We start from the raw sequence: 230,686 nt of genomic DNA, 5'->3' as shown, positions 1-230,686 counted from the left end.
AAAACGGTGCCGTGAAATACGCACTGGTAATCGGTTCTGATGTGTTATCCCGTAAACTCGATCCGGAAGATCGCGGTACGGTGATCCTCTTTGGGGATGGCGCTGGCGCAGTATTGCTGGGTGCGTCCGAAGAGCAGGGCATTATTTCCACTCACATGCATGCAGATGGTCATTACGGCAATTTACTGACATTGGCTTACCCTAGCCAGTCAGAGCCGGAAAAACCGGCTTATGTCACTATGGCGGGTAATGAAGTCTTCAAAGTTGCAGTGACTGAACTGGCGCATATTGTCGATGAAACCCTGACGGCCAATAATCTCGACCGTTCCGAACTTGACTGGCTAGTGCCGCATCAGGCGAACCTGCGCATTATCAGTGCAACAGCGAAAAAGCTGGGCATGGAGATGGATAAAGTCGTTGTCACGCTCGATCGCCATGGGAACACGTCTGCGGCTTCTGTGCCTGCAGCATTTGACGAAGCGGTTCGTGACGGCAGAATTCAGCGGGGGCAATTAGTGTTGCTCGAAGCATTTGGCGGTGGCTTTACCTGGGGCTCGGCGCTGGTACGTTTTTGATTTAACAGGATGATAAAAATGACAAAAATAGCAATAGTTTTCCCTGGTCAGGGTTCTCAGACACTCGGTATGCTGGCTGATTTAGCCGCTGCGCATCCGGTTGTTGAGGAGACATTTGCCGAGGCTTCTTCGGCGCTGGGGTACGATTTATGGCAGTTGGTGCAGCAGGGGCCAGCTGAAGAACTCAATAAAACCTGGCAGACGCAACCGGCATTATTGGCGGCCTCCGTCGCTATCTGGCGCGTATGGCAACAAGAGAACGGCACTCAGCCGGTTCTGATGGCAGGCCACAGCCTGGGCGAGTATTCCGCTTTGGTTTGTGCCGGCGTGCTGGATTTTAAACAGGCGATTTCCCTGGTTGAACTGCGCGGTAAGCTGATGCAGGAAGCCGTTCCTGCGGGGACAGGCGCGATGTATGCGATCATCGGTCTGGATAATGATGCCATTGCCAAAGCTTGTGAAGAATCGGCACAAGGTCAGGTTGTTTCTCCGGTGAACTTTAACTCGCCTGGTCAGGTGGTGATTGCGGGTAACAAAGAAGCTGTAGAACGCGCCGGCGCGGCATGTAAAGAAGCGGGCGCAAAACGTGCTCTGCCTCTGCCTGTCAGTGTGCCTTCACACTGTGCGCTGATGAAGCCAGCCGCTGAAAAACTGGCGGTTGCACTTGAAAATGTGACTTTCAGCGCACCACAGTATTCTGTCGTGAATAATGTAGATGTGAAAATCGAAACCTCTCCTGAAGCCATCCGCAGTGCGCTGGTCCGTCAGTTATACAGCCCGGTTCGCTGGACTGAGTCTGTCGAATTCATGGCAGCACAAGGCGCAGAAAAGCTATTAGAAGTGGGGCCGGGTAAAGTACTGACCGGGCTGACCAAACGTATTGTTGACACCCTGACGGCTGCCGCTGTGAATGACACGGCAAGTCTGGCAGCGGCGCTTGAGCAGTAATAAGAGGATGAATATGAGCTTCGAAGGCAAAATTGCACTGGTGACCGGTGCCAGCCGTGGTATTGGCCGCGCAATCGCAGAAAAGCTGGTTGCTGGTGGCGCAAAAGTGATCGGTACTGCGACCAGCGAGAAAGGTGCGGAAGCGATTGGCGAATATTTAGGCGAAAATGGCAAGGGTATCATGCTCAATGTGGTTGATTCTGCATCTATTGAGCAAGTATTGGCGACGATTCGAGCTGAATTTGGCGAAATTGATATTTTAGTTAATAATGCCGGCATCACCCGTGATAACCTTCTCATGCGTATGAAGGATGATGAGTGGCAGGATATCCTGGATACGAACCTGACTTCAGTGTTTCGGCTGTCAAAAGCTGTCATGCGAGCTATGATGAAGAAACGGTGTGGACGGATTATTACAATTGGTTCCGTTGTTGGCACCATGGGTAACGCAGGGCAGGCGAACTACGCGGCGGCTAAAGCTGGCTTGATTGGTTTTAGTAAGTCTTTGGCACGTGAGGTCGCTTCACGTGGCATTACTGTCAACGTCGTCGCTCCCGGCTTTATTGAGACGGATATGACAAGGGCGTTGACAGATGATCAACGCGCAGGCATTTTGTCATCAGTTCCAGCCAACCGGTTGGGCGATGCCAAAGAAATTGCCAGCGCCGTTGCTTTTTTAGCCTCTGACGAGGCCAGCTACATCACGGGTGAAACATTACATGTCAATGGCGGCATGTATATGATTTAAAAATTACGAAATTATTTGCGTTTTTTGCGGTAAAAACCGCAAAATAGAGCAAATTCGTGGTTTGACCAGCCTGGATTTAGTTGCATCTTTTTCAACATTTTATACACTACGAAAACCATCGCGAAAGCGAGTTTTGATAGGAAATTTAAGAGTATGAGCACTATCGAAGAACGCGTTAAGAAAATCATCGTTGAACAGCTGGGTGTTAAACAGGAAGAAGTAGTGAATGCTGCATCTTTCGTAGACGACCTTGGCGCTGATTCTCTCGACACCGTTGAGCTGGTTATGGCTCTGGAAGAAGAGTTTGATACCGAGATCCCTGACGAAGAAGCTGAAAAAATCACTACTGTTCAGGCAGCAATTGATTTTATCAACGCTAGCCAACAGTAAGCGTACATGCTTTAAGTTTAGATAGTTAGGCGGTCATTTGACCGCCTAAGTTTTTTATATCCCACGGTATTACTACTTTTTTCCCTCCCTGGAGGACACACGTGTCTAAGCGTCGAGTTGTAGTGACTGGACTGGGCATGCTGTCTCCTGTCGGCAATACTGTAGAGTCCACTTGGAACGCTCTCCTTGCCGGTCAGAGTGGCATCAGCCTGATCGACCATTTTGATACTAGTGCCTACGCAACGCGTTTTGCTGGCTTAGTAAAAGATTTTAACTGTGAAGACTTCATCCCGCGAAAAGATGCCCGCAAGATGGATGCCTTTATTCAGTATGGTATTACTGCCGGTATTCAGGCGATGCAAGACTCCGGGCTTGAAGTGACTGCTGAGAACGCGACACGCATTGGTGCGGCGATCGGTTCCGGTATCGGCGGACTTGGTCTGATTGAAGAAAACCATTCCTCATTGGTTAACGGCGGACCGCGCAAAATTAGTCCTTTCTTCGTGCCATCAACTATCGTCAACATGATTGCAGGTCATTTGAGTATCATGTTCGGGTTGCGTGGACCGAGTATTTCTATCGCAACAGCCTGTACTTCTGGTGTGCATAATATTGGTCATGCAGCACGTATCATCGCCTATAACGATGCCGACGTGATGCTGGCAGGCGGTGCTGAAAAAGCCAGTACACCGTTAGGTGTTGGGGGATTCGGTGCAGCACGTGCGCTTTCTACGCGCAATGACAACCCCCAGGCGGCAAGCCGTCCGTGGGATAAAGATCGTGATGGTTTCGTACTGGGTGACGGCGCAGGTATTATGGTGCTGGAGGAGTACGAGCATGCCCGCAAACGCGGCGCAAAAATGTATGCGGAAATTGTCGGTTTTGGCATGAGCAGTGATGCTTATCATATGACATCACCGCCTGAAGATGGCGCGGGTGCGGCACTGGCGATGGAAAACGCACTGCGTGATGCGGGTGTTTCTGCAGCGCAGATTGGTTATATCAATGCGCATGGTACGTCGACGGCGGCGGGTGATAAAGCTGAAGCACAGGCAGTTAAAGCCGTCTTTGGTGCCGATGCGCAAAAAGTTATGGTCAGCTCCACCAAGTCGATGACTGGTCATCTGTTAGGTGCGGCCGGTGCAGTGGAGTCCATTTTCACTTTACTGGCATTACGCGACCAGATGGTTCCACCGACCATCAATCTGGATAATCCGGATGACGGTTGTGATCTGGATTTTGTTCCTCACGAAGCGCGCCAGGTGAAAGATATGCAGTATTCGCTGTGTAACTCATTTGGTTTCGGCGGTACCAATGGTTCGCTGGTGTTCCGTAAGATCTGAACCGGCACACGCTGTGTTTGTGAAGGCCCGTTAATCGGGCCTTTTTGCTGTCTGAATAAAAGCGACGCCTGAATACAACAATGCGTAAACGGGATGCCTGTTCCTGCTGGCAGCGCGTTTCAATACGATAAAGTAAGAATGCTCTCCTTGATGCGACAGACCGGCTCACGCAGGCTCTGCAGTCAAGCATGACCATGAGATCCGGAGGAAGTAATCATGTGGATTAACGGTGTGGCGGCCGCGACGTTGCCGGCCAGTGACCGTTCAGTGCAGTTTGGTGATGGTTGCTTTACCACAGCCCGGGTGTCAGACGGTGTAATTGAATTTCTGTCCAGGCACATTGACCGTCTGCAGCGTGCAGCGTCGGTACTGCGTATCGAGGGTGTGGACTGGGCGGCGCTGGAACAGGAAATGGTTCTGGCTGCCGGACAGCAGCAAGAGGCAGTGGTTAAAGCCGTTGTGACGCGCGGGCAGGGCGGCCGTGGTTACAGCGTCGCCGGTTGTTCTGCGCCGACGCGCATTGTCTCTGTTTCTGCTTACCCGGTGCATTATCACGCATGGCGGAAACAGGGCGTGAAACTGGCCCTAAGCCCGGTAACACTGAGCAAGGCTCCCTTGCTGGCCGGCATAAAACATCTTAACCGGCTGGAACAGGTGATGATCCGCATGCATCTTGACCAGACAGAGGCTAATGAAGCGCTGGTGGTTGACACTTCGGGCTGCCTGGTGGAATGCTGTGCCGCTAATTTATTCTGGCGTAAGGGAAATCAGGTTTTTACACCGGATTTATCGCAGTCAGGCGTTGACGGTATTATGCGTCAGCATCTCATCCGCGTACTTGAAGCGACATCCCCCCGGGGGGTGCACATAGTCAGTGAGCCGCCGGGCACGCTATCAGATGCCGATGAGATCCTGATTTGTAACGCCCTGATGCCGGTACTGCCGGTGAATCAGATCGATAATCAATATTACGCTTCACGGCGTTTGTACGATTTCCTGCTCCAGAACTGTTAAAAAAGTGATTAAACAATGACAAACAAAAAGACCAAAATCTTCGCCCTGATTGTCCTGATTCTGTTAGGGCTGGCGACGTTTGCCTATCAGAAAGTAAAACAGTTTGCGGATCGCCCGATCAATGTCAGCAGTGAAATGATCTTTACCCTGCCAGCGGGTACGGGCCGCGTGGTGCTGGAAACACTGCTGATCGATAAAAAACTGATGAAACCTAACCCGTGGTTTCCGTGGTTATTGCGTTTAGAGCCGGCGCTGAGTGAGTTTAAAGCCGGTACCTACCGTTTTGAAAAAGGCATGACAGTTCGTCAGATGCTTGAACTGTTGAGAAGCGGTAAAGAGGCACAATTCAGCGTGCGTTTTGTCGAGGGTTTTAAGCTCAGCGACTGGATGAAGGTTCTGGATAAATCAGAGTATCTGAAACATGAACTCAGCGGTAAAAGTGGCGAAGACATTGCCGCCGCGCTGGGCGAAACGGAGACTAAAAACGTTGAAGGCTGGCTGTATCCCGATACCTACCATTACACGGCGGGTATGACAGATTTATCGTTACTCAAACGTGCGCATGTACGGATGGAAAAAACGGTGGCGGATATCTGGAAAGGTCGCATGGATTCTCTGCCGTATAAAACGCCTGCTGATATGGTTACCATGGCGTCGATTATCGAAAAAGAAACCGCAGTGAAAGATGAACGCCCTGAGGTCGCGTCAGTATTTATCAACCGTTTACGTATAGGGATGCGACTGCAAACCGATCCGACGGTGATTTACGGAATGGGTGATAAATACACCGGCAACATTACGAAGAAAGATCTGGAAACGCCAACCCCGTACAATACCTATGTGATCACTGGCCTGCCGCCGTCGCCCATTGCGATGCCGAGCGAAGCCTCACTGCAGGCGGCCGCGCATCCGGCCAAAACACCGTATCTTTATTTTGTCGCTGACGGCAAAGGCGGGCATACTTTTAGCACGAATCTTGAGAACCATAACAAGGCGGTTCGTGTGTACATAGAGGCGCTTAAGAATAAGAATGAAAAGTAACTTCATCGTGATTGAAGGCCTTGAAGGGGCAGGGAAAACGACGGCTCACGATGTGGTCGTCGATGCTCTGCGTCAGCACGGCGTGGAGGAAATCGTGTTCACCCGTGAACCGGGGGGAACGCCGCTTGCTGAAAAATTACGCGATTTATTCAAACGTGGCGTTGATGGCGAAAAACCTACCGTGAAAGCAGAAGTACTGATGCTTTATGCGGCCCGTGTTCAGCTGGTTGAAACGGTTATTTTACCTGCTCTGGCACGTGGGGCCTGGGTTGTCGGTGACCGTCATGATCTCTCTTCACAGGCTTATCAGGGGGGCGGTCGTGGGATTGACGCTAATCTGATGAGTTCGTTGCGCGATACTGTCCTGGGCGATTTCCGACCTGATCTGACGCTGTATCTTGATCTGCCTCCGGCTGTCGGCCTGCAACGCGCCCGTGCCCGGGGAGAACTGGATCGCATTGAGCAGGAAGCTTTGCCTTTCTTTGAGCGTACACGCAGGCGTTATCTCGAACTGGCCGCTGAAGACAATCGCATCAAAACTATTGATGCCTCACAATCCATTGAACAGGTCACTGCCGCTATCAGGCTGACGTTGAAAAATTGGTTCGATGAGCAGGCTTTACAAGGCAACGCCTCATGAACTGGTATCCGTGGCTCAGTGACCCGTACAGAAAACTGGTTGCACAATACCAGACGGGGCGGGGGCATCACGCTTTGCTGATGCACGTGGCTACGGGGTTAGGCGATGAGGCGCTGGTGTATGGCCTGAGTCGCTGGCTGCTTTGCCAGCATAAAGACGGCGAAAAAAGCTGCGGGACCTGCCATAGCTGCCAGCTGATGATTGCCGGAAACCATCCTGACTGGCATATTCTTCAGCCTGAAAAGGGCAAAAGCTCACTGGGCATCGACCCTGTGCGTCAGCTTATTGAAACGTTGTACAACTATTCACAGCAGGGCGGTGCAAAAGTTGTGTGGATCCCGCAGACGGAAATGCTGACTGAAGCGGCGGCCAATGCCTTGTTGAAAACGCTCGAAGAGCCGCCGGCAGGTACCTATTTCCTGCTTGGTTGCCGTGAGCCTTCGGCCTTACTGGCGACGATCCGCAGTCGTTGCTTCTACTGGCATCTGCCGGTGCCCGAAGAAACACTGGCGGTGCGTTGGATCAATCGCCAGCTCAGTGCAGATCCGGTCGCGATTAAAACCGCTTTGCGTCTGACCAACGGCGGACCATTATCGGCGATTCAGTTGTTGCAGCCGGAGCGCTGGAAACAACGCGTAGCGCTTTGCCAGCAGCTTTATGTGCAGTGCCAGCAGCAGGATATGCTTTCTCTGTTGCCCCAGCTTAATCATGACGATGCCGCCGAACGCCTGTATTGGTTGGCGACGTTATTGCTCGATGCTATCAAATGGCAGCAACATGCCGGGCAGTACATCATCAATCATGATCAACAACCGCTGATTACCTTGCTGGCGGATGCACAGACTAACGCCTCTCTGCAACAGTCGGTTACAGCATGGATGCACTGCCGTCAGCAATTACTTTCCATCGTGGGGATAAACCGCGAACTGTTGCTGACAGAACAATTGCTGGAATGGGAACAAATGCTTCAGGGGACAGTTTCCCCGTCTATTTTCAGTTCCGCACTATCGCGCTGATATTTTTTTATCTTTAACAGACCGACGAGTTAATAATTATGTTTTTAGTCGATTCCCACTGTCATCTCGACAGCCTGGATTACAACGAATTGCATTCCGGCGTGGACAGCGTGCTGGAAAAAGCCCGCGAACGTGATGTGAAGTTTATGCTGGCTGTCGCAACAACATTGCCAGGCTATCAGTCGATGACGCAGCTGATTGGTGATCGCCCGGAGGTGGCATTTTCCTGCGGTGTTCACCCGTTAAATATTGATGATGGTTATGATTTCAATACATTGCGTGAGCTGGCGGCCAGTCCAAAAGTGGTGGCGATGGGTGAAACCGGTCTGGATTATTTTTATCAGAAAGAGGCTCTTCAGCTGAAGTTACAGCAGGACTCTTTCCGGGAGCATATCCGCATTGGCCGTGAACTGAACAAGCCGGTGATTGTGCATACACGCGATGCCCGACAGGATACGCTGGATATTCTAAAAGAAGAGAAAGCCGGGGAATGTGGTGGCGTGCTGCACTGTTTCACCGAAGATTTACCGACCGCTGAGTTTCTGCTGGATCTGGGTTTTTATATCTCTTTCTCCGGCATTGTGACTTTCCGTAATGCAGAAGCGTTACGGGAGGTGGCACGCTATGTCCCGCTGGATCGTTTGCTGGTGGAAACCGATTCGCCGTATCTGGCACCGGTGCCGCATCGCGGAAAGGAAAACCAGCCAGCTTATGTGCGTGACGTTGCCGAATATATGGCCGTCCTCAAGGGCGTCAGCGTGGAACGGCTTGCCGAAGCGACTACAGCAAACTTTTCACACTTATTTCACATCGACTCCTCCACTTTGATCTCGCGTTAGGCCAGGTCATATTCCCTGTATTTATTTTTCACCTCGTAATTAATCCTGTTAATGAGGTATCTTGGCACCGTTTTTGGCGGTTCCGCAGGCTTTTATTCAGATTTTATGTTGTTAAATGATGGCTTTTAAGACGCTCTTAATGCATTTTTCAGAAAAACGTGACTGCCATCAAACATTAACAAAGGGAATTATTTTACCCTGCGTAAAAATTAAAAGGGGTGCTCAGACACCCGGCAGCAAAAGGTTCACAACACTTTTGCAAAGCGGTGAGTTATCAGGCTAAACCGCAAGAAGTATCAAAAAGCATCATTACTCAGGAGCACAATCAATTATGTTTAAGAACGCGTTTGCAAACCTTCAAAAGGTCGGTAAATCGCTAATGCTGCCAGTATCCGTACTGCCAATCGCAGGTATCCTGCTTGGTGTCGGTTCTGCAAACTTTAGCTGGCTTCCAATGATCGTTTCTCATGTTATGGCCGAAGCCGGTGGTTCAGTCTTCGCTAACATGCCTCTGATCTTTGCTATCGGTGTTGCCTTAGGCTTCACTAACAATGACGGTGTTTCTGCACTGGCATCCGTTGTGGCATACGGCATCATGGTGAAAACCATGGCGGTTGTTGCACCACTGGTTCTGCATCTGCCCGCTGAAGAAATTGCGGCCAAGCATCTGGCTGATACCGGTGTACTGGGCGGTATCATCTCGGGTGCGATTGCGGCATACATGTTCAATCGTTTCTACCGTATCAAATTGCCGGAATACCTGGGCTTCTTTGCCGGTAAACGTTTTGTTCCGATCATCTCTGGTCTGGCTGCAATTATCCTGGGTGTGGTGCTTTCCTTTATCTGGCCGCCAATCGGTACAGGTATCCAGACCTTCTCACAATGGGCTGCTTACCAGAACCCGGTGGTGGCATTCGGTATCTACGGCGTGGTTGAACGTGCGCTGGTACCGTTTGGTCTGCACCATATCTGGAACGTTCCATTCCAGATGCAAATCGGTGAGTACGTGAACTCTGCAGGTCAGGTGTTCCACGGCGATATCCCACGTTACATGGCGGGTGACCCGACTGCGGGTAAACTGTCCGGTGGCTTCCTGTTCAAAATGTACGGTCTGCCTGCTGCTGCGGTAGCAATCTGGCATTCAGCGAAACCTGAAAACCGTGCAAAAGTCGGCGGCATTATGATTTCCGCTGCCCTGACTGCGTTCCTGACCGGTATCACCGAGCCAATCGAATTCTCCTTTATGTTCGTTGCGCCGATCCTGTACGTGATCCACGCGATTCTGGCCGGTCTGGCATTCCCAATCTGTATTCTGTTGGGCATGCGTGACGGTACCAGCTTCTCGCACGGTCTGATCGACTTTATCGTTCTGAGCGGTAACAGCAGCAAAATCTGGCTGTTCCCAATCGTTGGTGCAGTCTATGCGGTGGTTTACTACAGCATCTTCCGTTTCCTGATTGCGAAACTGGATCTGAAAACACCTGGCCGCGAAGATACCACCAGCGAAACCACAGCGCAGGGCGGTTCTGAAATGTCTGCCTCTCTGGTTCAGGCTTTCGGCGGCAAAGAAAACATCACAAACCTTGATGCCTGTATCACCCGTCTGCGTGTCAGTGTCGCGGATGTCTCCAAAGTGGATCAGGCTGGCCTGAAAAAACTGGGTGCGGCAGGTGTGGTTGTTGCAGGTTCTGGTGTTCAGGCGATTTTCGGTACCAAGTCTGACAACCTGAAAACCGACATGGACGAGTACATGCGTAGCCATTAATGGTGAGCAATGACTGGTTCTGAGAAGGGAGGCTGCGGCCTCCTTTTTTTATGTCTGCGATTCAGCGGAGCGCTGGCTGACGCTTTCTGCGTCAATTAAGCATCAAAACGCGTAATCAGGTTGAAAGGAATGGAAATTCTAACCCATACTGCGTACAACGCTTTTTACTTTGTTAAGGACAGTTAAGATGGCCGAAGAGACAATTTTTAGCAAAATCATTCGCCGTGAAATCCCTGCTGATGTGGTTTATCAGGATGAACTTGTCACTGCGTTTCGCGACATTTCTCCTCAGGCACCTAGCCACATTCTGATTATCCCGAATATTCTGATCCCGACAATGAATGACGTTGATGAAACGCATGAAGCGGCACTGGGCAGAATGATGACGGTGGCGGCAAAAATTGCTGAACAGGAAGGTATCGCCGAAAGCGGTTATCGCCTGATCGTCAACTGCAACCGTGACGGCGGTCAGGAGGTTTATCATATCCATATGCATCTGGTCGGTGGCCGTGCACTGGGTCCATTGCTGTCGCGTCAGTAAGGGTAAACATGCGTTTTCTGATGGCGTTATTGCCGGTAATTTTATTGATTGGCTGTAGCAGCACGCCCACTATTGCGCTGAATAATCAGCAAAGAGTGGTCATGGAGTCCCCCGTTCTGACGGCGGGCATCATCCCAAGTTCACCATCCGTGTCTGATTCCGGCGGGCAGAAAAAAGCCACCACCACGTTGAATAACAACCAGCCACACTCTGTCACCCTGCATTACCGTTTCTATTGGTATGATAAACAGGGGCTGGATTTATTCCCGGTCGCCGAGGCCAGAACCATTACTGTTCCTGCGAACAGCAGCGTGGACGTCAGTTCCCTGAACGGTAATCTTGATGCGTACAGTGTGCGTATTTACCTTTATCTTTAATTTTCTGTACGGAGAAGGTTGATGAAAAAGTATTTCCTCATTGTGGCAATGGCCGCATTGATCCTTGGCGGTTGTACGTTGCCAAACCAGCAACAAACCCAGCCACAGCAGCCTGAACAACCGCAACAGCCTCAGCAACCGTTGCCACCGGTGAACCCGCCTGTTCCTGAACAACCACAGATCCAGCCGGTCCCGCAGCCGCCTAAATTTGCCAATATCGACTGGACCGCAACCGTCGAGCCAATGCTCGCGAAGATGCTGAAATCCGGTGGTGTGCAGCCGGGCAGCGTGCTGCTGGTGGACGGGGTGAAAAACAGCACCAACGGTTCCCTGCAAATGGCAAAAGCTACCGATGCATTGCGTAATGCACTGGCCAACAACACCACCTTCCAGGTAGTGCCTGCCGGGCAACTGGCTTCGGCCAAACAGTCACTGGGATTATCGCCGGACGACAGCCTGGCTTCTGTCAGCAAGGCCATCGGCCTGGCAAACATCGTGAAAGCGCAATATGTCCTTTACAGCACGGTGAGCGGCGATGTCAAAGCGCCAACCATGTCGATGCGTCTGCTTACCGCACCGAGCGGTGAAATCGTCTGGTCAGGCCGCGGTGCCGTTCAGAATTAACGCCGGGCTTGTGCAATCCGAACTACAGCAACTGATTGAACAACATTATCCGGCGGTGAAAACCGCCGGTTTTCGTTTATTACCGGTTGCCGGCCTGACCGGCGAAAGCTGGAAAATAAGTTCCCCTGCCGGCGACTTTCTGGCACGGCATCAGTCTGCTCAGCGGCAAGTTTCGGGCGCTGACCGCCAGCGTGAATCTGCGATTTTGCGGCATATCGCGCGGCATAAATTAGGTCCGCGTGTCAGACTTTATTCTCCGCCATGGCTGATAGTCGACTGGGTTGACGGAACACCGCTGGAGGAACAGGCATTCACTGACGCTTCAGTGCGCAACGCCTTATGCGAACGTCTCGTGACGTTACATCAGTTGCCGCCGTCGGGTTACCGGCTGGATTTACAGCAGCAATTTGCCCGTTACTGGCAACATATCGACAGGCGCAGGCTGACGCCACGCTGGTTGCGTTTACACCACCAGATGTTGTCGCAGGTTCCGCCGTCACCGCTGAAACTGGCGCTGGTACATATGGATATTCACGCGGGAAATGTGCTGAATACGCCGCAGGGGCTGCGCCTGATTGACTGGGAGTACGCGGCGAATGCGGATATTGCACTGGAGCTGGCGGCGCTTATTCGCGGCAACGACTGGAACGAGCAGCAAAAAAGGGCGTTCCTGTACGAGTACGTAAAGGCTGGCGGGTATCAGAACCTGTCCCTGTTGCAGCAGCAGGTTAACCGCTGGATCCCCTGGGTCAACTACCTGATGCTGATGTGGTTTGAAGTGCGCTGGCAGCAGACCGGCGAGAATCAATACAGTGAATGGGCGCACCCGTTGCGCCCGTGATGATCATATGAAAAAGAAAAGGAGCGTCCATTTTGTTGGGACCTGTCATGCTGGATGTCGCTGGCTACGCGCTGGATGCTGAAGAACGTGAAATTTTGCAGCACCCGCTGGTGGGTGGGCTGATTTTATTCACCCGGAATTATCATGATGTCGATCAGTTGCATGAACTGATCCGCCAGATCCGTGCCGCGTCGCACGACAGATTGGTGCTGGCCGTCGATCAGGAAGGCGGGCGCGTACAGCGTTTTCGTGAAGGTTTTACCCGTTTGCCTGCCGCGCAATCTTTTGCAGCGCTCAACGAAGCGCACGAAGCGGGACGCCTGGCGCAGGAAAGCGGCTGGCTGATGGCATCAGAAATGATTGTGATGGATATCGACATCAGCTTTGCGCCTGTACTGGATATCGGGCATATCAGCGCAGCTATCGGTGAGCGGTCGTTCCACGCAGAACCCCGTAAAGCGCTGGAAATGGCTGAGCAGTATATTCTCGGCATGCATTCCGCCGGTATGAAAACCACCGGTAAGCATTTCCCGGGCCACGGTGCCGTCAGCGCAGATTCCCATAAAGAAACACCGCGTGACGATCGTCCGCTGGAGGTTATCCGTCAGCACGACATGGCTATCTTCCGCCAGCTTAACGAACGTAAATTGCTGGATGCGGTGATGCCTGCACATGTGATTTATACCCAGGCCGATCCGCGCCCGGCCAGTGGTTCACCATACTGGTTACAGGAAATTCTGCGCAAAGAGCTGAATTTCAACGGCGTGATCTTCTCCGATGATATATCAATGGAAGGCGCGGCCATTATGGGGAGTTATCCCGAACGGGCACAGGCCTCGCTGGATGCGGGCTGTGACATGATCCTTGCCTGTAATAACCGGCAAGGCGCGGTGAGCGTGCTGGATAACCTGTCCCCGGTCAACGCTGAGCGTGTTACGCAGTTGTATCATCGCGGACTGTACAGTGGAAAACAGGCCCGTCAGGATCTGCAAAATTCAAGTCGCTGGAAAGAGGCAAACCGTGATCTGACCACACTCGATGCCCGCTGGCAGGAACACAAACAGGCAGCCCTGTAACGTTTTTTCGACCGCGTGAAGGGGTCAACGCACATTCAGGATGAGGTAAACGATGATTATCTATTTGCATGGCTTCGATTCAACCAGTCCCGGTAACCATGAAAAAGTTTTGCAGTTACAGTTCATTGATCCGGACGTGCGCTTCATCAGCTACAGCACGCTCCACCCGCGTCATGACATGCAACATTTGCTCAAAGAAGTGGATAAAGTCCTGCATGAAACGACGGACACAAACGCGCTGATTTGCGGCGTCGGGCTTGGAGCCTTCTGGGCTGAGCGCATCGGATTCCTGTGTGGGATCCGTCAGGTGATGTTCAACCCGAATTTGTCACCGCAGGATAATATGGCCGGAAAAATCGACCGCCCTGAAGAGTATGAAGACATCGCCACCAAGTGCATCAGTGATTTCCGCGAGAAAAACCGTGACCGCTGCCTGGTGATTTTATCCCGTGAAGACGGTGTACTCGACAGCAGCAAAACGGCTGAGAAATTGCATCACTATTATCCGGTTGAATGGGACGAGCATCAGAGCCATAAATTCAAAGATATATCGACGCATCTGCAACGGATTAAAGCATTCAAAAATATCGCCTGATTTAACCTGTCGTTTCTGAAACCACTGCCTTCGCGCAGTGGTTTTTCATTTATACCCTTCGCCGGCCATGAACCGTTTTCTGCCGGTTCTGTCTCTAACTTGCTGATTTAAAAATGGCAAAACGCGTGCCATTTTCCTAAATTAAATTATCCAATTGAATTTAAATTGACCTATATCAATTTTGGTATGACCAAATCACCACGCGTGATATCCTCCGTCTCAGATACCGATTTAACTTAAGCAACCCTATGTAATATAAGGATAATATTTTTACTCTTATATAACAATTGGTTCACATTTGAGGGGGTCATTTTGACATCACCAGTGGAAAAAATTGTGATTATCGGCGGTGGCGCCGGCGGTCTGGAACTGGCAACCAGTCTGGGCCATAAACTTGGCCGCAACAAAAAAGCGGAGATCATTCTGGTCGATCGCAACCACAGCCATCTATGGAAACCTTTATTACATGAAGTGGCGACCGGCAGTCTGGATGATGGCGTCGATGCGCTGAGCTATCTGGCTCATGCCCGTAACCACGGTTTCACTTTCCAGATCGGTTCACTGACCGACATTGACCGCGAAAACCAGACCATCAAACTGGCTGAAATTTGCGACGAGAACGGCGAATTACTGGTGCCGGTGCGTGATATCGCGTACGACACACTGGTGATGGCGCTGGGCAGCACCTCTAATGACTTTGGTACACCGGGCGTCAAAGATCACTGCATCTTCCTGGATAACCCGCATCAGGCACACCGTTTCCATAACGAAATGCTGAACCTTTTCCTCAAATTCTCTGCCAGTTCCGATAAACAGAAGAAGGTGAATATCACCATTGTGGGGGGCGGGGCAACCGGCGTTGAATTGTCTGCCGAGTTGCACAATGCGGTAAAAGAACTGCACAGCTATGGTTTTGAAGGGCTGGACAGCGAAGCGCTGAATGTCACGCTGGTGGAAGCCGGTGAACGCATTCTGCCTGCCTTACCTCCGCGTATTTCTGCGGCGGCGCACCATGAGCTGACCAAACTGGGTGTGCAGGTTCTGACACAAACGATGGTCACCAGTGCTGATAAAAATGGCCTGAACACCAAGTCCGGCGAGTTCATCGAAGCAGACCTGATGGTCTGGGCCGCCGGGATTAAAGCCCCTGATTTCATGAAAGAGATCGCGGGCCTGGAAACCAACCGGATTAATCAGCTGGTGGTTGAGCCGACGTTGCAAACCACGCGTGATCCGAACATCTACGCGATTGGCGACTGTGCTTCCTGCCCGCAACCTGCGGGGGGTTTTGTGCCACCACGTGCGCAATCTGCACACCAGATGGCGTCCCGTTGCTTCGCCAATATTATGGCGCAGCGCAAGGGGCAGGGCCTGAAACCTTACGTCTATAAAGACCATGGCTCGCTGGTGTCTTTGTCACGCTTTAGCACTGTCGGCAGCCTGATGGGTAATCTGATGCGAGGCTCCATGATGGTCGAAGGCCGACTGGCGAGGCTGGTTTATATCTCGCTGTACCGCATGCACCAGATTGCGTTGCACGGTTACATTAAAACCGGTCTGATGATGCTGGTCGGTGGTATTAACCGGGTAATCCGCCCGCGTCTTAAACTGCATTGATTCCGGTCATCCCTCTTAGGGATAGCAGCGAAATCGTGACACACCTAAAAAGCCTGTTTACCGCAGGCTTTTCTATTTGCTGCGTAATCCTTTCTCCACACGCATACGATCACGACCTCTTTATGTTGTCAGCTAAGAATCCTCCGAAACACTTCACGGGACAGGTCATTTTCCTCACTTACAGAGTTCGTCTTATTGTTTGCTTACGTTTGGGTGGGCAGACTTGACGATAAGTTTACAGACGGCGATTCACGCACGCCGGACCTCAGATATAGGGCTGTTCGCTGAGGAGCGTCCCGGGAGGGTACGAATTGCGTGGTAACATTTTCGGAGGAAGTCCTGTGAACAAGTCAATGTTAGCTGGGGTCGGTATTGGTGTGGCTGCGGCGTTGGGCATTGCTGGCGTCGCGAGCATGAACGTCTTTTCGTCTGGCCCGCAATATGCGCAGGTTGTCAGCGCAACGCCAATCAAAGAGACCACAAAAACCCCACGTCAGGAATGTCGTAATGTGACAGTCACTCACCGCCGTCCTGTACAGGATGAGCACCAGATTGCCGGTTCCGTACTCGGGGCTGTTGCCGGTGGCGTATTGGGTCACCAGTTTGGTGGCGGTCGAGGACGTGATGTTGCTACAGTAGCCGGTGCACTGGGTGGTGGCTATGCGGGTAACCGTGTGCAGAGCAGCATGCAGGATAATGACACCTACACCACGCAACAGCAGCGCTGTAAAACCGTGTATGACAAAGAAGATAAAATGCTCGGCTATGATGTGACCTATAAAATAGGCGATCAGCAAGGGAAAGTGCGTATGGACCACGATCCGGGCACACAAATTCCGCTGGATAAAAGCGGTCAGCTGCAACTTACCCGTTCATAAACACGCGGTAGCGGTGAGAAATGAAAGCCTGAGGCGAACCTCAGGCTTTTTTTATACCGCTTACAGACCATTTTTGTGTTTGACGATATCCGCCATGACCGCCAGTGCAATTTCCGCAGGGGTCTTGCTGCCGATGTGTAATCCTACCGGCGCATGCAGGCGGGAAAAATCTTCCTCACTGAAATCAGCGATGCTTTGCAGACGCTCACGGCGTCGTGCGCTGTTGAGCTGCGACCCCATCGCGCCGATGTAAAACGCGGGTGTATTCACCGCTTCCATCAGTGTCAGGTCATCCATTCGCGGATCGTGGGTCAGCGCCACAATCGCAGTATTCGCATGGCAGTTTTGCTGTTCGAGATATTTTGCCGGGAACTGTCTTTCCAGCCGGATATCTGATTTCAGTCTCGGTAAGAAATTTTCCAGCACGTCGTCCCGGCATTCGCAAACCACGACTTCAAAGCCCAGGGCGCAGGCAAAATCGGCGCAGTAAAGTGCCACACCCGACAGACCGGCGATCAATAACCTTGGGGGTGCTGCCAGATGCAGCGTGATGCAATTGCCGTCGCGCATGATTTGCGTCGCATGATAATACTCAGCGGGTGCCAGATGATCACAGGCGGCAGGCGGCGTGATGGATTTGCTGAGCGCATAATGCCCGGCAAGCGCCATTCCCATACGTTGCAGATAACCGGCATTACCGGCAGTCGCCGGTAAATATTCGACCAGCACGTCCAGCGAACCGCCGCACGGCAACGCAATGTCGGGCGTCAGTCCTCCTTCGCCATAGTGCACGATCTGGCTCGGTTGCCGGTATTCACCCGCGGCAATACGCTGTAAAAAATCCTCTTCGACACAACCGCCGGAAAGCGATCCGCAAAAATGCCCGTCGCGTGTCGCCGCCATCAGAGCGCCCGGCGCGCGCGGAGACGAACCGTACGTGTTGAGCACGGTGCAAAGCCATACTGGCTGATGTGCCAGCCATGTTATGGCCTGGGAAATAACTTCATTATCAAGATGCTGCATGCTGATTTAGGTTTGAAATAAACAGGGGCGGGGAAAGTTGCGCCGGAATATCAATATCTGTGATTACGGCAGGATGGTTGAAATCCAGGCGCAACATACGATGGCTGCGGAGCAGTTCACGTGCGCCGTTGTCACCGCGTAAGAGCCGAAGTTTTTCACGCATTGGCTGGGCAAAACCGACAGGATGCCCCGGTTCATTTTGCCAGTACGGGCGTACGATCATCTCCTGGCGCAGGCGATCCGCCACGGCGGTGAAAACTTCAGCGGTGACAAAAGGCATATCGGCCAGATGGATCAGCCAGCCGTCCCAGCCCGCCGTAGCATGCACACCCGCGGCTATGGATTCTCCGGTGCCGGCGCTGCTGATGAGCGTGAACGGTATTCCCTCACGCAAACAACATGCCTGAACCGGCCGGTTTTCAGGGCGGGTGATCACATGTACCGGCAACCGGCTCGCGCACGCCTGACGCAACGTTGCCTCAAAAACAGTGACAACGTTTCCTGCTGTCTTTTGCAGGCGTGCATTCAGTTTATTTCCTTCACCACCGGCGGCGATAAACCGGCTCCCCGTACCCGCGGCGAGAAGAATAATACCTGCCATTTTGCATGACTTCCTCTTGTTCATTTTCAGATCAGATGTTCTGTAAACTCACCCAGCATGTCACCGACAAACTTCAGCCGTTTCGGACGATCAGTCAGATCTAACATAAATTTCAGTTTTGCCGGGCCGTCCAGACGATAAACTTGCGGTTGTTTCTGTAACAGACCAATCAGAAAGCCCGGATCGACACGGTTCTTATCGCCAAACTCAATGAATCCGCCGCGCTCATTACCTTCAATACGCCGGATGCCCAGCTCTTTGGCTTTCAGGCGCAGTACGGCAATCTGCAACAGATTGCGCGCACCGTCCGGCAAGGTGCCGAAACGGTCAATCAGCTCAACGCGCAGTTCATCCAGCTCTCCCTCTGTTTTCGCACTGGCGATACGTTTATATAACGACAGGCGCGTATTCACATCAGGAATGAAATCTTCCGGCAGCAACGCAGGCATGCGCATTTCAACTTCGGTCTGGCTGGTGGTTAAATCCTCCAGCGACGGCTCGCGGCCTTCTTTCAACGCGTCGACAGCGTTTTCCAGCAACTCCATATACAGCGAGAAACCGATGCTGGTCATCTGGCCACTCTGGCCTTCACCGAGCAGTTCGCCTGCACCGCGGATTTCAAGGTCGTGCGTCGCCAGCGCAAAACCGGCACCCAGATCTTCCAGCGAGGCAATGGCTTCGAGACGCTTATGTGCGTCCGTCGACATCGCTTTCGGCGGCGGCGTCAGCAGATATGCATACGCCTGATGGTGTGAGCGGCCCACACGACCCCGCAGCTGATGCAGCTGTGCCAGACCAAAGTGGTCTGCACGCTCAATAATAATAGTATTGGCGGTCGGGATATCAATACCGGTTTCGATGATAGTGGTACACACCAGGACGTTGAAACGTTGATGGTGGAAATCATTCATCACACGTTCGAGGTCGCGTTCACGCATCTGGCCGTGACCGATAGCAATGCGAGCTTCCGGGACCAGTTCCGCCAGCCGCTGCGAGGCTTTTTCGATATTCTCCACATCGTTGTAAAGATAATAAACCTGCCCGCCGCGCAGAATTTCACGCAGGATTGCCTCGCGCACCACCAGGCTGTCGTATTCGCGCACAAAGGTTTTGACCGCCATACGTCGCGCAGGCGGCGTGGCGATAATCGACAGGTCGCGCATGCCACTCATTGCCATGTTCAGCGTACGCGGGATAGGCGTTGCGGTCAGGGTCAGAATATCCACGTCGGCACGCATCGCCTTGATGCGCTCTTTATGACGCACGCCGAAACGGTGTTCTTCATCAACAATTAACAACCCCAGATCTTTCCAGCGCAGGTCACTTTGCAGCAGTTTGTGCGTACCGATAATAATATCGACTTTGCCTTCTACTGCGTCTTCCAGCACCGCATTTTGCTCTTTCGCACTGCGGAAACGGGACATCATTTCAATACGCACCGGCCAGCTGGCGAAACGATCGCGGAAATTATCAAAGTGCTGTTGTGCCAGCAGCGTGGTGGGTACCAGAACAGCCACCTGCTTATTGTTGGATACCGCAAGGAAAGCCGCGCGCATCGCCACTTCGGTTTTACCGAAACCGACGTCGCCGCAGACCAGCCGGTCCATCGCCAGCGGCTGGGTCATGTCAGTCAGTACAGCATTAATGGCCTGTGCCTGATCAGGTGTGGTTTCAAACGGGAAAGCCTGACAGAACAACTGATACTGTTCTTTGTCGTGTTTAAATGCGAAACCACTTTTGGCTTCGCGCTGGGCATAGATATCCAGCAGTTCAGCGGCGACGTCGCGCACTTTCTCCGCCGCTTTCTGCCGCGCTTTCGACCAGGCTTCACCACCGAGTTTATGCAGCGGCGCGCTCTCATCTGCGCCACCGGCATAGCGGCTGATGAGATGCAGCGATGACACCGGTACATAAAGTTTGTCTTCACCGGCGTAGGTCAGGATCAGGTATTCGGCAGTAATACCGCCAGTTTCCAGCGTCGTCAGCCCGAGATAACGCCCCACGCCATGCTCAACGTGTACCACCGGTTGGCCGGGTCGCAGCTCGGCGAGGTTACGGATCAGTGTATCGGTATTGATTGACCGGCGGCTGTCCTGACGGCGGCGCGCCACGCGTTCACCGAGCAAATCGCTTTCGCAGATCAGTGCCAGCTGTTTACCGGCATCGAGAAAACCGCGTTCAGAGGCACCAATCATGATGTAACGACCGGCGGTTTCGGCTTGTTCAATGCGGGTGATCAGCGTTGGCATCAGTTTGATGCGCGCCAGCAAATCCTGAAGCGTTTCGCGGCGGCCTTCGCTTTCTACGGAGAATACCAGGCTGCCGGCAAAGGATTCATTGAAGCGCCGCAAATTATCCATCGGCGCTTTGTTCTGGGGCTGAACGGATAAATCGGGCAGTTTTTCGTAACTCAGATTGGTGTTGGCAGCTTTTTTCGGCAGTGAATCAGTACGCAACTGAATACGTGGCCAGGCTTTAAGCTCGGTATAAAGCGACTCCACGCGCAGCCACAGGTTTTCCGGTTCAAGCAGCGGACGCATCGGATCAACGCGGCGGCTTTCGTAACGCTGGCAGGCGTCCAGCCAGAAGCGCTCGGCAGAGGCTTCCAGATCGCCGGTATTCAGCACCAGTGTGTTTTCCGGTAAATAGCTAAACAGTGTGGTCAGCGGCTGGCTGAAAAACAACGGTTGCCAGTATTCGATGCCGGCAGGAAAGGTTCCTTTGCTGACCTGCTGATAAACGTGTTCTGCATCGCGGCGCACTTCAAATTTCTCGCGCCACTGGCTGCGGAACAACTCGATGGCATTTTTATCGGTTGGAAATTCGTGGGCAGGCAGCAGATTGATGTGTTCGACTTCAGTCAGCGTGCGCTGACTGTCCACATCAAAAATGCGCAGGCTGTCGATTTCATCGTCAAAAAAATCAATACGATAGGGTTCTTCGCTACCCATCGGATACAAATCAAGCAGGGCGCCACGGGTCGCAAATTCACCGTGCTCCATCACCTGATCCACACTGCGATAACCGGCCTGTTCCAGCTGTGCACGCAGTTTATCCCGCGAGAGCTGCTGACCTTTCTTCATCACCAGTGCGTGGCCGTGCAGGAATTCGTGCGGGCAGACTCGCTGCATCAGCGTATTCACCGGCAAAATAATGATGCCGCGCTTCATAGCTGGAAGCTGATACAAACTGGAAAGACGGGAAGAAATAATTTCCTGATGTGGTGAAAAACTGTCGTAAGGCAGCGTTTCCCAGTCCGCAATACTCAGGACTTTGTTATCAGTAAACTGTTGAATTTCATCGCGCAGGCGCAGGGCATTTTGCATATCAGGGGCAATCAGCAGAACCGGGCCTGTATGGCGTTCACTGATTTGTGCACATTCCAGCGCACAGGCGGAGCCCGTAAGCTGGCCTAACAGGCGGGTGTCGCCCGGACGTTCAGGCAACGAATAACGATAATCTTGAGGCATAGGCTGTTTTGAGTTCTCGTTTTGGCGGCTGTCGGAGGCCAATTAGCAGACCGTATCTTGCTTTGCAGAAGTAATCGCGGTCAACCCGTTGACGGTATAAAAGGGTCAACGGCGTCACAAAGTTAAACCGATTACTTTGGGTTAATGGTTCCATAAAGCGGTGCTAGCCTTTATTATCCTTGATCACTTTAGTCTGCGCCACGCACTTATTTGCGGCCAAGCATTTAAAACGGATGTTATGTATCAACCTGTCGCGTTATTTATCGGTCTGCGCTACATGCGCGGACGTGCTTCGGACCGCTTCGGGCGGTTTGTCTCCTGGTTATCCACTATTGGCATTACCCTCGGGGTGATGGCGTTAGTGACCGTGCTGTCAGTGATGAACGGTTTTGAGAAAGATCTGGAAGGTAACATTCTGGGTCTGATGCCACAGGCGTTAATCACCACGCCGGGAGGGTCTCTCGACCCTCAAAAAATCACGCATGAACAAGTCTCGGCGCTGAAAAGCGTTAATAGCGCTGTGCCACTGACCACCGGTGATGTCGTGCTGCAAAGTCCCGGCAGCGTCGCGGTGGGGGTAATGCTCGGTGTGGATCCTGACCAGAAAGATCCGCTGGCAAAATACTTAATTGGGGTTGCCCAGCAGGAACTTCAACCCGGTAAATACAACGTGATTCTTGGCGATCAACTGGCGCAGCAGTTAAAAGTGCGTCGCGGCGATCAGTTACGTCTGATGGTCACCAGCGTCAGCCAGTTTACACCGGTCGGTCGCGTCCCGAGCCAGCGCTTGTTCAATGTTATCGGCACCTTCTCCGCCAACAGCGAAGTGGATGGTTACCAGATGCTGGTCAATATTCAGGATGCCTCCCGGCTGATGCTGTATCCGAAAGGTAACGTGACCGGCTGGCGTTTGTTCCTCGACAAACCACTGGATGTCGACAGTCTGAGTACGCAAAAACTGCCTGACGGTGCCAGCTGGAAAGACTGGCGGGAACGTCGCGGCGAATTGTTCCAGGCGGTGCGCATGGAGAAAAATATGATGGGGCTGCTGCTGAGCCTGATCGTCGCCGTCGCTGCGTTTAACATTATTACGTCACTGGGACTGCTGGTGATGGAGAAACAAGCCGAAGTGGCCATTTTGCAAACGCAGGGCTTAAGCCGCCGCCAGATTATGGCGCTGTTTATGGTGCAGGGTGCCAGTGCAGGTGTGATTGGCGCATTGCTCGGGGCCGTGCTGGGTGTGGTGCTTGCCACTCAGCTGAATACGATTATGCCCGCTATCGGGCTGATGCTTGATGGCGCATCGCTGCCGGTCGATATCGAACCGGTTCAGGTAGTGGTCATCGCGCTCGTCGCGATGGTCATCGCTTTATTATCAACGCTTTATCCTTCCTGGCGCGCTGCTGCCACCCATCCCGCAGAGGCTTTACGTTATGAGTAATTCTTTATTATTGCAGTGTGAAAACCTCTGTAAGACTTATCAGGAAGGCAAAATGCACACCGATGTGCTGCGTGACGTAAGTTTTGCCATGCAGCCAGGTGAGATGATGGCGATTGTCGGGACGTCCGGTTCCGGCAAAAGTACGTTACTGCATTTGCTGGGCGGGCTGGATTCCCCGACGTCCGGTGAAGTGATTTTCAAAGGTCAGTCGCTGAACGGCATGTCTTCATCGGCGAAATCAGAATTGCGCAACCGTGAACTGGGCTTCATCTATCAGTTCCACCATTTGCTGCCGGATTTCACCGCGCTGGAAAACGTGGCGATGCCACTGCTGATCGGCAAAAAGAAACCCGCAGAAGTTCAGGAGCGGGCGATGGCGATGCTCGAAGCGGTGGGTTTGCAACATCGTAGCAATCACCGTCCTTCCGAGCTTTCCGGCGGTGAACGCCAGCGCGTGGCGATTGCCCGTGCGCTGGTGAATAATCCGTCGCTGGTGTTGGCCGATGAACCCACCGGTAACCTTGATCAGCGTAATGCCGACAGCATTTTCGAACTGCTCGGCGAACTGAATATGCGTCAGGGAACAGCATTTCTGGTGGTGACGCATGATCTGCAACTTGCAAACCGCCTGACGCGTCAGTTGGAAATGCGTGACGGCAAGCTGCAACAGGATTCGATGTTGCTGGGAGCGAAGTAATGTCAGGCATTCCGTTTTCATTATTGATTGGTCTGCGGTTTAGCCGTGGCCGCCGTCGCAGCGGCATGGTGTCGCTGATTTCGGTGATTTCAACCTTAGGCATTGCGCTGGGTGTGGCAGTGCTGATCGTCGGCCTCAGTGCCATGAATGGTTTTGAACGTGAGCTGAAAGAACGTGTTCTGGCGGTCGTGCCGCACGGCGAGATCCGCCCGGTCAATCAGCCGTTCAACAACTGGCAGGATGTGCTGGATCGTGTGGAGAAAGTGCCGGGAATAGTGGCGGCAGCGCCCTATATCCAGTTCAACGGCTTGATTGAGCACGGAGCCAAACTGCGTGCCATTCAGCTGAAAGGCGTTGACCCACAGAGTGAACCGCGCGTCAGTGCTGCGCCGAAATTTGTGCAGAATAATGCCTGGCAGAGTTTTAAAGCCGGTCAGCAGCAGCTGATCCTTGGCAAAGGCGTGGCGGATGCCGTGGGCGTGAAACAGGGCGACTGGGTGACGGTGATGATCCCGAACAGCGACCCGGAGATGAAGCTGTTACAGCCAAAACGTATTCGCCTGCAGGTAGCTGGTATTTTGCAGCTCAGCGGACAACTTGATCACAGCCTTGGCATGGTGCCTCTGGCCGATGCCCAGCAATATCAGGATATGGGCAGCAGCGTGACCGGTATTGATATCAAAGTGAACGATGTCTTTGCCGCCCAGAAACTGGTGCATGATGCCGGGAAAGTGACGCAGGCTTACGTTTATATCAGCAGCTGGATCGGGACGTATGGCTATATGTACCGGGACATCCAGATGGTGCGCGCTATCATGTATATGGCGATGGTGCTGGTGATTGGCGTTGCCTGTTTTAATATCGTCTCGACGCTGGTGATGGCAGTAAAAGATAAAAGCAGTGATATCGCAATTTTACGCACTTTGGGTGCAAAAGACGGCCTTATCCGCGCGGTCTTCATCTGGTACGGTTTACTGGCAGGCCTGGTGGGCAGCGTGGCGGGGGTGGTGATCGGCGTGATCGCAGCTTTCCAGCTGACGAATATCGTCAATGCGTTGCAAAAACTGACCGGTCATCAGTTCCTGTCGGGCGATATTTACTTCATTGACTTCCTGCCTTCTGAAGTTCACTGGCTGGATGTGGCGGGTGTACTGCTCACTGCGCTGGTACTGAGTCTGCTGGCAAGCTGGTATCCGGCACGCCGTGCAAGTCGTATCGATCCTGCCCGCGTACTCAGTGGCGGCCAGTAATCTATTTAAACGAAGTTTTAATCAGACACAGAGAGTAAGGAGCATTTCATGCGCACACGTCATCGTCTGTGTCGGTTTCGCAAAAATAAGCGTATTCGCCATCAGCGATTCCGGTCAAATATCTTCCACCGGGATTCGATGGCGGCTGCATCGCTGAAGAAACCGTTTGTTGTGGTGCTGACCGGCGCAGGGATTTCCGCCGAATCGGGCATTCGTACTTTCCGCGCTGCCGACGGGTTGTGGGAAGAACACCGTGTCGAGGATGTGGCGACGCCGGAAGGTTATCGCCGTGATCCTGAACTTGTGCAGCGTTTTTATAATGAGCGCCGCCGCCAGTTGCAGGCTGAAGATCTCAAACCTAACGCCGCACATTCCGCGCTGGCCACGCTGGAAGAAGCACTCGGCGACAACTTTCTGCTGGTCACACAAAATATCGATAACCTGCACGAACGCGCGGGCAGTTCACGTGTTATTCACATGCACGGTGAATTACTGAAAGTGCGTTGTACACAGTCAGGGCAGGTGCTGGACTGGCCAGGCGATCTGACTGTGGATGACCGCTGCCATTGCTGTCAGTTTCCGGCACCGCTGCGCCCGCACATTGTCTGGTTTGGGGAAATGCCTTTTGGTATGGACGAAATTTACGATGCACTGGCTAAGGCCGATTTCTTTGTCGCTATCGGTACGTCAGGCCACGTTTATCCGGCTGCCGGATTTGTTCATGAGGCGCGCATTGGGGGGGCCTGTGCTGTTGAGCTGAATCTTGAGCCGAGTCAGGTTGAAAGTGAATTTGATATGAAGCACTACGGACTGGCGAGCCAGATCGTCCCGGAATTTGTCCATAAGTTCCTGACTAAGAAAGACCAGGCCTGGTGAACACCAGGCTTTTTTTACTGTTCCCGCCAAAAAATTGCGCCTGCCCCAAAGACATATCTCGTTAAACTTGGTGAAAAATGACCTGACGCAATATTCAGGGTTTTCATGCTGCGCATAATAAAACCCAGCCGCCAGAGGATATCCCAATGAATAAGTTGCTTGATCGTTTTCTTCATTATGTTTCTTTCGATACTCAGTCTAAGCCCAATGTTAAGCACACGCCCAGTACTGAAGGGCAACTCAGGCTGGCCCAGGCCTTGCGTAATGAGCTGACTGAACTGGGTTTTTCGCAGGTTACGCTCAGTGATAAAGGTTGTGTAATGGCCACCTTGCCGGGCAATGTCGCCTGGAATGTGCCGGTAATCGGTTTTATTTCCCATCTGGATACCGCACCTGATTTCACAGCGAAACATGTCAATCCACAGATTGTAGAAAATTACCGTGGCGGAGATATCGCGCTGGGTAATGGCGATGAAATATTATCGCCGGTGATGTTCCCGGTATTACACCAGCTTCTCGGCCATACGATTATTACTACGGATGGCAAAACGTTGCTGGGGTCTGATGATAAATCCGGTATTGCTGAAATTATTACCGCGATGGTCCGCCTGAAAAACAGCAATATTCCCCACGGGCCGGTACGCATTGCCTTTACGCCGGATGAAGAAATCGGCAAAGGTGCGCAGAGTTTTGATATTTCGGCCTTTGGCGCGCAGTGGGCTTACACCGTCGATGGTGGTGGCGTGGGCGAACTGGAGTTTGAAAACTTTAACGCGGCCTCGGCCACTATTAAAATTGTCGGCAACAACGTACACCCGGGCAGCGCCAAAGGGGTGATGGTAAATGCATTATCACTGGCAACCCGTTTTCACAACGAACTGCCGGTGAAAGAAACACCTGAACATACTGAAGGTTACGAGGGTTTTTATCACCTGACGACCATCAAGGGCAATGTTGAACGCGCAGAAATGCATTACATCATCCGTGACTTTGACAAGACGCAGTTCGAAGCCCGTAAGCAAAAAATTATCGATATCGCACATGTGGTCGGCAAAGGCCTGCACCGCGACTGCTATATTGAAGTGACGCTCGACGATCATTATTACAATATGCGCGACAAAGTGGCCGAGCATCCGCACATTATTGCGCTGGCGCAGCAGGCGATGAAAGATTGCGATATTGAGCCAGTCATGAAGCCAATCCGCGGCGGCACTGATGGCGCCCAACTTTCTTTCCGCGGTTTGCCTTGTCCGAATATTTTTACCGGCGGATATAACTTCCACGGTAAACATGAATTTGTTACGCTCGAAGGGATGGAAAAAGCCGTCTCGGTGATTATGCGTATTGCGGAACTGACGGCGAATAAATCTCAATAAGTTCAGGTCAGCCTTTGAGTTATAAATTTTAACAATATAAGGCTGTTTATCTTTTCTTGATTATCCCCTCTGGTTTCCTTGTCATTATGGCGAAATATAAATTATCTAAATATATTTTGAGATTGCATGTCTAATTTGTATTTTTTTCTCATATCCCATGCCTGTAAGATACGCTTTTTATTTTTAAGGATTTAAAGCAATGGACGCAACGGATATAAGAGAATTACGAGATTTTGTGAAAATACGCACCTTCACACCAGAAACAAGCTCACGATATAGTGCCTGGTATTAATCTGGTATCCGCATGCAGGGAGTGCAGGTCATGCGTCAATGTTTATTGGTGATATTTTAGAAACCAGCCTTTATGTCAGTTGGTGGCCAGAGGCAAGAGACGCTAAAAAAGTCTTGTTCGGTAAATTTCCTTCCAGAATAAGCGCTCATGGAAATGCCGATTTAACCACTTACCGATCTGATGCCTATGCTGAAGGCGGGCTCCCCGATGTGATTTACGGATTAATGAATCTGAATGAGCACATGATGAAAATGGCCTGGTATGACATTTGCCATAAACAAGGGGGATCCTCATTTCGTACTGTAGGGAAGAATTGTGCCGATATAGTTGGTCGGGTTATTAATGCAGGGCTGGTCGGTTCATCGTTACGTGCAAAGGCCTTTGACTACATGCAGGGAGGGTTTTTACCCTGTACGCCTAAGCGCATAGGGATAGCTTGTAATTATCTTAGAGATAAAAATATGGCTGTAAAAATAAGTTTGCATGCCAAGTCACTGAACCTTAATCCTTTAAAATTCATTTTTCGGCTTAGATGAACTGACCGGGCATTATTTTAATCGTTCAATTCCGTGTAAAACCATCTGGCTTCCATCTGCCTCGTTACCTTGTGTGGTGATGATACATCTGTCAGGCATCTTCACCGCACGGAACGAAAGTTGGAGGGTAAAAATGCTGCGATTTTTATCCACCATCAAAATATCGTTATTTCTGAGAATGATATTTGTAATATTTGCCTGAGCAATGAGTCTGATCATGCCATTGCTGGAGATATAGAAACGTGTATCGGTTTTATTTCTGTCCAGAGAAACCATGGCGATTTTCCATTTAGTGCTATCACTGGCCTTCCAGTCGTCGACGGCACCAAAAAAATCCGGGAAAATGCCCTGATGTAAGAAAGAGGAAAGTGAACCAATATGCTCCTGAATCCATTCGTTTTGCGGTTCAAGGATCTGAGCTGAGAAGTTTAATTTTGATTTAATCTCATTGCCGGGTACCGATATTTTTTTATTATTAATATAATAATGCATACGGGAAATATCAGCCAGCATACTGGGGTTCATTACTGATTTTCCAAACTTACTTATATCCCTGGCAATGTTTCCGTTGATGGTATTGAAGAGTTTATGCGTGATTTCAGGAGATATGTTAAGCGTCAGGTTGCAATCAGTGTGTTGTAATGGGTGTGTGGTGATTTTATTTCCGGAAAAATGTGATGGGATAGGATGAACTTTATTTTTCTCGAAAAATTTTGTAAAAAACATGGTTTGCCTTTCATCATTATAGGGGAATAGAGGGTCTGTAAAGGCAGTATAAAATTAAAAGTAACCTGTGACTATTACCAACTCCTTATTCATCGGTTAAACTATATTAATATGGAAATGTTAACTTCATTAATACATACAGGATACCGGGTACCCTGTATGTATCTTAATGATAAATGTCCGTTGATATCAATCGTTAAAATACCAGTAACCGCTGTTGACCAGTGCAGACAGCAGGGCGAGGAAGGACGGGTCGTCCAGCGCATTGCCGAGCATTTCTTTCGTTACGGTTTTATGGCGTGCAATGGCATCTACCGCACCGATATGTTCTGTGGTTATTGCTTCACCGTTAACGTAGCAGGTATCCCCCACGCGCAGGACGCGCAGGCCCCCCAAACGCTCCAGGGTTTCACCTGACTCCAGCAGTTCATAAATTTCCCCGGCCTGATAAGGAGGCTCCGGTGGCGCCAGATCCAGTTCATGACGAGACTGGGAAATAAATTCTCCGAACCAGTTATTGAAATGCGCCGGATTACCAATCAAATCCAGCATCATGGAACGCAGTTTATTCAGTTCGGCAGGCTGTACTTCAGCCGGATGCTCACGTTCAACCAGTTCCGGATCGCTGTAACGGTGGCTGCCCAGTTCACGGGAAAGCACATAATCGGCAAAACCGCTGACCATCTCACGGGCGTTTGGTGCGCGAAAACCCACAGAATAATTGAGGGAGTTTTCCAGTGAATAGCCGTCATGAGGGAAGCCCGGCGGAATATAAACGATATCGCCGGGTTCCAGTTCTTCATCGATAATGGCATCGAAGGGTTCAACCTGTAATAAATCAGGATGCGGGCAATGTTGTTTCATCGCGACTTTTTCGCCTACACGCCAGCGACGGCGGCCGGTACCCTGAATGATAAATACGTCGTACTGATCCAAATGGGGGCCTACGCCACCGCCAGGCACCGAGAAGGAAATCATTAAATCATCCATGCGCCAGTCAGGAATGTGGCGGAATGGCGTCATCAGATGAGAAGAGGGCTCATGCCAGTGATCGACAGCCTGCACCAGCACCGACCAGCCTGTTTCCCCCAGATGGTCATAACTCTCAAAGGGCCCGTGGCTGACATTCCACTTACCGTCCTGATTGCTCACCAGACGGCTGTCCACTTCATTTTCCATTGCCAGACCGGCCAGCTCGTCCGGAGAAATCGGATCGACGAAATTTTTAAAGCCGCGCTTTAATACGACCGGACGCTTTTGCCAGTAACGCTGCAGGAAATCATTCCAGTCTAGGTCGAGTTGGTAATCCATAGTATTTCCCTTGCATTAAATGGAGGGTGATAAAGAAGTGCGGAGTCTGTAAATGATTATAACGGAAGGTGTTGCAGCTGAGTGGGGCAATTGCCAGCAAATTTTGCACAATGGATAAGATTGCGCCGAAATTTGCTGACAAAGTAGTCGGGGGAGAACGTTACTCCAGTTCAATGCCTTGTTGCAGACCAAAACAGACGTGCATGCTGGCGCCGCCAAGCGGGCTGTCACCGATGATAATTTTGCCGTCGTACTGTTCAATGATGTCGTTGGCGAGCGATAACCCCAGACCTTGTCCCGGACGCAAGGTATCGGCACGCTGCCCGCGTTGGAAAATCACTTCGCGTTTGCTGTCCGGAATGCCCGGGCCATCGTCCTCAATCAGGATCACCAGCTGATTTTCGGTGTGCACGGCGCTGATTTCGACAAACTCAAGGCAGTACTTACAGGCGTTATCAATGACGTTGCCCATGACTTCCATGAAGTCATTTTTTTCGCCCACAAAGGTAATTTCCGGTGAAATATCCACTGTGATCACCACCCCTTTACGCTGATAAACCTTATTCAGTGCTGAACATAATCCGTCAAGGATCGCCGGGACGGAGTGAACTTCACGGATCAGCAGGTTTTGTTCAGAGCGCAATGTCGCACGATGCAGGTAATAACCAATCTGCTGCGAGATGCGGCTGATTTGCTCAAGCATGACCGGCTCAGCATCTTCGATGGTCATCTGTTTACCATTTCGCAGTGCACGCAGGGTAGACTGCAATACGGCCAGCGGTGTTTTCAGGCTGTGCGTCAGGTCCGCCAGCGTGGTGCGGTAACGATCATAACGGCCGCGTTCGCCATGCAGCAAAATATTCAGATTACGCACCAGACCGCGCAGTTCGCGTGGCGGATTTTCATCAAGCGACTCACGCTCATGAGTTTCCAGTTCGGCGACCTGATGAATCAGCTCTTTGATGGGCCGCAGGCTCCAGTAAGCGGCCAGCCATAACAGCGGCACAACCAGCAACAGGTTCGCCAGTAATACATAACTGAACCATTCCCAGACCAGATCAGAGCGCTGCAGTTCCTGCGGAATGGTATCGACCACCACGATGTTCAGCGCCGGCAGACGAGATGTCGCATTGTAGGTATTGACCGCAATGGAGTGGGTCATCGCGTTGGCGTCGGTATCGTCATAATCCTTCAGCTTATCCTGCGCTTTCGGGTTATTCCCCAGTACTTCACTGCTGATTTGTGTATCGGTATCCAGCTCATAAAAGCCAGGTTTGTTCATCCATGCTTTATCAATATGCGCTTCGAGTTCAGGGATGCGGCGCTCAGCCCACAATAATTTCCCTTCGTCGTCGTAAATAAACACCAGCGTTGGCGTGTTAAGGTCGAGATCAGGCGGAACATTGATAGTCAGTTTGCCGTCGCGCCACTGCGCAAGGCTGAAGAAAAGGTTACTTTCGCCGCGCAGGAGACGGTAGGCGGTTTTGTCGAAACTCACCATATAACCGACCACTGCCACCAGCCCGTAGGCCAGAGACAGGGTAAGCACCACCGCCGCGGTTGCCATCATAAAGCGGACGCGAAGGGAGAAGGGGTTCCGGGTACGACGTCCTTTCATGAAGCGTCCTTTGAATATGTCGATGATTATGACCTGATGTCGAAACGGTAACCCTGACCGCGCACGGTCGTTATCACATCAACCGGATGTTCTGCCTGCAATTTTTTACGCAGACGGCCCATCAGAACATCGACAGTATGACTCTCACGCAACTCGGCATCCGGATAAAGCTGAAGCATCAGCGAATCCTTGCTGACCACTTTTCCTGCATTGCGGATCAACGTTTCAATAATCGTGTATTCGAAAGCGGTCAGTTTAATTGGCTGTTCATTTACGGTCAGTTCGCGACGTGACAGATCAATCTGGAAAGGTTGCAGCGTGATCACCTGAGAAGCGAGGCCGCTGTTACGGCGCATCAGCGCCTGCATACGCGCCAGGACCTCTTCCAGATGGAATGGCTTAGTGACGTAATCATCCGCACCGGCCTCCAGCACTGCCACTTTATCCTGCCAGCTTTCGCGGGCGGTCAGGACCAGAATCGGCAGATTGGTCTGATGACTGCGCCAGCGGCGGATCAGGCTCAGGCCGTCTTCGCCTGGTAAACCAAGGTCAACAATGGCGATATCGGGCGCATGCTCATGCAGGAAATAGTCTGCTTCTTTGGCATCTTCCGCCGCATCGACCTGATGGCCCATTTCCCGCAACTGTACGGAGAGGTGATGACGTAACAGTGCATTATCTTCAATGACTAAAATCCGCATGGTAATTCCTTATCCTGACAGCGCGAAAAATGGTTTAAATATTCTGCATGCGATTGTAAATGATTCAGAAACACTTTAATCAACCTCAGGTCAACACAGGTGTGCCGAACATCAACAAAACCTAAACGAATTATAAGCAGCTTTGTGCAGGAACGGGATTAAAAAAGGCGGCCCGCAGGCCGCCTCTGGTACAACACTTTAAAAACTTACTTCAGTTCGTCAACCATGGTGGTGGCGCGACCAATGTAGTTACCCGGCGTCATGGCTTTCAGACGTACTTTCTCGTCTTCCGGTAATTCAAGTGAATCGATAAATGCCTGCATGCCGGCGGCATCAACACGTTTACCGCGTGTCAGTTCTTTCAGCTTCTCGTAAGGTTTTTCGATGCCATAACGGCGCATCACGGTCTGGATTGGCTCAGCCAGCACTTCCCAGTTGTGATCCAGTTCGTTTGCCAGATTTGCTTCGTTTACTTCCAGCTTGCTGACGCCTTTCATGGTCGCCTGATAAGCGATAAGTGCATAGCCCAGACCGACACCGAGGTTGCGCAGTACCGTGGAATCCGTCAGATCACGCTGCCAGCGTGATACAGGCAATTTGCTGGCCAGATGCTGTAATACAGCATTGGACAGACCGAGGTTGCCTTCGGAGTTTTCGAAGTCGATCGGGTTTACTTTGTGCGGCATCGTGGACGAACCGATTTCACCCGCGATGGTACGTTGTTTGAAGTGGTTCAGGGCAATGTAACCCCAGATATCGCGGTCAAAGTCGATCAGGATAGTGTTGAAACGTGCCACGCAGTCAAACAGCTCGGCGATGTAATCATGCGGCTCGATCTGAGTAGTGTACGGATTCCAGGTAATCCCCAGAGAAGTCACGAACTCTTCGCTAAACTGATGCCAGTTAACTTCCGGGTAAGCCACGATGTGGGCATTGTAGTTGCCGACAGCACCGTTGATTTTGCCGAGGATTTCGACATTTTGCAGTTGTTTAAACTGACGGTTCATACGGTAGGCGACGTTAGCCAGTTCTTTACCAATGGTCGATGGCGTTGCTGGCTGGCCGTGGGTACGGGACAGCAGCGGAATGTCGCGGTATTTATGTGCCAGGTCTTTTACGGCATCAATAATTTGCTTCCAGTAGGGCAGCACCACATCCTGACGGGCGGTTTGCAACATCAGCGCATGGGACAGATTATTGATGTCTTCAGAAGTACAGGCGAAGTGAATGAATTCCGATACCGCGTGCAGGGCCGGGATCGTTGCCACCTTTTCTTTCAGGAAATATTCAACCGCTTTCACATCATGGTTGGTAGTCTTTTCGATATCTTTAATGCGTTGTGCGTCATTAACATCGAAGTCTGCCACAATCTTGTCGAGGAAAGCGTTTGCGTCGGCATCAAAAGCAGGAACTTCCTTGATTTCTGCACAGGCTGCCAGTTTTTGCAGCCAACGTACTTCAACCTGCACACGGAATTTCAGCAGGCCAAATTCGCTGAAAATAGTACGCAGCGCGCTGACTTTATCACCGTAGCGTCCATCAACGGGGGAAACGGCGGTCAGTGAGGATAATTCCATCGGTAGCAACTCCTGGGATCTTATTAACAATGAGCGAGAATATTCTTCGCCTGTTCAAACAAGCGATTACGGGAAAACATCAGTTGCAGACGACCACCGCCCACCTGGTGCCACAGCACCGCGGAGCGAATGCCGGCCAGTAAAATGGCGCGGACCTTTGCCTGCACTTGTGAATTTTGCAAAATGGCCGGTGAACCGGTCACCTGAATGCGGGGACCGGCCGGGCTGACCACATCGACATAAATCGAGGCCAGAGAGCTTATCATCGTTTCAGATTCCAGTTCGAAATGTGCCAGCTGGCGATCGAGCTGATCGATACGTTCACCGAGCTGATTCATGGCGGCTTTGTTGGCGTAGAGCTTGCGCTCAAGCACCATCAGGCTTAATGCGTAACGTGTTAATTCAGCGCCAGGCCCCTGACGGTTGGCGTTCAGCACGCCCAGTAATGTCTCGAGTCCCATCTTCAGATTGGCTTCATTATTACCGTACACCGCCAGCGTAGATGCCGGGTTCATCTCCAGCAGGCTGCGCAGTGAAACTGACATTTCTTCCTGTGAGCAATGACCTTCATGTGCCAGTTGCTGGACCAGGCGTGCTGCCTGACAGATCCCCGCCAAAGCCAGCGTAATGTCATAATAATTTTTAGCCACGTTTACTCCTGTAAGCGTTTTTGAAACGATGAGACGCGGTGACAAAGAAAATAGTCCGAATTCATGGCGACAGATCATGCCATAAAACTGGCCCTAAACACAGTTCGGAATCAGCGCGGAGCGTCACTGTCGGGCAGAAATAAAGCGGGACGCCTGAAAGCGTCCCGTATTCAATCACATAATCGTGAAATATCAGACCTGAAGCGGCAGGCGCTGTTCAATCACGCCCCCGCCGAGACACACGTCACCGAGGTAAAACACTGCGGACTGACCCGGCGTGACAGCGGCAACCGGTGCATTGAAACGCACCTCGATGCGGTCATCACCGAGCGGCGTGACTGTGCACGGGATATCTTCCTGGCGGTAACGGGTTTTCACCGTGCAGGTGAGCGGGGCGGTCAGTGTTTTGCGGTCCACCCAGTGTAGCTGTTGGGCAATCAGACCAACATTCATCAGGCGCGGATGCTCATGGCCTTGTGCGACGTAAAGAATGTTGTTTTCGACATCCTTCTCAACGGTGTACCAGGGCTCTTCGCTGCCGTCTTTCTGCCCGCCGATGCCCAGACCTTTACGCTGACCGAGCGTGTGGTACATCAGACCCTGATGTTGTCCCATTACCTGACCGTCAACGCTTTTGATAACCCCCGGTTGCGCCGGTAAATAGCGCCCGAGGAAATCACGGAATTTACGCTCACCGATGAAGCAGATCCCCGTAGAATCTTTTTTCTTTGCGGTGATTAAATCCAGTTCTTCGGCGATGCGGCGGACTTCCGGTTTTTCCAGCTCACCGACCGGGAACAGACTTTGTGCGACCTGTTCATGACCGAGCGTGTAGAGGAAATAACTCTGATCCTTATTGCTATCAACGCCGCGCAGCAAATGGCTGACACCGTCAATATCCTGGCGGCGAACATAGTGACCGGTCGCGATGTAATCGGCGCCCAGATCCTCAGCCGCAAATTCCAGGAAGGCTTTAAATTTTATTTCCTTATTGCACAGAATATCCGGGTTTGGTGTACGTCCGGCTTTGTATTCTTCAAGGAATAATTCGAACACGTTGTCCCAATATTCCGCCGCGAAATTCACAGTGTGCAATTCAATGCCAAGCTTGTCGCACACGGCCTGCGCATCGGCAAGGTCTGTGGCTGCTGTGCAATACTCTTCGTCGTCATCCTCTTCCCAATTTTTCATGAAGAGGCCCTCGACCTGATAACCTTGCTGTTGGAGAAGGTAGGCAGAGACAGAGGAATCGACACCGCCGGACATCCCGACGATCACTTTTTTCTGGCTGTTGTCAGACATAATAGTCCCGAAACACATGAATTAATTGCCCGGTACTGACGGTGTTTTTCGGATGCTTGTCCCACGAGGATGAAGGCCGCGCGCAACTAAAACATCACAAAAACTCGAACACCACAGAAACCCGAACAGAGAGATACTGCTTTCCAACGGTTTCCCACGAGGGAAATCGTGAAGCGCGAAATTTTATCACGTCGGGCCGGTTGCTGCACCGCTGATTAAGCGCGTGACAACAACCGGACGAGGGGAGTTATTCCGGCAGGTTGAAATTATGGAGGATTTCCAGCGGATAACGTGGCGATTGCTGGTAACAGCGGATGCTTTCCGCCACCAGCGGGGAGCGCAGTTGCGCAGACGCGATAATTTCTTCAGCAGTAACCCAGCGGCACTGATCGATATCATCGTCCTGCGGCGCCGTTTCCCTAATTTCAGGTAAATCAATCACAAAGGAGAAACGCAGGAAAGGCGTGCCGTCCGGTGCCTGCCACTGATGTAATCCCAGGAAAGACTGCGGCTCGGCGTGGATGCCGGTTTCCTCGTACAGTTCGCGTTTTGCAGCGCTGACTAAGGTTTCATTGGCTTCAAGATGGCCGGCAGGCTGATTCCAGGTGACTTTGCCGTGAATGGTTTCCTCGACAACCAGAAACTTTCCCTGTGCCTGAACGATGCAGGCGACAGTAACGTGCGGTTTAAACATGTGGAATTTCCTTCCATTGGCCGGGTTGTAAATCGCCGAGGGTAAACTCGCCCATGCTATAGCGGATCAGACGCAGCGTCGGAAAACCGATATGGGCCGTCATGCGACGCACCTGACGATTTCTTCCCTCGTATAACGTGATTTTCAGCCACGTTGTCGGAATAGATTTGCGCTCGCGGATCGGCGGATTACGTGCCCACAGCCATGCTGGTTGATCGACAATTTCTGCCCCGGCGGGGAGTGTCGGCCCGTCTTTAAGCGTAATGCCTTCGCGTAATGCTTTCACTGCTGTGTCATCCGGTTCGCCCTCGACCTGGACAAAGTAAATCTTACCGGTGCGTTTACCCGGTTGGGTCAGTGCAGCCTGCAGTTTGCCATCGTTGGTCAGCACCAGTAAACCTTCGCTGTCCCGATCCAGACGGCCTGCGGCATAAACTTCTGTTAATGAAATGTAATCTTTAAGTGTTGCCCGACCCGCCTCATCAGTGAATTGTGGCAACACATCGAACGGTTTATTGAAAAGAATCACCTTTCTGGGCCCTTTTGAGGCAGATTGTTCTTTGGCAGGCCTTTTGCTGAAACGTTTAACGTTGTGATTTTTAAAAGATAGCGGGTTCATAGGCATTGAAGTTAGAGAGAATTAGCGCATTATACTTGAAAAATGTTTCGGATTGGCTAGCGAGAAATATTCGAGTAATATCGACCGGCATCTTACAAATTTTTAACAAAAATGCGCTCGAAGGAGAGGTTAATGGAAAGCAAAGTAGTGGTTCCGGCTGAAGGTAAAAAGATTACAGTAGACGCTCAGGGTAAACTGGTCATTCCTAATAATCCTGTTATCCCGTTTATCGAAGGTGATGGTATCGGTGTTGACGTAACGCCAGCCATGATCAAAGTCGTTGATGCGGCTGTAGAGAAAGCTTACAAAGGCGAGCGTAAAATCTCCTGGATGGAAATCTATACCGGCGAGAAATCCGTAGAACTGTACGGTAAAGACGTCTGGCTGCCAGAAGAAACCCTTGATCTGATCCGCGATTATCGTGTTGCTATCAAAGGGCCACTGACCACACCTGTTGGCGGCGGCATTCGCTCCCTGAACGTGGCACTTCGCCAGCAACTCGACCTGTATATCTGTCTGCGTCCGGTACGTTATTACACCGGCACGCCAAGCCCGGTTAAACGTCCTGAAGATACTGACATGGTGATCTTCCGTGAGAACTCCGAAGATATCTATGCAGGTATCGAGTGGAAAGCCGGTTCTGCTGAAGCCGATAAGGTGATCAAGTTCCTGCAAGACGAAATGGGCGTGAAGAAAATCCGTTTCCCACAAGATTGTGGTATCGGTATCAAACCTTGCTCTGAAGAAGGCACCAAACGTCTGGTTCGTGCGGCGATTGAATACACCATCACCAATGACCGTGATTCACTGACGCTGGTTCATAAAGGCAACATCATGAAGTTCACCGAAGGTGCCTTCAAGGACTGGGGCTATCAGCTGGCGCGTGAAGAGTTTGGCGGTGAGCTGATCGACGGCGGTCCTTGGGTGAAAATCAAGAACCCGAACAACGGCAAAGACATCATCATTAAAGACGTGATTGCTGATGCATTCCTGCAACAAATCCTGCTGCGTCCTGCTGAATACGACGTGATCGCCTGTATGAACCTGAACGGTGACTACATTTCTGACGCCCTGGCGGCGCAGGTTGGCGGCATCGGTATCGCACCGGGCGCTAACATCGGTTCTGATTGCGCGCTGTTTGAAGCGACTCACGGTACTGCACCGAAATATGCCGGTCAGGACAAAGTGAACCCGGGTTCAATCATCCTTTCCGCAGAAATGATGCTGCGTCATATGGAATGGTTCGAAGCCGCAGACCTGATCGTCAAAGGCATGGAAGGCGCTATCGCCAACAAAACTGTGACTTACGATTTCGAACGTCTGATGGAAGGCGCTAAGCTGCGCAAATGTAGCGAGTTTGCCGACGACATGATCGCAAATATGTAATTGCGATATTGTTGAAGTAGATATCGGGGGCATCGCGCCCCCTTTGTTTTTCATCCCGCCTAAAGTTCTTCTGCAAAACTCTTCTTAAGTTTTCCATCGCTTTAAAAATATAAATAAGAATACGTGAGATTGTGTAAGTGAGGTTTCTAACATAGCTTTAAAAGTGTCATTCACCTCAAGGAAAAACCATCATGTTTACGCGTCGCACATTCCGGATTGCTCTGGCGGCGGTTATTTCTCTGACAGTGCTTACAGCGCCGGTTTTTGCTAATCCCGGCAATGGCAATGGCAATGGCCACGGTAATAGCAATGGCAATAACCACGGCAATAAAGCTCAGGGAAATGGTAAATCAGCCGAGCACACGGGGAATCGTAAAAATTACGGTAAGCCGGACCATGTCTCGTCAGATATCAGCTTCTCACGTGCCCGTTCACTCGCAATAAATTATGGACTGACCGGATATCAGTCACTACCGCCAGGAATCGCAAAAAACCTGATGCGCGGCAAACCCCTGCCGCCGGGAATCGCCAGGAAAGCGGTTCCTGCCGCAATGCTGAACGAGTTGCCATATTACCCTGGTTATGAATGGCGGGCCGTGGGTGATGATTTAGTTCTGGTTGCCCTGAGTACTGCAATTGTTACTTCGATTATTAATGGCGTATTCGATTAAAATTGTCATAACACGCTTTTAAGCCCCGCATTGGACTGCACCCCAAAAGTTGGACACCCAACTGAGTTAAGGTGCAGTTTTTTATGCGCACCACGATGAAGGTGACTATGAGGGGATATCCCGTAAAGGGTTTACGCATTAAATCCTACTAAGGCTAAATCAATCATTATCTGAAGAATGTTCCGCTTGCCAGTGAACTTTTTTCGCTACAGATTCAGGCAGATAATGGTTTATTTTTCCTGCCTTATTGTGCATGTGGGGCGGTGGTGATAAATATGAGCCACTTTCTACCACAGGTATGACTTTTTGTTGCGCTCACTCCTTTCCAGCTCTCTGTTCCGTATTGATCTGCGACGCCTGATTCTGATTTTAGCTGTGATGAGTGCCTTTGTGACGTTGGCCAACAGCTTTTATGCCAGTTATCGTGTACAGCGCCAGTTACTGATCGACAATACGCTTGAAGAGAACCGTGTTTATGCGACGAAACTGGCTGCCAGCACGGAACAGTTTCTAAAAAACATGCAAAAACAGCTCGCTTACAGCAGTACAATTGCGGCGAGCCATTTTGACGATCGTGAAATCCTGCAGGCGGAAACGGCTCGACTGAAATACCAGACAGACAGTTTTAACTCTGTCGTGCTGACCAATGCGCAAGGCAAAATTCTGGCCACTTCTCCTGACAGCCTGCAGATGGTCGGCCGTATTTTGAATACGCCCGGTGCTCTTGAAGCACTGAAAGAGCGCCGCCCGCTGATCAGTAAACCTTATATTTCTGCCGCTCAGAATCTGGTGATTGTGATATCGGCACCTATTTTCCACCGCGACGGCAGATACCTCGGCTATATTGCCGGCACCATTTATCTGCGGCAGAAAAGCATTCTGAATGAGTTACTCGGCGAGCATTATTACCGCGATGGTTCCTATATTGCCGTACTCGATAACGAGCGCCGCATTCTCTATCATCCGGATGCGTTTCGTATCGGGGAAGTGCTGAAACCGCGTCCGGTGACGGAAGTGGTAAAACAGCATACCAATGGTAGCCTGATGGTCACCAATCTGGCCGGAGAAGCGATGCTGGCCGGTTATGCGGTAGTGCCGTCGTCTGGTTGGGAAATCATTACCCAGAGGCCGACCGATGCGACGCTCAAGCCGCTGGATGGGTTAATGATCAAGGTGCTCAAGCATCTGACACCCCTGGCATTACTGACGCTGATTTGCGTCTGGCTATGCTCGCGTATGATTGCGCATCCGCTCTGGCTGCTGGCACGAAGTGCCAATGAAATGGATAAGCCGGATATTTCGACGAATATCCGTGAAATTCCGTCATGGTATTTTGAATCAACCCAGCTCAAGCGTGCCTTGCTGATGGGTATTAACTTGCTGCAGAAAAAGATTGGCAAGCTCAAGTTTGAAACGCAGACGGATCCGATGACAGGGTTGTTCAACCGGCGCGGGCTGGCGATGACACTGGAATCCGTGATTCAGCAACGCCAGCAGTTTTCGGTTATTGCGCTGGATATTGATCATTTTAAATCCATTAATGACTCGTACGGGCATAACATCGGTGATGAAGTGATTAAATCTCTGGCGGAGCAAATCCGCAATAATGCCCGTGAAAGTGACATTCTCTGCCGCGTTGGCGGAGAAGAGTTCCTGGTTTTACTGCCGGGGGCAGGGCTTGCCGAAGCTGAAATCATTGCAGAACGTTTGCGTCTTAATGTGGAAAAAATGTCCTTGCCGGGTATTCGCCCGATTACCATTTCGTTAGGCGTAGCACATTGCAATCAGCTATCGGGTGAACCTGACGCTTCGCTGAAGAAAGCCGATGAGGCGTTATATAAAGCCAAGCAGGATGGACGTAATCGCATGATTGTTATTCATGAATAAGTAGAAATTCATCTCATCAGGGCACCCGGCGGCCCTGATGCTGTTTATTTAGCCGCTGCAACCTGCTGCTTTTTGGCCTGCGCTGCGAGATGATGCCCGACAGCGCATCCTGCCACCGCGCCGAGTACAGCGTGATGTTTCAGATGACCGACAACGCCTCCCGCCACTGCGCCTTTAAGACATCCTTCCGCCTGAGCAAATGAACTTACTAACATCATGCTGAAAATGGCTATACCCAACATCGTTTTTTTCAACTCAATTCTCCCCAATGAACAAATAATGCTGTCACAGAAAATGTCATAACCCCTGCGGTTTGTCATTTTGCTATCTGTAAGCAGGTACTGCCGCTGTTACTTCTCAGAGAAGATAAACCGTTTGCCGGCGGCTATTGGCGACTTATTGCGGTTACAACTGGCGAAGCGGTTAACGGCATATTGAATAAAGGTTTACTTTATACGTTGAAAGGGAAGGGCTTTATTTTTATTACATCTGCTAGACTTATAGGCAAGTAACCTGCGGAGGTCTGCTCGCTCCGCTGTCTCCGGTTATTTTCCACCCGTGAAGAAGGATGCCGCTATGACGCATCAAGAACAATTGCAGGCCCTGATGGTTCGCATTGACGCGCTGGAACAACGTGAAAGACACCTGACGTATGCTTCAAATGCCTATCAGGCGATTTTGACGACATTACTGGGAATACTGGATAAACCGACTCGTGACCGGGTGATCAGTATGGTCGACCAGGCCCATGACGTAGCTTATGCCAGAGCTAATCTGGAGCAGAAAGGGAATATTCTGGGTGCTGATGATATTACCCAGCGCATTTTCTTATTTGCGCAGGGGCGTGCGGCACAATCCAGGAAGTGAAGGACAGATCATAAATGAATGACTCGTTGCCCGAAAAGGCTGCGAGGTTTTGTAGTGCCGCAGGATCAGCAACGCCGGTCGGCTTTTAGCATATTAATTGCTGCGCCCAGCATGATACGGCGCTGGACACCTGTCGCGCGGGTCAGTTGCTCGTCGAGATAACCAATCAGCGCATCGGCACTCAGAGGCTCACCTCTGTGGCGCATCTGAATGACGCCATCACCGATAATACGCGCCACTTCATCCCAAAGCGGTTGGATCTCACTGTCCGAGAATTTCATAACAGCTCCCGTTTGTGTGATTTACGTACAATCTATCATCTGGGCTGCGCGTGGCAAGTGGGTTAGTGGAAAGACGGGCGGTGCGGAGCATTTGAAAATGCCTCTCCCCGGACAATCCATTGCCGTAAGGAGAGGAAGGCAGATTAATGCTTAATTACATACAAATCTTTGGTGTAAACGTAATTAAGCAGGCTGTCGTTGAATCCCCCTACGTACGGTTTGACCAGACGAGTACTGACGTAATGGTACAAAGGAATGACCGGCGACTGCTCGGTTAATACCTGTTCCGCCTGCTGATAAGCTTTGCCCACGTCCGTTTTGTTCGTGGCTTTTAACGCATCATCGAGTGCCTTATCGTAGGCGGCATTATTGAATTTTGGCGTGTTCTCACTGTTACCCGTGCGCAGGGTATTCAGGAAAGTGGAGGGTTCGTTATAGTCTGCAATCCACGCATAACGCACCACTTCATAGGTACCCTGATGCATGGTATCCAGCATGGTTTTCCATTCCTGATTCTGTAAAACGGCATCGACGCCCAGATTCTTTTTCCACATTGAAGCCGCAGCAATGGCAATGCGCTGATGCGCTTCAGAAGTGTTATATAGCAGGTTGAATTTCAGCGGATGGTTCGGACCAAAACCGGCTTCAGTCAGTAACTTTTTAGCTTCTTCGTTACGCTGTTCCTGTGTCAGGCTGGCTTCTTTAGGTTTGGCAAAAGTAAAACCGCCGGTGTTATCCGGAGAAAGATGCCAGGCTGGGGTTTGCCCCTGACCCATTACTTTACCGGCAATGATCGACTTATCAATCGCCAGATTCAGCGCTTTACGCACGCGAACATCATTAAACGGCGGCTTCTGGGTATTCATTGCATAGTAATAAACGGCCAGATACGGGCTGACATGAACCTGTGAGCCCAGCTCTTTTTTCAGTGAAGCAAACAATGGCGAAGGAACGGTAGACGTGATGTCGATCTCACCGGCCTTATAGCGGTTAACGTCGGCGGTACCGGAAGCAATCGGCAAATACGTGACTTTATTGATGACAGTATGTGCGTTATCCCAGTAGTTCGGGTTACGTACGGCAGTGATACGTTCGTTGACCGTCCACGTATCGAGTTTAAACGGACCACTGCTGATCAGATTGCCTGGCTGAGTCCACTTATCGCCGTATTTTTCCACATCCGCCTGACTGATTGGGGAGAGAGACGGGTGCGCCAGCATGCCGAGAAAATAGGAAAGCGGTTGATCAAGCGTAACTTCCAGCGTCTGCTTATCCAGCGCTCTGATACCCAACTGGTCGGCAGTTTTTTTGCCGGCAATAATGTCGCCGGCATTCAACACGTGCATGCTGCCCAGATAGCTTTCATAAGGTGAAGCGGTTTTCGGGTCGATCAGACGTTGCCAGCTGAAAACGACATCCTGCGCGGTGATGGGCGAACCATCCGACCAGACGATGCCGGGACGTAAATGGAAGACCCAGGTTTTGTTATCTTTGGTATCCCAGCTAGCCGCGAGTGAAGGTTGCGCATTGCCTTTATTATCGATAGTGACCAGTCCGGTAAAAAGATCGCTGAGGATATTAAATTCCACATCGCTCTCGACTTTATGCGGGTCAAGGGATGCAGGTTCACTGCCATTATTACGGACAATTTCCTGTTTGGCTGCCAGCTCGACACCTGCAGGAACATTTGCAGCGTGCGTGGCGAATGAAGCCATGAAAGTACCGGATAGAAGGAGTGCGAGAGGAAGTTTTTTATAGCACCCATAAGTTTTACGTATCGTCATTGCCATTTCCTGCCCTGTCAATATGGTTAAATATCAATGAGTAACAGGGTATTCATACCTTTCTTCGAGCACTTTAGCAATGATTAAGACATTTTTTGTCTCGCCATGTGAATGCTGACACAAAGGTTCAGTAGTCAGCGTTCTCATGGGCAGGGATCCAGTAACCATCGATAAAATCTTCGATGGGATAACAGCCCGCCTGGCGCAGCCCTTGCTGATGCATAGCGACCGTGCATTGTTTCTGAGTATTAAAGGCATCAACCACTAAGTCTTCACATCCTCCGCCCAGATAACAAATAGTCAAAACAAGTGCGAACATAGCGCCTCTCCTTTTTTGTCATCCTGTTAAGCATAGAACCATTATGCGCCTGGCAACATCCGGCGAGGCGCGTTTGCTGCTTATTTATCCGCATTGTTTAACCGCAAAAACGTAACGATGCAGAAAAGAGAATTTCAGGAAAGAGCGTGATATCCTCGCGGCCATAATTTTTATGAATGACCGTTATGAAAGGAGCAGCTCATGTCCGAGTCTTTGAACAGAGAACAGGAAATCGAATCCGATCTGGTTGCATGCCAGCTGGTAATTAAACAAATACTGGATGTGATTGAAATTATTGCGCCAGCGGAAGTGCGCGAGAAAATGTCTCATCAGCTGAAAAGCATTGATTTCAGCAAGCATCCTGCCGGAGCTGATCCTGTGACAAAGCGTGCTATTGAGAAAGCCATTTCCTTGATCGAGCTGAAATTCACGAAGCACGATAGCTGATAAATCGTTGCCATGCCTGCATTTGCGGGCATGACAACGCTGCTGTACAACGTAGAAATATCCGGCCTATTTATTGTCGACCACTTCACCCACCCGCTTGAAAATGGGGCAGTTTGCCACGCCGATGACGCCACTGTCAGAGTGAATATATTGCGAGCTGACAATTCCTCTTGCTGTTAAGTACTGGCATTTCAGACCCAGCCCTGCAGCATTCTCATTGCTGCCAACTGTCACGCCATAACCCGAGAAAAGAAAAATCGCGTAAATGACGGCCAGCACGATGATAGTTTTAATTATGCCCATTCTGTAACTCCCTAAATCCCTTGTCCTGAACGATTCAGGAGGTTGATAAGCATAGTAGAATTTATTTCCAGGAAAATGTCACTGCAGCAGAATCCTAATCAGCAAAACCGTGAAGATGCTAAAAAAAATTGGCCCCTGAAAAGAGGCCAATAAATTACTGAAGAATGCTATTCAGACCGGGAAGATTACCAGCGGTATTTCATACCCAGATTAGCTGCCCACGGCTGGTCAACATCGCTGCCACCAAGGTAATTAGCCCCTGCGTAAACGGTGAAGTTTTTGCTCATGTCGAACTGTCCCCCTAAGCCAACGCGGACAGCGGAACCATCAATGCCATTGTCGATACGGTCGCCATTGATGTTTGCATCGTTGTTAGCATCCTCATACACATACGCCAGAGTGGCGTAAGGGCTGACTGCCTGACCTGCACCCAGATCGAAGGAATAACCCAGATTACCACCCAGTTCATAACGTATGCTGTCATAAGCCTGATCACTGACATGCATATTGTTGCTCATGCTGTAATCATCATCGCCGATAAACACGCCAGTCATACTTGCGTAAGGCGTCAAATAAGCCTGAGGTGCGAATTGCCAGTCATAACCCACTTTCAGACCAAAGCCCCAGGCATCAGTGGAGCTATCACCTGATACTTGCTGACCGTTGCTCATGGTGCTGTCTGTTGAGTTGCTGAAGTGGCTGTAGCTCAGGGAAGTATCAAAGAATGCGCCGGTGTTGAAGTCCAGACTGGCGTAAACACGTGCTGACTGGCTGTCAGTATCCGCATCCGCATTATCCATAGACAGGCTGGATTTCGCGAAGCTTGCGGCCATACCTACCAGCCACTGCCGCTCGCCGCCCCCTTCGGTGACTTTATCCAAACCAACCATGACGCCATTGACGTCCTGATCGTAATCAATCACGCCGTTGTCGCCGTTTTGCTGACCGCCGAAGTAGTTGACCCACACACCTCCTTTATCATTGCCTTGGGTGTGACGTGAACTGTTCATGCGGGCTTCTAACGTGTCTTGTTCCATATGCCAGGTTGCAGCATTGGAAGAAGGCAGGCTCAGGGCAGCATTAGCGGTAGAGGTAATACCTTGCCTGGCCAGTACTACGGTATCGTCGTACTGCTCTGCCTGATAACGATAAGCACCCAGATCAGCGGTGTTAGCATGAGTAAAGGTCGCATTGCCGCCGTAGATACGGATCAGCTCTTTATTTTGATAATCAGCAACCTGGCCTTCACCTGTCGCGTTATCGATACGGACCTGATAATTGCCGTTTGTTACGCCATTCACGGCCAGATGACCATCGGAGTTGATACCGAGGGTGCCCTGATCATAAATATACTCTGCGGCAGTTTTGTCACGTGCATTATTCATGTCGGCGTTAAGGACATACTCACGACTTCCGATATCGAAAGTACCGCTATCAGTCAGAACCATGTTATGAGTATCAATCTGCCCTAAATCCAGGTTCAGCTCAGAACCGCTACCGACTACAATGGTGTTGGCATAAAGAGAGGCGCTTTCTTCAGTCAGCGATGCCTGACTGCCTGAGTTCAGGTTCAGTACATCTGTTTTAACATCGCCGTGTGCAGCAATTTTCAGCGTTGATGCATTGGTCAGAGAGATGTGATCTGCCAGCAGGCCAGATTCAACGACATTGACCTGAGACCGGTTATTAACCGTCAGGTTGTCAATATTTGACGTTTTAGTCGTGTCCCATTCGGAACCGTTGTTTAGCGCGACATTAAACAGACCGCTTTGATAAACATCATCACCCGTCAGATAGCCGGTGGTACTGCTGAAGACAGAGCCCGGCCAGATGCTGTTAGTGCTGTGGTCATACAAGGCTGAATCCATCTGAACTTCAGAAGTGGCTGCACCAACCCATTTGCTGCCATTGTCCAGCGTCAGATTCAGTTCATCTGTATCATCCCAACCATTGGTATCCGGCACGCCATCGGCATTGCTGTCATGACCACCGACATAATAACCTTCGTCGAAGGTGCTGACAAAATCGACATCACCTGCAATGGTTGAATTATTGAATATGGCATTGGTTTTCATTGCATTATCAGCGGTTGCACTGGCAACAACAGATAACGCAATATCATCAGCCGGAATACCCGTCGCGCTGATATTACCATAATCACTTGGCTTATCCGACTGGCCGTAGAAACCGCTGGTTTGTAATTCTGTGTAAGAACCCGAAGTCAGCACGGAATCATTTACCGTCAGGGTATTATCAAAAGTATTACTGTTATTACTGTCTGTATCAGCCCACTCGTAGCCTTGCGTCAGTGCAATGCCCGCGACGTGAGAGTTATTTTCGATAACGATGTTACTTTCCTGATTCAATGTCACTGCAACACCCATATCGTAGGTATTCAGGGATTCATGGTCGCGAATTTTATTATCATCAGTAATGTCATAATCGAAGTGTTCGTAAGTATCATTAATGGTGGAGTTATCAATGATCAATTGCAAAGGAGACTGGTCATAATCATTACGGGTTGTGCCGCAATCACTTGTCATGCACTCAGAGGTGATCATGCCGTTAACCGTGGTATTGGTGATATTCAACGTGTTGCTGTTATTGCTATCAAAACCGAGATAATGAGTGGAAATAACACCATTAACGACAGCATTATTGATAGAAGAGTCGATGTCTCCGCCAGTATAGCGGGTGTCAGCCCCATCATTATCTACATACCCACGATATCCGATATGACCCGCCAGCGTGGAGTCATGATAGAACGCATCGTAAACGGTGCCAGAAATATCGGCTGACATTGCTACGGGGGCCGCGACTGCAACAGCGCAGGCTAGCGCTATTTTAGAAACGAAGAACTTTTTATTCCATGCATGCATTTATTAATCCCTCAACAAAAAATAGTCAGCATGAATCAGCTGAAAAATAATTCAGCCATTATGCTTTCATTTATATAACTGAAGAGACAGAAGAACTGTTCGACGGCGGGATGATATTTTAACGGGTGGTATAATTCAACAAGGAAGTTCCTGGAAATATCCGCAAAAAGTCACTTTATTTAAAGATGAGCGCAATATTATTGGGTTTATTAATCAACTGTAAAACCAATAATTTCTTTATCTGTTTCTAAATAGCAGTGATAAAGCACGCATGCGAGTAGACTTGGGTAAGACTTACCTGTCTCAGATTCTGGGATGTAACACCAGGCACAAGCCCGGCTATCTTGTCAGTGTAAGGTTTAGGGGAAATATTTGTTTTTAAAATTTTTCGGGAATGCGTTAATAATTTCACGTTCTGTTCTTTCTTTATAAAAATGCCTGGGGGTTTTATTAAGATGTCTATTTTATAGAAATTATCAAAGGTGAGTTATCAGAAGTGCAGGCACGTAAACATGACTTTGCTTGACCAAGATCAAACACGGATTGTCGCTCTATTTATAGATAAAACTTATACATTTTATTGTTTGATTTACGTCTGTGATTATTACACATTGTATCGCACGTAAAAGCTATCGCTTCGTTATATTGTTGTTTAGGATATTCGTCGTATTATGTCCTCCTGTTCAGTCAAATGCCGGACGTCGCCTTTGAGCCCTGATAGACGTTTTTTAAACCAAAAGAGACCTGCCATTAAATTGAAAAAGCCTGTTTTCAATGTCCGGAGGATCGTCACGTTCGTTCTTTTCCTGCTCATTTGCATCGGCCTGTATCTGCTGGCCCTAAATAGTTACTGTGATCAGGGGGGCAACTTTGATCTGGGCGTATGTGCAATTACCTCATTCATCCCTTTTTGACGGATGTCAGCACGGCTTACGGTTGGGTAAGAAAACCCTGTTTTTTTGCGAATGGCTTCCCTGACCTGTCGGGGATGGTAAGATGAACGCTCTGAACAGTCAGTGGTAGGGTAGTCAATGTTTGATTTCGCAATGGGCCAAAACAGCCTGGCTTCATTGGTGCTGTGTGCACTTTCAGCACTGTTGTTTGTATTGGTATGGTTTTTTATTAGCCGCGCCAGTGTCAGGGCAAATGAACAGGTTGCTCTGTTACAGGAGATCGCTGAGCAGCAACGCCAGCAGACAGAATTACTTAAGATTCTGGCTGCACAGGTGAAGACTAACGTGTCTCCTGTTGAGGCAGATGATGATTCTGCACTCAGCCTGCGTGGCTTTATTCCCGAAAGATAATTTGGTTTTGTTAACCCGCCTTCCGGCGGGTATTGCCCGTATGCACTTTGGTCCTATTTTCCCTTCTCGTTCTGCATCATCACTTTCATAAAACTGTCTTATTTCTCCGGTAGTCTCCACGCATGTGCCTTGCAGGATGGAACAACTGATGATCAAATGGTCTGAAGAAAATGACAGCGAAGTGAACCACAACATAGCCTTACTGACCGGAGAGGAGCCTGAGAAGTGGTATCCCTATGGCGGAATGAAAGGCAAAGATTATTGCAACAACCCCTCCGATGCGTGGCCGATCATTTGCGCCAACAGAATCAGTATTAATTTTAAAGAGTTACAAAGCGATCCTCTCTGGCTGGCTGAAATAAGCAGTCCTCAGGGGCAGTGGCAGGCGCAAAGCAAACGGCCGCTTCGTGCCGCTATGGTGTGTTTCCTGCTTAGTAAGACTTGCGCATAAACAAAAGCGCAGAGATACTCACAGAGTGACAAAGTTTTGCAAAGAAGTGATTCGAATAAGCGTCGCATAAAGCGATGCGTATCAAGTGATTAATGTTTCCTCATTTTGACAGTTGTGTCTAAGGCGGAGTCCATTATGAAGCGCATCATTAAAGGTGATAAAACTCTCTCCCATCTGGTGGTTGCCCATGCAGCTATCGACAGTCATGAAAAAGCCTACGGCAAACGCCGGCAGGGCTGGCCTTCAACCTATCTCATCAAATATAAAGATGCGCGTGTCGCGGTCGAAGTTGTGACCCGCAGACAGTCCTATGTTGCTACCCTCATGATCGGCGCCAGAAATCTGACCAAACTTTGCGGTATGCCTGCCTGACAGTCAGTCAAATGTTCCCGTTCCCTCAAACCGTGCCGGAGATATCCGCCACGGTTTTTCGTTATACAGGCTTTCTCATCAGACAACGTTGCCGCAAGCTGCCCCGATAGAAAGGCCGTTTCAGAATATGTGACATCAGTGCGATGGCATCGAAGATCAGCAGCAATGTACCCGTGATAACCAAAGCTGACAGCCCCAGCAGGGCCAGCAGGAAGAGTTTGACTGATGCCGGAACGGTCATCCGGCGAAAGCGGGAACGCAGCCATAGCCGTCCATATTGTGTCTGGATCTGCATAATATGGGTCAGCCTTGACGCAAAGTGTTTACGCTCACTCTTAGTGTTCGTGATCATAAGTCATCTCCTTTTTGAACATCTACAGTGAAACATGAAGTTATTAAGATTTTCTTAACCCCCCGGCATGCCTGAATTGCCACATAATTTTTCACTTTCGCTCTGTAGTGTGTTCAGTAAATATGCTAATTGATCCGTATCATGGCTTTACGCTGCCGCCACTAAAAAGTGATCTCATGGAGCCTTATGTCAGCTAAAAACCCCTATTACAATCCGTCAAAAACACATCACACACCAGATGGTTTTACCAATGCTGAGCCCCATAACCGTCAGGAGGGTGATCTCAAACGCTGGCGGAAAGAACGTAAGGCGCTCCGCCTGCCAGCGCCTCCTGAGAAAGGTTACGAACAATTTACCAGCCAGTGGTGGCAGACTGCCGATTTTAGCGGGTCTGATGATCGTTTGTGGTTTTTAGGACATGCCTGTTTACTGCTGCGTGTTGCCGGGCGCTACATTCTGATGGATCCCGCCCTGTCTGATCGCGCTTCGCCAATGAGTTTCTACGGGCCTAAGCGAAAAACACCGGTGGCGGCGACGGTAGAAGCACTCCCACCGATAGATGTTGTTCTGTTATCCCACAATCACTATGACCATCTTGACCGTGCAACGGTTCGTAAGCTATTACGACGATTTCCGCATGTGCAATTTATCGTGCCTTTGGGCATGAAGCGGTGGCTTAAGCGGCGCGGAGCGCATTATGTCGAGGAACTGGACTGGTGGGATGAGCATCAGTTTGGCGAACTGACGATTACGGCTGTCCCGGCACGTCACTGGAGTATGCGGACATTATGGGATCGAAACCGGTCTCTCTGGTGTGGATGGGTGGTCAGCCATCCCGGTTTACAGTTCTTTTTTTCCGGCGACAGCGGTTACAGCAACCAGTTCGACGTGATCGGACAACGTCTGGGACCTTTCGATTTAGCGGCAATTCCTGTCGGTGCCTATGCACCACGATGGTTCATGAGTGCGCAACATATGGACCCTCAGCAGGCTGTTACGGTGTTTACAGAGCTGCGTTGTAAAAAAGCGGTTCCCATTCATTGGGGTGTTTTTGAATTAGCCGATGAATCTCTGGACCAGCCATTGGCTGAATTAGCCGAAGCCATAAGTCAAAGTAAATCGCCTGAAATCGAATTTAAACCTTTAAAAATCGGTGCAAGCATTTCTAAAGATTGAATATCATTTCCTTAGTCATCAGAGACAGGTAAGCAGACATTTTATTTATCGAATGAGAAGTATTATCACTTGGTGAGAGGGTTCAAATAGCACTTACATTCCGTAGGTGTTATGCGAATGTTAATTATCAGGTTGCTGCGGGTTAAATACCCATTTCTAAGGCAATTTTAACGAAATTCAATATCTTGTTATGAGGCTATCAGAAATTTCCCCTCATGAGTAAAGGTGGTATTTATCTTTTAAAAACAATCGCTTGCTTGCTCCTTGTTAAGCCTGCCGGGCTGCGGGTTGTGCTTCATCCCCGCTGCTGCCTTCGGGCAGGTAACGCACTCAGCCGCTTATCAGTAGAAGGCTAATATGGGATTTGGATCACGGTAATTAATATTAGTTTTTCATATTGATATTTAATATCTGAATAAGTCTGCGGTGAGTGTTTGCAAACTGTTATGTTAATTTAACCAAGTCGCAAACTTTAATTCATTATAATGTCAAAATCGACACTATAAAAAATCGCCATTAGAGGGCGTCCGGATTTGGAATTCATTTTCCCTGAAGTCAGCTGGGTTTTACTATTATCAGGACAGGAAGTACAGGTGCACACAAAAGGTGCGTTTAATGATTTTCACCGTTTGTTTTGCACCATTTTATCCATCTATGGCGTAATTGATTATTGCATAACCAGTCATATTGGCAGGCATTGACTTTCGGCATAGGTCTTGTGTGTTGTACACGTCTCCGTCAGCGCCGCATGATGCGCCGCCACCGGCGCTACCCCGTACTGTAAGGCCTGTGTAGCGATACGCTGTGGGGGCTGGCGTGGAGAGTTTGGGGTGACGCAGACAATAAAAATTCAAATAAAGGTGAGGTTTACGCTTACGGTTCTGCATTAAATGATCAATAATCAAAACAGGTCGTTATTGTTTTGTTTGATATGCAGGTAAAACTGCAAAGCAGAAAAAAGCATGTCTATCAACATATTTCAGCTTAACTGAACACGAAGTGCCTTTAACCGGCTCAAATATGTGCGACATGTCCATCACTGATTAAAAATGGCTTGCCATCGAATTCAGAGTATGTGATAACGCATCTGGGTAAAACGAGGTACAGTTCTGTATATGTGTGGCATTTTCAGTATAGAAGTTCTGAGTAAAGACGTTCACGTTGAATACCGCTTCTCTGCCGATTCTAATCTTAGTGCCTCAAGCAGTAACGACTCTAGTTTGTCTATGTAACGCCGCTGGGCGGTTTAAACAATCCAAAGGAAATACTCAAGATGGCAAAGATCAAAGGTCAAGTTAAGTGGTTCAACGAGTCTAAAGGTTTCGGTTTCATTACTCCTGCTGATGGCAGCAAAGACGTGTTTGTACACTTCTCTGCAATCCAGGGTAACGGCTTCAAAACTCTGGCTGAAGGCCAGAACGTAGAGTTCGAAATCCAGGACGGCCAGAAAGGCCCGTCAGCAGTTAACGTAACTGCAATCTAAGCAGCCTTCGCTGTAAAAAAACCCGCCAAGGCGGGTTTTTTTGTGTCTGCCGCTGAAGCTCAGAGGATCATAATTCCTGACTGTTGGTTACGGCCACTGATACCCGGATGTGTCGGGTTTTGTGCCCGCTGATGGCTGTTACGGCGAAAACTGGTATACCTGAATCCGGTTCCTGCCGAATCGGGCGAGCAAATTGTACAACTGCCGGTATGATCAACGTCTGCGAACCCCAACGCCCGCAATTTGGCTTCGGCAATGGCAGCCAGATCAAGATGACGTTGGTATGGTGTGATGAGTTCAGAAGGTAAATCGACACGTTGTATAAAGGCATCAATCAGTTCCTGACTGACCTCATAACAGCACGCCCCCGCCGCCGGGCCGACAGAGGCAACCCACTGTGCTGTATCACCCGACTGATTAATCCGCTGTGCCATCTTTTCCAGAATGCCATCGATCAGCCCGCGCCAACCTGCGTGTACTGCCGCTATTTCTTTGCCATCTTTACGACAGAAAATCACCGGCAAACAGTCCGCAGTGAAAACGGCCAGAAGAATGCCTGGTGTTGCTGTGATGAAACCGTCGGCTTCGCCGCATTGCTGGCCCGGGACTGTAACATCCACAATCCGTGTGCCGTGTACCTGTTTTTTTTCGGGCCGGGTTGCTTCATAGCGGCGCAGATGCTCAGGGAGTAGCGCCTGTTTATCGCCGAAGCCATGCACAATACCGGGAATTTGATGGAGTAAAGCTGAGTGGTCACTCATCTCGTTTCTCGTTAGAAAAATGTTATGGAACCAGTGTAGCCGCCTTTGAACGGGATTTTCCAGCTGTTGCAACACCGGAACACCTTCTTTAGACTTAACACTATTGCGAATCTTCGCTCCCTCAGACTTTTCTTGCAGGTTTTCCGCATGACTTATCAGTGCCCGCTTTGTTTCCAGCCGCTTACGCTGACCGGTCAGCAATGGCGTTGTCCGGCTAATCATCAGTTTGATAATGCGAAAGAGGGGTACGTCAATCTGATGCCCGTGCAGCATAAACGTTCAAAGCAGCCCGGTGACAGCACAGAGATGATGGTATCACGTCGTGCATTCCTGGATGCCGGACACTATCAGCCTCTGCGGGACCGTCTGACTGATATTCTTGATAAAGCCATCCCGCAAACTGCAGACGCATTGCTGGATATTGGCTGCGGGGAAGGGTATTACACGGCAGCATTCGCTGAGAGGCTGATGCCGCAGCGTGCGTTGAAAGTTTTCGGGCTGGATGTGGCGAAAGTTGCCATCCGTTATGCCTCCAGACGATATCGCGATGTGTCATTTTGTGTGGCCTCCAGCCATCGCTTGCCTTTTGCTGATGGTTCGCTGGATGCAGTTATTCGCATTTATGCACCCTGTAAGACGCAGGAATTGTACCGGGCGATAAAACCGGGCGGGTTGGTGATCACGGTGGCGCCAGGGCCGCGTCACTTATACCAACTGAAAGGGCTGATTTATCAGGATGTACAACTGCACACTGATCTTGATGAACGGCTGGAAGGTTTTGACCGGATAAGCACTGAAACACTCGCCTATGGCATGAAGCTTTCCGGAGAAGAGGCATTTAATTTATTGCAGATGACGCCATTCGCATGGCGGGCGACAGAAGCAGTGATGACCAGCTTAAAGGCTCAGACGGCCTTTGAATGCGAGACAGACTTTCTCATCAGAATACATCAGCGTCCCTCAGCGTAAATAACCCAGATGCTCCAGCAGGATGTTTAATCCTATTGCGATCAGCACTGCACCTCCCAGAATTTCGGCCCATTTGCCTAGCAGCGGGCCGATAAAACGTCCGAGCATCATCCCAAGCGTTGACATCACCGTGGTCGCCATACCGATGAGCAGCGCGGTATGTATGATGTTCACATCAAGAAAGGCTAAACCCACACCGATCGCCAACGCATCAAGGCTGGTGCAGACAGCTGTAGCCGCCAGGATCCAGAAACTATGGCGGGTTGCCGTCGTCAGGTTCTCTTCCGGCTTATTTTTCAGCCCTTCGATGATCATGCGTACACCCAGAATCAACAGCAGGGTAAATGCGACCCACTGGCTCCATTGCATGATGTACCGGCTGGCTACCAGTCCCAGAGACCAGCCAATCAGCGGTGTGATGGCTTCTATAACACCAAAAATAAGACCCGTACGAAAGGCTTCCCGAAAGCAGGGACGGTCGAGGGTAGCTCCTTTACCGACTGACACAGCAAAGGCGTCCATAGACATGCCAAAAGCAAGAATAAGCGTAGCGGATATATTCACGAGAGTAGCCCCCAAATGACGGCGAAACCTTACCACACTCTTTTTATCGGGGACAACACCAAATAAAATAGGGTTTTTAAATAACGCTGTAGTTTGGAGGGGAATAGAATTTCAGGGACAGCGTAATTAACGACACTTTAAAGGGTAAGGTTAATTAAATCTCTCGTAAGTATGCATTCTGCTATAGTTAACAATGCGTCTATTTATTGTAACTTATTGATTATTAACCATGATTTTGTATATTTTTTCAAGATCATCCAGTTCGTTTACACGTATTAATAACTTTTTCTGTTCTAATTCAAATACCAGGATGCCGTCTTCCGAAAGATTCATACTGCGGATCCGATCATAGGTGATGAAGGTGTTGGCGAAATAAAACCCCTCCGGTTTGAACAGTATTTTTGGCCAGCGAATAAAAGAGAGATAAAAAGCAATCAGCCCCAGGCCGATCAGCAAATAATTGGTAATAGCGGTGCCATTCGCATGGATATTATTATAGAGAAGAATAGCCAGAAGACCGATGAAGATAATCGAATCGAGTCTGTTGCGGCGGCGCAGGTTGACCCGCAGGCGCGTTTTGCCATTGCGTGTGCCCATGATGAATTCGTCATAGATAGCGTAGGCAAGTAACAGGAGAGTAAAGAGGGCGAGGACGATATCGGTTACAGACATGAAAACTCCGGCTTACAGCCATCAGGCCAAAACAAAATGAAAATCACAAAGACATCAATAGCAGAAATAAAAAAGCCGGGGGAAAATTTCCCCCGGCTTTGAAGGTTATCAGAGACCTAACAGGCCAATCCAGTAACCGAAGATACCGATGGCAAAGAAGCCAACGATGATCCACAACGCATTCACTTTCTTACGCAACAGCCACATGCAACCGAAGGTCAGCAGCAATGGCACCAGACCCGGCATCAGTTGGTCCAGAATACTCTGTACCGTGGTGACGGTGGTATGGCCCGTCTGGTCAGTGATTTTCGACACCACCAGCGGAATGTTAACGTGCGTCCATTTGTTAACCAGCGCCCCCATGACAAAGAGGCCGAGAATAGACGCCCCCTCAGTCAGTTTTTGCAGGAAGCCGCCGCCCATATCGTTAACGATATCGACACCTTTTTTGTAGCCATAAGACACACCGTAGTAGCGGGTCAACAGGCGTACAAGGTTAAACAGAACGAAGAACAGCAACGGACCCAGCAGACTGCCGGTCATGGCGATACCCGCCCCCAATGCAGCAAACACAGGACGCACAGTACCCCAGAAGATCGGGTCACCCACACCGGCCAGAGGCCCCATCAGACCGACTTTCAGGCCGTTGATGGCCGCGTCGTCGATAGGTGCACCATTGGCACGCTGTTCTTCCATCGCCAGCGTCACACCCAGAACCGGGGCAGCAACGTAAGGATGGGTATTGAAGAATTCCAGGTGGCGTTTGATAGCCGCTTTACGGTCATCGTTATTCTCAGGATACAGACGACGAATTGCAGGCACCATACAGAAGCAGAAGCCTAACGCCTGCATACGTTCGAAGTTCCATGACCCCTGGAAAAGGTTGGAGCGCATAAACACACCGCGAATATCGCTGGCCGTGAGTTTTTTAACTTCAGTTTTATCAACCATGTCCTTCACCCTTAATCCAATTCGTTATCGAGATCGTTAACACCCGGTGCCGCCGCCGCTTGCGCGGATTTGTTGTATTTCGGGCTCAACTGGATGTAAAGAACCGCCATCACCACACCAATCACACCCAGTGCAACCAGGTTGAAGTTGGTGAATGCAGCAGTCACGAAACCGAGGTAGAAGAATGGCATCAGATAGCCAGCACGCATCATGTTAATGACCATGGCATAACCTACCACGACGATCATACCACCGGCGATGTTCAGACCGTTGGTGACCACTTCAGGGATAGATGCCAGCAAGTCATGAACAATCGCAGTACCCACGGAAACAGCAACAATCACGGCAGGGATGGCGATACGCATTGCCTGCAGAACCAGTGCTGAAACGTGGATCCAGCTAATCGCGTTCAGATTCCCTTTTTCAGCCGCTTTATCCGCTGCGTGCTGGAAGGCGACGGTGATGGTACGAACGATGATGGTTAATACCTGGCCTGCAGCTGCCAGCGGGATCGCCAGTGCGATACCCGCGCCGACGGATTGTCCGCCTGCGATAACCAGAATGGTAGAAATGATAGAGGCGAGGGCGGCATCTGGCGCGACAGCAGCACCGATGTTCATCCAGCCAAGTGCGATCATTTCCAGAGTACCGCCGATGATGATCCCGGTTTTCACATCACCAAGAACAAAACCGATCAAGGTACAGGCGACTAACGGACGGTGAAACTGAAATTCATCCAGGATCGAACCCATCCCGGCAATACATGCAACAATAAATATCAGCACAATTTGTAGTGTGGTGATCTCCATTGCACTTCTCCTATGACCAAAGGACGCTGAGTATAAACAGGCACACCAGACAGATAACGTTGAGGGAATCTGCCAACAGCAATGCGCTTATTAATTCATTTTATTAATGAGATCCATCATCTTGAGGCGTGAGTCAGTAGAGACTTTGCGCACTTCAAGTTCGATACCTTTTTCATTCAGTTTCCTGAATGCTTCGATATCTTTTTCGTCGACAGACACGGCGTTATTCACCTGAGTTTTGCCCTGACGGAAGGCCATACCCCCGATATTTACGGAGGTAATGTTCACACCTCCTTCAACCAGACGTAAAACATCTGTCGGGTTAGTGAACAGCAACATAACGCGGTCACCCGCGTATTTTGGGTTATCCCAAACACGGATAGCTTTCGCAACATCGACAACGTGTGCGGTAACACCAGGAGGGGCAACCTGAGTGAGCAACGTTTTACGCACGGTATCGGCAGCCACTTCGTCGCTGACAACAATAATGCGGGTCACGTTGGTTTCTTTGGTCCAGCGGGTCGCGACCTGGCCATGGATCAAACGATCATCGATTCGGGCAAGGCCGATCTTCATATGATCGTTCGGGCCGGCAGGTTGCACCGGAGCGGCTGCTTTCGGCGCCGGAGCGGCGGCAGGGGCTTGAGCTGCAGGTTCCGGTGTTTTCAGCGCTTTTACGCCGATACGCCCCGTTTCCACTGCAATGGCGACCAGTTCTGCAAAAGAAGGGTTGTCATCGCGGGCCATGAAAGTCTCTGCCAGCATCGGGATGTTAACACCGGTGACAACTTCGTAATTTTCTTTATCGACAACAATACGGCTGGCGGCATTGAACGGGCTGCCACCCCAGGTGTCGACCAGGAAAAGGACGCCGTTGCTGGTGTCTAAACCGCCCAACTTTGCCGTGTACTTTTCGATCAGGGTTTCGGCGTTCTCGCCGGGAACGAAATCAATAAAGGCGACATTATCCTGTTCACCTAAAATCATTTCCGCTGTTTTCAGCAACTGCTCAGCCGCTGACCCGTGCGTGCCGATGATAATAGCAATACTCACTCGCTACCTCCTCTGTTAACTCTCGGAAAGAGTTATGCACATAAGTAATGGTGCTGATGATATCCGCCCGTTTTTATTCCTGAGGCGGACAGGGCATTCCCTGCTTCCTGACTTTCCTTAATTTCTGATAAGACTGCAAAACTGTAAAATGGCAGAACCTCATCGGGTTGTGCGACGTGATTTATTTTAGTGTGCGAAAAAATAATTTTTGTGACGACTGTCCGTTATTGAAAGACGTATTGTGAATACGGTTTCACATTGCACATTAAAACAGCATAGATGTTTCAAATTGATGCCGGAGGTAAAAAAACACTCTTTCTTCACATAATCATTCCTGATAGAGTGATTTTCCGAATAATTGAACAGGAGTACCGGGCCTCAGCCCACCCTATGGACTGTCACCGACGTCGCTATCCTTCGCTTTTTCACCTAATTTTTACTGGCAAATCTGCCCCGATGGGCCTGATTTCTGCCGCACTGAAACCGCTTTCATCTGCTTTTTATGCAGCCCATACCTCCGGACGGTCATCTGACAGCCTGGTGTATCGCGTTTTCGTGCGTCTTTTTTCTTTAACTCATTGCGGAGTCTGATATGGAATTTTTGATGGACCCTTCAATCTGGGTCGGTTTGCTGACGCTTGTCGTGCTGGAAATTGTTCTGGGCATCGATAACCTGGTTTTCATCGCGATTCTTGCCGATAAACTGCCGCCGAAGCAGCGTGATAAAGCCCGTATTATCGGCCTCTCGCTGGCATTGGTCATGCGTTTAGGTTTGCTGTCACTGATTTCCTGGATGGTGAAACTGACCACACCGCTGTTCAGTATTGCGCAATTTAGTTTCTCAGGCCGCGATCTGATCTTGTTAGTCGGGGGGATATTCCTGCTTTTCAAAGCCACTACCGAGCTGCATGAGCGGCTGGAAGGGCATGACGGGCAGGGCACACCGAACCGCGGCTACGCCAGTTTCTGGGCAGTAGTGGCGCAGATCGTGGTGCTCGACGCGGTATTCTCGCTGGACGCGGTGATCACTGCGGTGGGTATGGTGAATAATCTGGCCGTGATGATGACTGCGGTAGTGATCGCGATGGGCGTGATGCTGCTGGCGTCCAAATCACTGACTCGCTTCGTGAATAACCATCCGACCGTGGTGGTGCTATGTCTCAGCTTCCTGCTGATGATCGGCCTGAGTCTGATTGCTGAAGGCTTCGGATTCCATATTCCGAAAGGTTACCTGTACGCTGCAATTGGTTTCTCCATCCTGATTGAATTGTTCAACCAGATTGCGCGCCGTAACTTCCTGAAAAGCCAGTCCAGTCGCCCGATGCGTGAACGTACAGCGGAAGCCATTCAGCGACTGATGGGCGGAAAACGCCGGCATGAGCATGAAGATGAACCTGATGGCGATGTCGTGCCGGTCAGTGAAACCTTTGCTGAAGAAGAACGGCATATGATCACCGGCGTACTGACGCTGGCGTCACGTTCCCTGCGCAGTATCATGACGCCACGTACCGAAATTTCCTGGGTAGACTGCGAGAAGTCACCGGATGAAATCCGCAGTCAGCTTCTCGATACACCGCACAGTTTGTTTCCGATTTGCCGTTATTCGCTGGATGATGTGATCGGTGTGGTACGCGCGAAAGACCTGCTGGTGGCGCTGGAAAACGGTGAAAGCATTATTGCTTTTGCGGAAAGAACGCCGCCGATTGTGGTGCCGGAAACAATGGATGTCATCAAACTGCTGGCGGTTTTGCGCAAAGCCAGAGGGCTTCTGGTGATGGTCAGTAATGAATTTGGTGTAATTCAGGGGCTGGTGACGCCGCTGGACGTACTGGAGGCTATCGCAGGCGAATTCCCGGACGAAGATGAAACACCGGACGTCATGGCTGATGGTGATGCCTGGATTGCTAAAGGCGGAACGGATTTACACCTGTTGCAACAAATTCTGGACGTCAAAACGTTGGTGAATGCGGACGACGACTTTGCTTCTCTTGCCGGGCTGCTGCTGTCGAAATCAGGCCAGATGCCGGTTGTGGGGGAAGTGATTGAAATGGCATCACTGCACTTTGAAATCCTTGAAGTGTCGGAATACCGTATTGAACGGGTGCGTATCAGGCATCTGACATCCGACGAAAAATGGGATGAAGACCAGTAACGGGGATTTATTTCGGGATGTAAAACGGCGACTCAGGTCGCCGTTTTTTGCGTCGGATAAAACTGATTTTCTTCTTCAGGTCGGATCTGTCTTATCCTGCAATTCCATGTTCTGCCTTGATTTTTTATACCGTTCAAGCCAGATCGGGAACACATCAATAGGCATCGGGCGGGCAAAATAATAGCCCTGTAAGGAGTCAACCCTGCGCTCACGCAGATAATCCACCTGCTCACGGGTTTCCACACCTTCGGCAATCAGCTTCAAATTGAGGCGCTGCGCCAGCGTGATGATGGTATCCGTGACGGTTGCGTTAATCGCATCCGTGCCAATTGAAGCCGTAAAAGCCTGATCGATTTTCAGCACATCGGGATTAAGGGTTTTTAAATAGCTCAGTGAACTGTGGCCTGTCCCGAAATCATCAATGGCCAGCAGAATTCCCATTTCTTTTAATTGTGAAATTTCGGCAGCACGTAATTCCTGTAACCGTGTCCGCTCCGTCAGTTCCAGCATGAGAGAAACTGATGGCTGCGCCGGAAGCCACAGCTTTCGGATGTCATCAACAATTTCCATATTCGTGAAGTGCTGTGCTGCAACATTGATACTGACGTAAAAACCCGGCGTTGCAGGAAAGACTGACAAATTTTCAGCGACTGTCTTAATAAGATAGCGTGTCAGTGCAATGATTAAGCCGTGCTGTTCAGCCAGAGGGATAAATACGTCAGGCGATACCCATTCCTGACGGCGGTTCTTCCAGCGCATCAGCGTTTCCACCCCGATACAGCGGCCGTCCGTGCTGTTGATAATGGGCTGGCAATAGACTTTAAACTCGCGCTTGGAAATGCCGTGGCTGATCGGATAAGCCAGGCTGATGCGGCTGCCTGAGAACAGATAAACGGCTGTTGCTGTCAGCAGGCTTATCAGAACTGACAGCGGCAGATGTGAAAAGAGTTCCTTCCATGCCAGGGTGCTGGCTTGATCTCCATAAATAGAGACCGAAAAATCATATTTTCCCGAGCGGACACTCAGCAGAGGCGGTTGCGGCAAGGCGCTGGAACTGGCGATGGCCTTTTTGCCGTATTCGAGATTTCGCTGCCCGACGTTGAGGACTATGTGGCTGGCATAAGGCGGTTGGGGTTCCAGCAGGAAATTCGACAAGATGCCGATGTTATAGATAAACAGTTCGCCGTTAAGATTATCCGGTGCCGCCGGATGCCATAAAACCAGCGTCGGTGTATCGACACGGCTCCATTTCGACGCACGTAACTCAAGCTGGGTTTTGCCTTGTGCGAACGCAGGCAGGGTGTCGTTAAAATTCAGATCCAGCGAACCTACCAGGCTTGAACAAGTAATAATGCCGTTGCTGACGAGACTGATTGAACGCAATGTTTGCATCCGTGCAACGGTTTGTTGCAACAAGGGCTGCAGCACGTTACAGCTGAGCGTGGTATCGAAAGGCATTACTTTGCCGGCCGGAGATGCGGGCTCAAGCAATTTTTCCAGTTTTTCAACGGTGTGAAACGCTACCCGCTGCTGATCTTTGGCGATAACCTGAGCTTGTTCGTAGATACGAATGCCCAGCGTGAGAAGCAGCGTACATATTCCCATCGCACTGGCGAGCGCAATGCGATAGTAACGATATTTCGCAAGTCCGGTCTGGGAGAACAGCATCGTTCTAATCCTTTTATCCCGTGTTAAATGCAGGCTCAAAATTATTATTTTTAAAGGGTTACCGATGCGTAACAGCCATTTCGTTTTTATAGAGAGTCGCTGTAAATCGTCTGCCGCCCGGCCTGAGTTGCAGCAAACTCCGTATATTTCTCTGTTCAAATCAAAAAAATAGTGCAGGTGACAGTGTCACTTGGGTTTTTCCTGGCCATTTCCGACATTTAGCAGATGTAATAAGAAGAGGTTCGGACTGGGAAAAACAGGCGGAAATCAGCATGCCGTACCTGCAGGGTATAATGCAAGTCTCACTACCCTTTTTTATTGATAATACAACGGGTTGTTGTTAGCGAAGGTTTTATTGCTGCTGGCTACCCGCCAGGGGGTATTTCCTGTGGTAAGCAGGTCGAAAATTATACAACCCGAACATACCGCAGGAAAATCTCATTTTTGACCGAATCAGTCGCACTGAACCTTAATCGCCAGACCCCCGCGTGAGGTTTCCCGGTATTTGGAATTCATATCCTTACCGGTTTCATACATCGTCTCAATGACTTTATCCAGTGAAACTCTCGGCTCACTGGTACGGCGTAACGCCATTCTGGCAGCGTTAATGGCTTTTACTGACGCGATAGCATTGCGTTCTATGCAGGGCACCTGAACCTGACCGGCAACCGGGTCACAGGTTAATCCCAGATTATGTTCCATACCAATTTCGGCCGCGACACACACCTGTTCCGGGCTGCCGCCCAACAATTCCGTCAGGCCTGCCGCCGCCATTGAACAGGCTACCCCGACTTCACCCTGACAGCCGACTTCTGCGCCTGAAATCGATGCGTTCATTTTATACAAGATACCGATAGCGCCGGAAGTCAGGAAATAGCGCAGATAAATGTCCGGACTGACCGACTGAATGAACTGGTCATAATACGCCAGCACCGCAGGCACAATGCCGCATGCGCCATTGGTTGGTGCCGTCACGACACGTCCGCCTGCCGCGTTTTCTTCGTTAACCGCGAGGGCAAACATATTCACCCAGTCGATCACGTTCATCGGATCACTGGAGAGTTTATCGTTAGACACCAGCATCCGGCGCAGGGCAGAAGCCCGACGCGGTACCCGCAGCGGGCCGGGCAGAACGCCTTCGGTGTTCAGGCCGCGATCAATACAGGCCTGCATGGTGTGCCAGATTTTCTCAAAATACTGCTCAATGTCCTGCTTACTGTGCTGCGCCAGCTCATTCTTCATCATCAGACCGGATAATGACAATCCGGTTTCTTTACATTTTGCCAGCATTTCACTGGCCGAATTAAAGCTGTAGGGCACGGTCACTTCATCCAGCACCGGCTGACCGAAATGCTCGTCATCCACGATAAAGCCGCCGCCGACTGAGTAATAGGTCTTGCTGTAAATCATTTTGTCGCCAGCAAAAGCGTGAATCTGCATGGCGTTTTCATGGCGTGGCAAATTCTCCCCGCGGAACACCATACCGGTATCGCGTGGGAAATCGACTTCATGGTGGGTTCCGCCCAGCGGCAGGCGCTCTCGTTGCTCAACGTCGCGGATAAAATGGGGAATGCCGTCGATGTCGACGGTATCTGGCTGGTTACCCGCCAGACCTAAAATAATGGCGATATCAGTGTGGTGGCCTTTACCGGTGAGTGACAAAGAACCAAAAACGTCCACGGCGACACGCGTAACGGCAGGCATCATGCCCTTTTCCAGCAGATCATCAGCGAACTGTTTCCCTGCTTTCATCGGGCCCAAAGTGTGGGAACTGGAAGGGCCAATCCCGACCTTGAACATGTCGAAAACGCTAATCACGTCGAATACTCCTGTAATAGATTGCGGCAGGGAACGGGATCCCTGGCTTCCATAAATGAAAAAACATCAGAGACTGTCTTTATGGACGGGTCTCTTATTCCTATGGATAGACTTATAGTTTAAAAGGGCTGAGAGGCAAAAGTTTCATTTTTCGCATGAAATAAACTTATTTGATGCAAAAGTGTGATCGAAATGTAATCAGCGGGCTCAGGCTTCAACCTGCCGGGCCAACTGACGAATGATTCCCGCTGTCAGTCCCCAGACAAATTGCTGCTGATACCAGGATAGATACACCCGGTGATGAATGCCTCGGCGGTGAATATCCAGAGGGTAATAACGTGTCAGATCAAACGCTTCCCGCAACGGCATTTCAAACAATTCGGCAACTTCATCTTCAGCCGGATGTAGCGGAACATCCACAGGCAGCAGTCCGATAACCGGTGTGACCTGGAAACCGCTGCTGCTGTCCTGCGGTGATAATGTTCCTAATACATAAACCTGTTCAGGCGGGATCGCGACCTCTTCATGTGCTTCACGTAATGCGGTCGCAATAATGGATGCATCGGTCGCATCTGCTGCACCCCCCGGAAACGCTACCTGACCAGGGTGTTTACGCAACTGATCGGCGCGGCGCGTCAGTAAAAGGGTGGGTTCCGGACGGCAGATAATCGGTATCAACACAGCAGCATGGCGGGTTCCGCGCAAGGCTGCAGCGGGCCTGCGCGGCGGCTGCAACTGAAAACGCAGAATGAAATCTTCCACAGCAGGTGAAAACGTCGGTAAGGGCGTGTGTTGTGCCTGCAGCGTCACGGCTGTATGTCTCCTAATTCGGGCAGAATACGGGCGATTTTATCAAAAGTTTCCTGATATTCCGCCTGTTCCTGACTGTCTGCGACGATCCCGCCGCCCGCCCAGCAGTAAATTTTACCCTGCGCGGTGAGCAGCGTGCGGATGGTAATGTTGCTGTCCATCGTGCCGCAGCAGCTCAGATACGCAATGCTGCCGCAATAGCCGTTGCGCCGTTGTGGTTCAAGTTCCTCAATGATTTCCATGGCGCGTACTTTGGGTGCACCGGTAATCGAGCCGCCGGGGAAACAGGCACGCAGCAAGGCGCTGGCGTGACAGGTTTCCGGCAAACGTGCGGTGACAGTGCTGACCAGATGGTGTACGGCGGGGAAGGGCTCGACTACGAACAGTTCCGGGACCCTTACACTGCCGGGTATCGCCACGCGACCAATATCATTACGCAGCAAATCGACAATCATCAGGTTTTCGGCGCGATCCTTTTCCGATGCGGCCAGCCGTTCTGCCTGCCGTGCATCCTCAGTCGGATCTGCGCAGCGGGGCATAGTACCTTTAATTGGCCGGGTCTGGATCTGCCCGTCTTTAAGCCAGATAAAACGCTCAGGTGAAAGGCAAAGAACGGCATTTTCCGCGAGACGCAGAAATGCGGAGAAAGGGGCACGGTTAGCCTGACTGAGGCGCAGGAAAGCCTGCCATTCGTCGCCACTGTATTCTGTTGAAAACCGTTGCGCCAGGTTAATCTGGTAGCAATCACCGCTGTGAATATATTCCTGAATCTTACGGAATTTTTCACCGTATTCCTCACGGCACATATTCGCCCGCCATGGCGCATGTAAACGGAAAAATGCCCGGGGAGCAGCGGGGCGCTGATACTCTGTCAGCCAACCTAAACGTTCAGAAATGTCACCGTGACAAATCAGCGTCAGACGCTGTAAATGGTGATCAGCAATCAGGGCCCAGTTATAAATCCCCACCGCCATATCCGGCAGGTTAATATCCCGCGCAGCCGTTTCCGGCAGTGTTTCTATACGACGTCCCAGATCATAACCAAACAGGCCCAGTGCACCGCCCAGAAAAGGAAAATCTGCGGTACGTTCTGCCTGTAAACCGGCTACCGTCAGTTGCTCTTCCAGTAATGCAAACGGATCTTCTTCCCGCGTTTCGGTCATGCCGTTGTGCTCAATCTGTGTTATCGCGCCACGTGTGGTGAGCGTGATCAGCGGATCGGCGACCAGAATATCGAAACGATTATGCTGATGCTGTGCCGAACCGGAATGCAGCAACATGGCCCATGGCAAAACTGAAAGCGGCGCAAACCCTTCGGTTAATGCGTCGGGCTGATAGGGTAGTGAATGGAAAACAACGGGCTGAGCGGATTGCATGACGGATACGGGTTTCTCTGGCGCAATGACGTATTTTCTCGGATCCTAACACAGATCGGCCTGCCTGAAAGCAGCGCAGGCGATTTGCGTTAATAAGGCGTATACTGTGCAACCCCGCACTGCGCGGGCTTTCATTATCACCCGTACAACAGGACACTCCCATGCTGACAGGTATGCCTTCATTATCACATCATGAACAAGAACAGGCCGCCGATCGTATCCGCCAGTTAATGGAAACCGGTATGAGCAGCGGCGAAGCCATTGCGACCGTAGCAGAAGAAATTCGCGAAACGCATAAAGGCGACCGTGTGACCGTCATTTTTGATGACGAAGACGAATAAGTACTGAGCCGGGGGAGCTTCTTTCCCGCAAAGAAAAACCGGACCCTTTTCAGGCGTCCGGTTTTTTTTCATCTCAGCGTCGGAAATGGCTTAGCCTTTAACGACTACCGCAGCCGCAGCCTGTTTGGCCTGTTCCACGGCGTCCTCAACGTTGTCCGCAATTGCCAGCGCCACACCCAGACGACGCTTGCCGCTGATTTCCGGCTTACCGAACAGACGGATCTGGTTGTAACCGGTCAGTGCATTTTCCAGGCCGGTAAACGTCACGTTGCTGCTGGTCAGTTCCGGCAGAATAACGGCAGAAGCGGAAGGGCCGAACTGGCGGATATGGCCCACCGGCAGGCCGAGGAATGCGCGCACATGCAGGGCGAACTCTGACAAATCCTGAGAAATCAGCGTCACCATACCGGTGTCGTGCGGACGGGGGGATACTTCGCTGAAGATCACATCATCGCCACATACAAACAGTTCAACGCCAAACAGACCTTTACCGCCCAGCGCTTTTACGACTTTCTCGGCGATATCCCTGGCGCGTTGCAATGCCAGATCTGTCATCTGCTGCGGCTGCCAGGATTCGCGGTAATCGCCGTCTTCCTGACGGTGTCCGATAGGGGCACAGAAATGAATGCCGTCCACGGCGCTGATAGTCAGCAGGGTGATTTCAAAATCAAATTTCACCAGACCCTCAACAATGACACGTCCGCCGCCTGCACGGCCGCCTTGCTGGGCGTAATCCCACGCCGGCTGCAACTGATCAGCCCCGCGGATCAGGCTTTGACCTTTGCCTGAAGAACTCATTACCGGCTTGATAATACACGGGTAGCCGATGGCGTCGATCGCCTGACGGAAAGAGGCTTCATCATCAGCAAACTGATAAGTGGAGGTGGGCAGATTCAGCGTTTCGGCTGCCAGACGACGGATGCCTTCGCGGTTCATGGTCAGGCGGGTTGCTTCAGCACAAGGCACGACGTTGTGGCCCCGTTTTTCCAGCTCGACCAGCATGCTGGTGGCAATCGCTTCGATTTCCGGCACGATAAAATCAGGGCGTTCGCTTTCGATAACCTGTTTCAGTGCATCGCCGTCCAGCATGTTAATAACATGGCTGCGATGGGCAACCTGCATCGCAGGTGCATCGGCGTAGCGATCAACCGCAATCACTTCCAGACCAAGACGCTGGCATTCAATTGCCACTTCTTTGCCCAGTTCGCCAGAGCCTAATAACATGACGCGGGTGGCGCCGGTGCGCAGTGCAGTACCAATGGTTAACATAGCTTCGTACCCAGATCTGTGTGAGGGAAAATAAGAATTTCGGTGCAAAGTATATCTGAAATTATTGCCAGCGAAAACGATTGCGCAGTGCCATTGATTGATTCAGGCGTGGAATAAAAGCGGAATTTACAGGATTTTTTTAGCCATTTTCTGTCGGTTAAGGCAGCCGGCGGGCGTCTCTGTTATCATTTAGCCAAACCATGGCGCCAGGTTTCCTGCCGCTGCCCCGATTTTTGCCTCACATAAAGAGTTATCGCCTTGAGCACGCATTCCTTTTCTGCCCTGACATTGCCCGCTGAGCAACTTTCTAACCTGAATGAACTGGGTTACACCGAAATGACCCCGATTCAGGAAGCATCATTGCCCGCCATCCTGCAGGGGCAGGATGTCCGCGCCAAAGCCAAAACCGGCAGTGGTAAAACAGCCGCTTTCGGTATCGGTTTACTGAACAGCATTATTGTTTCGCAGTTTGTTGCTCAGGCGCTGGTGCTGTGTCCGACACGTGAACTGGCCGATCAGGTCAGCAAAGAATTACGCCGTCTGGCGCGTTTTACCCAAAACATCAAAATCCTCACTCTGTGCGGCGGTCAGGCTATCGGGCCACAGCTTGAATCGCTGGTCCATCCGCCACACATTGTGGTGGGTACGCCGGGCCGTATTCAGGAGCACCTGCGTAAAGGCACGCTGAAACTGGACGAACTGAAAGTGCTGGTGCTGGATGAAGCGGACCGTATGCTGGATATGGGTTTTAGCGAAGATATTGAAGATGTGGTCAGTTATACACCGCAGGATCGTCAGACGTTGCTGTTTTCAGCTACCTATCCCGACGGTATTGAGCGTATCAGTTCTAAATTCCAGCGTCAGCCGTTGAAAGTAGAAATCGAAGGCGAAGATGACATTGCGGATATCCAGCAGATTTTCATCGAAGCCGACAAACATCAGCGTTTATTGCTGCTGGCCGCCGTGCTGTATCAGCATCAGCCTGCTTCCTGCGTAGTGTTCTGTAACACTAAACGCGACTGTCAGGAGGTGTGTGACGCCCTGACAGCGAAAGGCATCAGCGCCCTGGCGCTGAACGGCGACCTTGAGCAGCGCGACCGCGACCGCGTACTGGTGCGGTTCTCCAACGGCAGTTGCCGCGTACTGGTGGCAACAGACGTTGCCGCGCGCGGGCTGGATATCAAACAGTTGGGTCTGGTCATTAATTACGAACTGTCTTTCGACCCGGAAGTTCATGTTCACCGCGTGGGCCGTACCGGCCGTGCAGGCACCCGCGGACTGGCAGTCAGCCTGGTCACGCCGCAGGAGATGCCGCGTGTGACAGCGCTGGAAGATTATACGCGTCAGCGCTTTACCTGGCAGCCAGCCGCTCAGGCCCTGGCCGCGGCCCCGGTGGCGCTTGATCCTGAAATGGCAACGTTATGCATTGACGGTGGCCGTAAAGCCAAAATCCGCCCCGGTGATATTTTGGGCGCGCTGACCGGTGATGCCGGGCTGACCGCCGCTGAAGTGGGAAAAATTGATATGTTCCCGGTTCACGCTTATGTTGCGATTCGTCAGAAGAGCGCGAAGAAGGCGTTGCAACGTTTGCAGGAAGGGAAGATCAAAGGCAAAAACTGCAAAGCCATTATCTTGCGTTAACAGCGTTTCTTTTCGCTTTATGTCGGGCGTCTTATTGTTAATGTTGTGTTATTGCCTTGTTGAGGATTATATTAACTAACGCACATTATGACCATGCGTTATGTAGGGATATTGTCCGGCAGGGTCAACTGAATGAACGACAAAGACTGGGAAGACGAACGATGAAAAAGATAATCTTGGGCGTTGTGGTCGCAGCGGCAGGCATGAGCGGGCTGAGCCAGATTGCGCAGGCCGATGAGCCTGAAGTGAGAACGGCAACCGTAACGCCTTGTTCCACGGCAACCAAAGAGGATGTGGCTGCACTGGTTAAACGTGATTTCCTGCAAAACCGTATCCCGCGCTGGGATGCAGATAAAAAAGCGCTTGGGACGTCCACGCCGGTGGCCTGGGTGGTGACTGACAGCATCAGCGGCAGTAATGCAAAATGGAATGTCCCGTTAACCGTGCGCGGTGATCACACAGATAAAACCTACCAGGTAACCCTTAACTGCCAGATAGGCGAAATCAGCTATAGCGCGCCGTTATAGCCGGTATTAAGGCTCTGATTGCGTCCGTGATTTCTTCGCGGACGCATTATTTCCCCTGCATCGACGTCTCTTGGTTTCCCCGTCTAAACCTGTCACTCTTATCACACCACAAAGAGGACAAAGAGATCCCGAGATGATGACACCTCCAAAGGCTGAAAAACGCCCGCAAATTTTGAGCGTCCACGGCGATGACCGTGTCGATAATTATTACTGGCTGCGTGATGATGACCGCGCCGATCCTCAGGTTCTGGCTTATCTGACGGCCGAAAACGAATTTACCGGGCTGGCCATGCAACCGCATCAGGCATTGCGCGAAACCCTGTACGGCGAAATGGTTGCGCGCATCGCGCAACAGGATCATTCCGTTCCCTACGTCAAACATGGTTACCGCTATCAGACCCGTTATGAGCCGGGCAACGAATACGCCATTTATCTGCGCCAGCCTGCAGCAGAATATGAAAATTGGAGCACGCTGATCGATGGTAATGAGCGGGCCAAAGACAGCGAGTTTTACACGCTGGGCGGTCTCGATATCAGCCCTAATAATCAGCTGATGGCGGTGGCGGAAGATTTTCTTTCCCGCCGCCAGTATGACATCCGCATCAAAAAGCTCGATGATGAAACCTGGACGGAGGATCTGCTGAAAAACACCTCCGGCAGCAGTGAGTGGGCGAACGATTCACAAACGCTGTATTACGTCCGCAAACATAAGAAAACCCTGTTGCCGTATCAGGTTTACCGGCACGTGATCGGCACCGATCCGAAAACTGACAAGCTGGTATATGAAGAAAAAGACGATACGTTTTACGTCGGACTGGATAAAACCACGTCAGAAAAATATATTCTGATCCATCTGGACAGCACCACAACCTCAGAGATACTGCTGCTCGATGCCGATGATCCGCAGGCTAAACCACAGGTATTCCTCTCGCGCCGTAAAGATCATGAATATGCTCTCGATCATTACCTCGGGCATTTTTACATCCGCTCTAATAAAGATGGCAAAAACTTCGGCTTATATAAAAGCGAAGACGGTGTCGAAACCCGCTGGCAAACGCTGATTGCGCCGCGTATCGAAGTGATGCTTGAAGGCTTCAGCTTGTTCCGTGACTGGCTGGTGGTGGAAGAACGCCATCAGGGACTGACGCAGTTGCGTCAGATTCACTGGAAAACAGGGGAAGAAAAATCGCTGGCATTTGACGATCCGACCTATACCACCTGGCTGGCGTATAATCCCGATCCGGACACCGCATTGCTGCGCTATGGTTATTCTTCAATGACTATGCCGAGCTCACTGTTTGAACTCGATCTGGATACGCATGACCGTACGTTGCTCAAGCAGCAGGAAGTGAAAGATTTTGATGCGGCAAATTATCGTAGCGAACGTGTCTGGGTTACGGCCCGTGACGGGGTGAAAGTCCCGGTGTCACTGGTGTATCGCCGTGAACTGTTCAAGCCGAATGAAAACCCGTTACTGGTTTACGGTTACGGATCCTATGGCAGCAGTATGGATCCGGCTTTCAGCGGGAGCCGCCTGAGTTTACTCGACAGAGGATTTGTTTTCGCACTGGCGCACATCCGCGGTGGCGCAGAACTGGGCCAGCAATGGTATGACGATGGCAAGCTGTTCAATAAACTTAACACATTCCATGACTTCATTGATGTGACCAAAGAACTGGTCGCGGAAGGCTACGGTGACGCCGGACAGGTTTACGCCATGGGTGGCAGTGCGGGTGGATTGCTGATGGGGGTGATCGTTAATCAGGCGCCAGAGTTGTATCACGGCATTGTAGCGCAGGTGCCGTTCGTTGACGTGGTGACCACCATGCTTGATGAATCCATTCCCCTGACCACCGGTGAATATGACGAGTGGGGCAACCCGAACGACAAAGCATATTATGATTATATGCTGCAATACAGCCCGTATGATCAGGTTCGCGCACAGGCCTATCCGCATATGCTGGTCACCACCGGCTTGCATGATTCGCAGGTACAATACTGGGAGCCAGCAAAATGGGTAGCAAAATTACGCGAGCTCAAAACCGACGATAACCTGTTGTTAATGCATACCGATATGGATTCCGGCCACGGCGGGAAATCCGGACGATTCAAAGCTTACGAAGATATCGCGCTGGAATATGCTTTTGTGCTCGCCCTGGCAGACAACGCCTCTGTGGGCTGAAGTATGAAGGGGAAATAAAAAAACCCGCTCTCGGCGGGTTTATTCTACGAAGTCCATTGTTAAGCAGAAGCTTTCTTGGCTTTTTTCTCAGCCTTTTTTTCGGCCGGGGTCTTCAGTGGCTTTTTCTTCGCATTTTTTTTGCTATCCATTCCTTTACTCATATTCGCCTCTCTTAAAGCTGGTGGATTGGGTTGCTCTGCTATTTACTGCTTAAACCGCTCCGGTTGCAAGCGTATTTGTGAATTTTCTTCGCTCCTGCCTGGCTGCTTTATCGATGTTACGGCCGGGGCGGTAAGTGAAACTGCACGATAAGTATGCGAACGGCATGCAAAATAACGATTTTTGCTCATAACATCTTGTCGTGGGCTAGCCGATGCGCTGTTATGAAGATGAATGCACATCAATCAATACACTGGCCAAATAGAACAGGAAATGTCATGCCAAAATTAAAAGGGTTGTATCCGCCCAGGGAAGCTTATGCCAGTGGCATGCTTGATACGGGGGATGGTCACCAAATTTACTGGGAGCGCAGCGGAAACCCGAAAGGCAAGCCAGCAGTATTTCTCCACGGCGGGCCCGGTGGCGGTTGTTCATCGGTACACCGTCAATTGTTTGATCCCAATGATTACGACGTCATGCTGTTTGACCAGCGTGGATGCGGACGCTCAAAACCGCACGCCAGTCTGGAAAACAATACAACCTGGCATCTGGTCGAAGATATTGAGCGTTTGCGTAAAATGGCCGGCGTTGACCAATGGCTGGTGTTTGGGGGTTCATGGGGTTCAACGCTGGCGCTGGCGTATGCTCAGACGCATCCTGAACATGTCAGTGAGATGGTATTGCGCGGGATTTTCACGTTACGTAAGCAGGAGCTGTCCTGGTATTATCAGGACGGGGCTTCCCGTTTCTTCCCGGAAAAGTGGCAACGTATTTTGTCGATTCTTTCGCAAGAAGAACGTAAAAACGTGATTGCTTCTTACCGGGCCCGTCTGACATCCGGCGATCGCGCTGTTCAGCTTGAGGCCGCTAAAATCTGGAGCCTGTGGGAAGGGGAAACCGTGACGCTGCTGCCTGCGGAAGGTGCGGCATCCTTTGGTGAGGACAATTTCGCGCTGGCGTTTGCCCGTATTGAAAACCACTATTTTACGCATCTGGGTTTTCTGGAAAGTGATGACCAGTTGTTGAAAAATGTCGAACGTATTCGCCACATTCCGGCCGTCATTGTGCATGGTCGCTATGATATGGCATGCCAGGTGCAAAATGCGTGGGATCTGGCGCAGGTATGGCCGGAAGCGGAGTTGCACATCATTGAGGGGGCTGGTCATTCGTTCGACGAGCCCGGCATTCTCGATCAACTGATCCGTACCAACCAGCGTTTCGCCGCGCGGCGCTAACCTTCCCCTGCGACTCCCGTTTACTTTTGCTTTGGCTCATAAGGTAAGCGGGAGAACTTATGTGATTCCCCGCGATAAAACATCACCCGTTCCCGAAAATAGGTGCGCAGATGCGCAGGCTGCTCGCGTTCCGCCATCTCAGCGACAACCGGCATGTTGTAGCGTTCTTTAAAGGCCACCGCGGAGGCCGCAAGATCGACGTTGATACGATCCATTTCTTCTTTGCTGATTTCAGCCAGATTGATGCTCATAACTGCTTCCTGATGATCGATTTTGCCACATTGTACCCGAGGCTGGGGTCAGCGTGAATATTGCGATTTTGCTTTTATTTCCGCGCAGCTAACAAAGAATGCGGATAATTCTAATGAGTGAATAAGAACCATTCACAAAAGGTAAATGATAAATATCTACAATAAGGCGGGGTAATTAATATCGCAAATAAGAATGATTCCTTTTTAATACGCTTGTGTATGTTAATGATTATCATTTTTGGATATTTTATTTTTTAAAAATACTCATTAAATCAGTGGATTAAATTAAATTGTTATTGCGGTGAATATTAATGTGAATCGGGTGTTTTTATTTTGTATTGATACGGGCATAATGCAGATAAATAAATCCCCCACCTGCTTTAATTTAATTTATGGAGCCGTGCCGTGCTTAAAAAAGAAATGATTGATCAGCTTAATGAACAGCTGAACCTCGAGTTTTATTCTGCCAATTTATATTTGCAGATGAGTGCATGGTGCAGCGACAAAGGTTACGAAGGTGCCGCTGCTTTCCTGAAACAGCATTCAATGGAAGAAATGGACCATATGCATCGCCTGTTCAAATACGTCAGCGATACCGGTGCTCTGCCTTTGCTGGGGGCGATTGCCGCTCCGCCGGTTGCCTTTGAATCCCTGACCGATCTGTTCAAGCAAACTTACGAACATGAGCAACTGATCACGCAGAAAATCAATGAACTGGCTGATCTGTCCATGACGCTGAAAGATTATTCTTCCTTCAACTTCCTGCAATGGTACGTTGCTGAGCAGCATGAAGAAGAGACGCTGTTCAAATCTGTCCTTGATAAACTGGCACTGGTCAGCAATACCGGTAACGGTTTGTTCTTCGTTGATAAAGATCTCAAAAATATGGTGGCACAAACCCCGGCAGGCTAATTTCCGATCAGGGGTGTCCACAAAAACGCAGAGTGCTTCCGCCTCTGCGTTTTTTTATGTCTTTTTGGCAAACGTTTTACGGCAGTTTGCGCTAAAGTGACGGCGTTATAAATTCATCGTTAAGCAAGCCAAGGAATCATCGTGTTCAAAAAAACCACTTCTCTTTGCCGTGTCCTGACAGTCTCAGCCGTTATGCTGAGCGGATTTATCTCACAGCAAGCTTCTGCTCATGCTCATCTGAAAACGGAAACCCCTGCGGCAGATTCGGTTTTAACCGTCAGCCCGACTGAACTGTCTCTCGGATTCAGTGAAGGCATCGAGCCTGATTTCAGCAAGATCACCCTGACGGATGCCAGCCAGAAAGCGGTTAAAACCGGTAAAATGGCGCTGGCAGCGAATGATAATACTCAGGCCGTTCTGCCACTCTCCGATGCGTTGCATGCGGGAAAATATATTGTTTCGTGGAACGTTGTCTCCGTCGATGGTCATAAAACGCACGGTCAGTACAGCTTCACTGTTAAATAAGCGATGAGTCTGACTGTACTTTTCGTTCTGTGTCGGTTTGCGCATTTTGCTTCGCTGATGCAAATCTTTGGGTTGAGTGTTTTTTGTTCGCTGCTGACACCTGCCGGTTTCTCAGCTGTGTTGCTGCGCAAAAACCAGACCCTGATGATCTGCTCTGCTTTTGTCGCGGCTGTGACTTCGGTCGGTATGCTGGCGATTCAGGCTGCGCTGATGGGCAACGGATGGGGCGATGCGCTGAACCTGAATGTCTGGTTGCTGGTGTTAACAACGGCATTTGGTGAAGTCTGGCGCTGGCATTTATTACTGACGGCCGCGCTGTTGCTGGTGCTTCTGATGGACTGGCTGCCTGTGCGGAATATGCTGATTTTCCTATGCTCATTCGGTTTACTGATGAGCCAGGCATTGGTCGGCCATGCCGCGATGCATGAAGGTATACTCGGGGTTATCCAGCGAAGCAATCATGTGGTGCATCTGCTCAGCGCGGCTTACTGGTTCGGGTGTTTACTGCCGTTACTGACTTGCATGTGGTATACCCGACAGCCTGCGGCAAGGCCGTATGCGCTTGCCACACTTATCCGTTTTTCGCTCTGGGGACAGGCTGCCGTCGCGCTGGTTATCCTTACCGGCATCATCAATACGACCATTATTTTACAGCGCTGGCCGACTGATATGACATCACTTTACCAGCGCCTTCTGGTGGTCAAAGTGTTGATGGTCGGGATGATGGTGGCCGTGGCTGTGTTTAACCGTTACCGGCTGGTGCCATTAATGAGTAAAGATCCCGACAGGGCACAACATTATTTTGTCATGATGACCTGGCTCGAATGGGGGCTGGCGCTGGGTGTTTTACTGCTGGTGAGTGTGTTTGCCACACTGGCACCGCGCTGAACGGGTTATCTGACAGGTATCAGGAATTAAATATCATCGAGGAAAAATCATGAGGAAAACACTGCTAGCCTGCGTGCTGCTGACCTTATCTGCCAGCAGTTTCGCGGCACCCCAGTTGGAAACGATCAGCCGTCTACAATACGGTAAAACCTGGGCTTTTACCCGTGAAGAAGTGATGCTGCAATGCCGCCCCGGTAATGCGCTGTATGTGATTAACGACAGTACGCTGGCGCAATATCCTCTGAATGATGTGGCGAAAGAGCAGGTCAAAAACCATCAGGTACAGGCCGTGCCGTTGGAGAAAATCTGGCTTGATGACCCGCAGAATCCGGGACAGAAAATGAGTCTGGCTCCCTTTATTGCCAAAGCCAGATCACTTTGCTGAATGGCCGTGCCGACGATAAATGACTGATGTAACTTCCATGTTTTGCGTATGTTGTCACACAATGAAAATAATACATCATTGTTATTATCACTATGTTTCAAACTGGGTGGAAAATAGCCATCTGTCGTCTACGCTTTAAGTTGTACGGCTTAACCGCCTGCATTAATGCCAACTTTTAGCGCACGGCTCTCTCCCAAGAGCCATTTCCCTAGACCGAATATAGGAATCGTATTCGGTCTTTTTTTTGAACATTTCTTAAATCAATAACTTATCGTTAAAACAATCACTTAAACCACTTCTTGTTACCTTCAATGCTACTCATTTGGACTTTCTGCCGCCACTTTGTCGCCACCCATTTGAGCCAGCGGATTCAGGTGAATAGCGTCTTCCAGGTGATCCGGAGCGAAGTGCGCGTATCGCATTGTGACGCGGATATCAGAGTGTCCGAGGATGCGTTGCAGCACGATGATATTGCCACCGGCCATCATGAAATGACTGGCGAACGTATGCCGAAGAACGTGCGTCATCTGTCCTTCTGGCAGCTCGATGCCGGCCAGCCTGATCACCCGATAAAACTGCTTATAGCAGGGCGAGAAGGGCGCGCCTTTACGGGCGATTAGTTCGTCATAGAGGGGGCGGGCGAGGGGAACGGTACGGTTCTTTTTACCTTTGGTATTGATGAAGGTGAGTTTGTAGGGCGAAATCTGCGAGCTTTTGATTTTGGCAGCCTCATTCCAGCGTGCGCCGGTCGAAAGGCAGACTTTAACAATAAGCGTTAATTCGTCATTTCCATGCTGTTCGCAGGCGGCCATGAGCAGCAGGATTTGTTCCTGAGTCATCCATGCCATTTCACGTTCTGGCTGATCAAACTCGCGGATATTCTCGAGAGGGTTAGGCAGCGACCATTCCCCCAGTCGTTTCAGTTCATTGAACACCGCCCGCAGAAAAGCATGCTCACAGTTCACCGTGCCGGTGGAAACTTTACGGGTCGCCAGACTGGTACTGTAACCATTATCAATCTCGCCGCGCAACCGCTGATCGCGATAGTGCGCCCAGTCCTTCGGTGTAATAGTATTGGCAATCGGATCACCCATTCCCGCGCAGATAATCTTCAGTTTTCCCAACCGTCCCTTTTTATCATTCAGAGAGCAGCCGTGCAGGCTGTACCAGAGATCGACCAGTTCGCTTAGCTTGCGCCGGTCCTCCTTTTCTCCCAGCCAGGGTTTGTTCTTCGCCTGTTCCATGGTGTAAGTCTCAAAGGAAACGGCTTCACCCTTGGAATCAAACTGCCTGCGGCATCGCTTGCCCTCGCGTCCGTTCGGGTAGCACTCACATAACCATTTGCCGGTAGACAGTTTTCTTACACTCATCACATCCTCCTTTTTTGAGAATGTGGATTTTACTGTATATAAAACCAGTGTAAATGTTTGATTTAGTCAGTCATATACATGCAAGAGGATTAATCCACTGAATCTGTAATAGAAAAACCCGCTTTCGCGGGCTTGGTCTTAGTCTTAGTGTATTTGAAGGGACTGCTGACTATGTTTATCAGGATGCAACTGAACAGCATGAACGGTGCCAGGTTCAACAATGATGTCCGCAATAGACTCATGGGTTTTAAACGTGCAACTGCAATTGATATTCTGACATTGGTGATAACGTTCTTTGGTATTGATACTCAGATAACGGCTGGAACGTGCGTGTGCTGCGTGTTGGCATTTCGGGCAGTGCATCATAATAATCACCATGCAATCATTTTAATCAGATGCGGTCATTGTATGTCACAAAGAAAAGCATACATCTTATATTACAGTGATTTACATTGTATTTCGGACGTCTTATTCTCAATATATCTGGATTAATACGAAGGAGAAAATATGCTGATTTATAATGTCTTCGGTCGCTATCTCGGCGTTAATAAAACACCAGAAGGTTGGCAGGTATTTCGGGCTGATATGTCTGAAAGAAAATTTTCTCGCCTGAATGACATCATCATTCCCGATGATATGACTGAGGGTGAAATTCCTGGCTGGCTCGGCGATATATTTCATGAGGCTGCCAGTGAACTCCATCCTGACGTCAAACGGGTCGAGTGATCAGCTTTCAGTAGCTTCATAACTCACATCCGACAGCAATACTTCCAGATTCAACATCGTCACAAATCCGCTGCTGCCCAGGCTGTGCGTCACCTTGCTGATTATCCACGGCTGCGCGTCGATCACGGATTTAAAGCCGGACACCGCCACCGGCGTTTCAGGAAATAAATCCGCCCGCCCGCGCGCCAGGGAAATTGAGAATTCGGCGACGCCGCGCTGGAGTTTGTCCCACTTCGCCTGGGCTGCCCGCATGGCGGCCTTTTGCGTGGCATAGACGGTGGTGAGGGTAAACACGTTTTCATCGCTGCCCGCCAGGTAATCGCCTTCTTTCGCCTCCGGCGTTTTCTGCACCTTCGTGCTGACCTTCTTTGCCTTCGGATGTTGCAGGGCGCGCAGGTACTGCACTTTCGGTTTTCGCTGAACCTTCACCTTTTTCGGCTTCGGGTCTTTGGTATGCAGCCAGCTTGCCGAAACGCCGGTATACGCCCCACGGTCAGCAATATTGAACGTGTGCCCGTCGCCGTCGCTGCGGATAATCGTCATCTGCGGGATTGGCTTCCCGCTGGCCGTCTTTGCCGCGCCTGGCTTGATAAACAGCAGGCTGCCCGCCTTGATAGCTACAACCGCGCCGTTCAGCTCCGCCAGGCGCGTGATAAATTTCGCGTCCGTTTCCTGGGTCTGGTCAATGTGTGAGACCTTTACGCCCCTGAACGGCTCGGCAACGGCGGGCTTGAGGTTGTTGCGCGCCGCCACGGCGGACACCACCGCCTCCAGCGTCGTGTCGTGATAAGAGTTGTCGCGGCGGGAATTCAGGCTGCCGCGATAGTCCGCGCTGCGGGCGCGGATAGTCAGCGTGTCCGGCGTGCCGCGATGCTCCACCTCATCCACGGTAAAATCGCCTTTGTTCGTCAGCGCCTGGCCTTTCCAGCCGAGCGCGATATTTATCACCGCGCCGCGTGGCGGCATCTCCAGCAGGCCGTCGGTGTCGCTCAGAGCGATGTCGAGCTGGTCAGCCTCAAAGCCCCGGTTATCCGTGAGCGTCAGCGAAATCAGCCGGTTGCTGACGTCCTGCGTGATGTCCTTACCGCCGACGGTCACCGTAAAATCCGGCGCAAACTGCACACCGGCACCGATGGTCATATCCGTAATCACAGCAGGCCTCCCAACTGGCCGGTTAAACCTCCGGCCTGGTTGAGCAGCCCGTCAGCCTGGGCTTTCATATCGCCAAACATGGCCGCCAGGGATTCATCCACGCGGGTCAGCGTCAGCGTAAATTCAATCCGGCGGGCGGCGCCGTTGGAGAAATGCTCCGTGTGGGTTTCGCTGACGCTGTTGACTACGAACATCCCGTAAATGGTGCCGCTGCCCTCCAGCAGCGGCCACGCCTTGCCCTCGTCGGCCATCAGGTTCAGTGCCATCAGTGACAACTTTCCGCCGGTGATTTCCGGCATCAGCACGCCGGACAGGGTAATCTTCTCCTCATTCACGCCGAGGAACTGCGGCAGCGGACGCAGGCCGACGCGGTTATTCGCAGGCCAGCGGTAATCAACGTCCCGCTGCAAGCTTTGGTAGGGGACGGTTTGCAACTGAAACACAAACAGTCCGAGGGTTAACATCATGCGGACATCTCCTTAATCGTTATCCATGCGGGAACGTTGCCGGGCGACGCGGGCGCGGTCACGGGCTTCCAGCTCGGCGCGGATCTGGCGGCTGGTATCCTGGACGCCTAAACCGGCACCGGCGGCAATGGTGTAATTGTGCGTGCTGCGGTCGATATAGCTGCGCCCGCCGCCGACTGATACCGGCGTATAACCGCCACCCAGCAGGCCACCCGATGGCGGGACAATCGGGACGGGATTGTCCAGCGGATGCGCTTGCGGATCCCCGTCGCCGGATTGCTTCGAACGCCGGTCAGCCATGTCTGCCGTTTTATCAAGGTCTGCGGATTCATCCTTGATGATGCCGAGCTTCTCCAGCAGCCAGACCACGCTGCTACGCAGCTTATTAGCCACCTGCAACGGTGCGGTCAGTGCGTTAGCGACCAGGCGACCAAACGACACCCCCGCATCTTTACAACTATTCAGCGTTTCCTGCGTGGATTTCACCGGTTGGATCAGGTCTTTGAACCACTGCCACAAGACTTTGAGCTTGTCCCCAAGCCAGTCAAACACCGGCTTAAGCGGAGAAAACATCTCTTTTACCGGCGCGAACGCAATCCCCAGTCCTTCGATCACACCCGCAAAGAAGGCGCTGATCGGCTCCCAGTATTTACGGATAAGCAGCGCACCGGCGACAATGGCGACACCGACGGCAACAATCGGCCATGTCAGTCCCCCGATCACCGTCGCAATCGCGCCGCCCACCGTGCCGAGGATGGTCCAGAGCATCCCCGCAGCGGCGACAATCAGATTAATCCCGCTGATAACGGGACCGGCCACCAGACCAAACACGCCGAGCGCACCGATAATCAGCAGCGCACCGCCCGCGATTTTGCCGAGCGTGGCCGCCAAAGCTTTATTGTTCACCACCCACTTATCCAGTTTCAGCACGTAGCCGGTGGCGGTCTGTACCAGTTTGCGCAGTGACGAATCCTGCTGATCAAACAGGTCTGTGCCAACCGCTTCATAGGCGGACTGAAATTCCTTAAAGTCGCCGCCGAGGTTGTCCTGCATCACTGCCACCAGCGCCTCTGTTTTACCGTCCGAGGTTTTCAGCGCCTGGCTGAGCTGGTCGAGCTTGCCGGAGGAGGCATCCCCCATCAGCACCGCCGCCGCCGAGCTGGCTTCCTCGCCAAAGATGGCTTTCATGTACTGCGCACGCTGCGACGAACCGAGCTTGTTTTTCTCAAAGCTCTTTTGCATTTCTTTCAGAATGGTAAACAGCGGACGCATGTTGCCTTTGCTGTCCGCCGTTTTCACCTTCAGCTCACCGAGCGCGGCGGCGGCGGTGCCAGTCGGTGCCTGCAGGCGGGTAATGACCGCACGCGCACCGGTGCCCGCCATCGAGCCGGTAATTTTGGCATCCGCCAGGGCGGCTGCCATCGCGGCGGTTTCTTCGACGCTGATACCGGCCTGCTTAGCCACCGGCGCGGCATAGGTCATGGTGTCAGACAGCCCTTCAAAGGTGGCGGCGGACTTATTCATGGCCGTAGAAAGCACATCGCCGATGTGTGACACGGTGTCATTGGTCATGCCAAACGCGGACTTCACGCCCATCAGCAGCGTGGCGTTCTCCTCCATGGTGCGCTTGTTTGCCAGGGACAGATTCAGAATGGTCGGCGTCGCCGCCAGGATGCCGTCCTTGTCCGCGCCGGACTTGGCGACGATGATTTGCGCGGCGGCGGCATCGTCGGCAGAGGCGGCGGTGTTGTCGCCGAGCTGCCGCGCCTGGGTGCGCAGCGCGGTCATATCGGCGGAATCTTTATCCAGCCCTAATGTCGCCTGCAATTCAGAGTTTTTCTGCGCAAAGTTAAATCCGGGCATCAGCAGCCCGACACCCGCCGCCGTGCCCGCCGTCGCAATCCCGACACCGGCGGCACCTGCACCGGTCACGCTACCGGCCAGTTGTTTGCCCGCCTGATACCGGCCTTTCACCGCGTTGAGTTTGGCCTGCTGCGCGCTCACCCGTGCCAGGGATTCACGCTGCCGGTTGAGCTGGGCGGTGGTTTCGCTGATGGACGTTCTCAGGCGACGCTCAGAGTCAGACAGCGTGCGCGTGCTGATGCCCGCCTGGGTAAGTTCGGTGCGCTGACGCTGCACCGACTGGCGCAGCCCGTTGAACTGGGTCTGCAACTGCGCGGCGGTACGCTTGGCCGATTCCATGGCCTGCGCCTGTGCGCGGGTCGGGCTGGCGGTGTTTCTGAACTGAATCGCCAGCGCCGCCGCTTCCGCTTTGGCGTCTTTGAGTTTTTGACCGGTGACGGCGAGCTGTGCGCTGGATTTACGGAAGCCGTCAATTTTCCCGGCCTGGGCGTTCAGGTCTTTGAGGGTGGTCTGTGAATTTTTAATCTCTCCGGCCAGCGCCTTACTGGCGTTCTGCACCGCTTTAAACGGGCGGGTCGCCTGGTCAACCGCCTTTAACAGCACCTCTACTTTTAAGTTACTCACTGTCGGTGGCTCCGCTGCGCTGCATGGCCTTATGACGCCACACCAGCAGCTCGGTCAGCGTCATCGGGTTCAGTTCTGACGGCGGCCAGTGGAAGATCACCGCGATATCCGCCATCAGATCATCGACTGCCAGGTTAGGCGGCAGCGTTACCGTGCCGACTTCGGCGATAAAAAACCCACCACCTTACCCGCCAGCTCCACCAGGTCGGGCAGGCTCAGGGACTGGCAGTCCTTCGGCGTCAGGTTCGGCGCGGTGATGCGGGGCAGCAGCAGGGTCAGCGCATCAACGTCGGCATTCGCCAGGGCAGCCAGGCCGATCCCGCGCAGGTGCCCGGCATTCGGTTTGATGACTTCAATCTGTTCAATGACGGTGTCGCCGCGCTTGATCGGTTCTTCCAGGATAACGATATTTTCATTCTGTTCTGACATAGCGGTGTCTCTTCTTCAAAAGGCGAGGTTTTGCGCCGGGGTTCGGCGCGGTTAGGGGTTACAGGCCGATGTTCTGGCGGTGCTGCTCCAGGCGGTCAACGCCGTTCACGATTTCCACCATGTTCACCGTATCGACTTCAATCATGTCTTTGCCGTCAATCGTCAGCTTGAAATAGGTGCACTGGGTGGTGATTTTGGTTTCGGTGTCTTCGCCCTGTTTGTATTCACCGAAATCCATTTCCTTGTGACGGCCGCGCAGGGAGACTTCCACGGCGGAGATATCGCCGGTGTCGTCGCGCTGGAAGGAACCGGCAAAGCGCAGCGGCACGGCGGCCACCGCCCCCCACTGTTGCAGCACCTGTTCATCCAGGCCGCCCACCGTCCATTCAAACGTCAGGGCGTCATCGTCCAGGCCAAAATCTACAGGGGCTGAACCGTTCATGCCGCCGCCGCGATAGTTCTCCAGCTTGCGGGTCAGCTTCGGCAGCGTCAGCGCGCTGACCGTGCCGAGGTAGCTATTGCCGTCGTTAAACAGGTTCAGATATTTGAGTTTCTTAGGCAGTGCCATGTTTGAGCGCCTCTTAGCTGTTGATGGCCGTGGCGAACGTCGCCAGGTAGTGGTCGGTGATGCGCTGCCGCAGGGTCAAATCTTCCAGCGGCGGCACCGGCGTATAGTCGTAATCAATGGTGAGCTTGCCCGCTTTCAGGGTGTCCACGGTGTTCGCCTCCGCGTCATACCAGCATTTTCCATCGATGATCAGACCGGCGGTTTTCATTTCGCGCAGCTTGGCGTTGATGCCGCCGATCATGTCTTTGATAAGCGTCGGGGTCATGGGTTTGTCCATCGCCCACAGGTGCGCCTCCGCCATCGTGTCCGCCAGCACCTGCGCGGTGCGCGTGTAGTTCTCAAACAGGAACAGCGGGTCTTCAGAGCAGGTGCGCTGTCCCCAGAACTTAAAGCCGTCCTTGCGGATAAGGGTGGTGACGCACGCCTGGTTCAGCAAGTCGGCATCGGTGCCGGGGGTCTGCAAATCCCAGTACACGCTGGCCGACAGGCCGGTGACGCCGTTAATGCCGACGTTAGAGAGTGTTTTATGCCAGCCGGTTTCTGCGTCGATTTTGGCACGCAGGCCGAGGGCGTAAGCGGTGGCGGGGGCGATGTCGCTGGCGTTGGTGGTGGTGTTCCAGGCCACGAAATCCGGCCAGACCACCATCAGCTCACGCTGGCTGAAATTATCGCGGTACTTGATGGCATCAGAGACCGTTTTACAGCCGTGTGCGCTGACGTAGCCGAATGCACGCAGTTGCTGACAGACGGCGGCCAGTGCGGTCGCAACCTCCTGATTATCCAGCCCCGGCACGCCGAGAATGCGCGGCTTTACGCCGAGTTCGGTCTGCGCGGACAGCAGGGCTTTCATGCCGGTATACATGCCGGTGGCGTCCGTGGTGCCGATGAGGTTGGAGGTGGTTTCCGCGTCGGTTTCGCCTTCGGCAACCCGCACGACGACGACCACCGGTTTTGCCTGGTTGGCGATGGCCATCAGGGAGGCGTAGAGCGTGCCGGTTTTACCGGCCTTACCGGCGGCGGTCAGCACGTTGGTAATGAGCACCGGCGTATCCAGCGGGAACGCCCCGGCGTCGGCGTCAGATGCCGTGCAGACCATCCCGATGATGGCGGTGGAAACGGTGGAAATAACGCGGGTGCCGTCGTTGATTTCAACAACGCGCACGCCGTGGTGATAATCAGCCATGGTGTTTTTCCTGTGATTGGGGTGAGGTCAATCATCGCGTGTTGGGGGCAATCAGGCACGGCGGGAGGGATGTGTGGGAAATGGCACAACGCAGGCGAGGCAACGTCAGCAATGACTGTGCTGCAGGTTCCGGACAGCACAGTCAGGGGCAACGATGCCCGATACAAAAAAGCCCCTTTCGGGGCAGCGTCATTCTCGGATGTGTATCAGTCACGCCATACCACGGCGGCGGCTTCTTCCGGCGTGGTGGTATTTTCAACTTCGTCCATCAGGCTGACCAGCTTTTGCTGTGCGGCATTCAGATACGTCACCCACGCCACGCGCACCGCCTGGACCTGCGCCGGGGTATGGCTTTTCAGTGACCATTCCGCCTCTTTTGCACACCACAAGTAAGCGCCCGTCTGTGCAGAAGCCGCACTGGACAGGTTTTGTTGATCGGTGATCTGGGAGGGATAACGGTAATCGCTGCCCAACGCATCCGCCGAAAACCCCGCCAGTAAATAATCCTGGCAGGCATTTTTCAGCCCGTTTTTTTGAGCCGCCTTTGCCTCCTCCAGGCGCTGCGCCGCCGGTATTGCCGCCGGGGGAAGCAGGACACCCTCAATGAAGCGGTAATCCGGACCGATGCTTTGCCACTGCGCATCCGTGACCGGGATGAATCCGCGGGCAGCCATGGCGGCGCTTTCCTGTTCAGTGAACGCGCGGCCATCGGCGGGCAGCTCAATGCGCATACTGTCTATCACGCCCTGTTCGTTGATAGTAATAAATTTCATTTGCATTCCTCAGTAACCTACGGCCAATACGTTTACAAGACACCCCTGCGCGTTGGGATTAAACACATCAACGCTGGTGGCAGAGATCCCGGTCGTCCACATGGCCGAACGTTGTTCGGACGAGGGGTTTACCGGCATTGAAAAAACCTGCGGCGTCGCGTTGAAAGCGAGGGGGTAGGTCCACTTCACGGCGCTGCCGTTAGTGGTCGGGATAGAGTTGCGGCAAATTTGCAGCCCGCCGGGAAGGCGGGCATACACGCCGTTTCCATTCGTTCCGGTAATAAACTGCCCCTGATTAACGGCGGAAGACGCGCTGCCGCCCACGGCGACGTTAAAAGCCTGCGTCGCGCTCCCCGCCAGTTCGGCTTTTTTCGCCAGCTTATTGAGCACCGTCGCTGAAAAATTCGGGTCATTACCCATGGCTGCGGCCAGCTCATTGAGCGTGTCGAGCGCCTCCGGCGATGTCCCCACTAAGGCCGCGATGGCCGCCGTAACAAACGCCGTGTTAGCCAGTTGCAGATCGTTGCTTGCCGGTGGTGCCGTCGGGGCTGTGGGGGTGCCGGACAATACCGGACTCACTTTGGGCGCATACTGCGTATGGGGATTTGTCGCGGCCAGGTGCTTTGCCAACGCGTTATCGGCATAGGCTTTCACCTCAATCACCGCCGCGTCCACGGACTGGCGGGTAGCCAGCACCACGGACGGGTCAATTTTCAGCGTCACCGCGTCGGTGCTGTTGATGATTAAAATCATGCGCACGGTCTGCGTGCGGCCGCTGCCTTCGGCGAGCATCGGCTTATAGGTTTCGGGGCAGTTCGCCACGGCGATCAGCGTGTTGTCGCTGTCGTACAGGCCGATTTCACGGATCCAAAACCCGCCCTCATTTTCGGGAATGATTTGTTCCGCAATAATCTGGCTGCTGTTGGCGGCGTCCACGCTCAGGGCGTTAAGCAGGGCGCGCCGCTTTTCGTTGATAAGCGAGGTCTGCGTGCCGGTTGGCGTGGGCAGCGTGCCGCCGCCGTCACCGACCCCCATCTGGGTGATTTGTACTTTTGTACCGAGTGCGGCGGCGTTCGCCAGCTTTGCTGCCCCCTGGTTGGTCAGCAGGGCAAAGTATTTGGTTGTCATGGGTTGATTCTCATGGTGTCGGTAAGGTGAACCGCCGCACCGGCGTAACCGCTGCCGGAGACGGTGATACTTTCAGGGGTGTAGGGGTAAACGGTCAGCAGGTCGCCGCCGTAGCTTGCGGCGGCCACGGGTAAGGTGCCGCTGACGTCCAGGTTGATGGTCAGGCCAATCAGATGACGGCTGGCCGGTTTGGCGTCGTCAATCAGGCGCTCCAGCTCCTGATACATGTCGTCGGTGATGCCGGTTTCCAGCACGCCGACGTCGAGGCGAAACGTGCCCGGTGTTTCATTGGTTTTCCACCACTCGCTCACGCGGATCAGATAGCCGAGCGGCTCCACCACCCGGCGCAGCGCGCCCACCGTGCCCTTATGCCGGTGCACAAAGTACGCTGCCCGCACCACGCCGCGTTTCGTGGACTCCGGCCAGCTTTCATCCCACCGGTCAACCGACCACGCCCACGCCAGGTAGGGCAACAGGGCAAGCGGGCAGTTGTCGGGGTTCCAGAGCTGACGCAGCGGCACCGGCAGCGCGTCAATCGCGGCGCACGCCCCGGCGGCGGCCACTTCCAGCGCAGACGACCCCACCGGCAGCAGGCGGCTACTCATCGGTGCCCCCGAGGGTTAACTGATAGCCGGTGCAGTAGGCGGCCTGGGTTTTGTCCAGCACAACGTCCACCGCAGGCGCGGCCAGTTCCACCCGCTGTACGCCCTCAACGTGCAGGGCGGCGTAAAGGGCAGACTTGCGGATGTCGCGCCCCAGGCGTGACTGCGCGGTGATATAGGATTGCAGCTTTGCCTCGGCGGCGGCGCGGATGGGTTCAGCTTCCGGACCCGGATAAAGGTAAAGCGTGGCATCCACGGTGTAATCCACCACCGTCGCCGACTGCACCCGCACGCGGTCAGCGACCGGCCGCACGTTCTCATCGTTGAGCGCCGCCTCAACAATCGCCAGCAGGTCGGCGCTGGCTTCGCCATTACGTTCGCGGGACAGCACGGTGAGGGTCACATTGGCCGGTGACGGGCTGATGGCCGAGGCATCCGCCACGCGCCCGTCGGCGCTGCGGGCGTGGTACTCGTAGGCACCCGTCGGACCCGCGACGCTCAGCCCTTCAAACGCCTGCGGAATACGCCCGCGATAGTCGCCGTCAGATTCCATGACCGCCGCCGTCGGGGGCACGGTGGAATCATCAGCAGCGGCGATCTTCAGGCGGGTAACGTTGCTGTTTGCCCCGAGCTGATCCAGGTCTGCGCCGGTGGCATAAGCCACCATCACGGCGGCGGCGGCCTCATTAATCCGCTGACGCAAAATAAGTTCGCGGTAGGCGTTCTCCTCCAGCAGCTTCACAATGGGTTCAGATTCCAGGGTGAGCGTGCGGGCGATGGCCGCCTGCTGGTCTTCCGGATACAGCGATACCAGCGTGGCTTTGCGCTCCGCCAGGAGGATTTCGTAATCCAGCACCTCCACCACGTCGGGGGCGGGTAACTGGCTGAGATCAATCGTTGCCATAATTCAGCTCACAGGTAGGGTTAAGGAAATGGCGGCGGACGTGTCTTTGCGGGTGCCGGTGAGTTCAACCACGGCTTTCCCGTCGAACGTCGTTTCAAACGTGATACCGGTCAGGCTGACACGCGGCTCCCATTTCAGGATCGCGCTGTAGCAGGCCGCCATGATTTGCAGGCGCAGCGCCGCATTCTGCGGGCGGTCAGTCAGTATCGATAGCAGTGAACCGTAGTCACGGCGCATCACGCGGGAACCGACGGGCGTGCGCAAAATGTCGCTGACCGACTGCTGGATGTGCGCGAGGTCTTCGACGCTGCGCCCCGTGTCGCGAGCAAGTCCGGTGTATTTCGCATTGGTCATGAAGGCACCTGCGTCTGACCGCTGCCCGTCTGGACGCCGCCGTGTTTATGGGTATGTACCACCACACCGTTTGACGTGATGTTGCCGCCTGAATGGGTGAGGTTGCCGGTCATCGTGCCGCCCTGTTTAATTTCGATAGTGCCGGTGGTGAGTTTGTTGGTGCAGACTACTTCCGGGCTGTCCAGCGTGATGCGCGTTTTCGCCGTGCAGGTAATCAGCGGAGCAGTCACCGCTACCTTATCCAAGGCGTTCACCGTGGCGGACTTGATGCCGGTTGCCATCAATGCGCCGGTTTTCGGTTCGTACTCGATCACCGCGCCGTCAGGGAATGACACATGCAGCGCATCGGCGGACGCCGACGGCGCAGGATATTCATCAGAGAAAACGCCTGGCATCACAAAGGCGGTATTCAACTCGCCGCCCAGGCAGAACAGCAAAACCTGCTCACCGGCGGACGGTGCCCACCAGGCACGCGAGCGCCCTGCGCGGGAAGTCAGCCAGTGCAGCCAGTCGGTGACGTTTCCGCCGGTGTTGACGCGACAAGTTGCCGCCTCTAAATCCACCTCGGCAACGGTGCCAATGCGGATCAGGTTGCGCAACAGGCGCGGAATGTCATTGTTTGGGATGGATGTATTCATGCATAAAAGAATGCCGCCCTGTCAGGCGGCATACAATTTGAGGCGGGTTGATGGCGGGTGACACAACGTCGGCAATACAGATAAGAATCTCATTAGGAGAGTATTTACTGAGGGGGTTAACTCCCAACATATTTTGTTTTATGACGAGGTTTAATTTTCCCCTTCTTTTTAAGCAAGGCATAACGAAGGTCGTAAGTATAAAGCATGTATATAAAACCCCTAAAGCATATTAAAGAAAAGAATAAAGGAAAAAGTGAAAGAAAATAAGCGACTTTTTGCCCCGTGATTGCCTTTTCAATTACGTAAGGTGTTTTGCCACCTTTGAATAACTCGCATATGGCTGTAATTTCTTTGTTAGTGAGTTTTGTTGTGGCTGACAATTTCTCTACAGAGAAATTTTTACTGGTACATGTATCATTATCAAATCTCCAATAATCAAAAAACGAACTGACTATTGGGATTGGGGGGATGTATTTTTCCGCATATTGATTATTTACCCAAAACCATGTGCTGCTGTCATTAAACTCAAACATCGCGGCGGGTTTTATTGCCAGTTGCAATACAGGTAATGTGCAAAAAAATAGTACGGCCGAGAGTAATAGCGTTCCAAAAATTTGTTTCTCTTTCGGCACCTTTAGTTTGCAAGTATTAATATAAAAATGTCCTTTTGAACGGGATATTAATTTTATGTCGAGGTTTTGTTTTTTTACTCTTTTTTGAAGTCTTTTTATTTGCTCTATGCTTGTGGCCTTAACGTTGAAGATGAAGTTAAATTTATCTATATCTTCTCTTTCTTGCATCAATTCTGATATTTCATTATTTTTAAAACCCTTCGACCCTATCAATATCCCCCACAACCTAGACATCATGCTATAACTTGAGCCTGCTCTTAAATAAAAATACCAAACGACAATAAAAGCGACTGCTACATAAAGTATTTCTTTAATTATGTCATGATATTTTAAAATACTACTGCCTAACTCTTCCATTTTTTTATCCTTAAAATATTAAAATAGCATATATTTTAATGCTGTATCTTCCTGAAAATCAAAATTTTTTATTCATTAACGTAACAGTTTCAGCAATTCATCTTCGACAATTTTCATATCTTCCCCATCCAGCCCTAACAATGGCCTCTCCGGATACTGCATTTCTTTTGCCCGGAGGAACGGGCGATCCCGTAAGCCGTACTGATGCACCTTAGCAATGCGCTGAACCTGCCCGGTAAATTCCACCACCGCGTCGTCAGCGGTACCTTTGGCTTTCATGTATTTAGCCGTGCGCAGTTTGGCGAACATTTCCCGCTTGATGCGGCCTTTCTTTGCCCGCAAAGGCTGCGGGCGTCGCGGGGTGAACGGCTGCCCTTCTGGTGTGACCTGCTGCTTAATACGCTGCTGCTGATGTTTGCGCAGACGCTTCGCAATGGTCGCCGCCATTGCCTTCCGGCTTTGCGGTGACAACGCAGCAATCAGTCCCGCCAGACGGGTATCAAACGCTGACAGCTCACTCATTCCACTGACTCACTAACTCGCCGTGCAGGTACAGCTCGCGCGGCCTTTGTACCGGCTCCGGCAGGGGCGGTTCCGGATAGTGTTCAACGTGCAGACCGGCATCAATCTGTTTCACGATCACGCGCTCGGTGAGCTGCACATCAATCGCGATATCGTAGGAACCATCATCCAGCATATCGGCCTTAAATTTAAAGCCAGTCTGCTGTTTTTCCGGTGTCGCCATAATGTCCGGCTGGTTCTCACGCAGCCACGCCAGGATCGGCACAATAATCAGATCGCAGTCCTGGGCAAAGTTGGTGATCAGCAGCTCGGTCTGGTACTGGTATTCAAACGACAGCGAACTGGCTAACGTGGAAACGATACGCCCGTTATCCACAAACATCCGCAGTTGGTCGGGGCTGGTTTGCAGCACCGGCACGGCGTCAGTTAAGGCTTTTCGCAGCTGTGCGGGTTTTAACACGGTGTTCCTCCTGGCATTGTTTGACCGCTTCCACCTGGAGGCCGCAGGCCGTCAGCGCGGCCTCCAGGTTTCTGACGTCACTGCTTAAATCGCCGTTAGTGGCCGGTGAGCTTGCCGGTATCGGGCAACTCGTTACCGCCGGACAGCCAACGTAAATAATCTGCGGCGCTGGCAAAGGCGGGGCGTTGGTGCATCCGGCCAATACCGTCAGGCAGACGAGCTGCATACCAATCGCGCATTTCCTGATTTTCATTGAGTAACCTTTGAAGGTGAACTTCACGATCCCGCGCCTCCTGACTTGCCCGTGCGAGCTGGGTGCGCAGGCTTTGTTCCTGGCGTTCCCGCGTTACGGCCTCATCGTTCAGGCGGTGAATGGCGTTGTCGCGGCTTTCAATACAGGCGGACAGGGTGCCGATAATGCGCTGCGCCTGTTCAGCTTCATCATGCAGGCCACCAATACGCCAGGTTTGCAGCCCCGCCAGCGCGCAGGCTGCCAGCAATAAAATAATCACAATGCGCATCAGACTCCCCGCAGACAGTAAGCCAGCTCATTCGCACGGCGGCGTTCCAGCCCGGTGATGCGTTCACCGTTCACAAACACCCAGCGCGGAAACTGTTCGCAGGCGTCCCGCCATTGCCCTTTGTTGATGAAAAAACCTAACGTTGATTTGCACGCCGCCGCCACGCCGACGTTAAAGGCAAAGGACACCACGGCGTCATACACCGGCTGCGGAATGGCAACAGGCATACAGCGCGCAATGCCTTTCTCCACCCGCATCACGTCTTCCACCAGATTCACGGCGGCCTGACGTTCGCTGATGTGCGTTTGCGGCTTCACGCCTGCGGTGTGCCCGATGCCGTTTGTCCAGACGCCCGCGCTGCACTGATAGGCGGACAGGCGGCAGCCTTCAAAATCAGCAATCAGTGCCAGACCGGCGGCGGAGGTTTTCAGGGTCTGCGTTTGCGGCAGCAGCGCGGCAATCGCCAGGACGGCGGCGACGGCGCAGCGTCTAACGATTGATGGCTGCATTAATGTCCCCCCTGACGCCCATTGCTTTCAGCAGGCGGTAGGTTTTGCGCCGGTAGTACCAGTTCACCAGGAAGGTGGCGACGCCGACGCCTGCACCCACCAGAAAGGCGATATCCTGCGGTGACATTGCGCCGAGCCAGGCAAGAAAGGCCGCGACGCAGTAACAGATAAACGAGGTGATGCGCTCCATGGTCATCAGTCCCAAAGTGAGACGGTTTCGCTGACTGCGGCCTGGGTTATGTCCGGCAGCTCCACCGCGTAGCCATGGGGCAGAATTGCCCCCTGTGCGGCTAAACCAACGTTAGCCGCGTAAACCTGTTCAACTACCGATCCCGTGCGCCCGTAATACCGCCAGCAAAGCAGATCCACGGTGTCGCCCTGTTCGGCAGTGACTTTCATCAGAGCAGCCCGATGATGCAGTGAGACACACCGGCGACGTCGCTGATGGCATTGCGTCCGTCCCGCCATAAATCATCAACGGTGCTTTCGACAATCTCGGCCTTTTTACTGCCAGCATCGGTGGTATCACTGTTCGGATATCGTTCCGCAAGAATGGCAGCCGTAATGGATGAAACCGCCCGCAGGTAGGCACAGACTTTGATACTTTCGTCATCAATCTGGTCTGCCTGGACATCAGAGAGGGTTTTGTATCCCTGAGCCACCTGTGCAACGCGGTAGCTGTAAAGCTCAGCGTTCACTTCGGTCAGCGCGTACTTAATGACGGCTCGCAGTCGTTTGGCGGTCACCGTTCCTTCCAGGCGCAGCGTGTCCCGCAACTCCACCGGATTGATATCCGGCCAGAAGTGCGTGTTTTTGATCGCGGGTTCCGTCGCGGCGTCCGGCTTTGGTGCAGGTACAACAAGAGACATAGTGACCTCTGAATAGGGGACGGTGGACGCCAGCGTTGAACGAGGTCACAGACCTGTCGCGGCTGGCGTGCCGTCCGGCGCGGGGCGCGTTCTGTTTAGCCGTTGGCCGCCTTTTTGATGGCTGACTCCAACCGCTCAATATCCTTTTTAACGCCGCAGTTGCTGTTCAACTGTAAGGCGCGTTTCAGGTGTTGCAGGGCGAGCGGCAGTTTTTCCGCGTCGCGATACAGATAGCCGGTGATTTTGTGCAGCTTGGCGCGTACCTGATCCGGCATGTCCTGACTGTCAGTCAGTTCCATCGTGGTCATCAGTACATCGAGACTGACCGGCTCACCGGCAGCATGAGCGCGGGCGCTCATGTCGGCGATTTCCTCCGCCAGTGCATAACCGGCAGGGCGTTTGCCGAACGGCATCGCCAGCTTGTAATGCAGCGCATAGCGGGCAATTTCCAGCGCACCGGCGTAGTCACCGGCATCAATACGCCAGATCATGATGGTCATCAGGATGGCGTCCTGAGCGCCTTTACCCTCAGCGAGAACGCCCGCCACCCACGGCGCATATGCGGGCAGCATCTTGCGTTTGAGTTCTGCCTTTTTCTCAGCGGAATAGGCTTTCTTCAGGGCTTTCTGGTCAGCATTAAGCTTTTGCAGCAGCAGTTCATAGCCGGTGGCATGACGCAGCAGGCTGGTATCCTGCTGCGCGGCTTCGATAGCTGACTGCCGCAACAAATGACGTCGGGCAGGGCTGGTCATGGCTTACTCCTGAGCTGCCGGTGCAGTGGTACCGGATGCAGTTTTGATGGCATCAACGATCGCCGAGGTGAATTTGCTGAGTTCGGCCTTTTCAGCGGTTTCGTCTTCTCCGGCGGTCACTTCGATGTTTTCGATCAGGCAACCGCAGCCGTAGTCTTCCACCACGTAATCCTCGTTAATGGATTCGTAGTTTTCGATACGGTCACGCTTTGGTACTTCCTCAACGTGGCGGCGGTGCGTGCCGTCCTGCCAGTAAATGGACAGGTTATCCAGACGGGTGATCAGCATGGCATTGGCAGGGAAGCCGGGCACACGCACGGCGGGCAGATTGCCGATGCGTTTCTGACTGATGATCAGATCGGCAGCCATTGCCTCAGTGTTCGGCTGCTGTTTGTTGATCAGCGGGAAATACTTATCCGCGAGCAGCTTGCGGCCGCAGATAACCACCAGTTCGGTGTCGTCCTGATAGATGGGGTCGATCAGTTCATTTACTGCATCAAAGACCAGCGCGTCGAGGTTTTTGTATTCACCTTTGCCACCGACTTTTACCGCCTCATTGGTCACGGTGCCATCTTCGGCGACAATCATGCCCATCACTTTGGTCGGGGCATTCAGGCGGTATTTTTGCAACCAGCCCACGCCGACATCCTGCAACAGCGGATTCTGAACGCGGTTAGACGTCGGTGCGCGGGAAATACCGTTAAAGCCGACAAGGATGCGATCCAATGCCTGACGCTTAATAATGGCGTCACGCAGGCGGGTTTGAAAATCGTTATATCGCGCCCACAAATCCAGCTTGCTGTACATCCAGTGGAAATCGTAGTTGGTTTTGGTGCAGTGGTAGCCTTCCTGATCCAGCTTGGTGAAATCAGCCGTTTCGCGCTCGTCACCCGCATCAGTGTTGGTGGTACTGGCAATCGTGCCGGTGACGCCGACGCCAACTTTCGCGCCCATCATTTCGTCCACCGGAATGATGTTGATACGGGTCAGAAACTCTGAGGATTCCTGTAGCCGGGTCATCAGCGTCTGCGTGACGGACGGCTCGACGTTAAATTTCTTGTCCAGCGTACCGACGTCAACGTTGTTGAGCTTGGCGAGCTGGGAGAGGAACGCATTAAATTTAAAGCGCGTTTCTTTTTTCATGAAATGTTTCCTGAGAATGAGTTAAATGTGTCGGATCAGCAGTCGGTCACTGTCTCGTCTAAGCCTGCGCCGCCGGTAGCATGCGGACGCTGGCCGAACTTCTGCGCCGGTGTCTGCGCTAACTTGCCTTTCAATTCAGTGAGGGCGTCATGTTCGGCAGCGGTGGATTTTTCCAGGGTATCGACGCGGCTCAGCAGGTCGGTCAGGCTGTTTTCATGCTTATCCAGTCCGGTCTGAGCGTATTGAGCGACCTCGCTGACGGCTTCGTGAACATCAGCCAGGCGGGCATCATCAGACGCCTGTTTACGTGAAAGTTTTTGTTTAACCAGCGCGAAAAGAGAAGGGGTAGATTCCGGTGCCTCTTCGAACTCAATCAGTGCTTCGGTAGCCACGGTGAAGAGGCTTTCTGGGTCGGTTTTACGACCGGCCAGCGGGTTCTGTTTGGCTTTGCGGCTGAACTCCAGCATTTCAGTGCCGAGGCTTGCAGGGTCGTCGGTGACGGCCAGACCGACCAGGTAGGATTTATTGGAATTGGCGAAGTTGCGTTTGATCTCCATCGAGGTGTAAACCTTCTGTCCGTCGCCGACCATCTGCGTTAAATCCGCGGTCGGGCTGATCATTGCGTACAGCGCCCATTTGTCATGCAGCAGCGGTTCAGCTGCATCATCAATTTGTTCGGCTTTCAGCTGGATCACGTCGCCATAGCGGCGGAAATCGCTGGTCGGCAATACGCCTTTGATGTGCTCCAGATTGACGCGGGCACCATAGGCTTTCGCGCTGTATGTCTCCGCCATTTGCTTGATGTCGTTAGCATCAATTTCGCGGCCGTCGCAGGTGTCGCCTTCGACCCCGATGCGGAACCATTTCGATACTTTCTTTGCCATGTGACTGACTCCGGTAATGAGTGTTGAGAACGGGAGTTAGTTTCCAGACAGTCACCGCAGGCCGCCAGCCGATGCGGGTTGTTGCCCGATGGCACAACGTGGGCAGCGCGAAAAACGGCTGTCTGCCCGGTAACGTGACGGCATGAATATTTCAAACTCCACCATCATCAGCGACCCGCGCCGACAGGCGGCACTGCTTTACTGGCAGGGTTTTTCCGTGCGGCAAATCGGGGAGATGCTCAGCCAAAAAACGCCGACCGTGCAGAGTTGGAAAACTCGCGATCAGTGGGAGGCCATTGCGCCTATTTCTCGCGTGGAAACCAGCATGGAAGCGCGACTGATCCAGCTCGTCATGAAAGATGTAAAAGAGGGGAAGGACTACAAAGAGATCGACCTGTTAGGCCGACAGATTGAACGCCTGGCAAGGGTAAACCGTTACAACCACACCGGCAGCGAGGCTGATTTAAACCCGAACGTCGCCAACCGCAACAAGGGCGAACGAAAGGCACCCGATAAGAATGTTTTCAGCGATGAGGCCATTGAGAAACTCGGCGACATCTTCATTGAAACGTCGTTTGAGTATCAGCGCGGATGGCATCAGGCCGGACTTCAGCATCGTATCCGCAACATCCTCAAGTCCCGCCAGATTGGCGCAACCTTCTACTTTGCCCGGGAAGCCCTGATTGATGCGCTGACCACCGGACGCAATCAGATTTTCCTGTCAGCCAGTAAGGCGCAGGCGCATGTCTTTAAGAACTACATCATCGACTTTGCGCGACAGGTTGACGTGGATCTAAAAGGCGACCCGATTGTGCTGCCTAACGGCGCACGGCTGATTTTTCTCGGTACCAACGTCCGCACTGCGCAGAGCTATACAGGCAATCTGTACCTGGACGAATACTTCTGGATCCCCAAGTTTCAGGAACTGCGCAAAGTGGCTTCCGGTATGTCGCTGCATAAGAAATGGCGTAGCACCTATTTCTCCACGCCATCCAGTCTGGCACACAGCGCCTATCCGTTCTGGTCGGGCGAACTGTTCAACAAAGGCCGTCGCAATAAATCTGACAGGATTGACCTGGATCTCACGCACGCGCACCTGTCAAAAGGCGTGCTGTGCGATGACGGCCAATGGCGGCAGATTGTAACGGTGGAAGATGCGCTTTCAGGCGGCTGTAACCTGTTCGACCTGGAACAGCTGCAACTGGAATACAGTCCTGCCGAATATGAAAACCTGCTGATGTGCGAGTTCGTGGACGATCAGGCGTCGGTGTTCCCGTTCGCCGAGTTGCAGGGCTGCATGGTGGACAGCCTGGACGAGTGGGAAGACTACGACCCGTACCTGAAACGACCGTTTGCCTATCGTCCCGTCTGGATCGGTTACGACCCGTCGCACACCGGCGACAGCGCAGGCTGCGCGGTAATTGCTCCGCCGGTAGTGTTTGGCGGCAAGTTTCGCGTGCTCGAGCGTCACCAATGGAAGGGTATGGACTTTGCCGCGCAGGCCAAAAGTATCGAAGAACTCACCAATCGTTATGCCGTGGAGTACATCGGTATCGATGCGACAGGCATCGGGCAGGGTGTATTCCAGCTTGTTCAGCAGTTCTTTCCTGCGGCGCGTGAGATCCGTTACAGCCCCGAAGTGAAAACCGCGCTGGTACTAAAAGCAAAAGACACCATCAGCTCCGGCCGCCTGGAATACGACACCGGACACACAGACATCACTGCTTCGTTTATGGCGATCCGTAAAACCATGACCGCCAGCGGCAACCGTTCAACCTACGAAGCCAGCCGCAGTGAAGAGGCCAGCCACGCTGACGTCGCGTGGGCAATCATGCACGCCCTGTTAAATGAACCGCTGACCGCCGCCAATGGCGGACAAAGCCCGAACATTCTGGAGTTCTACTAAATGAGCAAGCGTAAATACCGTAAAGCCACGCAGACCACGACCACTGAAAGCCCGCAGGGCGCAGAGGTATTCAGCTTCGGTGATCCGACGCCGGTTTTAGACCGCCGCGAGATTCTGAATTACATCGAATGCACCGGTAACGGCCGCTGGTATGAGCCACCGGTCAGTTTCGACGGCCTTGCTCGCAGCCTGCGCGCCGCCGTTCACCACAGCTCACCGATTTACGTGAAGCGGAATATTCTCGCTTCAACGTTTATCCCGCATCCGTTGCTTAGCCAGCAGGAGTTCAGCAAATTCGCGCTGGACTATCTGGTGTTCGGGAATGCGTACCTGGAACTGATCCGCAATCAGCTCGGCGAACCGTTACGCTTTGAGGCTGTGCCGGCTAAATATGTGCGACGTGGAGTGGAAGAGGGGAGTTACTGGTTTGTGCAAGGGTGGAAGGAACCGCACCAGTTCGCAACAGGCAGTATCTTTCACCTGATCGAGCCGGACATTAACCAGGAGATTTACGGTTTGCCTGAATACCTGAGCGCTCTTAACTCTGCCTGGCTAAACGAAGCCGCGACGTTGTTCCGCCGGAAGTATTATCAGAACGGTGCTCATGCGGGCTACATTTTGTATATGACCGATGCAGCACAAAGTAGTAGTGATATTGACTCAATGCGAAAGGCGATGCGAGACACCAAAGGCCTGGGAAACTTCCGCAACCTGTTTATGTATGCCCCTAACGGCAAGAAAGACGGCATTCAAATTCTGCCGCTGAGTGAAGTTGCGACCAAGGATGATTTTTTCAACATTAAGAAATCCAGCCGTGATGATCTGCTGAGCGCGCACCGCGTTCCGCCGCAGATGATGGGAATCATTCCTGATAATGCGGGCGGGTTTGGGGATGTGGAGAAGGCGGCGCAGGTGTTCGTGAGGAACGAGCTGACGCCGCTGCAGGAGAGAATGAAAGAAATTAATACCTCGTTAGATGAATGTGCTGTTTCTTTCAATAAATATAATCTGTGAAACGATAGGCCGTTAAAACGGCCTATCGTTTATTTTTAAGTTTTCTTTTTTCAGAGTACTCTTTGTAAAAATCTCTGGTTGAAAAAGTGATTTTTTTGGCTAGATTGTATTCTTCGTCAAATGATTCAATGTTTTTGCATCCATCAAGAATAGTCATTATCTGAGGGATGCTCATGAATGAATTATCAAAAAATTGTGGCGTATTAACACTTTTATAGGGTTCTGTTAATCTGTTGTATTTATTGAATATTTCAAGATAAGCCCTCCAGTTTACCAATAGTGAATCTAACTCAGCGTTTGAAGAGCTAAAATTAGTTTGGACTGATAACCGTAATATAGTATTAAAAACTGTGCTGTCTTGGAGTGCTCCAAAATCATGTAGGCTCAAGGATATTTTTTGGATAGGATTTCCATTATATTGTATTGTATGAGAGTTCTTGCCATTCTTCAAAGTTAACTCTTTATCTTTCAAAAGTACGTATTCAATTTTGGCGCATTGAGATTGTGATCTCATTACGCTATCACCTAAATCTTTAATTAGATAAAGCTCTTCTCCAGACATCGCCTTTCGAGTTAATGATTTCTTCTTAAGTTCAAAAATATAAATGTAATTTGGGGACGTAATTATTAGGTCACAATCTCCATTTGTTTTTCGATCTTTGGATTTGAAGTCGCCGTAAAAAACTTCAATTCCAGATTTTTGAAATCGCTCAATCAGAAAATTTTCAAGGTATTTGCCAATTTTACTGTCGATAGCATTGTTGAAATTGTTGCTAGGATAGCTAATTTGTTTTATTGCTGCATTTAATGTTGCTAGACAAGTAATGCTAGATGGTAAGAGTAATTTATTTTTTTTGAAGTTAATTATTGGTCTTAAAACGTGATCTATCTTCTCGCTTGAGGGAGGAAATGATAGTTTCCCATCCGAGTTAGACTCAAATATAATATTAATGCAATTAATTAGCTTACGAGTACTAATTTGTGAGATCTCCTTCAATTCAGATAAAGAAAGTTCTTTAATGGTATTTTTATCACTCAGCTTAATTATCCCTTGAGCAACTTTGAATATCTGATGAAGAGTTATGCCGTAGCTCGATTTATTCATGTCTGAATGATTCGTCGATATATAGCTAAGGACCTCCAGGCTATATTCTTTTTTAAATTGAAAAAAAGAAATCAAGTTATCATAAAGAACATTTTCTTGTAAAAAATTAATTATTCTTTCTGGATCAACATACATAGATTCCCACATTACATAAGGCTGTATTTCGAAAGTGGCAACCAAATCTCTAAGGAAATCGATAAAGTTTTTATAAGTATCAATAACAGTGTTTAAACTACATGTACCGGGCTTATCAATATTGTTTACAGCTAATGCGATAATATAGCCCCACGGGTACTCAGGGGATATTACCTCGAGACCCTGAGTTGTTTTCCTGTGTAGAAGATACCTTTCTTGATTGGGATCTAATAGGCTTGCTAGCATCTGAAATACTAGCTCTAAGCAGCGTGCTCCACCAATTTTAGATAAAAAATCATCGATAATGATTTCGATTCTATTAAAAGATTTAGCGTCAATAAATATTTCATTGTTATGGAGTTGATAATCAATTCCAAGGGGGGTTATTTTTTTCCATGCATATGAAAAGTCAGTGTTTTTTTTATGAAGGGCAAGGTGGTCATGTGAAGGATTGAAATAATTAGACGACTCTTTTGCATATGTGCAAATCTTTATAATTTCAAGCCAATCCTCAGGCGTGTGTTTTAATTCACTATTGGTCTGAATTTGAAAGTTGGAAGCATCCCATATCATACTAACTATATCAAAATATGGCCTGAGGTTTTTTGCGTTATTAATGTGTTCAAAAATTAAAAGTTTTCTTAAATGTAAACAATCTTTCCTTATGTTCCAGTTTTTATCCTGACAATATTCCTTTATCTTTTCATAAGATTCTTTTGATGTCATGTTCATTTGCAATGGGGAGGCTAATGCAATATCGCATAAGTCTCGAAATTTCTGCGCATCCATAAATCTTCCTTGTGATTAAATAAAAATAAGTATGCATCCGCAGAAGACTGAAATGCAATGCTTCCCTACCATGTTCACTTAAAAAGTGTTCCTATGCTTGAATATTTCAAGCGGTATCATATTCGAGATATTGAAGGAGTAACTGCTTAGCATTGCAAAGTATATGAGATCCAATATTTAGATTTCCAACATTACTAATCTGAACGTGTTCTTATGTCAGCTCAGCATTTGTCTAGGCGCAACTGCATGTGGACTATCTTGCGCGCAATGCTATCCCCGCCACGCCTGCCCGCTTTATGGGGTGCTTTTGATGCAGTTGCGTGATCCACTGTGATCCACGCCAGTACTGGTGTCACGGGGAGAAAAGAGCAGGGCGATCACAATGCAAAATCATGCACTCACTGCATGCAGAGCTGTCAAAGAGAGATCGCCCGCATTCCTGGCTATTCTTCATCGTCGTAAACAGAGAACGGCACTGATTGCGTGTCTTCTTCATCCAGAACGCTGTCGGCCATATCAGAGATCATTTCCATCACCAATGCGTACTCGTCATTTCTGCACTGGGCTGACTGTGCGATGTCAGCCATAAGCCGGATTTTTATCAAAGCCATCTTTAGCTCATGAGAGGATTCCATTACTCACTCCAACGCACTGGTTATTTATACAGTATAATATTACTATTCTTTAACAAATTCCAATAAAAACTGTATGTTATTGTTTTAATAATAACCATAGCGGATGGTTTGTTAAGGCCGATGGCAGCGAATTCTGTCTCAAATAGTCAGCCATGGACGGGTCAAAATTATGCATTGGTTTTTTATTGCTCTTCCATTGGCGGCTTACCATTAGGTTTAACACCTCCATTGTTTTGCTGCTCCTTCAGTTCTTGTTCGGACTTTTCAATCCATTGCTGCATTTGAGGGTATTTTGAGTACAGTTGTCGCTGGAAGGGTGGCAAATGGCTAAGGCTATTATCAATCTGGTCAATTGCAGGTGTTGACTGGGGAGTTTGAGTAGCTTCAGGAGTTGGAGACGTTTGAGGCTGTTCTGCTTCTTCAAAAGCCGGCAATCCCTTGCATTGATTGCAAATTTTATCAATATTATAAAATATTTCTTTATAATTCAGCTCTGTACGACATTTCTTACACAGTTTTATTTTGTTAGCTACAAATCGCGCTATGTCTTCTGCCTTATACCATTCATCGTCTTCGTGCATAAATTTTCCTTGTTCTCAACTTCAGCCGATGGCTTCCCAAAGTCGTACGTCGTTGCCTGCTGCTGATTTGGGTAATGCTCCCTCGAATGATGTTCCATTTCAACTGTATGATCGTAGGTTTTTTCCGCTATGTTTTGCGATAAGCCTTCTTCGCATGTTTTCTTTGGATGAAGAGATGGTCTAACAACTCTCTTCCCTTTGAATTGCGCCACAATCGCCCTCACGGCGGCAGTGTCCGTCCAGTCAATAGTTCGTAAAGTGTATGAAGTGGAGCCTGTAGCATCGCTTTCAGCTTGGTTATCGTGCTCATTTTCGGCCTGTTCCTTTCCACCCAACCCACAGTTATTGACAGGACTCCGAGGCGCGCCGGGGGCGCTTTTTAAGGTCAAAACCTCAACGTCAACGGCGGAAGAAACGATGCGCCATTGAGTTGTACGGGTTTCATAAACACGGGAGTCGCCAAGGTGAGGCGCGAAAATGCCCACAACCTTTTTCACTTCTTCATCGTATGCGTTCAGCTCGTCAGCTACGCGGCGAGCTACGCGCACAGTTTGATCGTCGCGAGGCACATTTGCGCCGCCCTGGGCTGACATGTACGCCATAAAATCACCGGCATCAGCAGCAGCGCGGACAGCTTCCACTTCTTCGTCAAAGGTTTCAGTCAGACTGATGGAACGGATGCGGCGGCACTCACGATATGAACCCATGGTAGGCAGGCCGATAGGATGAAACTGCGGTATACGCCAGGTAGCAGCCCAGGCAGTAACAGCAGCCGCGGAGTCAGTCAGCAACTCGCCGGTTTCGTGGTCACGCTCGCCTTCCAGTGCATAACCGTCGATGTTCTTTGCGATGTATTTGGCAATATAGCCAGCCGCGCCGCCACGGTTGAGATGCTTACAGTCAAAGCGGTTTTTAGCTGCACCGCGTTCGTCACCGTCTTCCTTCATGGCGTATTTGCGCATGATATCGATCACCCGCTGACGCATGGCGGGCTTGGTGAATAGCATCATGTGCCAGTGCGGCGTAGCGTCGTGGTGAGGTTCGACAACGCGCATCCCGTAAACAGACAGACCGCTATCCTTGAACGCGGTGCGCATTTTGCTCCAGATCCCGCACAAATAACGCTGCGCATCTTTCGGGGTATAGGCTTCTTTGTCCCAGGCGTGATTGCGCTGAACGCGTTTTTTATCACCCTTGCCCACCATGCGGGTTGGGTGATATTTGGACGGGGTGGTTATGGTCAGAAACATCCCGATGTCGCCATTCGCAGCAGCATATTTTTCGGTACCGGCTATGGTGCTCATCAGTTCCATGCGTCGGATCTCAGGATTGGAGATGCTCGCCATCGCTTTGTCGATCAGATTGAAACGCTCGCCGGTTTCGATGTTTTCCAGGTCGCAACTTTTCAAATAGTCGAGATTCGACAGACGGCGCGCACGTACTTCACGGATAGCCTGCTTACTGGCATAGGGAGAGGCGTCACGGTTAACCTTGCCGATGGCGATCAGCAAGGATTCACGCCAGCGGGTGCGCTGACCTTTAAACTGGCGTAACCACCAATCCGGATTAACCAGGCGCGATATGGCTGCGATAGCGGAAACTGCATTCAGCTTGCCTTTGCAAAATCTTGTCCAGTACATCGGCGTGACATTGAAAGCCTGTGCCATACCGGCGATTTCGCTGTACAGCTCGCACTGAGTATCACCTTCAAAAAGAATCGAATTATCGCCGTTGTATTGGGCAAGCAGCTGATCACAACGGTCTTCATAGATTTCTTTGAGTTGTCCGGCGATGTCCTGAGCGAACCGTCGCAGCGGTTTATCGCTCATACTCGGCAGGCTGTGATAGGTGTCGGCCTCAGACATGAATTTCATGGAGGCTTTAACATTCATTGCATGAGCGGCATTAACCGCTTCGACGCGGGGAAGGATGCTGCGAGCAAGGGCATAAACCAGGTATTTATTGGCGGCGTGAATGCCCTGAGTTTTCAGCAGATACGCATGGCGACCTGTGAAAATTTCCCGCAGGTCGGTAGAGAGGGCTTTTACTCTGATTAAAACAGCTTGCCCCTGATTGTATTCATCACGGGTAAGCGGTCTTTCGAGGCCAGAAACGGCCTGGCGTGGTTTATTCCAGGGAAACGCCCAGACTTCGGGCGTTTTAATCTGCGGAGTGAAGCGGCTGGCCTGCATTACATACCGTCTTTGATATCAATGACCAGATAGCCAGCGTTAACACCGGCCAGGATGAGTAATGCCACTGAGAAAACGATCACTTGTTTCCTCTGTAATGTCTGGCGTTCAACTCGGCCAGTTCTTTGCAGTAAACACAAAGCTCAACCCCTGGCAGAGCTGCACGGCGTTCCTCTGGTATCGGACGATTACACTCGATGCAGAACATTGCGGAAACGCCTGCAACAGTTGCGCGGGCGGCTTGGATTTGGGCGGAAAGGACGAGATCAGCGCGCTCCTGGGCGGTATCGATTACATCAGCCATTGTTACGCCTCCGCTTCACTTTGGATTCGGTTAGCTTCAATGCGTAGTGCCTCCGCAGCTTCAATCCCTGTCATTTCACGTTTGAGGATAAAACTGGCAATCGCTTCCAGGCGGCCAGCAAATACAACCGCTCGATTGGCGCGTTCTTCATTACGAGCAGTGTCGAGCATCAACGATAAATCAGGAACTGAGGTGTAATCGCGTTCTGGTGAAGCTAAATCAATGCCCATAACTGGCAAATCAACACTATTCTGACGGGTGTTATCAATCATATTTTTCATGCAGAACTCCTGTTTTTAGGCAAAAAAATGCCCGGCGGGTTGACGCCAATTAATTTGAATTCGGGTTAGTGTTTAATATTTATCTTGCAGTCATCATCACTGACAAATTTTGGCAGTGATTCAGTTAAACCAAGCAAAGAATTTAGCGCCGCAACTACTTGATGCCTTTCCGTCGGCGTTAATTCAGCAAACTTCATCTCAAGATGGCGGCGAGATAAGCCAGCATGAAAACAGATTGTTCTACGCATGTGCAGCGGCTGAGTATCAAATGTTTCCTGCGCTACATTCTTTCTGAAATCAAACATCTCTTTAATTCTGGAAAGATGTTTTTTGCCAATTTGAATATGCTCTTCATTCACTAAAGACATAATCACCTCAACTAAAAAGACGCTTTAAAAGCGGTTTTGAATTTCTCACGGCCTGTGGGGCAGTGGCTTGTGACATTGAAGGGTTCCAACGCTTTCCACCTGGCAACTCGATGCAGCCATTGCCGAAGTGGCGAGATGGACTTTGCTGTTTTAAAAATCGAGCGATAGAAACAGCCATAGTCACATCAGCCCATTTGTCGTGACGCTTGCAATGGCACCAACTGCAGATGCCAGGGCTGGTGATGCCTGTACTCGGCCTTGAACAACTAAACCGATCAATGACAGATGGCGAATACCAGCATTAACACCTTCGAGTAAGGACATACGGCGTTGTGAACTGACCGCACCACCTTTCACTGCATCAGCTGCAATAGAACCTACGGCGGCAGTTGCCTGTAGTGCGTAGGTAGAAATATTAGAAGTAGCAATCTCATTGACTGGAACTGACGGCAGGCAATTTATCTGTGCCAGCATGCCATCAAGAAGAGAGGCATCCTCAGTCAAATCAGTGATTAAAAGAACTTCTTCACAGGTAAGCTTATGAGGTTGTTCAGTGTTGAACTTATTGCGCAGGATTTGGGGTTTAGTCCCCATCAGCGCGGCAAGTTCGGTAAGGTTATGACGATTCACAAATGCCTTACATGCATCGTCAAAGTGAGCGTGTTTGGAAACGCGATAATCAAACATTGTTAGTCCCTACTAGTTTGAATAATCTGACTCAACGATTTATGTAGCGGCACTTGATGGCTTGCTGACGGTTTTTCTCACGCCAGGCCTCAAGATTGATCAGGGCATTGCCATGACGTTCCATAACAACAGTTTGCATTTGACCTGTTTTGCGGTTTTTGCGCTGCTGGGTGATTGTGGTTGAAGGGGTTGGGGCAAGGAGAACAACACCATTCGCGATCCACTTTTCTAGGACAGCGGAGCTGATGCCGTTAATTGCAGCAAAATCTTTCTTAGAAATTGTTGGGGAATTGGCGAGTGTAGTCAGTTGCAAACTGATTGAGTTCACAATAGTTGCAGACAGGGCTGACTCCAAGGCCGGCAACAACTGGGATACTACAGAATTTAACAGTTCCTTAGATAGTGACGTCTTATCGGTAGGTTCTTGAATTGCATTCTGATGAGACATAAAGCAATATCTCCTTTCTGATTTGTTTGAGTTCTATGGTGTAACATGTGGTGTGATTGCATCTTAGATCAACAAATGAGTTTATGTAAATAACATTTGTTTATTTTTGGTGATGTATGGAATTTAGCAAAGGTAGTTCTTCTGAGATATTGGAACGCCTTTCTTCTGCTTATGGCGTTGAAACACAAAAGCAACTAGCTGAAAAGTTAGGGGTTTCGGCTGCAAATGTAAGTAACTGGATACAGCGTGATAGCGTCCCAGGGAGTGCGTTTGTAAGATGTGCGCTGGATACTAAATGTGATTTGGCATGGTTGGCCACTGGCGTGCATTCAAATGCAAACTCTGGTAGTGCGGAGTTTTCCCCTAATGATATTATGGTTTCTGGTCAAAAACTGCTGAACATTATCGTTAACTCAGGCGGCAAAGCAGTGCTCCAGCGAATTATCCAAGCGTATGGTTTTACTACCCAAAAAGAGTTAAGTAATCATCTTGGAATTTCGGCGGCTACTATCAGCACTTGGATTCGTCGTGATTATTTCCCCGCTGAAGTTGTTATTACTTGTTCACTGGATACGGGGATGTCTTTACACTGGCTTGCTACCGGGAGGCACAGTCAAAACAGCGTGATGTTCCCCAAGCCAATTTATAAAAGCTCAATTATAAAAATAGCGAAAAAATCACTAGTCGCAGGCAAGCTTGAAGGAAATTGCGAACTGGTTTTAGATAAAAATTTCTTACCTGATAATATAAATATTAAAAATCTCATTCTTATTACTTCGGGTAATAAATCTTGGATTGTTTCCTGGGGTTTGACTGAGGTATCCAATGGGAAATGGGTATTGGATATCGACGGTTTAATTGATGTTTATAATGTATCGAGAAGGCCTGGGAATAAAGTGCTAATATCTGGAGTTAATGGTGATTTTGAATGTTTAGTCACAGACATCAAAGTTTTGGGCGTAGTTGTTGCAACATTGAGTTATATAGGCTAGATACTGTTAAATTTAGTATTTAATGTGCGTGTGTTTTATGGGCGGAGATGTTGTTTTTTTACATTTCCAGAGTGTTTGTAAATTCAGTGTAGATTCAGGGGAAAATAATGAGTGTTAAGAAGTTATCTTATAAGGAACACGAAGGTAAATCAAATTTTTGGTCATTTGATGATGCAACTTTTTTAAATTGCAACTTAATCGTTGGGAAGAATTCTACGGGTAAATCACGATTAATTAGTGTGCTTCATTCTTTTTCTCAGCTTATATTAGGTAATTTTCCTATTTTAACTTCAGGTATGTTTGATATACATTTAAAAATCAAGCATCAACATTTCCATTATCAGATGCTATGTGAGAATAAAGCAGTTATTTCAGAAGTATTAGAGGTTGACGGGGAATTAAAACTCGAAAGAAAACAAGATGGTAGTGGTAAGATTTTTTATGAAAAGATAAAAAATTTCTTTGAGTTTAAACTTCCATCAGACGTTATTGCTGTAGTAAATAGAAGGGACGAAATACAACATCCATATTTAATAACGTTGCATAAGTGGGCGCAAAGTGTAAGTTTAATTCTATTTGGTAGTGATTTTGGACGCGGAAGACTATCATCTATTGAAGAAGTAATGGATGTGAATAGCAACGTCGCGCAAAATGTGAATAATGATGCAGTCAATTTAGTTAAAACTTATGGTTCTGCACTCAGGAAATATGGGGAAAAATTTCAAAAAGCAGTAATTAATGATATGCGCCAGTTAGGATATAATTTGACTGATGTAGGTGCAAAAAATGTTCAGCAAATTCTGCCAGACTTCCCTTTTTCTGCATTTACTTTATTTACAAAGGAAGAAGAACTAGGTTTTGATGTGCCTCAATTTCATATGTCGCAAGGTATGTTTCGTGCACTTGCCTTAGTCATTAACCTAAATGTTTATTCTTTTTCAAAAGAAGAGCGAATTATCTTAATTGATGATATTGGTGAAGGGTTAGATTACGAAAGAGCTACAGCAATTGTTGGTTTTTTGATGGAAAAGTCAATAAGTAGCAAACTGCAAATAATCATGACTACAAATGATAGATTTATAATGAATAAGGTCCCTTTAAAATATTGGTCTATTATGAAAAGGAAGGGTGGTATCGTGAGGATTTATAATGAAGTTAATTCGCCTGAAACCTTTGAACAATTTAAATTTATTGGACTAAGTAACTTTGATTTATTTTCCTCTGAGTTTTTCGAGAAGGTAAATGGGGATGAGTAAAAAAATAGCAATTTTCGTTGAAGGTCTCACAGAGCAAGAATTTGTTATAAAACTTATACAGGAACTGGCTGGAAAAAGAGGAGTTGTTTTTGAAGTCAGGAAGCAACATAAATCATTGTTGGATTTAGTTGAGTTACGGACAGATAACACCCTAAATCCTGAGATTTTTGTATTAATGGTTAACTGTGCTACAGATTCTCAAGTGAAATCACAAATCAGAGATCAATTTCAAAATCTTAAAAATGCAGGTTATTCAACAATTATAGGTTTACGTGATATCTATCCCGACTTTAAGAGACAAGATGTCCCAAGATTACAACAATCTCTTTACTTGGGATTGGTTATGGACCCTGCTTTACCAATTAATTTGCATTTGGCGATTTTAGAAATTGAAGCGTGGTTTTTGGAGGAATTGACCCATTTTGCAAGGATTGATGCAGGAATTAAACTACAGAATATAGTGAACGCAGGATTCGATCCATCTTCTAGCCGAGCATATGAACTAGATCACCCCGCTGACACTTTGCATTTAATTTATAACTCGGTCGGGAAGGCCTACAACAAAACTAAGAAACACATTCAAAGGACAGTCGAAGCCTTATCCTACGATTCATTGTATGTAGATGTTAGAGGTAAATCTCCATCCCTTGATGCATTTGTATCTAGTTTGGAATCGGCAATATTTTAATGTGATTTAGTAAGCTTAGAACATATCCTCTTCAATTTCTGGTGTTTTAGGTGGTGGTTGTAGTTATGCATTTAGTCATACTACCTTATCATTTTAAGGATGCTTGTAGACGCTAAATTTTTTTATTTTTTACTTTTCAAATATAGCCAGTTTGTCGCCATGATCCACTCTAACCATATGATTAAAAAGGCCGAAAATAGTATTCGGTCTTTTTTTTACCATTTGATTTATAACGACGCGCCAGAATGCCTGAGTAATTATGTCCGCTCGAAGCGCACCGGGATGGCGTCCGGTTTTTCTGCTGGCAGAACTGAGAATGAACTCCGTATTATTATTCTGCAAACACCTCTCATTCACTTCACCAGGCGTCATATCATACGCTGCCAGACACAGTGGTAATTGTATAGCCAGTTGCTCCCCTGTCTTTCCCTGAATTACCCTCAACCTGTTTTCAAAAATATCCGTTTTCTTCAGTAACCGAATACCGGGCGCGACGTTGCAGCGGTCGATAGGGATGTCATCAATGCCGCTCTGGCGCCAGAACTTCGATGTCATGCGAGAGGGGCTCGTACTGCGTGAAGCGTCCACACATAAATTCCCTCCGTGGCGAGATTTTAAGTATAGACATAGTGATTAACGTGACGGGACATATTGCCTGGTTATGAATGCAGCAGTATTCTTAATCCCTTCTAATCAAAAGGATATTGAGAATGGACACAACCGAAGAGTTGGGCGGGACCTATTTCTACCATGGTCATGCCAATGTAACTGCCCCTGAATTGTTTAATCTGATTTTCATAGAAAGTTTATCTGATTACTTAGGCTTGGATACTTCTGCTACAGTGATGATTATCATTGGCCAGCCTTGGATTCCCATCTCAGGCAAGTTATCAGCTGCAACCAATACGCCAGGAACGAGTGTCATTTCAAAAATAGCCAGAGCGATGTTTAAAGAAAAAAGGTTGCCATTCGGGGTGCGACTAGAAGCACCAATGGGTAAAGGCTCAAAGATGAAGATGGTTCCTACAAGTAAAATCGCCCCATTTATAGGTCGATGGACTCCATGGCTAGGTTATGCGCAAATTGTAATAATGCTTCAATTAGTTTCCAAAAGGACCAGAAATAAATATAACCTTATCGCGCGCCCATCTGACCGTATCGTATGGCCATCTTTCTAATGAATTTAGATAAAGAGATCTGTGACTATCTAACCGATAAATACGGGTTCCGGAAAAGCTGGCGGGATCCCGAAATTGTTCCTATCCAGAAATTTTGGTCAGTGCAAGATGATTGGCAGCTGTTGCCTGAAGATTTGGCAGAGATATTGATTGATGTCTTCACTAAATATGGTGTTGATTATTCTAAGTTTGATATGTTGAATTACTATGAAGCTGAAAGGGCATTTTGGCAGAGAAAACCACCCAAACGTGATCTAAAACCATTAACCGTTGAAATGATTATTGAAGCGGTGAAGGCCAAAAGGTGGTTTTATGATTAAGGGGCATTTTGCCCCTTTTAATTATGCGGTCTGGCGATCATTCCACGAGTCAGCAAATATGATGTTCCCATCATTGTGCTTCCACGTAATTTTTTCGTACCGAAGTTCAACTGTTTCCATGTGATTGTCATTAGGATTGCTGTTTGCGGCAATTGCTGGCGAAATTGAAACGATACGTACCTTTTCTAACAGCATGTTGAAATACTCTACTTCCTGACCTGCATCATTGATCCGATACCATTTGATCTCCGCAGACTCAAGGCCTTGGCCTGTTGCTACTGCCTTGTAAATGTAAGGGCTGGAGCTGTCAAAGTCCTTCACGATGAGCAATGGGGAGTGCATGCGGGTACCCGTTACTTTACCCGTCGCGTTATCGGTAGGGATCATCAGATTATGATGGAATCCTTTTACTTCGATGCTATATTCCCGTCCGATGACATCCACACCGCCTTTAATCAGAGCGCCGCCGTCGTCTTTAAGCCATAAATAAGCTGATATTGCCATTTTCTTAAGTCCATTTTAAAAGTGAGGCATTACGTTATGCTTATGCAGATAAAGACACAGTTAGAGAACATTTAAAAAGGAGATTTTCAGAGGATTATTATTGATGACCGATTATGCAATCCATAAATCCAGTCTCGAAAATTCCCCGAATTTATTTCGAAATGATGCTAACTGATTGATATTTAATGAAGGTATAAACAAGTGACGGAAGGCTTTACTTTAAAGAGTTTTTAATTAATCCATTGATAAATAGGTATGAGTAGCATTTATTGCCGCGACGGGAATCGTATTCAGTTTTTTTGTATTTGGATTGAATCACCTTACTCTTGCTGTCAGTCATTTGCCCCGCAGTTTTCGTTTCTATGTGGATGTTCTTGGTTTTACACCACAGGCGACATGGCTTCATTTCGCGAGAAAATACAGCATGCTGGTGCCACAGAGTGGAAAAGCAATAAGAGTGAAGGGGAGTCAATTTACTTTCTCGATCCCGATGGCTATCAGTTAGAGGTTCATTGTGGTGATCTTGAAAGCCGGCTCCGTTCCTGCAAAGAAAGCCCGTACGATGAAATGGAATTTTTCTGATGTATTTGGCTTATTTTAGTGATTTTCCATTGCCTCATAACTCACATCAGACAGCAACACCCCTGATTCGGCGCAGTTACAAATCCACTGCCGTCCGGGCAGGCATACAACTTTAGTCAGATTGTCTGTCAAAGGCACAATGCCCTTGAAGTTGATCGAAAAAAACATCAATGAATTCATGGGGTAAGCTTAGTTAACGGATCGTCAAAAATTTGCCTTAAAAGATCTTTGTCAGAACCACCAGTGATGTTATTTTGACAGTTCTAAGGTCAAAAATAATTATTTTCATGCTATGAAACGAAATCTTGATCACCAGTGAGGACATGATGATTTATTCAAGTTGGAGGTGGGTGGTCTTACTTCCATTGCTTACAAAACCGGTTTCGTTTGTTTTTTTTGGTGGCGTAATATCGTCATTTATCATTTTCCCTTTGCTATACAGTCAGGAAGTTCAGGAGTGGAAAGGGAATGTTAATAATATCCATAATATGGGGAGTTTTTATGATCCTGATAACTCAGGAGGAGTCATTGCAACTGAGAACTATACTCATCACCCTTCACCTTACACCGAGGTGCAAGTTAAAACGTTATTGTTCTCTAATAGAGGTAGCCCGCAGGAATGTAATGCAAAGGTTCGCGACTTTTTAAATTCCCTCAAAAATATACAGCCTCGCAACATATCCGTTGTATTAACGAGAGTATGTATTAATCGTGGTTTCGCCATTGGAAGATTTGCAGATGATAACACATTAATTTCAGTTTTACCTATGCATGATAAAAGCTACAACTTGGCAGGTGTTAAAATACGGAAATCAACGATTATTGAAAAGCCTACTTTTTTAAAATCTGTACTGAATTCATCAAATGCCTGGCCTGCGCTAATTATAATTTTTTTATCTATGCTCATTAGTTATTTGCTGTCATTAATAGCAGGTGGATATCTCAGGGTTCTGAATGTATATGCTTCTACTGATGGGCTGACAGGTTGCCTGCGAAGAGAGGCATTTTACGCGAAAGCTACCTACGAACTGGCGAAATGTAAAAAAAATAACTTACCTTTTAGCGTATTAGTCATAGACCTTGATCATTTAAGAGAAGTAAATAACTCTTTCGGTCACGAAAAAGGTGATTTGGCAATTTCTCTTTGCGCAAAAAAAATACTCAAATGCCTGCGCAGCAATGATTTTGTCGGCAGGGTAGGGGGAGATGAGTTTATCGTTGCACTTAAAAATACCGGGGCATCTGATGCGTTTTTAATCGCAAACAGAATTCGTGAGGCAGTTAAGAGCATAAAGCTGGAGGAGTTATTTTTGTCAGTGAGTATCGGCATATCTCAATATGATAAAGACAATGCCTCATTACAAGAGGTGATTTCTAAAGCGGATGCAAATCTCTATATTGCAAAGCGACAAAGAAATGATGTTGTGTATTAAGGTGTAACCATGAAATACTTTCATCAATTTCATGGTTGGAAATATTTAAAGCGAGTGTGTTGACTGGTTGAATCTATTTAAAACTCTCGCTCAATATATTCAAATGCACCTTTTCAATGATTTTAAAATCATCAGGCGTTAGCCTTAACAGAGGGCGCGCCGGGGACTGCATTTCTTGTGTGCGGGCAGACGGCCCCGTACTGATACATACCTGGAGACAAACTGCTTACCCTCGCGCCCGCTCGGGTCGTATTCGCACGACCATTTGCCGGCAGACAGCTTATTTACACTCATCACATCTTCCTTTCTGAGGATGTGAATTTAGCTGTATGTAAATACAGTGCAAATGTTTGATTTAATTATTTGATATGAGTAGCAGGAGAGGAGCGCCACAGGAAGCGAACTTAAATAAAATTGATATTTAATTTTGTTAGCCAACAAATTTGCAGTTGCCTTACAGAACAACTAATGACAAAATCTGTAGATTAAGAATAACAATAATAAATAATATCTCTCTGATGTTAAGGGAGAGAACGACCCCACAATGTGGGGAGATGTTATTTCTAGCAAGGAAAAATCATGGGTGCTTGTCCAACCTGTTATCGGGAAATCGATAACCATCACTGTCCGTTCTGTGAAGAAAAAGAACGAGATTTTCATCGCCATGACAACATGGGAGCATATGATAAAAGTCAATCCTATACGCCTCCCCCTAACAATCTCCAGCAAGATTACAAATCCTCATACGGGCATACCGGCGGGAGAAATTCTGGTACACCAGGCGCATTAGATAAACTTTTCAAAGGTTTTATCTACGCCAAATGGACGTCCTTGTTGCTGATAGTTGTTTTGGCTTACAAAATTTTCCTGTCATTAAGATTCCTGCTTCACTTTAGCAGTAGCTTTCTTAGCCTTGCTCCGTACGTACCGCTGGCAATACTGGTTGTTATCGATTTACTGCTGTTAGGTTTATTTATCAAAAAACATAAATCTAAAAGTAACGAAGCCGGAAAACCGTCAGCTTGCGGGCTCTTATTTATAGCATTGCTATTGTGGTTCTGGTATTTGCCGTTCGTGGTAATAACTGCATCTTTTAGAATGATGTAGTATCGAGAATCAAATTTGAGTGGCTAAAAGGGTGCGTTGTGCACCCTTTTTTTAAAGAGAGCCGGTTTAACAATAAGTGCATATTCCTTTCTGGGCGTGTTTTTTAACCTTTCATCTAAGAAGTTTTTCCAGTTTTACCCCCATCACATCTCAATTAAATTATACCCCCGGCTAATTAGGACATTTTTCGGGCAATCTTAGGTTCAGTGGATTTGAAGTGACTACTGGCTGTGCTTATCAGGGTGCAACTGAACACCTATTGCAATGTAATAATAATAATCCTATAAATGATAGCTGGGCTTATTGAATTGGATATTTTATGACTGTTCAGATTAAAAAGTTACTTCCTTCAGAGTGGGAAAGCGCATTCCCGATCATTGCTCAACTAAGAAACATCACCAAAGGCGAATTTTTAAAAAGCGTAAGAATTCAAACTCTGAACGGATATGAGCTTGTTGCTGCAGTCCTCGAAGAAAGGATTATTGGTGTGATGGGTATAAGACCTGTACACACGCTGGCACGAGGTTCTCACCTGCACATTGATGATCTGGTCGTTGATGAGAATGAACGCCAATCAGGGACAGGCAGATTGCTTCTTGATTTCGCTGTTAGTGAGGCTCAAAGCAGGGAGATGAATTTTGTTTTTCTTGATGCAAGGAAAGAGGCAATTCCATTCTATGAAAGGAATGATTTCATCTTCCACGCTTCTCCTTCAATGAAAAAAATCCTCTGATTTCACCGGGTTTAAGGCATGATTATTTCTTATTCTTGCAACAGAGGAGAACGAGTCTGATTGCTGTAGCCTTAATGTTGTCTTGAACCCATTATCCTGTGCTGCTTCATAGCTTCCAACCTCTTGCCCATCCACAATGGAAATAAAACTTTCCGCTCTCATGCTGAACTCTGCAGTTAAAGCATTTGATTCTCATTTGCAGCCGGACAAATAGCGTTGTAACGTTGAGGCTCCGCCACAACGTTAAGGAAAGGAAAATGAAAGCTGCTGTTGTTAATCAAGACCATTCAGTGGGCGTCGTCGAGAAGACTCTGCGCGACCTTGAACATGGTGAGGCACTTTTAGAGATGGAGTGCTGTGGTGTATGTCATACGGATTTGCATGTCAAAAACGGTGATTTTGGTGACAAGACCGGGGTCATCCTCGGCCATGAAGGGATTGGCATTGTAAAGAAAATTGGCCCTGGAGTCACTGCGCTGAAAGTGGGCGATCGTGCCAGCGTCGCGTGGTTCTATAAAGGTTGCGGGCATTGCGAATATTGTACAACCGGTAACGAAACGTTATGCCGACAGGTTATTAATGCAGGGTATACCATTGATGGTGGCATGGCTGAAGAATGCATTGTCTCGGCCGATTATGCGGTGAAAGTTCCCGACGGTCTGGAGTCTGCTGCTGCAAGTAGCGTGACCTGCGCAGGCGTGACCACTTATAAAGCCGTAAAAGTATCAGGCATTCAGCCGGGTAAATGGATTGCTATTTATGGCCTGGGCGGTTTAGGTAATCTGGCTTTGCAATATGCGAAAAATGTCTTCAATGCCAAAGTGATTGCTATTGATGTTAATGATCAGCAATTAGAGTTTGCCGCCGATATGGGCGCAGACCTGACCATTAATATGCTAAAAGACGATGCAGCAAAAATTATTCAGGAGAAAGTCGGTGGCGCTCATGCTGCGGTGGTAACGGCAACGGCGAAATCCGCTTTTAACTCAGCAGTTGATGCGATGCGAGCGGGTGGGCGTATTGTTGCGGTGGGTTTACCGCCGGAATCAATGAGCCTGAATATTCCTCGTTTGGTGCTTGACGGCATTCAGGTCGTGGGTTCACTGGTCGGTACCCGTGAAGATCTTGCCGAAGCGTTCCAGTTTGCCGCTGAAGGTAAAGTGGTGCCGAAAGTCACCAAGCGTCCGCTGGGCGATATCAATGCGATATTCCATGAAATGGAACAAGGCAAAATTAAAGGCCGGATGGTGATCGACTTTACCCATAAGTAAGCTTTTCAATGTATCGTGTGACGCAGCTTAATGTCTTTTGCTGCGTCACACATGGCTTGATCTTGAGACGGCACAAAAAAAAGCCCGCTCGGAGCGGGCTGAAAGGGGTAATGCGAGGGTCTTACACACTATGAAGGACAGTTCACAGTGGACACAGGAGAAGAAACATCGTCTTCGGATATAAAAGTAACAAACCCAATGTCTATTTATGTCAAAACTAAGTAAGTTTATTTCCCGACTTGTAACCCCTTCAGAACACTGTTTACTTACCCGCTATACTCAAATATTACATGTGAAAAATCAATGTGCTGCTAAAGCCTGGTGGTGCTAAAGGAACACTATGCGATATTGGGTAAGCGTTATTGTGATTATCATTGTTGCCTGGTGCAGTGGCCCGTGGATAAGCCGTCACGTTCCGTCGGAATATAATCCTTTCTCACCGGTGACAATTAATGACCCGCCAAACTTCATTACCCGCTACAAATTAAGGAAGCTGGATAACAATCCTCAGCAATGTCTGGCTGTGCTTGAACGTGCCCGGCAAGAGGGGGCGATTAATTTTACCCGCGCCGGAAATACGGGCGGGAAATGCCCGCTGACTGATGCAGTACGGGTTCGCGGATTTGGGGATGTTTCATTGAGTTCAAGCTATCTGGCGAGCTGTCGTCTTGCACTAAGCAGCGCAATGTTTGTCGCACAGGTGGCGAAACCGCTGGCCATTCAGAAACTCGGTTCGCCGCTGGTACGTATCCATCATTTGGGCAGTTATGCCTGCCGGAACGTCTATAACAAGCCCGATGCCAGACTTAGCGAACATGCCACGGCGCAAGCGCTGGACGTTGCCGGTTTCTCGCTGGCTGACGGACACCATATGACAGTTCTGAAACAATGGCCTCAGTCTGGTGCAGAAGGGGAGTATGTGCGGACGTTATTTTCAGAGAGTTGCCCGTATTTTGGCAATTCCATCGGGCCGGAATACAATGCAGCGCATGCCAATCACTTTCACCTCGGCATGCGCTGGTTCGGTTTTTGCCGTTAATCCTCTAAATAGCGTTCGACCAGGCGCGTCCAGTAGGCTGCACCAAAGCTCAGGCTGTCATCATTAAAGTTGTAGGCCGGATTGTGTAGTACCGCACTGTCTCCATTGCCCAGGCGCAGGAAGCAGCCGGGCTTCTGTTGCAGGAAATACGCAAAGTCTTCACTGCCAGAGATTGGCGGAAGATTATCGATCACGTTTTCTTCACCCAGCAATTCTTTCGCCACTTCCATAGCGAATGCCGTTTCCTGGTCATGATTTACCAGCACCGGATATCCGGAAACATATTCAATTTCAGCGCGGGCGCCGTAACCGGCAGCATGATTTTCCACCAGAGTGCGGATACGTTTTTCAAGGATTTTGCGCACTTGAGGATCGAAGGAGCGAACGCTCATTTCAAGGCGCGCTGTTTCCGGGATGACATTCGCCGCATGGCCTGAATGTAATGAGCCTATGGTCACTACCGCTGTTTCATTGGGATCAATATTACGCGAAATAACCGACTGCAAGGCGATGACCAGACTGCTGGCAACCAGTATAGGATCCACCGTCATATGCGGTCGGGCCGCATGCCCGCCTTTGCCATGAACTGTGATATTAACCGTGTCGCAGGCTGCCATAAACGGGCCGGAACGGAACATCATTTTGCCAACCGGATAGCCGGGATGATTATGTAACCCGTAGACGGCATCACAGGGGAACCTTTCAAATAACTGTTCGGCCAGCATGCGCTCTGCGCCGCTGTTAAATCCAATTTCTTCCGCTGGCTGGAAAATAAGATGCGCTGTGCCGGAAAAGTTTTTGCTGCGCGCAAGCTGCGCGGCGGCGCCCAGCAGCATCGTTGTGTGGCCGTCATGGCCACAGGCATGCATTTTTCCGGGAAACTGGCTGGCGTAGCTTACGCCCGTTTGTTCGGTGATGGGCAGAGCATCCATATCTGCACGGATACCGATGCTGCGGGACCCGCTGCCAAGCTTCATGGAGCCGACAACGCCATACCCGCCAACGGCGGTGGTCACCTGATAGCCAAGAGATTCTAGCTTTTCAGCGACGAATGCTGCGGTTGCAGATTCTTCATTGGAAAGTTCTGGATATTGGTGCAGGTGCTGGCGAACCTGGCGCAATTGTGGAAGGAGATCCGCCACGTCAGCGAGGGTGCAAAGTGATTTCTTATTCATTATGGGATCTTTTTTGCCTGAAAGAAATCCGGCCGTTATGGCCGGTGCCACGTCATTACCTTTGACAGAATGCAATGTGAAATTCAGGCTGGCAATACCTAAATGAGACAGGAAAAGGTCTTTTGAAAATAATGGAATGTTCAATTCAATAACGGTATGCAATTGATGTAGCAAGCTAAAGTTTTTTCCGTGGCATTACGCAATTCAGTATTCTGTTGCTGGATGGTGTGAGCGGTTGCCTGTACCGTTGTGAGGTGAACGGGCTGGCAGGTGATTCAGGAAATATCAGGCAAATGGTTTTCCATCCACCTGATAAAAGGTCGCAGATAAAAAGCAGAGGGCGGGAGGTAATAGCGGTGTTCAGGCAGGCAGATAACTTATTGAATGCTCGAGTGATTCACATTGAGAATCGATAAGCACATTCCATACGCCTTTATAAGGGATCCCGACATAAGCGGTATTTTGATCGTTAATTGTCAAAATATCGCCGAAACCTGAGTGGCGTCCTTTGCGCTCAACATCATTTTCACACATCAGATGAATGTGACATTTTTCTGAACAACGTATGACGACAGTGTCGCCACCAAACAGACTCAATCTGGCTCGAACGATAGGCATGGCTTCCCCCAATAAGATAAAACACCGGAAATACGCTGCAACCGAACACTACCTGATCTTACGCCACCCGAACCGGGAGTGATATTGGTCACAGAACGCTCTGGAATCTATAAAACCAGACAAAAGAGGGGGGAATAATGACCTTAATCAATAGTTGTAATAATCTTCCGAAGATTAATTGTTAGCCACTCGGGCACATGTAAATGAAAATGATCTAATTTCAAATAAGGAAATTGAAATGTTGTTGTCAGGTTATCGACAGGTGAGGAACCCAGATGAACGGTAACATACAGAGCGTATTTTTCTGCGAATTGATAATGTGTGTTCATTCGTTACAGAGTAATAAAATAGCTGCTTTTTCTTTCACAAGCTGACACCCTATAGGCTTATGGCATGTGCGCTCGCTTTAAATTGATTATTATCGGATTTTTTGCCGTCTCACGCGCCCCTTTTGCGGGTGATGAAAAAAATGCGGGCGCTACACTTTCTCATTTTATCCAGTTATAAGGGCATCGGATGAATTGCTCCGAAAAATTCAAATATCTCAGAAACTTCAGTGCGTTATCCCTGGTTCTGAATGCTTTTTTTAGCCTGCCGGCACATGCGGATGACGCACTGTTACGGGCGTGTGGTAATGCAAAAACAGCCAAGGATTGCCAGTTGCCTTTCCAGCAGGGACTTTCCCCTGTGCAGATGGCGTTATCCCGCGAACCACTCTGGGGTTATGTGGATACCACCGGGCATATGGTAATCAGGCCTGATTTCAGTGAAGCCCGGGGCTTTGTGAACGATCTGGCTGCTGCGAAAAAAGACGATAAATTCGGGTATATCGATAAAAAAGGCCACTGGATTATTGAGCCTAAGTTTACGCGGGCAACCGATTTCAATGCTCAGGGCACTGCCCTGGTCGTGACCGATAACCGTCTGGTGCTGATTGATCGCAAAGGTGCGGTCATAAAAACGTTGCCGTTTGCCGTTTCTCTGGACAGCCAGGGATTTGTGCGCGGTCAGGCACTGGCAAGCGTACAAACACAAGTTTCTCCTGCGTTGTGGAATGCCTCAACGGATCGTTCCCTTTCCCTTCCTGATGATGTTATTGCCCTGGACTTGCCTCAGTCCGGGCTGATCCCGGCTAAAAAGCGGGATTCTGCACAAGACGGTTACTGGGGATATCTGGACGAAAAGGGTGACTGGGCAATTGACCCGATGATCCTGAAAACCCGTGATGAGCCGCAACTTGGCGGCGATGTCGTTGCGGTGAAAACTAAGAACGTCTGGATGTTCGTTGACCGGCAGGGTGTCTCGTTAAACAAAGAGCAGTATAAATCGGTGCGTCTGCTGGTGTCGGGGAGCTGGCTGGTTACAGGCACAGATAACAGCAAACAACTGCTCAGCAATAATCTGGAAAAAATACAGGATATTCCTGCAGATCAATCTGAGAATATCCTTGTCTGGGGCAAAGCTACGCTGGGAACGGGCAGTAAAGGTATTGTGATTATTGGTGCTGATAACCACGTTGCTTCGCTGAAAGTGAATAAGCCGCAAGTTCTGCAACAGGCGAACCGCCTTTGGGTGATGCAATCTGAGGGTAAAACGCCTCAGGTTGCGCAGATCTATGACAATAACGGCGTAGCACTTCTTAACGATGCCACGCTGACAGCGCTGAAAGATTACCAGCTCAGGCCGCTGGGTACGTCGCCAATGACCGATGACATCAGTTCTTTGGCGCAAGCAGATAGCCATGCAGCAAACAGCCTGCCATGGGCAGTTCTGACGCCCGCTGATACAACAAAACCGCCTGCAATTCTCACCTCCCAGGGAAATGTGCTTTCTGATCCGCAGTGGGCATCGGTTGACGGAGATGCTTCTCAGGCACCGTTGATCATCCACACGGAGAATAAAAAAGCAGGAGCGGTCGATGCGACAGGCAAATGGGTTATCCAGCCAGTATTTACCCAAATTTCCCCGTTTAACGGTGACTATACCTGGGCCACTGACAACGCTGGAAATACAGAGGTTAAGCACCTGATTGATCGTAGTGGTAACGCGATTGACGTTCCGGCAAATATTCAGCAAGGTGCTCAGCGTTTGTCATCCGGGCTGCTGTTTTATACTGAGGGTGAAAAAGACGCTCAGCGCTGGGGATTATGGGATATCGCGAGCAAAAGCATCAAAGTTTCTCCTCAGTTTATCCAGATTGATTCGTTTAACGACGGTTACGCGCTGGCGCAGACAGATGCGGGCTGGGGCGTTATCAGAACCGACGGCAGTTGGGCGATCGCGCCTGATGCGGGCCGTAGCGGTAAATTCCAGTATATCGGGCAGGGTGTCTTTACTCTTTCCGATAACGATCAGCCAGGTGAACGCGGTGCACTTGCCAGCCATTACAGCCTCTACAGCGCTGAAAGCGGTCAGACTTTAGCGACAGATTTACTCTCAAGACCGCTGCCAGTAGGACACCACCACTGGCTGGTTCAACCTGCCGAAGGTGGTGTTGCATTGCTTGATAATGCAGGGCGTTTTCCTGTCAGCAAGGCAATTACTGCATCCTCAAGTTCTGTTGATGGCGACTGGGTTATGCTCAGTTTTTCCCCTCATTTCGGGGCAGTTAACAGCCGGGGTGACTGGCAAATTCAGCCGCTTTATACCGCTGAATTTAATTTCATCCCACCTCTTAATCTGAGCCGTGCTGTCAGTGATGGCCGTATTACACTGATTAATGATCATGGGGCGGTGCCTTTAGAGGGGTTTGAGCAGGCTCAGGCGCTGAACTCGATGGCGCGTTTGGTCATGAATGATGACGCTACCGGCGAGACTGTGTTGTATGACAATGACGGCAACGAAATTCAGCGTTTCGCCGGGCTCAATAGTCTGCAAGCGGATAAAGCCAGCTCCGGGGTGATCCCTGTACGCGATGGCAACGGCCTGTATGGTTTTGTTGATCAGCAAGGGAAGAAGCTGATCGGTTCTTACTTCGATCAGGTGGGCGCAATGAGCAATAATTTTGCTACCGCCATGAAGAAATCGACTTATGGGAATCTGCTGGGCTATATCAATACTACCGGGCGCTTTGCTATTTTACCTAAGTTCGACTGGGCGAATGATTTCAGCGAGAAACATGCCTGGGCAGGGGGTAAAGGCGTGGTCAGCTTGCTTAACAGTGATGGTGCTGTGCAGGCTAAAATTCAGGTGCGCTGTAATCAGCGTGTCATTGTGGATGCAAAAGGGGCTTATCTCTGGCCAGCCAAGGCTCCTGCATGCGATAACGGGGGTAATTAATGTTTGTCAGCAAATCTTCAAGGCTACGAAATGCACTCCGTTGTGCGCTGAATACCAGCAGCACACTGGCCTTATTGACGCTGACAGCCTCTGCAACTGCGGCTGAACCCGACAGTTGTTTTGCTCCGTTACCGGCGTCACAGGCGGAGGTGCAAACGCATAATGCATTGCCTGCGGTTCAGAATGTATGTATCCGCGATGTACATGAAAGCCGTGCAGCAGTGCTTTTGCCTGCAGCGGATACGCAGGGCGAACGTTGGGGCTTTTTAGATAACCAGGGACAACTGGTCATTAAACCCGTTTTTGAAAAAGTCGGTGACTATCATTTTGGTACCGCGGCTGCCATGCAACAAGGCAAGTGGGGATTCATCGATCTGACCGGAAACTGGATGATTCCGCCGGCTTTTGATCATGTTCAGCCCTTTACTGAATCCGGGCTGGCTGTGGTGACGGCAGGCGGAAAAACCCAGATTATTGACCGCAAAGGGGCACAGGTCGGTAAAGCGCTGGATGAATTAGTCGATGACGCCACCCTTAGTGACGGCGTTCCGGCCCGCCTGAGTCTGACGTATAACAGTGTTCTGCTTTCGCCTGACGGTGTCCGCCATGTGGCGACCGACAAAATGGAAGTCGTGGAACCTTTTGGCCCGAAAGATCTCTTTATCGCTTTTAACGCCAGCAAAGGCTACGGCATTGTTGATGGTAATCTTACCTGGCGTGTTCTGCCGCAATACAGCGCGATTACTCTTGATCCGCAAAACCCTTCTGTCGCGATGGCGAAAAATGCGGAAGGAATTACGTTAATTCGTACCGACGGCGTACCGGATGAACAAAAGTACTTGTCTGTCAGTGAAGAAACCGGGGCTTTTTGGCTGGCGAAAACTGCGGAAGGGATCAAGTTACTGGATAATTCCGCTGGGGTTATCGCAACCTTTAGCGAAGCAGAGGCCTCTTCACTGTATGTCTCCGGTGATTATGTGTTGAATCCCGTCACTAAAGACGCTCTGACATTATACGTACCTGGACGTAAGCAACCTCTTTCGTTGCCCGTTGGCAGTGAACCCTGGGAGCAGGACACCGGTGAATATCTGATCACCACTAAAGGTAATCCGAAAAAGGTTAATGCGATTGTTGCACCGTCCGGAGGAATAATCGGTGGCTCGCAGAATGTGGGATGGCTGGCGCAGATTACCGGCGCAGAAGTGATCAACCACCGTTTGTGGTTGCGTAACGAACAAGGAGAGGTTGTCAATATTGTGGATGCATCCGGAAAGGCGCTACTGACTCAGAAGAATATCAGTACCCTTGATGGAAGCCGGATTGAACCCCTGAATATCAGTAATGATACCACTTCTGCACAATCACCACTGGCGTTGATTCGCCCCGGTTCCGGAAACGCTAAAAACGGTGCCGGCTTCCTGCGTCCGGACGGCTCGCTTCAGCTTGAGAGCAAATGGCAGGATATTCAACCTGCAGATGCAAGCGGCAATATCGAACAGTTTATTGTTACAACGGCTGAGGGAACCGGTGTTATCGATGCCCAGGGCAAAATGGTTATCCCGCTGACAGAAGACAATATTTCGCCATTTGTTCATGGCTATGCGCTTGATTATCTCGATGGGAAATTGACCGCCCTGGATCACGCAGGTAAGCATTATGATTTGCCTGGCGTTTTCGAGATTGAGTCTGTTGGTAATGGCTGGTTCCGTTATCGTGAAACTGCAGCCGACGGCGCGCTCTGGGGCATCTTTGATATCAACACGCAGAAAACGGTTGTTCAGCCCTCTTATCAGGATGTCGGTGACTACGCCAACGGGCTGGCGGCCTTCAGAGCGCCGGGGGGCCTATGGGGCATCGTGGACAGCCAGGGTAAAACCATTGTTGAAGCGAAATATGCTAAGGCAAAACGCATCAATTCTGCACTCTGGTTACTGACCCAACCGGCTGCCGCTGACCAAACTGAATCCAGTGTGGTTGCTGAAATCATAGGCAATGATGCGAAAGCAAGAATCGCTCCAACGGCCGGGTTATCAGTTACTCAGTTCAGTGATGGACGTATTCTTGCCACCTCTTTCGCAGGGCAGTCCTGGCTTTTGGATCCTCAAGGCAACATTGAATTGCATGAACAGCAAACCCGTATCAGTGCGCTGGGTGATTGGGTAAAATTATCCCGTAAACCACAGCAAGGCTATATTTCTGCGCAAGGAGAATGGCAAATTCAGCCAGTGGCGGAAGTTGCCCAAAGTTCTGCTTTTGTACAAGGCCGCGCTCTGCGTTCGACACCTGCAGGGTATGAGCTGATCGATGATAAAGGTGTGCGGGTAGCGGCTATGCCTCAGGGCCGATGGTCAATGCCGTCAGCCAGCGCATGGTCTGTCTCTTATGACCCGCAGGATGGCGCGCCAGCAACCCGTTATGTCGATAACACCGGTAAATTGATGCTGACGGTACAGGGACAAGCCAGTCTGATGGTGAATGATCACGCTGTACTGACACGCTCAGACGGTACGAAAACCTGGATAAACGCTCAGGGGAAACAAGCCGAAGGCATGGCGTATGCAGACTTAGGGTTGCCTGTGGATGGCCTGGCCTTCGCCAAAACTAACCATAATTACGGTTTTGTCGATATGCAGGGTAACTTTGTCATTGCCCCGCTATTCAGTGCCGTGTCCCCCTTTGACAGCGGGGTTGCCGTTGTTTCAACACCTGCGATGTCGATGATGATTGATAAAACAGGTAAACCGCTTGCAAGGGTCGATAGGGAATGCGGCATTGCCGTTTTATATGGCACCGGCAGTGCAAGACAGTGGCCGGTAGCGATGCCGGAGAACTGCGGACCTTAGTACATGTTACGGCTTGCAAAACCCGCTGCGGCGGGTTTTTTTGTGCTAATGTTTAACTGTTATGACAGTGAACTATCTCAATTGAAAGGATAAATTATGATTCCGCAGATCCCACTTAAATACAGGGATGCAGAGCGCTGGTCGTTTGGTGATACCGAGTCGTCAGCAGACGAACTGGCTAAGCGTGTTATTGAAGGCATAAAAACCGCCACCTGTTCTAATCTTGATGACGACCCGGAACCAGAATCAGGCGAAGTCTTTGTGGTGGTTGATGGCCGCAATAATCCGGTGTGTGCCGTACAACTGACCGAAGTGAAACAAGTTCCTTTTGATCAGGTGACAGAACAACACGCCTGGGAAGAAGGTGAAGGCGACCGCACGCTGGCTTACTGGCGCGCTGAACATCAGCGTTTCTTCGAAGAGTACGAGATGTTTGAACCCACTATGCCATTGTTACTGATGAAGTTTCGGATGATAGAGAAGTTCTAAATCTCTGAGGGGGCCTGATAAGGAAAATCAGGCCTTAAATCCCCGTCGCTATATGATCAGTCTGAAGTGGTCTGTCCGGCGTTCAGGAATATGTCATGTCCGTGAATCCAGTGTCTCATCGCGCTTTTACAACCCTTTCCGGTATACCTTATTTCAGTCAATGGGAAGACCCTGATTGCGCTGCCGGCATTATTGCCGGTGAACTTGAACTGAGTGATATCAAACTCTGGGCACAATCTGGCGCATCTAGTCAGCAGGAATTTATTGAGTGGGCAAACCATGTCTGTGGGATGTGCTGTCTGAAAATGGTGCTGGCAGCTGTTTTCGGAAAAGTAGTGCCTGTTCTTAACCTGACTCAACACAGCCTGCCATATGGCACCTATGTGCGTGAGGGGGATAACATTAAGGGATTGATTTATGCGCCTTTTGTTGAGTATGTACGTCAGGAGTTGGGGCTGAAAGCAGTCGTCAAAGTGGGAATTTTTGCTGAGGATATTGCTGCACAAATGGCCGGTCACCGGTTCTTCATGGCTTCGGTGCATCCGTCAATTCGCATACCGGAGACCGTTCCGCCGTCTAAAGGTGGGCATCTGGTGCTGGTGACGCATGCTGACAGAAAGTATATAACCTTTCATAATCCCTCCGGTCATGATATTCGCACGCAGCAGGATGTCACATTACCGGTGGATGTCTTTGCCCGCTTTTTTGCCGGACGGGGTATTTCACTGGTTGAAAACGCTGGCTGACCGCAAGCGGCATGGCGAACACAATTCCGTTCGCCATGCGGTATTACTCCAGTCGCATGATCCACTCATCTTTCTGTTCGTCATACTTCTCCTTGTATAGCACCGAGTGACGACCATCCACTACGGCCGGAACACTGGTATGGTCATCCCAGGCATCAAGTTGCATACACAAATCAGGATCTGATTTGCAGGGGATGTGCACTTTATCGCCGCCTTTTGCTTCAGGCGTCGAGAGATGTGCATCGTCAATTTCGTAACTGCCAATTCTTATGCTCGATTTTCCCATCAGGTACTCCTTGCCAGAGTGACGTGTGTGATTTCAGTAACATCAGGTACGACCAGTTGGCCTCCTTATATGAGGATAGCTGACAGCACAAAAAGTGCCAGCCGAATTTTTAACGAAGCAGAAAACAGCCAAAAGAAAGAGGAGGGGAAGATAAAACAGCCGCACGGCAAATAGCGCACGGCTGCACAAAAGATTAAAGTTGATTAAACCTGACGGAGACGGGCATGGCGTTAATCTGGTTGCGACCATTGTTCTTTGACAGATACAAAGCTTCATCAGCGGCGCTCACAATATCCGACTGATCCTCAATGTCCGGATCCTGATCTGGCATATAAGTCGCAATTCCCTGGCTAATGGTCACGCGGTTAAATTCGCTGAAGCTGTGCTTGATACCCAGTGCTTCAATTGATTCCATAATGTGCTGTGCCACAATCCACGCACCTTTCAAATCAGTATCCGGCAAGATCGCGGCAAATTCTTCGCCGCCAAAACGTGTCACGACATCGGTACTGCGTTTGAGTGATTTTCGCAAGGTACGGGCTACCAGGCGCAGGCAGGCATCACCGGAAAGATGTCCGTAGTGGTCGTTAAAATGTTTAAAGTAATCGATATCTATCATCACCACGGTCAGCGGCGTGCGGTTACGCTTGGCACGCATATATTCGTGGCTGAGCACTTTTTTAAACTCACGCCGGTTCGGTAATTTGGTCAGTGAGTCTGTGCGCGCCTGAATTTCCAGACGGCGGTTAGCTTTGACCAGTTTCAGTTCAAGCAATTTACGTTCATGAACGTCTTCAGCGGTACCGTACCAGCGCTGAATAGATCCGTCGGAGGCATAACTCGCTGCCGCACGAATACGCATCCAGTTCCAGCCGCGGTCAACGTGGCAGAAGCGAACTTCAATATCCAGTGGTGCGCCTGTTTTCAGGCAATGTTCCCAGGTTTGTACAGCAGCACGGCGGTCTTCTATATGCATACTCTGGATCCACTTATCTGCCAGAATATCCTGGCGCGTCATGCCGGTGATCCGCTGGAAGCGCGAGCTGACGTCGTTAAGCAGACCGCGCGGATCTGCGGTCCACGGGATTTGCGGGTTCAGCTCAACCATATTGCGGTAATGCTCCTGGCTTTCGCGCAGTGCCCGTTCCATCCGTTTAAGGCTGGTAATGTCCGTCATCGCGACGGAAAGGCCATTAAGCTGATTTTGTGTATCACAGGCCGCTTTGATACGGACAAAGAAAACTTGATTCTTACCGGGGATGGAGAATTCGCGGTCCGGCGTGGTTTCATTGCGCTGCGCAAGTTCCAGTGCGTTATTGAGCAACGGAGAAAGGCCGGGCAGGAACACGCCAACTTTACGGCCAATCGCTTCGTATGGTTGCAAACCGATAATATTCGCCATGGCATCGTTTACGGTGACATAGCGCATTTGCAGGTCAATAAAACACAAACCGACCGGTGCATTGGAATAAATGGTTTCAAGCTGGAAGAGGCGCTGACCAGGAGCCTGATCAAGGCTGGTGAGATTGCGGTCGATCCCCCGATAACCCCGGAAATTACCTTCATTGTCAAACAGCGGAACACCGCTGGTTTCAAGAATGACTTCCGTACCGTCAGGGCGGATGTTGCGGTTTAGCAGACCACCGAAAGGTGCGCGCCGTTCGACGATAGCGGCAAACTGCTCGCCGACCCGTTTGGCTTCATCGGGTGGCATGAAGTCAAACGGCGTTTTTCCTAATACCTTTTCAGGCGGAACTCCCAGAAACTCGATGCATTTATTCGAAGAAAAAACATAACGCCCCTGCGTATCGACTTCCCAGATCCAGTCAGAATTGTTATCGATGATATCCCGCAGGCTGGCCATTTGCTGTAATAGCAGTCCATCTGCTGATTCGAGTTTCATTTCATCCGACATGACACTTCTCCGACTGGCAGGTCTTTACTCAACATCAGGCATTAAGGTTTATATCTGAAAATGATATATCACTAGCAATGTTATCTTGATGGCAATAATACATGTCACGGTAGGATTATTCCTACTTATAATTCAATAAACCTTTCTGGATAATATAAATAATTATCGACTATATACAGCATAAAATTTTGACTAAGTAAGGGTTCTATACACTTTGTCATCCGGATTTCATCTAAAGACTACGATGAACAGAATTCACCAAAACTTACCGGGATGAATTTTTATCGCTACGAATAGTGATCAGATAGAGTATTCTGCGCCATCAGGATGATTTGATGGCACAGAAGTTTGCAAAAGTGTCGGATTAATTAATCATCCGATAAAATCTGTGGTCGGATCGCGCCATCCCTGACCAGTTCACGCGGCAAACTATTTTTAATCCTGCTGCCGATCCGCTTTGCTAATCCCAACGGCTGACCGAGCCATGTCACCAGACATTCATCAGCCGGAGGGGAAGTTTCCGGATAAATATCGACGCCGCGGAACCAGCTTTGCGCCAGTTCATCGTCAATGTCAAAACGGTTTTTAGCATCAGTATAGCTGAATGCCACCACGGCTTCGTGCTGCCAGCGGAAGCCTTTTGGAAAGCGTTCTGCCAGCCGGATACCAATACGCGAGAAGCGCACCTTGCCAAACAGGGGTTCCAATACCGCCGGGAACATCCAGATCTCTTTGTCACGCTGCCACAACGTGTATTGTTTTTCCGGCCATGAAAGCCCGGACTGAGCGGCGGCTTTGATAATTTCCGCGCTGTCCAGACGGGAAAGCGGAGAGAAAGGGAAACGGCCTACTTTATACCCCGGAACAGGCAAGCGCGGTACAGAGTCCGTTTTACGAAAACGCGCGACGAAGAAACCTTCACTGTCATAAACCTGAGGGAATACGTGCAAATAACCTTCCGGCGTTACCGCTTTCTGCGCACCCGCGAATAAATCAGCCAGCGACTCACTTTCCACCGCATGAGCGTACGTATCGAGCAGCCACTGGCAGACCTGTTGATTTTCCTGTGCGTTGAGGGTGCAGGTTGAATAAACCAGTACACCACCTGGTTTCAGCGCATGAAAGGCACTGTCGATCAGTTCACGCTGCGTGGCGGCAATTTCTGAAACGCTGTTTTCAGACCAGTTGCTCATGGCATCAGGATCTTTACGGATAACCCCTTCGCCGGAGCAGGGGGCATCCAGCAGAATCGCATCGAAAGTTTCCGGCAATGCGGCACCAAATACACGCCCGTCAAAGTGTGTCAGTGCCGTGTTGCTGACACCACAGCGGCTGATATTGGCATGTAAAACTTTTACCCGACTTGCGGAATATTCATTGGCAACGATGCCCCCCTGATTTTCCATCAGCGCCGCTATCTGGGTCGTTTTTGAACCCGGTGCGGCGGCGATATCCATCACCAAAGCTGGCTGAGTATCATGCGAAAACAACGCGGTGACCGGCAGCATAGAGCTGGCTTCCTGAATGTAGAACAATCCTGCAAGATGCGATAAGGCATTGCCTAAGCGCGATTCATCGAGCGCATGGCGGTTGATCCAAAAACCTTCGGCGCACCAGGGCACAGGCTCTAAATCCCACTGATAACTGCCGGCGAGTGTAAGAAAGTCTTCCACGCTGATTTTGAGGGTGTTGACCCGCACACTGGGGCGAAGAGGGCGCTGGCATGCGGCGATGAAATCCTCCATGCTCAGGCTGGCAGGCATGATGGCACGGGTAGCTTCCAAAAAAGCGGCGGGTAATTTATCAGCAAAAGTGCTGGCAGTGGTGAGCTTTGACAAGAATGCGGTTCCAGAGCTGAATAAGTTTTCAGCCGCGGAGTTTAGCATATTTCGCTTTGGGGGGAGGGCCTGAGTCATAGTCCGGAAAGGAAAAGGCCACCCTGAGGTGGCCTCCGGTGAAAATCATATTGGTTAGTTTTTAGGAATGGCGGTACCCCATTTCTGCCAGTCTTTCGGCGCTTCCGGATTGAGCAGGAAATGGTTGCCATTGGCGGCTTTCGGCGCCAGCGGCGTTGTCGGCGGGGTCGCAAAAGCGATGCCGCCGCGGATAAACTGCTGGAATGTGCCGCTTTTAAAGACGCCGCCAGTCAGACCGAACTGCAAGTCATAACCCGATGCCAGCCAGAAAACGGAGTTTTCACGCACCAGATACTGGTATTTTTTGCTGATTCTCAGCGTCACGTTGACCCGGTCAGCCATCGCGCCAAGGTAGAAGCCTGAGACAGTTCCCACTTCGATACCCCGGAACAACACCGGCGTACCGATTTGTAATGAGCCGACTTCAGCAGCGTCAACAACAATGCCGAGACCGTCGGTGTAACGGGAGTCTGTGATGGTGGATTCCTGCAGGTCAAAATTGCGCGCCGGAACCCCTTTGCCTGCTTCAACGTTGATGTAAGGCTGGAGCAGGGTTTCCAGATTGCTGACACCGCCAGCCGAGATCTCCGGCGAAACAATCGAGAAGCGTGAACCGCGACGGGCAAAATCATTCACATATTCCGGATACAGCACAGCTTTGGCCGAAACCTGATTAAGCTGCGGATCGAGTTTCAGTGATTCGACCTGACCAATCGTAATGCCCAGATAGCGGATTGGCATGCCAGCGGAAAGCTTACTGGCATCATAAGTGTTCAGCGTTATCTGACTGCCAACGGCGCGGGCAGAAGTTTCGGAATCATACAGAACCCGTTTCACCCCTTTGCTGGTGGAGACACCTTCAAGATTATCAAAGCTGATGGCGCCTTTTAGCGCACGATCTAATGGCGAGGCCTGAACGGTCAGACCGCTGCCATTGAGTTGTACTTTCGCACCGCCTTCAGCCCAGAAAATACTTTTTTCTGACAGAAGGTTCCGGTATTGCGGCTGAATATACACATCGACTTCAAATTCGTTCGCTTTCGGGCGTACATTTACAATTTGCCCGACCTGAAACTTACGGTAAAGCACCACCGATCCTGCCTGGATATCTGGCAGGTTTTTTGCCGTCAATGTCAGCGTGGCGCCAGGCTGATCGCCCTGAATGCCTTCCGCGGCCTTTTCTGCGTTGCTGTAAAGCGGGTATTTGGGCGCGGGCTCCCCTTTGCTTCCAGGAATAAGGCGGATACCCCCGTCGACCCATTCCTGCGCGCTGGCGCCCAGCACTTCCATGCCATCAATACCCAGCTTCATATCCAGGCGGCTGTTGACCACAAATTTGCTGTCTTTATGCAGGAGGTTTTTATATTCCGGCTTGATCGCGGCATTGAACAGAATACCTTCGTCAGTCAGCGTGCGGTCGATGACGGAACCGACGTTGATACCATAAAGTTTGATCGGCTGCCCCGCATCAATCCCATAGCTTTGCGGCGCAATCAGCTGAATCTTGACAGTGCCGGGGTTCTGGAGCAGACGCTGGTTACTGTCAAGCACCACGAAATGCTTTTGCGGTTCGCCATCGCCTGGGATCAATTCCAGGGTATTCCCCGTCAGCAGCTGGCTGAGATTAGCGTTGTTCAAACTAATTTTCGGGCTGTTCATTTCGATACGCGTACCCGTGCGCATCAGATCGACCACCGAAGGGTCGACAGTCAGTTTACCGACCACCTTATTGTCTGGCTGCAACGTCACATTGGTCAGCGTACCGACCTGCAACCCCTGATACATCAGCGGTGTCTGTCCCTCTGACAAGCCGTTACCGTTTGGTAAATCGAGATTAATCTCAACCCCGCGCTGGCTCTGCGCCAGATCCGGATATAACACGTAAGACTGATCTGCTTTGGCCGGATTACCTTCATTTGGCGAATCCATTGCAATGGCACCGTTAACCAGTGCGGCCAGGCTTTCCATTTGCACTTTCGCGCCGCTCAGGCTGAAGTCGCCTTTAAAGCCGGATACGTTCCAAAAGCGCGTGTTGTCTTTCACCAGACCGGCAAAACGCTTGTCGATCAGCAAATCAATGGTGACGCCGTCATTACCACTTTCAATGTCGTAATCGTAAACTTTCCCGATAGGAATTTTGCGGTAATACACCAGCGAACCGGTGCTGAGTGAGCCCAGATCTTTCGAATGCAAATGAATCATCAGTTCACCGGTATTCAGGCGGAATTTAGGCTGAGTATCGAGGGCAACGAAATGATCTTTTTCTTTACCTGGTCCCGGCATCATGCCGATATAATTACCGCCCACCAGCGCATCAAGCCCGGAAACCCCGGCCAGTGATGCTTTCGGAGTAACCAGCCAGAACTGTGTGCCTTCACGCAGGGCGTCAGATAAATCGCTTTTGATACTGACTTTTACCTGAATGGTACGCAGATCTTTAGTCAGGCTGATGGATTCTACTGTCCCAACCTCAACCCCCTGATAACGCACAGGAGTACGGCCCGCAACGATACCCGCTGCCGACTGGAAATCGATCGTAACAGTATTCCCACTCTCCTGATAGTTGCTGTAAATCAGCCATCCGGCGATCAGTAAAGCAATAAACGGCAGAAGCCAGAAAGGCGAAATCCGGCGCCTGTGTTTTATCCGTGCTTCAGTCGGAGTATTCGGCGTTTCCTGTTGCATGTGCATCCCAAATCAAGCGGCTATCAAGCCATTCAACGGCAAGAATGGTCAGTATTACGGCAGAGCCAAAGTAGAAGGCAGCCGGTCCCATTGTAAAAGACAAAAGCTGGTCACGGTTTACCAGCGACATCATTAAGGCAATAACAAACAAATCCAGCATCGACCAGCGTCCTATCCAGGTGACCAGTCGCAGTAAGCGGATACGCGTTTTCAATCCCTGAATCGCTTTAAAATGGATACTGAGTAACAGCGTCAGCATCACAATCACTTTGGTAAAAGGCACCAGTACGCTGGCGATAAACACAATCGCGGCAATCGGTATGTTCCCTGAGGTGGCCAGCGAAACGACACCGGAGAAAATAGTGTCCTTCAGTTGCTGCCCGTTGGCATAAATGATGGAAATGGGTAACAAATTGGCCGGGATTAAAAATATCATTGCCGCCATCAGCGCCGCCCAGGTTTTTTGCAAACTGTGTTTGTAGCGTAGACGCATGGGCACGTGACAGCGAGGACAGCGCCCGCGTTCGTCCGGTAATCCCGTGAATTTGCAGGCAAGGCACAAGCGCAGTGAAGACGGCACGCCTTTCGGCCTGCGCTGCGGATAAAACTCCTCCCACAACTGCTCAATATTCAGATTAATCATTGTCAGCGTGACCATCACGGTCATCATCAGATACGCAGTAAGCGCAATGCCGGCGTTGATATCCGCATATTCCTTGACCTTGATACTGGCGACGGCCATCCCAATCAGATAAATATCGAGCATGACCCAGTCTTTCAGGCGATCCAGCATCAGCAATACGGGCTTGAGATTCATTCCCAGCTTACGGCCAAAATGCAGATAAAGTATAGAAATCGCCAGGGTAAGCGGCGCTCCGATGGTGCAAAACGCCACCATGCTTGCCGTAACCGGATCGCCCTGGCGCGACATTTGCCAGATGCCTTCGAGCAGGCTGGCATCAATGCGCGTGCCGAGCAGGCGAATGCTGATCAGCGGTTCGGTGTAGGCGAAAGGCATCAGCAACAAAATGCTGATGGCCATAGTGATCAGCCTGGGGAGGGAACAGACTTTGCCTTTCTCTACCTTGGCATTACAACGCGGACAATGTGCCGTTTGCGTCCGCTTCAACGCCGGGAGCGAGAAAAGGTAATCACATTCATGGCAACGCTGGTAGCGAACATGCGGTAACTGGGCTGATATTGTGTGTATTTTCATAGTACCTGGAATAGTAAAGAATACCTGTTGTTACAATTACGCATCCCCAAAGGGGGGCAGGCGAGGCCATCACGCCAAGATCAGCCAGGTTTTTTTGACAAAATAACGTATTATGCGGTCGGCAAACAGTTATTGTAGGTGAGTCTTTTTGATGTCACACAGGATTAACCTTGTTCATATGGGCATTTAATGCTTATTTTATAGAGGTTAAGCACAACAGAACGGCTCAGTGCCCTTAGGTTATTATTGGTTACTACATGAATAAAGAAGCATTCTACACGGAATTAAAACGTGATTTGAACGCCTTGATCGCCGGAGAAAACAATTTTATTGCGACTCTGTCGAACGCAAGCGCCTTACTTTTTGAGCGTCTTGATGGCGTCAACTGGGTAGGTTTTTATCTGCTGGACGGTACAACACTGGTGCTCGGGCCATTCCAGGGTAAAATTGCCTGTGTGCGTATTCCGGTAGGAAAAGGTGTCTGCGGTACCGCAGTCGCGGAAAATGCCGTACAGCGTGTGGGGGATGTTCATGCCTTCCCCGGCCATATCGCCTGTGACGCAGCAAGTAATGCCGAAATTGTTCTGCCAGTGACCGTTAATGGCACAGTGATCGGCGTATTAGACATTGATAGCACCGTTTATCAGCGCTTCGATGAAGCGGATGAACAGGGGCTGACAGAGTTAGTCAGCGGGCTTTGCCAGCATCTCGAAAACTGCGATGCTGAAAAATATGTCAATCTGATTGTAAGTTGATCGTCGGATAACGTGGCATTTAATAATGGCGTCATTATAATGTCGCCTGTTCATGCCTGCGCCGGTTGGCAAACCCGTTGTAATCAGGAAATTTCATGGAAAATCAACCTAAGTTGAACAGTAGTAAAGAAGTCATCGCCTTTTTGGCTGAGCGGTTCCCGCTTTGTTTTACCGCCGAAGGCGAAGCACGCCCGTTAAAGATTGGTATTTTTGCGGATTTGGTCGAACGCGTGCAAGGTGAAGAGAATCTGAGCAAAACTCAGTTGCGCTCTGCTCTGCGTCTGTATACCTCAAGTTGGCGTTATCTGTACGGCGTTAAAGTTGGTGCGGAACGTGTTGACCTTGATGGTAACTCATGTGGCGTTCTTGAAGAGCAGCACGTAGAACATGCCCGTAAACAGTTGGAAGAAGCGAAAGCCCGTGTTCAGGCACAACGTGCAGAACAACAGGCTAAACGTCGTGAAGCCGGTGAAACCACTGAGCCACGTCGTCCACGTCCGGCCGCTAAAAAACCTGCGCCGCGTCGTGAAAATGCGCCCGCAGCTGTGGCTGGTCAGGAAAATCGCAAACCACGTACACCTCGCCCACCGCGTGAGGAAAAACGTGAACCGCGTCAGGTGCCAGTAACAGACATTTCAAAACTGCAAATTGGCCAGGAAATCAAAGTCAGAGCAGGTAAGAGTGCTATGGATGCCACCGTATTGGAAATTGCCAAAGACGGTGTCCGCGTTCAACTCTCTTCGGGTCTGGCGATGATTGTACGCGCAGAACATTTGCAGTTCTGATACGGAGGCCAACTCAGGCATGAACAAATTTGTCAGATTAAGCGTTATCGCGGGTCTGTTAATGGCAAGTGCAGGGCTGGTGAATACCAGCTTTGCAGCGAACGAGAGTACACCGGTAACTCTCGCTCAACTTCCTAATTTAACGCAGGATCCGCAGGATGCAACGGTGAGCGAGCGTGTGACTGCTCGTTTTACCCGTTCACATTATCGTCAGTTCGACCTTAATGCAGATTTCTCAGCGAAAATCTTCGACCGCTACCTCAACATGCTCGATTATGGCCATAACGTATTAATGGCTTCCGATGTCGCACAATTTACTGATAAACGTGCCACCTTGGGTGAGGAACTGAAATCCGGTCAGTTAACCACGCCATATGCTTTATTCAATCTGGCTCAAAAACGCCGCTTCGAACGCTATGACTACGCATTAAAAGTGCTTGAGCGTCCGATGGATTTCACCGGCAATGACACGATTGAACTTGATCGCAGTAAATCACCGTGGCCGAAAGATCGTGCTGAGCTGGACAAATTGTGGGATGCAAAAGTCAAATATGACGAGCTGAACCTCAAACTGACCGGCAAGAACGATCAGGAAATTCGTGATGTGTTGTCCAAGCGTTATCATTTTGCGATGAAACGCCTGACGCAAAGTAACAGCGAAGATGTTTTCCAGTTGATTATGAATGCCTTTGCGCATGAAATTGACCCGCACACTAACTATCTGTCTCCGCGCAGCACCGAGCAGTTTAATACCGAAATGAGTTTGTCTCTGGAAGGTATTGGTGCCGTCTTGCAAGGTGACGACGATTATACCGTCATCAATTCTATGGTTGCTGGTGGCCCGGCGGCCAAAAGTAAAGCCATTGCGGTTGGTGATCGTATCGTGGGTGTCGGGCAGGTTCAGGCAGGCAAACAGACTCCAATCGTGGATGTCATCGGATGGCGTCTTGATGATGTGGTCGCGTTGATCAAAGGCCCCAAAGGCAGCAAAGTCCGTCTGCAAATCTTGCCTGCGGGTAAAAATGCCAAGAACCATGTGATTACGCTGACCCGCGAGAAAATTCGTCTCGAAGATCGCGCCGTCAAAATGACCATCAAGAATGTTGGCGCCCAAAAAGTCGCTGTGATGGACATTCCTGGCTTCTATGTGGGCCTGACGGATGATGTCAAAGTTCAGTTGCAAAAAATGGCTAAGCAGAACGTTAACAGCTTAGTTATCGATCTGCGTACCAACGGTGGTGGCGCCCTGACGGAAGCAGTTTCGCTGTCGGGTCTGTTTATTCCAAGTGGGCCGGTCGTTCAGGTGCGTGACAATAATGGCCGCATCCGGCAGGACAGCGATACCGATGGCGTCGTTTACTACAAAGGTCCGCTGGTGGTTCTGGTTGATCGCTTCAGTGCTTCGGCATCAGAGATCTTCGCGGCCGCTATGCAGGATTATGGCCGTGCGCTGATTGTCGGTGAACCGACCTTTGGTAAAGGTACGGTTCAGCAGTACCGTTCGCTGAACCGTATTTACGATCAGATGCTGCGACCTGAATGGCCTGCGCTCGGTTCTGTGCAATATACTATCCAGAAGTTCTATCGCATCAATGGCGGCAGTACTCAGCGTAAAGGGGTTACCCCGGATATCCTGATGCCAACCGGTATTGAATCGATTGAAACCGGCGAGAAGTTCGAAGATAACGCACTTCCGTGGGATAGCATTAATGCGGCGACTTACACCAAATTAGGCGACATGAAGCCGTTCCTGCCTGAATTGTTGAAAGATCATGAAGCCCGTATTGCGCAAAATCCTGAGTTCCAGTACATCCAGCAAGACATTGCCCATTACAAGGCGCTGAAAGACAAACGTAACATTGCCTCTCTGAATTACGCACAGCGTGATAAAGAAGATAAAGAGGATGATGCACTGCGTCTGAGTCGTCTGAATGAACGCTTCAAGCGTGAAGGGAAGAAACCGCTGAAATCTCTCGACGATTTGCCGAAAGATTATGTTGCTCCGGATCCTTACCTCGATGAAGCTGACCATATTGCTGTTGATCTCGGTAATCTGGAAAAGTCTCAGGCTGATCAGGCACCGGCGAAATAACGGTTGTGAAAGCCATACTGAAAGCGCACTCCGGTGCGCTTTTTTTATGCGTGTGTTTTGTATGAAGCTTCGAAAGTATCCCGCAGAGTGATACGGAAAAATGTTGATATTTCAGGTCACTCTGTGAATAAAACGCTTCAAAATGTAAAGTATTGTGAATTCAGGTCTTCAGAACGCGCGGGCTCTTGAATCCTGATAAGAAGCCCATAGGATCAGTACAGCCGGGTGCTATGTGCCGGCGGTATGACTCGCTAATAACAATGAAGTAACAATGAGGAAGTGAAATTTTATGATGCGTATAGCGTTGTTCCTGCTGACTAACCTGGCCGTTATGCTGGTATTCGGGCTGGTGCTCAGCCTGACTGGCATTCAGCACAGCAGCGTGCCGGGGTTGATGATCATGGCCGGGCTGTTTGGCTTCGGGGGTGCAATTGTCTCATTGCTGATGTCGAAATGGATGGCGTTACGCTCTGTGGGCGGGGAAGTTATTGAACAGCCTCGTAATGAAACTGAGCGCTGGCTGATGGAAACAGTACGCCGTCAGTCTCATCAGGCGGGCATTGCGATGCCACAGGTGGCGATTTATCACGCGCCCGATATTAATGCGTTCGCAACTGGGGCGCGCCGTGATGCCTCTCTGGTGGCCGTGAGTACCGGACTGCTGCAAAGCATGAGTCAGGACGAAGCCGAGGCGGTTATTGCCCATGAAATCAGCCACATTGCTAACGGCGATATGGTGACCATGACCTTGATTCAGGGGATCGTGAATACCTTTGTGATCTTTATTTCACGTATTATCGCACAGGTGGCTTCCGGATTCCTTTCCGGCAACCGGGATGGCGAAGAGAGCAGCAACGGCAACCCGTTAATTTATTTTGCCGTGGCGACCGTGCTGGAGCTGGTCTTTGGTATTTTGGCCAGCATGATTACGATGTGGTTCTCGCGTCACCGTGAATTCCATGCGGATGCGGGTTCTGCAAAACTGGTAGGCCGTGAGAAAATGATTGCTGCGTTGCAGCGTCTGAAAACCAGTCACGAACCACAGGAAGCGGGCAGCATGATGGCATTTTGTATCAACGGTAAATCCAAATCATTCAGTGAGCTGTTTATGTCTCACCCACCGCTGGATAAACGTATCGAAGCGCTGCGCAGCGGTGCATATATCAAGTAACCAGCCTTTGGTCATTACTGATAAAAAACCCGGCAAGTTGCCGGGTTTTTTTATGTCAGGATTTCAGGTTATCCGCCTCTTTCTGGCTGCTGGTTTTCTGCGTCATCCTTAGCAAGCTGACCAGCGCGCCGGTTCCGGCCAGCGTCCCCGCAAGTATCAGCGATGCGTGGGTGCCATGTTGCGGGAACAGGTTAAACATGAGGGCAACCATCGCCGCGCCAGTTGTCTGACCCAAAAGACGCGCGGTTCCCAACAGTCCGCTTGCTCCGCCACTGCGATTTCGCGGTGCAGCCGTGATGATCGTATGGTTGTTGGGGGACTGGAATAAACCAAAACCGGCCCCACAGAGCAACATGCGCCAGATGATGTTCAGATGAGAAGGCTCTGGTGGCAGCAATGACAGCGAAAAGAGCCCGAATGAGAACACGACCAACCCGATTCCCCCCAGCATTCCCGGATGAAAACGTTCAACCAGACGCCCGGCAATCGGTGCCATCACCATCGTCGCCAGCGGCCAAGGGGTGAGCAGAAGACCCGTTTCCACGGAATTCAAGCCGAGTGTATTTTGCAGGAAGAAGGGCAAAGAAACGAAAGCCAGCATCTGGGCACTGAAAGAACACAGCGAAGTACCCAGTGACATGCTGAAAATAGGAATACGCAATAAATCGATCGGCAACAGCGGGAACGGCTGCGAAAGCTGTCTGCGTACAAAGAACCAGCCGATGATCAGGAGGGCTATGACTTCCCCCAGGATCAGCGTGTGGTTCTGGCCTTGTGCAAAACCACTGATGGCACTGATGAGCAGCCCGAAGGTCAGGGCATTCATCACGCTGCTGATGATATCAAAACGCTGCCCCTGACTTCGTGTCGCATTGGCCGGTAAAAACTTCAACCCGAGGAGCAGCGCAACGATACCAATCGGAACGTTGATAGCGAACAGCCATTGCCAGGAGGCCACCGACAGAATACCGGCGGCAATCGTTGGCCCCGCCGCCGCTGAGACGGCGACGATAAGCGCATTAATCCCGACGCCACGCCCTAAGAAGCGCTGCGGATAAATAATTCGTATCAGCGCGGTATTCACACTCATGATTGCTGCCGCCCCGAAACCTTGTAACACGCGGGCGACAGTCAGTGTCATCAATGAATCCGATAAGGCGCAAAAGAGCGAGGTGATGCTAAATACCAGCAATCCCGTCTGGTAGATACGGCGGTAGCCGAAGATATCACCGAGCGAAGCCAGCGAAAGCAGGGAAATCGTGATCGCCAGCTGATAGGCGTTAACCACCCAGATAGAGGTTGCCGGGCTGGCATGGAAATCATTAGCGATAGTGGGCAGCGCAACGTTAGCGATAGCACCATCGAGTACAGAAACGGTAATACCGAGCGCAATGGTCAGAATAGCACCATATCGTTGTGGGACGGGTAATCCGTCAGCAGGTGAAGGAGTCATGAGGCCTGTCAGTGCGTAGTCATCATAGAGGGGAATATTACTACGCTAATTAACGTAAAGTGACAATTGTCACATGAGGTAATGAATTTTTTATCTGTCTGTCGGGAATGAAACTGGCTTAACAGTTCTTACATTCTTGATCAATGGGTTGATTGCTTCTCAGCGAGGCTTGCCATTATAATAAAAACCACGTTCTATTTTTTTTGAAACAATCTCAACGCGAGCAGGTAATATATCCTATGGCTATCGCAGATCTTGATAAGCAACCCGATTCCGTCTCCTCAGTCCTGAAAGTTTTTGGCATTTTACAAGCGCTCGGGGAAGAGCGTGAGATCGGTATCACTGAACTTTCTCAGCGTGTGATGATGTCCAAAAGCACCGTTTACCGTTTTCTTCAGACGATGAAATCTCTGGGGTATGTTGCACAGGAGGGGGAGTCCGAGAAATACTCCCTCACGCTCAAGTTATTTGAACTGGGTGCCAGGGCGTTGCAAAACGTCGATCTGATCCGCAGCGCTGATATTCAGATGCGCGAATTATCCCGTCTGACCCGCGAAACCATCCACCTGGGCGCACTGGATGAAGACGGGATTGTCTACATCCATAAAATTGACTCAATGTACAACCTGCGTATGCATTCACGCATTGGTCGGCGCAATCCGCTGCACACCACGGCAATCGGTAAGGTGCTGCTGGCGTGGGGCGATAAAACCGAAGTTAATGCGCTGTTGCAGGTGATTGAATTTACCCGCAGCACTGAAAATACCATCATGAATGCTGCCGATTTGCAGACTGCGTTGGATCAGGTTCGCGCGCAGGGGTTCGGTGAAGATAATGAAGAACAGGAACAAGGGCTTCGTTGTATTGCAGTGCCTGTATTCGATCGCTTTGGTGTGGTCATTGCGGGTCTGAGTATTTCTTTCCCGACGATACGGTTCTCAGAAGAAAGCAAAAGTCATTATGTGGAAATGTTGCATACTGCCGCGCGTAATATTTCAGAGCAAATCGGTTTTCACGATTATCCGTTCTGAATTACCGTGTTCTCAGATACTGCGTTATTTCAGGCATAAAAAAACCGAAGCCACTGGCTTCGGTTTTTTGTTGGTAGCAATCTGAAATTAACGGTGTGCCAGCTCCGCTGTTTCTTCAGAGTCCATTACCGATTTATCTGTCTGTTTCAGCAACTGGCTGGTGATGGTACCGGCAGTCATTGAACCGCTGACATTCAGCGCGGTACGCCCCATATCAATCAGGGGTTCGACAGAAATCAACAGGGCAACCAGTGTAACCGGCAGCCCCATGGCCGGCAATACGATCAGGGCGGCAAACGTTGCACCGCCACCCACACCGGCAACACCGGCCGAGCTCAGGGTAACGATACCCACTAAGGTTGCAATCCATACGGGATCAAACGGGTTGATGCCAACCGTGGGGGCAACCATCACAGCCAGCATGGTCGGATACAGACCAGCACAACCGTTCTGACCAATCGTTGCCCCGAAAGATGCCGCAAAGCTGGCGATAGATTCAGGGATACCCAGACGGCGTGTCTGCGCTTCAACGCTCAGCGGGATGGTCGCGGCACTTGAACGACTGGTGAAAGCAAAAGTCAGCACCGGCCAGACTTTACGGAAGAATTTCGCCGGATTAACACCGGTGAATGACAGCAGCACCGCGTGAATAACAAACATGATGCCCAGCCCCAGATAAGACGCCACAACGAAGCTGCCCAGCTTAATGATATCCTGAACATTCGAACCTGCGACGACTTTTGTCATCAGAGCCAGTACGCCATACGGGGTCAGTTTCATAACCAGACGCACCAGCTTCATCACCCATGCCTGCAGGGTATCGATGAAGGCCAGAACACGCGGGCCTTTTTCTGCATCATCTTTCACCAGTTGCAGGGCCGCGACACCCACGAAGGCAGCGAAGATCACGACGCTGATAATGGATGTCGGGCTAGCGCCTGTCAGGTCAGCAAACGGGTTCTTCGGTATAAAGGAAAGAATCAGCTGAGGCACGCTCAGGTCAGCCACTTTGCCGACATAATTAGTCTGAATTGCCGTCAGCCGCGCCGTTTCCTGCGTGCCTTGTACCAGGCCGTCAGCGGTGAGACCGAACAGGCCGGTCACGAAGATACCCACCAGAGAAGCGATAAGCGTGGTGAACAGCAGGGTGCCGATGGTCAGTAAACTGATTTTACCCAACGATGACGCGTTATGCAGTTTCGCCACTGCGCTCAGAATAGAGACAAACACCAGCGGCATGACGATCATTTGCAGCAACTGGACGTAGCCGTTACCAACAACATTGAACCAGGTAATTGAGGATTTCAGTACCGGATCATCGGAACCGTAGATCAGCTGTAAAGCCAGGCCAAATACCACACCCATAGCCAGACCCAGCAAAACTTTTTTTGCCAGACTCCATTGCTTGTGGCGGGTTTGCGCCAGCAGCAAAAGTAGGGCAACGAAAACCACTACGTTAAGAACGAGCGGAAGATTCATACCAGACTCCAAACTTATAATTTTGATAAATGAAACGGGTGTTTCCGGAAAGGACTGCACCATCCCAAAGCATTGGGGTGCAGAATAACAGTTTGAAGGCCTGACTATTTATATCCAAAAGTAATTCGTTATAACTTTTTGGTGATATTTGTATTGATTTTAGACAATCTGGCAGTGTTTCATTCTGTTCAGATGAATAATTTCAGCAGGTGATTAAAAAAATCCGGATTTATTGCACCAATGATGGGCGTCCAGTCTGGCCAGAAAAGGGTCAGACCGACCAGAATAAGGCAGAGTGTCCGTTCGAGCTGATTCCCTTGCTGACTGTTAATTAAAGGTAACCGGAAACGCCACCGACAAGGCCAGAGCAGCGGCACACCTGCGGGTGTCAGCATATCAGCCAGAATATGGCTCAGATAACCAATAATCATGGCGTGGAAAGCGTCAGCTGGGATCACCCAGTCGTGAGGGAAATGAGTACGTAAAAGAAAAATCCCACCGGCCACAGCCAGCAAACTGTGAGTGAACCCGCGGTGACCGAAAGCCCGCGCGATGGGGGCTGACAGCCATTTGAGACGCTGTCCCAGCACCGATTTGGGGTGATCAATATCAGGCAGCAGACAAGTAAGCAAAGAGCCGGGAATGATATGCCACCAGTCACCATGCGCCAGCTCGGGAGAAAGCTGTGCCTTCTTGGCAAATACTGCACAGGCTATTGAGAAAATGAGATGGCCTTCCGCCGTCATGACGCGTCCGAACTGGATAACTGTTATTTTATCCAGTATAAGTGAAACTGTCACAATCTTGGAAGAGATGCCCTGTAACTAATTGTCAACGAGCTGATAAAAAACAAGAAAGGCGTATAAACAGACGCCTTTCGGTGTCACTTATGGTGCCATTAACGCGCAAGCCAACCGCCATCGACGGCAATCGTGTAGCCATTAACGTAATCAGATGCTTTTGACGCCAGAAAGACGACCGGCCCCATCACATCTTCTGGCAGACCCCAGCGTCCGGCGGGGATCCTGTCGAGGATTTCTTTGCTGCGTTCTTCATCTGCACGCAACTGTTCCGTGTTGTTGGTCGCCATATATCCTGGGGCGATCGCATTCACATTGACGTTGTGCTTCGCCCATTCATTGGCCATCAGTCGGGTCAGACCCATTACGGCGCTTTTTGACGCCGTATAGGAAGGCACCCTTATTCCACCCTGATAGGAGAGCATAGAGGCAATATTTATAATCTTGCCGCCGTTGCCTTGCTTGATGAACTGTTTCGCGGCTGCCTGAGACATAAAGAACAGCGTTTTACTGTTCACATTCATCACATCATCCCAGTTTTTCTCGCTGAATTCGATGGCATCTTCGCGACGGATAATCCCGGCGTTATTGATCAGAATATCGATATGACCAAATTCTCCGACAGCCTTCTCAATCAGCTCCGGAATACCCTGAATGCTGCTCAGGTCTGCTCTCAGATCGAGAAATCGGCGACCTGCCGCGGTGACCTTTTTTTCTGTTTCTGCAGGTGCTGACAGGTTAATACCCACGATATCGCATCCCGCCTGCGCAAGGCCTAGCGCCATGCCCTGGCCCAGCCCGGTATTGCAACCGGTGACGATGGCGACTTTGCCGCTTAATTCAAATGAACTGAGGATCATATTCAGAGTCTCTTTTGCCACGGCGCGTTCGCCATAAAAGATGAGTCGCTCTGCCGGTTAAAGCAGAGCGGGGAGGAGTTAACGCAGTTCGCTGACTTTGACGTGATCCATGTCGTCGAATACCTGGTTTTCACCGACCATGCCCCAGATAAAGGTATAGTTTTTGGTGCCCACACCGGCGTGGATTGACCAGCTTGGAGAGATAACGGCCTGTTCATTGTGCACTAATAAATGACGGGTTTCCTGTGGTTGCCCCATCATATGGAACACGGCCGTCTCTTCTTCCATATTGAAGTAGAAATACACTTCCATACGGCGTTCATGGGTATGGCAAGGCATGGTATTCCACAGGCTGCCTTCTTCCAGTTTGGTCAGCCCCATGGTCAGCTGGCAGGTTTCCAGAACGTCAGGCACGATGAATTTATTAATGGTGCGGCGGTTACTGGTGGCTGCATCACCGATGGTCTGCGGAGAGGCTTCCGCCAGCGTGATTTTTTTGTTCGGGAAAGTGGTATGAGCCGGTGCGCTGTTGTAGTAAAACTTAGCCGGTTTTAACGGATCAACACTGCTGAACTCAACCCGTTGTGCCCCTTTGCCGACATACAACGCTTCTTCATGACCGATTTCATACGTCGTGCCATCAACCACGATCAGGCCCGGACCACCAATGTTGATCACGCCGAGTTCGCGACGCTCAAGAAAATAGCTTACGCCAAGCTGTTTACCAACTTCATCACCCACGGATACCGTTTTTTCAGCGGGCATGACACCGCCGACAATGATGCGGTCAATATGGCTGTAGGTCATGGTGTAGGCATTTTTCTCGAAAATTTTCTCAATGAGAAATTCACGGCGTAATTCAGCGGTATCAAGTGTTTTAGCGTGGTCGCTGTGGATACTTTGACGAACTTGCATGTGGGTGCCTCTCATAGATGACGAGATTAAGGAGGACTTACCGGGCGAGTCTGACCGTTGCGTGGCAGTGACAGGGTACAGAAGCAGGAGAGCTCCCGGCTCGTCCTTGTTGCAGAAATCATAGGTTGATTGACATGTTAATTCAATAAAAATGAAATGATGTTTTATTTATTTTATGAGTCAGTTCAAGATTTACGAAATTAAACGAAGCTTAAAAAATTTCGCAGTGGAAATGTGGGATGAGGACATTCAGGCAGGAGGGAAATCCTGAAATTACGCAGCCGCATGTGCGGCTGCGTATAAAGTTAACTGATATGCGCTACACGCAGTTGTTCGAGGGAAGAAAGTTTGACATCTGCGAGCGTCCAGCGCGGATCCATACTGTATTCCTGGTCCGGCACTACCACCGAGCGCATACGCGCGGCTTTGGTGGCGATCATGCCATTAAAAGAGTCTTCGAGCGTCACACAGTGCAGGGGATCAACCTGTAATTCTCCCGCAGCCAGCAGATAGACCTCAGGATGGGGTTTGCTGTAAGGCAGCTTTTCCGCAGAAACACGAACCTCAAAGAAAGATTGTAAATTAAACATTTCCAGCACGGTATCGAGCATAAACAGCGGTGATGCAGAGGCAAGACCAATTTTAAGCCCCTGATCACGGCAAAGTTCAAGGGCATGATTTACGCCAGGCAGCAGTGGCCGGGTTTGCTCCACCAGTTCAATCGTGCGGGCGATGATCATCGAGCACACTTCTTCCTGATCCGGACCCCGCCATGGAAGCGCCTGATACCACATTCTGACCACCTGATCGATACGCAAACCTAGCGTATCCGGCAATAAATGGCGCTGGGAAATATCAACCCCCAGGCGACTGAAAACGTCCAGCTCAGCCTGAGTCCATAAACGTTCAGAATCAATTAACAGACCATCCATATCGAAAATTGCTGCATTAACAGGGCGGATATAAGCCATGAAAGCGGACTCCCTTACAATAAATAGAAACCCACTCTAACATTGGCGGGAATGTAGGTGAAATCAGAGACGGAGGGCTGTTGTTCCGGCACTGCCATGCTAACTGATTAAAACATTGGGCGGAGCAGCCTTTCTATGGGTAAACTTAGCCGTTGCTTTAGGTATCCTAACAAGGGGAATTCATGACGTACCAACAAGCCGGACGTGTGGCAGTCATTAAACGAATAGCGGGATGGATCATCTTTATTCCTGCTCTGCTTTCAACGCTGATTTCTTTGCTGACTTTTATCAATGAGCACACTAAAACGGAGCAGGGCATCAACGCGGTCATGCTGGATTTCGTCCATGTGATGGTGGATATGGTGAAGTTCAATACGGCGTTTCTCAATGTCTTTTGGTACAACTCACCGGTGCCTGCTTTAGGACAGGGTGTTACCAGCGCGAACGTCATGTTCTTTGTCATCTACTGGCTGATTTTTGTGGGTCTGGCACTTCAGGCTTCCGGCGCGAGAATGTCCCGTCAGGTGAAACACATTCGCGAAGGGATTCAGGATCAGCTTATTCTGGAACAGGCGAAAGGGGTTGAAGGACGTACGCGTCCGCAAATCGAAGAGCGTATCGTGATACCGCGACACACTATTTTGGTGCAGTATTTCCCATTGTATATTTTGCCAATTATCATCGCTGTCATCGGCTATTTCATTTTGAAATTATTAGGATTAATTGCCTGACATACTGACGACATATTTATAACGCTTTTCGGTAAGCATGATAAATAAGGCCTGAATACTGACGAGTTCAGGCCTTATTTTCTCAGGGCTAAAAGATTAATTTTGCTAACTGATATCTTCATGTAGCAGTCTTTCTATGGCGCGTTGTGCAACCACAAGATGCTGACCACCGAATAAATTGCTGCGGTTAAGCAGGTAATATAACTGGTAGACGGGTTGCCTGGAAATGAAGTCATCAGGGAGCGGAGTTTCACTTTGATAACCGTCATATAATTGCGGCGGGATATTAGGATACAACGGCAGCATAGCCAGATCGCATTCCCGGTCTCCCCAGTAGCAGGCAGGGTCAAAAATCACCGGACCATCATCCGATAAACCACAGTTATGCGGCCATAAATCGCCGTGTAAAAGTGAAGGTTGCGGCTGATGATTCTGCAAGCGTGCATAAACCATGGCCGTGATATCTTCGATATTGCCAAACATCATCCCTTTTTCTGCAGCCAGTTGTAGCTGCCAGCCAATACGCTGCTCAGCAAAGAAGGTGGCCCAGCGTCGTTGCCAGCTGTTGGGCTGCGGAAGCGTCGCCAGTTCATTATCGAAATCCAGACCGAATTGCAGTTGCTCACTCCACTGGTGCAACGTGGCAAGTTGCTGACCTAAAACATAGGCATTATGTGCATCCAGCGGTTTTTGCGGGATATATTCGAGTAAGAGGAAACTGTAATCACGATCACTGCCTACGCCATAAACTTCCGGTACCCGGACGGTCTGGCTGCGCGCAAGCAGGGCAAGCTGATCGGCTTCAGCGGCAAAGATAGGCAACATTTCGCGTGTATTACATTTTACGAACACATCCCTGTCACCGTAACTCAGCCGCCAGGTAGGGTGGATTTCGCCCCCTGGGAGCTCAACACGTTCGCGGATTTCAGCATTACCTAAGTGTTCACTCAACAAACGATTGATGGCTTGCCACATGGTATTACCCCTTCTGACTGGCCCGATAATTCATTAAGTTAGCGTTTTTCTCGCTTCGAAAACCCGATCCGGCGCACGGCTGAATCAGATGATGATGTCAATTTATGCCATTTCTGAGATGGCTAAATAGGAAATGCCATCAGCGAACCGATTAATTTAGGAATAAGTAACCTGAAACAGGTTTTATAAGCGGAATTGTCTTATCGACATCATCTCAACCCCCTTGTTTAACAAAGCAATAATAATAATAGACGAAAAATATATTCAGGTGTGGGAAGAAGATGTATATGCTACATCTCGTCCCAGTCGCGAGAGAGATAACGTGAAACCAAACATTCTTTATTTGATGGCCGCGCTATTGCTGGCGGGTTGCGCTAAAGAAACACCGGTTCAGACCACGCGTTTTTTGAATCCATCGCCGCCACCTCAGCGCGATACTTCATTAATGCATCCGGGGCCTTATGGTGATGTTATTCACCAGGCGGCAAATACTTACGGCGTCGACGAAACACTCGTTAAAGCGATCATTCAGGTCGAATCTGGATATAACCCAACCGTTGTCAGCAAATCGAATGCGATTGGGTTAATGCAGCTAAAGGCCTCAACGGCAGGACGCGATGCCTACCGGATGAAAGGACGTTACGGTCAGCCCACGCCGCGTGATTTAAAAGATCCGGCGGTTAACATTGACCTTGGAACGGCTTATTTAAGCATTTTACAACAGCAGCTTGCCGGCATTAATAACCCTGAAACCCGCCGTTACGCCACTACGCTGGCCTATGTGAACGGAGCAGGGGCATTGCTGAGAACGTTCGATAAAGATAAAACGTATGCGATTGCGAAAATCAATCTGATGACGCCCGCAGAGTTTTCTGCCCATGTGCAGAAAAAACATCCGGCACCACAAGCCCCACGCTATCTGTGGAAAGTGAACAATGCCTATCTGGCGATGCGATAAGCATGGTTTTTTCCGCCAGCGGCTCAGGCTGCTGGCGGGAAGGTTTTAATAATCTCGATAATGCCGTTGATAACGAACTGAACGCCCATACACACCAGCAAAAATCCCATCAGACGTGAAATTGCCTCAATTCCGCTTTTCCCGACCAGACGCATAATCGCCCCGGAACTGCGCAGGGATATCCACAAAATCAAACCCACTAAAAAGAAAATCATCACCGGCGCAACGATAATGATCCAGTGCGGATAGTCAGATGACTTGACCGTCGAAGCGCTGCTGATAATCATGGCGATAGTGCCTGGTCCGGCGGTACTGGGCATCGCAAGAGGAACAAAAGCGATATTTGGCGAATCCTGCTTCTTCATTTCAGCCGTTTTGTTTTCGATAAGGATTTTTTCTTCCACGTGCGGCTGAGGGAAAAGCATCCTGAAACCGATAAAGGTGACGATGAGTCCCCCCGCAATACGCAGACCGGGAATGGAAATCCCGAAGGTATTCATCACCACTTGTCCTGCGTAATACGCCACCATCATGATGATAAAGACATACACTGAGGCCATCAGCGACTGCTGGTTCCTTTCCTGAGTGGTCATATTCCCTGAAAGGCCGAGCATTAGGGCAACGGTTGTCAGCGGATTTGCCAGCGGAAGCAGCACCACCAGACCCAGTCCAAGTACCTCAAATAATTGCCTGATTTCTGTCATCTTCTTCTCTTTTTCAAATGCATCTCCGGTTACCTTAGCGTCTCAGAGAAGATTACACGAAAAATATCCGCGATTAGCAACACAGGTTGCTGGAAATTCGCACTTTACGGGTGGTAAACTTGTCGGCTGTTTTCGCGTCGCATCCCGGTACAAGACCGTGCAGTATTCAGGGTGCCTATATTTGGCAAGGTAAAGCTAAATAGCGTGAATAACTACGTGAATTTAAACTCAAATATTTTTCTAGATGTGCTCTGTCGTGTGGGGCACCACTGTAGATTAAGGAATTAGCATGCCTGTCATTACTCTTCCTGATGGAAGCCAGCGCGTTTTTGATCGCCCCGTTTCTCCTCTGGATGTTGCCCTTGATATCGGTCCTGGTCTGGCGAAAGCCTGTATCGCGGGTCGTGTTAACGGCGAACTGGTTGATGCCACCGATCTGATTGAGGTTGATGCGCAACTGGCGATCATTACTGCTAAAGACGAAGCCGGTCTTGAAATTTTGCGCCACTCCTGTGCGCACCTTTTGGGTCATGCCATTAAACAACTCTGGCCAGACACCAAAATGGCAATCGGCCCGGTTATCGATAATGGCTTCTACTACGACGTCGATTTAGATCGCACGCTGACTCAGGAAGATATCGAACTGCTTGAAAAGCGCATGCACGAACTGGCTGAAAAGAATTACGACGTTATTAAAAAGAAAGTCAGCTGGCAGGAAGCGCGTGACACCTTTGCAAGCCGTGGCGAAGAATACAAAGTGGCGATCCTGGATGAAAACATCAGTCATGATGATCGTCCGGGCTTGTATCACCATGAAGAATATGTGGATATGTGTCGTGGCCCACATGTACCGAACATGCGTTTCTGCCATCATTTCAAACTGCAGAAAACCTCCGGTGCATACTGGCGTGGCAACAGCGATAACAAAATGCTGCAACGTATTTACGGCACCGCATGGGCAGATAAAAAGCAACTGAATGCATACATTCAGCGTCTGGAAGAAGCCGGTAAACGTGACCACCGTAAAATTGGTAAGCAGCTTGATCTCTACCACATGCAGGAAGAAGCTCCGGGCATGGTGTTCTGGCACAACGACGGCTGGACTATTTTCCGCGAGCTGGAAGCCTTTGTACGCATGAAACTGAAGTCTTATGACTATCAGGAAGTAAAAGGTCCGTTCATGATGGATCGCGTGCTGTGGGAAAAAACCGGTCACTGGGAAAACTACAAAGAAGCGATGTTCACCACTTCTTCTGAAAACCGGGAATATTGCATCAAACCAATGAACTGTCCGGGACACGTTCAGATCTTCAATCAGGGACTGAAATCCTACCGCGACCTGCCATTGCGTATGGCTGAGTTCGGCAGTTGCCACCGTAATGAGCCCTCCGGCGCATTGCATGGCCTGATGCGAGTTCGTGGCTTCACTCAGGATGATGCTCATATCTTCTGTACTGAAGAGCAGGTACGTGACGAAGTAAACAGCTGTATCCGTATGGTGTATGACATGTACAGCACTTTTGGTTTCGAAAAGATCGTGGTGAAATTATCCACCCGTCCTGAGAAGCGCATTGGTACTGATGAAATGTGGACACGTGCTGAGGATGATCTCGCGGCTGCGCTGACTGAAAACGATATTCCGTTCGAATATCAGCCAGGTGAAGGGGCGTTCTACGGTCCGAAAATTGAATTTACCTTGCATGATTGTTTGGATCGTGCGTGGCAGTGTGGTACCGTGCAGCTCGACTTTTCATTACCTGGTCGTTTGAACGCCTCTTATATTGGCGAAAGTAACGACCGTCAGGTTCCGGTAATGATTCACCGTGCTATCCTGGGTTCGATGGAGCGCTTCATCGGTATTCTGACTGAAGAATACGCTGGCTTCTTCCCGACCTGGATGGCTCCGGTTCAGGTAGTGATCATGAACATCACTGATGCACAAGCTACCTATGTCGAAGAATTAACTAAAAAACTGCAAGATGCAGGCATTCGCGTTAAAGCCGACTTGAGAAATGAGAAGATTGGCTTTAAAATTCGCGAACACACGCTACGCCGTGTTCCTTATATGTTAGTTTGTGGCGATAAAGAGGTCGAAGCAGGCAAAGTTGCTGTTCGTACCCGCCGCGGCAAAGACTTAGGAAGCATGGATGTTAGCGAAGTCGTTGACAAACTGCTGGCGGAAATCCGCAGCAGAAGTCTTCATCAACTGGAGGAATAAAGTATTAAAGGCGGAAAACGAGTTCAACCGGCGCGTCCTAATCGCATTAACAAAGAGATTCGCGCGCAAGAAGTTCGCCTCACAGGCGTCGATGGCGAGCAGATTGGTATTGTCAGTCTGAATGAAGCTCTTGAAAAAGCTGAGGAAGCGGGCGTCGATTTAGTAGAAATCAGTCCGAATGCCGAGCCGCCAGTTTGTCGAATCATGGATTACGGCAAATTCCTCTACGAGAAGAGCAAGTCGACCAAAGAGCAGAAGAAGAAACAAAAAGTTATTCAGGTTAAGGAAATCAAATTCCGACCTGGTACCGATGATGGCGACTATCAGGTCAAACTACGCAACCTGATTCGCTTTCTGGAAGATGGCGATAAAGCTAAAATCACCCTGCGTTTCCGTGGGCGTGAAATGGCGCACCAACAGATCGGTATGGAAGTGCTTAACCGCGTCCGTAAAGACCTGTGTGAAGATTCTGAACTGGCCGTTGTCGAATCCTTCCCTACGAAGATCGAAGGTCGTCAGATGATCATGGTGCTCGCACCTAAGAAGAAACAGTAAGGCTTCCAAGTAATCCTGCTGCGCGGTGCCCGCACCGCGTATGCTGGATTCGCCTTTCTGATTCATGTTAATAACAATGCGAAGTGGAATTTAAAATGCCAAAGATCAAAACAGTACGCGGCGCCGCTAAACGCTTCAAAAAAACCGCCAACGGTGGTTTTAAGCGTAAGCACGCAAACCTGCGTCATATTCTGACCAAAAAAGCTACTAAGCGTAAACGTCACTTGCGTCCAAAAGGCCTGGTATCCAAGAACGATTTGGGTCTGGTCTCTGCATGTCTGCCGTACGCATAAATACACTTTTTTTCATCTAGAATATAAAACTCAGGAGAGCATATGGCTCGCGTAAAACGTGGTGTGATTGCACGTGCACGTCACAAGAAAATCTTAAAACAGGCGAAAGGCTACTACGGTGCCCGTTCTCGCGTATATCGTGTTGCATTCCAGGCTGTTATCAAAGCTGGTCAATACGCCTACCGTGACCGTCGTCAAAAGAAACGTCAGTTCCGTCAGCTGTGGATCGCGCGTATCAACGCAGCAGCTCGTCAGAACGACATGTCTTACAGCAAATTCATTAACGGCTTGAAAAAAGCTTCTATTGAAATTGACCGTAAGATCTTGGCTGACATCGCGGTATTCGACAAAGTGGCATTCTCTGCACTGGTCGAAAAAGCGAAAGCAGCTCTGGCGTAAGTCAGGTAAAAGAGGGAGCTTGCTCCCTCTTTTATATTTTGTGTTTAAAAACATTCTGTTTCGTTGTTTAATAACCACCGTTTCGTTTGAATTCCGGCACAAGATTTACAACCGATAAGGTAACGCAAGCATGAACACTGCTATTTTCCGTTTCTTTTTTTACTTTAGCGCCTGACTCAGGAAGGCTTTCGCGCGTAAGAGAAGAAACGAAAAGTAGCGCCTAAGCCTCCCTCGTGGAGGCTTTTTTGTATCTGTGCTTTATACAACTAAGGTTCAGGGTCAAAATCGCGCCCCTGATTAATCACGGTTATTTTACATCGGGCCATATTGGCCAGAAGAAGAGGAAAGCAATGCCACATCTCGCAGAACTGGTTGCCAATGCCAAGGCAGCCGTAGAGAGTGCTCAGGATATCGCCGCACTGGATAATGTGCGTGTCGAATATCTGGGTAAGAAAGGCCACCTGACACTCCAGATGACAACCCTCCGTGAATTACCAGCGGAAGAACGCCCGGCTGCGGGTGCAGTCATCAACGAAGCGAAAGCGCAGGTTCAGGAAGCCCTGAACGCGCGTAAAAATACGCTGGAGTCCGCCGAACTGAATGCCCGTCTGGCTGAAGAAACGATTGATGTTTCCCTGCCTGGTCGTCGTATCGAAAACGGTGGGCTGCACCCGGTGACCCGTACTATCGACCGCATTGAAACTTTTTTTGGTGAGTTAGGTTTTACCGTGGAAACCGGCCCGGAAATCGAAGATGACTATCACAACTTTGATGCCCTGAACATTCCAGGTCATCATCCTGCGCGTGCCGATCACGATACTTTTTGGTTTGATGCCAAGCGCCTGCTGCGTACACAAACTTCTGGTGTTCAGATCCGTACAATGAAAGACCAGCAGCCGCCGATTCGTATTATCGCGCCGGGCCGCGTTTATCGTAACGATTACGATCAGACGCACACGCCGATGTTCCATCAGATGGAAGGTCTGATTGTCGATAAAGGCATCAGTTTTTCCAACTTGAAAGGCACATTGCACGATTTCCTGAATAACTTCTTTGAAGCTGATTTGCAGATCCGTTTCCGTCCTTCCTATTTCCCGTTCACTGAGCCTTCCGCAGAAGTGGATGTGATGGGCAAGAATGGTAAATGGCTGGAAGTGCTGGGTTGCGGCATGGTGCATCCGAATGTACTGCGCAACGTGGGCATTGACCCTGAAGTGTATTCCGGTTTTGCCTTCGGGATGGGGATGGAACGTCTGACAATGTTGCGCTATGGCGTGACTGACCTGCGTGCATTCTTCGAAAACGATCTGCGTTTCCTCAAACAGTTTAAGTAAGGCGGGAATATCACATGAAATTCAGTGAACTCTGGTTGCGTGAGTGGGTAAACCCAGCCATCAGCAGCGAAGCATTATCAGACCAAATTACCATGGCCGGCCTGGAAGTTGATGGCATTGAGCCAGTGGCAGGCGCATTTAATGGCGTGGTTGTCGGTGAAGTTGTCGAATGCGGTCAGCATCCTAATGCCGATAAACTGCGTGTTACGAAAGTCAATGTGGGCGGCGATCGTCTGCTGGACATCGTTTGTGGTGCGCCAAACTGCCGTCAGGGCCTTAAAGTTGCAGTAGCAACAGTCGGCGCTGTATTGCCGGGTGATTTTAAAATTAAGGCCGCAAAACTGCGTGGTGAACCTTCAGAAGGTATGCTGTGCTCATTCTCCGAATTAGGTATTTCAGAAGATCACGACGGTATCATTGAACTGCCACTGGATGCGCCAGTCGGTACTGATATCCGCGAATTCCTGAAACTTGATGACACCACAATTGAAATCAGCGTAACGCCAAACCGTGCCGATTGCCTGGGTATCCTCGGCGTGGCGCGTGATGTTGCGGTGATTAACCAGTTGCCACTGGTTGAGCCGGAAATGAACCCGGTCAAGGCAACGATTGATGCCACTATTTCCATTGATGTGCAGGCCCCACAAGCGTGTCCGCGCTATTTGGGTCGCGTAGTGAAAGGTATTAACGTTAAAGCGCCAACGCCACTGTGGATGCGTGAAAAACTGCGTCGTTGTGGTACGCGTTCTATTGATGCCGTGGTGGATATCACTAACTACGTGTTACTCGAACTCGGTCAGCCAATGCATGCGTTTGATCTGAACCGCATCAGCGGCGGCATTGTAGTACGTATGGCCCGGCCAGGTGAACCGCTGACCCTGCTCGACGGTACACAGGCGAAACTGGCAGAAGATACGCTGGTCATCGCGGATCACGAGAAAGCGCTCGCCATGGCCGGTATTTTTGGTGGCGAGCATTCCGGTGTGAACGATGAAACGCAGGATGTCCTGCTGGAATCTGCTTTCTTCGCGCCACTGTCGATCACAGGCCGTGCACGTCGCCAGGGTTTGCACACAGACGCATCACATCGCTATGAACGTGGTGTTGATCCGAAGTTGCAATTCAAAGCCATCGAACGCGCCACTGCGTTGTTGCTGAGCATCTGCGGCGGGGAAGCGGGGCCGGTTATCGACGCCACTTCCGAAGCGGATTTGCCGAAAGCGGCAACCATCATTCTGCGTCGTGAAAAACTGGATCGCCTGATCGGGCATCACGTTGAAGATGCACAGGTGACTGACATTCTGACCCGCCTTGGGTGCCAGGTTCAGCATCACGCCGACCACTGGGTAGCTGTCGCACCAAGCTGGCGTTTCGATATGCAAATCGAAGAAGACCTGGTGGAAGAAGTTGCGCGTGTTTACGGCTACAACAATATTCCTGATGTCCCGGTTAAAGCCAGCCTGGTGATGACCAAACACCGTGAAGCGAACCTTTCGCTGAAACGTGTGAAAAATCTGCTGGTTGACCGCGGTTTCCAGGAAGCGATCACTTACAGTTTTGTCGATCCAAAAGTGCAGGCTCTGCTGCATCCGGGCGAAGACGCGCTGATTTTGCCTAGCCCGATTTCGGTGGAAATGTCCGCTATGCGTCTTTCCCTGTGGTCAGGTTTGCTGACTTCAGTGGTAAATAACCAGAATCGTCAGCAAAGTCGCGTACGTTTATTTGAAAGTGGCCTGCGCTTTGTCCCTGATACGCAAGCCGATTTAGGTATCCGTCAGGACGTCATGCTGTCTGGGGTGATCTCCGGCACCAAAAATGAAGAGCATTGGGATCTGGCGCGTCAGGCAGTTGACTACTACGATTTGAAAGGTGATCTTGAGGCTATTCTTGAGCTTACCGGCAAAATGAACAATGTACAGTTCAAGGTGGAAGCGAATCCTGCGTTGCATCCCGGGCAAAGCGCTGCGATTTATTTACACGGCGAACGTATTGGTTTCATTGGTGTAGTACACCCTGAGCTGGAACGTAAACTCGATCTTAATGGTCGTACCGTCGTCTTCGAACTGTTGTGGAACAAGGTCGCAGACCGCGTACTGCCTGATGCGAAAGAGATTTCTCGCTTCCCGGCGAACCGTCGTGACATTGCTGTTGTAGTGGCCGAAAACGTGCCCGCAGACGATATTTTGGCAGAGTGCAAGAAAGTTGGCGCAAATCAGGTAGTTGGCGTAAACTTGTTTGATGTGTACCGTGGCAAGGGCGTAGCTGAGGGTTATAAGAGCCTGGCTATTAGTCTGGTGTTGCAGGATACCGGCCGTACACTGGAAGAAGAGGAGATCGCCGCTACCGTTGCAAAATGCGTAGAGGCTCTAAAACAGCGATTCCAAGCATCCTTGAGGGATTGAACCTATGGCGCTTACTAAAGCTGAAATGTCAGAACACCTGTTTGAAAAGCTGGGGCTGAGCAAACGGGATGCCAAAGACCTTGTTGAAATATTTTTCGAAGAAGTACGTCGTGCTTTGGAAAATGGCGAACAAGTAAAACTGTCTGGCTTTGGCAACTTTGATCTGCGTGACAAAAACCAACGTCCGGGACGTAACCCGAAAACCGGCGAAGATATTCCGATCACGGCGCGTCGTGTGGTGACTTTCCGTCCGGGACAGAAATTGAAAAGTCGTGTAGAGAATGCTACTCCGAAAGAATAAGTGAAAACATCAAAAGGCCGCGAAAGCGGCCTTTTTTTTGCCTGCGTTTTATGTTCATCAATACACAACACGCAATAAGTTTTCACGCTTATCAGTAATAAGCACGGAAAGTGAAAAGATAGTGTTAAAAGGGTAGGCTGTTCAGGATTAGTCTGATAGATTAAATTTCAGGGCGACAAAGTCAGCGAACTTCATTATTTCCCGAGCTGATTTTTACGAAGCCATTAAAATAAAAAGGGGCCAAAGCCCCGAAGATAAATAACTCATTACATTCAGTAAATAATGCGCGTACATCATTAACTGAACCAAGTTACCGAAAAATTAACCGGCAGCTTAAGCGTAAAAATATAACATGTAATTATTGGTTATAGAACATACGCGGACCACCGCCACCATGGCCACCGCCGCCGTGACCTCCACCACCTGGGCCCCAGAATGGTGGGAATAAACAGCCGCTGAGGCTGACGACAACCAGAGCAATGCTCAATAGAGCTAAAACACGACGCATAAAATACATCCTTTGTTTGAATAAACAGGGCGAGTATAAATAGAATGCAGGCGGGTTGTTGTCAGCCTTGCGTTAAGATTTGTTAGCGTCTCCATAAGAATTGAATAGTTAATAAACACCGTCGGATTGAATTATTTCAATCAGGAAATATTTGTATTTTTATTGTAAGCTCAGAGCAAGTTATCCGAAAAAACGTTTATTTCTTATATTCACTTCCCTGGCTGGCTGATATAAAAAACACGTCATAAAAAATAAAGAAGGCGTGACTAACGTGAAAAAATCTCTCTTATTGCTTTGTTGTGCACTGGCTTTGCCTGTGATCGCACAGGCAAATGTTTCTATTGACCTCAACGTACCTGGCGTATCACTTCATCTCGGGGATCAGGACCAGCGCGGTTACTATTGGGATGGTTATGACTGGCGTCCACCGCAGTGGTGGCACGATCACCAGGGGCATCATTACGGTGAACGTAATGAACATGGTATGTACTGGCATGGCAATCGCTGGGACGCTAAACCCCCTCAGCGCGACCACGACACCCCGGGACATAATCAGGGTCATCCAAACGGTAATGGTCCCCATGATGAGCATCATGATAACAAGGCTCATCATGGTAATGATGAACGCCGTGATAATAATGATCATCACGGGAACGGGCAGCCGATCCCGCCAAACGGTTATCAGGGACATTAATTCTTGCGGTGATCCCCAACGTGTTTGAAGCCGGTGCTTAGCCACCGGCTTTTTTATTTCCTATTTATCGCATTCGCCTGTTCTTCGCTAGAGCTAACTGCCTAATATCGGTAGGATAGTCACTCACCGTCAGACTCAGGAATCTGCCTTGCATGTCTATCCCGCAGACCTTTTCAGTTTTTGAACAGCAACAGAGAAATCGTGACCGCCGCTGGTTATACGGGCTGAGCATGCTGTTATTAGTGACAGGGGCGTTAAGCCTGAGTGCGGGCGAAAGCTGGCTGTGGCCGGACCAATGGCTGGGTACTGAGGCACGTCTCTTCGTATGGCAATTACGGTTTCCGCGCACTGTCGCTGTCATAATGGTGGGGGCAAGTCTCGCGACGTCTGGCGCAGTAATGCAGTCCTTGTTTGAAAACCCTCTTGCTGAGCCAGGTTTACTCGGTGTGGCCAATGGTGCCTGCGTTGCGCTGGTCTTATGTGTGATGTTAAGCCACGGTCTGTTGCCTGTTTGGGTTATGAGCCTGGCGGCCATTGCCGGGGCGCTTATAGTCACTTTCTTTTTGCTGTATATCGCCCGTAAACGTCTTCTGACAAATGCCCGTATGCTGCTTGTCGGGATTGCGATTGGGATTGCCTGCAGTGCCTTAATGACCTGGGCCATTTATTTCAGCAATAATCTCGATTTACGGCAACTGATGTACTGGATGATGGGCGGATTTGGCGGCGTTGACTGGAGTCAGATCTGGCTTGGGTTGATGTTACTGCCCGTTTTATTGTGGCTGGTCATGCAAGGTAATACGCTTAACCTGCTGTCGCTTGGAACACAGCAGGCGAGGCAACTCGGCATATCGCTGAATATCTGGCGCTATATTCTGGTGCTTGCCGTCGGCTGGATGGTCGGCTTGAGTGTCGCCTTATCGGGCGTGATTGGTTTCATCGGGCTGATTATCCCGCATATTCTCAGGCTTTGCGGAATCACGGATCAGCGTCGTTTGTTGCCTGCCTGTGCGCTTTGCGGCGCTTCAGTTTTGCTGTTAGCGGACGTGCTGGCCCGGATTGGTCTATCTGCGGCAGAATTACCGGTCGGTGTAGTCACCGCCACCCTGGGGGCACCGGTATTTATCTGGTTGCTGATCAGAACCGGACAAATCCGCTGATCCTTTTTGGTGTGTCAGCTATGCTGTTTCCTGACACCCCTTTTCCTCACCTACTCCTGGCAGGACAAAAATATGAGTAATGAAATTTTTGATATTTCTCTGAAAACTATCGATGGCGAAGACACGACGCTCGGCGCGTACAAAGGTTCTGTATTACTGGTCGTGAATGTGGCCTCACAATGTGGCCTGACCAAACAATATGAAGGTCTGGAAAATATCTATCAGGCATGGCATGACCGTGGTTTTGAAGTGCTGGGCTTCCCGTGCAATGAATTCGGTGCGCAGGAACCCGGTACTGAAGATGAGATCAAAACCTTCTGCACGACCCAATATGGGGTGAAATTCCCGATGTTCAGTAAAATTAATGTCAACGGAGATCACCGTCATCCGCTGTATTCCGCGCTGATTGCGGCGTGTCCGACAGCAGTAAAACCGCAGGACAGTGCATTCTATGAACGCCTGGCCAGCAAAGGTCGCCAGCCCCTGAAGCCCGATGACATCTTGTGGAACTTTGAAAAATTCCTGATCGGCCGGGACGGTACCGTTGTCCAGCGTTTCGCACCGGATATGGCACCGGAAGATCCAATCCTGATGGAAACCATCAAAGTCGCGCTGGCGAAATAATGTGCGTGTGAACACACCGATGCTGGAATGTCGCCAGATAACCGTGTCCGGGCGGCTTCGTGCCTTTAGCACGCAGATTGAGCCGGGCAGCCGGATCCATATCATCGGCCCAAATGGTGCCGGGAAAAGTACGTTACTGGCCCGTCTGGCAGGGATGTCAGAAGGGGGAGGGGAGGTGACTCTCGACGGACAACGGCTGTCCGATATCCCCGGCCCCAGGCTGGCACGTCTTCGTGCCTGGTTATGTCAGCAACTGACGCCGGCATCCCTGATGCCGGTATTTCAATATTTATCCCTACATCAGCCGCAAAAAATTGATCCCGGTGCTCTTGAGCGCACGGTTTCATGTTTGTGTGAGGCTCTGCATCTTAGCGATAAGCTTGGCCGCCCGGTCACGCATTTATCCGGTGGAGAATGGCAGCGGGTAAGACTGGCGGCTGCTCTCCTGCAGGTATGGCCGACGGTGAATCCGGATAGTCAGCTTTTATTCCTTGATGAGCCGATGAACAGCCTGGATGTTGCCCAGCAGAAGGCGCTCGACCAACTGCTTTCGGAGTTTTGTGCAGCAGGTCGTTCTGTGGTGTTAAGCGATCATGATTTAAACCACACACTGCATTACGCACATCAGGTCTGGCTCATGTTTCAAGGTCAGGTAATGGTGGCGGGAAAATGTGCTGATGTCATGCAGTCTGAAAAATTATCAGACGTATACAAAGTGGCATTTGAGATACACGAACTGGCCGGCAGACAATGGATAATGGCGACCTGAGATTTACCTGAGCTTAATGCATAGCGGTTTAATTATATTATTATCGGGGTTTACCCTTTGCCCCAATTCTTATTTGCTCATAAAAAGCGCAAAGAATGCATTTTTTTAATAAAGTTCATTTTTTTTATAAAAATCATAAACAAGTTAATCAGTTGTTATTGATGGGTTTTATTCGGTTTTCGCTATTTTATTTTCGTTTATTTACTTTCTGTTTAACTTCGCAAAACTGGCAAAACCTTAAGGTTAAATTAAGATTAAACCGACATCATAAGATCCATAATTTCATGGCGGCGTTTACTTACTGTTAAATAAATGCGGTCTACAGTCATTACCGGTTAATTACCTTTTTGGGATAGCGTAATGGAAAACTTTTTGCCTTTTTCCCGTCCGTCTATGGGCGAAGAAGAAATAGCGGCTGTGGGGCAGGTATTACGCTCTGGCTGGATCACCACCGGGCCGCAGACACATCAGCTTGAACAGGATTTTTCTGCCGCTTTCGGCTGTAAACATGCTATTGCGGTGAGTTCCGCCACCGGCGGCATGCACGTCACCCTGATGGCGCTCGGCATCGGTCCCGGCGATGAAGTGATTACCCCTTCTCAGACTTGGGTTTCCACCCTCAACATGATTGTTTTGCTCGGCGCAGAACCGGTCATGATTGATGTTGATCCTGACACGTTAATGGTCAGTGCCGAAGCGGTTGCCGCAGCCATAACGCCAAAAACCAAAGCAATTATTCCCGTTCATTACGCGGGCGCGCCTTTAGATCTTGACCCTATTTATGCCGTGGCAAATCAGCACAATATTGCGGTGATAGAAGATGCCGCGCACGCTGCAGGCACCAAATATCGTGACCGCTGGATTGGAGCCCGGGGCACCGCAATCTTCTCGTTCCACGCAATCAAAAATATGACCTGCGCCGAAGGCGGCCTGATTGCCACGGATGATGATGCTCTGGCTGATAAAGTGCGTGCATTGAAATTCCACGGTCTGGCTGTTGATGCATTTGATCGTCAGGTTTTGGGGCGGAAACCGCAGGCTGAAGTGGTCGAGCCAGGCTTTAAATATAATCTCTCCGACATTCATGCCTCTGTCGCTGTCGTGCAGCTTAAGCGTCTGGCACAAATGAATGCCCGCCGTGCGGAGCTGGCCCAGCGTTATCTGGATAAATTACAGGGCTCACCGTATCTGCCCATGAATGTGCCGGCTTATCCGCATCTGCATACGTGGCATTTATTCATGATACGTGTGGACGAAGCGCGTTGTGGTATCAGTCGTGACGCACTGATGGAACGCCTGAAAGAGCAGGGCATCGGAACCGGTTTACATTTCCGAGCCGCTCACACCCAAAAATATTACCGCGAACGTTATCCGCACCTGAATCTGCCAAACAGCGAATGGAATTCCGCACGTCTGTGCAGTCTGCCGTTGTTCCCTGATATGCAGGACAGCGATGTGGATCGCGTTGTCGCAGCTCTTTTTTCTCTTCTGGAGGCGCAGTAGTGGCGCATTACGAACCTATCCGTAAAGTCTCGGTAGTTATTCCGGTCTATAACGAAGAAGAAAGCCTGCCTGCGTTGCTTTCGCGCACGCAGGCCGCTTGCCAACAATTAACCCAGCAATATGAAATTATTCTGGTCGATGACGGCAGCTCCGACAGCTCCGGCGATATGCTTTCTGCTGCTGCCGAACAACCTGACAGTCATATCATTGCTGTTTTACTCAATCGTAACTATGGTCAGCACTCCGCAATAATGGCCGGTTTCAGCCATGTTACGGGTGATCTGGTTATTACCTTAGATGCCGATCTGCAAAACCCGCCGGAAGAAATTCCACGTCTGGTCGCCACTGCGGATGAAGGTTATGACGTTGTCGGCACTGTACGTGCTAACCGTCGTGATTCGTGGTTCCGTAAAACCGCGTCCAGAATGATCAACATGATGATCCAGCGCGCTACCGGTAAATCGATGGGTGACTACGGGTGCATGTTAAGGGCTTATCGCCGTCACATCATCGAAGCCATGCTGCACTGCCATGAGCGCAGTACGTTTATTCCTATCCTGGCTAACACATTCGCGCGCAAAACCGTAGAGATTCCGGTTCAGCATTCCGAACGTGAATTTGGTGATTCCAAATACAGTCTGATGAAACTGATCAATCTGATGTATGACCTGATCACCTGTCTGACTACAACACCGCTGAGAATGCTCAGTGTTGTCGGCAGTGCGATCGCCATCTTCGGTTTCGTTCTTGCGGTCTTCCTTATTTTAATGCGCCTTATTAACGGCCCGGAATGGGCCGCGGAAGGCGTGTTCACGCTATTTGCATTGTTATTCATGTTTATCGGTGCGCAGTTTGTCGGTATGGGGTTACTCGGTGAATACATCGGGCGGATCTATAACGATGTTCGTGCACGTCCCCGTTATTTTGTTCAAAAAGTCGTCGGCGTTCGTACCGAAGACAACAGTCAGGAAGAAGAGTGATGAAAGCGATTGTATTTGCCTATCATGATATTGGTTGTGTTGGTTTACAGGCTCTGGTTGATGCGGGTTACGATGTTCAGGCGGTTTTCACCCATACTGATTCCCCGAATGAGAACCAATTCTTTTCTTCCGTTGCGCGTCAGGGTGCAGAATTGGATTTGCCGGTTTATGCGCCTGAAGATGTTAACCATCCGTTGTGGGTCGACCGCATCCGTGCTTTACAGCCCGATATTATTTTCTCCTTCTACTACCGCAATATGTTGAGCGAAGAGATTTTATCTCTGGCACCGCAGGGTGGCTTCAATCTGCATGGTTCATTGTTGCCGCGTTATCGCGGTCGTGCACCGGTTAACTGGGCGCTTCTGAATGGCGAAACTGAAACGGGCGTGACCTTGCATAAAATGGTCAAACGTCCTGACGCAGGCGACATCGTTGGTCAGCGTAAAGTGGCTATTACTGCCGATGATACTGCGCTGAAACTTCATGCCAAAGTGCGTGAAGCGGCTAAAGCCTTACTGACGGATGTGCTGCCTGAAATGAAGGCGGGCAACCTCACCCTGACCCCGCAAGATGAAACGCAGGCCAGCTACTTTGGCCGCCGTACTGCAGCAGACGGTGAAATTCACTGGCACAAATCTGCCACAGAAATCAATAACCTGATCCGTGCGGTGACTGAACCCTACCCGGGTGCGTTCTCTTATCTGGGACAGCGTAAACTGACTGTATGGCGTGCACGTCCGCTGACTACTCAGCACGACAAACAACCGGGTACCGTGCTTTCTTCTGATCCGCTGATCATCGCCTGTGGCGAAGGTGCGCTGGAAATTCTGGCCGGCCAGAGCGAAAACGGTCTGTATGTTCAGGGCTCCCGACTGGCGCTTGAACTGGGCATCATGCCGGATATGCGTGTCGCGACACTGCCAACGGCGGTGATGAAACGTCGTACCCGCGTGTTAATCCTCGGCGTAAATGGTTTCATCGGTAACCACCTGAGTGAGCGTCTGCTGCGCGAAGACCGCTATGAAATTTATGGTCTGGATATCAGCTCCGATGCGGTCAGCCGCTTCATGAGCAATCCGCATTTCCACTTCGTGGAAGGTGATATCAGCATCCATTCAGAGTGGATCGAATATCACATCAAAAAATGCGACGTTGTTCTGCCACTGGTGGCTATCGCAACGCCAATCGAATACACCCGTAATCCGCTGCGTGTATTCGAACTGGATTTCGAAGAAAACCTGAAAATCGTCCGCGATTGTGTGAAATACAAAAAGCGCATCATCTTCCCGTCAACATCTGAAGTTTACGGTATGTGTGATGACAAAGAATTCGATGAAGATCATTCCCGCCTGATTGTCGGTCCGATCAACAAACAACGCTGGATTTATTCTGTTTCTAAGCAGTTGCTGGACCGCGTGATTTGGGCTTATGGTGCGAAAGAAGGTTTGAAATTCACCCTGTTCCGCCCGTTCAACTGGATGGGTCCACGACTGGACAATCTGGATGCCGCGCGTATCGGCAGCTCCCGCGCCATTACTCAGCTGATCCTGAATCTGGTTGAAGGCTCGCCTATCAAACTGGTGGATGGCGGTGAGCAGAAGCGTTGCTTCACTGATATTAACGACGGTATCGAAGCATTGTTCCGCATTATCGAAAACCGTGACAATCTGTGTGATGGTCAGATCATCAACATCGGTAACCCGACCAACGAAGCAAGTATTCGTGAACTGGCAGAGATGCTGCTGAGTAGCTTTGAATCGCATCCGCTGCGCGCGCAGTTCCCGCCGTTTGCCGGTTTCAATCTGGTGGAAAGCAGCACTTACTACGGTAAGGGTTATCAGGATGTTGAGCATCGTACGCCGAGCATCAAAAATGCCCGTCGTCTGCTGAACTGGAAACCGGAAATTGGTATGGATAAAACCGTTGCTGAAACCCTGGATTTCTTCCTGCGCTCAGTAAATCCTGACGCTGACAAAGCCTGACAGGGTGCCCGTCATGAAGAAAGTGGGTCTGCGCATTGATGTGGATACCTGGAGTGGCACCCGCGAGGGTGTCCCTCAGCTTCTGCAAACGCTTGCCAATCATAAAATTACCGCCAGTTTCTTCTTCAGCGTTGGCCCGGATAATATGGGGCGTCATTTATGGCGCCTGCTTAAACCGCGCTTCCTGTGGAAAATGCTGCGTTCTAATGCGGCGTCCCTTTACGGTTGGGATATTTTACTGGCAGGCACTGCGTGGCCGGGTAAACTTATCGCGCGTGATCTCGGTTATCTGATGAAAGAAACCGCCAAACGAGGTCATGAAGTGGGGCTGCACGCCTGGGATCATCAGGGCTGGCAGGCAAAAGTGGGGAAATGGTCCGAGAAACAGCTGGAAGAGCAAATCCGGCTGGGGCTGGATGCATTGGAAAAAAGTCTGGGTCATGATGTTGAATGCTCGGCGGTGGCGGGCTGGCGTGCCGATGAGCGGGTCATTGAAGTCAAAGAACGTTTCCATTTTTACTACAACAGTGATTGCCGCGGAACGCGACCTTTCCTGCCGGTACTGAAAAATGGAACATTGGGTACCGTACAGATTCCTGTGACGTTACCGACGTATGACGAAGTGGCTGGCGGTGAGATTAACGCCGATAACTTCAACGACTTTATTCTTGATGCTATTGCGAAAGATAGCGGTGTACCGGTTTATACCATTCATGCGGAAGTAGAAGGCATGTCACTGGCTCAAAAGTTCGATGAATTACTGACCCGTGCATCTGCACAGGGGATACAGTTTTGCGCGCTGGGTGAGTTGCTGCCGCAAGATCTGAGTTCATTGCCAAGAGGCAAAGTGGTTCGCGCCAGTTTCCCGGGAAGGGAAGGCTGGTTAGGTTGTCAGCAAGAAGGTTTTTCCTGATGTCGAAAACAATTAAAGGCGTATGGAGCACCCTGATCCTGGTGTTTTTCGCGCTGGTATATCTTGTTCCTCTTAATAGCCGCCTGTTATGGCAACCTGATGAAACCCGTTATGCTGAAATCAGCCGCGAAATGCTCCAGCGCGGCGACTGGGTTGTGCCTCATCTTCTCGGATTGCGATACTTTGAAAAACCGGTGGCAGGCTATTGGTTTAACAACATCAGCCAGATGATTTTTGGTGACAGTAATTTTGCTGTGCGTTTTGGTTCGGTATTCAGCACCCTGCTGAGTGCCATTCTGGTGTTCTGGCTGGCACATCTTATGTGGCGTAACCGCCAGACGGCTTACACAGCGGCGCTGATCTATCTTTCCATGACACTGGTGTTCAGTATCGGCACTTACAGTGTTCTGGATCCTATGATCACCTTGTGGATGACCACGGCCATGGTGGCGACGTGGTTCTGCCTGCGGGTTTCGCCTACACCGCAAAAAGCCATAAGCTGGATAGCGCTGGGATTGGCCTGCGGTATGGGCTTCATGACGAAGGGGTTTCTGGCGCTGGCGTTACCGGTTATTGCCGTACTGCCGATTATCTGGCGCGAGAAGCGTTTTAAAACCCTGCTTGGTTGGGGCCCGCTGGCGATTGTGAGCGCGGCGGCACTGAGCCTGCCGTGGGTGCTGGCGATAGCACACCGTGAGCCTGACTTCTGGAATTACTTCTTCTGGGTTGAACATATTCAGCGTTTTGCTGAGGCTGATGCTCAGCATAAGGCACCTTTCTGGTATTACCTGCCGGTACTGTTTCTGGGCGCGCTGCCGTGGCTCGGACTGTTACCTGGCGCATTGCGGGCGGGCTGGACTAAACGGGTCGTACGACCGGAATTATTTTTCCTGTTGAGCTGGGCAATCATGCCGCTGATTTTCTTCAGCATCGCCAAAGGTAAACTGCCGACCTATATTTTGCCGTGCTTTGCGCCGGTTGCCTTGCTGATGGCCGATCATCTCAATCAAATCTGTCAGTCAGGGAAATTGCGTACACTGAAAGCTAATGGTGTGATCAACATCACTTTTGGTCTTCTGATGGCGGCCGCTGTACTGGTGATATCCGGAATTTTGCCGTTGCACATTAAAGCCGTGTTCAGCCGTTCGGAGTTACCCCATGCGCTGATTGGTATTCTGTGCTTTGCGGTATGGGCGCTGGCGGGAGCCATATCGCTGACGGATTTGACAAAGCGCTGGTATTGGGCTGCTCTTTGCCCGCTGGTGCTGGCGTTGCTGGTCGGACAGGCTGTTCCAAAGAAAGTGATGGATTCCAAACAGCCACAGCCCTTTTTGACACAAAATATGGCGTTGTTAAAAGACAGTCGTTATGTACTGACAGACAACGTGGGCGTGGCGACCGCAATCGCGTGGACGCTCAAACGCAGTGACATTCTGATGTTTGATGAAAAGGGTGAGTTGCAATACGGTCTGAGTTATCCGGATGCCAGGAATAATTTTGTCGATGCGGCGCATTTTTCACAATGGCTGCAACAAGCACGCCAGGAAGGAAACGTCTCTCTGGTCCTCAGGCTTGACCGTAATGCTGCCGTAAAATCCTCTCTGCCTCCTGCGGATCAAAAGGTACAAGTTGATCGTCAGGCGCTGCTGTTCTACAAAAAACTGCCATGACCGGTTTCTTTCTGGTTCTTGCCGTCAGCGTTATCACCTGTGCCGGTCAGCTTTGTCAGAAGCAGGCCGCACAGGTCGCCGGGCAGGGCATGGCGAAGGTTTTACGCTGGCTCGGATTGGCGATATTGTTGCTCGGTATCGCCATGCTGTTATGGTTGCGGGTATTACAACTCCTGCCGCTGAGCCTGGCTTATCCCATGCTCAGTCTGAATTTCGTTTTCATCACGCTCTGTGCCCGCGGGTGCTTCGGTGAAGTTGTCGATGCGCGTCACTGGTGCGGCGTTGGGCTGATCATGTGTGGTATAGCCGTAATGAGTTTCAGCTTATGAAAGGATATCTCTGGGGCACGGGAAGCGTGTTGCTGGTCACTGCGGCACAATTGCTGATGAAATGGGGCATGGTGCAGATCCCGGTGTTTTCACTGGCAGCGATAGACGCTCCCTTTATTCTGAGTCATTTAAGTGCATTGATTGCCGTTTTTGCAGGGCTGTGTGGCTATGTCTTATCGATGGGATGCTGGTTTTTTGCGTTGCATTATCTGCCGCTCAACCGGGCATATACTTTACTGAGTCTCAGTTATGTGTTGGTGTATGTGGCCGCAGTCACTCTGCCCTGGTTCAATGAAAGCATCAGCTTAAGTAAAACCCTTGGCGGGTTGCTTATCCTGTCAGGTGTCTGGCTGATTCACAGTAAACCCGTAAAAAAATCTCATTAAATGTATTTTCTGACGATAAAAAACAGCATTAAACATTGGATGACGGATAAAATAGCGCTAAATTCTATTAGTTCTTAGATAACGGCGACTTATCCGGTGCGCGTAAACCTTCGCGTCTGGTCATGCCGTGACGCTATTCGAGAAGGAATGCACTATGCGCTGGTCATCCGTATCCATGTATTCCCTGCTGGCTGTTGCCGCATTAATTCTTAACGGTTGCAGCAGCCACGCTCCGCCGCCAAGCGGCAGGTTTGCCGATTCTATTACTGTCGTGGCCGAGCTTAACGACCAGCTCAGCCAGTGGCATGGTGCCCCGTATCGTTACGGCGGATTACAACCGAGCGGCGTCGACTGTTCTGGTTTTGTCTTCCGCACTTACCGTGACCGGTTTGGCGTCGTGCTGCCGAGAACGACCGCCGACCAGACCAAAATTGGCACCAAAGTACCACGTGATGAATTATTACCCGGTGACCTGGTTTTCTTCAAAACTGGCAGCGGTGAAAATGGTCTTCACGTCGGTATCTATGACACGGCCGATCAGTTTATCCATGCCTCGACCAGCCAGGGCGTAACCCGCTCTTCGCTTGATAATGTTTACTGGCGTAAAGTCTACTGGCAGGCGCGCCGCATCTGACGCGGCACCAAATCGTATTTCCCCTGATTTCACTGCGTATTTCATCCTGTTTTTTGCTGCTATTATCCGGGCAGACTCTTCAGGATGAATATGCAATGAAACCTCTCAGACTATTACTTTCCGATTCTTATGATCCCTGGTTCAATCTGGCGGTAGAAGACTGTATTTTCCGTGAGATGACCACGCAACGTGTGTTATTCCTCTGGAGAAATGCCGAAACTGTGGTTTTAAGTTAGTATACACACTTGAGACTAATTATCATTTGATGGTTAAATATGACGACTCGCCGCCCCATGTATACACCCGTATTAGTAAAACGACACAAACTGAAGGCAGTGGTTTAGACGAATAAACAACCCGTATAGAGCAGTACTTAGAGTCTAAGAAGCACTTGTTTGATGGTGAAGTAACGTACTGGCAAGATATTGGCCTATCGGCATACAAAAATAAAAGCATCCAAGATGGACAAGATGCAGGATTATCCGCACAAGAAATGATAAAGCGTTTAGAGGCAATGATTGCCGAATCTGAGAATGGAAAGTAATAATTTCATTCTCATTATTGTACTTTATTATGAGAACTAATTATCCTCACAATGGGAAGTTTTTATTGCTTAATTGTACTATATATAGTGCTGCAACCCGAATTATACCGCTATATGTGGGGTATTGGTGCCATTGTGAGAACTATATATTAAAAATCACCTTAACGAACAAAAATAATTCTCTTGATTAAATCGCTTACATATTTTCAGTCTTATATAGACTAACTCCCTTTGGTCGTTAGTCTATATAAAATCGATAATAAGATCATACTTGCGTTTTTGCCAGCCCCTTACGGGAAGTCAAAGAACGCCCGTTTTATTTGGTCTTTCGACTTGACTAAATACAAAGAACAGAAGGGAACCACGGCAAGTTACACTCATTTGAATAAAAAGTATGGACTACGTGCTACCGGAGAATTTTATAAAAACTTATAAGGAAATAAAATGGCAGAAAAAACAAAAGCAGAATTACGTACTGATTACCTAATGGCTAATACAAGCTACGTAGAAAGCGTTACAGACGATCTATTAGTAACAGACATCGTAGCACTACAGAAAGATTTAAATAGCCTTACGGCGTTTGTAGACGCATATGGAAGCAATGATAAATCTGATGCTCAACTAAAAGACAGTATTGATAACATCAAATCACTAATGAATGCAGAAGGGTAACAATATATCTCATCATAACAAAATATTAGAAATTATATGATTAGACGAAGGCCGCGTTGAATGATCTTAATCACGAAGGAAGGTAAATTCAGATATTTCGTACACTCTTTTTAATGTTTAATAATTTTAATCACTTGTATACTCTTTAGACGTCACGTAAAAGGGGAAGGTATGGATACGGTTGAAGAACTAAATGGAACTTACTTTTATGCGGGTAAGTCAAATTTAACTGCTGGTCAGATGCTTTTTGTGATCTTCTGCGAACATACAGTAGATCAATTCGGTTTAGGTATCGTAGATTTCGGAGCTATAGTTGCAATTCTTTCTGGCAGAAATGATCAATCAACCAGAGCGAAACCAATGGGGGCTACTAAAGGTACTTCATACGCATCTAAAGCAGCACGTAATGTCTTTAAGAAGTCGAAATTTCCTTTTGGAATCTCGCTACCAACTTGGTTAGGGGGATACACGCCTTGGACAACAAGACGAGTCATGGTACGTAATATCGCCCCATTCGTAGGCCGGAGTATTCCCTTACTTGGTATTATCGTACTTGCTGCTGATGTTTCTGAAATCACTTACAAGTCAATTCGTGATTACAACATGATAGCAAGGGAAAATGATAAATTATGGTAGACAATGTTGAACAACAAATCTATGACTTCATCCGACCTTATGCCGGTACATATTTGTTCAATATTAAAAAGGTAGAACTAACACCTGATACAGATCTCGATACTGACCTAAGCATTGATGAGTATGAAATTGATGATTTAATGAATGAGTACTTTGCAAAGTTCAATGTTGAAAAAGGTAATTATAGTACTGAAACATACTACCCAGATGTACGTGTTTCTTGGAATCCATTCAAAAAAGTAATTCCAGTTCAGGTACCAGATTTTACTATTGGTATGTTGATAGAGTCGGCAAAAGCCGGTAAATGGTTGTACGATTAGCAAGGAGCTAAATCAATGGCTGTACCAGTTCACTTATGGCTTAAAGACGATGGCGGTGCAAATATCCGTGGTTCATCTGATGTAAAGGATCGTGAAGGAAGCATAGAACTAAGATCGATTCACCATAACCTGAGTATTCCAACTGATAGCAACACAGGGAAGCTAACAGGCACTCGACAACATGCCCCTTTCCAGTTTGATAAGGAAATCGACTCATCAAGTCCTTACTTATACAAGGCAGTTGGTACAGGTCAAACGTTACACTCTGCCGAAATCAAATGGTATTGTATCAACGATGCAGGGCAGGAAGTCGAGTACTTCAACATTCTGCTTGAAAATGTGAAAGTCATTTCGGTAACTCCAATGATGCACGATACCCGTGGCTGTCCTGGCACAGGCCATATGGAAAACGTTGCACTACGTTATGAAAAAATCACTTGGAAGTATGTTGATGGCAACATTCAATATACCGATGCTTGGAACGAACGAACTACAGCATAATACATTTGGGGCTTGACCTGCCACCAGTATTAGATACAAGGCTCAGTTAGTAATGTCGGATCCTTCACTCTCAGAATTACCCTTTCTCCAGCCCGCTGCAAATTCAGACGGCGTCTGATAATTCAGCGTGGAGTGTGGGCGACATTCGTTATAATCCTGACGCCATTCACTGATGGTTTTCCTGGCATGGCTGATGTCGCTAAACCAGTGTTCATTCAGGCATTCATCGTGAAAACGTCCGTTAAAACTCTCAATAAATCCGTTCTGTGTCGGTTTACCGGGCTGAATAAGCCGCAGCTCCACGCAATGCTCAAAGGCCCACTGGTCAAGTGCTCTACAGGTAAACTCCGGCCCCTGGTCAGTTCTTATCGTAGCCGGATAGCCGCGAAACAGCGCAATACTGTCCAGAATACGCGTGACCTGCACGCCTGAAATCCCAAAGGCAACAGTGATAGTCAGGCATTCCTTTGTGAAGTCATCGACGCAGGTAAGGCACTTGATCCTGCGACCGGTGGCCAGTGCATCCATGACGAAATCCATTGACCAGGTCAGATTGGGCGCATCCGGGCGAAGCAGCGGAAGCCGCTCAGTCGCCAGACCCTTACGACGTCGTCTGCGCTTCACACTCAGGCCGGCTAGCTCAGGCCGGCTAGCCGAAAAACTGGCAGGAACGCGCTATCATGCGCAGGAGGTCAGGCAAACCTGCCAGCATATCATGGCCCTCTATCCCGCGATGCAGGCTGAACTGACTGAACTGCAAAACTGGCTGGTGCGCTGTATCAGATAACGGCGGGGATTCCGGAGGCCGTTGAAAGGATGGCCTCCGGATGCTGCTAGATTGCACTGCGCCTGTACTTTTTCTCCGCAATGGTTACCGGCCTGATGGCGGATAGTGCCGGTTTATTAAAACGTTATAAAAACTCACTGATCCCACTTAAAAAGCCCGGTGGTGAATGCTGCTACTTGCGCAATATTTCATAAGACACTATAACCATTAGCTAAAATATTTAGTAACATCCATTATTGTGCATCGGCACAAAACACCACAGAAATTCTTGATTAAAAATGACGGGTAGCGCTCACGAGGCAAGTTGCACGTTCTTATGTCTGGCGATAAGATTAGTCTGAAATGTCTGCATTGAATGATATAAAGCTCAAAAAGAAGGCCGCAAGGCGCAGGGCATTTTAAAAAACTTTGATTTCGCAGCCGTTCGCGTGATCGTCGCAGCACCCTTACAATCGGAGAGGCTCTTTCTTGATATCAATTTCTTTAATGTTTTGGTCATACCCCGGGGCTCCGGTATCTTTATGATCTGATTGATAGTCAAAAAAGTTATTAATCAATTAGCCGTGCCGTTGATGTTTTGGACAAAAATGAAAATACAATTCGATACGGCCTTTAACAGCAGCTATCTGTGCCAGCCGGTTTACACCATTGAAGGGAAATTACTGGCTGTAGAATTAATTTGCCGTTTTTCCAGTGCTGACAGTAAGTTAGTGATGCCTACAGAACTGGTTCTGAACCTGTTAACACCGCAGCAGTTATTACGATTTCTCACTGAGCAACAGATATGGGCGTGTGAGCATGCCCAATGGTTTACCGATAATCAGGTTATTTTGAATATCAGTGTTGAGGAAAAACAGGTGGCCTTATTGCTGGAAGATGAAAATCTTCGCAATGCTTTCAGCACATATACTTTCATTCATCTGAATTTAAGTGAGTCGTTTCCACGACTTTCCGAAGGCAGGAATAATGAACAAGTGGTGGCATTAAACAAATATTTTCCACTGTGGCTGGAAAACTTCGGCTCAGGCAGCATCACCATGGCACCCATTTTTGACCATCTTTTTCAGTGGGTGAAGCTCGACAAAAATCTTTTCTGGCAGTTATATGAGGGTGAAAATTTCACCATTGTAATGCCCTCGCTGGTAAGAAATGTTAGTCGATTTTGCCGTAATATTGTGGTCGACGGGCTAGACTCGCAGGACTATTTCGACGCGTTACGTAAAGCGGACATACAGGGAATGAAGGGATTGCTATGGCCTGGTGTAGAGCCCGCCGAACTGGACAGCCTGCTCATCCGGCCTGCTCAGTTTCATTAGTCGTGATACGCAGTTTTACGCTCAGGATCCCGGCCAGCACCTGCTGTTCCGGGATTTTTGATATCTGCGGATAATAATCTCCCTGCATTTCCTCCGTGTTAATTAATGCCCTGCAGTCCTACACTATCAAAAAGGGGGATTTATGCCGCGATTTGAACATCATTATGCTGAGCAGTTACCTGGCTTTTACACACAGTTGCAACCGACGCCGCTAAAAGGCGCACGACTTCTTTATCACAGCGAACCGCTGGCGCGTGAACTGGGACTGGATGAATCACTTTTTGATGCTGAACATCGCCAATACTGGTGCGGTGAAAAAATTTTCCCGGGCATGGAACCTCTGGCTCAGGTTTACAGCGGGCATCAGTTTGGCCAGTGGGCCGGGCAACTGGGCGACGGACGCGGTATTTTACTGGGCGAACAGGTTTTACCTTCAGGAAAACGCTTCGACTGGCACCTTAAAGGGGCAGGGTTGACACCTTATTCACGGATGGGCGATGGCCGTGCGGTTTTACGTTCTGTGGTGCGTGAGTTTCTGGCCTCTGAAGCGCTGCATCATTTATCGGTACCGACAACGCGCGCGCTGACGATTGCCACCAGTGATGAGCCGGTTTTCCGCGAACAGCCTGAGCGCGGTGCGATGTTGATTCGTGTGGCAGAAAGTCATATCCGTTTCGGTCATTTCGAGCATTTCTATTACCGTAAACAGCCTGAGCAGGTGAAGCAGCTGGCAGATTACGTCATCGCACATCACTGGCCTCAGTTGCTGGAAAATCACCAGGCTGATGCGTTACGTTATCAGCAATGGTTTACCGAGGTGGTGGAGCGTACTGCCCGGCTGATAGCGCAATGGCAAAGTATTGGTTTCGCCCACGGTGTGATGAATACCGACAATATGTCGATTCTCGGGCTGACCATCGATTACGGTCCTTATGGCTTCCTCGACGATTATCAGCCAGGTTATATCTGTAATCACTCTGATCATCAGGGACGCTACAGCTACGATAATCAGCCTGCGGTGGCATTCTGGAATCTGCATCGTCTGGCACAAACATTATCCGGTCTGATGTCTGCAGAACAGCTACAAACTGCGCTTGGCGAATATGAACCCGCGCTTATGAGAGCCTATGGCACGCTGATGCGCGGTAAACTGGGCTTCTTTACGGAGAATAAACAGGATAACCATCTGCTCACCGGTTTGTTGAGCCTGATGGCAAAAGAGGGCAGGGATTTCACCCAGACCTTCAGGTTGCTCAGCCAGACAGAACAAAGGCAAGCCACATCGCCGTTGCGGGATGAATTCATTGACCGTGACGCTTTCGACAGCTGGTACCAGGCCTACCGCCAGCGCTTACAAACGGAAGATGTTGATGATGCAACGCGACAGGACGCCATGAAACAAAGCAATCCGCGTATTATATTGAGAAATTATCTGGCACAGAAAGCCATCGAAAGGGCTGAAGTGGATGATATCAGTGCGCTGGAGCAACTTCATCAGGCATTGCGTGACCCTTACAGTGATGCTCCTCAGTATGACGAGATGGCGAAACTGCCGCCCGACTGGGGGAAACATCTCGAAATTTCCTGTTCAAGCTGACATAAAAAATGCCACATTCCAGTGTGGCATTTTTATTGAGTCGTCTTTACTGGCGTAAGAAAATCTGTGGCAATTCGGTTTCCGGATGCAGGCAGACATTCAAATCTGCCTGATACCAGCGGCTCAGGGTGGCTTCGCTCAGTACCTCAGCGGGCGTCCCGCTGGCGACCAATTTACCGCTGTGCAATAAAATAATCCGGTCGGCATACAACGCCGCGAGATTGAGATCATGCAATACGCAACACACCGCCAGCGGTGTTTGCCGGGTTAACTGTCGCAGCAAACGCAACGCGTGTTGCTGATGATATAAATCCAGTGCCGACGTAGGTTCATCCAGAAATAACCAGTGTGGGAAAGGTTCGGGTTGCCAGAGCTGGATAAGCACCCGCGCCAGCTGAACCCGCTGTTGTTCGCCGCCCGATAAATGGCGGTAATCCCTTTCTGCCAGATCCAGACAACCGGTTTGTGTCATGACCTCAGTAAGTGCCCGTTGCATATTGTGCTGGCCGTGCGGCGAACGCCCGAGTGTCAGGACTTCGCGCACGCTAAAGCCAAACGCTAGTGTACTGTTCTGGCGCATAACTGCCCGCGTACGCGCCAGTTCCTGTGCCGGCCAGTCATTGAGAGGTCTTCCCTGAAGCGAAATCTTTCCCGTTTGTGGCAACAGGTAGCCGGTCAGCATACGCATCAGCGTTGATTTTCCTGCACCGTTTGGCCCAATCAGCGCGACCATCTCGCCGCTTTGCAAGCTCAGTGAAACATCGTCAATTAACCGGCGGTCATTAACGCAATAGGTCAGGTTTTCTGCCACCATTGATGAAGTGAAATCAGGCATTACGCGGTACTCCGGGGCGCAGGATCAACCATAAAAAATAAGGCGCACCAATCAGGCTGGTCAGCAATCCTACCGGCATTTCTGCCGGAGCGACCAGCGTGCGGGCCAGCGTGTCAGCGAGCAAAAGCAGGCAGGCGCCCGCCAGGGCCGAACCCGGTAGAAGCCAGCGGTGGTCAGCACCAATACGCATCCGCAACAGATGCGGGATCACTAAACCGATAAAACCAATCACACCAGAAACTGCGACGGCAGCCCCGGCCAGCAGAGCGCTAAGCAGCAAAAGTTGCAATTGCGTACGGCGGACATTCACACCGAGGTAATGTGCATCTTCTTCCCCTAACTGCAGAATGTTCAGGCGTCGTGCCATGAAAAACGACGCAATGCAGGCTGGCAGGATCAGCGAAGACGCCACGGCCAGCGTCGGCCATTGCGCCTGCCCGAGACTGCCCATGCTCCACAATGAAAATTGGCGTAATTGCTGATCGTCACTGACATAGGTCAGTACACCGACCGCCGCGCCGCATAAGGCATTAATGGCAATACCGGCGAGCAGCAAGCGCGACAATCCGCCATGACCAAAACGACTCAGCGTAAAGACGATGACAGAAATCGCCAGGCTGCCAGCGAATGCGCTGATCATGTGACTGTAAAGTGCCAGTAATGGCGGTAAAGCCAGCGGCATTACTATGGTTAGCGCAACCGCCAGCGCTGCGCCGCTGCTGATCCCAAGCAGGCCAGGATCTGCCAGCGGGTTGCGGAACAATCCCTGCATAACCGCACCGGAACTTGCCAGCGCACAACCGACTACCATAGCCAGCAGCACGCGGGGAAGGCGAATGGTCAGCCAGACCTGCCATAAGTTATCGTCAAAAGGACGCCCGAGAAGCGTTCTTAGCGACAGTGACATCGCACCAGTATTCACCGCCATCACGGCTAACACCAGCAGAGCGCAGCCGATGCCAGTCAGCGCCCAGACTGGCGCGCGGCGACGCGATAACACCGGAGGGCTCATGCTGCTCATTTTACCTGTTCCGCAGCATGGCGTAGCTGAGCCATCACCTCTGGCGTTTGCAAACCAAAGCCCAGCAGTGACATATCATCAATGACCAGTACGCGCTGATTCTTACCGGCCGGTGTCATAGCAACGCCAGGCAATTTCCACACCTGTTCCATCCCGCCAAGTGTCTTAACACCGTCAGCGGTCAGTAAAAGGATATCCGGCGCACTGGCAATCACGCCCTCCTGGGACAGCGGACGGTAGCGGCTGAAACCTTGCATAGCGTTTTTCGCCCCGACAGAGGTAATCATCGCATCTGCCGCGGTCTCCTGACCGGCTGCCATCGATGACATGCCGCCATGGCTCATCACAAACAGCATTTTTACCGGCAGGGCATCGTGGCGAATCGCTGAAATCTGCGAACGATAGGTCGCGATGAGTTTTTCACCTTCTGACTGCCGGTTCAGTGCCGCCGCAATTACGACGATTTTACGCGGTACGGTATCCGCAGAAGGTGTACCCGGCACACGAACCACTCTTACACCGTTCTGCTCAAGCTGCCGCAACACCAGTGACGGCTCTGCCAGTTCGCTGCTCAGCACCAGCGAAGGATGCATAGACAAAATTCCCTCAGCGCTGAGCTGGCGCATATAACCGACGTCCGGCAGGCTACGTACCGCCTGCGGACGCAAGCTGGTACTGTCGCGGGCGACCACTTCGTCGCCGGCACCGAGTGCGTAGATAATTTCGGTCACGTCACCGCCAATACTGACCAGTTTTTCAGTGGCATGCAGCACCGGCGTCACCAGCAACGCTGTAACAGCGGCCAGCATTTTCAACATTGTTTTCATGCAGCCACACCTTGCTGGGACAGTTGCGCCAGCTGTTCCCGCCACTGAGTTTGTTCAGGCGTGCCTTCGCTACGCTGACCATACAGTTGTGCGATCTGCGTACCGTCAGCGGCAAACAATTCCAGGCTGGTTACAAAACCATCTTTGGTGGGTTTACGGGTGATCCAGCTTTCCGCGATGGCACTTTCCACCAGATGCAGGGTGAACTGTTTGTTGAAGACATTGATCCATTCTCCGTGTGGCATGACCTTTTCGATCTGACCGGTGAAAATCTGCACGCAGCCACGGTTGCCCACAAAAATCATGATTTCGTTTTGGTCATCTTTGGCGATATTCAGTAAACGCGTCAGTGAGCCGTTATCCACACGCCATGCCAGATCGTCCCCGACGGCTTGGAATGCTTGCTGGCGGGTTATATTATGGCGCTTCAGCAACTGGAAGAACTGATGAACGTCGGTCATTGCGCGCCATTCAGCATCGAGAGTGCGGGTATCTGCGGCCATCAGGGCCGGCGTTTCAGGAACTGCCTCTATCTGCAACGGCGGATTGACGTCACTTTTGTACTGCGCAATCAGCGCATTCCATGCCGCCATGTCAGTTTCATCGGTGTTATACACCTTATGAACGGCATCGCCGTGCGCATCGAAGAACTGAATACTGTGGCGAACACCACGGGCCGTGTTTTCTGACAGGCTGAAAATATACAACCAGTGTTGCAGAAACAGACGCAGGTCCAGCGCGCGGGGATTAAGGATCAGACCGGCGTGACCACTCAGATGCTGATTTTCATAGCGACCTTCCTGCTCATGTACGGCAAAGTCGTTGCGGGTAATCGATTTAGTGCTGCCGACATTTTCCAGAGCGGCCAGTAAGGTCCGTGCATCAACATCCAGACGTGCGGCATCATGTGAAACACGCAAAGCTGTCAGTTCCGCTTCGCTGATCCCCAACATTTCCGCCAAATCGCGGGCATATTTACCCGGATTAGCTTCTTTGGCTTGTAAATAATCCTCATAGTGAACTGAATGCATTGCTGTTTCCTCGTTGTCAAAGTTACCCGTTACATAGCGGGTAAAAACCTACGCTGTTATGTGAATGATTTGTAAAAATATTTAGCAGAAAACCTTGTTTTGGATTTTGTTGCTAATGGTAATTAATATCATTTTGATAATCATTATCAAATCATTGTGTGGACACATCAAGAAAATTTTTCTCTTCAGCAGGGAATTCGGCGGTGTTAACCCATTCATTTAAGAGGGGAACAGGGGAGGTAAGCGAGGAAAGTATCAGAACGGACAGGTTATTACGCGTACCCGGACATGCCAGGAAAACAAAAAAGGGCAGCCTGCGCTGCCCTTAGAAAGGTTACAGTAAAGTGATCAGAACCTGCTATTTGTCGCTTGCGCGAGCATTGACAGTAATGTCTCCGTGTCTGCCCAACTCAGGCAAGGGTCGGTAATCGACTGACCGTAAACCAAGGGTTTGCCAGGAACGATAGGCTGTGTACCTTCAACCAGAAAACTTTCCGCCATGATGCCCGCAATGGTGGTTGAACCGCGTATGATTTGCTGACAAACATCTTCGGCTACCTCGAGCTGACGGCGGTGCTGTTTCTGGCAGTTGCCATGACTGAAATCGATCACCAGACGTTGCGTTAAATCGAATTCAGCCAGATTCAGGCAGGCTTGTTCGAGGTCAGCGGCATGGTAATTGGGCTTTTTACCGCCACGCATAATCACATGTCCGTAAGGGTTGCCAGCGGTACGGTAAATGGTCATCTGACCATTTTTATCCGGCGACAGGAACATATGGCTGGTGCGCGACGAACGGATAGCGTCGATGGCGATGCGGGTATTCCCGTCAGTGCCATTTTTAAAACCGACAGGACAGGAAAGCGCCGAAGCCATTTCGCGGTGGATCTGACTTTCGGTGGTCCGTGCGCCGATGGCTCCCCAGCTGATCAGGTCGGCAATATATTGTCCAATCACCATATCAAGGAATTCAGTCGCGGTCGGGATGCCCAGTTGGTTGACAGTCAGTAATACCTTCCGCGCCAGCTCAATACCGTCATTAACCCTGCAGGAACCGTTCAACTCAGGATCTGAAATCAGCCCTTTCCAGCCGACAACGGTACGTGGCTTTTCAAAGTACGTACGCATGACGATTTCCAGGCGATCCTGATATTTTGCACGCAATACACTAAGCTTGCCCGCGTAATCAATAGCCGCTTCAATATCGTGGATTGAGCAGGGACCGATAACAACCAGTAACCGTTGATCTTCCCCACTGATAATCTTTTCAATTCGTTTACGTGATTCCATCACGTGTTGGGCGACCGACGGGGAAATTGGCAATTTTTCTGCCAGTGCCTGAGGCGTAATCAGGCTGTCGATGCGCGTCGTACGCAGTTCATCTGTTTGTGACATCGTATTCTCGAAAAATGTGTTTCTTCTCTGCGGCAGGGATACCGGGAAGTGATGCCGATCACAATAACCCAAAAACCGATGAATTCAACTACTGTCAGCAGGATATGCCATCCACATCAGTAAAAGTATTCAGAACATACGGCGGCTCATGCCGAAGCTGTCCATGATCTTCGCTGATATCTCCTCAACAGAATAGTTTGTACTGTTGAGGTAGCGGATCTGATTTTTTCTAAATAATGCTTCCACTTCAGAGACTTCCATACGGCATTGGCGCAAGGAAGCATAGCGGCTGTTTTCAACGCGTTCCTGGCGAATTGCCGTCAGGCGTTCAGGGTCAATCGTCAGGCCAAACAGCTTATGCATATGCGGTTTTAACGCGGCAGGTAACTGAATATTGTCCATGTCGTCGGCGGTAAACGGATAGTTAGCTGCGCGGATACCAAACTGCAATGCCAGATAAAGGCTGGTCGGCGTTTTACCGCAGCGCGAGACGCCCAGTAAAATCACCTGGGCCTGATCGAGATTGCGCAGCGAAATGCCATCATCATGAGCCAGGGTGTAATCAATCGCGGCAATGCGCGCATCGTATTTAGTGATGTTGCTGGCCGTCAGACCATGCGTCCGGTTGGCGATGGGGGTAGGATCGACGCCCAGCTCATTCTGTAAAGGGGCGACCAGCGACTGGACAATGTCCTGACAGAAACCTTCACTACCTTGAATAATGTCGCGGATGAGAGGTGAAATAATAGAATAAAATACCAGCGGACGGGCGCCGGTTTTTTCAAAAATGTCATTGATTTGCCGGCAGACTGCTTTGGCACGCTCTTCACTTTCAACAAAGGGAAGAGAGTAGGTGGTGGCGTTGACCGGAAATTGTGAAAGTACAGCGTGGCCTAAAACCTCTGCTGTAATGGCAGTACCGTCAGAAATGTAAAACACGCATCTGTCCACAAACGACTCCTGATTTATCGCACTTCATTTATATTCAAATTATCCCTTATTTAGTAATAACCAGAATTGCATGAAATAAAAAGCCTATTTCATCTGCGTGTCGATGTTCTGTTAATTGCTGCGAGACAGTGCGCAAAATGACTGTAATAAATGAAATGGCATTTTAAATTTTCCGCGACTTATCGCAGCTTTTTGATTTGCTTCAGCAGAACTTCAGCTGCTCTGTTAGCATTGATTTAGCGACGGACTTATGGAGACTTCCTGCTGATTCATAAGGGTTAATGATGTTTCCACACATAAGCGTCATTTTGCTGCGCTGGAATTTTCCTAAACAAAAATAGTTTGTTTTGCTGGATCGATTCACCTGTCCATGTCTTATGGAGCATTATGCTAGTCTCAAAATGACAGCGTTGTTAAATGACAGAAAAAGCGTCGCCGACAATGGCTGGACAACCGGTGTTGCACGCCTACTGACTTTTACTGTAAATAAATAATAAAGGATTGTTTCATGGCTCATCTCGATCCCGATTTACGCAATGTTATCTGGTACAACCAACTGGGTATGAAGGACGTTGATAAAGTCGGGGGCAAGAACGCATCCCTCGGGGAAATGATCACCAACTTGTCTGATCTGGGTGTTTCAGTTCCCAATGGCTTTGCAACGACGTCGCAGGCATTTAATGATTTTCTCGATCAGAGCGGTGTAAACCACCGAATCCATGAATTACTGGATAAAACAGATGTTGACGATATCGGGCAATTAACCCAGGCGGGTACGCAAATCCGCCAGTGGATCATTGAGACACCGTTCCAGCCTGAACTTGAGAAATCGATCCGTGAGGCCTATCAGCAATTATGCGAAGGTGAGCCTGATGCGTCATTCGCGGTTCGTTCTTCCGCAACAGCCGAAGATATGCCTGATGCGTCATTTGCCGGGCAACAGGAAACCTTCCTTAATGTTCAGGGATTCGATGCCGTACTGACCGCAGTGAAGCATGTTTATGCTTCCTTATTTAATGACCGTGCCATTTCTTATCGTGTGCATCAGGGCTACGATCATCGCGGTGTGGCGCTTTCTGCCGGTGTACAGCGTATGGTGCGTTCTGATCTGGCTTCTGCGGGGGTGATGTTCACTCTGGATACCGAATCTGGTTTTGATCAAGTCGTCTTTATTACCTCGGCTTATGGTCTGGGTGAAATGGTTGTTCAGGGCGCGGTTAACCCTGATGAGTTTTACGTACATAAGCCTACGCTGGAAAAAAATAAGCCTTCTATTGTCCGCCGCACGATGGGCTCGAAGAAAATTCGCATGGTATATGCGCCAAGCCAGGAACACGGCAAACAGGTACAGATTGAAGATGTGCCGGCTGAACAGAGCACCCGTTTCTCCCTGACGGATGACGAGGTGCAGGCGCTGGCACGCCAGGCATTATTGATTGAAAAACACTATGGCCGTCCGATGGATATCGAATGGGCGAAAGACGGTCATAACGGCAATCTTTATATCGTGCAGGCGCGTCCGGAGACTGTTCGTTCCAACGGTCAGGTGATGGAACGCTATCAGTTGAATGGTAACAGCAAAGTATTGGTAGAAGGCCGCGCTATAGGCCATCGTATTGGTGCCGGGCCGGTAAAAATCATTCATAATATCAGCGAAATGCATCACGTTAAGGCAGGCGATATTCTGGTGACTGACATGACGGATCCTGACTGGGAGCCCATCATGAAAAAGGCGTCAGCCATTGTCACCAACCGTGGCGGACGTACCTGTCACGCCGCTATCATTGCGCGTGAACTGGGTATTCCTGCGGTAGTCGGTTGTGGTGATGCCACTGAAAAATTGACAGAAAATCAGAAAGTGACCGTTTCCTGTTCTGAAGGCGATACCGGTTATGTCTATCAGGATGAGCTGGACTTTAGCGTCCAGAGTTCTGCTATTGATGAACTGCCAACTTTACCGCTGAAAATCATGATGAATATCGGCAATCCCGATCGCGCCTTCGACTTTGCCTGTCTGCCGAATGAAGGTGTCGGGCTGGCGCGTTTAGAATTTATCATTAACCGCATGATTGGTGTGCATCCGAAAGCATTGCTGGAGTTTGATCAGCAACCTGCCCAATTGCAGGAAACCATCAATAAAATGATTCAGGGCTATGACAGCCCGCGTGAATATTATGTGGCACGTCTGACTGAGGGGATCGCAACACTCGGCGCAGCATTCTGGCCGAAACGGGTGATTGTGCGTTTATCAGATTTTAAATCAAATGAATATGCCAATCTGGTGGGCGGCGAAAAATACGAACCTCATGAAGAAAATCCGATGCTGGGTTTCCGTGGTGCAGGCCGTTATGTCTCTGACAGCTTCCGCGAGTGTTTCGCACTGGAATGTGAGGCAATGAAGCGTGTCCGTAATGATATGGGGCTGACGAATGTTGAAGTGATGATTCCGTTTGTTCGTACTGTGGCGCAGGCTGAAGCTGTCGTCAAAGAGCTGGCCAGTCAGGGGCTGAAACGGGGCGAAAATGGCCTGAAAGTGATTATGATGTGTGAAATTCCATCCAATGCCTTACTGGCGGATCAGTTCCTTGAACATTTCGACGGTTTCTCTATCGGCTCCAACGACATGACTCAGCTTGCACTTGGGCTGGATCGTGATTCAGGCGTTGTCTCTGAACTCTTTGATGAACGAAACGAGGCTGTTAAAGCCCTTTTGTCGATGGCAATCAAAGCCGCTAAGAAGCAGGGGAAATATGTCGGTATTTGTGGACAGGGGCCTTCAGATCATCAGGATTTCGCACAGTGGCTGATGGAAGAGGGGATCGACAGTTTATCACTGAATCCGGATACCGTAGTACAAACCTGGCTGGCGTTAGCCGAAAGTAAATAAATTCCTAATGCCTGACATTTAGGGCTGTCACTTACAGGTGGCAGCCTTTTTTTACGGGTTGCGTAAATGACGGGAATAAAAATATATGTTGCAGGACTATGGGGGGAAATAGAACTGTAAGGCAAAAAAGTAAAAAAAAAGCCCGTCATAGCAGACAGGCAAAGACTACACACAGCAATTTGGGATATACCAGCTCAGGGGAAAGCTTGTATATAAATCAGTGGGTTGAAATCCGAACTGTTAATAATACTAAGTTTCCCAAGGTATTTAGTCTGTAAGAATTCTCCTAATAGGTATTATTCTCATGCTAATTGATGTGAAGGGAGTTTTTAGTAGGCGTAATTTCAGGAAAGAAGCACAAATAAAGAAAAGGCGCTGCCCGCTTGAATTAACAGGGGACAACGCCTGTGGCACGTTAAAGTGAAATGAAATTATTCATCCAGTGCTTTCAGTGCTTCTTCAGGTGCCATGTCAGGTTCCGGGGCCTCATTGACCCAAAGCGAAATCAACCGATAGGAGACGGCCAGTACAACCGGTCCGATAAACAGGCCAATCATACCGAAAGCAAATAAGCCACCAATAACACCGGACAAGATAAGCAGCATGGGTAAATCCGCACCCATGCGGATCAGAACCGGGCGCAGTACGTTATCCAGGGATCCGACCACGCAACTCCATACCAGCAAGACGGTGCCCCAGGTATTATCGCCGGACCAATACAGCCAGATGATGGCCGGAATCAATACCAGCAGTGGCCCGATTTGTGCGACACAACATACGAACATCACGACAGTCAGCACGGTAGCGTAAGGAATACCCGCGATGGCCAGCCCGATGCCGCCAAGAACAGACTGTACAATTGCAGTGACAACCACACCGAGCGCTACGGCGCGGATGGCTTGTCCGGCTAAAATAACCGCGGCATCACCGCGTTCGGCAGCAAGACGAACTGCGAAATGGCGGATCCCCATCGCAACTTGTTCACCACGGCTATAAAGAAGGGCGCTGAATAACAGCATCAGCGAACAGTGCACGATAAAGCGTCCAAGATGTCCGGCCTGGACGACGAACCACGACGCTGTCTGCCCCACATAAGGCTGCATTTTGCTCATCAGCGCATTCCCGCCACCATTAATCAGCGCATGCCAGCCGATGTAAAGTTTATGACCGACCAGAGGAATGGAGTTCAGCCAGTGGAAATCGGGCATGTGCAATATGGAAGGATTACTCGCAACGGCGACCAAAGGTGCGCCATTTTCAATGGCGCTGCTGACCAGTAAAGCAATAGGCAAAACGAATAAAAGGATCAACAGCAGTGTCATGATGATGACAGCCAGAAAACGGCGTCCCCACAGAACCTTTTGTAGTTTGATCATCAGCGGCCAGGTGGCGATAACCACCATACCAGCCCAGGCGAAGCCCAAAATGAAAGGCTGAACCACCCAGATGCTGGCAATTGTCATCAGGGCAATAAACAGCACCCCGAACATGATCTGGGGTAAGTCATAACGTTTAATTGGGAGATTCATTCATGTTTCTCAATGTGATAAACGAAGTCAGGCACGAACCCTGTGCCTCCAAACACTTTATTCATAAACAGGATGCTAAAAATAAGCATGGAACATACGGCTGCTTTTGGATAGCCCTCCACACAATAAGTTGCAAGACGTTATTGCTGTAAGTGTTTTTTGTGGCGCGTCATGAAACATCTGCAACAAAGATGAACCAGACGGAGCGCTTAAAAACGAAGTATGTTAGTTTTTATTCCGGGTAAAGAATAGGGTGGATCTGCCGGGCAGATCCGGTAGAACGCCTCGGGCCCGCCAGGCATACAACAAAGACAGAGTCATAATTCAATGATCCCACAGATTTCTCAGGCACCGGGTGTCATCCAGCTGGTGCTCGATTTTTTGGAAGCGTTAAAAAGCAATGGTTTTACGGGTGATGTTACAACAACTTATGCCGACAGACTGACGATGGCGACGGACAACAGCGTCTATCAGTTGCTGCCGGATGCGGTCTTATTCCCGATTGCAACGTCAGATGTGGCATTGATTGCCCGTCTTGCCGGGCAGGAACGTTTTAAAACGCTCGTTTTCACTCCACGCGGAGGCGGTACCGGTACCAACGGGCAGTCATTGAACCGCGGCATTGTGGTTGATATGTCCCGTCATATGAACCGCATCCTTGATATCAACCTGGAACAGGGCTGGGTCAAGGTTGAAGCCGGTGTAATTAAAGATCAGCTTAATGATTATCTGCGACCGTTCGGCTTTTTCTTTTCACCCGAGTTATCAACCAGTAACCGTGCGACGCTGGGGGGTATGATTAACACGGATGCGTCCGGTCAGGGGTCGCTGGTTTACGGTAAAACGTCTGATCACGTTCTTGGTGTTCGTGCGATTGTGCTCGGTGGTGAGATGCTGGATACCACCGCTATTCCGACGGCGCTGGCTGATAAGCTGGGCGAAGAGGATTCAGTCATCGGGCGGATTTACCGCACTGTGCTGGACAGTTGTCGCGATAACCGTGCGCTGGTGATCGAAAAATTCCCGAAACTTAACCGCTTCCTCACAGGCTACGATCTGCGCCATGTACTGAGTGACGATCTGCAGACCTTCAACCTGACACGTATTCTGACCGGTTCAGAAGGCTCGCTGGCCTTTATCACCGAAGCACGCCTGAATATCACGCCAATCCCCAAAGTGCGTCGCCTGGTCAATATCAAATACGACTCCTTTAATTCAGCGCTACGTAATGCTCCTTTTATGGTGGAGGCTAAGGCGCTCTCGGTTGAAACTGTGGACTCCAAAGTGCTGAATCTGGCACGTGAAGATATTGTCTGGCACAGCGTTCGTGATTATATCAAGGACGTTGAAGGCTTCGACATGCAGGGGCTGAATATTGTTGAATTTGCCGGAGATGATGCCGACCTGATTGAAACCCAGGTCAGTGCGCTGTGCGAACGTCTGGATAGCCTGATAAGTGATAAAGAAGGCGGTGTTATCGGTTATCAGATTTGCGCCGATCTGGCCGGTATCGAGCGTATTTATAATATGCGTAAGAAAGCCGTCGGTCTGTTGGGCAATGCAAAAGGGCAGGCTAAACCCCTGCCGTTTGCAGAAGACACCTGCGTGCCCCCTCAGCATCTGGCGGATTACATTGTTGAATTTCGGGCGTTACTCGACAGTCATCATCTCAGTTATGGCATGTTCGGGCACGTGGATGCGGGCGTATTGCATGTGCGTCCGGCGCTGGACATGTGCGACCCGCAACAGGAGATATTGCTCAGGCAAATCTCTGATGAAGTTGTCGCGCTGACCACGAAATACGGGGGGTTACTCTGGGGAGAGCACGGAAAAGGGTTCCGTGCGGAATACAGTCCGGCGTTCTTTGGTGAAGCGCTGTTCCATGAACTGCGTCGGATCAAAACCGTATTCGATCCGGATAACCGCCTCAATCCCGGCAAAATCTGTGCACCGCTTGAGTGTGACGAGCCGATGATGAAAGTTGATGCGCCAAAACGCGGAACCCTCGATCGCCGTATTCCGCTGGAAGTCCGTCAGTCATTCCGCGGCGCGATGGAATGTAATGGTAACGGCCTGTGCTTTAACTTTGATGTGAAAAGTCCGATGTGCCCGTCAATGAAAATCACGGGCAGCCGTATCCACTCTCCAAAAGGTCGCGCGGGTCTGGTACGTGAATGGTTGCGTTTATTGTCAGAACAAGGTGTAGATCCGCTGGCGCTTGAGAATGCGTTGCCGGAAAAAGGTATGAGCTTGCGCAGCCTGATTGACCGTACACGTAATACCTGGCATGCCAATAAAGGGGAATATGATTTCTCCCATGAAGTGAAAGAGGCGATGTCCGGTTGCCTGGCCTGTAAAGCCTGCTCGACACAGTGCCCGATAAAAATTGATGTGCCGGGCTTCCGCTCGCGTTTCCTGCAGCTTTACCACACCCGCTACCTGCGCCCGGCCCGCGATCATTTTGTCGCAGGCGTTGAAAGCTACGCTCCTCTGATGGCCAAAGCCCCTAAGGTGTTCAATTTTTTCCTCAGGCAGCCCTGGTTACGGGAGATGAGCCGGAAAAGCATCGGCATGGTGGATTTGCCTTTACTGTCTTCTCCGACCCTTCGTGAGCAGTTATCAGGGCATCGTGCCAGTAAGATGACACTTGAACAACTGGAGGCCATTCCTCCGGCACAACGGGGTGAATACGTGCTGGTAGTCCAGGATCCCTTTACCAGTTTTTACGACGCACAGGTCGTTGCTGATTTTATCCGTCTGATTGAAAAACTGGGCCTTAAACCCGTTCTGCTGCCTTTTTCACCTAACGGCAAAGCGCAGCATATAAAAGGTTTCCTGACCCGTTTTGCCAAAACAGCGAAGAAAACGTCCCTGTTCCTTAACCGTGTATCACAGTTGGGAATGCCGATGGTGGGTGTCGATCCTGCGCTGGTACTGTGTTACCGCGATGAATATAAAGAAATTCTCGGGGACACGCGCGGATCCTTCCAGGTGCAACTCGTGCATGAATGGCTGGATACCTGGCTGGCGGAGCGTCCGGCGCAACAGCAAAGTGGCGAGGCCTGGTATCTGTTCGGACATTGTACGGAAAGCACTGCCCTGCCAAACAGTAGCAAACAGTGGGGCGATATCTTTGCCCGCTACGGTGCGAAGCTGGAAAACGTCAGTGTCGGGTGCTGTGGAATGGCAGGGACGTATGGCCATGAAACTAAAAATCTTGAAAACTCTCTGGGGATTTATGAGCTTTCCTGGCACACCGCTTTGCAACGGTTACCGCGCCAGCGCTGTCTGGCAACCGGCTATTCCTGTCGCAGCCAGGTAAAACGCATCGAAGGCAACGGCGTTCGCCATCCGTTACAGGCCTTGCTGGAAATCATTCCCTAACCATAAGGAAGCATTATGTCATTCTGGAAACGGAGTACCACGCTGGAAACCCTGAATCAGCGCAGTCAGGGATGTATGGTGGGGCATGTGGGGATTGAGTTCACGCAACTGGGTGAGGATTTCCTTGAAGCAACCATGCCGGTAGATGCACGCACTACCCAGCCATTTGGCTTGCTGCACGGCGGCGCATCCGTTGTTCTGGCGGAAACCATGGGGTCGATGGCAGGTTATTTATGCTGTGAAGGCAATCAAACCGTGGTGGGAGTGGAAATTAATGCCAGCCATATGCAGTCTGCAAGGGAAGGACACGTACGCGGTGTCTGCCGCGCATTGCGCACCGGTCGCCGCAGCCAGGTCTGGCAGATTGAGATTTTTGATCAGAAAGGGAATCTGTGCTGTGTATCGCGGCTGACGACCATGGTGATCGATCATTGATACGCGTTATTAATCAATCCTGATCACGGAGTCAGACACGGAACAAGCGGATGCATGATGAATGTATCCGCTTTTTTATTGGGCTGAACAAAACTGGCTAACTTATTGAAAATAAATTAAAGCTGAAAAGGAACACGTTTGGCGAAGTCAGTTTGAAATGCCGTTGCTTTTTCCCAGATGCCCATCATGGCATAATACTGACAAATGAGTTTTAACGTGTGCCGCGCAAAATGGTAACTCTGAACACGGAAGAGTTCACAACGTACCACGCTGTTGATTTCCAGGATCAGGCGGTTATGCAATTTGCATAATGCATGAAGATAACTGTGATCATCTCCGTTCTGCAGGCACAGATTGGCCATATCGAGGCAAAGGCTGTTGAAGCGTTTGAGCTGACAAAGATGCGCATCCGGGCGTCGTAAGGCAGCATCTGCCATATAAAAATCCACGGTGGCATCGCGGACACTTGATTTATATTCGTCGATCTTGCCTTGCAACCACGCATTTACCGATTGAGTCATTCTCAATATTCCGGGTTATCTGAATGATAATCATTATCAAATAATAAACATCATATTGGCAAAAAATCGCCGGATCAACGTTTTCATGCGCTTTTTTTATTTTTGTGGGGCTTAAGGCAGTAAGCAAAAAGAGCTTTAATTCTTCGGATATGGCTAATTCATAAATAGGCATTTCCGATGAATGTTTTATAATAGATACATTGAAAGCTATTAAACCTTACCTTTTATAAGGTTTATTTTAATTTTTAACAAAAAATTGACAACTTATTCAATCAGTTGATGGTTGCGGTGTTCAAGACCCGCCAGCGGCCGGATGTAAAGACGACGCACATTGAGTGTCTTTCCTCGTGTGTCATCGCTATACCCTCTTAAAACAAGAGGTTGAAGTGATTAACGTTATCACTAGAATAGAGACAATAGGTCTTGTCTATGACCGTAAAATTATGAGGTAAGACAGATGCAAACTGAAACTGTCGGCTCTTTCTCTTTAGACGACAACGTATGGCAAGGTGTTAGCCTGACTGATTCTGCAGCGAAACAGATTAATACTCTGGTGGCACAGGATCCCGAAGTTAAAGGTCTTCAGCTCTCCGTGAAACAGTCGGGGTGTGCCGGCTTTGGCTACGTTCTGGATTTAACCAAACAACCGGCCAGCGATGACCTGGTGTTTGAACATGACGGCGCTTTGCTGTTTGTTCCGCTGAAGGCCATGCCTTTCATCGACGGAACCGAGGTGGATTTTGTCCGCGAAGGACTCAATCAGATATTTAAATTCAATAATCCTAAAGCTCAGCATGCCTGCGGGTGTGGTGAAAGTTTCGGCGTTTAAAACTTTCAGTTTCTAAGATTATTGTAAACAAAGCGATGTAACCAACATGTCACGAAGCAACGTAGAAATTCCAGATGATGTGCAGTCTTGGGTCGGCGAGGGGACGAATTACAAGGAAGGGTTCTTTACCCAGCTGGCAACCGATGAATTAGCATCAGGCATCAACGAAGATGTAGTGCGTGCGATTTCCGCAAAGCGCAACGAGCCTGAGTGGATGCTGGAGTTCCGTCTGCAGGCTTATCATGCCTGGTTGAAAATGGAAGAGCCACACTGGCTGAAGGCGTACTATACGCCTCTGGATTACCAGGATTACAGCTACTATTCCGCGCCATCCTGTGGCAGCTGCGATGATAGCTGTGGCTCACAACCGGGGGCGACGCAGCAATCTGGCGGCGAATCCCTGGGGGTTCCTGCGGGCGAAGCAAACAATTATCTGACCAGCGAAGTTGAAAAGGCTTTCGAACAGCTGGGCGTTCCGGTTCGTGAAGGTAAAGAAGTCGCTGTCGATGCGATTTTTGACTCCGTTTCTGTCTCCACAACGTATCGCGAAAAGCTGGCTGAATCGGGCGTCATTTTCTGCTCATTCGGTGAAGCTATTCATGAATATCCTGATCTGGTGCGTAAATACCTCGGTACCGTTGTTCCCGCTCAGGATAACTTCTTTGCGGCACTGAATGCGGCTGTAGCTTCTGATGGTACGTTTGTTTATGTGCCAAAAGGTGTGCGCTGCCCGATGGAGTTGTCGACCTACTTCCGCATAAATGCTGCGAAAACCGGTCAGTTTGAACGTACGATCCTGATTGCTGATGAAGGCAGTTATGTCAGTTACATCGAAGGCTGTTCCGCACCGGTGCGTGACACCTATCAGCTCCATGCTGCGGTGGTTGAAGTGATCCTGCACAAAGACGCGGAAGTGAAATATTCCACAGTGCAGAACTGGTTCTCCGGTAGCAAAGACAGCAGCGGCGGTATTTTAAACTTCGTGACTAAACGTGCATTGTGCGAAGGCGCAGGCTCGAAGATGTCCTGGACCCAGTCTGAAACCGGCTCAGCCATCACCTGGAAATACCCGAGCGTTATTCTCAAAGGGGATAACTCAATTGGTGAATTCTTCTCGGTTGCGCTGACCAGCGGTAAACAGCAGGCGGATACCGGTACCAAAATGATCCACATTGGTAAAAATACCAAGTCGACCATTATCTCCAAAGGTATTTCCGCCGGTCACAGCCAGAACAGCTACCGCGGTCTGGTGAAGATCCTGCCAAGTGCAGAAAACGCCCGCAACTTTACGCAGTGCGATTCCATGCTGATTGGCGCCGACAGTGCCGCGCATACGTTCCCGTATGTTGAAGTGCGCAATAATACGGCTCAGCTGGAACATGAAGCCACGACGTCAAAAATCGGCGATGACCAGCTGTTTTACTGTCTGCAACGTGGGATCAGCGAAGATGATGCTATTTCCATGATTGTAAATGGTTTCTGTAAAGATGTCTTTTCTGAGCTGCCGCTGGAGTTTGCTGTCGAAGCACAGAAACTGCTGGCGATCAGCCTTGAACACAGCGTCGGTTAATTCGCCGTACGCTCTCCTGACGTCGCAGCAGGGTGGTGAGGTGCACGACGCACAGGTTTGAGTTCATTAAAGTCACAGCATAAACAGAATTAAGGCGCGCAGGCGCAAACTCAAGGATACGTATGTTAAGCATTAAGAATTTGAAGGTCCGTGTCGAAGAAAAGGAAATTCTGAAAGGACTTGATCTGGAGATTAAACCGGGTGAAGTACACGCCATTATGGGGCCGAACGGCTCAGGCAAAAGTACGCTCTCCGCGACACTGGCTGGCCGTGAAGATTACGAAGTGACTGACGGTTCCGTGATCTTCAACGGTAAAGATTTGCTGGAACTCGCCCCGGAAGACCGCGCGGGTGAAGGTGTGTTTATGGCTTTCCAGTATCCGGTAGAAATCCCGGGCGTGACCAACCATTTCTTCCTGCAAACGGCGGTAAACGCGGTACGTAAATACCGCGGGCAGGAGCCGATGGATCGCTTTGACTTTGCAGATTTCATCGAAGAAAAAATTGCGATGCTGAAGATGCCTGCCGATTTGCTGACCCGTTCAGTGAATGTAGGTTTCTCCGGTGGTGAGAAAAAGCGTAACGATATTCTGCAAATGGCGGCGCTTGAGCCAAACCTGTGCATCCTTGATGAAACTGACTCCGGTCTGGACATTGATGCGCTGAAGATTGTTTCTGATGGTGTTAACACACTGCGTGACGGCAAGCGTTCATTCGTTATTGTCACCCACTACCAGCGTATCCTCGACTACATCAAGCCTGACTACGTGCACGTTTTGTATCAGGGCCGCATTGTTAAATCCGGCGATTTCACCTTGGTTAAACAGTTAGAGGAGCAAGGTTATGGCTGGCTTACCGACGAAGAGTAATGTCCCTGCGGCGGGCAGTTCGCACGCCATGCAGCAACTTTACCGCCTTTTTGAAAGCCGCGGGGGAGAGCAGTCGCCCCACGCGCATGCCCATTGGCAACAGGTGTTGCGCCTTGGTTTTCCGCACGCAAAACTGGAAGACTGGAAATACACGCCGGTTTCCTCACTGCTGGGTAATCAATTCTTCGCTCCTCAGCAGCAGGCGCTGACGGTTGAGAAAATCAAATCTCTGGCGTTGCCGCTGGATTGTTACCGCCTGGTTTTCGTGGATGGTCGTTTCGATGCGAGCCTCAGCGACAGTGATACCGGTGCGTTTGAAATCGAAAAACTGAACGCGTCCGGGCAACAAACATTACCGGATCCGATTCAGTCAGAGGTGTTTTTACATCTGACAGAAAGCCTGGCGCAGGATTCTTTCTCCGTGCGTTTGCCTGTGGGCAAGCAGGCTGATAAGCCGTTGTATCTGCTGCATCTGAGCAGTGGTCGTGAGCAGTCACGCGAAATGAATACCGTTCATCATCGTTATCATCTGGCGATTGAAAATGGCGCGAATGCTGAAGTGATTGAACATTACCTGAGTCTGAATGAGCAGGGACATTTCACCGGTGCACGTATGACGGTAAATGTGGGCGATAATGCAGATTTCACGCATTACAAACTGGCATTTGAAAGCCAGGCCAGTTTCCACTTTTCGCATAATGATCTGGTCATCGGGCGCGATGCCCGTGTTTCCAGCCACAGCTTCCTGCTGGGCGCGGGTCTGACCCGTAATAATACCAGTGCGCAGCTGAACGGCGAAAACAGCAATCTGGATATCAACAGTCTGGTTCTGCCGGTTGATTCTGAAATTGCCGATACACGCACATATCTCGAACACAACAAAGGTTATTGCAACAGCAACCAGTTGCACAAAGTGATCGTCAACGATCGTGCTAAAGCGATTTTTAACGGCATGATCAAAGTGGCTCAGCACGCACTGAAAACGGACGGCAAAATGACCAACAACAACTTGTTGCTGGGCAAACACACTGAAGTTGATACCAAACCTCAGTTGGAAATTTATGCCGATGACGTGAAGTGCAGCCACGGTGCGACAGTGGGTCGTATTGATGACGAACAGCTTTTCTATCTGCGTACCCGTGGGATTAGCGGGCAGGATGCTCAGCAAATGATCATCTTTGCTTTTGCCGCTGAACTGACGGAAGCCATTGAGAATGAAACCCTGCGTGAAGTCGTCATTGCCCGTATTGCAGGCAGACTAAATCGAGGTAAGTAATGAGTTTTCCACTGGAAAAAGTACGTAGCGATTTCCCTGTGCTGAGCCGTGAAGTTAACGGCCAGCCGCTGGCCTATCTCGACAGCGCGGCCAGCGCACAGAAACCGCATCAGGTCATTCAACGTGAAATGGCTTTCTTCGAGCAAGGTTATGCTGCGGTTCACCGTGGCATTCATACCATGAGCGCGGAAGCGACGGAGCAGATGGAAAACGTCCGCACTCAGGCCGCCCGTTTCATGAATGCCGCATCAGCGGAAGAAATTGTCTTCGTCAAAGGTTCCACGGAAGCCATTAACCTGGTCGCCAATACCTGGGGGCGTGAGTTTTTACACGCCGGCGACCACATCATTCTGACTGAAATGGAACACCACGCGAACATCGTGCCATGGCAGATGCTGGCGAAAGAACGTGAGCTTCATATTGATGTCTGGCACCTGACACCGGAAGGTGAGCTGGATTTATCACAGCTTGAATCACTGATCACGCCACGCACAAAACTGCTGACGTTAGCGCATGTTTCCAATGTATTAGGCACGGTTAACCCGATCGAAAAAATCATTCCGCAGGCTAAAGCTGCCGGCCTGACCGTTCTGGTCGATGGTGCGCAGGCGGTCATGCATCAGGCGGTTGATGTGCAGGCGCTGGGCTGTGATTTCTATGTCTGGTCAGGGCATAAACTCTACGGCCCGACCGGTATTGGTATCCTGTACGGGCGCAAAGCCCTGCTGGATCAAATGCCGCCGTGGGAAGGTGGTGGCTCGATGATCAAGCATGTCAGCCTGACAGAAGGCACCACTTTCACGGCAGCTCCATGGCGCTTTGAAGCCGGCACACCCAATACCGGCGGTATTATGGGACTGGGTGCAGCAATGGAATATGTCACTGCTCTGGGGCTGGAAAATATCCATGCTTATGAACAGGACCTGATGAGCTATGCGCTCAATGCGATGGCACAGGTGCCAGATATTCAGATTTACGGCCCGGCTACCCGTGCAGGCGTTATCGCGTTTAATCTGGGTAAACACCATGCGTACGACGTCGGCAGCTTCCTTGATCAATACGGTATTGCCATCCGCACCGGTCACCATTGTGCGATGCCATTAATGTCCTTCTACGGTGTTCCGGCTATGTGCCGTGCGTCACTCGCGATGTACAATACCCGTGAAGAAGTCGACCGTTTGGTCGCGGGGCTGCAACGTATTCACCGGTTGTTGGGTTAATCCTGACAGCCCAGATCAGGGTGTCTTTATGGCTTTGCCAGATAAAAACAAGTTAGTCAGAAATTTTTCCCGATGCCCGAATTGGGAAGAAAAATATCTGTACGTGATTGAGCTGGGTGGGCAGTTACCCGCCTTAGCGGAAGAACACCGTCAGGACCAAAACCTGATTTCCGGTTGTCAGAGCCAGGTATGGATTGTCATGCGTACCGATGAGAAGGGGGCACTGACTTTCGAAGGTGACAGTGATGCAGCCATTGTTAAAGGCCTGGTTGCGATTGTCTTTAGCCTGTATCAGGGCCTGACGCCTCGCGATGTGGTGGAACTGGATGTACGTCCTTTTTTCACTGAGCTTGAACTGAGTCAGCATCTGACGCCTTCACGCTCACAAGGGCTGGAAGCGATGATTCGCTCTATCCGCGCTAAAGCAGCAGAGCTCTCTTAATACTGGTGCTGCTGCATTGTCTTGCTCATTAGGAATTGTCTGCTAATGAGCAAGGCAGAACGCTTATTTCTCCCCGTGTATTTCCTTTTACTCCTGATTTTTCAATTCACTATCCTTCTGGGTTTTATCCTGACTTCTGTAAGGTAACTTTCTGATTTACAGTGGTTTGATTGCCATGAAATTCTGCGCTGCTACTATTACCTGACAAGATCATTGCCTTGCCTCAGATTCGCTGAGTGCAGGCCGAAAAAGGACTGAGTATGAGACGCGCATTACCCCTTCTGGCAATGTTAGTTGGCACACTGGTAGCAACGCATTCCATGACCGCAAGTGCGGCAGAATATCCACTGCCGCCGGATAATAGCCGCCTGATTGGTGAAAATACGACATATGTGGTGCCCAACGACGGTAAACCGCTGGAAGATGTGGCGGCCAAATACCAAATTGGGCTGATCGCGATGCTGGAAGCGAATCCGGGAACAGACCCTTATTTGCCCAAAGCGGGCACCGTGCTGACTATCCCATCGCAAATGCTGTTACCGGATACCAAACGTGAAGGGATTGTCGTCAACCTGGCGGAGCTGCGCCTTTACTACTATCCGAAGGGCGAGAATAAAGTCATTGTTTATCCGATCGGTATCGGCCAGTTAGGGCGTAACACACCGGAGATGGTGACCTCTGTCAGCCAGAAGATCCCGAATCCTACCTGGACGCCCACCGCCAATATTCGTAAAGCCTATCTGAAAGAGGGGATTACATTACCGGGGATGGTGCCGGCCGGGCCGGATAATCCGATGGGCTTGTTTGCAATGCGTCTGTCGGCAGGCTCAGGACAGTATCTGATCCACGGGACCAATGCGAATTTCGGCATTGGTATGCGCGTGAGTTCCGGTTGTATCCGTCTGCGTCCAGACGATATCGAAGCGCTGTTTAACTCGGTGCCAAAAGGGACGCGTGTACAAATTGTGAATCAGCCTATCAAGTTTGATGTCGAACCGGATGGTAAACGTTATATCGAGGTACATCAGCCGTTGTCTCACACAGAGAAAGATGATCCGCAAACCAAACCGATCCCACTGACCGCTGCAATGAAGAAATTCATTAAACACGATGACACCAACGCTGCGATGGTAAAAGAAGCGATTACACGGCGTTCTGGTATGCCGGTTGTGGTCAGTGTCGGCGCTAAAGCAGGAAACACACCACCTGCTGTCAACCCGCCACAAATGGCGAATTCGGGCGAACCGGCGGTTAATACAGCCAGCACCCAGTAAACGTTCGCAGAACCACAGCAGAAACGATTTAAACTCCAGGGGCCTGTAGGGTCCCTTTTTTGTGTCTGACATTCACCTGAGCGATAGAGCGCGTTTTAAAGGGGAGGTTTGATGATGATTTAAAGTCGTCAGGGGAGGAGAAAAGCACAAATAGCAGATAAAAAAAATGGCGCACTGAGTGCGCCATTGAACTAGAGAAGTAAATATTACTTCTTGTAAGCGTGAGCTTGGTTGTCCAGACGTTGGTTAGCGCGAGCTGCATCGTCTTTAGCTGCTTGAACGTCAGAACGGATTGCGTTCACGTCGTTGCTCAGTTGGTCAACTTTAGAGTTCAGAGTAGAAACGTCTGAAGACAGTTGGTCGATTTTAGCATTGCTTGAACAACCAGCCAGCATAGTTGAAGCCAGGATTACAGCGCCCAGTACCAGTTTAGTGCGATTCATTATAAAACCCTCTAGATTAAGTTAATCTCCATGTAGCGTTACAAGTATTACACAAACTATTTTCTAATGAGAATAATTTTTTGCCGGTTAACGCTATATTTTGATCGTTCGCTCAAAGAAACATCTTTTTTTACGAAAAAGTTAAAAATTGCAGCGAAAACAGCCGTATTCCATGGGACTTATCCCAATTTTGCTGCTACTGCATTTAGCACTTTTTATGAAAGAAGATACTTTTTGAATAAATAAACGCCACATTTCGTGGCGTTTATTAATGCTCGTGGTCACGTTTTTAATTAAACAACATGCACCGATGAAGTATTGGTTGTGCCGCTCTGAACCAGGGCGCCAGAAACCATCACTACGATATCACCTTTCTGTGCCAGACCGCTTTCGATAGCCGCTTCTTTACCGATACGGTAGAAGTCGTCAGTGGAAGCAATCTCTTTGACCAGCTGAGTCACAACGCCTTTGGTCAGGATAAGCTGACGTGCAGTGATTTCGTTAGTGGTCAGGGCAAGGATAGTCGCATGCGGGAAGTATTTACGCACGGCTTTTGCTGATTTACCGCCGCTGGTGGCAACGACGATCAATGGCGCGTCCAGTTTCTCAGCAGTTTCAACAGCACCACGGCATACAGCTTCTGTGATACGCAGCTTACGGTTGTCATTCTGGCCATCAATGCGACTCTGCATCACGCGGTCAGTACGGTCACAGATGGTTGCCATGATAGTGACAGCTTCCAGCGGGTATTTACCTTTCGCACTTTCGCCAGACAGCATCACTGCATCGGTGCCGTCAATGATGGCGTTCGCTACGTCGCCAGCTTCTGCACGGGTAGGGCGTGGGTTTTTGATCATGGAATCGAGCATTTGCGTTGCGGTGATAACCACTTTGCGTGCACGGTTACATTTCTCAATCATCATCTTCTGCGCGAAGATCACTTCTTCAACCGGGATTTCAACGCCCAGGTCACCACGTGCAACCATGATGCCGTCTGAGGCTTCGAGAATTTCGTCGAAGTTGTTCAGACCTTCCTGGTTTTCGATTTTGGAGATGATCTGGATGTGTTCGCCACCGTGTGCTTTCAGGTGCTCACGAATCTCCAGAACGTCAGAACGTTTACGGATGAAAGAAGCCGCGACAAAGTCAACGCCTTGCTCACAGCCGAAGATCAGATCACGTTTATCTTTTTCAGCCAGCGCTGGCAGTGCGATAGAAACACCTGGCAGGTTGACACCTTTGTTCTCACCCAGATCGCCGTTGTTCAGTACCTTACAGGTCACTTCGGTTTCGGTGACATTTGTCACTTCCATACCAATCAGGCCGTCATCGACCAGAATGGTGTTACCGATTTTCAGGTCAGCAGCAAAGCCCTGATAAGTAACCGCTACGCGTTCGGTGTTACCGATAACGCTTTGATCGGTGGTGAAAGTATAAGTCTGACCCGCAACCAGGGAAGCATCTTTGCCGCCTTCCAGTTTCATGGTGCGGATTTCCGGACCTTTAGTGTCCAGCAAAATGGCCGCTTTGTGACCGGTCTTCACCATCACGTTGCGGATATTTTGAATGCGCTGGCCGTGCTCTTCATAATCACCGTGAGAGAAGTTCAGACGCATTACGTTCATGCCTGCATCAAGCAGTTTGGTCAGCATTTCTTCGGATTCGGTTTTCGGACCGATGGTACAAACAATTTTGGTCTTTTTCATGACGATTTTATCTACAAGTTGTGATGGATTGGAAAAGCGTTTGCCTGACAGCGGTGCTGCCCGCGCGGAATTGAGGTCTTGCCTGGTTGAATCAAATCATTACTAAGCGTAGAAGACTGTGAAAGGAATGGTGTAGTAAGTTCAGCCAAAGCATAGCGATTTGTGCGATTTATCATCGCTACCGGAGTGATCACGCTTTTGTAATTGCGATATCGACAGATCAAGGGGCTGAAACCATTCAATCGAAGAGACGATGCGTATTATAGAGGGGAACCGGGTGGGAAACCAAATAAAAAACGTGATGCGGCGCAAGCTTAGGGCAGATTTCGGAACGTTGTTTTGAAATTATCCAATGCGGGCAGGGTGGAAAGCGGAAGAGATAACGGTTTGTTCACGCTATTGCAAAAAAAGGAACAGACAGGAAATAATCTTAAATAATACAAACGGATGACTTAACATAAATTCACGCACGAATCTAAAGTGTTGTCAGAAGTGATTTCAGATTGTTCAGGGAGTTTACGGCAGAAGGGAAGGTTCAGAAGATTGCTTTGGTGCGTCCGAGTGGACTCGAACCACCGACCCCCACCATGTCAAGGTGGTGCTCTAACCAACTGAGCTACGGACGCACAATATGCAACGGTCTTGCTAAGAAAGATGGTGCGTCCGAGTGGACTCGAACCACCGACCCCCACCATGTCAAGGTGGTGCTCTAACCAACTGAGCTACGGACGCATCGTTTTTCTTTTTCGTCAGCCAGTGTTGGCGACGGGGACGAATATTAACGACCTCTCTGAGTACTGGCAAGGGAAAAAAGACATTTTCCTGTCATAATGTGTGTGACTGCCGACCTTATGTGCATTGCGTTGTTTTTTTAGACATAACAGCCAGCACAAAGGCTGAAAAATCCGTGCGCCGGTACACCTATGCACAGCGCACGGAAAAGCCACGGGATTAACGGCCCGCTTTTTGCAAAATAGTATAAGAGGGTTGTTTTTGTAACCAGCGCATCCGCAATGTCATCATCAGCGCGGCAAAAGTCAGCCCCAAAATAAACCCGCACCAGAAACCGCTTGGCCCCATTCGTGGAACCAGAATATCCGTCAGTCCGAGAGTGTACCCTACCGGCAGACCCAGCACCCAGTAAGCGACGAACGTAATGTAGAAGATCGAACGTGTATCTTTATAGCCCCGCAAAATGCCACTGCCGATAACCTGAATCGCATCTGAAATCTGAAACAACGCAGCAAAGATCAGCAGATGGGAAGCCAGCGTGACGACTTCCGGGCTGTCATTATAAAGTGAGGCGATATGCTCGCGAAAAATGATGGCCGTCACGCTTGTGCAGCAGGCCATCATTATCCCCGTTCCGATACTGGTATAGGCTGCAACCTTTGCGCCTTCAACCGAAGATTCACCTAAACGGGACCCTACGCGAATAGTGGCTGCAACACCTAAAGACAGCGGTATAACGAACATAAGCGAGCCGACGTTCAGCGCAATCTGGTGACTGGCCACGGCAACAATCCCCAACGGGGAGACCAGCAGGGCAACGATCGCAAACAGTGTCACTTCGAAAAATAATGCCAGTGCGATAGGCATACCCAGCTGGATAAGGCGACGTAGTGTCGGCCAGTCGGGTTTCGCAAACCGTGAATGTGGCTGAGTGTCACGCAGTGCACGATTGCGGCGGACATAAATCCGCATCATGAAGAACATGACCCAATACACTGTGCCCGTCGCGACACCACAACCGACACCCCCGAGTGCGGGGGCGCCGAACTTCCCATATATAAAAATGTAATTAACGGGAATATTGACCAGCAGGCCGATAAAGCCGAATACCATGCCTGGTTTGGTTTTTGACAAACCTTCACACTGGTCACGCAGCACCTGGAAAAATAAATAGCCCGGCGCGCCCCACATAATGGCATGCAGGTAGCCGACGGCTTTTGCTTTCAGCTCAGGATCAATGTTATGCATCAGGCTAAGAATATGGTCGCACTGATACAGCACCGCGATGATCAGCACCGAAACACCCGAAGCCAGCCAGAACCCTTGCTGAACCTGATGACCAATTTTATCGCGACGCCCGGCACCATTTAAATGCGCGACAGTGGGGGTCAGTGACAACAGTAAACCGTGTCCGAATAAAATCGCCGGCAACCAGATTGAGGTGCCGACAGCCACGGCAGCCATGTCCGTGGCACTGACCGAACCCGCCATTATTGTGTCCACTACGCCCATGGATGTCTGCGCAATTTGCGCAAGGATGACCGGGATGGCAAGCGCTAACAGAACCCGCGCTTCTGCAAGGTACTTCTGCACAGATACACCTTTTTATTTGATTATATTGAATAAAAAATGCCATGACAGATGGCATGGAACAGAGGGAAATAGTCCGAAGATTGTACATTGTCGGTATTTTTAAGCAAACAAAGCTGTTAATGGTCAGTTAAATAATGAAATTGAAGCAGACGGTGCTATTTCTTATCGCAGAGAATTGGCTTTCAATTAATTCTGCGGCAAACTGACCGGAGTGACGTTTTAATACAGCAGTTTTAAACATTGAGGAAAAGGCTATGTTTACCGGAATTGTACAGGGAACCGGCACGGTCGTATCGATCGACGAGAAACCTAACTTCCGTACCCATGTGGTTCGTTTACCTGAAAATATGCTGGATAACCTGCAGCTTGGCGCATCGGTGGCACACAATGGTTGCTGCCTGACCGTCACTGAGGTTAACGGTGATCTGGTCAGTTTTGATCTGATGAAAGAAACCTTGCGTCTGACGAATCTCGGTGAACTGAAAGAGGGTGATCCGGTTAATCTGGAACGTGCAGCGCGATTTAATGATGAAATTGGCGGGCATTTAATGTCTGGTCATATTATTTGCACGGCAGAAGTGGCAAAAATCCTGACCTCAGAAAATAACCGTCAGATCTGGTTTCGCATGCCGCATGAAGATTTGATGAAATATGTATTACATAAAGGTTATATCGGTATTGACGGTATTAGTCTCACTATCGGTGAAGTGACCCGCACCCGTTTTTGTGTGCATTTAATTCCGGAAACATTGCAGCGCACGACGTTGGGCACAAAACGTCTGGGTGACAAAATTAATATCGAAATCGACCCGCAAACCCAGGCGATTGTCGATACGGTAGAACGTGTATTAGCCAGCCGTGAAGCGGCTATCGCCACGGCGCAGGCGATGATCGATAAAGCGCAATAGCATCTCAGGCTTTTTATTCGAATAAAAAATGGCGTGCATAAAAAACCGGACGATAAATGTCCGGTTTTTTTATTGGCAAACCGAAGATCATCAGCGTGGTACGCGGATGCCCCCATCAACGCCTTCCGGGCTGAAGACAACCTGCCACAACTGAATATCCCTGGCGCGGAAAGCCCCGGCGCAGGCATTCAGGTAGTAGGTAAACATACGGTGGAAACGTTCACCGTATTTTTCCGCCAGTTCCGGCCAGTGTTTCTGAAAGCGTTCATTCCATGCCATCAGTGTGCGATCATAATCAGCGCCAATATTGTGCCAGTCTTCCATCACAAACAGTGACTCGCTGTTATGTGCAATTTGCTGAACAGAGGGCAGACAGCCGTTGGGAAAGATGTATTTATCAATCCACGGGTCGACATTAAGGTCTGTTTTGTTAGAACCAATGGTGTGCAGCAGGAAAATACCGTCAGGTTTAATATTGCGTTTGGCGACATTAAAATAGGTCTGATAATTTTTCGGACCCACATGTTCAAACATCCCGACAGAAACAATACGGTCAAACTGATCATTCAGGTCACGGTAATCCTGCAGCAGGATAGTGACATCCAGCCCTTCACAGCGTTTTTGAGCCAGTTTTTGTTGTTCAGCAGAAATCGTGACACCTACAACGCTTACGCCATAATTTTTGGCGGCGTACTCAGATAACCCACCCCAACCGCAACCGATATCCAGCAGGCGCTGTCCCGGTTTTAATTGCAGCTTGTCGCAGATCATTTTGAGTTTTGCTTCCTGCGCTTCTTCAAGCGTAGTGGCTTCTTTCCAGTAGCCGCAGGAATATTGCATGTAGGGGTCGAGCATCAGCGTAAATAAATCGTTGCCAAGATCATAATGCTCTTTGCCGACAATCCACGCCCGTTTGCGCGATTGCAAATTAGTCAGGCGTGCTGCGGCGACACGTAAAGTATCTTTGAAATGGTGGGGCAGTTTATTTTCCAAACCGGCACGGATAACACGCTGGAAAAAGATATCCAGACGGTCGCATTCCCACCAACCGTCCATGTAACTTTCACCGAGGCCCAGAGAACCTTCCTGTAAAACACGCTTAAAGAAGTCAGTGTTTTTTACTTTAAGGTCGAAAGGACGATTACCGTTTACCTGAATATCTGCCATCGCCAGCATCTCACTGGCGATCCGATACCATTGATTGTCCTGAATGCTTTGGTCTTCTATACACGATGAACTCATAGCTTCTCCATCACTTTCTCTTCTGACTTATTAACCTGCCGGGAAAAGCAAAGGCTATTTTTGCAGGTCTTTATGAGAACAGACGACTAGCGTCTCGCCCGATATTCGACACCAACAGAGGAAATTAAGAAGAACGCCTGCGCGCCGGAAGACGGGCAGGAAAATCATCCGTGAAAAGTATTCAAAAAATAAGTGTGACACCGTCCGCGCGTCTGGCTTAAGTATGTAATAAAAGTTTTGTAAAAATGCTATTTTATTTGGTTTTGTTGAGTATAGGCTCGCTGGCAGGCATTCTCAATAGTAAATCGTAATCAATGAAAATGCCCGCTAAGTGACTGTTACATTAGGGTATTATCACTGTTGATTTGCGTGCAGAGTCTGAGTTTCCTGCTCCGGTGGCTGCTCATCGTCTCGTACATTTTTATGCTGTAAAGAGAGCCAGCGGCCCAAAACTACCAACAATAGTGTAGACAGCATGATCGTGACTGTCGCCATGAGCGGGTGCACAATAAATGCGGAAACCAGCATGCTGGCAAGGAAGCAAAGCCCAAGCTGCAAGGTATTCTGCAACGCTGCCGCCTTACCTGTATTAGCAGGAAATGGCATTAATGCATTTGCGACAACAATTGGATAGGTTGCACCATTCACTAAAGCCATCAGACAGAAAGGGATCAGCAAACTTGTCAGCCCGGCATCTGTGAACATAGCCACACAGAACAAGGCCACCATACTGATGCCGTAACCAGTCAGTAACCATGGCAGAATTTTATTGCCGTCCAGCCTGTTGATCAGAACACGGCAACCAAAACCACCGAGCAGGAAAGCGATAGTCTGCGGAACATAGCTCAGCCCGATGGCACCGGGTGAATAGCCCATATCGCTCAGGATAAACGGTGAGCCCGTCAGCCACGCAAAGAAACCCGCTGAACAGGCGGCATAAATCATGACATTCCCGCTGTAAACAGGCGATTTCAATAAAGTCGTAAAGCCGGTTTTATCTGCCTTTGCGTCTTTTGCCGGTTTGTTTTCATGCAGAGTCAGCGTCGTCAGCACTAAAGCGATGGCAACGACGGTCAGCAGGGCAAAAATAGCTTCCCAGTCAAAATGATTGAGCACCCAGGCACCCAGCAACGGTGCAAGAGCCGGAGAAAGCGCCACTAACGGCATAATGCTGGCAAAAGTTTTTTTTGCCACATCGGCAGAAAAACGGTCAACAACGATAGCCTGCCAGGTGACTGCGGCAGCACACACGCCTATGGCCTGTAAGAAACGCAGGGCCAGAAGAGCGCGTACATTCTCAACCCAGATAACACCCAGACAGCCGAACGCAAAAAGTATCAGACCAAGAAGCAATACCGGTTTACGGCCGATTCTGTCCGACAGTGGCCCCCACAGCAACTGACCAACAGCAAATCCACCGAGAAAAATGCTCAGACTTGCGCTGATCATCCCGGGGCTGGTCATCAGACTGGTTTGCATGGCACTGAATGCAGGCAGATACATATCGGTGGCTAAAAAGCCCAGCATGCTCAGACCCGCAAGATAGAGCATAAATCCAAAGGAGGGTTTCATTATTGTCTCGTTAATTTATTTATTGCAGATGATGTGACGCAGATTTCATACCGGGGGCGGAGTTTAACGCTTTGATAACAGGCTTGTGAAACGTTAATATTTGCACTCTGCTATCAAAAAAATTGAAGGCTGGATTATGTGGTCAGAATACGCTCTCGAAGTGGTTGATGCTGTCGCAAGAACCGGCAGTTTTAGTGCAGCTGCGCAGGACTTACACCGTGTGCCTTCTGCCATCAGTTACACCGTCCGCCAGCTTGAACAATGGCTGGCCGTGCCGTTGTTTGAACGTCGACATCGTGACGTAGTGCTGACGCCAGCGGGAAAGGTTTTTGTCGATGAAGCACGGGTTATGACAAAAAAAATGATAGCCACCCGCCGGCAGTGTCAACAGGTGGCGAACGGCTGGCGCGGCGAATTACGTGTGGCGGTCGACCGGATTGTCAAACCCGCACGGACACGGCGTCTGGTGCTCGATTTTTATCGCCATTTTGCGGATACCGAACTCATTATTCACTCGGAAGTGTTTAACGGTGTCTGGGATGCGTTGGTCGACGGGCGTGCAGACGTGGCGATCGGCGCTACGCGCGCGATACCGGTTGGCGGGCGCTTCAGTTTTCGTGATATGGGATTTATGGACTGGCATTGTGTCGTCAGCCCGCAACATCCGCTGGCGCAGCTATCCGGTGCGCTGAACGATGATCAACTGCGACCTTATCCGGCATTGTGCCTGGAAGATACTTCCCGGACATTGCCTAAGCGTGATACCTGGACGCTCGATAACCAGCGGCGTCTGGTCGTGCCGGACTGGACCTGTGCGCTGGAATGCCTGACTGAGGGTTTATGCGTGGGTATGATGCCGGTTCACCGGGTCATGCCGTGGATTGAACAGGGAAAATTACAGGTGCTGGCACTGGAGAATATATTCCCTGACAGCCCGTGCTGCCTGACGTGGGATCAAAGCAATCCTTCACCTTCACTGAGCTGGCTGTTGGAATACATGGGCGATACAGACACCATGAATCAGGAATGGCTGCGCGATTAGAACAAACGCCTGCACAGGCAGGCGTTTGTTATTTGTTAACGACGGTAATCGCGGTACGGGCCGTCGGCGACTGAACGGCGCTCGACCAGTTTCGGATGCACTTCGATGGTCTGGGACTCTTCACGCTTACTGACAATTCTGTCCAGTAACATCGTAAAGGCCATTTCACCCAGACGTTCTTTCGGCTGATGCACGGTTGTCAGCGCCGGGGAGAAGTAACGGGCGTTACGCACATTGTCGTACCCGATCACGGAAATATCCTGAGGAACGCGAAGGCCGAGTTCGTCTGCGGCACAAATTGCACCCATTGCCATCACATCGCCGCCGCAAAATACGGCAGTCGGACGATGCTTCTGCATCAGAATCTTATGCATTGCCTGGTAGCCAGACTCTGGTTCGAAATCACCCTGAACTACCCATTCGTCACGAAGAGGAATATTGGCTTCAGTCAGTGCTTTCACAAAACCCTGGAAGCGGCCGCCGCCGGTATTACGCGCCAGTTGCCCGGGGATCACGCCAATATCACGATGACCGCGTTCAATCAGATAACGACCGGCCATGTAACCACCTTCGAAAGCGTTATCGATAATGCTGTCGGTAAAGTTCTTGCGTGCTTCACCCCAGTCCATGACCACCATGGGAATCGAGCGGTACTCTTCGAGCATATTGAGCAATTCATCAGGGTATTCCGCGCACATCACCAGCAAGCCGTCGACGCGTTTTTGCGCCAGCATTTGCAGGTAGGCCTGTTGTTTCTCCAGGTTATTATGCGAGTTACACAAAATCAGCGTATAGCCTTTGGAGAAGCAGCTGTTTTCCACGGCTTCAATCACTTCGGCAAAATAGGGCGCTTCGCTTGAGGTGGCCAGCAGGCCGATGGTTTTAGTGTTATTGACCTTCAGACTGCGGGCTACAGCACTCGGAGAGTAATGTAACTCTTTGATTGCAAGGAGAACCGCTTCTTTGGTTTCTTCGGCGACGAAACGTGTTTTATTGATGACGTGCGACACGGTTGTAGTGGAAACGCCAGCGCGCTTTGCGACATCTTTAATCGTTGCCATGTAAACAATGACTCCTGAACTCACGTGCTTCAGCACGTTAGCATTATGTTAATCGTTTGCCTGCGAGGATTTAACTGCTGGCTTCTCAAAGGGCAGTGAAATCATTGGGTGGATTCTTCAGAATGAGGCGCGAAATGCTCTCGGGTGAAATCGACCGGCACACAGACGTGTTAACCGACAATTTTCTCTTATAATGCAGGAAAGTGGAAGCAAAATTCTCAGGAACGCATTGTCATTCAACACAAGATTTTAAAGGTTAATTATGAGAAAATGCGTTGGCACACAATGAGTGTGGTATTAAGAAATGCCACAATTTGATCCGAAAGGGGGTTTGATGGACAGCAACCTGAAATTATCGTTGATCACCACGGTATGCGCTTTGCTTATGATTATCGCTTTCAGCTTCACTGCAATAATGAACTGATTCAATAAGTGATCCGCCATAAAAAAGGGCGACGCCTGTCACAGGCGTCGCCCTTTTCAATGTTACGCAGTGACCGTTACCGCCGATGTTCTTCCCTGCAGAAACGCTTCGTTAAATGCTATTCAATGGCTGATTAGCGAACCTTCAGACTTAACGAATTGTTTATTATCGGATCGTTTTAGGGGTCATTACCCGACGTGCGCCTACATAGTGGTCTTGCCAGTAATCATCGCCAAGAGAAGTAATTTTAATGTCTTCGCCCGTTCTTGGAGACTGAATAAACTTGCCGTTGCCAACGTAAACCCCAACATGGTCTGCCGCGCCGCGGTTATTGATTCTGAAGAACACCAGATCACCGCTTTCAAGTTCGCCGCGTTTGACCGGAGCGGCATCGCGCAGGTGATACATTTCATTCGCTGTACGTGGCATTTTTATACGGATCAAATCTTTGTAAGCATAATAAACTAAGCCGCTGCAATCAAAACCGGTATTCGGCGAGGTTCCGCCCCAGCGATACGGTTTTCCTACCTGGTGCATCAGTTTGGTCATGGCCGTTTGCTGAGCATGCTGATAGCGTTTTTTATGTGTTGCACTTAGCGTAATCGGTTTGCTGTCTTCTTCGAATTTCTTACCTTTACGGTGCCGGCCATAGGCTTCTTTTTTACCGGCCTTTTCCGTGCTGTTTTTCGCGAGGGCACGGGTTTTGCTATGTCTCTCTGTTTTGCTCTCGGCCCGCGTGGTCTTGAGTGTCTTTTCTTTTTTACTTTCGGCCCGCGTTTTGGCGCTTCTCTCCGTCGTGGTCTTTCGTTTAACCAGTTCGGTGCTTTTCACTTTCTTCTTCGAATTCTTATCCTGAGTTTTTTGTTCTGTGACGGGCGCGGTTTTCGTTTTTTTACTGTTTTTCGCAGCAACCGTTTTTCGCTTTCGTCGTTCTTCCGGCGCAGCCTGATTAACATGACTTTTACGCTGATCGGCAGAGACACGAGTCTGTGGCGACGCATGTGCCATATTTAAAAACAGCTGGGTAAAGAGCAGCACAAAAAGCGTGAACAGTAAGCGCATAGCTTCGTTACCATGAGTGGTAGGTTAAACATCAGGGATGTCAGAGTATTGCCTAAAAGAACCCGACAAAAAAGCACGAATTGCCTCGATTCTAGATCATATTGTGAGAAAAAGTTAATAGCTTTTTTTATGTCGAAATAACCGCCATTTTTAGTCAAAAAAATGACCGTTTTTCATGATGTTAATATTTGAGTTAATCAGTGGAATTCTGCAAATTTGATCGGATTGATGAACGCCGGAAATGTTATTCCCGATGAATGTTTAAATATGTGAGCCTGAGCGCACCCGCTAAAAATGGTTAAATAAATTGTCAGCACTGAGAAAGACCCCACAAAAAATGGCGTTTTTATCTGATGGCTGCCGTCGTTACAATAGAAGGTATTGTGATTGTACACCGTCTCTTTGTGCTGCGCGTGAAGAGCAATGATCGTGACAGCCTGTACCGGCTTGAGGAAGCAAGAAATGACTACTCCAACTATTGAAAAGATTCAGAAGCAAGTTTCTGAAAACCCGATTCTGCTGTACATGAAAGGTTCGCCAAAACTGCCAAGCTGCGGTTTCTCTGCTCAGGCTGTTCAGGCGCTTTCTGCCTGTGGCGAACGTTTTGCTTACGTGGATATCCTGCAGAACCCGGACATCCGTGCTGAGATGCCAAAGTTTGCTAACTGGCCAACGTTCCCACAATTGTGGGTGGACGGCGAACTGGTTGGCGGCTGCGACATCGTGGTTGAGATGTTCCAGCGCGGCGAGCTGCAGCAGTTGATCAAAGAAACTGCTGAGAAATACAAATCTTCTGAAGAGTAATACTACGGAAGATCACCGGCTTTTCGACCGGAAAATATGAAGAGCGACATGATGTCGCTCTTTTTTGTTTTCAGTCCGCCGGAAAGTCGTCATTACTGATTTTCTTCAGACGCCGTTTCGTCTTCGGCTTGTTCGTCTGAAAGCACCAGAGGCCAGCCGCCAAGGCGTTTCCATCGGTTTACCAGTTCGCAGAACAACTCGGCCGTGCGCTCGGTATCATACAACGCAGAATGTGCCTGGCTGCTGTCAAAATCGATACCCGCACTGATACAGGCTTTTGCCAGCACCGTTTGCCCGAGTACCAGCCCGCTTAGCGCGGCAGTATCAAACGTAGCAAAAGGGTGGAACGGATTACGTTTCAGCCCGGCACGTTCGGCCGCTGCCATGAGGAAACTGTGATCAAAATTCGCGTTGTGCGCCACAATGATCGCACGGTTACAGTTCTGCTCTTTCATTCCTTTGCGGATGACTTTGAAAATCTCATGCAGAGCTTCATATTCACTGACTGCGCCGCGTAACGGATTGGTCGGATCGATACCGTTAAATGCCAGCGCTTCCGGCACCAGTATCGCACCTTCAAAAGGCTCGACGTGGAAATGCACGGTCTCATCGCTTTGCAGCCAGCCGTCCTGATCCATCTTCAGCGTGATCGCTGCAATTTCCAGCAGCGCATCGGTTCTGGCATTAAATCCGGCGGTTTCTACATCGATAACCACGGGATAAAAACCACGAAAACGGCCTCTCAGGGCGTTAATGTCACTATTCTCGGCCATTAGTTTCTTATCTTCATCGAATTCAGCGCGCATTATGACAAATTTTGCCGCCGCTTGCAGGGTTGTGGCAAAAATTAGGCAATAAAAAAGGGCGCGATTGCGCCCCAGTCGGTGGTCGGGGAAATTTAATTACCCAGCCCCTGTCCTGCGTGTCTGGATTCGATCAGTTCGATTTTGTAACCGTCCGGATCTTCAACAAACGCGATAATAGTGGAGCCGCCTTTGACCGGGCCCGCTTCACGGGTCACTTTCCCACCCGCATTACGGATGTCATCACATGTTTGCGCAACGTTATCAACGCCCAATGCGATATGACCGTAAGCGGTGCCGATGTCGTAGCTGTCGACGCCCCAGTTATAGGTCAGTTCGATCACTGCACCTTCACTTTCTTCGGTGTAACCGACGAAAGCCAGAGAATATTTATATTCAGTGTTTTCGCTGGTACGCAGCAAACGCATACCTAAAACATCGGTATAGAAGCTGATAGCACGTTGCAGATCGCCAACGCGAAGCATGGTGTGGAGTAAACGCATAGGTTCCTCTTTATTTGCAGGATGAGAATTAACGGGTCAAGACTAACTGATAGCAGCCACTTTGTCTGTAAAAGGGCAACCGATTGTTGAATGACTGACCCCAAAAAAAACAGCAGAAGGAGGGCCACTTCTGCTGCAAGGAGTCAATGACTCTTTTTTAATTATTACAGTGTCGGATAATCGGTGTAACCCTGAGCACCGCCGCCATAAAAGGTTTCCGGTTTGGGTTCGTTAAGCGGCGCGTGAGATTTCAGTCGCTCAACCAGATCAGGGTTTGCAATATAGCTGCGGCCAAATGCCACGGCATCGATATAACCTTTTTCGATCAGCTCTTCGCCTTTCTCTGCGGTGTAAGCACCAGCACCGACAATCACGCCCTGATAATGCGCACGGATCACTGCACGGAATTCTGTGCTGTAAGGTTTGCCGCCCGCCCAGTCCGGTTCGGAAATATGCAGGTACGCCAGTTTGCGTTTGTTCAGTTCATCGAGCAGATAAATCGCAGCCTGTTCCTGGTCTTCGCCATTATCCAGCCCGTTGAAGGGTCCCATAGGTGAAATGCGTATGCCCACACGATCAGCGCCGATAGCGTCAATGGCAGCATCCACGACTTCCAGCGTCAGACGGGTACGGTTTTCAATGCTGCCGCCGTATTCATCTTCACGCAGGTTTGATGCCGGAGACATGAACTGGTGCAGCAGATAGCCGTGCGCGGCATGCAGTTCGATGTAATCGAAACCGGCTTCAGCGGAGCAGGCGGCGGCATGACGAAAATCGTTCACGATCCCCGGAATTTCGGTGAGCGCTAAGGCACGCGGTGTCGGACAATCGACACGGATGGCGTGCCCCTGTTCATCACGCAAGCTGGTGCGGGTGTTCGGATTGACGGCGGAAGGCGCAACGGGTGTCTGGTTGTCGGGCTGAACGCTGTTATGTGAAATGCGTCCGGTATGCCACAGCTGAACCGCAATGCGTCCGTCTTTATGATGAACGCCGTCCACGATTTTTTTCCATGCAGCAACTTGTTCCGGCGTGTGCAGGCCCGGTGCACCGGCATACCCTTTCGCCTGGAATGAAACCTGAGTGGCTTCAGTAATGATCAGGCCAGAACTGTGGCGCTGTGCATAATATTCGCCCATGAGCGGTGTCGGGATGTCACCGGGTTCGATGCTGCGCAGACGGGTAAGCGGAGCCATAAAAACACGGTTAGGTAGCGTGTTTTTACCGACAACAATAGGGGTGAAAAGCTTGGTCATTTAAGTAACTCCGAAGTTAATGGGCTGATCGGTAAGACGTTCAGGGATTATATTCACGTCAGACGACCTTTTCTTAATGCCACCTTTCTATCGCATCTGACCTGCCTGTGACTACGCGCACGGTGCTTTTTCGCGAAACACAGTCTGATTTCAGCTTTGCATCCATACTTAACGGACAGAAAAAATTGAAAAAGAGCCGGCGGGTGCCGGCTGAGGTGAGGGCAAACATCTGTTTTCTTGGTGAAGGCTTGCGAAACAGTAGGGCCATTTTCCGACAGGTGAAAATGGCGAAAGGAAGGGTAACAGGTCTGTGTTGCAGATATTTGAAGGATGAAACATTGAGGCGCAAATCAACTTGCGGGATAGCAGGAAAGCGTCTTGAATAAATATTCACCGTTATTTGCGGAGGGCATGTGGCTCAGCAACTCGAATTTTTTGACATCCCCAGTCCATGCCGTGGCATTTGTCAGGCGGATGAACGCGGATATTGCCGCGGCTGTCTGCGCAGCCGCGAGGAGCGTTTCGGCTGGATGAAAATGACTGACGCAGAAAAACGCCATGTGCTGCGGTTATGTCAGCAACGCCTGCTGCGCCAGCAACGCACAGGAAAACAACCGGACGAATCCTCACCGGAGCAACCAGAGTTGTTCTGATTTCACCTGTCTTTTACCGTTGTCGTGACGGCGGTCCGCTTCTTTACTATTCTTGCGCATCGCATCAATACAGCGCCACAGGCGTTGTGTATTCTGTGGGTCGAAAATCAAAAACATAAGGGATTTATAATGCAAGCACGTACCCCGATTTCTCCGCAAGGGCCGGTATTCTCCACGCTGATTTGTGGTTACTGGCGACTGATGGAATGGAACATGACGCCGCAGCAGGTTCTGGCGTTCATGGAACAGCACATTGAGATGGGCATTACAACGGCCGATCATGCAGACATTTATGGCGGCTATCAGTGCGAAGCGGCATTCGGTGAGGCATTGCGCCTTAAACCCTCTTTGCGGGAACAAATGCAACTGGTCAGTAAATGCGGTATCGCCACCACGGCAGACCCCGACAACAAAATTGGCCATTACATTACGGATACGCAGTACATCGTGGGGCAGGCGGAGAAATCATTGCGCAATCTGCGTACCGATTATCTGGATTTATTACTGATCCACCGTCCGGATCCGCTGATGGATGCGGATGAAGTCGCCGGAGCGTTTACGCAGTTGCACAAAAGCGGCAAAGTAAAACATTTCGGTGTGTCTAACTTCACCCCGGCGCAGTTCAGCCTGTTGCAGTCGCGTCTGCCCTTTTCGCTGGTGACTAATCAGATAGAAATTTCCCCAATCCATCAGCCGGCCATCCTTGACGGCACGTTGGATCTTTGCCAGCAGTTGCGTATCAGACCGATGGCCTGGTCCTGTCTGGGGGGCGGGCGTTTGTTTAGCGAGACGCAATTCCAGCCGCTGCGTGAGGAACTTCAGGCTGTTGCGAATGAAATGGGTGCAGACACCATTGAACAGGTGGTTTACGCCTGGGTCATGCGCCTGCCGTCTCAGCCGCTGCCGATCATCGGCTCGGGTAAAATTGAGCGTGTTCAGTCAGCGCTGAAGTCATTGTCTCTGGAAATGACCCGTCAGCAATGGTTCCGTATTCGTAAAGCAGCATTAGGATTTGATGTTCCTTAACGCCTTTACGCGGGTTTTGTGGTACTGACCGCCGGGCCGTCTTCTGTTGAGATGGCCTGTTGTAATTGTGAAAGCGAGCAGTATAAACGCCAGATCACGCCCGCCAGTTCACGCGCCGCAGGTTCCGGATGGTGCGCCAGTGAATTGCTCATCCGCATGAGTTCAGCCAGTGTGGCGTCAAGATTTTCATGGCTGACGCCGCGCTCTGTCATAACCCCTTTCAGACAATGAATACACACGTCCCGTACCGCAGACAGGGGATCTGAACGGGTTTCCCATTCGCGCAACTGCCAGACAATGTGGCTGCAATTGAGCAGCACCACACCCCAGCGTAATAACCAGGTTCGCGAGATGTGATCTTTACTTTGATTGAGCTGGTTCATCCGGTGATAAATCAGGGATTCGAACTGAAAATGGCTCAGCGAGGGTCTGCGGCTAAGCTGATCCATAAAATCACGACGCAGGGCGCGAATAATGCGGCGGCTTTTACGCTTATCAGAGCTTGGCCTTAACACCTGGAAGGCAATCCCTGCCAGCATGACACCGGCAATTTTTGCCACGCCGTCATTCATAAAGGACTGATAGTCATACTCCGGCGGGTTTGTAACCGCTAAAAATGATCCCATAAATACAATCATCTGCCCCCATAAACCTGCATATTGTTTGTATTGAAGTTTCATCATCTGCATCGTCACCAACATCGGCAGGAAGAAGGCGCAGAACACCCAAAAATTGTCGATTTGTACCATCAGCCCGAACTTCAGCAGGAAACAGCCAGCAAACAATAATCCCAGTGATTTTATTAACAGAGTGACGCTGCTGATCGGTGAGGCCGTAGAGGAATAAAGTACGCAGCTGACGGCAGTCAGCGCCACCGCACCGGCACCGGCATCCCATTGTGTCGTCATCCAGAATGCGCAACCGGTCACAATACACAAAAACGTCCGCAGCCCGTTATACGCAGCTTCGAGGGTATCGGTGTGTTGGGCAAGGCGGCTGATTTTCGGTGTCTGTAGTGTTTCGGCTTCTGCCACGTTGGCATGTTCCACCCGCTGTAACCAACGTTCGCTGCGAAGATACAACCAGCAAAAATCGCGTAAACGTAGCCAGAAAGCCTGATGGCGGAAGTCAGCAGTATCATACGGCTGAATATGCAGCAAAATTCTGGACAGCTGGTACTTATCCGTATCCGGTTTACGCAGTTCATTAAGCAAAACGGCCAGTACCTCCTGTAAGTTTTCAGGAGGATGGGGCCAGTTCAGCAGCATCCGGCGCAGGCTGGAAATGTAGCTGGTCATGCGTAATTGCTGATGCAGCAGATAATTGAGCACATTATTTTGGCGGCGCAGGCGGTAATGGCTCCAGAATGCCTGAATACGTAAAAGATTCATGGTCAGGATTTGTCCGATCACCCCTTCATGGGATGTTCTGATCTGATCAGAAATTTCTGTCCGCCACAGCAATTGCGCATGCTCAAGCAACTGAGTATGCATTTTGCGCAGCGAGGTGAGCAGGGCGTCGCCGTCGGAGGTGCTGGGCAGCACCATCATCATAAAACCACCGCACAAAATACCGGTGATAACTTCACCGACACGCGCCTGTGCGATATCAAAAATTTGTGTCGTATCGGTGACGTCTACGGTGGAGAACGCGATGATGGCTGCCGTGTAACCCGCCAGCGCAAAAGCATATGAGACATTGTTCTGATAATGATTGGAGACATACGTACAAATCCCCAGCCATGCGGCAATGGAAAACGTGAAGAGCCAGGGTTCATTCAGACAATGTCCGGCAATAAACACCGCGCCCGCCGCGCCCAGCAGGCTGCCAATGATCCGCCCGATACTTTTACTGATAACGCCACCCACGGTTGGGAAACTCACCACCGCCGCCGAGGTCAGGGCCCAGTAAGGCTCGTCCATCTGAAATTCAAAAGCGATATAAAGCGCAAGTATCATTGCGATGGAGTTACGCAGGGCGTAGCGCCATTGTCCCCATGTGGCTTTTCCCCACGGGGTATTTTTCCATTCCAGCCAGGAAAGATTCACTGCGCAGCCTTAATTGCGAATCGAAATGGTACAGGTCGTACCGGCAACCAGCACTTCATGTTCCGGCACATTTTCAAGTTTAATCCGAACGGGCACACGCTGTGCCAGACGTACCCATGGCACGTTCGGTTTCACATTCATCAGCAAATCTTCAGGGGTATCGAGACTCTGGTCATAAATAGCCCGCCCAATACTTTCGACCCGCCCCTGCAAAGGAATATTACCGTTAAATAACGTGATATCCGCCACGTTGCCTTCGCGAATATTTTTGAGTTTTGTTTCTTCGAAATATCCCAGAATGTAGAAAGAATGAATATCCACCAGCCCGACCAGAGGCGTTCCGGACGTGGCATAGTCTCCGCGGCGGGTTTGCAGATTGGTGATATAACCGTCGGCCGGTGCAACAAGAGTGGTTTTACTCAGGTTCCATTTGGCCTGTTCTAATGACGCCTGCGCCGCCTGATAAGCCGCCTGCATGGCTTTGGCGTTGATATTGGATTCATCAAGCGATTCGGCGGAAATAACATTGGTGCCAAGCCCTCTGCGACGCCGGGCTTCGTGACTGGCTTTGGCCAGGTCGGCCGCGGCTTTAGCTACCGCAGCTTCGGCATTATCTACCGCGATTTTAAAAGGCACAGGATCCAGACTGAACAGCGGATCTCCACTTTTAACAAACTGGTTATCATGGATATTTATTTCAATAATGCGCCCGGACACTTCCGGCGTGATATTGACAATCTCTGCACGGACTTTGCCGTCACGCGTCCAGGGTGATTGCATATAATAATTCCACATCCACCAGCCTGCGCAAATGGCGACCGCGAAAACCAGTACGGTAGAGAAGTATTTCAGTGTCTTAAATTTCATTTCAGAGGGTCACCATCAGCATCAGGGCGGCACAAATAGAGATCACAAAAAGAGATAAATCCATCAGAGTGGGATGCCAGACTTCACCGGAATAAATCCAGTCACGCAGCAGGCGATGTATCAAAAGCCAGAACACTAACCCCAGTAAAAATGCTTTGAACATCGGGGGGAAATAAAGTGAGGCACCCAGGACCAGATCCGGTAGCGGGAAGCCTGAGTGAAACATTTGCGCATTCACAATATTAATCTCTGCCGGTGATTGTGTTATAAACAAGCTTACCTTTGGAAGCAAAGACGCTGCTTCCGGATGCAATAGTACCTATCATTATATATAGAATTGTAATTTCTCGATTAATGTTCCTAAAACTAAGCTAAACTCTGGGGAGTTATCTTAGCATGCTAATTATAAGGAGGGGATAATTGGAATCGAATCTGGGATCAGATCTCGCACGATTAGTTCGTGCCTGGCGTGCGTTGATTGACGATCGGCTAAAACCGTTGGAACTCACGCAAACACATTGGGTAACACTTCATAATATCAATATGTTACCTCCGGAGCAGTCTCAGATTCAGCTGGCGAAAGCCATTGGAATTGAGCAACCGTCTCTGGTCCGTACACTCGATCAGCTGGAAGAAAAGAAGCTGATTACCCGTCAGACTTGTGCGAGTGATCGCCGTGCCAAGCGTATCAGGCTGACTGAAGAAGCCGCGCCGATCATCAATGAAATGGAATCCGTTATTGATTCCACACGTAAAGAAATTTTATCCGGCATGTCTTCTTCCGAAATCGAACTGCTGGGCGGAATGTTGTCCCGGCTGGAAAAAAATATTGCTTCCCTGCAAAGCAAATCATAAAAATCGATTTTTTATTACGTCACACAGCGTTGTTTTTGATCGGACTGAAAAGAATTACCCATAAAAAAACCGAAGCCAGTGGCTTCGGTTTTTGCATTGAGGCTGTAAAAATCAGGCGCCAGGGGACACCGTAATGGTGCTGCCGCTGCTGGCCATGCTCACACGCTGGCCGACGCTGAATTTGGTTGGACCGGCTTTCTGAACCACCTGAATGGTTGTACCGTCATCACGACGAATTTGCAGTTCTACACCGTTAGAACGGTTAAGCGAACTTTGCACCCCCTGACCTGCTACGCCACCGGCGACTGCTCCTGCCGCAGTTGCCAGACTACGGCCGGTACCACCACCGACGGTATTGCCCAGGAACCCGCCTAATACAGCCCCTCCGAGCGCACCAACGATATTTGAATCATCTCCTCCCTGGATTTGCACTGCACGGGTGGACACGATGGTACCGTAGGTCACTTGTTGAATTTGCTTCGCCTGGGATGCGGAGTAAACATCGCCGGACAGAGAGTTATCACTGACGCAGCCAGCAAGGGAAACGCCGGCAAGTCCGATGACGAGTAAACGCTTAATCATAAATAGCTCCTTTATTATGCTGCTGCACACGTTTCAGAGTAGCGGCACCAACAGAGAAAAAACAGTACACAAGTTCAACATCAGTGTCGAAGGTGTCATATAACATATTTGTTTCACTTTCACCTAGTATACAGAAGGCCTGTTCAACTAATAATAAACGCAGGTTTACGTTTTAGACAGCGAATGGCTCAATCAAAATACCGGCATGTCATGTTGTTATTGGTGGCTTTTAGTACACAGATATTTTCAGTGATAAAAAACGTAACAAGAAAAACACGAAGTCATCACACGCTGTAATAAAAATTCAGTTACACATGGCGCTGCCCTTCAAATACCGATTACTCTGTGGTGATTACTTTGTCTGACAATTTTCCCGGAGAGTTAAGGATGTTATCTATGAAGTCAGGTCGTTATATCGGTGTGATGTCCGGCACCAGTCTGGACGGTGTTGACGTGGTGCTGGCCGCCATAGATGAGCACATGGTCGCGCAGCAGGCCAGCTATTCACATCCTATTCCTCTTACGTTGAAAAACGCCATCCTTGGCATGTGTCAGGGGCAACAGGTCACGCTTGAGCAGGTCGGGACGCTGGATACCCAGTTGGGAATTTTGTTCGGTGAAGCGGTTTTAGGTCTGCTGAAAAGCGCCAAAGTCTCGCCGGAAGAAGTGACTGCCATTGGTTGCCATGGGCAAACGGTCTGGCATCAGCCAAAAGGGGAGGCGACCTTTTCCATGCAGCTGGGGGATAATAACCGTATTGCAGCCATGACCGGCATTACTACCGTGGGCGATTTTCGTCGCAGGGATATGGCATGGGGCGGGCAGGGTGCGCCTCTGGTGCCTGCTTTCCATCAGGCATTGCTGGCCGACCCGGCCGAGCGCCGTATGATCCTCAATATCGGTGGCATCGCCAACCTTTCAATGTTACTGCCGGGCCAGCCGGTGCGGGGTTATGACACCGGCCCCGGCAATATGCTGATGGACGCGTGGATCTGGCGCCATCTCGCCCAGCCCTATGATAAAGGGGCTGACTGGGCATATCAGGGGCGGGTGAACTTACGTTTGCTTCAGCAGATGCTGTCTGATCCTTACTTTGCCGAACCGGCACCGAAAAGTACCGGTCGTGAATACTTCAATATGGGATGGCTGGAAAAACAACTGGCGCGTGCTTGTGAAATCTCCCCGGCGGATGTGCAGGCGACGCTGGCCGAACTGACTGCGGTAAGTATCGCCGAGCAGGTGCAACTGGCCGGTGGATGCGACCGGCTGATGGTGTGCGGCGGTGGGGCGCGTAACCCGTTACTGATGGCGCGGCTCTCCGCCATGTTGCCGGGCACGGAAGTTTGCACCACCGATGCCTGTGGTATCAGCGGTGATGACATGGAAGCGCTGGCCTTTGCCTGGCTGGCATTCCGTACGTTATCGGGTCAGCCGGGGAATCTGCCATCGGTCACTGGCGCAAGTCGTGAAACCCTGCTTGGTGCGATTTATCCGGTTGTTTCAACCCGTCCCTGATGCGTTCTCGGTTTTATCTCAATGTGTTGCGTGCGCTGGCATGGTAAATAAAAGGGATAAATCAAGAGCACCCGGGAGCACCGAATGAAAAAGGCAATTATCGCGACGTTAGCAGGTCTGACCCTGGCAGGATGCAGCCAGTTCAGCCACCAGACCGAAAGTCCCACTGAAGAATTACACTACCAGTGCGGCACCTTACCGTTAACGGTTACGCTGGATAAACCGGCTAAGCAGGTCAATATGGTTCTCGATGGTGAACAGCTGAAACTGATACAGATTGACGCCGCTTCCGGCACGCAATACAGCGATGGCCGTTACACATTCTGGTCTAAAGGCGATCAGGCTTTTGTGCAGCGCGGTGAGAACGTCATCATCGACGATTGCGTTCAAAAATAAACCTATCCGTTATATTTCAGACTGCAGATGCGTTAGCCGCATTTCCTCACCCCGGTCACATAGTTATCTGTGCTCCCGGGGATCCCCACTTTGCCGCCTTGCTGCATTATCGTGGGCAGCGTCATTTTTGATAGCCTTCCTTTCTCTTCGCTGCATCAGGAACATTGAGATCCTGACGCGGCGGGTGCACAATGCGTTTACCTTCCTAAGATACGCAACTGAATCCATATGCCTGATAACAAAGAGTTTGATATTGCGGACTCGCGCCGCGAATACACCCGTGGCGGGCTGCGTCGTGCTGATTTAACCCCTGAACCCCTGCCTTTATTTGAACACTGGCTGAAACAGGCCTGCGATGCCCGTCTCGCTGACCCGACGGCGATGGTGGTAGCGACGGTTGATGAGCGCGGACAACCTTTCCAGCGCATTGTGCTGCTCAAGCACTACGACGAAAAAGGACTGGTATTTTACACCAATCTGGGCAGCCGTAAGGCGCAGCAACTGGCGAATAACTCGCGCATCAGCCTGTTATTCCCGTGGCACATGCTGGACCGTCAGGTCATTGTGCTCGGTCAGGCCGAACGTCTGTCGACGCTGGAAGTGATGAAGTATTTCACCAGCCGGCCGAAAGATAGCCAGATCGGCGCGTGGGTATCGCAGCAGTCCAGTCGTATTTCGGCGCGCGGTGTACTCGAAAGCAAATTCCTCGAACTGAAACAGAAATTCAGCAATGGGGAAGTGCCACTGCCAAGTTTCTGGGGTGGTTTTCGCGTCAAAGTGGATTCGATGGAGTTCTGGCAGGGCGGTGAACATCGTCTGCACGACCGGTTCATTTATCAGCGTGATGAAGCTGAGACAGAAACTGGCTGGAAAATAGACCGCCTCGCACCTTAACCACGAAAAAACACGCGATTCCCTAGCGCTCGGGCGACGAGCGCTTTATTCTATGTCGTTTCCCGTAAAGGTGAGAGAAAGGGCACATGCGCGGCATGATGTCAGACATGAATCTGCACACATTCAGTACCTATTTCTGAGTACAAACAAACGGAGTCTTTGATGGCGAGCAGCAACCTGATTAAACAATTGCAAGAGCGGGGCCTCATTGCCCAGGTGACGGATGAAGAAGCGTTAGCAGAGCGACTGGCGCAAGGGCCAATTGCACTCTATTGCGGTTTCGATCCTACCGCAGACAGCTTGCATTTGGGACATCTGGTGCCTTTGCTTTGCCTGAAACGCTTCCAGCTGAACGGCCACAAGCCTGTGGCGCTGGTGGGTGGCGCCACCGGTCTGATTGGCGACCCGAGCTTCAAAGCCACCGAGCGTAAGCTGAACACCAATGAAACCGTGAACGAGTGGGTGGAAAAAATCCGTCAGCAGGTTTCGCCGTTCCTGGATTTCAGCTGTGGCGATAACAGCGCTATCACTGCCAATAACTACGACTGGTTCGGCGGCATGAACGTGCTGACTTTCCTGCGTGATATCGGCAAACACTTCTCTGTTAACCAGATGATCAACAAAGAAGCGGTGAAACAGCGTCTGAACCGCGATGACAGCGGTATCTCCTTCACCGAATTCTCGTACAACCTGTTGCAGGGTTACGATTTTGCATCCCTTTACGATCTGCACAAAGTTGAGCTGCAAATCGGCGGTTCAGACCAGTGGGGCAACATCACGTCAGGTATCGATCTGACCCGTCGTCTGCACCAGAAACAAGTGTTCGGCCTGACCGTTCCGCTGATCACTAAATCTGATGGCACCAAATTCGGTAAGACCGAGGGCGGCGCAGTCTGGCTGGATCCGAAGAAAACCAGCCCGTACAAATTCTACCAGTTCTGGATCAACACCGCAGATGCCGACGTTTACCGCTTCCTGAAGTTCTTCACCTTCATGAGCATTGAAGACATCAATGCGCTGGAAGAAGAAGACAAAACCAGTGGCAAAGCGCCACGCGCGCAGTACGTTCTGGCCGAAGAAGTGACCGGTATGGTCCACGGTGCAGAAGGTCTGGCGGCTGCAAAACGCATCACGCAAAGCCTGTTCTCCGGCTCCCTGAGCGAAATGACAGAGGTCGACTTCGGCCAGCTGGCGCAGGATGGTCTGGAGCTGTTTGAAGTGCCACGCGATACGGATCTGCAACAGGCGCTGGTCATCGCCGGTATGGCACCGTCGAAAGGCCAGGCACGTACCCTGATTTCGTCTAACGCGGTTTCTGTAAACGGCGAAAAGCAGACGGATACAGAATACAGCTTCGCTGACAGTGACCGCCTGTTTGGTCGCTATACTTTGCTGCGTCGCGGTAAAAAGAACTACACACTGTTGCTCTGGGCATAAGCCTCCGGTCGGTAGAACGGGGGGCTGTGAGGCCTCCCGCTTTCGTTCACTGATATCAGTAATCCCGCCATCTCCCCGATGACGTTACAATCGGAAGTTCTTCATGAAAAGCATTCTTTCTATCCAGTCACATACGGTTTTCGGACACGCAGGTAACAGCGCGGCGGAGTTCCCTATGCGCCGTATGGGCGCAAACGTTTGGCCGCTGAATACTGTGCAGTTTTCTAATCATACGCAGTACGGACACTGGACCGGCTGCGTGATGCCGGCCGCCCATCTGACCGAAATCGCGCAGGGGATTGCAGAAATTGACCGTCTGAAGGATTGTGATGCGGTACTGAGCGGCTATATCGGTTCACCGGAGCAAGGACAAAGCATTCTTGAGATTGTCCGTCGGGTGAAGGCTGCGAATCCGGACGCCTGGTATTTTTGCGATCCGGTGATGGGACATCCTGAAAAGGGATGTATTGTGGCGCCGGGCGTTGCTGAGTTCCACTGCAACCAGGCGCTGGTTAACTGCGACATAATCGCCCCAAATCTGCTGGAACTTGAACTGCTGAGCGGCCACGCGGTGGCAAGCGTTGACGAAGCCGTCGCCACCGCGCGGGAGCTGATCAGCAAGGGCCCGAAAATTGTGCTGGTGAAACACCTGAGTCGTGCAGGCTATCACAGTGACCGATTTGAAATGCTGTTGGTGACTGCAGATGAAGCCTGGCATATTGACCGTCCGCTGGTTGATTTCGGTGTCCGTCAGCCGGTTGGCGTGGGCGATCTGACCAGTGGTTTATTGCTGGTGAATCTGCTCAAAGGTGAAGCACCAGATAAAGCGCTGGAGCATGTGACCGCTGCTGTTTATGAAGTCATGCTTGCCACGCATGCAATGGGTGAATACGAGCTGCAAATCGTGGCGGCGCAGGACAAAATGGTTAAACCTGAGCATCACTTCCCGGCGGTAAAACTGTAAGCACTGCCTGAACACCTCTTTTCCTGAATACACAAAAACGCCCCGTGCTGTTGCAGCCGGGGCGTTTTTTGTGATCACATCGCGAAAGCGATTATTTCAGGCCTTCAGCCGACAGCGCGGCATCAACAGCCGGACGTGCGGCAACGCGTTCGAGATAAGCATTCAGTTCAGTCAGTGCGCTCAGATCAAATTTCAGCGCTTTGGCCCAGCCCATCACGGTAAACAGGTAAGCATCTGCCACGCTGAAACGCGCACCCAGCAGGAAATGATTGTCTTTCAGGCAGGCATTCACGTAAGCAAATTTTTTGCTCAGTGCTTCGCGGGTTAATGTCTTGAACTCTTCCGGCGTTTTGGGATTAAACAATGGCGAGAAACCTTTATGCAGCTCAGTTGCAATGTAGTTCAGCCATTCCAGCGCGTGATAACGGGCCAGTGTACCGGCTTCCGGCATCAGCTGGCGGTCTGGTTTCTGGTCTGCCAGATACTGCACGATAGCCACACCTTCGGTCAGAATACTGCCATCATTGAGCAACAGAGTGGGGACCTGCCCCTTTGGATTCACTGCCAGAAAATCATCACCGGTTTCGGTTTTCCGGGTTGCCAGGTCCACTTTCTCAATGCTGAAGTCCAGACCCGCTTCACGCAAGACGATATGGGGGGAAAGGGAACACGCACCGGATTTATAATACAGTTTCATAAACACTCCATTGAATGGGCAACACATCTCACCCCGCAGTTTCATAGGGACGCAACAGGGCTATATAAAAACTGCTTCTATCCTAGAACCGGCGGGAGCAAAAGTCAGCGTTTTAATTGTGACAGTGCGTCCGGTGATTCATCTTCTGATGAACTCAACCGTCAGTTCTCAGCGCGAGTGCTGATTCAGAAAGTCCCGCACCGCCAGTTCAACATTTTCCGGTGCAGGCAGCATAGGAGAACGCAGTTCGTTATCCATTAACCCGTCCAGTGATAACGCGTATTTGATGGCCGCCGGATTGGGAGCAGAAAACATCAGCCGGATCATCGGCAGTAAGCTAAAGAAGGTTTTACGCGCCGCAGCCATATCCTGCTCTTTGAACTGCTTTATCAGCTGAACAAACTCCTCCGGGAAGATATGCGACGACGCGGCAATCGCCCCTTTACCGCCCAGGCTCAGGGTGGAAAATATCTGTACGTCTTCGCCACACAGCACGTCAAGTTCTCCGTCAGCAATCAGCGAAAGCGTCAGATCTATGCTCCCGCCGCAATCTTTGACGGCTGTAATACGGGGATGTTTGGCCAGCTGGCGGAATGTGTCCAGCTCCATCTGTACGCCGGTACGATAAGGAATATTGTAAAGCACCACCGGCACTGTGGCGTGATCTGCAATTTCCGTAAACCAGGCGACCAGCGCGGCCTGAGAGGGACGAATATAATAGGGCGCGGGGATCAGTAAACCGGCAACCGGACGGCGTAAAATCGCCTCCTGCATTTCACGGATAACGGGCATATGCGTGCCTGATAGTCCCATGATCACCTGACGGGCTGGCACTACCTCCAGCACCGCATCCAGGACCTGCAGTTGTTCTTCTTTGGTGAGCATAGGGGCCTCACCGGTTGTACCACACACCACGACGCCGTCAACGCCCCGTTTGAGCAGCCGGGTGCACAATGATTTCAGCGCAGTAAAATCAATCTCACCCTGATGAAAAGGCGTGACCAGCGGGACCCAGATACCTGAAAACGATGACATGATGTGATTCCTTAAACGGCGTGATTTATCAGCCTCGGATCATGTCAGTAAAACAGGGACGAGCGCCAATTGAATGAATTAATAAGGTGTTTTGAGTTATCTATGGTGCTTATAAATCGTTGAGCCAGATACGGGATAACATGTTCATTTCATCGCTCAGTAAAGTTTTTAACACATCAACCGGCACGGGGCGGGAGAACAGATAGCCCTGGAGATGTGAGCAACCTGCTGATACTAAAAAGGATTTCTGCAACTGATTTTCGACGCCTTCGGCAATGACGTTGAGATGCATTTTATTACCAAGCTGGGATACGGCAGAAACGATCGCGGCGGTATCATTCACTTCTGTGACATATTGCACAAATGAACGGTCAATTTTCACGCTGTCTACCGAAATATCTTTCAGCAAACTGAGGCTGGAATAACCCGTACCGAAATCATCCAGCGAAACCTTAACCCCAACCTTACGTAATTTAGCGAGATGGCTGAGGCTGGTCTCGTTGGCATTCATGACGGACGTTTCGGTCAGTTCAAGTTCGAGTCGAGAAGGCGGGAAATCTTCCTCAGCCAAAACCGCCAGAATACGCGGCCCGAAATCCTGTTCACCGAGCTGAACGGCTGAAACATTGATCGCCAGATTAAGCCGCTCAAAATTTCTGATATCGCGACATGCCTGACGCAAAACGATTTCACCGAGCTGAATCACCAGCCCGGTTTCTTCGGCCAGAGCGATAAACTGTACCGGCGAGACCTGTCCGAGCACGCCGTGGTTCCAGCGTGCCAGCGCCTCAACGCAAACGACCTTCTCATCACGGCTGCGCAAAATAGGCTGATAAACGCAGGTCAGATCGCCTTCTCTGGCCAGCGACTCCGCCAGCGCTTTCACCATAATGCGTTTACTGACGCTGCTGGCATCAAGTAATTCAGAATAAAACGAAAACATATTTTTGCCGCGCTGCTTGGCTTCCAGCAGCGCCGTATTGCCGCGGCGCATGATCTCGCCGGCGGTAATATTCTCTGCGCCAAACATCACAATGCCGAATGAAATTGTCATCATCGGATTGGCCCGCGTCAGCGTAAACGGCTGGCGCATCATCACCAGTATTTCCAGCGCCAGATTATTGGCCATTTCACTGGTCGGACTATTGCGCAGAATAATCGAGAATTCATCGCCACCAATGCGCGAAACCGTTCCGCTGTTGCCGACTTCATTACGCAGACGCTGGCCGAATTCACAGAGAATGGCATCACCTGCCTGATAGCCATATGTGTCGTTGATGTAATTGAAGTCGTTGAGATTAAGCAGGAAGAGGGCGTGAGGTTCAGGGCGATACATGCGCTGGGCGGCAATCTGGCTAAGCTCCTCACTGAGCGCCGTCCGGTTGGGCAGGCCGGTCAATACGTCATGACGGGCAAGGTAGCGGATCTGCGCTTCTGAATTGCGCAAAAGCGAAATATCCATAATGGAGGTCAGAATGAAATGCCGTGCCTCCAGCGTAACGCGCGATTTACGCACCAGCACATTGCGGCGGTTACCTGATGGGTCAACCAGCGTTTCTTCGTTGACCGTTTTTTCGCCGGTTTCCAGAACTTCGATATCGCGTTCACGCTGCCGTGCCGCTTGTTCAGGATCCGTAAAAAAAGAAACCTCCTGACCAATCAATTCTTCCCGTGAACGCCCATAAAATTCGCTGGCTTTCTGATTAAGGAATACCAGTTTACGCTCATTATCTTTAAGGACTGTTGCTTCGGGAAGCGCATCAAGAACTGCCTGGCATATCGCAATATCTGTAAGCATGAGTTAAATACCCCGGGCAGAAAATGAGTGTGATGTGGCACTGTATGTTAACCAGTAAACTCATAAGATTGTTTTTTCCAATTATTACTCACAATTGGATGAGAATATTACCGTTGTTTTTAAATTTTAAAATTCAATTGGTTATCACGCACTAAGTAAGGTATTCGATATATTATTCGGGTGAATAACGATCAACTTAGTTCAATGCGTTTTTTAGCGACGAATTTTAGCAGTTACAAAGCATGATCTGCCTGAATGAATAAGTGCGGGCTCGCATCCTGATCAGGTATCACCGGATGCCATACTGATACTGAGCGTTACCAGCATATTATGCTGCGAATTCAGGGCTAACCAACGCTGACAGAAGCAGGCGAAAATGTCGTCAGTTAAGATCCCGGAAAAATTCGCTGAGCAAGTGTGTCAGAAATAAGCGATGAAAGAATATTACAGGTATGCAGGCGGTTATTCTGAACAATCATGGGGACCGGACAGAGGCACTTTTATCCTATTGAGGAACGACTTTATAAACGGTGAAACGGAGAAATAAAAACAGCCTGGAATGAAGTATCAGAGATGCTTTTTAGTCCCAAATTTTTCATCCCATTCGCGTCGGTAACTGCGGGATTGTTTACGACCTTTCAGCCAGAGGAAAGTACACACTACACAGACGCCCGCTGAGAAAACAATGTTACGCATATCCTGATCATAAAAAATAACCAGCACACAGTCGAGAGCCGCCACAATCGCGAACCATTTATGCATGTGCGACTGCCTGCGGGTTTCTGCATTCATTCTTTTTAGCTGGCGTCCCTCATCCAGGACTTTTCTTTTTACCATCGCACGCCCCCGGTCTGAGTTGAGCCAATAATGTGACTGACAATTAATTAAGAATAGCAAACAGAAAACGGGTTTCTGCTGCGTAATATTAACTGATCCCGGAATTATTATCGCGAACAACATGTCAGTCTGATTCGTCAAATAGCACGGTTTACTGGCTGTTTTTGCACACTTTTAGAACGCCAGCACCCACTCAAAAATGGATTTTTTTTGGTGTAAAAGTATTACCAATTGCTGCTGAGGATTGATTTCACAGCCTGTAGTGGATTATCGT

233 protein-coding genes, 2 tRNA genes, 1 other RNA gene, 3 pseudogenes and 1 other annotated feature (1 of these 240 only partly in view) are annotated in these 230,686 nt (G+C 50.1%); of the genes and pseudogenes, 124 read left to right on the top strand and 115 right to left on the bottom strand.

Features of this window, described 5'->3' with window-relative positions:
• The 19 genes from EVX52_RS02285 to EVX52_RS02195 form a co-directional block, all read left to right on the top strand.
• Nucleotides 1-575: the 3' portion of a beta-ketoacyl-ACP synthase III gene (locus tag EVX52_RS02285; RefSeq protein ID WP_129951834.1), read on the top strand. It extends 379 nt beyond the left edge of the window; 575 of the gene's 954 nt are visible here — the last part of the coding sequence; its start codon lies beyond the left edge, outside the window; the stop codon is at nt 573-575.
• Nucleotides 576-593: 18 nt separating this feature from the next.
• On the top strand, nt 594-1,523 hold the full coding sequence (gene fabD, locus EVX52_RS02280; RefSeq protein WP_129990514.1) for an ACP S-malonyltransferase: 930 nt from the start codon (nt 594-596) through the stop codon (nt 1,521-1,523).
• Between the two features lie 13 nt (nt 1,524-1,536).
• Nucleotides 1,537-2,271: a 3-oxoacyl-ACP reductase FabG gene (gene fabG / locus EVX52_RS02275; protein ID WP_013576245.1), complete on the top strand. Its 735-nt coding sequence runs from the start codon at nt 1,537-1,539 to the stop codon at nt 2,269-2,271.
• 153 nt (nt 2,272-2,424) lie between these two features.
• The gene (gene acpP, locus EVX52_RS02270; protein ID WP_015690190.1) at nt 2,425-2,661 is read left to right on the top strand and encodes an acyl carrier protein; all 237 of its coding nucleotides are present in this window, start codon (nt 2,425-2,427) and stop codon (nt 2,659-2,661) included.
• A gap of 101 nt (nt 2,662-2,762) precedes the next feature.
• Nucleotides 2,763-4,004, top strand: coding sequence for a beta-ketoacyl-ACP synthase II (gene fabF, locus EVX52_RS02265; protein WP_129951832.1), 1,242 nt, complete (start codon nt 2,763-2,765; stop codon nt 4,002-4,004).
• Nucleotides 4,005-4,217: 213 nt separating this feature from the next.
• Nucleotides 4,218-5,018: an aminodeoxychorismate lyase gene (gene pabC, locus EVX52_RS02260; protein WP_370278307.1), complete on the top strand. Its 801-nt coding sequence runs from the start codon at nt 4,218-4,220 to the stop codon at nt 5,016-5,018.
• 15 nt (nt 5,019-5,033) lie between these two features.
• The gene (gene mltG / locus EVX52_RS02255; RefSeq protein WP_129951830.1) at nt 5,034-6,059 is read left to right on the top strand and encodes an endolytic transglycosylase MltG; all 1,026 of its coding nucleotides are present in this window, start codon (nt 5,034-5,036) and stop codon (nt 6,057-6,059) included.
• Nucleotides 6,049-6,699 (top strand): dTMP kinase, encoded by a 651-nt coding sequence (gene tmk, locus EVX52_RS02250; protein ID WP_129951829.1) that lies wholly within the window; start codon nt 6,049-6,051, stop codon nt 6,697-6,699. The genes mltG and tmk overlap by 11 nt, the downstream gene beginning before the upstream one ends.
• The gene (gene holB / locus EVX52_RS02245; protein WP_129951828.1) at nt 6,696-7,715 is read left to right on the top strand and encodes a DNA polymerase III subunit delta'; all 1,020 of its coding nucleotides are present in this window, start codon (nt 6,696-6,698) and stop codon (nt 7,713-7,715) included. The genes tmk and holB overlap by 4 nt, the downstream gene beginning before the upstream one ends.
• A gap of 38 nt (nt 7,716-7,753) precedes the next feature.
• Entirely contained in the window at nt 7,754-8,554 is an 801-nt protein-coding gene (locus EVX52_RS02240) for a metal-dependent hydrolase (RefSeq protein WP_129990513.1), read from the top strand.
• Between the two features lie 331 nt (nt 8,555-8,885).
• The gene (gene ptsG, locus EVX52_RS02235) at nt 8,886-10,319 is read left to right on the top strand and encodes a PTS glucose transporter subunit IIBC (protein WP_129951826.1); all 1,434 of its coding nucleotides are present in this window, start codon (nt 8,886-8,888) and stop codon (nt 10,317-10,319) included.
• A 187-nt stretch (nt 10,320-10,506) separates the two neighbouring features.
• Nucleotides 10,507-10,860, top strand: a complete 354-nt coding sequence (hinT, locus tag EVX52_RS02230; protein ID WP_129951825.1) for a purine nucleoside phosphoramidase — start codon at nt 10,507-10,509, stop codon at nt 10,858-10,860.
• Between the two features lie 8 nt (nt 10,861-10,868).
• On the top strand, nt 10,869-11,237 hold the full coding sequence (locus EVX52_RS02225; RefSeq protein ID WP_129951824.1) for a YcfL family protein: 369 nt from the start codon (nt 10,869-10,871) through the stop codon (nt 11,235-11,237).
• A 21-nt stretch (nt 11,238-11,258) separates the two neighbouring features.
• Nucleotides 11,259-11,861, top strand: a complete 603-nt coding sequence (gene lpoB / locus EVX52_RS02220) for a penicillin-binding protein activator LpoB (protein ID WP_129951823.1) — start codon at nt 11,259-11,261, stop codon at nt 11,859-11,861.
• A gap of 10 nt (nt 11,862-11,871) precedes the next feature.
• Nucleotides 11,872-12,702: a phosphotransferase gene (locus EVX52_RS02215; RefSeq protein ID WP_240782811.1), complete on the top strand. Its 831-nt coding sequence runs from the start codon at nt 11,872-11,874 to the stop codon at nt 12,700-12,702.
• A gap of 47 nt (nt 12,703-12,749) precedes the next feature.
• Nucleotides 12,750-13,778 carry a beta-N-acetylhexosaminidase gene (gene nagZ / locus EVX52_RS02210; RefSeq protein WP_129952139.1) on the top strand — a complete coding sequence of 343 codons (1,029 nt, stop codon included), beginning with the start codon at nt 12,750-12,752 and terminating at the stop codon, nt 13,776-13,778.
• A 52-nt stretch (nt 13,779-13,830) separates the two neighbouring features.
• Nucleotides 13,831-14,373 carry an alpha/beta hydrolase YcfP gene (ycfP, locus tag EVX52_RS02205; RefSeq protein WP_129951821.1) on the top strand — a complete coding sequence of 181 codons (543 nt, stop codon included), beginning with the start codon at nt 13,831-13,833 and terminating at the stop codon, nt 14,371-14,373.
• Nucleotides 14,374-14,685: 312 nt separating this feature from the next.
• On the top strand, nt 14,686-15,990 hold the full coding sequence (locus EVX52_RS02200) for an NAD(P)/FAD-dependent oxidoreductase (protein WP_129990512.1): 1,305 nt from the start codon (nt 14,686-14,688) through the stop codon (nt 15,988-15,990).
• Between the two features lie 341 nt (nt 15,991-16,331).
• On the top strand, nt 16,332-16,868 hold the full coding sequence (locus EVX52_RS02195) for a glycine zipper 2TM domain-containing protein (protein WP_129951819.1): 537 nt from the start codon (nt 16,332-16,334) through the stop codon (nt 16,866-16,868).
• A 60-nt stretch (nt 16,869-16,928) separates the two neighbouring features.
• Here the strand turns inward: EVX52_RS02195 and EVX52_RS02190 are convergent, their stop codons facing one another.
• Genes EVX52_RS02190 through mfd form a run of 3 tightly spaced genes read right to left on the bottom strand, consistent with a single transcriptional unit; the run spans nt 16,929 to nt 21,962 of the window.
• Nucleotides 16,929-17,891, bottom strand: coding sequence for an XdhC family protein (locus EVX52_RS02190; RefSeq protein ID WP_129951818.1), 963 nt, complete (start codon nt 17,889-17,891; stop codon nt 16,929-16,931).
• Nucleotides 17,878-18,492: an NTP transferase domain-containing protein gene (locus EVX52_RS02185; protein WP_129990511.1), complete on the bottom strand. Its 615-nt coding sequence runs from the start codon at nt 18,490-18,492 to the stop codon at nt 17,878-17,880. Before EVX52_RS02185 ends, EVX52_RS02190 begins: the two co-directional genes overlap by 14 nt.
• A gap of 26 nt (nt 18,493-18,518) precedes the next feature.
• Nucleotides 18,519-21,962 carry a transcription-repair coupling factor gene (mfd, locus tag EVX52_RS02180; RefSeq protein WP_129990510.1) on the bottom strand — a complete coding sequence of 1,148 codons (3,444 nt, stop codon included), beginning with the start codon at nt 21,960-21,962 and terminating at the stop codon, nt 18,519-18,521.
• Between the two features lie 238 nt (nt 21,963-22,200).
• On the opposite strand from mfd, the gene lolC reads away from it, so the two are divergent.
• From lolC to EVX52_RS02150, 6 genes are all read left to right on the top strand, one after another.
• Nucleotides 22,201-23,403: a lipoprotein-releasing ABC transporter permease subunit LolC gene (gene lolC, locus EVX52_RS02175; RefSeq protein ID WP_129951815.1), complete on the top strand. Its 1,203-nt coding sequence runs from the start codon at nt 22,201-22,203 to the stop codon at nt 23,401-23,403.
• Nucleotides 23,396-24,100, top strand: coding sequence for a lipoprotein-releasing ABC transporter ATP-binding protein LolD (gene lolD / locus EVX52_RS02170; protein WP_129951814.1), 705 nt, complete (start codon nt 23,396-23,398; stop codon nt 24,098-24,100). Before lolC ends, lolD begins: the two co-directional genes overlap by 8 nt.
• On the top strand, nt 24,100-25,350 hold the full coding sequence (gene lolE / locus EVX52_RS02165; protein WP_129951813.1) for a lipoprotein-releasing ABC transporter permease subunit LolE: 1,251 nt from the start codon (nt 24,100-24,102) through the stop codon (nt 25,348-25,350). Before lolD ends, lolE begins: the two co-directional genes overlap by 1 nt.
• Before the next feature lie 48 nt (nt 25,351-25,398).
• Nucleotides 25,399-26,226: a Sir2 family NAD+-dependent deacetylase gene (gene cobB, locus EVX52_RS02160; RefSeq protein WP_129951812.1), complete on the top strand. Its 828-nt coding sequence runs from the start codon at nt 25,399-25,401 to the stop codon at nt 26,224-26,226.
• Nucleotides 26,227-26,372: 146 nt separating this feature from the next.
• Nucleotides 26,373-27,602, top strand: a complete 1,230-nt coding sequence (pepT, locus tag EVX52_RS02155; RefSeq protein WP_129990509.1) for a peptidase T — start codon at nt 26,373-26,375, stop codon at nt 27,600-27,602.
• Between the two features lie 330 nt (nt 27,603-27,932).
• Entirely contained in the window at nt 27,933-28,430 is a 498-nt protein-coding gene (locus tag EVX52_RS02150) for a hypothetical protein (protein WP_129990508.1), read from the top strand.
• 12 nt (nt 28,431-28,442) lie between these two features.
• Here the strand turns inward: EVX52_RS02150 and EVX52_RS02145 are convergent, their stop codons facing one another.
• The 9 genes from EVX52_RS02145 to rluE form a co-directional block, all read right to left on the bottom strand.
• A complete protein-coding gene (locus EVX52_RS02145) occupies nt 28,443-29,156 on the bottom strand; it encodes a hypothetical protein (RefSeq protein WP_129990507.1) in 714 nt (237 codons plus the stop codon).
• Nucleotides 29,157-29,345: 189 nt separating this feature from the next.
• A complete protein-coding gene (locus tag EVX52_RS02140; protein ID WP_129951807.1) occupies nt 29,346-30,467 on the bottom strand; it encodes a cupin domain-containing protein in 1,122 nt (373 codons plus the stop codon).
• A gap of 160 nt (nt 30,468-30,627) precedes the next feature.
• The gene (phoQ, locus tag EVX52_RS02135; RefSeq protein ID WP_129951806.1) at nt 30,628-32,085 is read right to left on the bottom strand and encodes a two-component system sensor histidine kinase PhoQ; all 1,458 of its coding nucleotides are present in this window, start codon (nt 32,083-32,085) and stop codon (nt 30,628-30,630) included.
• Nucleotides 32,086-32,111: 26 nt separating this feature from the next.
• A complete protein-coding gene (gene phoP / locus EVX52_RS02130) occupies nt 32,112-32,786 on the bottom strand; it encodes a two-component system response regulator PhoP (protein ID WP_129951805.1) in 675 nt (224 codons plus the stop codon).
• A 206-nt stretch (nt 32,787-32,992) separates the two neighbouring features.
• Nucleotides 32,993-34,363 (bottom strand): adenylosuccinate lyase, encoded by a 1,371-nt coding sequence (gene purB, locus EVX52_RS02125; protein ID WP_129990506.1) that lies wholly within the window; start codon nt 34,361-34,363, stop codon nt 32,993-32,995.
• Nucleotides 34,364-34,386: 23 nt separating this feature from the next.
• Nucleotides 34,387-35,013 (bottom strand): high frequency lysogenization protein HflD, encoded by a 627-nt coding sequence (gene hflD / locus EVX52_RS02120; protein WP_015697908.1) that lies wholly within the window; start codon nt 35,011-35,013, stop codon nt 34,387-34,389.
• Nucleotides 35,014-35,205: 192 nt separating this feature from the next.
• The gene (mnmA, locus tag EVX52_RS02115; protein ID WP_129951803.1) at nt 35,206-36,315 is read right to left on the bottom strand and encodes a tRNA 2-thiouridine(34) synthase MnmA; all 1,110 of its coding nucleotides are present in this window, start codon (nt 36,313-36,315) and stop codon (nt 35,206-35,208) included.
• A gap of 247 nt (nt 36,316-36,562) precedes the next feature.
• A complete protein-coding gene (locus tag EVX52_RS02110) occupies nt 36,563-37,009 on the bottom strand; it encodes an NUDIX hydrolase (protein ID WP_129990505.1) in 447 nt (148 codons plus the stop codon).
• Nucleotides 37,002-37,628: a 23S rRNA pseudouridine(2457) synthase RluE gene (gene rluE, locus EVX52_RS02105; RefSeq protein ID WP_129951801.1), complete on the bottom strand. Its 627-nt coding sequence runs from the start codon at nt 37,626-37,628 to the stop codon at nt 37,002-37,004. Before rluE ends, EVX52_RS02110 begins: the two co-directional genes overlap by 8 nt.
• 132 nt (nt 37,629-37,760) lie before the next feature.
• Here rluE and icd point away from each other — a divergent pair, with 132 nt between their 5' ends.
• From icd to EVX52_RS02090, 3 genes are all read left to right on the top strand, one after another.
• Entirely contained in the window at nt 37,761-39,014 is a 1,254-nt protein-coding gene (gene icd, locus EVX52_RS02100; RefSeq protein ID WP_015697904.1) for an NADP-dependent isocitrate dehydrogenase, read from the top strand.
• A 191-nt stretch (nt 39,015-39,205) separates the two neighbouring features.
• Nucleotides 39,206-39,685, top strand: coding sequence for an anti-virulence regulator CigR family protein (locus EVX52_RS02095; RefSeq protein WP_129990504.1), 480 nt, complete (start codon nt 39,206-39,208; stop codon nt 39,683-39,685).
• Nucleotides 39,686-39,991: 306 nt separating this feature from the next.
• Nucleotides 39,992-41,572, top strand: a complete 1,581-nt coding sequence (locus tag EVX52_RS02090; protein ID WP_240783426.1) for a diguanylate cyclase — start codon at nt 39,992-39,994, stop codon at nt 41,570-41,572.
• Between the two features lie 44 nt (nt 41,573-41,616).
• Here EVX52_RS02090 and EVX52_RS02085 read toward each other — a convergent pair whose 3' ends face one another.
• Nucleotides 41,617-41,814 carry a hypothetical protein gene (locus EVX52_RS02085; protein ID WP_129952137.1) on the bottom strand — a complete coding sequence of 66 codons (198 nt, stop codon included), beginning with the start codon at nt 41,812-41,814 and terminating at the stop codon, nt 41,617-41,619.
• 334 nt (nt 41,815-42,148) lie between these two features.
• Here EVX52_RS02085 and EVX52_RS02080 point away from each other — a divergent pair, with 334 nt between their 5' ends.
• Complete coding sequence (locus EVX52_RS02080; RefSeq protein ID WP_129951799.1) at nt 42,149-42,439, top strand: hypothetical protein; 291 nt, start codon at nt 42,149-42,151, stop codon at nt 42,437-42,439.
• 65 nt (nt 42,440-42,504) lie between these two features.
• On the opposite strand, the gene EVX52_RS02075 is transcribed toward EVX52_RS02080, so the two are convergent.
• The 3 genes from EVX52_RS02075 to EVX52_RS02065 form a co-directional block, all read right to left on the bottom strand.
• Nucleotides 42,505-42,720, bottom strand: coding sequence for a DUF2767 family protein (locus tag EVX52_RS02075; RefSeq protein ID WP_129951798.1), 216 nt, complete (start codon nt 42,718-42,720; stop codon nt 42,505-42,507).
• A gap of 143 nt (nt 42,721-42,863) precedes the next feature.
• The gene (locus tag EVX52_RS02070) at nt 42,864-44,504 is read right to left on the bottom strand and encodes an ABC transporter substrate-binding protein (protein ID WP_129990503.1); all 1,641 of its coding nucleotides are present in this window, start codon (nt 44,502-44,504) and stop codon (nt 42,864-42,866) included.
• Nucleotides 44,505-44,631: 127 nt separating this feature from the next.
• Nucleotides 44,632-44,823 (bottom strand): YebW family protein, encoded by a 192-nt coding sequence (locus EVX52_RS02065; RefSeq protein WP_129951796.1) that lies wholly within the window; start codon nt 44,821-44,823, stop codon nt 44,632-44,634.
• Nucleotides 44,824-45,024: 201 nt separating this feature from the next.
• Between EVX52_RS02065 and EVX52_RS02060 the strand changes: the two genes are divergently transcribed.
• Complete coding sequence (locus tag EVX52_RS02060) at nt 45,025-45,270, top strand: DUF2766 family protein (RefSeq protein ID WP_015697897.1); 246 nt, start codon at nt 45,025-45,027, stop codon at nt 45,268-45,270.
• Between the two features lie 66 nt (nt 45,271-45,336).
• Here EVX52_RS02060 and EVX52_RS02055 read toward each other — a convergent pair whose 3' ends face one another.
• Together EVX52_RS02055 and EVX52_RS02050 are read right to left on the bottom strand one after the other, a co-directional pair.
• Nucleotides 45,337-45,573: a YobH family protein gene (locus EVX52_RS02055; RefSeq protein WP_129951795.1), complete on the bottom strand. Its 237-nt coding sequence runs from the start codon at nt 45,571-45,573 to the stop codon at nt 45,337-45,339.
• A 185-nt stretch (nt 45,574-45,758) separates the two neighbouring features.
• Entirely contained in the window at nt 45,759-48,452 is a 2,694-nt protein-coding gene (locus EVX52_RS02050) for an autotransporter outer membrane beta-barrel domain-containing protein (protein WP_129990502.1), read from the bottom strand.
• Nucleotides 48,453-49,123: 671 nt separating this feature from the next.
• Between EVX52_RS02050 and EVX52_RS25655 the strand changes: the two genes are divergently transcribed.
• The 4 genes from EVX52_RS25655 to EVX52_RS02030 all read left to right on the top strand — a co-directional run bounded on the left by EVX52_RS25655 (nt 49,124) and on the right by EVX52_RS02030 (nt 50,579).
• A complete protein-coding gene (locus EVX52_RS25655) occupies nt 49,124-49,366 on the top strand; it encodes a PhoP/PhoQ regulator MgrB (RefSeq protein ID WP_238485812.1) in 243 nt (80 codons plus the stop codon).
• A gap of 117 nt (nt 49,367-49,483) precedes the next feature.
• Entirely contained in the window at nt 49,484-49,756 is a 273-nt protein-coding gene (locus tag EVX52_RS02040) for a YebO family protein (protein ID WP_129951793.1), read from the top strand.
• A gap of 148 nt (nt 49,757-49,904) precedes the next feature.
• Nucleotides 49,905-50,207 (top strand): phage protein NinX family protein, encoded by a 303-nt coding sequence (locus tag EVX52_RS02035; protein WP_129952136.1) that lies wholly within the window; start codon nt 49,905-49,907, stop codon nt 50,205-50,207.
• 135 nt (nt 50,208-50,342) lie between these two features.
• Nucleotides 50,343-50,579 carry a DUF4060 family protein gene (locus EVX52_RS02030; protein ID WP_013576199.1) on the top strand — a complete coding sequence of 79 codons (237 nt, stop codon included), beginning with the start codon at nt 50,343-50,345 and terminating at the stop codon, nt 50,577-50,579.
• A gap of 61 nt (nt 50,580-50,640) precedes the next feature.
• On the opposite strand, the gene EVX52_RS02025 is transcribed toward EVX52_RS02030, so the two are convergent.
• Complete coding sequence (locus EVX52_RS02025; protein WP_129990501.1) at nt 50,641-50,931, bottom strand: hypothetical protein; 291 nt, start codon at nt 50,929-50,931, stop codon at nt 50,641-50,643.
• A gap of 186 nt (nt 50,932-51,117) precedes the next feature.
• On the opposite strand from EVX52_RS02025, the gene EVX52_RS02020 reads away from it, so the two are divergent.
• From EVX52_RS02020 to cspE, 3 genes are all read left to right on the top strand, one after another.
• Nucleotides 51,118-52,107 (top strand): MBL fold metallo-hydrolase, encoded by a 990-nt coding sequence (locus EVX52_RS02020; protein WP_129951791.1) that lies wholly within the window; start codon nt 51,118-51,120, stop codon nt 52,105-52,107.
• 1,115 nt (nt 52,108-53,222) lie between these two features.
• Nucleotides 53,223-53,339: a DUF2627 domain-containing protein gene (locus EVX52_RS02015; protein WP_071823629.1), complete on the top strand. Its 117-nt coding sequence runs from the start codon at nt 53,223-53,225 to the stop codon at nt 53,337-53,339.
• Nucleotides 53,340-53,380: 41 nt separating this feature from the next.
• Nucleotides 53,381-53,590 (top strand): transcription antiterminator/RNA stability regulator CspE, encoded by a 210-nt coding sequence (cspE, locus tag EVX52_RS02010; RefSeq protein ID WP_002221949.1) that lies wholly within the window; start codon nt 53,381-53,383, stop codon nt 53,588-53,590.
• Nucleotides 53,591-53,649: 59 nt separating this feature from the next.
• Here the strand turns inward: cspE and pgeF are convergent, their stop codons facing one another.
• The gene (gene pgeF, locus EVX52_RS02005; RefSeq protein WP_129990500.1) at nt 53,650-54,351 is read right to left on the bottom strand and encodes a peptidoglycan editing factor PgeF; all 702 of its coding nucleotides are present in this window, start codon (nt 54,349-54,351) and stop codon (nt 53,650-53,652) included.
• 147 nt (nt 54,352-54,498) lie between these two features.
• Here pgeF and rlmA point away from each other — a divergent pair, with 147 nt between their 5' ends.
• On the top strand, nt 54,499-55,320 hold the full coding sequence (gene rlmA, locus EVX52_RS02000) for a 23S rRNA (guanine(745)-N(1))-methyltransferase (RefSeq protein ID WP_129990499.1): 822 nt from the start codon (nt 54,499-54,501) through the stop codon (nt 55,318-55,320).
• On the opposite strand, the gene mntP is transcribed toward rlmA, so the two are convergent.
• The 5 genes from mntP to manX form a co-directional block, all read right to left on the bottom strand.
• Nucleotides 55,312-55,884, bottom strand: a complete 573-nt coding sequence (gene mntP, locus EVX52_RS01995; protein ID WP_129951788.1) for a manganese efflux pump MntP — start codon at nt 55,882-55,884, stop codon at nt 55,312-55,314. The genes rlmA and mntP overlap by 9 nt on opposite strands.
• Before the next feature lie 213 nt (nt 55,885-56,097).
• Entirely contained in the window at nt 56,098-56,556 is a 459-nt protein-coding gene (locus tag EVX52_RS01990) for a DUF986 family protein (protein ID WP_129951787.1), read from the bottom strand.
• Nucleotides 56,557-56,664: 108 nt separating this feature from the next.
• On the bottom strand, nt 56,665-57,507 hold the full coding sequence (locus tag EVX52_RS01985; protein WP_129951786.1) for a PTS mannose transporter subunit IID: 843 nt from the start codon (nt 57,505-57,507) through the stop codon (nt 56,665-56,667).
• Between the two features lie 11 nt (nt 57,508-57,518).
• Nucleotides 57,519-58,316, bottom strand: a complete 798-nt coding sequence (locus EVX52_RS01980) for a PTS mannose/fructose/sorbose transporter subunit IIC (protein WP_101077145.1) — start codon at nt 58,314-58,316, stop codon at nt 57,519-57,521.
• Nucleotides 58,317-58,406: 90 nt separating this feature from the next.
• Nucleotides 58,407-59,369: a PTS mannose transporter subunit IIAB gene (gene manX / locus EVX52_RS01975; RefSeq protein ID WP_129951785.1), complete on the bottom strand. Its 963-nt coding sequence runs from the start codon at nt 59,367-59,369 to the stop codon at nt 58,407-58,409.
• 592 nt (nt 59,370-59,961) lie between these two features.
• Here manX and EVX52_RS01970 point away from each other — a divergent pair.
• Nucleotides 59,962-61,521 (top strand): TerC family protein, encoded by a 1,560-nt coding sequence (locus EVX52_RS01970; RefSeq protein ID WP_129990498.1) that lies wholly within the window; start codon nt 59,962-59,964, stop codon nt 61,519-61,521.
• Nucleotides 61,522-61,596: 75 nt separating this feature from the next.
• Here the strand turns inward: EVX52_RS01970 and EVX52_RS01965 are convergent, their stop codons facing one another.
• The 4 genes from EVX52_RS01965 to pabB form a co-directional block, all read right to left on the bottom strand.
• On the bottom strand, nt 61,597-63,189 hold the full coding sequence (locus EVX52_RS01965; protein ID WP_129951783.1) for an EAL domain-containing protein: 1,593 nt from the start codon (nt 63,187-63,189) through the stop codon (nt 61,597-61,599).
• Between the two features lie 453 nt (nt 63,190-63,642).
• Complete coding sequence (locus EVX52_RS01960) at nt 63,643-65,007, bottom strand: L-serine ammonia-lyase (RefSeq protein ID WP_129951782.1); 1,365 nt, start codon at nt 65,005-65,007, stop codon at nt 63,643-63,645.
• 207 nt (nt 65,008-65,214) lie between these two features.
• Nucleotides 65,215-65,817 carry a CoA pyrophosphatase gene (locus EVX52_RS01955; protein WP_129951781.1) on the bottom strand — a complete coding sequence of 201 codons (603 nt, stop codon included), beginning with the start codon at nt 65,815-65,817 and terminating at the stop codon, nt 65,215-65,217.
• On the bottom strand, nt 65,814-67,193 hold the full coding sequence (gene pabB, locus EVX52_RS01950; RefSeq protein ID WP_129990497.1) for an aminodeoxychorismate synthase component 1: 1,380 nt from the start codon (nt 67,191-67,193) through the stop codon (nt 65,814-65,816). The genes EVX52_RS01955 and pabB overlap by 4 nt, the downstream gene beginning before the upstream one ends.
• Nucleotides 67,194-67,354: 161 nt before the next feature.
• Between pabB and EVX52_RS01945 the strand changes: the two genes are divergently transcribed.
• Nucleotides 67,355-67,534, top strand: coding sequence for a YoaH family protein (locus EVX52_RS01945; RefSeq protein WP_129951779.1), 180 nt, complete (start codon nt 67,355-67,357; stop codon nt 67,532-67,534).
• A 90-nt stretch (nt 67,535-67,624) separates the two neighbouring features.
• On the opposite strand, the gene purT is transcribed toward EVX52_RS01945, so the two are convergent.
• Nucleotides 67,625-68,803, bottom strand: a complete 1,179-nt coding sequence (gene purT / locus EVX52_RS01940; protein WP_129951778.1) for a formate-dependent phosphoribosylglycinamide formyltransferase — start codon at nt 68,801-68,803, stop codon at nt 67,625-67,627.
• 258 nt (nt 68,804-69,061) lie between these two features.
• Between purT and dbpA the strand changes: the two genes are divergently transcribed.
• The 4 genes from dbpA to pip all read left to right on the top strand — a co-directional run bounded on the left by dbpA (nt 69,062) and on the right by pip (nt 74,547).
• Nucleotides 69,062-70,444 carry an ATP-dependent RNA helicase DbpA gene (gene dbpA / locus EVX52_RS01935; protein WP_129951777.1) on the top strand — a complete coding sequence of 461 codons (1,383 nt, stop codon included), beginning with the start codon at nt 69,062-69,064 and terminating at the stop codon, nt 70,442-70,444.
• Between the two features lie 161 nt (nt 70,445-70,605).
• On the top strand, nt 70,606-70,971 hold the full coding sequence (gene yebF, locus EVX52_RS01930; protein ID WP_129951776.1) for a protein YebF: 366 nt from the start codon (nt 70,606-70,608) through the stop codon (nt 70,969-70,971).
• A 133-nt stretch (nt 70,972-71,104) separates the two neighbouring features.
• On the top strand, nt 71,105-73,153 hold the full coding sequence (locus EVX52_RS01925) for a S9 family peptidase (protein WP_129951775.1): 2,049 nt from the start codon (nt 71,105-71,107) through the stop codon (nt 73,151-73,153).
• Nucleotides 73,154-73,590: 437 nt separating this feature from the next.
• On the top strand, nt 73,591-74,547 hold the full coding sequence (pip, locus tag EVX52_RS01920) for a prolyl aminopeptidase (RefSeq protein ID WP_129951774.1): 957 nt from the start codon (nt 73,591-73,593) through the stop codon (nt 74,545-74,547).
• A gap of 20 nt (nt 74,548-74,567) precedes the next feature.
• Here pip and EVX52_RS01915 read toward each other — a convergent pair whose 3' ends face one another.
• Entirely contained in the window at nt 74,568-74,798 is a 231-nt protein-coding gene (locus tag EVX52_RS01915; RefSeq protein ID WP_013576177.1) for a DNA polymerase III subunit theta, read from the bottom strand.
• 405 nt (nt 74,799-75,203) lie between these two features.
• Here EVX52_RS01915 and ftnA point away from each other — a divergent pair, with 405 nt between their 5' ends.
• From ftnA to EVX52_RS01895, 4 genes are all read left to right on the top strand, one after another.
• A complete protein-coding gene (gene ftnA / locus EVX52_RS01910; RefSeq protein ID WP_015697874.1) occupies nt 75,204-75,710 on the top strand; it encodes a non-heme ferritin in 507 nt (168 codons plus the stop codon).
• 138 nt (nt 75,711-75,848) lie between these two features.
• Nucleotides 75,849-76,235: a copper homeostasis periplasmic binding protein CopC gene (copC, locus tag EVX52_RS01905; RefSeq protein WP_205951570.1), complete on the top strand. Its 387-nt coding sequence runs from the start codon at nt 75,849-75,851 to the stop codon at nt 76,233-76,235.
• Nucleotides 76,236-76,238: 3 nt separating this feature from the next.
• On the top strand, nt 76,239-77,123 hold the full coding sequence (gene copD, locus EVX52_RS01900) for a copper homeostasis membrane protein CopD (RefSeq protein WP_129990496.1): 885 nt from the start codon (nt 76,239-76,241) through the stop codon (nt 77,121-77,123).
• 49 nt (nt 77,124-77,172) lie between these two features.
• Nucleotides 77,173-77,508 (top strand): YebY family protein, encoded by a 336-nt coding sequence (locus tag EVX52_RS01895; protein WP_129951771.1) that lies wholly within the window; start codon nt 77,173-77,175, stop codon nt 77,506-77,508.
• 314 nt (nt 77,509-77,822) lie between these two features.
• On the opposite strand, the gene EVX52_RS01890 is transcribed toward EVX52_RS01895, so the two are convergent.
• Together EVX52_RS01890 and EVX52_RS01885 are read right to left on the bottom strand one after the other, a co-directional pair.
• Nucleotides 77,823-78,878: a tyrosine-type recombinase/integrase gene (locus EVX52_RS01890; protein ID WP_129990495.1), complete on the bottom strand. Its 1,056-nt coding sequence runs from the start codon at nt 78,876-78,878 to the stop codon at nt 77,823-77,825.
• A 144-nt stretch (nt 78,879-79,022) separates the two neighbouring features.
• Nucleotides 79,023-79,244: a DNA-binding transcriptional regulator gene (locus EVX52_RS01885; RefSeq protein ID WP_072071578.1), complete on the bottom strand. Its 222-nt coding sequence runs from the start codon at nt 79,242-79,244 to the stop codon at nt 79,023-79,025.
• 141 nt (nt 79,245-79,385) lie between these two features.
• On the opposite strand from EVX52_RS01885, the gene EVX52_RS01880 reads away from it, so the two are divergent.
• The gene (locus EVX52_RS01880) at nt 79,386-79,604 is read left to right on the top strand and encodes a hypothetical protein (protein WP_129990494.1); all 219 of its coding nucleotides are present in this window, start codon (nt 79,386-79,388) and stop codon (nt 79,602-79,604) included.
• Here the strand turns inward: EVX52_RS01880 and EVX52_RS01875 are convergent, their stop codons facing one another.
• The 25 genes from EVX52_RS01875 to EVX52_RS01755 all read right to left on the bottom strand — a co-directional run bounded on the left by EVX52_RS01875 (nt 79,605) and on the right by EVX52_RS01755 (nt 96,938).
• Nucleotides 79,605-80,744, bottom strand: coding sequence for a phage late control D family protein (locus tag EVX52_RS01875; RefSeq protein WP_370278306.1), 1,140 nt, complete (start codon nt 80,742-80,744; stop codon nt 79,605-79,607).
• 8 nt (nt 80,745-80,752) lie between these two features.
• Nucleotides 80,753-81,223, bottom strand: coding sequence for a phage tail protein (locus EVX52_RS01870; RefSeq protein WP_112150976.1), 471 nt, complete (start codon nt 81,221-81,223; stop codon nt 80,753-80,755).
• 12 nt (nt 81,224-81,235) lie between these two features.
• The gene (locus EVX52_RS01865; RefSeq protein WP_129990492.1) at nt 81,236-83,710 is read right to left on the bottom strand and encodes a phage tail tape measure protein; all 2,475 of its coding nucleotides are present in this window, start codon (nt 83,708-83,710) and stop codon (nt 81,236-81,238) included.
• Nucleotides 83,703-83,825, bottom strand: a complete 123-nt coding sequence (locus tag EVX52_RS01860; RefSeq protein ID WP_113876560.1) for a GpE family phage tail protein — start codon at nt 83,823-83,825, stop codon at nt 83,703-83,705. The genes EVX52_RS01865 and EVX52_RS01860 overlap by 8 nt, the downstream gene beginning before the upstream one ends.
• Nucleotides 83,826-83,857: 32 nt before the next feature.
• Nucleotides 83,858-84,139, bottom strand: a complete 282-nt coding sequence (locus tag EVX52_RS01855; RefSeq protein ID WP_129990491.1) for a phage tail assembly protein — start codon at nt 84,137-84,139, stop codon at nt 83,858-83,860.
• Nucleotides 84,140-84,197: 58 nt separating this feature from the next.
• The gene (locus EVX52_RS01850; RefSeq protein WP_129990490.1) at nt 84,198-84,707 is read right to left on the bottom strand and encodes a phage major tail tube protein; all 510 of its coding nucleotides are present in this window, start codon (nt 84,705-84,707) and stop codon (nt 84,198-84,200) included.
• 13 nt (nt 84,708-84,720) lie between these two features.
• Nucleotides 84,721-85,890, bottom strand: a complete 1,170-nt coding sequence (locus EVX52_RS01845) for a phage tail sheath protein (protein WP_129990489.1) — start codon at nt 85,888-85,890, stop codon at nt 84,721-84,723.
• A 206-nt stretch (nt 85,891-86,096) separates the two neighbouring features.
• Nucleotides 86,097-86,663, bottom strand: coding sequence for a hypothetical protein (locus EVX52_RS01840; protein ID WP_129990488.1), 567 nt, complete (start codon nt 86,661-86,663; stop codon nt 86,097-86,099).
• A gap of 9 nt (nt 86,664-86,672) precedes the next feature.
• Nucleotides 86,673-87,791 carry a phage tail protein gene (locus EVX52_RS01835; protein WP_129990487.1) on the bottom strand — a complete coding sequence of 373 codons (1,119 nt, stop codon included), beginning with the start codon at nt 87,789-87,791 and terminating at the stop codon, nt 86,673-86,675.
• Complete coding sequence (locus EVX52_RS01830; protein WP_129990486.1) at nt 87,788-88,396, bottom strand: phage tail protein I; 609 nt, start codon at nt 88,394-88,396, stop codon at nt 87,788-87,790. Before EVX52_RS01830 ends, EVX52_RS01835 begins: the two co-directional genes overlap by 4 nt.
• Nucleotides 88,389-89,297 carry a baseplate assembly protein gene (locus EVX52_RS01825; RefSeq protein WP_129990485.1) on the bottom strand — a complete coding sequence of 303 codons (909 nt, stop codon included), beginning with the start codon at nt 89,295-89,297 and terminating at the stop codon, nt 88,389-88,391. The genes EVX52_RS01830 and EVX52_RS01825 overlap by 8 nt, the downstream gene beginning before the upstream one ends.
• 3 nt (nt 89,298-89,300) lie before the next feature.
• Nucleotides 89,301-89,651: a GPW/gp25 family protein gene (locus tag EVX52_RS01820; RefSeq protein WP_129990484.1), complete on the bottom strand. Its 351-nt coding sequence runs from the start codon at nt 89,649-89,651 to the stop codon at nt 89,301-89,303.
• The gene (locus EVX52_RS01815) at nt 89,648-90,289 is read right to left on the bottom strand and encodes a phage baseplate assembly protein V (protein WP_129990483.1); all 642 of its coding nucleotides are present in this window, start codon (nt 90,287-90,289) and stop codon (nt 89,648-89,650) included. Before EVX52_RS01815 ends, EVX52_RS01820 begins: the two co-directional genes overlap by 4 nt.
• 116 nt (nt 90,290-90,405) lie before the next feature.
• On the bottom strand, nt 90,406-91,278 hold the full coding sequence (locus EVX52_RS01810) for a DUF6216 family protein (protein WP_129990482.1): 873 nt from the start codon (nt 91,276-91,278) through the stop codon (nt 90,406-90,408).
• Nucleotides 91,279-91,353: 75 nt separating this feature from the next.
• Nucleotides 91,354-91,800 carry a phage virion morphogenesis protein gene (locus tag EVX52_RS01805; RefSeq protein ID WP_129990481.1) on the bottom strand — a complete coding sequence of 149 codons (447 nt, stop codon included), beginning with the start codon at nt 91,798-91,800 and terminating at the stop codon, nt 91,354-91,356.
• Nucleotides 91,793-92,260, bottom strand: a complete 468-nt coding sequence (locus tag EVX52_RS01800) for a phage tail protein (RefSeq protein WP_129990480.1) — start codon at nt 92,258-92,260, stop codon at nt 91,793-91,795. The genes EVX52_RS01805 and EVX52_RS01800 overlap by 8 nt, the downstream gene beginning before the upstream one ends.
• Nucleotides 92,223-92,462, bottom strand: coding sequence for an Rz1-like lysis system protein LysC (gene lysC / locus EVX52_RS25425; protein ID WP_240783423.1), 240 nt, complete (start codon nt 92,460-92,462; stop codon nt 92,223-92,225). The genes EVX52_RS01800 and lysC overlap by 38 nt, the downstream gene beginning before the upstream one ends.
• The gene (gene lysB / locus EVX52_RS01790; RefSeq protein WP_129990479.1) at nt 92,356-92,781 is read right to left on the bottom strand and encodes an Rz-like lysis system protein LysB; all 426 of its coding nucleotides are present in this window, start codon (nt 92,779-92,781) and stop codon (nt 92,356-92,358) included. Before lysB ends, lysC begins: the two co-directional genes overlap by 107 nt.
• The gene (locus tag EVX52_RS01785; protein ID WP_129990478.1) at nt 92,781-93,290 is read right to left on the bottom strand and encodes a lysozyme; all 510 of its coding nucleotides are present in this window, start codon (nt 93,288-93,290) and stop codon (nt 92,781-92,783) included. The genes lysB and EVX52_RS01785 overlap by 1 nt, the downstream gene beginning before the upstream one ends.
• Nucleotides 93,271-93,480 carry a holin gene (locus EVX52_RS01780; RefSeq protein WP_126124294.1) on the bottom strand — a complete coding sequence of 70 codons (210 nt, stop codon included), beginning with the start codon at nt 93,478-93,480 and terminating at the stop codon, nt 93,271-93,273. The genes EVX52_RS01785 and EVX52_RS01780 overlap by 20 nt, the downstream gene beginning before the upstream one ends.
• Nucleotides 93,481-93,485: 5 nt before the next feature.
• A complete protein-coding gene (locus tag EVX52_RS01775) occupies nt 93,486-93,689 on the bottom strand; it encodes a tail protein X (RefSeq protein WP_129990477.1) in 204 nt (67 codons plus the stop codon).
• The gene (locus tag EVX52_RS01770) at nt 93,689-94,159 is read right to left on the bottom strand and encodes a head completion/stabilization protein (protein WP_129990476.1); all 471 of its coding nucleotides are present in this window, start codon (nt 94,157-94,159) and stop codon (nt 93,689-93,691) included. Before EVX52_RS01770 ends, EVX52_RS01775 begins: the two co-directional genes overlap by 1 nt.
• A gap of 95 nt (nt 94,160-94,254) precedes the next feature.
• Entirely contained in the window at nt 94,255-94,911 is a 657-nt protein-coding gene (gpM, locus tag EVX52_RS01765; RefSeq protein ID WP_129990475.1) for a phage terminase small subunit, read from the bottom strand.
• 3 nt (nt 94,912-94,914) lie between these two features.
• Nucleotides 94,915-96,054, bottom strand: coding sequence for a phage major capsid protein, P2 family (locus tag EVX52_RS01760; RefSeq protein WP_129990474.1), 1,140 nt, complete (start codon nt 96,052-96,054; stop codon nt 94,915-94,917).
• A gap of 35 nt (nt 96,055-96,089) precedes the next feature.
• Nucleotides 96,090-96,938: a GPO family capsid scaffolding protein gene (locus tag EVX52_RS01755; protein WP_129990473.1), complete on the bottom strand. Its 849-nt coding sequence runs from the start codon at nt 96,936-96,938 to the stop codon at nt 96,090-96,092.
• A gap of 23 nt (nt 96,939-96,961) precedes the next feature.
• Here EVX52_RS01755 and EVX52_RS25650 point away from each other — a divergent pair, with 23 nt between their 5' ends.
• Genes EVX52_RS25650 through EVX52_RS01745 form a run of 3 tightly spaced genes read left to right on the top strand, consistent with a single transcriptional unit; the run spans nt 96,962 to nt 99,858 of the window.
• Nucleotides 96,962-97,084: a hypothetical protein gene (locus EVX52_RS25650; protein ID WP_255466637.1), complete on the top strand. Its 123-nt coding sequence runs from the start codon at nt 96,962-96,964 to the stop codon at nt 97,082-97,084.
• On the top strand, nt 97,081-98,844 hold the full coding sequence (locus tag EVX52_RS01750; RefSeq protein ID WP_129990472.1) for a terminase ATPase subunit family protein: 1,764 nt from the start codon (nt 97,081-97,083) through the stop codon (nt 98,842-98,844). The genes EVX52_RS25650 and EVX52_RS01750 overlap by 4 nt, the downstream gene beginning before the upstream one ends.
• Entirely contained in the window at nt 98,845-99,858 is a 1,014-nt protein-coding gene (locus EVX52_RS01745; RefSeq protein ID WP_129990471.1) for a phage portal protein, read from the top strand. It begins immediately after the preceding gene.
• Between the two features lie 22 nt (nt 99,859-99,880).
• Here the strand turns inward: EVX52_RS01745 and EVX52_RS01740 are convergent, their stop codons facing one another.
• The 10 genes from EVX52_RS01740 to EVX52_RS01700 all read right to left on the bottom strand — a co-directional run bounded on the left by EVX52_RS01740 (nt 99,881) and on the right by EVX52_RS01700 (nt 107,383).
• Nucleotides 99,881-101,887 (bottom strand): hypothetical protein, encoded by a 2,007-nt coding sequence (locus tag EVX52_RS01740; RefSeq protein WP_129990470.1) that lies wholly within the window; start codon nt 101,885-101,887, stop codon nt 99,881-99,883.
• 443 nt (nt 101,888-102,330) lie between these two features.
• Nucleotides 102,331-102,498, bottom strand: coding sequence for a hypothetical protein (locus EVX52_RS25235; RefSeq protein ID WP_165385156.1), 168 nt, complete (start codon nt 102,496-102,498; stop codon nt 102,331-102,333).
• Between the two features lie 206 nt (nt 102,499-102,704).
• On the bottom strand, nt 102,705-103,103 hold the full coding sequence (locus tag EVX52_RS01735; protein ID WP_129990469.1) for a hypothetical protein: 399 nt from the start codon (nt 103,101-103,103) through the stop codon (nt 102,705-102,707).
• A complete protein-coding gene (locus EVX52_RS01730; RefSeq protein ID WP_240783422.1) occupies nt 103,064-105,295 on the bottom strand; it encodes a replication endonuclease in 2,232 nt (743 codons plus the stop codon). The genes EVX52_RS01735 and EVX52_RS01730 overlap by 40 nt, the downstream gene beginning before the upstream one ends.
• A gap of 79 nt (nt 105,296-105,374) precedes the next feature.
• The gene (locus EVX52_RS01725; RefSeq protein ID WP_120506006.1) at nt 105,375-105,599 is read right to left on the bottom strand and encodes a TraR/DksA family transcriptional regulator; all 225 of its coding nucleotides are present in this window, start codon (nt 105,597-105,599) and stop codon (nt 105,375-105,377) included.
• A gap of 2 nt (nt 105,600-105,601) precedes the next feature.
• Nucleotides 105,602-105,880: a DUF2732 family protein gene (locus tag EVX52_RS01720; protein ID WP_240783421.1), complete on the bottom strand. Its 279-nt coding sequence runs from the start codon at nt 105,878-105,880 to the stop codon at nt 105,602-105,604.
• Nucleotides 105,881-105,945: 65 nt separating this feature from the next.
• Complete coding sequence (locus tag EVX52_RS01715) at nt 105,946-106,248, bottom strand: hypothetical protein (RefSeq protein WP_129990468.1); 303 nt, start codon at nt 106,246-106,248, stop codon at nt 105,946-105,948.
• A gap of 7 nt (nt 106,249-106,255) precedes the next feature.
• On the bottom strand, nt 106,256-106,426 hold the full coding sequence (locus EVX52_RS01710) for a phage filamentation protein Fil family protein (protein ID WP_129990467.1): 171 nt from the start codon (nt 106,424-106,426) through the stop codon (nt 106,256-106,258).
• Nucleotides 106,427-106,428: 2 nt separating this feature from the next.
• Nucleotides 106,429-106,935, bottom strand: coding sequence for a phage regulatory CII family protein (locus tag EVX52_RS01705; RefSeq protein ID WP_129990466.1), 507 nt, complete (start codon nt 106,933-106,935; stop codon nt 106,429-106,431).
• Nucleotides 106,936-106,966: 31 nt separating this feature from the next.
• Nucleotides 106,967-107,383, bottom strand: a complete 417-nt coding sequence (locus tag EVX52_RS01700) for a hypothetical protein (protein ID WP_129990465.1) — start codon at nt 107,381-107,383, stop codon at nt 106,967-106,969.
• Between the two features lie 116 nt (nt 107,384-107,499).
• Between EVX52_RS01700 and EVX52_RS01695 the strand changes: the two genes are divergently transcribed.
• The 3 genes from EVX52_RS01695 to EVX52_RS01685 all read left to right on the top strand — a co-directional run bounded on the left by EVX52_RS01695 (nt 107,500) and on the right by EVX52_RS01685 (nt 110,319).
• Nucleotides 107,500-108,375, top strand: coding sequence for a phage repressor protein CI (locus tag EVX52_RS01695; RefSeq protein WP_129990464.1), 876 nt, complete (start codon nt 107,500-107,502; stop codon nt 108,373-108,375).
• Between the two features lie 107 nt (nt 108,376-108,482).
• Nucleotides 108,483-109,631, top strand: a complete 1,149-nt coding sequence (locus EVX52_RS01690; protein ID WP_129990463.1) for an ATP-binding protein — start codon at nt 108,483-108,485, stop codon at nt 109,629-109,631.
• Nucleotides 109,624-110,319 carry a DUF4276 family protein gene (locus EVX52_RS01685; protein WP_165385155.1) on the top strand — a complete coding sequence of 232 codons (696 nt, stop codon included), beginning with the start codon at nt 109,624-109,626 and terminating at the stop codon, nt 110,317-110,319. The genes EVX52_RS01690 and EVX52_RS01685 overlap by 8 nt, the downstream gene beginning before the upstream one ends.
• Nucleotides 110,320-110,448: 129 nt before the next feature.
• On the opposite strand, the gene EVX52_RS01680 is transcribed toward EVX52_RS01685, so the two are convergent.
• Complete coding sequence (locus tag EVX52_RS01680; protein WP_129990461.1) at nt 110,449-110,907, bottom strand: hypothetical protein; 459 nt, start codon at nt 110,905-110,907, stop codon at nt 110,449-110,451.
• 122 nt (nt 110,908-111,029) lie between these two features.
• On the opposite strand from EVX52_RS01680, the gene EVX52_RS01675 reads away from it, so the two are divergent.
• Together EVX52_RS01675 and EVX52_RS01670 are read left to right on the top strand one after the other, a co-directional pair.
• The gene (locus EVX52_RS01675) at nt 111,030-111,497 is read left to right on the top strand and encodes an STM2901 family protein (RefSeq protein ID WP_129951763.1); all 468 of its coding nucleotides are present in this window, start codon (nt 111,030-111,032) and stop codon (nt 111,495-111,497) included.
• The gene (locus EVX52_RS01670) at nt 111,497-111,817 is read left to right on the top strand and encodes a DUF1493 family protein (RefSeq protein WP_165383692.1); all 321 of its coding nucleotides are present in this window, start codon (nt 111,497-111,499) and stop codon (nt 111,815-111,817) included. The genes EVX52_RS01675 and EVX52_RS01670 overlap by 1 nt, the downstream gene beginning before the upstream one ends.
• A 21-nt stretch (nt 111,818-111,838) precedes the next feature.
• Here the strand turns inward: EVX52_RS01670 and EVX52_RS01665 are convergent, their stop codons facing one another.
• Nucleotides 111,839-112,321, bottom strand: coding sequence for an Hcp family type VI secretion system effector (locus EVX52_RS01665; RefSeq protein WP_129951761.1), 483 nt, complete (start codon nt 112,319-112,321; stop codon nt 111,839-111,841).
• A 283-nt stretch (nt 112,322-112,604) separates the two neighbouring features.
• Here EVX52_RS01665 and EVX52_RS01660 point away from each other — a divergent pair.
• The 6 genes and pseudogenes from EVX52_RS01660 (at nt 112,605) to EVX52_RS01635 (ending at nt 118,486) form a co-directional block, all read left to right on the top strand.
• Nucleotides 112,605-112,903 (top strand): annotated as a pseudogene (locus EVX52_RS01660) (VOC family protein).
• A 323-nt stretch (nt 112,904-113,226) separates the two neighbouring features.
• Nucleotides 113,227-114,336: a GGDEF domain-containing protein gene (locus tag EVX52_RS01655; protein ID WP_235173071.1), complete on the top strand. Its 1,110-nt coding sequence runs from the start codon at nt 113,227-113,229 to the stop codon at nt 114,334-114,336.
• Between the two features lie 579 nt (nt 114,337-114,915).
• The gene (locus EVX52_RS01650) at nt 114,916-115,443 is read left to right on the top strand and encodes a hypothetical protein (RefSeq protein WP_129951760.1); all 528 of its coding nucleotides are present in this window, start codon (nt 114,916-114,918) and stop codon (nt 115,441-115,443) included.
• A gap of 319 nt (nt 115,444-115,762) precedes the next feature.
• Nucleotides 115,763-116,176 (top strand): GNAT family N-acetyltransferase, encoded by a 414-nt coding sequence (locus EVX52_RS01645; RefSeq protein WP_129990460.1) that lies wholly within the window; start codon nt 115,763-115,765, stop codon nt 116,174-116,176.
• Nucleotides 116,177-116,433: 257 nt separating this feature from the next.
• A complete protein-coding gene (gene adhP, locus EVX52_RS01640) occupies nt 116,434-117,447 on the top strand; it encodes an alcohol dehydrogenase AdhP (protein ID WP_129951758.1) in 1,014 nt (337 codons plus the stop codon).
• A gap of 340 nt (nt 117,448-117,787) precedes the next feature.
• The gene (locus EVX52_RS01635; protein WP_129951757.1) at nt 117,788-118,486 is read left to right on the top strand and encodes an extensin family protein; all 699 of its coding nucleotides are present in this window, start codon (nt 117,788-117,790) and stop codon (nt 118,484-118,486) included.
• Here the strand turns inward: EVX52_RS01635 and EVX52_RS01630 are convergent.
• Together EVX52_RS01630 and EVX52_RS01625 are read right to left on the bottom strand one after the other, a co-directional pair.
• On the bottom strand, nt 118,483-119,661 hold the full coding sequence (locus EVX52_RS01630; RefSeq protein ID WP_129990459.1) for a M20 aminoacylase family protein: 1,179 nt from the start codon (nt 119,659-119,661) through the stop codon (nt 118,483-118,485). The genes EVX52_RS01635 and EVX52_RS01630 overlap by 4 nt on opposite strands.
• A 360-nt stretch (nt 119,662-120,021) precedes the next feature.
• Nucleotides 120,022-120,279, bottom strand: a complete 258-nt coding sequence (locus tag EVX52_RS01625; protein ID WP_129990458.1) for a DUF1883 domain-containing protein — start codon at nt 120,277-120,279, stop codon at nt 120,022-120,024.
• Between the two features lie 516 nt (nt 120,280-120,795).
• Between EVX52_RS01625 and EVX52_RS01620 the strand changes: the two genes are divergently transcribed.
• The 4 genes from EVX52_RS01620 (at nt 120,796) to EVX52_RS01605 (ending at nt 127,636) form a co-directional block, all read left to right on the top strand.
• Nucleotides 120,796-123,558 (top strand): WG repeat-containing protein, encoded by a 2,763-nt coding sequence (locus tag EVX52_RS01620; protein ID WP_129951754.1) that lies wholly within the window; start codon nt 120,796-120,798, stop codon nt 123,556-123,558.
• Nucleotides 123,558-126,401 carry a WG repeat-containing protein gene (locus tag EVX52_RS01615; RefSeq protein WP_129990457.1) on the top strand — a complete coding sequence of 948 codons (2,844 nt, stop codon included), beginning with the start codon at nt 123,558-123,560 and terminating at the stop codon, nt 126,399-126,401. Before EVX52_RS01620 ends, EVX52_RS01615 begins: the two co-directional genes overlap by 1 nt.
• A 96-nt stretch (nt 126,402-126,497) precedes the next feature.
• Nucleotides 126,498-126,890 carry an ASCH domain-containing protein gene (locus tag EVX52_RS01610; RefSeq protein WP_129990456.1) on the top strand — a complete coding sequence of 131 codons (393 nt, stop codon included), beginning with the start codon at nt 126,498-126,500 and terminating at the stop codon, nt 126,888-126,890.
• A gap of 95 nt (nt 126,891-126,985) precedes the next feature.
• Nucleotides 126,986-127,636: a hypothetical protein gene (locus EVX52_RS01605; protein WP_129990455.1), complete on the top strand. Its 651-nt coding sequence runs from the start codon at nt 126,986-126,988 to the stop codon at nt 127,634-127,636.
• Between the two features lie 43 nt (nt 127,637-127,679).
• On the opposite strand, the gene EVX52_RS01600 is transcribed toward EVX52_RS01605, so the two are convergent.
• From EVX52_RS01600 to yebS, 5 genes are all read right to left on the bottom strand, one after another.
• Nucleotides 127,680-127,922 (bottom strand): YebV family protein, encoded by a 243-nt coding sequence (locus tag EVX52_RS01600; protein WP_013576157.1) that lies wholly within the window; start codon nt 127,920-127,922, stop codon nt 127,680-127,682.
• A 193-nt stretch (nt 127,923-128,115) separates the two neighbouring features.
• Nucleotides 128,116-129,837: a diguanylate cyclase gene (locus EVX52_RS01595; protein WP_129951750.1), complete on the bottom strand. Its 1,722-nt coding sequence runs from the start codon at nt 129,835-129,837 to the stop codon at nt 128,116-128,118.
• Between the two features lie 368 nt (nt 129,838-130,205).
• Nucleotides 130,206-131,723 carry a 16S rRNA (cytosine(1407)-C(5))-methyltransferase RsmF gene (rsmF, locus tag EVX52_RS01590; protein ID WP_129990454.1) on the bottom strand — a complete coding sequence of 506 codons (1,518 nt, stop codon included), beginning with the start codon at nt 131,721-131,723 and terminating at the stop codon, nt 130,206-130,208.
• 84 nt (nt 131,724-131,807) lie between these two features.
• Nucleotides 131,808-134,438, bottom strand: a complete 2,631-nt coding sequence (locus EVX52_RS01585; RefSeq protein ID WP_129990453.1) for a PqiB family protein — start codon at nt 134,436-134,438, stop codon at nt 131,808-131,810.
• A complete protein-coding gene (gene yebS, locus EVX52_RS01580; RefSeq protein ID WP_129951747.1) occupies nt 134,407-135,654 on the bottom strand; it encodes a membrane integrity lipid transport subunit YebS in 1,248 nt (415 codons plus the stop codon). The genes EVX52_RS01585 and yebS overlap by 32 nt, the downstream gene beginning before the upstream one ends.
• A 257-nt stretch (nt 135,655-135,911) precedes the next feature.
• Here yebS and EVX52_RS01575 point away from each other — a divergent pair, with 257 nt between their 5' ends.
• From EVX52_RS01575 to htpX, 4 genes are all read left to right on the top strand, one after another.
• Nucleotides 135,912-136,409: a GAF domain-containing protein gene (locus EVX52_RS01575; protein ID WP_129951746.1), complete on the top strand. Its 498-nt coding sequence runs from the start codon at nt 135,912-135,914 to the stop codon at nt 136,407-136,409.
• 95 nt (nt 136,410-136,504) lie between these two features.
• The gene (gene proQ, locus EVX52_RS01570; protein ID WP_015697850.1) at nt 136,505-137,194 is read left to right on the top strand and encodes an RNA chaperone ProQ; all 690 of its coding nucleotides are present in this window, start codon (nt 136,505-136,507) and stop codon (nt 137,192-137,194) included.
• Nucleotides 137,195-137,213: 19 nt separating this feature from the next.
• Nucleotides 137,214-139,286 carry a carboxy terminal-processing peptidase gene (gene prc / locus EVX52_RS01565; protein WP_129951745.1) on the top strand — a complete coding sequence of 691 codons (2,073 nt, stop codon included), beginning with the start codon at nt 137,214-137,216 and terminating at the stop codon, nt 139,284-139,286.
• A 289-nt stretch (nt 139,287-139,575) separates the two neighbouring features.
• On the top strand, nt 139,576-140,457 hold the full coding sequence (htpX, locus tag EVX52_RS01560; protein ID WP_129951744.1) for a protease HtpX: 882 nt from the start codon (nt 139,576-139,578) through the stop codon (nt 140,455-140,457).
• Between the two features lie 55 nt (nt 140,458-140,512).
• On the opposite strand, the gene EVX52_RS01555 is transcribed toward htpX, so the two are convergent.
• Nucleotides 140,513-141,910 (bottom strand): MFS transporter, encoded by a 1,398-nt coding sequence (locus EVX52_RS01555; RefSeq protein WP_129990452.1) that lies wholly within the window; start codon nt 141,908-141,910, stop codon nt 140,513-140,515.
• 239 nt (nt 141,911-142,149) lie between these two features.
• Here EVX52_RS01555 and kdgR point away from each other — a divergent pair, with 239 nt between their 5' ends.
• Complete coding sequence (gene kdgR / locus EVX52_RS01550; protein ID WP_129951742.1) at nt 142,150-142,941, top strand: DNA-binding transcriptional regulator KdgR; 792 nt, start codon at nt 142,150-142,152, stop codon at nt 142,939-142,941.
• Nucleotides 142,942-143,028: 87 nt separating this feature from the next.
• Here kdgR and EVX52_RS01545 read toward each other — a convergent pair whose 3' ends face one another.
• The 5 genes from EVX52_RS01545 to hxpB form a co-directional block, all read right to left on the bottom strand.
• Nucleotides 143,029-144,420, bottom strand: a complete 1,392-nt coding sequence (locus tag EVX52_RS01545) for an L-cystine transporter (protein ID WP_129990451.1) — start codon at nt 144,418-144,420, stop codon at nt 143,029-143,031.
• 188 nt (nt 144,421-144,608) lie between these two features.
• The gene (locus tag EVX52_RS01540; protein WP_129951740.1) at nt 144,609-145,166 is read right to left on the bottom strand and encodes a metal-dependent hydrolase; all 558 of its coding nucleotides are present in this window, start codon (nt 145,164-145,166) and stop codon (nt 144,609-144,611) included.
• Nucleotides 145,167-145,318: 152 nt separating this feature from the next.
• Nucleotides 145,319-146,080, bottom strand: coding sequence for a 2-dehydro-3-deoxy-D-gluconate 5-dehydrogenase KduD (kduD, locus tag EVX52_RS01535; RefSeq protein WP_129952134.1), 762 nt, complete (start codon nt 146,078-146,080; stop codon nt 145,319-145,321).
• 78 nt (nt 146,081-146,158) lie between these two features.
• Nucleotides 146,159-146,995 carry a 5-dehydro-4-deoxy-D-glucuronate isomerase gene (gene kduI, locus EVX52_RS01530; RefSeq protein WP_129951739.1) on the bottom strand — a complete coding sequence of 279 codons (837 nt, stop codon included), beginning with the start codon at nt 146,993-146,995 and terminating at the stop codon, nt 146,159-146,161.
• Nucleotides 146,996-147,300: 305 nt separating this feature from the next.
• On the bottom strand, nt 147,301-147,966 hold the full coding sequence (gene hxpB, locus EVX52_RS01525) for a hexitol phosphatase HxpB (RefSeq protein WP_129990450.1): 666 nt from the start codon (nt 147,964-147,966) through the stop codon (nt 147,301-147,303).
• Between the two features lie 182 nt (nt 147,967-148,148).
• Here hxpB and EVX52_RS01520 point away from each other — a divergent pair, with 182 nt between their 5' ends.
• A complete protein-coding gene (locus EVX52_RS01520) occupies nt 148,149-148,697 on the top strand; it encodes a YniB family protein (RefSeq protein WP_129951737.1) in 549 nt (182 codons plus the stop codon).
• Nucleotides 148,698-148,802: 105 nt separating this feature from the next.
• On the opposite strand, the gene EVX52_RS01515 is transcribed toward EVX52_RS01520, so the two are convergent.
• The gene (locus EVX52_RS01515) at nt 148,803-149,672 is read right to left on the bottom strand and encodes a fructosamine kinase family protein (RefSeq protein ID WP_129951736.1); all 870 of its coding nucleotides are present in this window, start codon (nt 149,670-149,672) and stop codon (nt 148,803-148,805) included.
• Nucleotides 149,673-149,994: 322 nt separating this feature from the next.
• On the opposite strand from EVX52_RS01515, the gene EVX52_RS01510 reads away from it, so the two are divergent.
• Nucleotides 149,995-150,630: a transglycosylase SLT domain-containing protein gene (locus EVX52_RS01510; protein WP_013576139.1), complete on the top strand. Its 636-nt coding sequence runs from the start codon at nt 149,995-149,997 to the stop codon at nt 150,628-150,630.
• Between the two features lie 23 nt (nt 150,631-150,653).
• Here EVX52_RS01510 and EVX52_RS01505 read toward each other — a convergent pair whose 3' ends face one another.
• Nucleotides 150,654-151,334, bottom strand: a complete 681-nt coding sequence (locus EVX52_RS01505) for a MarC family NAAT transporter (RefSeq protein WP_129990449.1) — start codon at nt 151,332-151,334, stop codon at nt 150,654-150,656.
• A 289-nt stretch (nt 151,335-151,623) separates the two neighbouring features.
• Here EVX52_RS01505 and thrS point away from each other — a divergent pair, with 289 nt between their 5' ends.
• The 26 genes and pseudogenes from thrS to EVX52_RS01375 all read left to right on the top strand — a co-directional run bounded on the left by thrS (nt 151,624) and on the right by EVX52_RS01375 (nt 173,661).
• Complete coding sequence (gene thrS, locus EVX52_RS01500) at nt 151,624-153,552, top strand: threonine--tRNA ligase (RefSeq protein WP_095921433.1); 1,929 nt, start codon at nt 151,624-151,626, stop codon at nt 153,550-153,552.
• A 3-nt stretch (nt 153,553-153,555) separates the two neighbouring features.
• Nucleotides 153,556-154,107 carry a translation initiation factor IF-3 gene (infC, locus tag EVX52_RS01495; RefSeq protein ID WP_013576136.1) on the top strand — a complete coding sequence of 184 codons (552 nt, stop codon included), beginning with the start codon at nt 153,556-153,558 and terminating at the stop codon, nt 154,105-154,107.
• Nucleotides 154,108-154,202: 95 nt separating this feature from the next.
• Nucleotides 154,203-154,400: a 50S ribosomal protein L35 gene (rpmI, locus tag EVX52_RS01490; RefSeq protein WP_013576135.1), complete on the top strand. Its 198-nt coding sequence runs from the start codon at nt 154,203-154,205 to the stop codon at nt 154,398-154,400.
• A 42-nt stretch (nt 154,401-154,442) separates the two neighbouring features.
• Nucleotides 154,443-154,799 carry a 50S ribosomal protein L20 gene (rplT, locus tag EVX52_RS01485; protein WP_013576134.1) on the top strand — a complete coding sequence of 119 codons (357 nt, stop codon included), beginning with the start codon at nt 154,443-154,445 and terminating at the stop codon, nt 154,797-154,799.
• A gap of 125 nt (nt 154,800-154,924) precedes the next feature.
• Nucleotides 154,925-155,049 (top strand) — a sequence feature (Phe leader region).
• Entirely contained in the window at nt 154,930-154,974 is a 45-nt protein-coding gene (gene pheM, locus EVX52_RS25230) for a pheST operon leader peptide PheM (RefSeq protein ID WP_133845469.1), read from the top strand. Its footprint overlaps the feature before it by 45 nt.
• Before the next feature lie 100 nt (nt 155,050-155,149).
• Entirely contained in the window at nt 155,150-156,133 is a 984-nt protein-coding gene (gene pheS, locus EVX52_RS01475; protein WP_129951734.1) for a phenylalanine--tRNA ligase subunit alpha, read from the top strand.
• Nucleotides 156,134-156,147: 14 nt separating this feature from the next.
• Entirely contained in the window at nt 156,148-158,535 is a 2,388-nt protein-coding gene (gene pheT, locus EVX52_RS01470; protein ID WP_129990448.1) for a phenylalanine--tRNA ligase subunit beta, read from the top strand.
• Nucleotides 158,536-158,539: 4 nt separating this feature from the next.
• Complete coding sequence (gene ihfA / locus EVX52_RS01465; protein WP_004089944.1) at nt 158,540-158,836, top strand: integration host factor subunit alpha; 297 nt, start codon at nt 158,540-158,542, stop codon at nt 158,834-158,836.
• Nucleotides 158,837-159,615: 779 nt separating this feature from the next.
• Entirely contained in the window at nt 159,616-160,038 is a 423-nt protein-coding gene (locus tag EVX52_RS01460) for a DUF2502 domain-containing protein (protein ID WP_129951732.1), read from the top strand.
• 152 nt (nt 160,039-160,190) lie between these two features.
• Entirely contained in the window at nt 160,191-161,198 is a 1,008-nt protein-coding gene (gene btuC, locus EVX52_RS01455) for a vitamin B12 ABC transporter permease BtuC (RefSeq protein ID WP_129951731.1), read from the top strand.
• 72 nt (nt 161,199-161,270) lie between these two features.
• Entirely contained in the window at nt 161,271-161,822 is a 552-nt protein-coding gene (locus EVX52_RS01450; RefSeq protein ID WP_129951730.1) for a glutathione peroxidase, read from the top strand.
• A gap of 19 nt (nt 161,823-161,841) precedes the next feature.
• Complete coding sequence (gene btuD / locus EVX52_RS01445; RefSeq protein ID WP_129952133.1) at nt 161,842-162,591, top strand: vitamin B12 ABC transporter ATP-binding protein BtuD; 750 nt, start codon at nt 161,842-161,844, stop codon at nt 162,589-162,591.
• Nucleotides 162,592-162,951: 360 nt separating this feature from the next.
• Nucleotides 162,952-164,094: a UDP-4-amino-4-deoxy-L-arabinose aminotransferase gene (gene arnB / locus EVX52_RS01440; protein WP_129951729.1), complete on the top strand. Its 1,143-nt coding sequence runs from the start codon at nt 162,952-162,954 to the stop codon at nt 164,092-164,094.
• Nucleotides 164,094-165,074: an undecaprenyl-phosphate 4-deoxy-4-formamido-L-arabinose transferase gene (gene arnC / locus EVX52_RS01435; RefSeq protein ID WP_129951728.1), complete on the top strand. Its 981-nt coding sequence runs from the start codon at nt 164,094-164,096 to the stop codon at nt 165,072-165,074. Before arnB ends, arnC begins: the two co-directional genes overlap by 1 nt.
• Nucleotides 165,074-167,056: a bifunctional UDP-4-amino-4-deoxy-L-arabinose formyltransferase/UDP-glucuronic acid oxidase ArnA gene (arnA, locus tag EVX52_RS01430; RefSeq protein WP_129990447.1), complete on the top strand. Its 1,983-nt coding sequence runs from the start codon at nt 165,074-165,076 to the stop codon at nt 167,054-167,056. Before arnC ends, arnA begins: the two co-directional genes overlap by 1 nt.
• A gap of 13 nt (nt 167,057-167,069) precedes the next feature.
• Complete coding sequence (gene arnD, locus EVX52_RS01425) at nt 167,070-167,969, top strand: 4-deoxy-4-formamido-L-arabinose-phosphoundecaprenol deformylase (RefSeq protein ID WP_129990446.1); 900 nt, start codon at nt 167,070-167,072, stop codon at nt 167,967-167,969.
• Nucleotides 167,969-169,639 carry a lipid IV(A) 4-amino-4-deoxy-L-arabinosyltransferase gene (gene arnT / locus EVX52_RS01420; protein ID WP_129990445.1) on the top strand — a complete coding sequence of 557 codons (1,671 nt, stop codon included), beginning with the start codon at nt 167,969-167,971 and terminating at the stop codon, nt 169,637-169,639. Before arnD ends, arnT begins: the two co-directional genes overlap by 1 nt.
• Nucleotides 169,636-169,968, top strand: a complete 333-nt coding sequence (gene arnE / locus EVX52_RS01415) for a 4-amino-4-deoxy-L-arabinose-phosphoundecaprenol flippase subunit ArnE (protein WP_129951724.1) — start codon at nt 169,636-169,638, stop codon at nt 169,966-169,968. Before arnT ends, arnE begins: the two co-directional genes overlap by 4 nt.
• Nucleotides 169,965-170,354: a 4-amino-4-deoxy-L-arabinose-phosphoundecaprenol flippase subunit ArnF gene (arnF, locus tag EVX52_RS01410; protein ID WP_129990444.1), complete on the top strand. Its 390-nt coding sequence runs from the start codon at nt 169,965-169,967 to the stop codon at nt 170,352-170,354. Before arnE ends, arnF begins: the two co-directional genes overlap by 4 nt.
• Before the next feature lie 154 nt (nt 170,355-170,508).
• Complete coding sequence (locus EVX52_RS01405; RefSeq protein WP_129951722.1) at nt 170,509-170,988, top strand: NlpC/P60 family protein; 480 nt, start codon at nt 170,509-170,511, stop codon at nt 170,986-170,988.
• A gap of 95 nt (nt 170,989-171,083) precedes the next feature.
• Nucleotides 171,084-171,218, top strand: a pseudogene (gene lplA, locus EVX52_RS01400) (lipoate--protein ligase LplA); the annotation flags it as partial.
• A gap of 161 nt (nt 171,219-171,379) precedes the next feature.
• Entirely contained in the window at nt 171,380-171,532 is a 153-nt protein-coding gene (locus EVX52_RS25420) for a hypothetical protein (protein WP_240783420.1), read from the top strand.
• A gap of 444 nt (nt 171,533-171,976) precedes the next feature.
• Nucleotides 171,977-172,204, top strand: coding sequence for a hypothetical protein (locus EVX52_RS01390; protein ID WP_129990442.1), 228 nt, complete (start codon nt 171,977-171,979; stop codon nt 172,202-172,204).
• 171 nt (nt 172,205-172,375) lie between these two features.
• Complete coding sequence (locus EVX52_RS01385) at nt 172,376-172,840, top strand: STM2901 family protein (RefSeq protein ID WP_129990441.1); 465 nt, start codon at nt 172,376-172,378, stop codon at nt 172,838-172,840.
• Complete coding sequence (locus EVX52_RS01380) at nt 172,834-173,160, top strand: DUF1493 family protein (RefSeq protein ID WP_037037295.1); 327 nt, start codon at nt 172,834-172,836, stop codon at nt 173,158-173,160. Before EVX52_RS01385 ends, EVX52_RS01380 begins: the two co-directional genes overlap by 7 nt.
• A 15-nt stretch (nt 173,161-173,175) precedes the next feature.
• Nucleotides 173,176-173,661 carry a type VI secretion system tube protein TssD gene (locus EVX52_RS01375; RefSeq protein ID WP_129990440.1) on the top strand — a complete coding sequence of 162 codons (486 nt, stop codon included), beginning with the start codon at nt 173,176-173,178 and terminating at the stop codon, nt 173,659-173,661.
• 42 nt (nt 173,662-173,703) lie between these two features.
• Here EVX52_RS01375 and EVX52_RS01370 read toward each other — a convergent pair.
• Nucleotides 173,704-174,300 (bottom strand): annotated as a pseudogene (locus tag EVX52_RS01370) (integrase core domain-containing protein); the annotation flags it as partial.
• A gap of 678 nt (nt 174,301-174,978) precedes the next feature.
• Here EVX52_RS01370 and EVX52_RS01360 point away from each other — a divergent pair.
• Both EVX52_RS01360 and EVX52_RS01355 read left to right on the top strand, forming a co-directional pair.
• Entirely contained in the window at nt 174,979-175,764 is a 786-nt protein-coding gene (locus tag EVX52_RS01360; protein ID WP_235173062.1) for an EAL domain-containing protein, read from the top strand.
• Nucleotides 175,765-175,906: 142 nt separating this feature from the next.
• Nucleotides 175,907-177,361 (top strand): protein adenylyltransferase SelO, encoded by a 1,455-nt coding sequence (locus EVX52_RS01355; protein WP_129990439.1) that lies wholly within the window; start codon nt 175,907-175,909, stop codon nt 177,359-177,361.
• 46 nt (nt 177,362-177,407) lie between these two features.
• On the opposite strand, the gene EVX52_RS01350 is transcribed toward EVX52_RS01355, so the two are convergent.
• The 6 genes from EVX52_RS01350 to EVX52_RS01325 form a co-directional block, all read right to left on the bottom strand.
• On the bottom strand, nt 177,408-178,196 hold the full coding sequence (locus tag EVX52_RS01350; protein ID WP_129951719.1) for a heme ABC transporter ATP-binding protein: 789 nt from the start codon (nt 178,194-178,196) through the stop codon (nt 177,408-177,410).
• Complete coding sequence (locus EVX52_RS01345; protein WP_165385154.1) at nt 178,189-179,217, bottom strand: iron ABC transporter permease; 1,029 nt, start codon at nt 179,215-179,217, stop codon at nt 178,189-178,191. The genes EVX52_RS01350 and EVX52_RS01345 overlap by 8 nt, the downstream gene beginning before the upstream one ends.
• Nucleotides 179,214-180,044, bottom strand: coding sequence for a hemin ABC transporter substrate-binding protein (locus EVX52_RS01340; RefSeq protein ID WP_129990438.1), 831 nt, complete (start codon nt 180,042-180,044; stop codon nt 179,214-179,216). Before EVX52_RS01340 ends, EVX52_RS01345 begins: the two co-directional genes overlap by 4 nt.
• The gene (locus EVX52_RS01335) at nt 180,041-181,075 is read right to left on the bottom strand and encodes a hemin-degrading factor (RefSeq protein ID WP_129990437.1); all 1,035 of its coding nucleotides are present in this window, start codon (nt 181,073-181,075) and stop codon (nt 180,041-180,043) included. Before EVX52_RS01335 ends, EVX52_RS01340 begins: the two co-directional genes overlap by 4 nt.
• Nucleotides 181,076-181,423: 348 nt before the next feature.
• Nucleotides 181,424-182,470, bottom strand: a complete 1,047-nt coding sequence (locus EVX52_RS01330; RefSeq protein ID WP_129990436.1) for a 3-deoxy-7-phosphoheptulonate synthase — start codon at nt 182,468-182,470, stop codon at nt 181,424-181,426.
• Nucleotides 182,471-182,599: 129 nt separating this feature from the next.
• Nucleotides 182,600-183,421: a pyruvate, water dikinase regulatory protein gene (locus tag EVX52_RS01325; RefSeq protein WP_129951715.1), complete on the bottom strand. Its 822-nt coding sequence runs from the start codon at nt 183,419-183,421 to the stop codon at nt 182,600-182,602.
• Nucleotides 183,422-183,929: 508 nt separating this feature from the next.
• On the opposite strand from EVX52_RS01325, the gene ppsA reads away from it, so the two are divergent.
• A complete protein-coding gene (ppsA, locus tag EVX52_RS01320) occupies nt 183,930-186,308 on the top strand; it encodes a phosphoenolpyruvate synthase (RefSeq protein WP_129990435.1) in 2,379 nt (792 codons plus the stop codon).
• Between the two features lie 130 nt (nt 186,309-186,438).
• Here ppsA and rprA read toward each other — a convergent pair.
• An RNA gene (gene rprA, locus EVX52_RS01315) (antisense sRNA RprA) lies at nt 186,439-186,549 on the bottom strand.
• A 190-nt stretch (nt 186,550-186,739) separates the two neighbouring features.
• Complete coding sequence (gene ydiK, locus EVX52_RS01310) at nt 186,740-187,837, bottom strand: AI-2E family transporter YdiK (RefSeq protein ID WP_129951713.1); 1,098 nt, start codon at nt 187,835-187,837, stop codon at nt 186,740-186,742.
• A 327-nt stretch (nt 187,838-188,164) separates the two neighbouring features.
• Between ydiK and EVX52_RS01300 the strand changes: the two genes are divergently transcribed.
• Nucleotides 188,165-191,221, top strand: a complete 3,057-nt coding sequence (locus EVX52_RS01300; RefSeq protein ID WP_129990434.1) for an FAD-binding and (Fe-S)-binding domain-containing protein — start codon at nt 188,165-188,167, stop codon at nt 191,219-191,221.
• Between the two features lie 15 nt (nt 191,222-191,236).
• Nucleotides 191,237-191,656: a hotdog fold thioesterase gene (locus EVX52_RS01295; RefSeq protein WP_129951711.1), complete on the top strand. Its 420-nt coding sequence runs from the start codon at nt 191,237-191,239 to the stop codon at nt 191,654-191,656.
• A 116-nt stretch (nt 191,657-191,772) separates the two neighbouring features.
• Here the strand turns inward: EVX52_RS01295 and EVX52_RS01290 are convergent, their stop codons facing one another.
• On the bottom strand, nt 191,773-192,177 hold the full coding sequence (locus EVX52_RS01290; protein ID WP_129951710.1) for a hypothetical protein: 405 nt from the start codon (nt 192,175-192,177) through the stop codon (nt 191,773-191,775).
• Nucleotides 192,178-192,634: 457 nt separating this feature from the next.
• Here EVX52_RS01290 and sufA point away from each other — a divergent pair, with 457 nt between their 5' ends.
• The 7 genes from sufA (at nt 192,635) to EVX52_RS01255 (ending at nt 199,657) form a co-directional block, all read left to right on the top strand.
• Nucleotides 192,635-193,006: a Fe-S cluster assembly scaffold SufA gene (gene sufA, locus EVX52_RS01285; protein ID WP_013576101.1), complete on the top strand. Its 372-nt coding sequence runs from the start codon at nt 192,635-192,637 to the stop codon at nt 193,004-193,006.
• Between the two features lie 46 nt (nt 193,007-193,052).
• Nucleotides 193,053-194,576, top strand: coding sequence for a Fe-S cluster assembly protein SufB (gene sufB, locus EVX52_RS01280; RefSeq protein WP_129951709.1), 1,524 nt, complete (start codon nt 193,053-193,055; stop codon nt 194,574-194,576).
• Between the two features lie 122 nt (nt 194,577-194,698).
• Complete coding sequence (gene sufC / locus EVX52_RS01275; protein ID WP_013576099.1) at nt 194,699-195,445, top strand: Fe-S cluster assembly ATPase SufC; 747 nt, start codon at nt 194,699-194,701, stop codon at nt 195,443-195,445.
• Nucleotides 195,420-196,721, top strand: coding sequence for a Fe-S cluster assembly protein SufD (gene sufD / locus EVX52_RS01270; RefSeq protein WP_129990433.1), 1,302 nt, complete (start codon nt 195,420-195,422; stop codon nt 196,719-196,721). Before sufC ends, sufD begins: the two co-directional genes overlap by 26 nt.
• Nucleotides 196,721-197,941 (top strand): cysteine desulfurase SufS, encoded by a 1,221-nt coding sequence (sufS, locus tag EVX52_RS01265; protein WP_129951707.1) that lies wholly within the window; start codon nt 196,721-196,723, stop codon nt 197,939-197,941. The genes sufD and sufS overlap by 1 nt, the downstream gene beginning before the upstream one ends.
• A 28-nt stretch (nt 197,942-197,969) precedes the next feature.
• Nucleotides 197,970-198,383, top strand: coding sequence for a cysteine desulfuration protein SufE (sufE, locus tag EVX52_RS01260; protein ID WP_129951706.1), 414 nt, complete (start codon nt 197,970-197,972; stop codon nt 198,381-198,383).
• Nucleotides 198,384-198,643: 260 nt separating this feature from the next.
• The gene (locus tag EVX52_RS01255) at nt 198,644-199,657 is read left to right on the top strand and encodes a L,D-transpeptidase family protein (RefSeq protein ID WP_129951705.1); all 1,014 of its coding nucleotides are present in this window, start codon (nt 198,644-198,646) and stop codon (nt 199,655-199,657) included.
• Nucleotides 199,658-199,863: 206 nt separating this feature from the next.
• On the opposite strand, the gene EVX52_RS01250 is transcribed toward EVX52_RS01255, so the two are convergent.
• The 5 genes from EVX52_RS01250 to EVX52_RS01230 form a co-directional block, all read right to left on the bottom strand.
• A complete protein-coding gene (locus EVX52_RS01250) occupies nt 199,864-200,100 on the bottom strand; it encodes a major outer membrane lipoprotein (RefSeq protein ID WP_013576093.1) in 237 nt (78 codons plus the stop codon).
• 293 nt (nt 200,101-200,393) lie between these two features.
• Nucleotides 200,394-201,806, bottom strand: a complete 1,413-nt coding sequence (gene pykF, locus EVX52_RS01245; RefSeq protein WP_129951704.1) for a pyruvate kinase PykF — start codon at nt 201,804-201,806, stop codon at nt 200,394-200,396.
• Between the two features lie 549 nt (nt 201,807-202,355).
• Nucleotides 202,356-202,432 (bottom strand) — tRNA-Val (locus tag EVX52_RS01240).
• Between the two features lie 29 nt (nt 202,433-202,461).
• Nucleotides 202,462-202,538: transfer RNA gene (locus tag EVX52_RS01235), tRNA-Val, on the bottom strand.
• A 219-nt stretch (nt 202,539-202,757) separates the two neighbouring features.
• A complete protein-coding gene (locus tag EVX52_RS01230) occupies nt 202,758-204,131 on the bottom strand; it encodes an MATE family efflux transporter (protein WP_129951703.1) in 1,374 nt (457 codons plus the stop codon).
• A gap of 254 nt (nt 204,132-204,385) precedes the next feature.
• On the opposite strand from EVX52_RS01230, the gene EVX52_RS01225 reads away from it, so the two are divergent.
• Nucleotides 204,386-205,039 carry a riboflavin synthase subunit alpha gene (locus EVX52_RS01225; protein ID WP_129951702.1) on the top strand — a complete coding sequence of 218 codons (654 nt, stop codon included), beginning with the start codon at nt 204,386-204,388 and terminating at the stop codon, nt 205,037-205,039.
• A gap of 90 nt (nt 205,040-205,129) precedes the next feature.
• Here EVX52_RS01225 and cfa read toward each other — a convergent pair whose 3' ends face one another.
• Together cfa and punC are read right to left on the bottom strand one after the other, a co-directional pair.
• Entirely contained in the window at nt 205,130-206,281 is a 1,152-nt protein-coding gene (cfa, locus tag EVX52_RS01220; protein WP_129951701.1) for a cyclopropane fatty acyl phospholipid synthase, read from the bottom strand.
• 354 nt (nt 206,282-206,635) lie between these two features.
• Nucleotides 206,636-207,853 (bottom strand): purine nucleoside transporter PunC, encoded by a 1,218-nt coding sequence (gene punC, locus EVX52_RS01215; RefSeq protein WP_129990432.1) that lies wholly within the window; start codon nt 207,851-207,853, stop codon nt 206,636-206,638.
• Between the two features lie 136 nt (nt 207,854-207,989).
• Here punC and punR point away from each other — a divergent pair, with 136 nt between their 5' ends.
• Nucleotides 207,990-208,895: a DNA-binding transcriptional activator PunR gene (gene punR / locus EVX52_RS01210; RefSeq protein WP_129951699.1), complete on the top strand. Its 906-nt coding sequence runs from the start codon at nt 207,990-207,992 to the stop codon at nt 208,893-208,895.
• A 35-nt stretch (nt 208,896-208,930) separates the two neighbouring features.
• Here the strand turns inward: punR and purR are convergent, their stop codons facing one another.
• Nucleotides 208,931-209,956 (bottom strand): HTH-type transcriptional repressor PurR, encoded by a 1,026-nt coding sequence (purR, locus tag EVX52_RS01205; RefSeq protein ID WP_129951698.1) that lies wholly within the window; start codon nt 209,954-209,956, stop codon nt 208,931-208,933.
• Nucleotides 209,957-210,260: 304 nt separating this feature from the next.
• Between purR and EVX52_RS25730 the strand changes: the two genes are divergently transcribed.
• Nucleotides 210,261-210,380, top strand: coding sequence for a YnhF family membrane protein (locus EVX52_RS25730; protein ID WP_129951697.1), 120 nt, complete (start codon nt 210,261-210,263; stop codon nt 210,378-210,380).
• A 165-nt stretch (nt 210,381-210,545) separates the two neighbouring features.
• Here EVX52_RS25730 and EVX52_RS01195 read toward each other — a convergent pair whose 3' ends face one another.
• On the bottom strand, nt 210,546-211,442 hold the full coding sequence (locus EVX52_RS01195) for a C40 family peptidase (protein WP_129990431.1): 897 nt from the start codon (nt 211,440-211,442) through the stop codon (nt 210,546-210,548).
• A gap of 462 nt (nt 211,443-211,904) precedes the next feature.
• On the opposite strand from EVX52_RS01195, the gene EVX52_RS01190 reads away from it, so the two are divergent.
• The gene (locus EVX52_RS01190) at nt 211,905-212,246 is read left to right on the top strand and encodes a Grx4 family monothiol glutaredoxin (protein ID WP_015697793.1); all 342 of its coding nucleotides are present in this window, start codon (nt 211,905-211,907) and stop codon (nt 212,244-212,246) included.
• Nucleotides 212,247-212,338: 92 nt separating this feature from the next.
• Here the strand turns inward: EVX52_RS01190 and rnt are convergent, their stop codons facing one another.
• The 3 genes from rnt to EVX52_RS01175 all read right to left on the bottom strand — a co-directional run bounded on the left by rnt (nt 212,339) and on the right by EVX52_RS01175 (nt 214,808).
• Nucleotides 212,339-213,052, bottom strand: a complete 714-nt coding sequence (rnt, locus tag EVX52_RS01185; protein WP_129951695.1) for a ribonuclease T — start codon at nt 213,050-213,052, stop codon at nt 212,339-212,341.
• Nucleotides 213,053-213,144: 92 nt separating this feature from the next.
• Complete coding sequence (gloA, locus tag EVX52_RS01180; protein ID WP_015697791.1) at nt 213,145-213,552, bottom strand: lactoylglutathione lyase; 408 nt, start codon at nt 213,550-213,552, stop codon at nt 213,145-213,147.
• 164 nt (nt 213,553-213,716) lie between these two features.
• The gene (locus EVX52_RS01175; RefSeq protein ID WP_129990430.1) at nt 213,717-214,808 is read right to left on the bottom strand and encodes an alkene reductase; all 1,092 of its coding nucleotides are present in this window, start codon (nt 214,806-214,808) and stop codon (nt 213,717-213,719) included.
• 413 nt (nt 214,809-215,221) lie between these two features.
• Here EVX52_RS01175 and EVX52_RS01170 point away from each other — a divergent pair, with 413 nt between their 5' ends.
• Complete coding sequence (locus EVX52_RS01170; protein WP_129951693.1) at nt 215,222-215,461, top strand: DUF1289 domain-containing protein; 240 nt, start codon at nt 215,222-215,224, stop codon at nt 215,459-215,461.
• A gap of 129 nt (nt 215,462-215,590) precedes the next feature.
• Nucleotides 215,591-216,487, top strand: coding sequence for an aldo/keto reductase family oxidoreductase (locus EVX52_RS01165; RefSeq protein ID WP_129990429.1), 897 nt, complete (start codon nt 215,591-215,593; stop codon nt 216,485-216,487).
• Nucleotides 216,488-216,492: 5 nt separating this feature from the next.
• Here EVX52_RS01165 and EVX52_RS01160 read toward each other — a convergent pair whose 3' ends face one another.
• The 3 genes from EVX52_RS01160 to EVX52_RS01150 are packed head-to-tail and all read right to left on the bottom strand — an operon-like array spanning nt 216,493 to nt 219,628.
• On the bottom strand, nt 216,493-218,535 hold the full coding sequence (locus EVX52_RS01160) for an FUSC family protein (RefSeq protein ID WP_129990428.1): 2,043 nt from the start codon (nt 218,533-218,535) through the stop codon (nt 216,493-216,495).
• A gap of 9 nt (nt 218,536-218,544) precedes the next feature.
• Complete coding sequence (locus EVX52_RS01155) at nt 218,545-219,402, bottom strand: HlyD family secretion protein (RefSeq protein ID WP_129951690.1); 858 nt, start codon at nt 219,400-219,402, stop codon at nt 218,545-218,547.
• Nucleotide 219,403: 1 nt separating this feature from the next.
• On the bottom strand, nt 219,404-219,628 hold the full coding sequence (locus tag EVX52_RS01150) for a DUF1656 domain-containing protein (protein ID WP_129952130.1): 225 nt from the start codon (nt 219,626-219,628) through the stop codon (nt 219,404-219,406).
• 194 nt (nt 219,629-219,822) lie between these two features.
• On the opposite strand from EVX52_RS01150, the gene slyA reads away from it, so the two are divergent.
• Nucleotides 219,823-220,257: a transcriptional regulator SlyA gene (gene slyA, locus EVX52_RS01145; RefSeq protein WP_129951689.1), complete on the top strand. Its 435-nt coding sequence runs from the start codon at nt 219,823-219,825 to the stop codon at nt 220,255-220,257.
• Nucleotides 220,258-220,368: 111 nt separating this feature from the next.
• Here slyA and EVX52_RS01140 read toward each other — a convergent pair whose 3' ends face one another.
• Nucleotides 220,369-220,839, bottom strand: coding sequence for a glycine zipper 2TM domain-containing protein (locus EVX52_RS01140; RefSeq protein ID WP_129951688.1), 471 nt, complete (start codon nt 220,837-220,839; stop codon nt 220,369-220,371).
• A 396-nt stretch (nt 220,840-221,235) separates the two neighbouring features.
• On the opposite strand from EVX52_RS01140, the gene anmK reads away from it, so the two are divergent.
• From anmK to pdxY, 5 genes are all read left to right on the top strand, one after another.
• The gene (gene anmK / locus EVX52_RS01135; protein WP_129990427.1) at nt 221,236-222,354 is read left to right on the top strand and encodes an anhydro-N-acetylmuramic acid kinase; all 1,119 of its coding nucleotides are present in this window, start codon (nt 221,236-221,238) and stop codon (nt 222,352-222,354) included.
• A gap of 84 nt (nt 222,355-222,438) precedes the next feature.
• A complete protein-coding gene (locus EVX52_RS01130) occupies nt 222,439-222,750 on the top strand; it encodes an MliC family protein (protein WP_129990426.1) in 312 nt (103 codons plus the stop codon).
• Between the two features lie 228 nt (nt 222,751-222,978).
• Complete coding sequence (gene pdxH, locus EVX52_RS01125) at nt 222,979-223,644, top strand: pyridoxamine 5'-phosphate oxidase (RefSeq protein ID WP_129951685.1); 666 nt, start codon at nt 222,979-222,981, stop codon at nt 223,642-223,644.
• Between the two features lie 162 nt (nt 223,645-223,806).
• A complete protein-coding gene (tyrS, locus tag EVX52_RS01120) occupies nt 223,807-225,081 on the top strand; it encodes a tyrosine--tRNA ligase (protein ID WP_129951684.1) in 1,275 nt (424 codons plus the stop codon).
• A gap of 103 nt (nt 225,082-225,184) precedes the next feature.
• The gene (gene pdxY, locus EVX52_RS01115) at nt 225,185-226,045 is read left to right on the top strand and encodes a pyridoxal kinase PdxY (protein WP_129951683.1); all 861 of its coding nucleotides are present in this window, start codon (nt 225,185-225,187) and stop codon (nt 226,043-226,045) included.
• A 91-nt stretch (nt 226,046-226,136) separates the two neighbouring features.
• On the opposite strand, the gene gstA is transcribed toward pdxY, so the two are convergent.
• From gstA to EVX52_RS01095, 4 genes are all read right to left on the bottom strand, one after another.
• A complete protein-coding gene (gene gstA / locus EVX52_RS01110; protein ID WP_129951682.1) occupies nt 226,137-226,742 on the bottom strand; it encodes a glutathione transferase GstA in 606 nt (201 codons plus the stop codon).
• A 168-nt stretch (nt 226,743-226,910) separates the two neighbouring features.
• Nucleotides 226,911-227,777, bottom strand: coding sequence for a 4-hydroxy-tetrahydrodipicolinate synthase (gene dapA / locus EVX52_RS01105; RefSeq protein ID WP_129951681.1), 867 nt, complete (start codon nt 227,775-227,777; stop codon nt 226,911-226,913).
• A gap of 109 nt (nt 227,778-227,886) precedes the next feature.
• Entirely contained in the window at nt 227,887-229,575 is a 1,689-nt protein-coding gene (locus EVX52_RS01100) for a bifunctional diguanylate cyclase/phosphodiesterase (RefSeq protein ID WP_129951680.1), read from the bottom strand.
• Between the two features lie 567 nt (nt 229,576-230,142).
• The gene (locus EVX52_RS01095; RefSeq protein ID WP_129951679.1) at nt 230,143-230,412 is read right to left on the bottom strand and encodes a hypothetical protein; all 270 of its coding nucleotides are present in this window, start codon (nt 230,410-230,412) and stop codon (nt 230,143-230,145) included.
• Nucleotides 230,413-230,686 lie beyond the last annotated feature (274 nt).

It is taken from the genome of Rahnella sp. CFA14(1/10), assembly GCF_004195095.1.
Taxonomy (GTDB): Bacteria; Pseudomonadota; Gammaproteobacteria; order Enterobacterales; family Enterobacteriaceae; genus Rahnella; species Rahnella perminowiae.
Note: the sequence above shows the minus strand (reverse complement) of the source record. Positions and strands in the feature narration are given on the sequence as shown.

Coding starts and splice junctions, on each gene's coding strand:
- fabD (WP_129990514.1), top strand. CDS start 594: ATGACAAAAATAGCAATAGTTTTCCCTGGTCAGGGTTCTCAGACACTC.
- fabG (WP_013576245.1), top strand. CDS start 1,537: ATGAGCTTCGAAGGCAAAATTGCACTGGTGACCGGTGCCAGCCGTGGT.
- acpP (WP_015690190.1), top strand. CDS start 2,425: ATGAGCACTATCGAAGAACGCGTTAAGAAAATCATCGTTGAACAGCTG.
- mltG (WP_129951830.1), top strand. CDS start 5,034: ATGACAAACAAAAAGACCAAAATCTTCGCCCTGATTGTCCTGATTCTG.
- tmk (WP_129951829.1), top strand. CDS start 6,049: ATGAAAAGTAACTTCATCGTGATTGAAGGCCTTGAAGGGGCAGGGAAA.
- holB (WP_129951828.1), top strand. CDS start 6,696: ATGAACTGGTATCCGTGGCTCAGTGACCCGTACAGAAAACTGGTTGCA.
- EVX52_RS02240 (WP_129990513.1), top strand. CDS start 7,754: ATGTTTTTAGTCGATTCCCACTGTCATCTCGACAGCCTGGATTACAAC.
- ptsG (WP_129951826.1), top strand. CDS start 8,886: ATGTTTAAGAACGCGTTTGCAAACCTTCAAAAGGTCGGTAAATCGCTA.
- hinT (WP_129951825.1), top strand. CDS start 10,507: ATGGCCGAAGAGACAATTTTTAGCAAAATCATTCGCCGTGAAATCCCT.
- EVX52_RS02225 (WP_129951824.1), top strand. CDS start 10,869: ATGCGTTTTCTGATGGCGTTATTGCCGGTAATTTTATTGATTGGCTGT.
- lpoB (WP_129951823.1), top strand. CDS start 11,259: ATGAAAAAGTATTTCCTCATTGTGGCAATGGCCGCATTGATCCTTGGC.
- nagZ (WP_129952139.1), top strand. CDS start 12,750: ATGCTGGATGTCGCTGGCTACGCGCTGGATGCTGAAGAACGTGAAATT.
- ycfP (WP_129951821.1), top strand. CDS start 13,831: ATGATTATCTATTTGCATGGCTTCGATTCAACCAGTCCCGGTAACCAT.
- EVX52_RS02190 (WP_129951818.1), bottom strand. CDS start 17,891: ATGCAGCATCTTGATAATGAAGTTATTTCCCAGGCCATAACATGGCTG.
- EVX52_RS02185 (WP_129990511.1), bottom strand. CDS start 18,492: ATGGCAGGTATTATTCTTCTCGCCGCGGGTACGGGGAGCCGGTTTATC.
- mfd (WP_129990510.1), bottom strand. CDS start 21,962: ATGCCTCAAGATTATCGTTATTCGTTGCCTGAACGTCCGGGCGACACC.
- lolC (WP_129951815.1), top strand. CDS start 22,201: ATGTATCAACCTGTCGCGTTATTTATCGGTCTGCGCTACATGCGCGGA.
- lolD (WP_129951814.1), top strand. CDS start 23,396: ATGAGTAATTCTTTATTATTGCAGTGTGAAAACCTCTGTAAGACTTAT.
- lolE (WP_129951813.1), top strand. CDS start 24,100: ATGTCAGGCATTCCGTTTTCATTATTGATTGGTCTGCGGTTTAGCCGT.
- cobB (WP_129951812.1), top strand. CDS start 25,399: ATGCGCACACGTCATCGTCTGTGTCGGTTTCGCAAAAATAAGCGTATT.
- pepT (WP_129990509.1), top strand. CDS start 26,373: ATGAATAAGTTGCTTGATCGTTTTCTTCATTATGTTTCTTTCGATACT.
- EVX52_RS02150 (WP_129990508.1), top strand. CDS start 27,933: ATGTTTATTGGTGATATTTTAGAAACCAGCCTTTATGTCAGTTGGTGG.
- EVX52_RS02145 (WP_129990507.1), bottom strand. CDS start 29,156: ATGTTTTTTACAAAATTTTTCGAGAAAAATAAAGTTCATCCTATCCCA.
- EVX52_RS02140 (WP_129951807.1), bottom strand. CDS start 30,467: ATGGATTACCAACTCGACCTAGACTGGAATGATTTCCTGCAGCGTTAC.
- phoQ (WP_129951806.1), bottom strand. CDS start 32,085: ATGAAAGGACGTCGTACCCGGAACCCCTTCTCCCTTCGCGTCCGCTTT.
- phoP (WP_129951805.1), bottom strand. CDS start 32,786: ATGCGGATTTTAGTCATTGAAGATAATGCACTGTTACGTCATCACCTC.
- purB (WP_129990506.1), bottom strand. CDS start 34,363: ATGGAATTATCCTCACTGACCGCCGTTTCCCCCGTTGATGGACGCTAC.
- mnmA (WP_129951803.1), bottom strand. CDS start 36,315: ATGTCTGACAACAGCCAGAAAAAAGTGATCGTCGGGATGTCCGGCGGT.
- EVX52_RS02110 (WP_129990505.1), bottom strand. CDS start 37,009: ATGTTTAAACCGCACGTTACTGTCGCCTGCATCGTTCAGGCACAGGGA.
- rluE (WP_129951801.1), bottom strand. CDS start 37,628: ATGAACCCGCTATCTTTTAAAAATCACAACGTTAAACGTTTCAGCAAA.
- icd (WP_015697904.1), top strand. CDS start 37,761: ATGGAAAGCAAAGTAGTGGTTCCGGCTGAAGGTAAAAAGATTACAGTA.
- EVX52_RS02095 (WP_129990504.1), top strand. CDS start 39,206: ATGTTTACGCGTCGCACATTCCGGATTGCTCTGGCGGCGGTTATTTCT.
- EVX52_RS02085 (WP_129952137.1), bottom strand. CDS start 41,814: ATGTTGGGTATAGCCATTTTCAGCATGATGTTAGTAAGTTCATTTGCT.
- EVX52_RS02080 (WP_129951799.1), top strand. CDS start 42,149: ATGACGCATCAAGAACAATTGCAGGCCCTGATGGTTCGCATTGACGCG.
- EVX52_RS02075 (WP_129951798.1), bottom strand. CDS start 42,720: ATGAAATTCTCGGACAGTGAGATCCAACCGCTTTGGGATGAAGTGGCG.
- EVX52_RS02070 (WP_129990503.1), bottom strand. CDS start 44,504: ATGACGATACGTAAAACTTATGGGTGCTATAAAAAACTTCCTCTCGCA.
- EVX52_RS02065 (WP_129951796.1), bottom strand. CDS start 44,823: ATGTTCGCACTTGTTTTGACTATTTGTTATCTGGGCGGAGGATGTGAA.
- EVX52_RS02060 (WP_015697897.1), top strand. CDS start 45,025: ATGTCCGAGTCTTTGAACAGAGAACAGGAAATCGAATCCGATCTGGTT.
- EVX52_RS02055 (WP_129951795.1), bottom strand. CDS start 45,573: ATGGGCATAATTAAAACTATCATCGTGCTGGCCGTCATTTACGCGATT.
- EVX52_RS02050 (WP_129990502.1), bottom strand. CDS start 48,452: ATGCATGCATGGAATAAAAAGTTCTTCGTTTCTAAAATAGCGCTAGCC.
- EVX52_RS25655 (WP_238485812.1), top strand. CDS start 49,124: ATGTCCTCCTGTTCAGTCAAATGCCGGACGTCGCCTTTGAGCCCTGAT.
- EVX52_RS02040 (WP_129951793.1), top strand. CDS start 49,484: ATGTTTGATTTCGCAATGGGCCAAAACAGCCTGGCTTCATTGGTGCTG.
- EVX52_RS02035 (WP_129952136.1), top strand. CDS start 49,905: ATGATCAAATGGTCTGAAGAAAATGACAGCGAAGTGAACCACAACATA.
- EVX52_RS02030 (WP_013576199.1), top strand. CDS start 50,343: ATGAAGCGCATCATTAAAGGTGATAAAACTCTCTCCCATCTGGTGGTT.
- EVX52_RS02025 (WP_129990501.1), bottom strand. CDS start 50,931: ATGATCACGAACACTAAGAGTGAGCGTAAACACTTTGCGTCAAGGCTG.
- EVX52_RS02020 (WP_129951791.1), top strand. CDS start 51,118: ATGTCAGCTAAAAACCCCTATTACAATCCGTCAAAAACACATCACACA.
- EVX52_RS02015 (WP_071823629.1), top strand. CDS start 53,223: ATGTGTGGCATTTTCAGTATAGAAGTTCTGAGTAAAGACGTTCACGTT.
- cspE (WP_002221949.1), top strand. CDS start 53,381: ATGGCAAAGATCAAAGGTCAAGTTAAGTGGTTCAACGAGTCTAAAGGT.
- pgeF (WP_129990500.1), bottom strand. CDS start 54,351: ATGAGTGACCACTCAGCTTTACTCCATCAAATTCCCGGTATTGTGCAT.
- rlmA (WP_129990499.1), top strand. CDS start 54,499: ATGACTTATCAGTGCCCGCTTTGTTTCCAGCCGCTTACGCTGACCGGT.
- EVX52_RS01990 (WP_129951787.1), bottom strand. CDS start 56,556: ATGTCTGTAACCGATATCGTCCTCGCCCTCTTTACTCTCCTGTTACTT.
- EVX52_RS01985 (WP_129951786.1), bottom strand. CDS start 57,507: ATGGTTGATAAAACTGAAGTTAAAAAACTCACGGCCAGCGATATTCGC.
- EVX52_RS01980 (WP_101077145.1), bottom strand. CDS start 58,316: ATGGAGATCACCACACTACAAATTGTGCTGATATTTATTGTTGCATGT.
- EVX52_RS01970 (WP_129990498.1), top strand. CDS start 59,962: ATGGAATTTTTGATGGACCCTTCAATCTGGGTCGGTTTGCTGACGCTT.
- EVX52_RS01965 (WP_129951783.1), bottom strand. CDS start 63,189: ATGCTGTTCTCCCAGACCGGACTTGCGAAATATCGTTACTATCGCATT.
- pabB (WP_129990497.1), bottom strand. CDS start 67,193: ATGCAATCCGCTCAGCCCGTTGTTTTCCATTCACTACCCTATCAGCCC.
- EVX52_RS01945 (WP_129951779.1), top strand. CDS start 67,355: ATGCTGACAGGTATGCCTTCATTATCACATCATGAACAAGAACAGGCC.
- purT (WP_129951778.1), bottom strand. CDS start 68,803: ATGTTAACCATTGGTACTGCACTGCGCACCGGCGCCACCCGCGTCATG.
- yebF (WP_129951776.1), top strand. CDS start 70,606: ATGAAAAAGATAATCTTGGGCGTTGTGGTCGCAGCGGCAGGCATGAGC.
- EVX52_RS01925 (WP_129951775.1), top strand. CDS start 71,105: ATGATGACACCTCCAAAGGCTGAAAAACGCCCGCAAATTTTGAGCGTC.
- pip (WP_129951774.1), top strand. CDS start 73,591: ATGCCAAAATTAAAAGGGTTGTATCCGCCCAGGGAAGCTTATGCCAGT.
- EVX52_RS01915 (WP_013576177.1), bottom strand. CDS start 74,798: ATGAGCATCAATCTGGCTGAAATCAGCAAAGAAGAAATGGATCGTATC.
- copD (WP_129990496.1), top strand. CDS start 76,239: ATGAGTCTGACTGTACTTTTCGTTCTGTGTCGGTTTGCGCATTTTGCT.
- EVX52_RS01895 (WP_129951771.1), top strand. CDS start 77,173: ATGAGGAAAACACTGCTAGCCTGCGTGCTGCTGACCTTATCTGCCAGC.
- EVX52_RS01890 (WP_129990495.1), bottom strand. CDS start 78,878: ATGAGTGTAAGAAAACTGTCTACCGGCAAATGGTTATGTGAGTGCTAC.
- EVX52_RS01885 (WP_072071578.1), bottom strand. CDS start 79,244: ATGATGCACTGCCCGAAATGCCAACACGCAGCACACGCACGTTCCAGC.
- EVX52_RS01880 (WP_129990494.1), top strand. CDS start 79,386: ATGCTGATTTATAATGTCTTCGGTCGCTATCTCGGCGTTAATAAAACA.
- EVX52_RS01875 (WP_370278306.1), bottom strand. CDS start 80,744: ATGACCATCGGTGCCGGTGTGCAGTTTGCGCCGGATTTTACGGTGACC.
- EVX52_RS01870 (WP_112150976.1), bottom strand. CDS start 81,223: ATGATGTTAACCCTCGGACTGTTTGTGTTTCAGTTGCAAACCGTCCCC.
- EVX52_RS01860 (WP_113876560.1), bottom strand. CDS start 83,825: ATGGCGGATATCGCGGTGATCTTCCACTGGCCGCCGTCAGAACTGAAC.
- EVX52_RS01855 (WP_129990491.1), bottom strand. CDS start 84,139: ATGTCAGAACAGAATGAAAATATCGTTATCCTGGAAGAACCGATCAAG.
- EVX52_RS01850 (WP_129990490.1), bottom strand. CDS start 84,707: ATGGCACTGCCTAAGAAACTCAAATATCTGAACCTGTTTAACGACGGC.
- EVX52_RS01845 (WP_129990489.1), bottom strand. CDS start 85,890: ATGGCTGATTATCACCACGGCGTGCGCGTTGTTGAAATCAACGACGGC.
- EVX52_RS01840 (WP_129990488.1), bottom strand. CDS start 86,663: ATGAAATTTATTACTATCAACGAACAGGGCGTGATAGACAGTATGCGC.
- EVX52_RS01835 (WP_129990487.1), bottom strand. CDS start 87,791: ATGACAACCAAATACTTTGCCCTGCTGACCAACCAGGGGGCAGCAAAG.
- EVX52_RS01830 (WP_129990486.1), bottom strand. CDS start 88,396: ATGAGTAGCCGCCTGCTGCCGGTGGGGTCGTCTGCGCTGGAAGTGGCC.
- EVX52_RS01825 (WP_129990485.1), bottom strand. CDS start 89,297: ATGGCAACGATTGATCTCAGCCAGTTACCCGCCCCCGACGTGGTGGAG.
- EVX52_RS01820 (WP_129990484.1), bottom strand. CDS start 89,651: ATGACCAATGCGAAATACACCGGACTTGCTCGCGACACGGGGCGCAGC.
- EVX52_RS01815 (WP_129990483.1), bottom strand. CDS start 90,289: ATGAATACATCCATCCCAAACAATGACATTCCGCGCCTGTTGCGCAAC.
- EVX52_RS01810 (WP_129990482.1), bottom strand. CDS start 91,278: ATGGAAGAGTTAGGCAGTAGTATTTTAAAATATCATGACATAATTAAA.
- EVX52_RS01805 (WP_129990481.1), bottom strand. CDS start 91,800: ATGAGTGAGCTGTCAGCGTTTGATACCCGTCTGGCGGGACTGATTGCT.
- lysB (WP_129990479.1), bottom strand. CDS start 92,781: ATGCGCATTGTGATTATTTTATTGCTGGCAGCCTGCGCGCTGGCGGGG.
- EVX52_RS01785 (WP_129990478.1), bottom strand. CDS start 93,290: ATGCAGCCATCAATCGTTAGACGCTGCGCCGTCGCCGCCGTCCTGGCG.
- EVX52_RS01780 (WP_126124294.1), bottom strand. CDS start 93,480: ATGGAGCGCATCACCTCGTTTATCTGTTACTGCGTCGCGGCCTTTCTT.
- EVX52_RS01775 (WP_129990477.1), bottom strand. CDS start 93,689: ATGAAAGTCACTGCCGAACAGGGCGACACCGTGGATCTGCTTTGCTGG.
- EVX52_RS01770 (WP_129990476.1), bottom strand. CDS start 94,159: ATGTCTCTTGTTGTACCTGCACCAAAGCCGGACGCCGCGACGGAACCC.
- gpM (WP_129990475.1), bottom strand. CDS start 94,911: ATGACCAGCCCTGCCCGACGTCATTTGTTGCGGCAGTCAGCTATCGAA.
- EVX52_RS01760 (WP_129990474.1), bottom strand. CDS start 96,054: ATGAAAAAAGAAACGCGCTTTAAATTTAATGCGTTCCTCTCCCAGCTC.
- EVX52_RS01755 (WP_129990473.1), bottom strand. CDS start 96,938: ATGGCAAAGAAAGTATCGAAATGGTTCCGCATCGGGGTCGAAGGCGAC.
- EVX52_RS01750 (WP_129990472.1), top strand. CDS start 97,081: ATGAATATTTCAAACTCCACCATCATCAGCGACCCGCGCCGACAGGCG.
- EVX52_RS01745 (WP_129990471.1), top strand. CDS start 98,845: ATGAGCAAGCGTAAATACCGTAAAGCCACGCAGACCACGACCACTGAA.
- EVX52_RS01740 (WP_129990470.1), bottom strand. CDS start 101,887: ATGGATGCGCAGAAATTTCGAGACTTATGCGATATTGCATTAGCCTCC.
- EVX52_RS25235 (WP_165385156.1), bottom strand. CDS start 102,498: ATGGCTTTGATAAAAATCCGGCTTATGGCTGACATCGCACAGTCAGCC.
- EVX52_RS01735 (WP_129990469.1), bottom strand. CDS start 103,103: ATGCACGAAGACGATGAATGGTATAAGGCAGAAGACATAGCGCGATTT.
- EVX52_RS01730 (WP_240783422.1), bottom strand. CDS start 105,295: ATGCAGGCCAGCCGCTTCACTCCGCAGATTAAAACGCCCGAAGTCTGG.
- EVX52_RS01725 (WP_120506006.1), bottom strand. CDS start 105,599: ATGGCTGATGTAATCGATACCGCCCAGGAGCGCGCTGATCTCGTCCTT.
- EVX52_RS01720 (WP_240783421.1), bottom strand. CDS start 105,880: ATGAAAAATATGATTGATAACACCCGTCAGAATAGTGTTGATTTGCCA.
- EVX52_RS01715 (WP_129990468.1), bottom strand. CDS start 106,248: ATGTCTTTAGTGAATGAAGAGCATATTCAAATTGGCAAAAAACATCTT.
- EVX52_RS01710 (WP_129990467.1), bottom strand. CDS start 106,426: ATGGCTGTTTCTATCGCTCGATTTTTAAAACAGCAAAGTCCATCTCGC.
- EVX52_RS01705 (WP_129990466.1), bottom strand. CDS start 106,935: ATGTTTGATTATCGCGTTTCCAAACACGCTCACTTTGACGATGCATGT.
- EVX52_RS01700 (WP_129990465.1), bottom strand. CDS start 107,383: ATGTCTCATCAGAATGCAATTCAAGAACCTACCGATAAGACGTCACTA.
- EVX52_RS01695 (WP_129990464.1), top strand. CDS start 107,500: ATGGAATTTAGCAAAGGTAGTTCTTCTGAGATATTGGAACGCCTTTCT.
- EVX52_RS01690 (WP_129990463.1), top strand. CDS start 108,483: ATGAGTGTTAAGAAGTTATCTTATAAGGAACACGAAGGTAAATCAAAT.
- EVX52_RS01685 (WP_165385155.1), top strand. CDS start 109,624: ATGAGTAAAAAAATAGCAATTTTCGTTGAAGGTCTCACAGAGCAAGAA.
- EVX52_RS01675 (WP_129951763.1), top strand. CDS start 111,030: ATGGACACAACCGAAGAGTTGGGCGGGACCTATTTCTACCATGGTCAT.
- EVX52_RS01670 (WP_165383692.1), top strand. CDS start 111,497: ATGAATTTAGATAAAGAGATCTGTGACTATCTAACCGATAAATACGGG.
- EVX52_RS01665 (WP_129951761.1), bottom strand. CDS start 112,321: ATGGCAATATCAGCTTATTTATGGCTTAAAGACGACGGCGGCGCTCTG.
- EVX52_RS01655 (WP_235173071.1), top strand. CDS start 113,227: ATGATGATTTATTCAAGTTGGAGGTGGGTGGTCTTACTTCCATTGCTT.
- EVX52_RS01650 (WP_129951760.1), top strand. CDS start 114,916: ATGGGTGCTTGTCCAACCTGTTATCGGGAAATCGATAACCATCACTGT.
- EVX52_RS01645 (WP_129990460.1), top strand. CDS start 115,763: ATGACTGTTCAGATTAAAAAGTTACTTCCTTCAGAGTGGGAAAGCGCA.
- adhP (WP_129951758.1), top strand. CDS start 116,434: ATGAAAGCTGCTGTTGTTAATCAAGACCATTCAGTGGGCGTCGTCGAG.
- EVX52_RS01635 (WP_129951757.1), top strand. CDS start 117,788: ATGCGATATTGGGTAAGCGTTATTGTGATTATCATTGTTGCCTGGTGC.
- EVX52_RS01630 (WP_129990459.1), bottom strand. CDS start 119,661: ATGAATAAGAAATCACTTTGCACCCTCGCTGACGTGGCGGATCTCCTT.
- EVX52_RS01625 (WP_129990458.1), bottom strand. CDS start 120,279: ATGCCTATCGTTCGAGCCAGATTGAGTCTGTTTGGTGGCGACACTGTC.
- EVX52_RS01620 (WP_129951754.1), top strand. CDS start 120,796: ATGAATTGCTCCGAAAAATTCAAATATCTCAGAAACTTCAGTGCGTTA.
- EVX52_RS01615 (WP_129990457.1), top strand. CDS start 123,558: ATGTTTGTCAGCAAATCTTCAAGGCTACGAAATGCACTCCGTTGTGCG.
- EVX52_RS01610 (WP_129990456.1), top strand. CDS start 126,498: ATGATTCCGCAGATCCCACTTAAATACAGGGATGCAGAGCGCTGGTCG.
- EVX52_RS01605 (WP_129990455.1), top strand. CDS start 126,986: ATGTCCGTGAATCCAGTGTCTCATCGCGCTTTTACAACCCTTTCCGGT.
- EVX52_RS01600 (WP_013576157.1), bottom strand. CDS start 127,922: ATGGGAAAATCGAGCATAAGAATTGGCAGTTACGAAATTGACGATGCA.
- EVX52_RS01595 (WP_129951750.1), bottom strand. CDS start 129,837: ATGTCGGATGAAATGAAACTCGAATCAGCAGATGGACTGCTATTACAG.
- rsmF (WP_129990454.1), bottom strand. CDS start 131,723: ATGCTAAACTCCGCGGCTGAAAACTTATTCAGCTCTGGAACCGCATTC.
- EVX52_RS01585 (WP_129990453.1), bottom strand. CDS start 134,438: ATGCAACAGGAAACGCCGAATACTCCGACTGAAGCACGGATAAAACAC.
- yebS (WP_129951747.1), bottom strand. CDS start 135,654: ATGAAAATACACACAATATCAGCCCAGTTACCGCATGTTCGCTACCAG.
- EVX52_RS01575 (WP_129951746.1), top strand. CDS start 135,912: ATGAATAAAGAAGCATTCTACACGGAATTAAAACGTGATTTGAACGCC.
- proQ (WP_015697850.1), top strand. CDS start 136,505: ATGGAAAATCAACCTAAGTTGAACAGTAGTAAAGAAGTCATCGCCTTT.
- prc (WP_129951745.1), top strand. CDS start 137,214: ATGAACAAATTTGTCAGATTAAGCGTTATCGCGGGTCTGTTAATGGCA.
- htpX (WP_129951744.1), top strand. CDS start 139,576: ATGATGCGTATAGCGTTGTTCCTGCTGACTAACCTGGCCGTTATGCTG.
- EVX52_RS01555 (WP_129990452.1), bottom strand. CDS start 141,910: ATGACTCCTTCACCTGCTGACGGATTACCCGTCCCACAACGATATGGT.
- kdgR (WP_129951742.1), top strand. CDS start 142,150: ATGGCTATCGCAGATCTTGATAAGCAACCCGATTCCGTCTCCTCAGTC.
- EVX52_RS01545 (WP_129990451.1), bottom strand. CDS start 144,420: ATGAATCTTCCGCTCGTTCTTAACGTAGTGGTTTTCGTTGCCCTACTT.
- EVX52_RS01540 (WP_129951740.1), bottom strand. CDS start 145,166: ATGACGGCGGAAGGCCATCTCATTTTCTCAATAGCCTGTGCAGTATTT.
- kduD (WP_129952134.1), bottom strand. CDS start 146,080: ATGATCCTCAGTTCATTTGAATTAAGCGGCAAAGTCGCCATCGTCACC.
- kduI (WP_129951739.1), bottom strand. CDS start 146,995: ATGCAAGTTCGTCAAAGTATCCACAGCGACCACGCTAAAACACTTGAT.
- hxpB (WP_129990450.1), bottom strand. CDS start 147,966: ATGGCTTATATCCGCCCTGTTAATGCAGCAATTTTCGATATGGATGGT.
- EVX52_RS01520 (WP_129951737.1), top strand. CDS start 148,149: ATGACGTACCAACAAGCCGGACGTGTGGCAGTCATTAAACGAATAGCG.
- EVX52_RS01515 (WP_129951736.1), bottom strand. CDS start 149,672: ATGTGGCAAGCCATCAATCGTTTGTTGAGTGAACACTTAGGTAATGCT.
- EVX52_RS01505 (WP_129990449.1), bottom strand. CDS start 151,334: ATGACAGAAATCAGGCAATTATTTGAGGTACTTGGACTGGGTCTGGTG.
- thrS (WP_095921433.1), top strand. CDS start 151,624: ATGCCTGTCATTACTCTTCCTGATGGAAGCCAGCGCGTTTTTGATCGC.
- rpmI (WP_013576135.1), top strand. CDS start 154,203: ATGCCAAAGATCAAAACAGTACGCGGCGCCGCTAAACGCTTCAAAAAA.
- rplT (WP_013576134.1), top strand. CDS start 154,443: ATGGCTCGCGTAAAACGTGGTGTGATTGCACGTGCACGTCACAAGAAA.
- pheS (WP_129951734.1), top strand. CDS start 155,150: ATGCCACATCTCGCAGAACTGGTTGCCAATGCCAAGGCAGCCGTAGAG.
- pheT (WP_129990448.1), top strand. CDS start 156,148: ATGAAATTCAGTGAACTCTGGTTGCGTGAGTGGGTAAACCCAGCCATC.
- ihfA (WP_004089944.1), top strand. CDS start 158,540: ATGGCGCTTACTAAAGCTGAAATGTCAGAACACCTGTTTGAAAAGCTG.
- btuC (WP_129951731.1), top strand. CDS start 160,191: ATGTCTATCCCGCAGACCTTTTCAGTTTTTGAACAGCAACAGAGAAAT.
- EVX52_RS01450 (WP_129951730.1), top strand. CDS start 161,271: ATGAGTAATGAAATTTTTGATATTTCTCTGAAAACTATCGATGGCGAA.
- btuD (WP_129952133.1), top strand. CDS start 161,842: ATGCTGGAATGTCGCCAGATAACCGTGTCCGGGCGGCTTCGTGCCTTT.
- arnB (WP_129951729.1), top strand. CDS start 162,952: ATGGAAAACTTTTTGCCTTTTTCCCGTCCGTCTATGGGCGAAGAAGAA.
- arnA (WP_129990447.1), top strand. CDS start 165,074: ATGAAAGCGATTGTATTTGCCTATCATGATATTGGTTGTGTTGGTTTA.
- arnD (WP_129990446.1), top strand. CDS start 167,070: ATGAAGAAAGTGGGTCTGCGCATTGATGTGGATACCTGGAGTGGCACC.
- arnT (WP_129990445.1), top strand. CDS start 167,969: ATGTCGAAAACAATTAAAGGCGTATGGAGCACCCTGATCCTGGTGTTT.
- arnE (WP_129951724.1), top strand. CDS start 169,636: ATGACCGGTTTCTTTCTGGTTCTTGCCGTCAGCGTTATCACCTGTGCC.
- arnF (WP_129990444.1), top strand. CDS start 169,965: ATGAAAGGATATCTCTGGGGCACGGGAAGCGTGTTGCTGGTCACTGCG.
- EVX52_RS01405 (WP_129951722.1), top strand. CDS start 170,509: ATGCGCTGGTCATCCGTATCCATGTATTCCCTGCTGGCTGTTGCCGCA.
- EVX52_RS01390 (WP_129990442.1), top strand. CDS start 171,977: ATGGCAGAAAAAACAAAAGCAGAATTACGTACTGATTACCTAATGGCT.
- EVX52_RS01385 (WP_129990441.1), top strand. CDS start 172,376: ATGGATACGGTTGAAGAACTAAATGGAACTTACTTTTATGCGGGTAAG.
- EVX52_RS01380 (WP_037037295.1), top strand. CDS start 172,834: ATGGTAGACAATGTTGAACAACAAATCTATGACTTCATCCGACCTTAT.
- EVX52_RS01375 (WP_129990440.1), top strand. CDS start 173,176: ATGGCTGTACCAGTTCACTTATGGCTTAAAGACGATGGCGGTGCAAAT.
- EVX52_RS01355 (WP_129990439.1), top strand. CDS start 175,907: ATGCCGCGATTTGAACATCATTATGCTGAGCAGTTACCTGGCTTTTAC.
- EVX52_RS01350 (WP_129951719.1), bottom strand. CDS start 178,196: ATGCCTGATTTCACTTCATCAATGGTGGCAGAAAACCTGACCTATTGC.
- EVX52_RS01345 (WP_165385154.1), bottom strand. CDS start 179,217: ATGAGCAGCATGAGCCCTCCGGTGTTATCGCGTCGCCGCGCGCCAGTC.
- EVX52_RS01340 (WP_129990438.1), bottom strand. CDS start 180,044: ATGAAAACAATGTTGAAAATGCTGGCCGCTGTTACAGCGTTGCTGGTG.
- EVX52_RS01335 (WP_129990437.1), bottom strand. CDS start 181,075: ATGCATTCAGTTCACTATGAGGATTATTTACAAGCCAAAGAAGCTAAT.
- EVX52_RS01330 (WP_129990436.1), bottom strand. CDS start 182,470: ATGTCACAAACAGATGAACTGCGTACGACGCGCATCGACAGCCTGATT.
- ppsA (WP_129990435.1), top strand. CDS start 183,930: ATGGCTCATCTCGATCCCGATTTACGCAATGTTATCTGGTACAACCAA.
- ydiK (WP_129951713.1), bottom strand. CDS start 187,837: ATGAATCTCCCAATTAAACGTTATGACTTACCCCAGATCATGTTCGGG.
- EVX52_RS01300 (WP_129990434.1), top strand. CDS start 188,165: ATGATCCCACAGATTTCTCAGGCACCGGGTGTCATCCAGCTGGTGCTC.
- EVX52_RS01295 (WP_129951711.1), top strand. CDS start 191,237: ATGTCATTCTGGAAACGGAGTACCACGCTGGAAACCCTGAATCAGCGC.
- EVX52_RS01290 (WP_129951710.1), bottom strand. CDS start 192,177: ATGACTCAATCGGTAAATGCGTGGTTGCAAGGCAAGATCGACGAATAT.
- sufA (WP_013576101.1), top strand. CDS start 192,635: ATGCAAACTGAAACTGTCGGCTCTTTCTCTTTAGACGACAACGTATGG.
- sufB (WP_129951709.1), top strand. CDS start 193,053: ATGTCACGAAGCAACGTAGAAATTCCAGATGATGTGCAGTCTTGGGTC.
- sufC (WP_013576099.1), top strand. CDS start 194,699: ATGTTAAGCATTAAGAATTTGAAGGTCCGTGTCGAAGAAAAGGAAATT.
- sufD (WP_129990433.1), top strand. CDS start 195,420: ATGGCTGGCTTACCGACGAAGAGTAATGTCCCTGCGGCGGGCAGTTCG.
- sufS (WP_129951707.1), top strand. CDS start 196,721: ATGAGTTTTCCACTGGAAAAAGTACGTAGCGATTTCCCTGTGCTGAGC.
- sufE (WP_129951706.1), top strand. CDS start 197,970: ATGGCTTTGCCAGATAAAAACAAGTTAGTCAGAAATTTTTCCCGATGC.
- EVX52_RS01255 (WP_129951705.1), top strand. CDS start 198,644: ATGAGACGCGCATTACCCCTTCTGGCAATGTTAGTTGGCACACTGGTA.
- EVX52_RS01250 (WP_013576093.1), bottom strand. CDS start 200,100: ATGAATCGCACTAAACTGGTACTGGGCGCTGTAATCCTGGCTTCAACT.
- pykF (WP_129951704.1), bottom strand. CDS start 201,806: ATGAAAAAGACCAAAATTGTTTGTACCATCGGTCCGAAAACCGAATCC.
- EVX52_RS01225 (WP_129951702.1), top strand. CDS start 204,386: ATGTTTACCGGAATTGTACAGGGAACCGGCACGGTCGTATCGATCGAC.
- cfa (WP_129951701.1), bottom strand. CDS start 206,281: ATGAGTTCATCGTGTATAGAAGACCAAAGCATTCAGGACAATCAATGG.
- punC (WP_129990432.1), bottom strand. CDS start 207,853: ATGAAACCCTCCTTTGGATTTATGCTCTATCTTGCGGGTCTGAGCATG.
- punR (WP_129951699.1), top strand. CDS start 207,990: ATGTGGTCAGAATACGCTCTCGAAGTGGTTGATGCTGTCGCAAGAACC.
- purR (WP_129951698.1), bottom strand. CDS start 209,956: ATGGCAACGATTAAAGATGTCGCAAAGCGCGCTGGCGTTTCCACTACA.
- EVX52_RS25730 (WP_129951697.1), top strand. CDS start 210,261: ATGCCACAATTTGATCCGAAAGGGGGTTTGATGGACAGCAACCTGAAA.
- EVX52_RS01195 (WP_129990431.1), bottom strand. CDS start 211,442: ATGCGCTTACTGTTCACGCTTTTTGTGCTGCTCTTTACCCAGCTGTTT.
- EVX52_RS01190 (WP_015697793.1), top strand. CDS start 211,905: ATGACTACTCCAACTATTGAAAAGATTCAGAAGCAAGTTTCTGAAAAC.
- rnt (WP_129951695.1), bottom strand. CDS start 213,052: ATGCGCGCTGAATTCGATGAAGATAAGAAACTAATGGCCGAGAATAGT.
- gloA (WP_015697791.1), bottom strand. CDS start 213,552: ATGCGTTTACTCCACACCATGCTTCGCGTTGGCGATCTGCAACGTGCT.
- EVX52_RS01175 (WP_129990430.1), bottom strand. CDS start 214,808: ATGACCAAGCTTTTCACCCCTATTGTTGTCGGTAAAAACACGCTACCT.
- EVX52_RS01165 (WP_129990429.1), top strand. CDS start 215,591: ATGCAAGCACGTACCCCGATTTCTCCGCAAGGGCCGGTATTCTCCACG.
- EVX52_RS01155 (WP_129951690.1), bottom strand. CDS start 219,402: ATGAAATTTAAGACACTGAAATACTTCTCTACCGTACTGGTTTTCGCG.
- EVX52_RS01150 (WP_129952130.1), bottom strand. CDS start 219,628: ATGTTTCACTCAGGCTTCCCGCTACCGGATCTGGTCCTGGGTGCCTCA.
- EVX52_RS01140 (WP_129951688.1), bottom strand. CDS start 220,839: ATGATTAAGCGTTTACTCGTCATCGGACTTGCCGGCGTTTCCCTTGCT.
- anmK (WP_129990427.1), top strand. CDS start 221,236: ATGAAGTCAGGTCGTTATATCGGTGTGATGTCCGGCACCAGTCTGGAC.
- EVX52_RS01130 (WP_129990426.1), top strand. CDS start 222,439: ATGAAAAAGGCAATTATCGCGACGTTAGCAGGTCTGACCCTGGCAGGA.
- pdxH (WP_129951685.1), top strand. CDS start 222,979: ATGCCTGATAACAAAGAGTTTGATATTGCGGACTCGCGCCGCGAATAC.
- tyrS (WP_129951684.1), top strand. CDS start 223,807: ATGGCGAGCAGCAACCTGATTAAACAATTGCAAGAGCGGGGCCTCATT.
- pdxY (WP_129951683.1), top strand. CDS start 225,185: ATGAAAAGCATTCTTTCTATCCAGTCACATACGGTTTTCGGACACGCA.
- gstA (WP_129951682.1), bottom strand. CDS start 226,742: ATGAAACTGTATTATAAATCCGGTGCGTGTTCCCTTTCCCCCCATATC.
- dapA (WP_129951681.1), bottom strand. CDS start 227,777: ATGTCATCGTTTTCAGGTATCTGGGTCCCGCTGGTCACGCCTTTTCAT.
- EVX52_RS01100 (WP_129951680.1), bottom strand. CDS start 229,575: ATGCTTACAGATATTGCGATATGCCAGGCAGTTCTTGATGCGCTTCCC.
- EVX52_RS01095 (WP_129951679.1), bottom strand. CDS start 230,412: ATGGTAAAAAGAAAAGTCCTGGATGAGGGACGCCAGCTAAAAAGAATG.